We start from the raw sequence: 230,686 nt of genomic DNA, 5'->3' as shown, positions 1-230,686 counted from the left end.
ATCCGGCTCCGGCGCGCCGGCGACGGTTTCAGGATCGTTCAGGCGCAGGTCGGGGGCGACAGTCGAATGACTTAATGTTCATGGCCCGCGCCGCCTTCGGGGTCCTGGAACTCCCGCTGAGGCGGCCCCGTTCCAGGCGCCCCCGTCCGGACCCGGCTCCGCGTGGCGGGGCGTCCGTTGAGCGCAGCGCGCCGTCACCTCGTCGAAGTGGACGGTCAAGTGACTTATGAACGACGCGTCCGGAGCGACCAGGGTGGGTCAGGCCAGCTTTCGCCACGGGGAAGGATCCATCCGCAATGAGCAGCAACCAACCCGGAGTACAGTCCCGACCCGCTTCGTACGCCTGCCCCGTGCTGGTTCTGGACATCGAGCGCGTGCTGGACGTCGCCGCCCGGCAGACGATCAGAGCGGAGTTCCGGTTCGACCCGGCGGCTCCCCTGGCCGTGTCCCTGGAGCTCGTCGTCAAGGACGGCCCCCGGGTCCTGTGGCGCATAGGCCGCGATCTCCTGCAGCAGGGGCTCCGTTCGGCCGGCGGCCTCGGCGACGTCCAGATGTGGCCGGCGCGTTCCGAAGAGGGGGGCACCGCGTGGCTTCAACTGGCGTCCAGAGACATGGCGGCTCTCTTCGAGCTGCCCGTACCGCCACTTGAGGAGTGGCTGGAGCACACCTACGAGCTGGTGCCCGCCGGCCGGGAACTCGCCGGGATCGACTGGGATGCCACCACCACGGATCTCCTGGCGGGTTCCTGAGGGAGGGTTCCGGGCGACGATGGCCGCCCGCTGCAACGGGGGAACTCCCCGGCGCCTCAGCCGTGTGTGCAAGTGGCAGGTTCTGGTCAAAGACTCGCCAAACCTCCGGAGGCTCCGTCCCGCTCGTGGTCGGGTCTCCAGCGACGGCTGTATCACCGCCCGTTCGGGAGGACCTGGTGTCAGCACCAACTCGTAGAAGACGATGGCTCACGACCTGCGCCATCACCGCAACCGCCGGACTCGTCGCGATACCCGCGAGCGCCGCGCCCGGCCGACACGACAGCAGCCCCTTCGGGGCCCGCGCACTCGCCCGACTCGCCGCTGAGCGGCAGCAGTCGGTGGGCGCCATGAGCCCCAAGGCGAAGGAGGACGACGGCGACGACGGCAATGAGGCCGACGAGATAGCCGAGGGTGCGGACCAGTACGCCGAGGCCCGCACCTCGCCCGGCATCGTCGCCCCGGGCGCGTACGGGGCCGCATGGACCAGCCTCACCAAACTGCCCAGGACCGGCGGCAGTTGGCGCAATGTCACCGACCTGCCGTACGACTCCGACGACCCGCGCTACCGCGACATCGACTCCAACTCCAGCGGTGGCTCGGGCAATGTCACCGGCCGGATGGCCGCGATGGCCGCCGATGACGACGGGTACGTGTACGCGGGCAGCGCGGGCGGCGGGGTGTGGCGGTCCCGCAGCGGCGGCGGCCACTGGCAGCCCATCAGCGACCGGCTCCCCTCCCAGTCGACCGGCGCGCTCACGCTCGACGGCGGCGGCCGGCTGTGGCTGGGCACCGGTGAGGCGACCACCAACGCGGACGCCTACCTCGGCAGCGGCGTCTACGTCCTGTCCGACCCGCATCACGGCTCGTTCTCCACACGCAGCCGGGTCGGCGGACACGAACTGGAGTCCACGACCATCCACGAGCTGCGCTTCGGCGGCGGCAAGGTGTGGGCGGCCACCAGCGAGGGCGTGTGGAGCCACTCCGCCAAGAAGCTCGGCGGCGCCTGGAAGCTGGAGTACGCGCCCAACCCCGACTATCTGCCCGGCGGTTCGAAGGCCGACGACCCGGACGCGGCGTACAAGAACATCACCAACGACATCGCGATCGACCCGAAGAACCCCGCCAAGGTGGTGCTCGCGGTCGGCTGGCGCAGCGGTGACGACTACAACGGCTTCTACACCAGGGTGAACGGCACCTGGACCAGGATCACCAGCGGCTTCGGTGACCTGCCGACCGACGCGGACAACGTCGGCAGCGTCACCTTCGCCCGCTCCGCCGACGGCTCGCGGTACTACGCCATCGACCAGTCGCCGGAGCAGCTGAACACCAACCCGGACAGCGGTCTTGAGGGCATCTACGTCTCCCGGTCCGGCTCTCCCGGCGGCCCCTGGACGAAGATCGCCGACTACCAGGGCCTGGCCGCCTCCGGCTCGGCGCTCACCGACCCGGGGTACATGCCCGGCGTGCAGGCCTGGTACAACCAGTTCCTCACCGTCGACCCGGCCGACCCCGAGCACGTGTACGCGGGTCTGGAGGAGGTCTACGAGACCAAGAACGGCGGGTCCAGCTGGTCGACCGTCGGCCCGTACTGGAACTTCGGTTTCCCCTGCTGGAGCATCGACCCGGCCAAGCAGACCGGTGACTGCAACCCGACCACCCACTCCGACCAGCACGGCGTCGCGATCGGCCGCTACCACGGCAAGAGTTTCGTCTACGCGGGCAACGACGGCGGCGTCTACAAGCGGCCCGTCGACGGCTCCCAGGACTCCTCCGGGCACGCCACCGACTGGACCTCGCTCAACGACGGCACCATCGACACCCTCCAGTACTACTCGGTCGGTGTCGGCAGGGACCTGGACCACGGCGGCGTCTCCGTCACCGGCGGACTCCAGGACAACGGCCAGTCGGTCCTGCGCGGCAACGACAAGGTGATGGGCTCCAACTTCGGCGGCGACGGCGGCGACACCCTCACCGACCCCGCCAACGGCTGCGACATCGCGGAGGAGTACGTCTACCTCTCCGTTCAGGTCACCCAGAACTGCGCCGTCAACGACGGCAGTTGGGTCACCGACCCGAGCAAGGCCACGTCGTACAACGTCGCCCCGGCCGACAACGCCACCAGTGAGGCACGCTTCATCGCCCCGCTCGCGGCCGACGCGAAGAACAGCTCGACCTGGGTCGCCGGCGGCCGCCACATCTGGGTGCAGACCCACGGCTACGCCATCCGCAGCGGTGCCGAGTGGAAGAGCGTGTACGACCTCGGTGAGGGCCACACCGCCACCGCCGTCGCCGCCTCGGGCGGCAAGGTCTACGCGGCCTGGTGCGGCCCCTGCAACAACCAGGGCTTCGCCCGCGGCATCTCCGTCGGGAACGCCGACGGCACCGGCTGGCACGACATCACCCTGCCGGCCACCGGCGCGGACGGCACCGTACCCAACCGCTACCTCAGCGGCTTCGCCATCGACCCGAAGAACGCCGACCACGTCTACCTCACGGTCAACGGGTTCTCCCGGCAGTGGACCGAGGGTCCGGGTGCCGGCGTCGGCCACGTCTTCGAGTCCAAGGACGGCGGCACGACCTGGAAGGACATCTCGAAGCACTTCCCCGACGTGCCGGCTGACTCCGCGGTCGTCACACCGGACGGCGGCCTCGTCGTCGGCACCGACCTCGGCGTCCTCTATCGCGCGCCCGGCCGTACGAGTTGGCAGCGCGTCGGCTCGCTGCCGGCCGTCGCCGTGCTCCAGGTGAAGCTGAGCCCCGACGGACGCACCCTGTACGCGGCCACCCACGGCCGCGGCATCTACACCATCAAGGTGAGCGACCGCGACTGAGCCGCCCTCGGCATCGCGCCGCACAGGACGGCGGGGCGGTCCCGGTCTCCGGGGTCACCCCGCCGTCGTGTGCGGCACCACATTCACCTGCAGCGTGAAGGCCACTCCGCCCGTGCCCGCCAGGTCCGGTTCCTTCGCCAGGACGGTGATGCCCGCGGCACCGCCCCGCGTCCCCGCGCACCGCAGAGAGGCCCTCGCGGTGCCGTCCGCTCCCAACTGCCAGGCGGACGGCTGGACGAGGGCCGGCGCGGAGCTGCGCAGGGCGGTCCAGCGCTTGCCGTCCGTGCGAGGGCTCAGGACCAGCGACACCACCGTCCCGGGCCGCACACACACCTGCTGCCGGACCGGATCACCGGGGGCCACGGTGACCTCCACATGCCCGCCGGCACAGCTCTTCGGCGAGGAGGTCACCGAGGCCGAAGCGGACGGGCTTGGTCCGGTCGGGCTCTCGGTCGGCGCCGTGGACGAACGCGCGGAGGGCGCGCCGGACGCGGACCTCGACGCTCCGGTCGACGGCTTCGCGGAGCCGCCCCCGGACGCTCCTCCCGACGAGCCGCCGCACGCCACCAGGACGACAACCCCGGCGATCACCCACGCCCCGGCCCACCCTCGCATCCGTGCACCTCCCGGCCCGGCATCCATGCCTACCAGCATGCCCCACCGCGGCTCCGGGGCCGGAGGCGACATGGGCACCGCGAGCCGAACACAGAACGGTGACGTCTGCGCGCGCGACGGGCATGCGCCACCGATCGCGGCCATGCTGGAGACGATGGAGTGCCGGCTCGGGCCGGAGCAGGGGTGCGAGGCGGTGACAGGGTGACCATCGACGCATCGGCCACGTCCCGCGGGTGGCCGCGTGTGAATCTCCGAGGCTGCCTTGAGCGCAGACTCTCCGAACGGCAAGGAGACAGCCGATGGCGTACGACGAAGGGCTCGCCGAGCGCATCCGCCGGTACCTCGACGAGGATCCCGGCGTCACCGAGCAGCGCATGTTCGGCGCGATCACCTTCATGTACCAGGGCAACATGGCCGTCGGTGTGACCGGCGACGACCTCATGGTCCGGGTCGGACCGGACGCAGCTCACGCGGCCCTCGCCCGCCCCGGCACGCGGCCCGCCGACATGACCGGCCGCCCTATGCGCGGCTGGATCCTGGTCGCCGGGACCGCCGTGACCGAGGACGAGGCCCTCGGAGCGTGGATCGACGAGGGGCGCGCGTTCGCGGCGAGCCTGCCGCCCAAGTAACGGTCACGGCCGTCCCGGCACTTCAGTTCTACTTCCCGACCGCCTCAACTACGGCCTTCAGCTGCCCCAGCGGATCCGGGCCCGCGATGCGCAGGACGACCGTGCCGGCGCCGGCCGTCGCCAGCTCGTGGATGTGCCCGGCGGCTTGTGCGGCGGCCCCGGAGACGGTGAACACCTCGTGCGGCGGACGGCCGAGCCAGGCGGCGTGGCCCTCGACGTGGGGGTGCAGGGTGCGGGCCACCTCGGCGGCGTCGTCACCGACACAGGCGAAGGCGAAGACCGTGAGGGTGTGGTCGGACGTGGCGCCGCCCTTGGCGATGAGTGCGCGGGCGTTCTCCAGGTCGTGCGGTCCGTGCCCCTCCGTGATCACCGTGCCGTCGGCGACCCGTCCGGACAGCTCCAGGGAGCGCGGGCGCACCACGCCCGCGACCACCGGCGGAACCTCTGCCGGCGGATGCGTCAACCGGACGCCGTCCAGGCGGACTTCGCGGCCCGCCAACTCCACCCGCTCTCCGCGCAGCAGCGTGCGCACCGAGGTGATCGTCTCCTCCAGCAGGGCCAGCGGGGAGCGGGCCGCGGCGCCCACCTGAGCCATCCACTCCTGCACCCCGTGCCCGATCCCGGCCACCAGCCGCCCGGGGAACACCCGTGCCAGTGTGGCCAGTTCCATCGCCAGGAGCGCGGGGCTGCGCAGCGGAGCGGGTGCGATGCCGATGCCGACCCTGATGCGTTCCGTGGCTCCCAGTGCCACGGCCGCCGCCGACACCCCGCCGTTCCACCCGAGGTCCTCGACCACCCACAGGTCGTCCAGACCGAGCGCCTCGGCCTGCCGCGCGAACTCGGGCAGCCCTTCCGGGGCCCAGTCGCGGTCGTACATCACACCGATCCGTACGTTCGTCATACGCCGGAACCTATGCGGCGGTGACCGATCGTTCAACGGCACGGGTGGCGTTGCGGAACGGCTTTGCCACATGATCACACCATGACGAGTCCTGCTTCCTTCCGGGACCACACCAACTGGTCCGGCGGCTACTACGAGCTGGCCATAGAAGTAGGTGCGAGTGACGACGCCCGAATTCAAGCCGTGCTGAGCGCTCTGTGGTCCGCCGCGGACGTACAAGGGTGCTTCGGGCACAGAGACCGTGAACCTGACGAACAGGATCCCGTGCCGTGCACAGTCGGATCGCTGACCGAGTTCGGGCATCTCCACGGTCAGGTCCGCCTGCCGACGGGCCGACTGGTCACCTGCGGTTGTGTGGCGATCCGGGGCGACGACGAAAGCAGCGACTGGCTGGACTTCTACGTCCCTCTCGGTGCGCTGGACAACGCCGGCCTGGCCTACTGGGACGGACGGCCGTTCTTCAGGTCCGCCGTGATGGACGACTGGCTGGCTGCCATCGGGACCGAAACCTTCAAGACCGCCTCCTTCAGCCTGGGCGTTGTCGGTTTCGATGTCTCCGGCTGCACCGACGCGTCGGCGCTGGGGGGAAATCTGCCGCAGACGCGGAGCATCGGATACCTGCTTCCGCAGGGTGACACCCTGCACTACGGTCCCGCCAACGCCTGAGCCGCAGGCGGGAAGTACCTCCGGCGCCCCGACCTCATCCGGCTGGCCACCTGGGCACGTCTGGAGCGACGTCCCGTCGGTCACCTGGTCGACGACCCCGACCGGCTCGACGACCGCCCGGAGCCGGAGGGGTCACCTGGCCGGACCGCACAAGCGAGCTCCGGGCACCTCGGCCGGAAGCGGCGCGTGAGGTGCCCGGAAGCGGTCACGGAGAGGCCGAGCGCCCCGGCGCCCGGAAATCCGTGGGGGCTGCACCACTGCCCCGGGCCCGGTCCTGATGGGCCAGAGGTTCCGGGGTGGGGTCAGGACGGTCGCGGTCCGGGACCGCTCCGGCTCAGCCCCCGCTCTTGCGCCGGAACGACCGCTGACTCGAAGCGGGGCCGTGCGCCCCGCGGATCTTCGACGCCTGGGGGTTGGAAGCGAGGTCGGCGGCGTCCGCCTCCGCGCCGCGCTTGCGCGCCAGGGCCTCCCGGAACTTTCGCTTGAGGTCGTAGTTGCCGTCGCTGTCGGGCGCGAGCGCTGACGTCTCGGGCTCAGCCGGCTCCGAACCTTCTGGGGATGCAGCTTCTGCGGTCATCGTGACCTCCTGGGTTCGGGCAGTGGGAAGCACAGCTTGTCATGCCGGACGACCTACGGGCGCCGGTATTCCTCTCGGGCGGCTCGGCACCCACCCGCCGGCCGCGCGACGCGCACCTTCACTGCTCGGGCGAGCACCTTCACCGCTCGGGCCGCCTCACCGCCGCGTCGGGGGCGGCGCGTGCCTCATACGCGCCCGCTCCTCAGGAGTCCCCCGCGACCGTGAGCACGATCTTGCCCCGGATGTGTCCCTGCGCGGCCCGCTCGTGCGCCGCCCGGGCGTCCGCGAGCGGAAAGGTGCTGTCGATCGCGACGCGGACTGTGCCCGCCTCGATCAGGTGTCCCAGTCCGGCGAGCTGCGCGCCGTTCGAGCGGACCTGGGTGGACGTGACGGTGACACCCAGCTTCTCGTTCTCCTCGTCGTCGAACTCTCCGAAGTACACCGGGTAGAGGGCCCCGCCGCGCTTGAGTGTCTGCAGGAAGCGCCTGCTGCCAGGCCCCCCGACGGAGTCCAGGACGAGATCGACGTCACGGGCGACCTCTTCCGGGCGGTCCTTGGTGTAGTCGATGAACTCGTCGGCGCCGAGTTCGCGCAGGAACGCCTCGTGGGCGCCCGAGGCCACGGCGATGACGCGGGCCCCCTTCCACTTGGCCAGCTGGAGAGCGAGATGCCCCACGCCACCGGCGGCGCCGTTGACGAGCACCGTGGTCCCGGCCCCGAGCGGCATGGGGCTGTGCTGGGCCGCCTGGAACGGCGAGGGGTGGTCGTGCCCGAGTTCGATCAGGAACTGCCATGCCGTCAACCCCGACATGGGCAGCCCGGCGGCCTGCACGTGGTCGACGGAAGCCGGCTTGCGCGCGAGGTCGGCGGCGGGCGCGGTGACGTACTCGGCGTACGCGCCGCTCTGGAGAGCGGTGGGGAAGGCCACCAGACCGACCACCTCCTCTCCCACGGTGAAGCCGTCGACGTCGGCGGCGACGGCTTCCACGACGCCCGAGACGTCGGTACCCGGAACCAGGGGAAGGTGGAACGGGGGCTTGAGCTCGGGAGGTACGTCGGGCATTCCCTCGCGGGCGTACCAGTCAGGCGGGTTGACACCGACCGCGTGCACGCGCACGAGCACCTCACCGGGACCGGGTACGGGAACCGGCACCTCCTCGTAACGCAGCACCTCGGGGCCGCCGAACTCATGCAGCCGGACGGCCTTCATCGTGTGGGTCGACATCATTTTCTCCTGCCCTCGTGACGGGATACGCTTATCCGGATCAGCGATCCGGGTATCCGGACCACTGATCCGAATATATGGATCACTGATCCGGATAGTCAAGAGGGCCAGATGCGAGCCGACGCCAGGAAGAACCGCGACCACCTCCTCTCCGTTGCGGGTGCCGCCATCACCGAGCAGGGCGTCGACGCCTCGCTGCGCGACATCGCGCGCAGGGCCGACGTGGGGCTCGCCACGCTGATCCGCCATTTCCCCACCCGTGAGGCGCTGCTCGAAGCCCTGCTCCGCACGAACTTCGACGAACTGGCGGTGAGGGCGACCGACCTTGAGACATCGGGAGAGCCCGACGAGGCACTGGCCTCGTGGCTGCGCGACTTCGTCGCCTGCGCGCACAACTACCGCGGGGTCATCGAGCTGATGGTGACGGCCATCGAGGACCCGCAGTCCGCGTTGCACGCCTCGTGCGTCGCGATGCGCGCCGCCGGCACCCGACTCCTCACCCGCGCCCAGGCGCAGGGGCTGGCACGAAGCGACATCGACGGCACCGACCTGTTCGCGCTGGCCGGTTCGCTGGCATGGCTCAGCGATCAGCCCTCGTTCGCCGCCCGCACCGACCACCTCTTCGATGTGGTCGTGAGCGCCATCCTGAGACCCGGCACGTAACGGCGACAGGTCGACACCGCCTCCGGCCCCGACCGAGATCGAGGCCTTCCACACCGGGCGATACGGTGCCCGCCATGACGGAACTCGACGCCCCGGCCTGGCCACTTGACCCGATCAGAACCGAGCGGCTCGTGCTGCGCGCGTCCGAGGCCAGGGACCGCGGGGCATTCATCGAGCTGTACTCCTCACCGGAGGTGCACACCTACCTCGGCGGCCCGCGACCGCGTGACGAGCTGGACCGCTCGGTGCCCGAGACACCGGGGCGACGCCCCGGCAACTTCGTGATCGAGCTGGACGGAGCGATGATCGGCACTGTGAAGGTCGGTCGGCGCGAGGCGGAGCGCCACGGTCGGGTCGTGCCGGACACCAGTCAGGTCCAGCCGGATGCCCGGGAGGCCGAACTCAGCTACCTCCTCCTGCCGAAGACGTGGGGCCGCGGGTATGCCGCCGAGGCGTGTGCCGCGGCACTGGACTGGTTCGCCGACGCCGTGCCCGGGGTGCCCGTCGTGCTGTACACCCAGACCGCCAACACCCGCTCGATGCGGCTGGCCGCAAAGCTGGGCTTCACCGAGGTGCGGCGCTTCGAGCAGTGGGACGCCGAACAGTGGATGGGCGTGTGGGAGCCGGCCGCTGCGCCCACTTGAGGACGGACAGGCCGAGGAGGGCACCAGCCGATCAGCCCTCCCGGCGCACCGCCGCGTCGAGGAGGGGGCCCAGTTCAGTGGCCACGGTCGCCAGCGGACGTACGTCCTGCTCCGCCCTGGCCAGGAGAATCGCCCCTTCCAGGGCGCTCACCATGAGGGTGGCCAGCGCGCCTGCCCGTTCCTCGGGCACGCCCATGTCGGTCAGCGCCCGGGCCACCGGACCGGTCCAGGTCGCGAACGCCTGCGCGGCAGCCGCCCGCGTGGACACGGTCGACTCCGCCCAGTCCACGGTGGCGGCGGCGACCGGGCAGCCACCGGCGAAGCCGGCGCTCGCGTACTCGTCGGTCCACTGGCGCACCATCGCGGCGAACAGCCCGCTCGGTGTCGGCTCGGGCAGGGCGGCGAGGAAACGGGCCACGCGCCCGCCCGCGTAGCGGCCCGCCCACTCCACCGCCTCGTTGACCAGTTGCTCCTTGCCGCCGGGGAAGTAGTGCTGGAGCGAACCGCGCGGCGCGCCGGCATGGGCGGCGACCTCGCGCATGCCGGTGGCCGCGACCCCCTCGCGCCGGATGAGCTGGGCCGCGCTGAAGACCATCCGCTCCCGAGCTCCCCTCTCGGACACCGTCATCTCCGACCTCCACCTCCGGTACGTACGGGCTCCACTCTATGACCGCCGTCATAGAAGCGCGTACTATGACCGCTGTCATAGTGCGCCCACAGCGTCATCGTGAGCCGGAAAAGGCGGTGCCTCGTGTCCGTGGGATTCATCGGCCTCGGAACCATGGGACAGCCCATGGCCCTCAACCTCGCCCGGGCCGGGACCGCTCTCGTCGTGTGGAACCGCACCCCCGGCCGCGTCGAGGCCCTCCGCGCCGCGGGAGCCGAGGTCGCCGCGAGCCCCGCCGGGGTCTTCGCCCGGGCCGGGACCGTGTTCCTCATGCTGGCCGACGAGGCTGCCGTGGACGCCGTACTGGGGCGCGGCACCCCGGACTTCACCGCTCGCGTGGCCGGACGGACCGTCGTGCACATGGGCACGACCTCGGCCGAGTACTCGGCCGGTCTGCAGGATGCCGTCCGGGCGGCGGGCGGACGGTACATCGAGGCTCCCGTGTCCGGCTCCCGCATCCCCGCCGAGCGGGCCGAACTGGTGGGAATGACGGCGGGTGACGCCGACGCCGTCGCCGCCGTACGCCCCCTGCTGGCCGGCATGTGCCGGCAGACGTTCGACTGTGGTCCGGTCCCTGGCGCGCTGCTGATGAAGTTCTCGGTGAACCTGTTCCTGATCACTCTCGTCACCGGGCTGGCCGAAGCGTTCCACTTCGCCGACCGGTACGGACTCGACCGGCGCCTGCTGCGGGACGTCCTGGACGCGGGCCCGATGGCCAGTGCGGTGTCGCGGGTGAAGGGGGCCAAGCTGCTGGCCCGCGACTTCACCGTGCAGGCCGCCGCCACCAACGTCCTGGAGAACAACCGTCTGATCGCCGAGGCCGCCCGCAAGGCGGGCCTGACCTCCCCGCTCCTCGATGTCTGCCATGCCCTGTACGGCGAGGCCGTCGAGCAGGGTCACGGCGCCGAGGACATGGTGGCCGTCCTGCACGCGCTGGAGGCCCGCACCGACGGTGCCCCCTCCCCCGTCCCACGGCCGGAGGAGCAAGCGAGGCGGCCGCAGGCGGGACGAACGCGGGCCGTCGTACCGCCGTCGTGACACGGCGACAGACACGGCACCGCCACCGCGCGGCATGGATGAACTGCCGACGAACTCTCGCTTTTCCTCCGGTCAGGAGCTGGTCAGGAACGCGCTGCACGACCGCGGACCTGCATACGATCGTCCCCGCCTCCCGAAGAATCCCGTACGACCCACTGGAGCCCCGGCGTGCCCCCACCCGAGCCCGGAGCCAGGACCGTTCCGCCCGTCCCGCTCCTCCGGCGGCCTCGCGCACTCCTCGCGGCCGGTGTCCTCCTGGTCTCGGCGGTGGTCGCCGCGGGCGTACTGACCAGCGCGGACGCCGGTGCGGGCAGGGGCGCGCACGCCGTGGCCCCCGACGGTCTGCGGCACACGACCGTCCAGGTCGCCGCCGGCGGCTGCGGACACGGCTGGACCCACCCCGTGGCGGGACGCCAGGTGTTCGACCTGCACAACACCTCCGGCACCCCGGCCGAGGTCCGTCTCACCGACGCCCGAACCGGCGCGGTCTACGGCGAGGTCGAGGGCCTCGGCCCCGGCACGACCCGCCCGCTCCAGGCGACCCTCGGCAACGGCACGTACGCCTTCACCTGTCTGCCCGCCGACGCCGACGCCGTCACCGGGCCCACCGTGCGGATCAGCGGCGACAACAGCGTCAGGAGCGGTCCGGCCGCGGTTCCGGTCACCCAGCAGGAGCTCATCCCGCCCACCCTCGCCTACCAGCAGTGGATCCAGACCCGCACGGTCGAGCTGGCCCGCAGGACCGACGTGCTGCGTGCCGCCGTCGACCGCGGTGACCTGGCCGCCGCACGCGCCGCCTGGCTGCCCGCGCACCTGGTGTACGAGCGGATGGGCGCCGCCTACGGCACCTTCGGCGACGCCGACGCGGAGATCAACGGGACCACGGCCGGGTTGGCCGACGGGGTGCGCGACCGGGACTTCACCGGCTTCCACCGGGTCGAGTACGGGTTGTGGCACGGCGAGTCCGCGAGCAGCCTGCGCGCACCGGCCGACCGGCTCGCCGAAGCCGTGCACGCGTTGCGGAGGAGTTGGCCCGACCAGCGGATGGATCCGGCCGACATCGGTCTGCGGGCCCACGAGATCCTGGAGAACACCGTGCAGTTCGCACTGACCGGCCGCACCGACTACGGCAGTGGCACCGATCTCGCCACCGCCCGGGCCAACCTCGACGGCACCCGGGCGCTGCTCGGCCGCCTGCGCCCGCTTCTGAGGACCCGTACCGCCGGGCCGGCCGGAATCTACACGTGGATGAACCGTGCCCAGCACACCCTCGACGCCTTCGACCACGACGGCCGCTGGACCCCGCTCGCCCAACTGACGCGCGCCCAGCGGGAGAAGGTGAACGCCGATCTCGGCGAACTCGTGGAGCGGCTGGCCGATGTCGCCGCCCTGACCGACGTACGGAGGACCGCGTGAACGGCGGGGACCGGGTGGCCCGTCGAGGGTTCCTGGCCGGGGCGGCGGTGGTGGCCGGGGGCGGAATCGCCGCCGCCGACCAGGGCACCGCGGCCTCCGCCCACCGGGCTGCCCCTGCCGACGACGGACGCGTACCGTTCCACGGCCGCCACCAGGCCGGCATCCTCACCCCGGCCCAGCGCGCCACGGCGTTCGTGTCCTTCGACACGACGGCCGACGGCCGCGCCGAACTCACCGACCTGCTGCGCACCCTCACCGGCCGGGCCCGCTTCCTGACCGCCGGCGGGACCCCCGACTCCCCCGGCATCACCGCCCCGCCCGCCGACTCCGGCACCCTCGGGCCGCAGGTCCCCGCCGACCGGCTCACCGTCACCGTCGGCGTCGGCGCCTCCCTCTTCGACGACCGCTACGGCCTCGCCGCCCGCAGACCGCACCGGCTCACCACCATGCCGGCCTTCCCCGACGACGACCTCGACCCCGTCTGGTGCCACGGCGATCTCAGCGTGCAGCTGTGCGCCGACCACACCGACACCGTGCTGCACGCCCTGCGCGACCTCACCCGGCACACCCGCGGCGGGATGCAGGTGCGCTGGCGCTCGGACGGCTTCATCAGCCCCTCCCGGCCCTCCGGGGCACCGCGCAACCACCTGGGGTTCAAGGACGGCATCGCCAACCCCGACGTGACCGACGACCGGGCGATGGACCGCCTGGTGTGGGTGGGCGCGGACAGCGGCGAGCCGGACTGGGCGACAGGCGGCAGCTACCAGGTCGTCCGGCTGATCCGGACGCTGGTGGAGTTCTGGGACCGGGTCTCCCTCACCGAGCAGGAACGGATGTTCGGCCGCGCCCGGGACACCGGCGCCCCGCTGGACGGCCGGCACGAGACGGACACACCGCGGTACGCACAGGACCCGCAGGGCGACGTGATCCCGCTGGACAGCCACATCCGGCTCGCCAACCCGCGCACCGGCGCCACCGCCGACCAGCGCATCCTGCGCCGCGGCTACAACTACGACCGGGGTACGGACAGCAACGGCAACCTCGACGTGGGCCTGCTCTTCTGCTGCTACCAGCAGGACCTGGCACGGCAGTTCGAGACCGTGCAGAAACGGCTGGCCGGCGAGCCACTGGCGGACTACATCACCCCGTTCGGCGGTGGCTACTTCTTCGCCCTGCCCGGACCACGAAACTCGTCCGACTGGCTGGGACGCACCCTCATGACCTGACGACACCCCGGCGATACCGGTCAAGAACGGCCCAAAATCCCATGAGGTTTTCCTGACCGAACCTTCGCTCGCGCGTCATCGCCGCTCCCCTGATCCGCCGTCACCATGGCCGAGGGTTCCCGTACTCCCCCTCCCCCGTGCTCCCTGGAAAGGCGAGACAGCATGATCGGCTCGACCACAGCAAGAACCGTGGGCGCCCTGCTCGGCGCGGCCGCCCTCGCGGCGGCCGGTGCCGTGCCCGCCACGGCGGCCGGCGCACCCCACGGCCACCCCGCCCCGCGGACCGCGACGCCGATCAAGCACATGGTGGTGATCTACGACGAGAACATCTCCTTCGACCACTACTTCGCCACCTATCCCCAGGCGGCGGGCACCGACGGCACCAGGTTCACCGCGGCCGAGCACACCCCGACGGCCGACAACCTCCTCAACGCCGGGCTGCTGAAGAAGAACCCGAACCTGTACACCCCCAGGCGGCTGTCCGCCGCGCAGGCCATGACCTGCGACCAGAACCACTCCTACGGCCCCGAGCAGTACGCGGCCGACGGCGGCAAGGCCGACCAGTACGTCGAGAACACCGAGGTCGACAAGTGCTCCGGGCTGTTCGGCGAGCCCGGCCTGGTGATGGACTACTACGACGGCAACACCGTCACCGCACTGTGGAACTACGCCCAGCACTACTCCCTCAACGACCGCTCCTTCAGCTCGGTCTACGGCCCCTCCACGCCCGGCGCGCTGAATCTGGTCTCCGGTCAGACGCACGGTGTCGTCTCCATGGACCCGGCCACCGGCACCGAGAACCCGCGGCGGACGAAGACGCCCGACCCGTACGCGGTGGTCTCCCCGGACGCCGAGGGCGTCGGCACGGTCGTCAACGACCCCGACCCGGCCTACGACGACTGCGCGGACAAGGACCACACCAGCACCAGCGCCCTCGCCGCCCTGCAGGGCAGGAACATCGGCGACCTGCTCAACGCGAAGGGTGTCAGCTGGGGTTGGTTCCAGGGCGGCTTCCGGCCCAGCACCGCGTGGGACGGCAAGCCGAGCGACTACGCCAGGTGCGACACCACCCACACCAACGTGGGCGGCGCGGCGGCCGTCGACTACAGCCCGCACCACAACCCGTTCGCCTACTACAGGTCGACGGCGAACCCGCACCACCTCGCCCCCAGGAGCGTCGCCGAGATCGGCCACGACGGGCGCGCCAACCACAACTACGACCTGAGCGACTTCGACGCCGCGCTCAAGGCAGGAAACCTGCCCGCGGTCAGCTTTCTGAAGGCGGGCGAGTACCAGGACGGCCACGCCGGCTACTCCGACCCGCTCGACGAGCAGCACTTCCTCGTCAAGGAGATCAACGCCCTCCAGCAGTCCCCGGAGTGGAGGTCCACGGCGGTCGTGATCGCCTACGACGACTCCGACGGCTGGTACGACCACGTCACGTCCACGGTGCTCAACGGGTCCAAGGACACGACCGCAGGTTCCAACGGCAAGGCTCTCGACAGCCCCGCCTGCCAGTCCGGTCCCGGCGCGGCGGGCGGCTACGCGGACCGCTGCGGCCCCGGTACCCGGCAGCCGCTGCTGGTCGTGTCCCCCTACAGCAAGGTCAACACGATCGACCACACCGCCACCGAGCAGACGTCGATCACCAAGTTCATCGAGAACAACTGGCACACCGGCCGCATCGGAGACGTCTCCTTCGACCAGCGGGCGGGCAGCCTCACCGGCATGTTCGACTTCCGGCACCCCCACGACAAGCAGGTCCTGCTCAACGCCGACGGCTCGGTGAAGTCGGTCGGGAGGATCCCGCACCGGCCGCAGACCGCCTCGGCCGCGTCGGCTGCATCGGCCGAGGTCCCGTACGCGCCCTATGTCGCGGACCTCAAGGCGCAGGAAGCCGCCGACACCGGCAGCACCTCACCGGCCCTGCCTGCCACCCTCGCCGCGGGCCTCGCCACCGCGGTCGGCGCGAGCACGGTGTTCGCCCTGCGCCGCCGCAGGTCACACCCCGGGACGCGCTGAGCGTCGGTCAGGCCCGAGCCAACACGGGGAAGTGCCCCTCGGCGAGCAGCCGGCTCGCGCTCGCGGGCCGCACCCGCAGCTCCCCCTCCGAGCCCCGCTCCCGGACCGAGCGGAACCTTGACGTATTGGGGCGACTCGAAAACCGCGATGTGGGAACCGGTAGAGAAGCCCTGACGCACGAAGGGGGCCGGGTGGCCGACGCCCCGGCGCCCTCACCGGAGGAGAGGCCACGATGGCGCGTGAACACGACTCCCGGCAGGCCGTCCCGAACACTCCGGGGATGCGCCCCGACAGCGACGGCGTCACCCGCCGTCGGCCGCTGCGACGGCGGCACGTCGAGGAGACGGTCGAGATCGCGGTGCCGGTGCGGACGGCGTACAACCAGTGGACGCAGTTCAAGACCTTTCCCCGGTTCTCCGGCGTGGTGCACGGCGTGGAGCAGGTCAGGCCCACCGTGACGGCCTGGACCATCGGCTACGGGCCGCTGCGCCGTCGCTTCGCGGTGGAGATCGTGGAGCAGGACCCGGACGCCTACCTGGCTTGGCGCGGCCTGGAGCAGCGTCCCTCCCATCAGGGCGAGGTGGAGTTCAGGCCGACGGCGTCGGGCGGCACGGCCGTCACCGTCCGGATGCTCCTGGAGCCGCGCGGGGCCGCGAGACGCCTCACCGGCTTTTCAAGGATCGCGAAGGTCACGGCCCGGCTGGTGCGCCGCGAGCTGGAGAACTTCAAGCGGTTCATCGAGGGGCTGGGCCAGGAGGGCGGGGCCTGGCGCGGCACCATCCGCAACGGCCGGGTGCAGCACGACCACCCGGAACCGCCGAGGAGCCGTGTGGCCCAGTGGCCCGTCGGCTGACCCCCGTCCGGACGCGGCAGGACGAAGCGGCGAGTGAGTCGCGGCGAGAGAAAGGCGATGCCATGCAGAACCCGCCCGGTGAGGAGCCGGAGACCACCCTCTCCGTGACACCGCCGAAGAAGTGGGCGGCCGGGGTCCCCGCGGTCGTGCACGCGCTGGAGTACTCCCTGGAGCAGACGTCCCCGCGCAGGACCGGCGTGGACCTGCTGGCCATGAACCAGGTGGGCGGGATCGACTGTCCCGGCTGCGCCTGGGCGGATCCGGCCCCGGGGCAGCGCCATCGCAACGAGTACTGCGAGAACGGCGCCAAGCACATCAACGACGAGGCCACGAAACGCCGGATCACCGCCGACTTCTTCCGCGAGCACAGCGTCTCCGACCTCGCCGCCCGCTCCGACATGTGGCTCAACCAGCAGGGCCGGCTCACCGAACCCATGATCAAACGGCAGGGCTCCGACCACTACGAGCCCATCGGCTGGAACGACGCCCTGGGCGTGCTCGCCGGGGAACTGACCTCGCTCGCCTCCCCCGACGAGGCCGTCTTCTACACCTCGGGCCGGGCCAGCAACGAGGCCGCCTTCGTCCTCCAGCTCTTCGCCCGCGCCTACGGCACCAACAACCTGCCCGACTGCAGCAACATGTGCCACGAGTCCAGCGGCGTCGCCCTGAGCGAGACGCTGGGCACCGGCAAGGGCACCGTCAGCCTCGACGACCTCCACCACGCCGACCTGATCTTCCTGGTCGGTCAGAACCCCGGCACCAACCATCCCCGCCAGCTCTCCGCCCTGGAGGAGGCCAAGCGCAACGGCGCCCGCATCGTGGCGGTCAACCCGCTCCCCGAGGCCGGGCTGCGCCGCTTCAAGAACCCGCAGAAGCCGAGCGGGGTCATCGGACGCGGCACCCAGATCGCCGACCGTTTCCTGCACATCAAGCCCGGCGGCGACCTCGCCCTCTTCCAGGCCCTCAACCGCCTGCTGCTGGAGGCGGAGGACGCCCGGCCCGGTACCGTCCTGGACCACGACTTCATCGACGCGCACACGGCCGGCTTCGAGGAGTTCGCCCAGCACGCGCGCACCACCGACTGGGACGACGTGCGCGCGGCGACCGGACTGACCCGCGAGGAGATCGAGAAGGTCCGCGACGAGGTCCTGCGCAGTGAACGCGTCATCGTCTGCTGGGCGATGGGCATCACGCAGCACAAGCACGGCGTGCCCACCATCCGGGAGATCGTCAACTTCATGATGCTGCGCGGCAACCTGGGGCGGGCCGGCACCGGCGTCTGCCCGGTGCGCGGGCACAGCAACGTCCAGGGCGACCGCACGATGGGCATCTGGGAGCAGATGCCGGACTCGTTCCTCGACGCGCTGCAGGAGGAGTTCGGCTTCGATCCGCCGCGTCCGCACGGGCTCGACTCGGTGAACGCGATCAAGGCGATGCGCGAGGGCCGCGTCAAGGTGTTCCTCGCCCTGGCCGGCAACTTCGTGCGCGCCGCTCCCGACAGCGAGGTCACCGAGGAGGCGATGCGTTCGTGCCGGCTGACCGCCCACATCTCCACCAAGCTGAACCGGTCGCACACCGTGTGCGGTGAGACGGCACTGATCCTGCGGACGCTCGGCCGTACCGAACGGGACGTCCAGGCCGACGGGGAGCCGTTCGTCACGGTGGAGAACTCCATGAGCGAGGTGCACACCTCCCAGGGGCGCCTCGAACCGGCTTCTCACCTGCTGCTCAGCGAGGTCGCCATCCTGTGCAGGCTCGCCCGCCGCACCCTGGCCGGCAAGCCGGACATCCCCTGGGACCGGTTCGAGGGGGACTACGACACGATCCGTGACCACATCTCCCGTATCGTGCCGGGATTCCACGACTTCAACGCTCGGGTGACGCGCCCGGTAGGCTTCCAGCTGCCCAACCCCGTCAACGAGGGCGTGTACAACACCTCGGTCGGCAAGGCCCTGTTCACCCGCAACGAGAGGGTGGTCCCGAAGGCGCCCGAGGGCCATCTGCTGTTGCAGACCCTGCGCTCGCACGACCAGTGGAACACCATCCCCTACACGCTGGACGACCGCTACCGCGGCATCCACGGCAGCCGGCACGTGGTGCTCGTCAACCCGGCCGACGTCGCCGGGCTCGGTCTCGCCCAGGGCGACCGCGTCGACCTGGTGAGCGTCTGGGCGGACGGCACCGAGCGCCGCGCCCGGAACTTCGAGGTCGTTCCCTACCCCGCCGCGCGGGGCTCCGCCGCCGCCTACTACCCCGAGACCAACGTCCTGGTGCCGCTGGACAGCGTCGCCGACATCAGCAACCAGCCCACGTCGAAGGGCATCGTCGTACGCCTGGAGCCCACATCGGACCGGGCGGCCCCCACCACCGCCTGACCGGAAGCACGTCGAGCACTTCGAGCCTCGCAGAGCGCTCTCGTCCCGCCAGGGCGACACCGTGTCCCCAGGCGTCACGATCGGCCGGATGCGGTCTGTCCACGGGTCGGCGACGGCCAATAACCTGTGCGGCCTGCGCGCTCTGGGAGGTCTCGTGAACGGTCTCCGTGCGGTCGTCGTCTGCCTGGTGATCGCGTGTGCCACGGTGGTGTCACCGGCAGCGGCCGAGACACCGGACCGGGTCGCGCCGCCGCGCTGGTCGGCGCTGCCGGTGCCGACGGCGGTCCCTCCCGTGACCGTGTCCGATCTCGCCGCGCGCGGGCCGGGCGAGGCCTGGGCGACCGGGTACGAGCAGGCCGCCGACGGACCGCAGCCGATGCTGTACCGCTGGAACGGCACGGCGTGGAGCCGGGACACCTCCTTTCCCGGCGCCGGGGAGCCGGGCTGGCTCGGCAGGGTGCAGTTCGTCGGGACGGACATGTGGATCCTCCACAACCGCGCGGGCGCGGGCGAGATCGTGCGCCGGTCGGCGGGAGGATGGAGTGCCGTCCCGCTGCCGCGGACCCTGTGGACCTACCAGGACTTCACCGCGGTGCCGGGGGCCGCGTGGGTGGTCGGTGAGGACGACACCGGGCTGAAGGTGCTGCACTACGACGGCTCCCGCTGGACCACGCAGGCCACCCCGGACGGTGTGCTGTACCTGATGGGGATCACCGCGCGTACCGCCACCGACGCCTGGGCCTGGGCCGACACCAGCACCGGGACAAGTATCCTGCGCTGGGACGGCTCGCCGTGGCGGGACGCGAAGGTGCCACTGCCGCCGGACAGCAATGTGCACACCCTCCTGCTGGAACCGGCCGGCCGGATCACGATCGGCGGCAGCCAGTACACCGACGGTGTCGCCCGCACCTACCTGACGACCTTCGACGGGCACGTCTGGCGCACCACCCATCCGCCGCTGGGCGACGCCTCCATGGAGGCCATGGTGCGCGGCCCGGACGGCGCGCTGTGGCTCCCCGTACGCAGCGACCGCGCCTTCCAGTCGAAGTACGCGCGGGTGGAGGGCGCCCGCACCACCTTCTCCTACGGCCCCGAGCGCACGGACGCGATCGACGTCAGACCACGGGCGCTGGCCAGGGCCGGAGCGGCTCTGCTGGCCTTCGGCACCGTCGAGATCTACGGCTCGAAACCGAACCTGATGAGTGAGCGGCTGGGAGGCTGACCATGCCACGCAGACTGCTCGTCGCGGCCCTCGCTGTCGTCCTGACCCTCCTCACCGCCCTGACGGCAGCGAGGGCCGCGACGGACCCCTCGTCCTGGCACCACGTGCCGGTCCCGGACCCGGTACGCCCCCAGGCCGCGCTGAACGAGGCCGTGGCGTTCGGCCCCGACCGGGCGTGGGCGGTGGGCGCCGACGCCGTCGGTCGCGAGGCGCCCGGTTTCCCGCTGGTGCTGCGCTGGGACGGAACCGCGTGGCACGACCAGATCCTGCCCGGGATCGGCTGGCAGGGTGAACTGCTGTCCGTCGCCGCGACCTCACCCACCGCGGTCTGGGCGGTCGGCCGTGACGCGGCGGGCGGCGCCCGCCTGCTCCGCTTCGACGGGACCGCCTGGTCCGCGAGCCGGCCGCCGGCCGGCGTGGCGCTGGCCCAGGTCGTCGCCGGCGGCGGTGAGGCCTGGCTGATCGGTTCGCGGGACGGCAACCAGGTCCTGCTGCGCCGGGACGGGAACCGCTGGCAGGAGGTGCCCGTGCCGCCGGGATCGGTGTACGGCCTGCACATCAAGGCCGCCGACGACGTCTGGGCGGCGGGCGCCACCGACTCGGGTGCGGCCGTCTCCCACTGGAACGGGCAGGCGTGGCAGCAGACGATCGTGGACGGCTTCCCGCGGTCGGCCGTGGGGAGTGTGCTGGCGGTCTCCGCGACCGAGGTGTGGGCGGGTGGCACGGCCGGGTTCGTCGGCGGCCCCCCGGGAAGGCCGATTCCCCCGCTGCTGGTCCGCTTCGACGGACAGACCTGGAACCGGGTGCCCGTGCCCGCCGACTTCGGTTCGGTCAGTTCGCTGGCGGCCTCCTCGTTGGGAGAGCTGGCCTGGGTCGCGGTCGCCCGCTCGCAGAAATGGGGCCCGCCGGGCAGCACCCCGCCCCTCGTCCCCGGGCCGGACTTCCTCGCCTGGAACGGGCAGTCGTTCACCGAGTACGGCGAACCGGCGGTGGCCGGAGAGGGAGAGTCCCGGACGCTGCGGCTGGCGCCGGTACCGGGCACGGAGACGGTGTGGTCGGTCGGCCGCGCCGACGGCCCCGAAGGCACGTTCGCCCCGCGCGTCCTGCGCTTCGGCTGAGAACCGCAACCGAAGCGGCGGTCCCAGGGGAAGAACAAGTGAGGGTTCCCCGGATGGCCGCGCCCATGCACGGTGTCCCTCGATCGAGAGACATACGGCACACCCCCCGCACAACTCGGCGCGACGGGGTAACCGAGTTCAGGTAAGGACGTCAGACGCACTGTTGCCGTTTGACAACAAATGCCGGCAAGCAACACTGTAGCCGCGTCGGCCGTATGGGGAAGGACCTGGAATGCTCCGGTGGGCGGAGACCACTCCGCGTGCTGGTCACGCGCGTAGAGAGATGACGAAGACGCCGACGGTGCGGTCGGCGGTTCAGGCGGTCCGGCTGCCCGAGCCCGCCGCGTCGTCCTGCGTCTGTGCCGCCGCGGCGGCACAGAACGCCTCCAGGCCTTCCAGCAGCGCGACCCGCTCGGCGGCGGACATGTCCGCCAGGACGGTCTGCAACTCCCTCTCCCTGCGGGCACGCAGGTCGACGAGGAAGGCACGACCCCGGCCACTGAGGTGCAGCCGCACCTCACGCCTGTTCTCCGCGCTCACGACCCGCTCGACGAACCCGGCCGCCACCAGCCGGTCGCACAGCCGACTGGTGGACGGCGGGGTCGAGGCCAGGGACTCGGCGAGGGTGCGCAGGTTGATGCCGTCGTGGTGCTCCAGGATGTACAGCACCCGAAGCTGCGACGCGGAGGTGGGCGCGGTCGAGGCCCGGCCCCAGACGACCTCCAGCAGCTCGACGGCCGTGGTGGTCACGCGGGCGACCTCATCAGGCTCTGAGCGGCGGAAGGCAGTCACGATCACACTCTCGCAGGCACTGGGGTGCCTGTCAGCGTACTAGGCGCATGCGCCTACCACACAGGACCGGGACGATCGCAGCGAGCCGACCCCACTAGTGAGCCCGTACGTCGTCCGGCGAAGGACAGGTGTTTTTCCCCTATGAAGAGATTTCTGGCCGCTGAACGCGCCTTGCGCACAGCGGCCCCCCACGAGTTGCTCGACGCCGTCCGCACGGTGCTGATCGAGCAGTACAGCGCTGAGGACGTAGAGCTGTTCATGGCCGACTACAGCCTGACGGTGCTCCAGCCGGTGTCGGTGCTGCCGCACACTCTGGAGCCGGTGTCGGTGCACAGCACTCCGGCCGGCCGGGCCTTCGGCTCGCAGAAGCCGTACCGGGAGGAGGAGCCCGACGGGCGGACGCGTCTGCATCTGCCGGTCAGCGTGCGCGGCGACCGCCTCGGCGTGCTGTCGGTGACCCTGTCCGACAGCGAGGCCACCCGGCGGTGGGAGTCCGAACTGACCGACGTCGCCGGCGTACTGGGACACGAGCTGGTCGTGGCGGAGCGCGACACCGACCTCTACCTCCAGGCGCGGCGCAAGGACCGGCTGACCCTGGCCGCCGAGATGCAGTGGCAACTGCTCCCCGGGCGCGCCTGCTCCCGCCCCGAGTACGAACTGGGGGCCCAGCTGGAGCCTGCCTACGCGATCTACGGCGACAACTTCGACTGGTCCGCCACCGCCGACCACCTGATGCTGTACGTCACCAACGGCATGGGCGAGGGCATAGAGGCGTCGCTGCTGACGAACCTGGCCATCAACGCGCTGCGCAACGCCCGGCGCGCCGGCCTGTCCATCGCCGACCAGGCGGCCCTGGCCGACCAGGCCGTCTACGCCCACTACCGGGGGCGCAGCTATCTGTCGGTCCTGATGTTCGACTTCGACCTGGCCACCGGCCGGGCCGGCGTCGTGGACGCCGGCTCCCCCCAGCTGCTGCGGCTGCGCGGCGGCACGGTGGAACGGGTCGACTTCGACGCCCAGCTTCCGCTGGGGATGTTCGAGGAGACCGACTACATCGCGCAGGACTTCCACGCGGAGCCCGGCGACCGGCTGATCTTCGTCAGCGACGGAGTCCACGCCGTGGCCTCCCCCAGGGGCGAGGCGTACGGGGAAGCGGCTCTCGCCCGGGCCATCCACTCCACGCGCCTGCTGCCCGCCGCTGAGGTGCCGCGCGCCATCCTGCGGGAGCTGACCGGCCACCGCGGTGAGGCGATCCCGGACGACGACGCGCTGATCGTGTGTCTGGACTGGCACGGCAGACCGCAGGCGGACTGAGCTGCGGGCGGCGGAGAGGGCATGTTGTCCGTCGCACACGTACACGTTAACGTTTGCCATGCGGCAATAATTGCCACGTGGCCTGACCGCTCGGCGGGCCGGACGGCCTCGCAGACAAGGAGACGATGCAGGTGGCGGAGCACGACACGGCCCCCGACACAGCGAAGGAGCTGGGCGCCTTCCTGGAGCGGCGCCGTGAGCAGATCGGCCAGCGATGGGCGGACGCCGCCCTGTTCCGCACCGTCTTCACCGTCTCCCGGGACGAGGCGGTCGAGGCGGGCAAGGCCGTCGTGGACGCCCTGGCCGACGTGGCCCGTTCCGGGCGGCTGGAGGATGTCGACGCTCCTGGTTTCGGCACTGTACGCGACCAGCTCGGCCGGATGGCCGCGGCCCGGGCCCGGGCCGGGTACACGCCCGTGCAGATCGCCGGCGAGGTCGCGGATCTGCGCGAGCCGGTGACCGCACTGCTGCAGACCGAGCTCCAGGACGCCGACGACGTGTGGGTCCACGCGTGCGCGCAGGCCCTGGCGGTGCTGACGGCCACGCTCCGCCTGGTGATCATGGAGACGACGGTGAGCGCGGGCGAGGAGCTCATCGAGCGCCAGCGTCAGCAGCTGCTCGAGGTGGCCACGCCGGTCATCAATCTGTGGGACGGCGTGGTGGCCGTACCGCTGATAGGGACACTGGACAGCGCCCGCAGCCAGGTGGTGATGGAGAGCCTGCTGGAGGCCATCGTGGACCAGCGGGCCGCGTACGCCATCCTCGACATCACCGGTGTGCCGACCGTGGACTCGCTCGTGGCCCAGCATCTGATGAAGACGGTCGCCGCGGCCCGCCTGATGGGCGCGGAGTGCATCGTCTCCGGCATCCGTCCCGCCATCGCGCAGACCATCGTCCACCTCGGCATCGACCTCGGATCGATCATCACGCGGGCCCGCCTCGCCGACGCGTTGGCGTACGCGCTCACCCAGCAGGGCATCGTCGTCTCCCCCCGCCCGGCGACGGGAGCGAGCCAGCGGTGACCGGCTTCGTCGCCAGACACTCCGGCCCGGGGCCGGGCCCGGTGCCGGTCCTGGCGCTGGGAGACGTCCTGCTGGTCACCCTGCAGGGCGAGCTGCACGACGGGGCGGCCGAACAGCTCCAGCACGACATCTCCCAGCGGATCGCCTCGAGTACCACGCCGGTGAACGGTGTCGTGATCGACATCTCCGGCGTGGAGATCGTCGACTCCTTCCTCGGCCGAGTCCTGGCCGAGATCGCCGCGAGCTCGCGCCTGCTGGCCGCGCGGACCGTACTGGCCGGCATGCGCCCGGCCGTGGCCATCACCCTCGTCGAGATGGGGCTCACCCTGCCCGGCCTGGGGACGGCCCTCGACGTCGAGAGAGCCCTGGCCCTGCTGGGCCGCGCACCCTCGGCTGCTCCGACCGCACACCCGGAAGAGGGTGCATGATGCATGCCCCCATCGTCTCGACCACGCGCGTGCCCATCGGCTCGGACGCCGACCTTGCCTGGGTACGCCAACAGGTGCGCCAGAGCGCTGCCGACCTCGGCTTCAACCTGGTCCAGCAGACGAAACTGGTGACCGCGGCCAGCGAACTGGCCCGCAACGCCCTCGTCCACGGCGGCGGCGGACACATGGAGATGACGGTGCTGGCGGAAGGCGCTCACCACGGACTGCGACTGTCCTTCGTCGACGCGGGCCCGGGCATCGGGGACGTCGATCTCGCCATGACCGACGGCTGGACCACCGGAAACGGCCTGGGCATGGGACTGAGCGGGGCCAAGCGGCTCGTCAGGGAGTTCGCTCTCGACAGCCGGCCCGGCGAGGGCACCACCGTCACCATCACCGACTGGGTCTCCGGACTGCCCGCGCCTCGCACAGGTGCGCCTTGAGCAGGGTGTGGGACGTCCCGGTCCAGGACAGCACCCGCGTGCGGGACGTACGCGTCGCCGCCGAGGCCGCCTGCGCCCACGCGGGGCTGGACGCCCATGCCACGGCCGTCGCGGCGCTGGTGGCCACCGAGCTGGGCACCAACCTCGTCAAGCACGCCGGGGGCGGCCGTGTCCTGGTCAATCTGGCCGCCCTCTCCGACACGTTCGCCGAGGACGTGCCCTGTGTGCAGATCGCCTCGGTCGACCACGGACCGGGCATCGACAACGTCCCCGCGGCGATGCGGGACGGCCACACGACCGCCGCCTCCTCCTCCCTCGGTGCGGGACTGGGCACCTGCCGGCGCATCTCCAGCGAGTTCGACCTGCACAGCAGACCGGGCCAGGGCACCGTCGCGGTGGCACGCATCACCCCGGCGAGAGCGCCGGGCGGCCCTCACCCCAGGGACGTGAGTTCCCGTCCCGGCACCCGGGCCGGGGGCATCACGACCTCCCTCGCCCACGCCGAGCAGTCCGGGGACGCCTTCAGCCGGGTGCGCTCCGGTGCCCGCGTCACGCTGATGCTGGTGGACGGGCTCGGCCACGGGGACAAGGCAGCCGACGCGTCCACCGCCGCCGTGGAAGAACTGCGCCGGTGCGCCGATCTGCCCCCGGCCGAGATCCTGCGACGGCTGCACACCGCGCTGCGGGCCACGCGCGGTGCGGCCGTCGGCGTCGCCCAACTGGACGAGGACACCGCAATGCTCACGTTCGCCGGGGTGGGCAACATCGGCGCCAGACTGCGCACCGGCGGCGCGTGGCAGCCCCTCATCTCGCACCCCGGAATCGTCGGCGCCCACTTCCCCGCCACCGTGCCCCTGCGCGAGAGCGCCTGGACGCCGGACAGTCTGCTCGTCCTGCACAGCGACGGGCTCCCCAGCCGCTGGGTGCCCCCCGACGACCCCCGGCTCGGCGCCCACGACCCGGCCGTGGTGGCCGCTGTCGTCCTCAGGGACGCCGGCAGCGCCGCCCGGCCCCTGCGCGACGACGCCAGTGTGGCCGTACTGGCCCCAGAACCCCGGACGGATCCGCATGACCGCACCCCCTGACGTCTGGAACATCGCGTCGGTCGCCGACGCCGCCCGGGCCCGGGCCGCCGTCGACCGCATCACCACGGACGGCGGGACGCCGACGCTGGAACGGGCCCGCTTCCTGACGGCGCTGACGGCACGCCTGCGCCACTGCCTCAGCCTCGGCGGTACGTGGGAACTCCGGCTGCACGTCCTGCAGTCCGCCGAAACAGGTCAGCCCGCCTGTCTTGAGGCGTCGCTGAACCCCGCCGGCGACGGCGAGCCGGGCCCGCGGGACGACAACGGGGAAGCGCCCTCGCTCACCTGCTCCCTGCCGCATCTGCCCGCCCGAAAAGGGCGCCGGGCCGCCGCCTCGGTGCCGCACGCCCTGCTGGCCGCGGACGAGCACACGGCGGCGGTACTGAGCCTCCTCGACGAGCAGGAGGCCCTGGTCCGGCTGCACCGGGAGGAACTGCACCACACCAACCAGGGCGTTCTGGCCCTGCACGCCGACCTGGAGGCCGCGGCACGGGCCCAGCGCGAGCTCCTCGAAGCCGAGCGGACCGCACGCACCGCGGCGGAACGCGCCCGGCGCCTGCTGACCTTCCTCGGTGACGCCAGCGCCGCCATCACGTCGTCCCTCAGCCACACGGCCATCCTGCGCCGCCTCTCCGACATGCTGGTACCGGAGTACGCGGAGCGCCTCGACGTCTGGCTCTTCGACGAGGAGGAGTACGAGGACCACGGCGACGAGCCCGCACACCGCGTCCCGGAGCACTCGGCGGCCGCCGTGGCCGCCGCCCGCACGGGACGCCCCCAGCACGCCGCCGCCCACCCCGGCACCCTCCCCGGCGTCGACGACCTCCCGCCCTCCGCCCTGTCCCCTGCGCGGCCGCTGCTGGCCATCCCCCTGGTCGCACAGCGCCTGCTGGGCGTCCTCACCCTCACCGCCCCGGGCCCCCGCTTCGACGAGGACACCTCCGTGATGCTGGTCGAACTGGCCCGCCGCGTAGGGGTCGCCCTCGACCACGCCCATCGCTACCAGCAGTCCCGCAACACCGCCGAAGCCCTGCAGCGCGCCCAGCTCACCGACCTGCCCACCCCGCCGGGCGTGCTGCTCGCCGCGCGCTACCTCCCCGCCACCTGGGGCATGAACATCGGCGGCGACTGGTACGACGCCTTCCTCCAGCCCGACGGCAGTCTGCTGGCCGTCATAGGGGATGTCACCGGCCACGGGCTGCACGCCGCCGTCGTCATGGGGCAGTTGCGCACGGCCCTGCGCGCCTACGCCGTCGAGAACGCCGGCCCCGGCGAGATCCTCACCCGGCTGCACCGCATGCTCGGGCATCTCCAGCCGGACCTGTACGCCACCGCGCTGATCGCCCGCTTCCGGCCGGGCGAACCCGAGGTGCTCTGGGCCTCGGCCGGTCACCCGCCCGCCGTCGTGCGCGCCGCCGACGGCACCGTACGGGTCCTGGAGGCCAAGCCCGGCGTGATGCTGGGGATCCCGATGCCCTACGTGTACAAGGATCACCGGGCCGACCTGCCCCCCGGCTCGTCCCTCGTGCTCTACACCGACGGCCTGGTCGAACGGCGGGGGCAGGGCATCGACCCCGGTATCGGCCGGCTGGCCCGCGCCCTGGAGACGTTGGGCACCCCCGAGCTGGAACAGGACCTGGACGCCGCCGCGGACGCCCTGCTCAAGCCCCTGCTGTACGACTCCGAACGGGACGACGACGTCTGCCTCCTGCTGTGCCACACCGTGGCCCCGACGGCCTCTGACAGCCCGCCCGCTCGCGGTAGCGTGAAGGACACACGGCGAGAGGGTGGATTCCGTGAAAGCCTCTGATCCGCAGCCGTCCGCGGAGGCCCAACTCCGCTCGGCCGCACCGTACGCGCTGGTCGCCACCGCCCGCCGTCTGCTCGCCGACCGGACGGGCGCCCAGGAGGTGGTGCTCCTCCTCGCCGACTACGGCCTGGACGTCCTGCAACCGGTGACGCACCTGCCGCACACCGGTCCCCCGGTCTCCGCCCATGAAGGGCCCCCGGGCAGCGCCTTCTTCACCCAGAAACCGGTACTCGAGGTCCTCCACGACCCGGCGGGCAACCTGGTCCATCTGCCCATCACCGTGCGCGGCGACCGTCTCGGTGTCCTGTCCGTGAGGCTGCCCGCAGGGGCCGTCGACCCGCACACCGTGCTCCAGCTCGGCGACTTCGCCACGGCACTCGGCCACGAGGTCACCACCGCCGACCGCGACACCGACCTCTACCTCCAGGCCCGCCGCACCCGCCGGCTGACCCTCGCCGCCGAGATGCAGTGGCAGCTCCTGCCCGGCCGGGGCTGCGCCCGCGAGGAGTACGTCATCGGCGCGCACCTCGAACCCGCCTACTCCATCGGCGGGGACACCTTCGACTGGTCCACCGGCGCCGACCAGCTGTTCCTCAGCGTGACCGACGGAATGGGACAGGGCATCGACGCCTCCCTGCTCGCCGGCCTCACGACCGGCGCCCTGCGCAACGCCCGCCGCGCCGGCATAAGCCTCGCCGACCAGGCATACCTAGCCGACCAGGCGGTCTACTCCCAGTACGGCGGCAAGGCGTACGCCTCCACCCTGCTGCTGCGCTTCGAGCTGGCCACGGGCATCGTGCAGGCCGTCGACGCGGGCTCGCCCCAACTGTTCCAGCAGCGCGGCGGCCGTACCGAGCGGGTCGAGCTGGAGGCGCAGATGCCGCTCGGCATGTTCGAGGAGACCCTCTACACGGAGCAGACCTTCCAGGTCGAGCCCGGCGACCGGCTCATCGCGGTCAGCAGCGGGGTCCACAGCACCCGCTCCGCGACGGGTGACCTCTTCGGCGAGCGGGTCCTGCGCCAGGTGCTCGGCGCCACCCGTTCCGCGGCGCCGCACGAGGCGGCGCGCGCGGTCGTCGCCGGGCTGATCGAGCACTACGGCAGCAAGGAGCTGCTGTCGGACGCCGCCGTGGTCTGCCTCGACTGGCACGGCCGCCAGATCTGACCGTCCCGCTCAGCGTCCGGGGTCGTCGGTTTCCTTGCCGGCATCGCTCCGGGCGGTCGCGAAGGCTTGCAGCCCCGCGCTCAGCGCCGCCCGCTCACCGGGTTCCATGGCCGCGAGAACCGCGGCGAGCGCCCGCGCCCTGCGCGCGTCCACCTCGTCCAGCACATGCCGGCCACGCCCGGTGAGAACGAGCTGCACCTCGCGCCGCCGCTGCGGGTGCAGCAGACGCTCCAGCAGGCCGGCCGCCTCCAGCCGGTCGCACAGCCGGCTGGCGGTCGGCGGCCCTATCTCCATGTTCTCCGCCAGAGTGGTGAGATTGAGCCCCGGTTCCGACTCCAGGATCCGCAGCGCTCTCAACTGGTGCGGCGACAGCCTCAGGCTCGCTCCCTGGGCGGCCACCGACCACAGGTTCGCGAGACCGTCCACGGCGTCGGCGAGCTCCAGCGCGACGGAGAGTGGGTCGTCACTCGGTCCGCTCGACTGGTCGTCCCCCGAGCCACTGAGACGAGTCACACACCCATCGCTTTCAGTAATCGCTTCGCCGTACAGATACCACCCTCATTCAAACGCGGTACCCGATGACGCGTCGACCAAGCACATGGCGGGCACCGGAGGACGGCAAAAGGAAAAGGCAAGGAGAGAACTCTCCTTGCCTCTCTTCAAGTTATAGCGCGAAGGGGGGCTTGCGGCAAGCCCCCGGTCAGGGCGCAGAATCGTCGGCCGAGGCCACAACCTGCGGAAATGGGGGAACGACGTGACGCGTCGAAGGAAAGGCAATGGCCGATGACGAGGTGCTCGGCCAACCGTTCGACAGACCTGGAAATTCGATCGGAGACCGCGGCGCGGGACAGCACGGCCGCCACGGAGGTATCGCGATGACCGAGCAGTACGTGCTGCATCTTCGGGAGATCGACGAGGGCCAGGTCGCCGTCGTCGGCGGCAAGGGGGCGCACCTGGGCAGCCTGTCGCGGATCGAGGGCGTCCGGGTACCGGCGGGCTTCTGCGTGACGACGGACGCCTACCGGCGGGTCGTCGCGCGGTCACCGTCGCTCGACGCGCAGCTGGACCGGCTTGCGCGTGTGAGCCCGGACGACCGGGAGGCGATCCGCACGCTCAGCGCGGAGATCCGCCGGACCGTCGAGGAGAGCACCGTCCCGGACGATCTGGCCGAGGCGATCACCCGTGCGCTCGCCGGGTCCGGTGAGGGGACCGCCTACGCCGTCCGGTCCAGCGCGACGGCCGAGGACCTGCCGACGGCCTCGTTCGCGGGCCAGCAGGACACCTACCTCAACGTCGTGGGGCCGGCGGCGATCCTTCGACACGTCAGCCGCTGCTGGGCCTCGCTGTTCACCGAACGAGCCGTGACCTACCGCCGGCGCAACGGCATCGACGACCGTACGGTCCGGATGGCCGTCGTCGTGCAGCAGATGGTCTTCCCGCACGCGTCCGGCATCCTGTTCACCGCCGACCCCCTCTCGGGCAACCGGACGGTCGCCACCGTGGACGCCGGTTTCGGCCTCGGCGAGGCGCTGGTGTCCGGCCTGGTGAACCCGGACGTGTTCAAGGTGCGCTGCGGCGAGGTCGTCGAGAGGACGATCTCCGCCAAGCAGCGTGAGGTGCACGCCCTGCCGGCCGGAGGCACGCGGGACGTGCCGGTCGACTCGCGGCGGCAGGAGCAGCCGGCGCTGACCGATGCGCAGGCGGTCCGGCTCGTGGAGCTCGGGCGACGGATCGAGGCGCACTTCGGCCGCCCGCAGGACATCGAATGGTGCCTGGTCGACGACGACTTCCACATCGTGCAGAGCCGGCCGATCACGACGCTGTTCCCGGTCCCCGAGAGCGGGGACCAGGGGAACCGCGTCTATGTCTCCGTGGGGCATCAGCAGATGATGACCGATGCCATGAAGCCCCTGGGCGTGTCCATGTGGCAGTCGACGGCCATGGCCCGGATGCACGAGGCCGGCGGGCGGCTGTTCGTCGACGTCACCCAGCGACTGGCCGCGCCCGCGAGCCGTGCCGCCCTGATGGACCTCATGGGGCGGGGCGATCCGCTGGTCAGGGACGCGCTGGAGACCGTCCTGGACCGCGAGGACTTCGTCCCGTCGCTGCCGGACGCGCCTCCCGCCGGACCGCGAGCCGGCGGGGCCCCCGAGCCGATCGAGACCGACCCGGCCGTCGTCGCCGGGCTGATCGAGCGCAGCCAGGCCTCCATCGCCGCCCTGCGGCGCGACGCCCGGACGAAGACGGGACCGGAGGTGTTCGACTTCCTGTCGGTGGCCTTCGAGGAGCACAAACGAGTCCTCACCGATCCGCTGAACTTCAAGGCGATCATGGCGGGCATGGAGGCCACCTGGTGGCTCAACGACAAGCTGGAGGAGTGGCTCGGCGAGAAGAACGCGGCTGACACGCTCACCCTGTCCGCCCCCGGCAACGTCACGTCGGAGATGGGCCTCGCGCTGCTCGACGTCGCCGACGTGATCCGCCCTCATCCGGAGGTGGTCGCATTCCTGCAGGGCGTCGAGGACGACGGCTTCCTCGACGAGCTGGCGAAGCTCCCGGGCGGGGCCGAGGCACGTGACGCCATCGACGCCTACCTCGACCGGTACGGCATGCGCTGCGTCGGCGAGATCGACATCACGCGGCCTCGCTGGAGCGAGCGCCCCGGCACCCTCGTTCCCGTGATCCTCGACAACGTCCGGAACTTCGAACCGGGCGCGGCCCGGCGCCGCTTCGAGCAGGGGCTCCAGCAGGCGCGGACGAAGGAACAGGAGGTGCTGTCCCGCCTGCGGGCCCTGCCGGAAGGGGAACGCAAGGCCGACGAGACCAAGGCCATGATCGACCGGGTGCGCACCTTCATCGGGTACCGGGAGTACCCGAAGTACGACATCATCAGCCGCTACTTCGTCTACAAGCAGGCCCTGATGGCGGAGGCGGACCGCCTCGTGGAGGCGGGCGTGCTGGCGGACCGGGAGGACGTCTTCTACCTCACCTTCGAGGAGTTCCACGACGTCGCGCGCTACGGGCAGGTCGACGAGCGGCTCGTCAGGCAGCGCAGGGACACGTTCCGCTCGCACCAGGCGCTCACCCCGCCCCGGGTCCTCACCTCGGACGGCGAGGCCCTCTCCGGGGCCTACCGGCGCGACGACGTGCCGGCCGGCGCCCTGATCGGCCTGCCGGTCTCCACCGGGACCGTCGAGGGACGGGCCCGGGTCATCCTCGACATGGCGGAGGCCGATCTGGAAGCGGGCGACATCCTGGTCACGACCTTCACGGACCCCAGCTGGTCCCCGCTGTTCGTCGCCGTGGCGGGCCTGGTGACGGAGGTGGGCGGCCAGATGACCCACGGCGCGGTGATCGCCCGGGAGTACGGCCTGCCGGCCGTGGTGGGCGTGGAGCAGGCCACCCGGCGGATCCGGGACGGCCAGCGGATCCGCGTGCACGGCACGGACGGGTACGTCGAGATCCTGTCCTGACCGTCCGGGAGGGAGCCCGGCTCAGGGGCGGGTGGCGCTCTCGCTGTCCGGGTGGATGGTGAAGATCTGGTCGAGGCCGACGATGCGCAGGACGCGCAGTGTGTTCGGCGGTACGGCGGCCAGGACCACGTCCGCCCGGACGGCCTGCGCGTTGCTGCGGGCGGCGATCAGGGCCGTGATGCCGCTGGAGTCGCAGAATTCGAGGCCGCTCATGTCCAGGACCAGGCACTGGCCCGGCTGGAGGGCGAGGCTGTCGAGCGCTCCGTGCAGTTCGGCGACGTTGGCGTAGTCGAGCTCACCGGCAAGCTCCAGAACGGGACCGGTCGCGGCGGCTCGTGCAGTGATCTTCAGCGGGCTCATCGTTCGTTTCTCGTCTGTGGGTCGGAGGCGGGGACACCGATGGCGAGCAGGGCGGTGTCGTCGTCGAGGCCGTCACCGAAGCTGTCCAGGAGCCCGGTGAGGGCCTGGACGACGGCGTGCGGTGGCCTGCCCGCGTGCGCGGTGACGAAGGCGAGCAGCGCCTCGTCGCCGTAGAGATCCGCTCGGCCCTGGCCGGTGCGGGCTTCGGTGAGGCCGTCCGTGTAGAGAAGGAGGGTGTCGCCGGGGCCGAGGACGGTCTTGGCGTCGGTGAAGCGTGCGGAGGGCAGGATGCCGACCAGCAGGCCGCCGGGAGTGGGCAGGAAGTCGGCTGTGCCGTCCGCGCGCAGGACGATGACCGGCGGGTGGCCGCCCGCGGCGAGGTGGACGGCCAGCTGTCCGGTCGCGGGATCGGGGTCGAGGGTGCCGTAGACCGCGGTGCAGTAGCGGGGGTCGCCACTGCCGGCGTAGCGCTCGTGGAGCACCGTGTTGAGGGTGGTCAGGGCGGAGACGGGGTCGGGGTCGTGGAGTGCGGCGGCGCGCAGGGTGTAGCGGGTCAGCGAGGTGAGGGCGGCGGCCTGGGGGCCCTTGCCGCACACGTCGCCCAGGAAGAACCCGAAGCGTCTGCCGTCGAGGGCGAAGACGTCGTAGAAGTCGCCGCCCAGCCGGTCGGGTGAGGCCGTGTGGTAGTGGGTGGCCGTCTGCACGCCGGGGACCGGCGGCAGGCTGTCCGGGAGCAGCGACTGCTGGAGCACGGCGAGTGCCTCCTGCAGCCGGGCGCGGTCGGCCTCCGCCTGGCGGCGTGCCTCCTCTGCCGCTTCACGGCGGCGCAGGAGTTCCTCCTCGTAGGCGCGGCGGTCCCGGGCGTCGAAGACCGTGGTGCGGATCAGCAGGGGCTGCCCGGTGGTGCCGTGTTTGACGACGGAGGAGACCAGGACCGGCATCCGGGCGCCGTCGTTCTGCTTCATCTCCAGGGCTATGCCGCTGATCTCGCTCTGCATCCTCAGCAGAGGTGCGAAATGCGTCTCGTGATACAGCTTCCCGCCGATGGTCAGCAGGTCGGTGAACCGCTTACGGCCCACCACCGCCTCCCGCTCCAGACCGAGCCAGTCCAGCAGGGTGCCGTTGATCTTCGCGATGGTGCCGTCCATCAGCGTGGAGAGGTAACCGCAGGGGGCGTTCTCGTAGAGGTCCTCGTCGCTGTCCTCCAGCAGTGCGGCGAACATCGCGTCCGCGGCCCGGTCGGCGTCCTGCGGGTCGGGCTGCTGGTCGGCGCGGCACATCATCACAGGCTCGCGAGGAAGTCGACGATCGCCTGGTTGGTGGCCTCGGGCGCGGACAGGTGCGGGCAGTGCCCGGTCGCGTCGAGGGTGACCAGGGTCGAGCCGGGAATCGCCTGGTGGACGAAGGCTCCGACCTCGCGGGGGGCGATCGCGTCCTGGGTGCATTCCAGTACCAGCGTCGGCACGGTCACGCGCTTGAGGTCGTCCCTCGAGTCCGACAGGAACGTGGTCCGGGCGAAGACGCGCGCCATGTCGGGGTCGGTGGCGCAGAAGCTGTTCCTGAGCTCGTCGCCCAGCTCGGGCCGGTCGGCGTTGCCCATGATCACCGGGGCCATGGCCGCCGACCAGCCGAGGTAGTTCGCCTCCAGCGACGCCAGCAGTTCGTCGATGTCCTCGGCGCTGAACCCGCCTCGGTAACCCTCGTCGTCGATGTACCGCGGGGACGGGGCGACCATCACCAGCGCGCCGATCCGCTCGGGAGCCAGGCCCGCCGCCAGTACACCGATCATCGCGCTGACCGAGTGCCCCACGAAGACCGCGTCACGCAGGTCGAGCGCCTCGCACACCTCGACGACGTCCCGGGCGTACCCGTCCAGCGAGGCATAGCGGCTCTCCGAGAACGCGGACGCGTCCGAGCGGCCGGAACCCACGTAGTCGAACAGCACCACGCGATAGTCGTCGACCAGAGCGGGCACCGTCAGCCGCCACATGTTCTGGTCGCAACCGAAGCCGTGCGCCAGCACCACCGTGGGTCCCTGGGCGTTGCCGGTGACGGTCACGTTGTTCCTGCTCGCGATGTCCATACCCGACAGTCTCTCAAGCCGTACGACCGTGCCGTGACACCCCCTCGCTCAGCCGGACGCCCGCGCTCCGCCGGTCGCTCACCTCGTTTCGGGCCCGTGTCCCGGCGTCACCGGACGGTCACTTCTGCTCGCGTGCGCCGACGAGGTCCTCGGCGACCTGGCGGGCCCAGTTCCCGATGCCGGTGAAGTCGCGGAAGTCGCCGCCTTTGCCGTTGCGCAGGATCATGCCCGCGACCCAGCCCTTGGCGCCTTCCTCCAGGCAGCCGCCGAAGGTGACATGTCCACGGGCGCCGAGTCGGGTCATGGCCCGTTCGACCGCGGCCACGGGCGGGATGTCCCGTTCACCGGCCGAGGCGTCGAGCGGTCCGCTGCTGAACAGCCACAGCGGACGGTCGGCCAGGGCGCGGCGGTGCCGGCGCAGGAAGCGCCGGGCGTCCTTGTGCCAGCGGCCGGCGTACAGGGCGCCCCCGACCACGACGGCGTCGTAGCGGCTCAGGTCGTCGACCGAGGCGGCCGGACGCGCGCAGGCTGTGAGCCCTTCCTTGTCGAGTACCTCGGCCACGGCCTCGGCGATCTGTGCGGTGGATCCGTTGGTGGTGCCGTAGGCGACCAGCACCTCGGTGGTCATGACGATCCGCCTCCTCTCAGGCTCGGCGGGCGATGCGCATGGCTCTTCGCGCGGAGGGCCGTCATGCGGCGCGCCTCCCTCAGGGTTTGGTGAGGCCGATGTCGTCGGAGCGCAGTACCGACAGTCGGCGCCAGTACTCGTCCTCGTCGATCTCGCCGCGGGCGAAGCGCTCGGCGAGCAGCTGCTCAGGCGAGGCCGGGGCAGGGGCGTGCGGCTGGTGCAGAGCGCCGGTCAGGGCGCGGTACAGCAGCACGGCCACGGTGATGAGCAGGCCCCAGAACAGGACCGTGCCGACCGACGTGACGAACCAGTCCCAGCCGGTCATGTCGTGGTGGTTCCAGTACACAGCGGTCACTCCCTCTCAGTCGTACCCGGAGCCGGTGGGATCGGCCTCTCGTGCCCAGCCTCGCGTCCCGCCGGGTCCGCGGGGAGGGGCCACCAGGGCTGTCCTCAGGGCCGTCCGGCCCCGGTGGTCAGTGGGTGAGCACCAGGTGTCCCGTCTCGCCCGGCTGCAGGCAGACCGACCGGTCCGGCAGCCGTACGTCGATGGGCGAGCGATCGGAGGACGGTACGGCGATCTCCAACTGTCCACGTTCCAGGCGCAGTCGTACGCCCCAGTGCCCCTGGTAGCGCAGGGCGAAGCCGTAGGACAACAGCTCGGGCAGCGGCACCGGGTCGAGCCAGAGGGCACCCTGACGGGTCTCCAGCCCCGTCAGTCCCCGCTGGACGAGGTCGAGGGTGCCAGCCATGGCGCCCAGGTGAATGCCCTCGCCGGTGGTGCCGCCCTGTACGTCGGCGATGTCGCCCCGGAGCGCCTCCTGGCAGAACTTCCAGGCTTCGGCGCGCCGGGCCCGGGCCAGGATCCAGCCGTGGACCAGACCGCTGAGGGTGGAACCGTGGCTGGTGCGGTGCAGGTAGTGGTCGACGGTGCGAAGCCAGGTGTCCTCGTCCAGCCGGTACCCCAACCGCAGGAAGAGGGAGTGGAGTTCGGCGGGCGCGAAGAGACAGCCGAGCATCAGCACGTCGGCCTGCTTGGACGCCTGGTACCGGTTGACGGTGTCGCCCTCCGCCTCCAGGATCCGGTCCAGGCGCCGGATGTCGCCGTACTTCTCCCGGTAGGCCGCCCAGTCGAGTTCGGCCAGGTCGCCGTAGCCCTCGAACTGGCTGACGACACCGGCGTGGAACGGCACATGGAGGGTGCGGGAGACGTCCTCCCACTGTTCCAGCTCGCCGCCGTCCAGTCCCGTGCGCTCCAGAAGCTCACGGCGGCGCGGCTCGGGCAGGCTCGCCGTCAGCTCCAGCGCGCGGGTGAGCACCCAGGCGGCCGTGACATTGGTGTACGCGTTGTCGTCGAGGCCGGGGTCAGCGGCGCCGGGGTAGGCGTCGTGATACTCGTCGGGGCCCACCACGCCCTTGATGCGGTGCCGTCCGAGTCCCGCGTCGTAGACGGCGGAGTCGGCCCAGAAGCGCGCGATCTGGAGCAGCATCTCGGCGCCCTTGGTGTGCAGGAACTCCGTGTCACCGCTGGCCTGGCAGTACTGCCACACGTTGTAGGCGATCGCCGAGCCGACATGGTGCTGGAGGTGGGAGTGGTCCGGCAGCCAGCGCCCGGAGCGGGGGTTGAGATGCAGTTGCTGGGTTTCCTCACGCCCGTCGCTGCCGCTCTGCCAGGGGTACATCGCGCCGCGGTGGCCCGCCTTCCGGGCAGCCGTGCAGGCCTGTTCCAGCCGGCGGTGCCGGTAGCGCAGCAGGGCGCGGGAGACCTCCGGGAAGTGCAGGTTCAGGTAGGGCAGGACGAACAGTTCGTCCCAGAAGACGTGCCCGCGGTAGGCCTCGCCGTGCAGTCCGCGCGCCGGCACCCCGACGTCGAGTTCGGCCGTGTGCGGGGAGAGCGTCTGGAGCACGTGGAACAGGTGCAGACGCAGGATGCGGCCCGCTTCCCCGGGCACGTCGAGGTCGGCGCGGCGCCAGAGGTGGTCCCAGGCCGTCAGGTGCGATGCGAGGAGCTCGTCGAAGCCCGGCACCCGCCCGGCCCGGTCGACGGCGGCGTTCAGTGGATCGCTGATGGCCGGGTCGTGTGAGGTGTGCAGGGCTACCGTCTTGTCGACGGTGACGGTACGGCCTCTCGCCAGCTCCAGGGACAGGTGGTGGACGGCACGCAGGTCCTCGTGCCCCGCGGTGACGGGAGCCTGCGCGGTCAGCCGGGCCGCCATGCCGATCCGGATGTCCGAGGTGCTGGTGCGGCAGCGCAGCCACACCGTGTCCGGGGTGGCCGTGCCGGTGTGCACATGGGTCAGGTGCCGGCCGTCCAGGTCGCGGTAGCGGGCCACGCCGGAGTTGGTGACGCCGCCGTCGAGTGCCGACTCGACCTCCAGCACACCCGAGAACCCGTGTGCGGTGAACTCGGTGCGCAGGGCGGCGAGATGGGGATCCGCCATGTGCACCAGGCGCTGCTGGCGCACGCTCAGCTCCCGCCCCGCGCCGAGTCCGTACCGGGTGCGCCGCTCCAGCAGCCCGGAGGACAGGTGCAGGTCCATGCGGTGGTCGAGAACGGGTGCGGTGTCAGGGGTCAGCCACGGCCCGTCGGGGAGGCGGAAACGAAGCGGCAGCCAGTTGGGCACGTTGACCATGTCCTCGTTCTCGACCTGCCGACCGGACACCTCGGAGGTGAGCCGGTTGTAGCAGCCCGCGACATACGTGCCCGGGTAGTGCACCTCGTCCGCGGCGCACTCGGGAAGCGCCCCGCGGGTGGCGAAGCGGCCGTTGCCGAGGGTGCACAGCGACTCCCGCAGCCGCTCGTCCGCGGGAACGTAGCCCTCGTACGCCCAGGTCCGGTCCGTCACGTCACACACGCTCCGGCACGATCGCCACCGGGCACTGTGCGTGGTGCAGCAGGGTGTGGCCCACCCGACCCAGCTGGAGGCCGAAGTGGCCGGTCCGGCGGCGCGCTCCGACGACCACCAGATCCGCGGCGGCGGAGCGGTTGAGCAGCACCCGGCGTGCCGGGCCCTCGACCGTGCTGCGGCGTACGCGGACGCCGGGATGCTCGGTCACCGCGTCCTGCACCAGGGCGTCGAGCTGCCCGGAGGCCCGCTCCTCGTGGAGGTGCGCCGGGTCCTCGGCCAGTCGGGGCTCGTCCGCCGTCTCGTGCGCGGGGCAACGCCAGGCCCGGACCACGTCGAGGACACCGCCGCGCTTCTCGGCGGTGCGGAAGGCGAACCGGGCGGCCTCACCGCCGGACGCGGGATCGCCCGCGCCGAGCACGATCCGTTCATGTGTTCCCGCCACGCCGGCCCGGTCGCCCCGGACCACGATCACCGGGCAGTGCGCCCGCCCCGCCACGGCCAGGCCCACCGAGCCGAGCAGCAGGCCCTTCAGCTCACCGCGTCCACGCGAACCCGTCACCAGGGCGGACGCGTTGTGGCCCGCGTGCAGGAGCGCGTCCACGGCTTCCTCGGGCACTACTTCCGTGGAGACCTTCACCTCGGGGTTGCGCCGCCGCGCCCGCTCCACGGCAGTCCCCACGATGTTCTCCGCCATCACCTGTTCGGACGGCCGGTCGAGGCCGGTGGAGAGGGTGGACCCCTCGTAGCGCTCCCACAGCGACGCGTGCACCAACCGCAGCGGCAGACCCTGCCGGGCCGCCTCGTCCACCGCCCAGTCGAGCGCGACCAGACTCGAGTCCGATCCGTCGATTCCCACGACCAGGGGCAGCTCCATCGTCCCCACCACCTTTCGTCGGACCGCACGGGGCGTGCGGTACGGGGCCCCACGATCACCGTCGCACCGACCGCCAGGCGCTGCCAGGGCTGGTTCGGCCTCGACCGGGGCCGTTCGGCCCATGCCGCGCTCGACCTGGGCCTCCGGTGATGCTCGGGCGGTGCCCGGGTGCGGCGCGAACGCCCTGTTCCCGGCCCGGTCGGTCCTGGTGCGGGGTCGCACCCGACTGCTGGAACGGCGTGTCCACGCTGCCGCGCGGCAGCGTGGACACGCCTTGAACCGGACCCGTCGTACGCGCCCTCGCCAGGGGCTGACCGGCCCCCCTCGCGCCGCGAACAGGTCCCGCGCGGTCCTGCTCACCGACGAGTCGCACCACACGTCGGCGGTCCGCCCGTCGAGCGGGTCGAGCGACAGGTCCCTGGGAACGGTCCGCACCGACCGGACGCTGGTCGACACCGGGCTGAAGGACGGAAGCCGCTGGCAGGACGGCAACGGCACGCTCGCCACCGCTCCCCCGAGCACGCGGGAAGCCGCCCTGGAAGCGGGCGTCCTGGGCGCCCTCGCCGGTCTCGTCCTCGTCGGCACCGTCCATGCCGCGGGTGCCCTCGCAAGGTGGCGGCTCGACCGGCGGCGGGTCGAGGCATGGGGCCGGGAGTGGGACCTGGTCGGCCCGCGGTGGGGGCACCGGACCAGCTGAGACGCCTGGTCCGGGCCACGGTGGTGGAACGGCTCGCAGTCAGCCGCGCGGAAGCCGCCCGGCGACGTACTCGGTGAGGTCGAGCAGGCGGTTGGTGTAGCCCCACTCGTTGTCGTACCAGCCGAAGACCTTGACCAGGTCGCCGTGGGCCTGTGTGAGCGGGGCGTCCAGCACGCAGGAGGCGGGGTCGCCGACGATGTCGCGGGAGACGATCGGGGCGTCGGAGACCCGCAGGATCCCCTTCAGCGGCCCGTCCGCGGCCTCCCGGAAGGCGGCATTGACCTCGTCCGCGGTCACCGGCCGTTCCAGCACCACGCTCAGATCGGTCAGCGACCCGTCCTCGACCGGCACGCGCACGGCGATCCCGTCGAGCGTGCCCGCCAGCTCCGGCAGCACCAGGCCGACGGCCCGGGCGGCCCCGGTGGACGTGGGGATGATGTTGACGGCGGCACTGCGGCCGCGCCGCAGGTCCTTGTGCGGGCCGTCCAGGACGACCTGGTCGTTGGTGTAGCCGTGGATGGTCGTCATCAGCCCCTTGACCAGGCCGAAGTGCTCGTCGAGCACCTTCACCATGGGCGCCACGCAGTTGGTGGTGCAGGAGGCGTTGGAGACCACGTGGTCGTGCTCGGGGTCGTAGGTGCCCTCGTTGACGCCCATCACGAGCGTGGCGTCCACGCCCTTGCCCGGGACGGACAGCAGCACCTTGCGCGCCCCGCCCCTGAGATGCGCTCCGGCCTGCTCCCGCGTGCGGAAACGGCCGGTCGACTCGATGACGATGTCGACGCCGAGGTCGCTCCAGTCCAGGGCTGCGGGGTCGCGTTCCGCGGTGACGGCGATGCGGTGACCGTCCACGGTCAGGGAGTCCTCGTCGTGCTCCACGGTGCGGCCGAGTCGGCCGTACGTCGAGTCGTAGGTCAGCAGATGGGCCAGTGCCGCCGGCGAGGTGACGTCGTTGACCGCCACGACCTCGACGGGGGTGCCGGTGCCCTTCTCCGCGCGCTCCCCCACACAGCGCAGGTAGTTGCGTCCGATACGGCCGAAGCCGTTGATGCCCACGCGCACGTTCATGTCCGTCGTCCTCCCCGATCGGTGTACGTCCTGCTCTCCACCTTCCGGCCCACGGCCGCCGCCGGGCTTGGGCCGGACGGGGGTGAACCCCGGGACGTCCGGCCCAAGCCCGGCGGAGGACGGCGGCACCGGGGTCGTCGGAATCTCAGGCAGGAGATCGGAAGCGGTTGCCGTGCGCAGTCGACCGCACCGGCACCGAGGGCCGTACGGGCACCGAATCAGGGCCGACCGGCCCTGGTGACACCGACGCCGAACCTCTCCAATGGTCTGATCGCGCGCGACGCCTTCTCACACCTACGGAATCCGCCATGTATGTCGACAACGCACAGCCGGTTCCGGCCGAACCCCGCCGAAGCATCGGGATCGACAGCGCCGAGGCGCTGCGGCTGCTGGGCAGCGTCTCCGTGGGGCGGATCGTCTTCACCCAGCACGCGCTGCCGACGGTCCGTCCGGTCAACCACGTCCTGGTGGACGGAGACATCGTCATACGCACCCATGCCGGGGCAGCCCTGACCTCCCGGACCGGGCAGGCCCCCGAAGCGGGAGTCGTCGTCGCCTACGAGGCCGACGTCATCGACCCGGACACCCACCTCGGCTGGAGTGTGGTGGTGACGGGCTTCGCCCATCTGGTCACCGACCCTGCCGAACTGGCCCGTTACCAGGCACTGCTGCGCCCCTGGGTGGATAAGGCCATGGACTACGCGGTCCGGATCCATCCGGATCTGGTCACAGGCATCCGCCTCATCACCACGGGCACCTGAGCGGGACGCGGTTCGCACCGGGAGCTGTACGGGGAGACGGACACCGGCGCCGAGGGCCGGCATCACGGCGCCCTGGCTCCGTCGCGAGACGCAGCACACGCCACCGGCGCCGGGCCAGTGGATCTGGTCCACCGTCCCTGCGGTCGGCACAGTGACCGGCCTCGTCGCCAGACACTCCGGCCCGGGGCCGGTCCCGGTGCCGGTCCTGGCGCTGGGAGACGTCACGCGGCCGCCGGAACGGCGAGGGTGTCGTGGCGCGGTTCGCCCAGCACGACCTTGAGTGCGCCCGTCTCGGACGCGCGGCCGAAGACGTCGTAAGCCTCCTCCATGAGGTCCAGCGGGAACGTGTGGGTGACCATCGACGACGTGGGCAGCCGGCCCGCGGCCGCCATCCGCAGCAGGGTGGGCGTGGACGAGGTGTCGACCAGCCCGGTCGTCAGGGTCACGTTCTTGATCCACAGGTCTTCGAGGTGCAGGGTGGCGGGCTTGCCGTGCACTCCGACGTTCGCCACGTGGCCGCCGGGACGCACCATCCGCGTGCTCAGTTCGAAGCTCTCCGGGACACCCACGGCCTCGATGACCACGTCGGCGCCCAGGCCGTCGGTGAGGTCCGCGACGAGCTGTTCGGGATCGTCCCGCACGGCCACGACCGCGTCGGCGCCGAGCCGCTTGGCGGCGTCCAGCCGGGAGTCGGCCAGGTCGACGGCGATGATCCGCTCCGGTGTGTACAGCTGTGCGGCACGGATCGCGGCCAGTCCGATGGGACCCGCTCCGACGACGGCGACGGTGTCTCCGGGGCGTACGGAACCGTTGAGGACGCCCACCTCGTACGCGGTCGGGAAGATGTCGGCGAACAGGACGGCGTCCTGTCCGCTCAGCCCGGCGGGCAGCGGATGCACGGACAGGTCCGCGAAGGGCACCCGTACGTACTCGGCCTGCGTGCCGTGGATCCGGTGACCGAGGATCCAGCCCCCGCCGCCCAGGCACTGGCCGTACATGCCCTGCCGGCAGAAGCGGCAGCGGCCGCAGGCGGTGATGCAGGAGACCAGGACCTCGTCCCCCGGCCGGAGCGTGCGTACGTCGCTGCCCGTCTCGACGATCTCGCCGACCGCCTCGTGGCCGAGAACCGTGCCGGGTGCCACCTCGGGCACGTCGCCCTTGAGGATGTGGAGATCCGTCCCGCAGATGGTGACCGCCTTGACCCGGACGACGGCGTCAGTGGGGTCCTGCACGGTGGGGTCCGGGACCTGCTCCCAGGCAGACTGCCCGGGACCGTGGAAAACGAGGCCCTTCATGACCGTTCCTCCTTCGCTCCGGTGCTGGACTTGCCCTACGGCTCCAGCGTGAGCCGAGTGACGGGCATCCGCATGGGCTGTCCGGACTCCACCCGGCGGGCAGGACGGCTCTTCCCGAGCCGGGCGGCGTCGTCAGCGGGTGTGGCGCGCCTCCGTCACCACCTGTGGGGCCCGCCGTGGTGTGACGGGACCTTCCGGGCCGTGGCCCAGACGGATCAGCATCTGCGCGTGCCCGGTGTGATCGGGCGCGGGGCTGAGGTCGCGCCGCAGGTCGGGCCACTCCATCGGCTGGTGCAGCAGGGACGCGCGCAGACCGTGGGCGGTGGCCACCAGCAGCACGTGTTCCAGTGCCTGGCCGGCGCGCAGCCAGTCGGCGCGCCGGTCGTGTTCGGTCGTGAGCAGGGCGATGACCGGAGTGGTCTCGAAGTCCTGGGCGGGCAGCCGTTCGGGGTGCCGCTGGGCGGTGAAGTCACGCATCGGGATGCGTTCGCGCGCGTCCTGCGGACCGAGCACGCGGTCCGGCAGCCCCACGCCCCCGGAGGCGCCCACGTCCGAGTGCAGCCAGCGGCGGCTTTCCGAGCTCCGGTCGGTGTCGGCACGGTTGCGGTGCTCCGCCTCGGCGGTCACGCGCAGCAGGCGTACGGTCTCCGGAGGGTCGGGGAAGGTGAGCAGGGCGCCTTCCGTGTGTGCGGCCTCGGCGAGTTCGACGCGGGCGGTGGAGGACACCGGGCGGCCGGAGAAGGGCATACGGCTGCTGTGCCGGCGCCAGATCTCCGCGTACAGGTCCGGGCGGTGCCCGAACGCCTTGCGGTGGGCGGGCGCCATCAGCCGCACCGCGGCCAGCAGGCCGGGGTCGTCAGGGCTGGGCAGCAGCCGGACCACGGGCGCCCAGCCGAAGTGGCCGACGGCGACCCGGAGGTTGAAGACGGCCGCTCCCACCGAGACGTGCAGGGCGCGTCCCGCGGGGTCCGCGTGCCGCAGGCCACGCTCGGGGGCGGCGCGCACCTCCAGTGTGACGGTGCCGGGGTCCAGCCGGTAGCGCCACGGCTGGGTGTTGAAGAACGAAGGCGCGGCCACGGCGGCCGACAGACAGGTTTCCAGGGTCGTGGCGTCAAGAGATGCGCCGTTCATGATGCTCTCCTCCCGCACGGGCGTCGGACGAGTCCGCGTGTCATCGAGAGTGGGGTTTCGGTCCGGCTACGGAGAGGGGCCGACCGTCCCTCGACCGTGGCCGACCGGGGTACCTCGCCCAGCGGCGTCCTGCGGCACGCCCCGCCGAACCGGACCCGCGGACGAACTCCGTCATGCGCGTGATCGCCCCGTCGCGCTGGGCGTCCTCGCCATTCCGCCGGTCACTGCCGTGGGTGCGCGGCGTGCGAGGGTCTGGCGGACGTCGGTGCCCAGAAGTTCACGGCGAAGCCGACCGTCGCCAGGGCCGGCAGCAGCCACACGCGCCCCGGCACCGATGCCGGGGACACCGCGCGGTTCCTCTTGGACGACTGCAACACCGTCGCGTGCCTCCTGATCGCAGAGTTCCGGCCGCCGCGTGTGGGGTGACGGCGCGACGGCCCGCGCTCCAGCCTTGGTGCTTCCGCGCCTCCGCACAAGGGACCGTCAGGCCCGCGACCAGGCCCGAACGGCCCTTCGCGCGGCCTGTGGGACAGCCCTGTGGGCTCTGCCGGAGCCTCCGCGCGCTCCGTGCCGGCGCGGACACGCCGCCGCCCGGGTCCGGGAGCGGGGGTGCTCAGGCCGCCGTGTCAGCCGCCGGGCGTCGGAACCAGCACCACAGGACAGTGCGAGTGATGCAACAGAGTGCGAGCGACCGGGCCGAGGTGTCGGCCGAGCGGGACTACGTGCCGGTGGGTGCCGATGACGACGACGGACGCCTCTCGCGTGGCCTCCAGCAGCGCGTGAGCCGGACTCAGCCGCCCGGTGCGGGCGTCCACGCACACCTGCGGATGCTGCTCCCGCGGCCGGACCACGCCGAGTCGGGGCACGGCCTCCTCGGCCGGATCTCCCCGCACCTGGCGTCGCCGGCCGGGACTTGTCGCCGGAAGCGGTGACGGTATGCGGGGAGTGAGGTGCCGGTGGGGCGTCGCGTGCACGACACGCAGCGTCACCCCACGCCACTCCGCCTCCTCGAAGGCGTAGGCCGCGACGTCCGTGTCCCCGTCGCCCTGGAGAGCCAGCAGGACCGGCCGCTCCCCGGCGCACGTACCCCGGTCGCGTGGAAGGTCATGGCGTACGACCATCAGCGGGCCGCGCGCCCGTGCGGCCAGCCGCGGGCCGACCGCGCCCACCAGCAGTCCGGTGACTCCGGTGAGCCCTCGGGTGCCCACCACCGTGAGGGCCGCCTCCTCGCTCTCGTGGACGAGTGACTCCACAGCGGTGCTCTCGACCGCGCTGGTCGTGACGGGCAGTTCGGGGTGACGCCCGTGAACCCGTGCAGCGGCCGACGCCAGTACCGGTCCGGACGCGTCGCGATCGGAGACCGCGTACAGGATGTGCAGTCCGGCGGCGCGCCGTACGGCCTCCTGCGCGGCCTGGTCCAACGCCCGTACGGCGATCAGCGAGCCGTCCACTCCGACGACCACGTGACGGTGGGTCATGGCCGTTCCCTCCTGCGTCCGTTGCCGTCCGCGCGGCCCCTCCGACGGCCGGGTTCTGTGAGGTGCGGCCCGCCGGGGTCACGGCGTTTCCAAGGGTCGATGCTGGCTCCGCCGCGGCGCGCTCGGCAGGGGCCGTACGGCATCCTCAGCCCGCCGTACGGCCTTGCGGCGGGGGCCCTTCGGGCGCCGGCGCCGCTTGCCGGGGGCGGCGGCCTGGTGGGGCCCTTGAGCTCTCCGGTGGCCGCCGGACCTGGGCTCAGGCCCCCTCTCGTTCCCGTGCGCGCCCGCCCGCCAGGGTGCGGAGCAGACGGTTGCGGCCACCGTTGGGCACGGTCCACAGCGGGTGGCCCCGCACCGCCCACGACTGCAGGAGGGCGTTGGCGGCGAGGAAACCGCTGGTGGCGGCGCGTTCCATCAGGGCGACCGGGAGGTCCGTACGCACCAGGTCGCCGGCCAGCACCAGCCCGGGCTGCGGGGTGCGTACGCCGGGCCGGTCGGTGTATCCGCCGACGGGGAACAGGGGGCAGTCCTGCCGCCATTCGTGCCGGGCGTCCAGGACGCGCGCGTCGCGGGTCTCGGGGTAGACGTTGCGGAGTTGTGCGATCAGGTGCCGGGCCTCCGCGTCGGGGTCGGCGTGCTCCGGCAACGCGTAGCCGTGGAGCTCGACCACGGAGCCGCCGGTGCGGGCGGACCATCGGGCGGCTTCCTGCTCCCAGCGATCCAGGACGCTGACGTTGTCCAGGGAGCCGTATCCGGCCGTGCCGAGGAACCCGGGCCGGCCCGCGTCGACGGGACGGTCCAGCCAGAGCCGGGAGACGAGGAAGGGCGGGGCGGTACGCAGTCGGCCGACGCGTTCACGCCAGGCCGCGTCGGCGAGCCGGGGTGAGCGGCCGACCAGGGAGCGCAGGCCGGCGGTGTCGAGGGCCAGGACGACGGTGTCGTACCGCCGCTCCTCGCTGTCCGTGGCGACGGTGAAGGCGCCGTCCGGGGTGGGTGAGACGTTCTCGACGGAGGTGGACAGGCGCAGGTCGACGCCGTGGCGGCTGAGGTGTTTGGCGAGGGGGTCCCACAGGGCCGTCGGGAAGGGGTCGTCGGGCACGTCGAAGAGAAGTCCCTCGGAGCTGCCGAGGAAGTAGATGTGGAACATCAGGACCATCTCGGCCGCCGAGAGGTCGCGGGGGTCGGCGAAAAAGCTCCGCGAGAAGACCTCGAACGCCAGGTGACGTGCGGCCGGGGGGAAGCGCAGGGACTCGAGGAAGTCGTACGCGCTGACACCGTCCAGTCGGGCGTAGACGTCCGGGACGCGGACGTCCAGCAGCGGGAGGGCCGCGGCGGGGCGCATGCGCACCAGGTCCCGCCAGCGGAAGGAGGGGCTCAGCGCCACGAAGCCCAGTGCGCTCAGCGGCGGCGTGCGCGGCACTCTGCGGAAGCTGTCGTGCAGTCCGTCGCGGTGTTGCAGCGGGTAGTCGGGGAGGCCGGTGAGCCGCCCTGGAGGGGAATCGGTCCGGCTCAGCAGGCTGCGCAGATTGTAGTACTGGCGGAAGAAGGCGTGGAAGCCACGGCTCATGGTCGCGGTGGTGCCGTCGGACAGGCCGGTGCTCCAGCCGCCCACGCGGCCGCCCAGGTAGGCCTCGCGTTCGTAGAGCGTCACCTCCACGCCGCGTTCGGCGAGTGCCGTGGCGGCGGCGAGGCCGGCGATGCCACCACCGACAACGGCCGTGCTCCGGGCCTGCCCACCGATCCGGGTCGCGCCGGGCGGCGGAGGCAGGAGGACGGCCTGCCGGTCCCGGCCGGGACCTACCGACCCGGCCGTCACTGTCCACTCCCGACGGGCCGGGCCACGCGGCGAGCGACGACCGTGCGGGTGATGCCGGTCGTGGCCCTGCGGCGGGTCGCCCCGGACGACAGGGGCACGAGGGCGACGCGGCAGCCCCGGCCGGGGCCCGCCGTCATCGCGGTGCGGGTACTCCCGACCTGCCCACCGACCTGCTCACCGACCTGCTCACCGACCTGCTCACCGACCAGGGTCGCCCCGGACGGGCAAGGCAGGAGGACGGCGTGCCGGTCCCGCCCCGGACCCACGCCCACGGCCGTCACCGGCCACCCCCCACGCGTAGGGCCGCGCGCCGGGCCACGATGGTGTGGGTGATGCCGGTCTGCCAGCCGGGCAGGGGCAGGGCGCGTACGTGGTCGAATCCGCGGGCCCGAACGCGGGTCGTGAAGCGGTCGGCCGTGTCGAACTCGACGACGCTGCACCAGAGATGGCGGTACAGGTCGCCGTCGCCGAGGGCGGAGGCGACGGGCAGCACCAGGCCGCGGCACACCGCGCTCCAGACGGCGCGGTCGAGCGGCCGCCCGCTGAGGGTGTACTCGTGCACGGCGAGCCGGCCGTGCGGGGCCAGCAGGTCGTGGACGGCGTCCAGCACGGCGTCGGGGTCCGCGACGTTGCGGAAGAGGTACGCGGCGAACACCGCGTCGAAGGGCCCGTGCACGTCCGCCTCGGCGAGCGCCTCCGCCGGGGCGCACACGAACCTGACGCTGCCCGCCCACGGCTTGGCCCTGGCGCGGTCCAGCATCCCGGCCGAGGCGTCCACGGCGGTGATGTCGGCGTCGGGCAGCACGCGGGCGAGCGCGGCGGTGGAGGCGCCGGTCCCGCAGCCGAGGTCCAGGACGCGCAGTCCGGTGCCCGGGTGGGGCAGTCCGAGTCGGCGCGCCGAGCGGCGCAGATGGGCGTGGTAGCCGGGGTTGGCGGCCACGAGTGTGTCGTAACTGTCCGCCGCATGGTCGAACGCGGCGGCCAGGTCCGCGTCACGCAGCACGGTCACGCTGCCTCCTGGTACGGGTCGTCGGGGATCGCGGGCCGCACCGCGGGTCACGGTCCGGGAAAGGGGCGCCGGGGAAGCCGGGGCACCTCCGCGGCGGCCCGCAGCATGGGCAGGACAGGGGTGCGCAGGCCGATGGCGAAGTCCTCGTGCGGGCGTGTGCCGCCGTCCAGGAAGCGCAGGAGCCGGGTCATGGGGATCCTCGTGAACAGCCGCGCGAAGAAGTCCGCGCCGTCCACCAGGCCGCTGTCGAGGGCGTGCAGCAGGACCGCGTCCATGGCGCGGGCGCGGGGCGAGTGGGGCGAGGGGGGTACGGGACGCCGGCCCTGCCGCAGGGCCGCGGCGACGGCCGCGGTCTGGCGCTGCACGCCGGCGAAGGTGTAGCCGGTCGCGGGCCGGGTGGCTCCGCCGGCCGCCCCGATGCGGAAGACCGACGGACCCGTCTGCCGGGCGAACCTGGCGTCGGTCATCGGGATGACCCCGGTCTCGGTGGCGGTCACCTCGAAGTCCTCCAGGCCGAGCACGGTGCCGGTGTAGTGGTGCAGTGCCTTGTCGTACGCGTCCGGGGAGAGGACGGCCGGCGAGAACTCCGTGTACTCCACCAGGGCCTGGTCCGGGCGGGTGGGCAGGACGTAGCCGAAGGAGAGGCCCTGGGCGGGCTGGGAGGTGCGCAGGTCCATGAACTCCACGCGGGCGGGGTCGAAGACCGGGCGGCCGGTGCGGACGAACCAGCCGTGAAAATGCTGGAGCAGGGTCGTACGGGCCGCGGGCAGGCTGCCCAGCGGCCGGGAGTCGAACACCCAGCGGGCCCGCACGGACTCGGGGTGCCCGGCCGCCGTACGGGCGTCGATCCGGGCGCCCCGCGGGAGTCCTTCGACGCTCTGGACGGTCGCCTCGATGCGCCGGACCTGTCCGCTGCGGTCGAGGTCGTGCCCGATCAGGGACTCGAAGTCGTCCGAATGGATCATCTTGTAGCGCAGGGGCGAGATGTCGTGCTCGATCGGCTCGCCCGTGGGCCGGTGGACGCGCAGGCGTTGCCACGTCCGGGTGACCGCGGCGTCGTAGGGTCCGCGGCCGCTCTCCCAGAAGCACCAGGTGCGCCGGGGCGGACGCAGCGGGCCGGGCGGGGCGTCCAGCAGGACGACGGACGGACGCCGCACGCCGGGGGCGGGGCGGGAGAGGCGGTGGGCCAGGGACAGTCCCGCGGCCCCCGCTCCGATGATGGCGACGTCCGCCTCGTCCATGTCCGGCCCACTCCCTCCGCGCCTTCGCCCTGCCCTGCGGCGGTATTCCGGTCGCAGTACCCGTCCGGATGCGGATGTCACCTGTTCCGGCCGCTTCGTGCCGGGGGTGATGCCGGTCGCGAGGGTGTCGCGCATCGGTTCTGCGTCGTTGTCACGCGGCGCACTCGACCAGGTCGTCCTGGCGGAGCCGGCCGGCGAGGCGGCGCAGGCCCCGGCGCGCGTGACTCTTGACCGTTCCCAGCGGCCAGCCGGTGACCTCGGCGATCTGGGTCTGGGTGAGGTCGTCGTAGAAGGCGAGGTTGAGCACCCGGCGCTGCGGTGCCGGGAGCTGCGACATCTCGTCCGCGAGCAGGACGCGGTCCAGGGCGGCTTCCGGCAGCGCGGCCTCGTCCTCGGCCCGCAGAAGCAGCTGGGCGCCGGCGGCGGCGACGAGTTCGTTGCGCCGGGTGCGGGCGGCGAGCGCGTCGGCGATCTTCCGGCGGGCGATGCCCGTGAGCCAGCCGGGCAGGGTGCCGCGGTCCGGGGCGAATCCGGCGCGGCCCCGCCACGCGGCGAGGAACACCAGCTGGGTGATGTCCTCCGCCTCCCTCGCGTCCCCCAGGGAGCGCCTGGCGAGGGCGTGGACGAGCGGTCCCCACCGATGGTGAACGGCCGTGAGGCACGCCTCGTCCCCCTTGAGGAACCCGGCCACGAGATCGCTGTCGTCGATGTCTCCGCCGGTTCGCGGTGCGGTCGTCATCGTCACTCCTCCGCTGAGCCTGGTGGTCGCCGAGAGCGACCGCAGCTCCTCCACCCTGCGGATTCCACGCCGGGGTGGCAACTTGCATCGACTTCGCATCGAATTGACCAGGAGGGGTGGGTCACGCACCCGCGGGATCCAGTCCTCACCGTGCCGCCCCGCATCCGTCTCCGCCACCCGAGGCGAACCGGTCATGACGACGCCAGCTCTGATCACGAGGATCTCGACGAGGGGAACCGGCATGAGCTCCACCGTGGCAAAGGACCACCGCGCGGACCGGAGTCCGTGCGCGCACCCGACCGCCGAGCAGGTCTCCCCCGCTGCGGCCCGCCGGACGGCGCAGCCGGCGGACCAGGTCCGGGGCGATCACCAACGCGCTTCCCCGCCGACAACCCGTTCGGCGTACGGCGACGACCCGCGCGCCGTGGACGCGGACGTGACCCACGCCGTGCGCGCGGTGCTCGGCGAGCTGCTCGACCAGCAGCTGGCCGCTGCCCAAGCCGTCGACCCGCTCTTCGGCGAGGACCTGGCCGCGCGGGTCGCCCGCTTCACGCGGGGCGGCGGCAGACTCGGCCGTTCCCGCCTCCTGTGGTGGGCGCTGCGGGCCTGCGGCGGCGCCGAGCCCTGGCGGACGCAGGCCGCGCTGCGGATCGGAGCCGCCCTGGAGCTCATCCAGACCTGTGCCCTGGTCCACGACGACGTGATGGACGGAGCGCGCGTGCGCCGCGGCCGCCCGGCACTGCATGCCGACGTGGCGGCCCAGTACGCGGGGGCGTGCGACACGCGTCAGGGCGAGCGCCTCGGGGAGTCCGCCGCGATCCTCGCCGGTGACCTGGCCCTGGCCTGGGCGGACGACGTGGTGGCGGACACCGAGATGCCCCGCCCGACCGCCCGGCGGGTCCGGGAGCTGTGGCGGTCCCTGCGGACCGAGATGGTGGCCGGCCAGTATCTGGACGTGCAGGGCGAGGCCACCTCGGCGCGCTCCCCGGCCCGGGCGATCCGCGCCGCCCGCCTCAAGAGCGCCCGGTACTCCGTGGAGCGCCCGCTCGCGCTGGGGGCGGCGCTGGCCGACGCGGGGCCGGCCGCCACCCGGGCCCTGGGCTCGGCGGGCCGCTGTGTCGGGCTGGCCTTCCAGCTGCGCGACGACCTCCTCGACGCCTTCGGGGATCCGCGCGACACCGGCAAGCCCGCCGGCGGCGACATCCGCAGCGGCAAGCCCACCTACCTCGCCGCCGTCGCACACGCGCGGGCGGAGACCTCGGGCGACCGACACGCCCAGGACCTGCTGCGCGACACCCTCGGCCGTACGGACGCCTCCGAGGCCGAACTCGACGCGGTGCGCGCGGTGTTCGCGTCCACCGGTGCCCGCGACAGCGTGGAGGAGAAGATCCGCGGACTGGTGGCCCAGGGGCTGCGCCACCTGGACACCGCGGCCCTCGAACCCGAGCCCACACGGCAGTTGCGCATACTGCTGCGCTCCGCGAGCGGCGTGGCCTGCGAAGCGGCCCCCGCCTCCCTGGTCGTGCCGACCGCCGACGAGGGGGCCGGCCGATGACCCGTACCGTTCCCGGGCGCACCGACCATGTGGTGGTCGTCGGCGCCGGCCTGTCCGGGCTGGCGGCCGCCCTGCACCTGCTCGGCGCCGGACGCCGGGTGACCGTGGTGGAGCGCGACGCGTCACCGGGTGGCCGGGCCGGGCGGACGGTCCGCGGCGGCTACCACCTCGACACCGGGCCCACGGTCCTGACCATGCCCCATCTGGCGGACGAGGCGTTCGCCGCCGTGGGCGACAGCCTGGCCGCCCGGGTCGATCTGGTGCCGCTGCACCCCGCCTACCGCGCCCGGTTCGCCGACGGCAGCACCCTGGACGTGCACACCGGCGCCGAGGCGATGGAGGCGGAGATCGAGCGCTTCGCCGGGGCCCGCGAGGCCGCCGGATACGTCCGGCTGCGCGCGTGGCTGGAGCGGCTGTACCGGGTGCAGATGCGGCGCTTCATCGACGCCGACTTCGACTCGCCCCTGCAGCTGTTCCATCCGGACCTCGCGCGCCTGGCCGCCCTCGGCGGGTTCGGCCGCCTGGACGCGCGCATCGGACGGTTCCTGCACGACGAGCGGCTGCGGCGCGTGTTCTCCTTCCAGTCCCTGTACGCGGGTGTGGCACCGGAACGCGCCCTGGCCGCGTACGCCGTCATCGCGTACATGGACACGGTGGCGGGCGTCTGGTTCCCGCGCGGCGGCATGCACGCGCTGCCCCGGGCGATGGCGGACGCCGCCGAGGACGCGGGGGCCGACCTGCGCTTCGGGCAGACGGTCACGCGCCTGGAACGCTCCGGGGAACGGATCACGGCCGTGATCACCGACAGCGGCCGGATCGCCTGTGACGCCGTCGTCCTCACCCCCGACCTGCCCGTCACCTACCGGCTGCTGGGCCGCGCCCCGAGGCGGCCGGTGGGTCTGCGGTTCTCGCCCTCCGCCGTGATCCTGCACGTCGGCACCGACCGCACCTGGCCCGGGCTGGCCCACCACACCATCTCCTTCGGCGCGGCCTGGCGGCAGACGTTCCGCGAACTCACCGATCACGGCCGCCTGATGAGCGACCCGTCCCTGCTCGTCACCCGCCCCACCGCCACCGATCCGGGCCTCGCCCCGCCGGGACGCCACCTGCACTACATCCTCGCTCCCTGCCCGAACACCGCCGTGGGCCCCGACGCGGCCGAGTGGGGCGAGCTGGGCCCGCGCTACCGCGACAGCCTGCTCACGGAACTGGAGCGGCGCGGCCTGGACGGTATCGCCGCGGCCGTCGAGGAGGAGTGCCTGGTCACTCCGGCCGACTGGCAGGCCCAGGGCCATGCGGCCGGCTCGCCCTTCTCCGCCGCTCACACCTTCGCGCAGACCGGGCCGTTCCGGCCGCGCAACCTGGTGCGCGGCACGGTCAACGCCGTGCTCGCCGGTTGCGGCACCACCCCCGGCGTCGGCGTACCGACCGTCCTGCTGTCGGGCAAGCTCGCCGCGGCCCGCATCACCGGTGGCGCCCGCCCCGGCCGGCCGCGCCCCGCCGTACGTGAACCCCAGGAACGGAGGCCGGTATGACCGACCGTGAACTCGACGCGGCCGGCGTCACCGATCCGGCGCTGCGCCAGGCGTACACCCGGTGCCGGCAGCTGAACGCCCGGCACGGCAGGACGTACTTCCTGGCCACCCGGCTGCTCCCGGTGGCGCGCCGGCCGGCCGTGCACGCCCTGTACGGGTTCGCCCGCTGGGCCGACGACATCGTCGACACGCTCGACGGTACGACCACCCCCGCCCAGCGGGCCGAACAACTGACCCTGCTGCAGCACCAGTTGGAGGCGGGACTGCGTACCGGCGAGAGCGCCGAACCGGTCGTGAGCGCCCTGGCCGACACCGCGCTGCGCTACGGCATCGACCACCGCCACTTCACCGACTTCATGACCGCGATGCGTGCCGACCTCGACATCACGGGCTATGCCACCTACGCCGACCTGCGCACCTACACCTACGGTTCGGCGGAGGTGATCGGTCTGCAGATGCTGCCGGTGCTCGGCACGGTCGTCCCGCGTGAGGAGGCGGCCCCGCACGCGGCGGCCCTGGGTGTGGCGTTCCAGCTGACCAACTTCCTGCGGGACGTGGGCGAGGACCTCGACCGCGGCCGTGTCTATCTGCCCGCCGACCTGCTGGCCGCGCACGGCGTGGACCGGCAACTGCTGCGCTGGAGCCGGGACACCGGACGCCCCGACCGCCGGATCACCGCCGCCCTGCGGGAGTTCGAGCGGCTGACCCGCGCCCTCTACCGTGAGGCCGCCCCGGGGCTGGCCATGCTCGACCCGGTCTCGCGCCCGTGCATCCGCACCGCGTTCGTCCTGTACGGGGGAATCCTGGACGCGGTCGCCGCGGACGAGTACCGCTCGGTGCAGCGCCGAGCCGTGGTCCCGAGGCGGCGCCGTGCCGTGGTGGCCCTCGACGGACTGGTGCGGGTGGGCGCGGCGCGGCTGCGGCACGGGACGGCCGACGAGCGGGCCGTTCCCGCGCCGGGCACGGACACCGACACCACTTCCCCCTTGCGGAGGATCGCATGAAGCCGCGGCGACCCGCGGGACGTTCCCGCTACCCGCTTTCCCTGCGGCACCGCCCGGTGCGATGGGACAAGCAGCAACCGACCTGGCGGCAGGCCCGGCCGGCTCTGATCGCCGAGGCGCTGAAGCGGGCCGAGGCCCGACCGTCCGGCAACTGGTACGTCGTCGGGGCCCGTCGGGACGTTCGCGCCGACCGACCGTTGTCCGCGACGGTGGCCGGGCGGGAACTGGTGGTGTGGCGCACCGCCGACGGGCGGCTGGCCGCGGGGCCCGGCGTCTGCCCGCACCTGGGGGCACCGCTCGCCGACAGTCCGGTGCGCTGCGGGACCCTCGTCTGCCACTGGCACGGACTGGCCCTGGACGGCGGGTCGTTCGCCGGCTGGGAGCCGCTGCCCGTGTACGACGACGGAGTGCTGGTGTGGGTCCGCCTGGACCAGGTGGGCGGTGAACCGCCGACACGGGCGCCGGCCGTCCCGTCCCGGCCGCGGTTGTCGCGCTCCGTCGCCGCCGTCTACACCGGGGTGGGGATCTGCGAGCCGGAGGACGTGGTGGCGAACCGGCTGGATCCCTGGCACGGGGCCTGGTTCCACCCGTACTCCTTCGTGGACCTGACCGTGGTCGACACTCCCGACGCCGGCGGGGTGGGCGAGGACGGGTTCACCGTGGACGTCTCCTTCAAGGTCGCCGGGCGGTTGGTCGTGCCGGTGCGGGCCGTCTTCACCACGCCCGGACCGCGGACGGTGCTCATGAGCATCACCGAGGGCGAGGGCCGGGGCTCCGTGGTCGAGACGCACGCGACCCCGCTCGGCCCGGACGAGCTGGGCCGGCCACGCACCGCCGTCGTCGAGGCGGTCGTGGCCTCCTCCGCGCGTCCCGGCTTCGCCGCGGCCCGCGCGGCGGCCCCCCTGATGCGCCGCCTGATGACGGCGGGGGCGGCGCGGCTGTGGCGCGACGACCTCGCCTACGCCGAACGCCGCTGGCTGCTGCGGTCCACGGGACGCTTCCCCGGCTGACCGAACTCCCGGACGCCGCGGACCTGTTGGCGCGGTTCAGCGGGGCGGGGCGGCGACGGCGTCGGGGTGATCGGTGAGGTAGTCCAGGAGCACCGACCGGAAGCTCGGGTCGGGGGTGAGTCCCATTGCGGTGGCGCGCCGGTGGTCGAAGGCGGCCGGCCATGAGCCGACGATCGCCTCGACCGCCGGGTCGGGAGCAAGGGTGACCCGGTCGGCGACCGTGTCACCGGCGACCTGACGCAGGGTCGCGAGCATGTCGGCGACGGACACGGTCAGGCCGGGCAGGTTGACCGGCAGCGGGCCCTCCAGGCGGCCCGGTCCGGTGCCGCGTTCGGCCTCGGCGACGCGGAGAATTCCCTCCAGAGTGCGCCGGGGTGAGGAGAGGGCGACCTCCAGAGCGGGATCGACCGGGCACACGGCGGGCAGGCCCGCGAGCGGTTCGCGGACGATGCCGGACAGGAAGCCGGAGGCGGCCGCGTTGGGCTTTCCCGGACGCACCGCCACCGTCATCAGACGGGCGACCCGCCCGTCGACGAAGCCGCGTCGGGTGCAGTCCGCGATCAGCTGCTCGCACATCAGCTTCTGGGTGCCGTAACTCGACCGCGGGGCCGCCACCGTCGTCTCGCTGACCGCCGCGGGCAGCGGCAGGGCCGGGTGGGAGCCGTAGACGGCGACACTGCCGGCGAACAGCAGCCGCATGACCGGCCCGCCCGACGCGGACTGCGCCCGCGCCGCCTCCAGCAGTGCGCGTGTGACGTCCACGTTGGCGCGCATCCCGAGGTCGAAGTCGGCCTCGCACTCGGCCGACACCGCGGCGGCGAGATGGAAGAGCACGTCCACCGGCTCGGCGAACACGGCGTCCAGGTGCTCCGGCAGTTCCCCGTGCACCACCTGGACGGGCGTTCCCGCGCGGTGCGGGTCACCGGGCGGGGCCACGCGGTCGACCAGCACCAGACGGCCGATCGGCGCACCGCCGAAGGTGCCCGCTCGCGTCAACGCGTCGGCCAGCAGCCGTCCGAGGAACCCGGACGCACCCGTTACGACGATTCTCACCTGTTCATCTCCTCCGGAGACGGCTTGTCCCATCGAGTCGTACGGAGTGGTCGGGGCCGGTCCTCCATGTGATATCAGGGCAGAACAGGCAAGCCAGGACGCTGTTCCGTGCCGAACTCGTGAAAGATTGACGAAGGTTGTGAGGAGCGACAAGAATGCGGCTCGCTCGCTGTGACTGAAGCGAGCGAAGTGACACGAGTGGCTCCGCCACGGCTTGGTTTCCCACTCTCCGCGCACGCGGCCGCTCGCGTCCCGCCACCTCCCACATTCTCGAACCGCTAGGGCATATCTTGACGCGCCTTTCACGCTCCAGAACGTCGGCCGCCATCGCCGCAACCGCCTTCATCGCCACGGCCACTCCCCTGTTCGGGGCCGCTGCCGCCAGCGCCACCCCCGCGGGCGGCTGCCAGACGGCCACGGTCCAGTACCGTCTCGTCGACTCCTCCGGAAAGCCGGTCGACGCCGACTGGACCTCGCAGGGCGGCTTCCACCAGTGGTCCGCCGCCCCCGGCACCGTCGAGGTGCGGCTGGCTCCGGGTCAGACCGTCGGCGAGGGCTGCAAGTACCCGGTCTCGCTGGCCGAGTACACCACCGAGGGCCCCAACTGGTACACCTCCGGTCTCCAGACACTCGTCGACCACGCCACGGTCTACCTCAGCGCCGCCGACCTTCCCGGTGCCGACGAGAAGCAGACCTGGCAGAAGCTCACGGTCAAGGCCCCGGACTGCTACGGGCAGATCGACCTGTACGGCGACGACGTCATCTACGACGGCGGATCGGGTGAGGGTCACGGACCCGCGCCCTACCAGCCCGACAACGTCGTCACGCCGTACCACCTGATCGCCGCGTGGAACGGCGGCGACAAGTCGTGCACCCCCGACGAGCCGAACTCCCCCACGCCCCCGCCCTCCCCCTCCACGCCGGACAGCCCGAGCAGCCCGCCCGCGAGCCAGCCGCCCGCGGACGAGACGACGCCGCCGGCCACGTCCACGACCCCGCCCTCGGACTCCACCACTCCGCCCACCACCCCGGACGTCCCTCCGATGGAGTCGACGCCCCCCACCGCCCCGGCCCCCTCGCCCAGCGACAGCACCCCGCCGCTGGCCGAGACCGGTTCCAGCGCGCCGGTCGGCCTGATAGCCGGCGGCGCTGCCACGGTGATCGCCCTCGGTGCCGCCGCCCTCTACGGCACCCGCCGCGCACGGCGTTCCTGACCCAAACCGCCGCCACCGCCACGCGGTGAGGCACCTGGCGGTGTCGCCCCGGACACCGGCCGCCGACCACTCCGGTCGGCCGGTCGAGGACCCGGGGCGACACCGCCTCTGCCGTGCGCAGGCCCGGCGCGAACGCCGGCAGGGAGCCTGGCTTCGCGCCGGTTCAGTTCTCGCGCCGTGCACCGCGGTCGGCCAGACCGCCGGCGCCGAGTGGTCCCGTGTACTCAAGAGCCCCTTCGGCCTCCAGGCGGGGCAGCGCGCGGCGCGACACGCGCAGTACGAGGGGTGGCAGGGCCGCGCGCACCGGCTGGGTCAGGCGCAGCCAGGCCGGCGCGTACACGGCCGTACGCCGCCGCTCCAGGCCCCTGACCAGATGTGCGGCGACCGTTTCGACGGGGTACACGCGGCGGGCCGGCCCCGGCATGCGGACGCGCAGTTCACGCAGGACGGCGTGCCCGTCGGCATCGCGGATCATGTCGGTGTCCGTCCAGTTGAGGTAGCCGATGCCCACGCCGACGCCACGGTGTGCCACCTCCGCCCGCAGGGAGTGCGCGAAGGCCTCGGCCCCCGCCTTGGAGGCGCAGTAGGCGCTCATCAACGGGGCCGCGCCGATCGACGCGAGCGAGGCGATCTGGAGGAAGTACCCCGCCGTGTCGAGAAGGTCCGGCAGGAACGCCCGGGCCGTGTGGGCGCTGCCGGTGAGATTGACGTCGACGACCCGGCTCCAGGCGTCCGGCGGCGAGGTGAGGAAGGGGCCGCCCTCGGCCACGCCCGCGTTGGCCACCACCGCCGAGGGGGGTCCGAGCCGGGCCCGCACGGTGCGTGCCGCGGCGGCCAGCGCGTCGGGGTCGGTGACATCGACCTCGACGGCCAGGGCCGGCCCCGGCAGGGAGGCGGCCACCGCTTCCAGGAGGGCCTTCTCGTGGCCCAGCAGCGCCACCCGTGCGCCGCGCCGGGCGATCTCGCGGGCCAGCGCCGCACCCAGTCCGCGGGCGGCTCCGGTGACGACCACGGTCCGGCCGTCGAGCGGGCTCCTGCGCACGGTCCGGCCCTCCTTTCGTGCGGCGGACACGGTGTCCGCCGTGTCCTGGCTCTCCGAACGCCCGGGCTCAGCTCTCGCGGTCCGGCGGGCGCGCGGCGTGGTCGGGGTGACCGGGGGTGCGGCGCTCCTCCTTCATCTCCGCCTCGTACAAGTGGTCACGGCCCCGCGCGAGTTCCTGCACCGCGCTCGCCTCCAGCTGCTGGAAGGGCCGGTAGTACGTGGCGTTGTAGGCCTCGACGATCTGGAACGTCCAGTGCCCGGGGATGACATTGCGCCCGAGGATCTCCGAGCGGACCTTCGCGGCCCATTCGGGGTGGCCCGCCTCCTCCAACAGCTTTACGGCACGGTCGAGTTGCAGGTCCGCGGAACCGGTCAGCTGGTGGAAGTCGTACAGCCGGCCCCTGGCCCGCTCGGTCGTCTCCAGTGCCTTGGACAAGGCCCCGAGAGCCTCGACGGTCGTGTCGTCGACCCCGTCGGGGCGCCGATGGTCGCGGTCGGGGCCGCCGAGGTCCTCCTCGTGTTCGTTCACTGGTCCTCCTCGACGGATGCGGCCGCCCCGGCGGGCGGCGCCGTGGGTCAGTGCCTGCTTCCGGTGCGGTCGCGGCGGGTCAGGGCTCGTTGGGCGCGGGCGAGACCGGGGGGACGGTGGCGGTGCAGGGCGGCCCGCGCGGCGTTGGCGCCCGGCGCTCCGTGCACGCCACCGCCCGGATGGGCGCCGGAGGAGGCCAGGAAGAGCCCGGGAACGGGAGTCTCCGGGCGTCCGGTGCCGGGCACGGGGCGGAAGACGAGCTGCTGGTGGAGAGCGGTGGTGCCCCCGTTGATGGCACCGCCGCTCAGGTTGGCGTCGAGGGCCTGGAGAGTCGGGGGCGCCAGGATGCGGCGGCCCCGGATCAGGCCGCGGAATCCGGGCGCGAACCGTTCCACCTGGTGCTCGACCCGGTCGGCCATGAGCTCCTGGTCCTTGGTGTCCCAGTCCCCGGTGATGCCCTGGTCCGCCGCGTCGGCCCCGATCTCGTGCGGGACGTGGGTATAGGCCCAGGCCGATTCCGTGCCCTGCGGGGAGCGGGTGGCGTCGGCGGTGGTCATCTGCCCGAACAGCAGGAACGGCCGGTCCGGGACCTGCCGCATGGCCAGCTGCGCGGCGAAGCGTGTGAGTTCGTCGACGCCGTCGGCGAGGTGCACGGTGCCGGCCCGGGACGCCTGCTCGGCCCGCCACGGCACCGGGCCGTCCAGCGCCCAGTCGACCTTGAACGTGGCGAAGTCCCACTGGAAGCGGCGCAGGTCCTCCAGGAGCTGCGAGGGCAGGTGCTCGGGAGCGAGGAGGCTGCCGTACAGCGTGGGCACCGACACGTCCGCCAGCACGGCCCGGCGGGCCGGTACCGCGCCGCCGGCCGCCGTACGGACGCCTACGGCCCGGCCGCCGCGGACGACGACCTCCGTGACGCGCTGTCCGCAGCGCACCTGCCCGCCCCGGGCGGTCAGGCGGCGGGCCAGGGCCTGCGTCAGGGCGCCGGAGCCGCCGACCGGGACGGGGAAGCCGTACGTCTGGCCCAGCATGGCCATCAGCCAGCCGAAGCCGCCGCTGCCCGCGGATTCCGGGGCGAGGTCGGCGTGCAGGGCGTTTCCCGCCAGCAGCAGCCGGCCGCCCTGTCCGCGGAACTCCTCCTCCCCCAGCCGCCGTACCGGAAGGACCAGCGTCCGGGCCATCCGCAGACCGCCCGCGGCCCGCAGCCGCCAGGCCAGGCGAGCCGACGCGCGCACCGGCGGGAAGGGCGTGAACAGGGCGTCCAGGAGGTCGGGACGCAGACGCAGCCACACGTCGTGCAGCCGCCGCCACGCGTCGCCGTCGCCCGGCGCGAAGGCGTCGAGGGACGCGGCGGTGGTGTCCGGATCGCGGTCCAGGAGGGCGCAGCTGCCGTCGGTGAGAGGGTGTGCGAGCACGCTCGGCGCACTGCTCCAGCGCAGTCCGTGGTCCTCCAGGCGCAGGGCGGCCAGGACCGGCGAGGCGGCCGCGAGCGGGTAGAAGGAGCTGAAGAGATCGTTGACGAAGTCGGGGTGGACCCCGTGGTCGTGGCGCACCGCGCCGCCCGGCTCCGGCTGTTCCTCCAGTACGTCGACGCTCCAGCCGGCGTCCGCCAGCACGTTGGCGGCGACCAGACCGTTGGGACCCGCGCCGATCACCACGGCGTCAGGCATGACCGGCTCCCTCCACGCCCGGCCCCGCCGACGGGACCCGTGACAGGTGCCGGGAGGCGGGTGCCGTGCTCTCGCACAGCCTGGCCAGCCGGGCGAGCATGGTGCGGTGGCGCAGCTGGATCAGCGCGTCGAAGCCGACGTTGTGCAGCCGGCCACCGGCGCCGCGCAGCGGGTGCTCGTCCACGATGACCAGGCACTGGTCGCCCCACGGGCGCAGTTCGATCGCGATGCGGGCCGTGCCCAGCACGCCGGCGTGGGCTTCCAGCTCCAGGGCGACGCCTTCCTCGCAGTGGCGTACGACCGTCTCGTTGGCCAGCCGCAGCGGGCCGAGCCGGACCTGGAAACGGATCGCGGCGTCCTTGTGCGGCCACTGCCCCCGGGCGGGCTCGGACTGCGCGGTCCCCACCACCCACTCCGCGTAGCGGTGACCGTCCGCGAGGACGTCCCACACGGCACGCGGACTGACTCGGATCAGACGATGACGACGAGCCACGGTCACCTCCAGGACTGTGTGTACAGAGCTTCTGTCGTGATCCCCGCGCCGGATGCACGGTCGGGGCCCGCCCGTGGTGGTCGGGACGCCGCCGCGGTCACGGTTCCTCTCGCGTGATGTCCGGTCCTCCCATAGGGTCACGGTGCCGCCGGCAGAAGTCCGGCGAGGAACGGCGCGTATCCGCTACGGCTCGACCGATGAGGAGTGCCCATGTCCGGAGAGTTCAAAGCGGTGGTGGAGATCGACCGTCCGGTGCAGGAGGTGTTCGCCTATCTCGCCGACGGGCGCAACGATCCTCAGTTCAGTCCCCGGGTCCTGGGGATCGAGAGGATCCCGGACACCCCGACCGCCGTGGGCACGGTCTTCCGGAGCACCGTCAAGGACGCCGGCATGAAGACCTCGCGGGAGTTCCGCATCACCGAACTCGAAGCTCCGGTGAGGCTCCGCTGGACCGAGGTGTCCAAGAACAGCGTGACGGTGCGTGAGGGTGGCTACGATCTGGAGCCCCTGGCCGACAGCAGGACTCGCGTCAGTATCTTCAACGTCCTGGAAGGTCACGGTCTGGGCACCTTGCTGGTCGGCCTGGCGCTCGCCGCGGCCCGCAGGGACGCCCCCGCCTTCGGCACCCGGATCAGGACGGCTGCCGAGAAGGCGATCGTTCCCGGCTGAGGCGCGCGAGGGCAGCCCGGGTCCGCCCGGTTGCCGGCGAGCGGCCTCCCGGAAAGACCCGGTGAGAAAGAGGGGGGCTCGGGGCCGGGACAATCCGGCGCCCGGAACCTCCTAGTGCGGCTCGTCGAACAGTGTGAGCCGGACCGTGATGCACTTGCCGACCGGCTCCCGGCGCACCTCTATTCCCTGGACCACCGCCATCACGATCTCCAGACCGTGCTGACCCACCCGCCCGGCGTCGGCGGCGCGAGCCAGCGGAAGCGTCGGGTCGGTGTCCCACACCTCGACCTCCAGCATGCCGTCGGCGATGCGCAGGTGCAGCAGCACCGGCCCGGGCGCGTATTTCAGCGCGTTGGTGACCAGCTCGCTGACCACCAGCTGCCCCAGATCCATGGTGCGGGCCGACACCGGCAGCCCGTACTCCCCCTGCACCCGCGTCAGGAACTTCGACGTCTGGGCCCGGGCGTCGGCGATACAGCCGTCCGCTCCGTCCAGGGCCACGGTCACCTCGGCAGGTGCGGCTTCCGGCATCCGCGAACACTCCTCAGGCAGGACCCGCACCCTGCCGACCATCTCCAGTACCCCGTTCATGAGCGCGCGGATACCCCGTGATGCGCGCCTTACGCCTGTGCCGCACTGTTCCCGTGCTGCCGGACTGTTCCCGTGCTGCCGGCGAATCGAACGGCCGTCTCATGCATCGCGCGAGGACTTCCGGGGCAACGGTGGCACCAAGGACGAGACAGCCCCCATCGAGTGCGCAGAGGACGCGAGTGGCAGAGAACCGGGAAGCAGCGGGTCACGGCAGACTGTCCGTGGTCCGGACCGACGCCGACGGCATCACCGTGCTCGGCCTCGGCGGAGAGATCGACCACCAGAGCGTGAGCGGCCTGACGCGGGCCCTGGCGCCGGCGGAGGCCCCCACAGGGCAGCGGGTCGTCATCGATCTGAGCCGGGTCACTTTCATGGACTCCAGCGGTGTCAACGCCCTGATCGCCGCTTTCCAGGCCGCCGAGGCCGCGGGGGGATGGCTGCGGCTCGTGGTGGTGCGGGGCGCCGTGCTGCGCACCCTGCAGCTCGTGGGACTTGACACCGTCATCCCTTTTCACGCGACGCTGGAGGACGCCCTGGCGTCGCGTCGGCCGGACTCGTGGACGGGCTCATGGACGGAGTCGTGAAAAACCTGTCGAGTACCCGAGGGCGTGCCCCTCATGCCATCGCGTGAGGTCTTTTTTCGCCATGTCACAACCCTTCCGCCAACCTTTTGTCGCTGCTCCGCACCTGGGTTAATCTTCGACGGATTTCTCATCGGGCAGCTCCGTGGGGTGCGGGATTGTCGCTGGTGAGCGGGCCCTTGTGTAGAGCCCGGCACGGTTCCGAGCCCTCGGTGCGGGGGCTCTTGGGGAGCGGAACGAGGGTGCTCATGACCAGCACGTCCACGGAGGCCCGGGAGAAGGCCCCGGGCGAGCAGGAGCTACGGCAGTTGCTGGCCGGGCTGACCGCCGTGCGCGACGGCGATTTCGGCACTCGCCTGCCGTCCGACGGAGAGGGCCTGCTGGGCGACATCGCCACGGTCTTCAACGGCATGGTCGATCAGCTGTCCGTGTTCACGTCGGAGGTCACCCGGGTGGCCCGCGAGGTGGGCACCGAGGGCACGCTGGGCGGCCAGGCCGAGGTTCCGGGGGTCTCCGGCACCTGGGCCGACCTGACCGACTCGGTCAACGCCATGGCGGGCAATCTGACCACCCAGGTCCGTGACATCGCCCAGGTGGCGACGGCCGTGGCCAAGGGCGACCTCTCCCAGAAGATCGACGTGCCCGCGCGCGGGGAGATCCTTCAGCTGAAGGAGACCGTCAACACGATGGTTGACCAGCTCTCCGCCTTCGCCGACGAGGTCACCCGCGTCGCCCGCGAGGTCGGCAGCGAGGGCCGGCTCGGCGGACAGGCGCAGGTGCCCGGCGTGGGCGGCGTCTGGCGCGACCTCACCGATTCGGTCAACTTCATGGCCGGAAACCTGACGTCCCAGGTCCGCAACATCGCCCAGGTGACGACGGCGGTCGCGCAGGGCGACCTCTCCCAGAAGATCACCGTCGACGCCCGCGGCGAGATCCTCGAACTCAAGAACACCATCAACACGATGGTCGACCAGCTCTCCGCCTTCGCCGACGAGGTCACCCGCGTCGCCCGCGAGGTCGGCACCGAGGGCCGACTGGGCGGTCAGGCCGACGTCAAGGGCGTCAAGGGCACCTGGCGCGACCTCACCGACTCCGTGAACTTCATGGGCGGAAACCTCACGTCCCAGGTCCGCAACATCGCCCAGGTGGCGACCGCGGTCGCGCAGGGCGACCTCTCCCAGAAGATCACCGTCGACGCCCGCGGCGAGATCCTCGAACTCAAGAACACCATCAACACGATGGTCGACCAGCTCTCCGCCTTCGCCGACGAGGTCACCCGCGTCGCCCGCGAGGTCGGCACCGAGGGCAACCTCGGCGGACAGGCGATCGTCCGGGGCGTGTCGGGGACCTGGAAGGACCTGACGGACAACGTCAACGTGATGGCGTCGAACCTGACCGGGCAGGTCCGTTCGATCGCCCAGGTGGCCACCGCCGTGGCCCGCGGCGACCTCTCGCAGAAGATCACTGTGGAGGCCAAGGGCGAGGTCGCCGCCCTGGCGGACGTCATCAACACGATGGTCGACACACTGTCCGCGTTCGCCGACGAGGTCACCCGCGTCGCCCGCGAGGTCGGCACCGAGGGCAACCTCGGCGGACAGGCGCAGGTGCCGAACGTGGCCGGCACCTGGAAGGACCTCACCGACAACGTCAACTCGATGGCCAACAACCTCACCGGGCAGGTGCGCAACATCGCCCTGGTGACGACCGCCGTGGCCAACGGTGACCTGTCGAAGAAGATCGACGTCGACGCCCGGGGCGAGATCCTGGAGCTGAAGACGACCATCAACACGATGGTCGACCAGCTGTCGTCCTTCGCCGCCGAGGTCACCCGTGTCGCCCGCGAGGTCGGCAGCGAGGGCCGGCTCGGCGGACAGGCCGAGGTGGAGGGTGTCGAGGGCACCTGGAAGCGGCTGACGGAGAACGTCAACGAACTGGCCGGGAACCTCACCCGGCAGGTCCGCGCGATCGCCGAGGTCGCGAGCGCCGTGGCCGAGGGCGACCTGACCCGGTCGATCAACGTGGAGGCCTCGGGTGAGGTCGCCGAGCTCAAGGACAACATCAACTCCATGGTGGAGTCCCTGCGCGAGACCACCCGGGCCAACCAGGAGCAGGACTGGCTCAAGACCAACCTGGCCCGGATCTCCGGCCTGATGCAGGGCCACCGCGACCTGCCCGTGGTCGCCGAGCTCATCATGGACGAGCTCGCCCCGCTGGTCGCGGCCCAGTACGGCGCCTTCTACCTGGCCGAGGACACCGTGCGCGGGCACGAACTGCGGCTGGTGGGGTCGTACGGCTATCCCGACGACGACGACCGGCCCACCCGGATCCCGGTCGGACGCTCCCTGGTCGGACAGGCCGCGCGCAACCGCCGTACGGTCACCGTGGAGGAGCTGCCCGAGGGGTACGTCACCATCTCCTCCGGACTCGGGCAGGTGTCGCCCACCGCTCTGGTGGTGCTGCCGATCGTGGTCGAGGAGCAGGTGCTCGGGGTGATCGAGCTGGCGTCCGTCAGCCGCTTCCGGCAGATCCATCAGGACTTCCTGGCCCAGCTGATGCCGACCATCGGCGTCAACCTCAACACCATCGTCGCCAACGTCCGCACCGACGAGCTGCTGGACGAGTCCCAGCGGCTGACCGCCGAACTCCAGGCCCGTTCCGAGGAGTTGCAGGTCCAGCAGGACGAACTCCAGCGCTCCAACGCCGAGCTGGAGGAGAAGGCCTCCCTGCTCGCCTCGCAGAACCGCGACATCGAGGCGAAGAACCTCCAGATCGAGCAGGCCCGGCAGGAACTGGAGACCCGCGCGCAGCAGCTGTCGCTGGCCTCCAAGTACAAGTCGGAGTTCCTGGCCAACATGAGCCATGAACTGCGCACCCCGCTCAACAGTCTGCTGATCCTGGCCCAGTTGCTGGCGCAGAACCCCTCCCGCAACCTCACCCCCAAGCAGGTCGAGTACGCGGGCATCATCCACTCGGCCGGCTCGGACCTGCTCCAGCTGATCAACGACATCCTCGACCTGTCCAAGGTCGAGGCGGGCAAGATGGACGTCGCGCCCGAGCGGGTCCCGCTGCGCCAGCTCCTGGAGTACGTCGAGGCGACGTTCCGGCCGATGACCACGCAGAAGAGCCTGGAGTTCACGGTCGCCACCGCGCCCGGCACCCCGGCCGACCTGCTCACCGACGACTCCCGGCTGCGCCAGATCCTGCGCAACCTGCTGTCGAACGCGGTGAAGTTCACGGAGCAGGGCGGTGTGGAGCTGCGGATCGAGCCGGCCGCCGACCGGGAGGTGCCGCCGGGCGTGCACCGTGGCGGTCCCGTCGTGGCCTTCCGGGTCAAGGACACCGGCATCGGCATTCCGCAGCAGCAACTGGAGACGATCTTCGGGGCGTTCCAGCAGGCCGACGGGACGACCAGCCGCAAGTACGGCGGCACCGGCCTCGGTCTGTCGATCACCCGGGAGATCGCCCATCTGCTGGGCGGCGCGGTCACCGTCGACAGCACGCCCGGCCAGGGCAGCACGTTCACGCTGTACCTGCCGGTCGCGCGGGCCGACTTCGAGGAACTGATGGAGGGCGGTGGACGTCCGGCGGAACGGCCGTACGAGATCGCCGCCTCCGAGGACGCGGCCGAGCCCCGTCAGCTCACCGCTCCCACCCTCTCGCCCGAGCAGCGCAGGCGCCGGCTGCTGGTCATCGAGGAGCGGCCGCGCGGTCTGCTGACGCTGGTCGCCGAGCGGGCCGTCGCCGACCTCGCGTACGACTCCGACGATCCGCACGGGGCGATCGACATCATCACGGCGGTGGGGGCCCAGGAGGCCGCGAGCACGCTGGCGGCCGACCCCTGCCACTGTGTCGTCCTCGAACTCGGCATGCCGCACGACGAGGGCGCCGACTTCCTGGAGGCCATGGGCGGCGACTCGGCGCTGGCCAGCGTTCCGGTCCTGATCCACACCGGACACCGGGTGGACCTCGGCCAGGAGCAGGGCCTGCGCGCCCTGGCGGGCGACCGGCCGCTGGACTTCCTGTCCAGCCTGGACGACCTGCGCGAGCGCATCACCCTGCACCTGTCCGCCGAACAGCCGGGCGACGTGCTGTCGTTGGTGCATCCCGAGGAGCCGCAGCGGCCCGTGGCGCAGGTGGTCGACGACTCCTTCCTGGGCCGGACGGTCCTGGTGGTCGACGACGACGCGCGCAACCTGTTCGCGCTCAGCGGGGTGCTGGAACTGCACGGCTTCCAGGTCCTGCACGCGGACAACGGCCGCAAGGGCATCGAGATGCTGCTCGCCCACCCGGACATCTCGCTGGTCCTGATGGACGTGATGATGCCCGAGATGGACGGTTACGCCGCCACCGCGGAGATCCGCTCGATGCCGCAGTACGCGGAGCTGCCCATCATCGCGGTCACCGCGAAGGCCATGCCGGGGGACCAGGAGAAGAGCCTCGCGTCCGGGGCCAACGACTACGTCACCAAGCCCGTCGACACCGGTGACCTCATCGCCCGCGTCCGACGGTGGCTGCCGGGGTGAGCGCACGCAGCGCCCACCAGCCGACCGCGTGACGTCCCAGCCGAGGAACAGGCCCACCGTGAGTGATCAGCGTCAGCCGTCCGAGCCCCAGAGTGCCCCCGCGGACGACCCGTCCGCCGTCCACGGCGACGACCGTGACGGGGAGCCCTCTCCTGTCGGACGGCTGGCGGCGACCGTCGAGCGACTGCGCCGGGAGGTGCGGGCGGCGCAGGCCGAGGCGGACGGGCGGGCCCTGATCGAACTGGCCAAGGGCATCCTGGTCGAGCGGCTGGGCTGCGGTCCGGCGCAGGCTTCCCGCCAGCTCGCCGAACTCACCGCGCAGGCGGGGGTGACACCGCTGGAGTTCGCCGTCGACGTCATCAACCAGGCCTCGCGCGACCGGCTCTCGGAGGTGACCAACGCCTTCCTCGCCGCCACCGCCGCCACCGAACCGCCCGAAGGGCACTCCTCGGCCGTACGGCTGCGTGCCGCCGAGAGCGCTGCGCTGGCCGCCGACGACGACACCCAGGCCGTCGCGGACTCCCTGCTGGAGCACGCGCTCACCCCGCTGGGCGCGGAGGCGGTGGCCATCTGGGTCCTGGGGGCCGACGGGTCCCTCGCGCTGGCGGGCAGCGCCGGGTTCTCCACGGCCGAGACCGGCCGCTGGCGGCATGTGCCGCCGGGCGTGACGACCGTGGCGCGCCGCGGGCTCACCGAGCGCGGCGGGGAGTGGATCCGCAGTCTGTCCGAGACCGGCCTGCCGTCCATCGGGCAGCACCACCACCCCGACGGCGGCCGGGTCGCCGTACCGGCCGGGACCGGCGGGCGCATCCACGGCGTGCTGGAGATCGTCTGGCCCGCGCCGCTGGAGTCCCCTCCCCCGCCCATCGTCCGGCAGATCGAGGCGCTGGCCGAGCTGTGCGCGCACACCCTGGAGACGTACGCGCTCCAGCACCCCGACGGTGCCCCGGACCCGCGCGTCCCGCCGGACGTCTCCGAGCTGATGGACCTGGCCGACGGGCTCCACGACCCCGCCCTGGTGCTGGTGCCGCACCTGGACTCCGGCGGGCAGCTCGTCGACTTCCGCATCCACCACGTCAACAGCCGCTTCCTCGACCCGGCCGGCCGGCCGCGGGGCGCGGTGAACGGCGCGCTGCTGCTGGAGGCGTACCCGATGGCCGCGGGCCACAGCGAGCTGTTCGACCGGATCGAGCGCGTCTACGCCACCGGTGAGCCCTTCCGCACCCACCGCATGCGGCTCACCGCCCTGGTCGACGACGTCCAGCTCGCCGCGGTCGCCGACATCAACGTCAGCCGGCACGGCGGCAGCGTCCTGCTGATCTGGCGCATCGAGGACGAGACGGCCCGCCTCGCGAGCCTGCTCCAGCACGCCCAGCGCCTGGGCCGCATCGGCGGTTTCGAGGAGAACCTGCTGACCGGCGAGATCACCTGGAACGGCCAGCTGTACCACCTGTACGGCAAGCCGGCCTCCGAGATGCCCGTACCGCTGGAGGACCTGCCCGCCCACGCCCACCCCGACGACGCCGTCGCCATCGGCAGGTTCCTGCGCACGGTGGTCCACCAGCGGCGTCCCGCGTCCACCGCGTTCCGGTTGCAGCGCCCCGACGGGGTCACCCGTCACATCCGGGTCGTCGCGGAGCCGGTCCTGGACTCCGCCGGTCAGCTGTACGTGGTGCGCGGCGCCTACCAGGACATCTCCGCCCACCACTGGACCGAGGTCGCCCTCGCCGCCACCCGCGACCAGCTCGCCCACACCGAGCAGCAGGCCAGCGAGCGCAACCGGCTGACCCTCCAGCTGCAGCACGCCATCATGCCCCCGACCCAGGCGCCCCTGGAGGTTCCGGGACTGGACGTGGCGGTGCGCTACCGGCCCGCCGAGACGCAGCATCTGGTCGGCGGCGACTGGTACGACGCCGTGGTGCTGCCGTCCCGGCTGGTGCTGCTGTGCGTGGGCGATGTCGCGGGCCACGGGATCGAGGCGGCCACCAGCATGGTCGTGCTGCGCAACGCGCTGCGCGGGCTCGCCGTCACCGGTGCCGGGCCGGGCCAGCTGCTGTCCTGGCTCAACATGGTGGCCCACCATCTGACCGGCGCCGTCACCGCCACGGCGGTCTGCGGCCTGTACGACCCCGAGAACCACACCCTGCGCTGGGCGCGGGCCGGACACCTGCCGCCGGTCCTGGTGCGCGGCTCGGACGCGGCACCGCTGCCGCTGGTCACCGGGCTGCTGCTGGGCGCCGTACCGGAGGCCACGTACGAGGAGCACGAGGTCCAGCTCGCCGTCGACGACACGCTGCTGATGTACACGGACGGTCTGATCGAACGCCGGGACCGGTCCGTGGAGGAGTCCCTGGCGCAGTTCCTGACGGTGGCGCGCGCGGTCCCGCCCACGCTGGACCAGCAGTTGGACCGTCTGCTCACACACAGCAGGTCCGACACGGACGACGACACCTGCATCGTGGGAATCCGCGTGGCCTGAGGCGCGGGCGGTCCGGGGCTTGGGTCCGCGCACAAGGGGAACGCGATTGCGGCAGCGCACCGACCCCGGACCGTCAAGGGAGCAGGCATGCCCGACCAGAGAAGTCCCGCTGTCGCGGAGCAGTTGGCGCGGACCGCCGACGAGGTGTTCGGCTGGAGCGAGCTGCGGCCGGGGCAGCTGACCGCGATGGAAGCGGTCATGCACGGGCGGGACACGCTGGCCGTCATGCCCACCGGAGCCGGGAAGTCGGCGGTGTACCAGGTGCCGGGGCTACTGCTTCCGGGGCCGACCGTGGTGGTCTCCCCGCTCATCGCCCTCCAACGGGACCAGATCGCCGGCCTGCTCAGCCGTGCCGGCGCCCCGGAGGCCGTCGCGGTCAACTCCGCCCAGGCGGCCGGAGAGACCCGGGCCGCCTGGGACGCGGTCCGGCACGGTGACGCCGAGTTCCTGTTCCTCTCCCCCGAGCAGCTCGCCAAGGACGAGGTGGTCGAGCGGCTGGCCCGGGCCGCGCCCTCGCTGTTCGTCGTCGACGAGGCCCAGTGCGTGGCCGCCTGGGGCCACGACTTCCGCCCCGACTACCTCCGCCTGGCCCAGGCGGCGCAGCGGATGGGCCGGCCCACGCTCCTCGCCCTGACCGCCACGGCCGCGCCACCGGTGCGCGAGGAGATCGTGGAGCGGCTCGGCATGGCGGATCCAGCACTGGTGGTGGCCGGTTTCGACCGGCCGAACATCGCGTTGGAGGTGCACCGCTTCCTGGACGACACCGACAAGCGTCGGGTGGTCGTGGAGCGTGCCGCGGCAGAGCCCAAGCCGGGCATCGTCTACACCGCCACCCGCCGGGACGCCGAGGCGTACGCCGCCGACCTCGCCGAGCTGGGCCTGTCGGCCGCCGCCTACCACGCCGGACTGACCGCCGGTGAGCGTTCCCGGGCGCACGACGCCTTCCTGTCCGGCGAGGCCGACGTCGTGGTCGCCACCTCCGCCTTCGGCATGGGCATCGACAAGGAGGACGTACGGTTCGTGCTGCACGCGTCCGTGCCCGGCTCGCTGGACGCCTACTACCAGGAGATCGGCCGGGCCGGCCGGGACGGCGGGCCTGCGGTCGCCGTCCTCCACTACCGGTCCGAGGACAGCGGGCTCCAGCGCCTGTTCGCCACGCGCGCGCCGGACGAGGACACCCTGGGCGCGGTCGCGGAGCGCATCCACGGGCGCGACGCGCCCGTGGAGCCGGACGCCATCGCAAAGGACACGGGGCTCACCCGCCGACGCGTGACGGCGGCCGTCAACCTCCTGGAGGAGGCGGGGGCCGTGCGCACCGAGGACGACGGGCGGGTGCGCGCCGTTGCCGGGACGACGGCCGGCGAAGCGGCCGCCCGGGCGGCCGAACAGGCCCACTCCCGCAGACGGCTGGAGCAGTCGAGGCTGGCCATGATGCTGGGGTACGCCGAGACCACGGGCTGCCGGCGCCGCTTCCTGCTCGGGTACTTCGGGGAGCCGTACGACGGCCCGTGCGGGACCTGTGACGGGTGCGCGTCCCCCAGGCCCGGGGACAGTGTCGTCGACGGGGTCGGGGACACGGGCGAGGAGCCCCCTTCACCGGCGACCGCCCCGTATGCGGCCGGCACCCGCGTGCAGCACACGGAGTGGGGAGAGGGCACGGTGATGAGCGAGGAGGGCGACCGCATCACCGTGCTGTTCGAGTCCATGGGGTACCGGACGCTGTCCCTGGCCGCGATCACCGGCAAGGGGCTCCTCACCGCCCACCCGCACGGGGCCGGGTGACGACCGGAAGCTCAGGAAGGCCGCAGGAGCCGCTCCATCCAGTCCGCGGCGGCCCGGCGGAACAGACGCCGGTTGTCCGCGCGCAGGAAGTCGTGTCCCTCGTCACGCAGGACGAGGAGTTCGGCGGGGACACCGCGCTCCCGCGCGGCCCGGACGAACTGTTCCGACTCCCCCGGCGGCACGTTGGTGTCGTGCTCGCCGTGCACGGCGAGCAGCGGAACCCGCAGTGCGTCGATCCGGCTCATCGGCGACAGGGCGTGCAGCAACTCCCGGTCGTGCTCCGGGTGGCCGTACTTGTGCGCCGCCGACTCCGCGATCCAGGGCTCGGTGCCGGCGAAGAAGGTCACGAGGTCGGACATGCCGCAGACGGCGACGCCCGTGCGGAAGAGGTCCGGGTGCCACACCAGGGAGGCGAAGGTCAGATAGCCGCCGTAGGAACGCCCCATCACCGCCAGCCGGGTCGGGTCCGCGGGGCCCGCCGTGACCGCGTGCGCCGCGCAGTCCGCGACGTCGTCGAGGGCGGCGAAGCGGCCGGTGCCCAAGTCGGCGTCGACGAAGGACCGGCCGTGTCCGCCGGAGCCGCGGACGTCGGGGGCGAAGACGTCCAGCCCGCGCCCGAGCAGCTCGTGGTACAGCGGGTCGAACACCGGGCGTTCCTGGTCCTCGGGGCCGCCGTGCAGGTGGATCACACAGGGTGCCGGCTCGTACGGGGCACGTCCCGGGGCGCGGTAGTACCAGCCGCTGAGGGGAAGGCCGTCGCGGGCGACCAGGCGTGAGAGGACGGGGCGTACCGGCGGGCGGCCCGGCGGGACGGCGTCCTCGTCCCGGGAGGACCACGGGGTGCGCAGCAGGGACACGCCTTCGTGGGCCCACCACACGCCGGGGCGGCGCTGGGAGCCCGACAGCGCCAGCAGCAGCCGCCCTGTTCCGGCCGCCGTGATCCGTGTGACGACCTCGTGGGGCAGCGGGACCGGCCGCGCCGGTCCGGCGGTGTCCAGGGTCCCGAGCCCCGGGGAGGTCTCGACGATGTCGAGTTCGCTGGCGCCCCGCACGTTCCAGGCGAGCACGGCCGTCCGGCCGTCGTGCGCCATCGCCAGCAGTTCGAGGTCGCTGTCCTCGCGTTCCGCCACGACGGTCCTGGCGCACTGTTTGCCGTCGGCGTCGAGCGCGACGGCGAACAGTGCCGCGTACTCCCGGTCGGCGTCGCTGCGCAGCCACAGCGTCCGCGCGTCCGGGGAGAAACGGCCGATCCAGTGGTCGCCGTCGGCGACCCGCAGGGCGAAGGTCGTCGTCGCGTCGCGGATGCGCCGGACGACCGCCTCCCGCCGTCCGCGCGGCCCCCGGCGCAGCAGGGCGAACCGGCCGTCACGGCTGAGGTCGCACACCCGCAGCGTGGGGGCGTCCGGTTCCGTCGCGAGCAGCACGGGAGAGGCCAGGCCCTCGGGATCGACCAGGTAGGCGGACAGGCCGCCGCCCGGCCGGGTCGCCGGTGTCCCGCCCGGCCCCACGGCGTACGCGGCGGGGCCCAGGAGGGTCGCCGGGCCGTCCCGGGACGTCCAGTGGGCCGGGGCCGCGTCCGCCGACTGCCACACTCCGTCGCCCTGGGCGGTGGCCGGTGCGGCGAGGGTGACCGCGACGGCAGAGCCGTCGTGGGCCCAGCAGCCGAGGTGGGCGGAGCTGTCCGGGTCGGCGCCGGCCAGCAGCCGGCGTCCGGTGCCGTCAGGGCGCACGCAGAGCACCCGGGTGTGCTCGCCGCCGCCCGGTGCGGTGGTGTACGCGATCCAGCGGCCGTCGGGTGACCAGGACACCTCCTTCACGGGATCCGGGGAGGAGTCCAGCAGCCGGATCCCCTCCCCGTCCACGGGCCCGGCCCACAGCTGGGGGACGCCGCCCCGGTCGCAGATGAAGGCCACCCGGGTGCCGGCGGGGTCAGCGCAGGGATACCAGCAGCCGTGCGCGTGCAGCCGGGTCACGGCGTCCCGGGGTCCTTCCGCCTCGGGCAGCGCCATCGGAGCGGGGGCCGCGGCGCGGGCGGAGGCCCGCTCCGGCGCGGGCACCGTCGCGTGCGGAGGCCGGGTGCGGTGCTCGCCGGTCACGTGATTCCGTGCGTCTGCAGCCATATCTCCAGCAGTGCCACCTGCCACAGGGCGTTGGCGCCGCGTTTGGTCCGGTGCTCGTCGGGGGCGGCCAGGAGTTCGCTCACGTAGGACTCCTGGAAGATTCCCCGCTTCTTCGCCTCGGGGGCGGCGAGCGCCTCCCGCACCCGGTCCAGGACGGGTCCGGCCATGTGCCGGATGGCGGGGACCGGGAAGTAGCCCTTGGGCCGGTCGACGATCTCCCGCGGCAGGAGCTTGCGGCCGACTTCCTTCAGTACGCCCTTGCCGTCGTCGGCGAGTTTGAGTTCCGGCGGACAGGCCGCGGCCAGCTCGACGAGTTCGTGGTCGAGGAACGGCACGCGGGCCTCCAGTCCCCAGGCCATGGTCATGTTGTCGACCCGCTTCACCGGGTCGTCGACGAGCATGACGTGCGTGTCCAGGCGCAGTGCCGCGTCCAGGGCGGTCTGCGCGCCGGGACGTGCCATGTGGTCCCTGACGAAACGGCCCGACACGTCGTCCTCGGGCAGCAGGTCCGGCTGGAGGATCGCCGCGAGGTCGGCGTGGGGCCGGTCGAAGTACGTCTCGGCGTACCTCTGCGGCTCCTCTTCGCGCGCGACCGCGGCCAGCTCCGGGTACCAGTGGTACCCGGCGAACACCTCGTCGGCGCCCTGCCCGCTCTGCACGACCTTCACCTGCCGCGACACCTGCTCGGACAGCAGGTGGAAGGCGACCACGTCGTGGCTGATCATCGGTTCGCTCATCGCGGCGACCGCGTCGTCCAGGGCGGTCGAGACCCGGGCCGACGGCACCATCATCCGGCGGTGGTCGGTGCCGAACTCGCGGGCGACCAGGTCCGAGTACCGGAACTCGTCGCCCTGCTCCCCGCCCTCGGCCTCGAAACCCACGCTGAACGTCTGCAGGCCGCGCTGCCCCTCCTCGGCGAGCAGCGCGACGATCAGGCTGGAGTCCAGGCCGCCGGAGAGCAGGACCCCGACCGGCACGTCGGAGACCATCCGGCGCCGTACGGCGGTGCGCAGCGCGTCCAGCACCGCGTCACGCCACTCGTCGGGCCCCATGTCCGCGTACTCGGGCCGCCGTGTGTAGGCGGGCTGCCAGTAGCGGTGGTCGCGGTGGCTGCCGTCCGGCTCGACGACCCGGACGGTGGCGGGCGGCAGTTTGCGCACGCCGTTGAGGACGGTGTGCGGCGGGGCGACCGTGGCGTGCCAGCTCAGGTACTGGTGGACGGCCACCGGGTCGACGGAGGTGTCCACGTCCCCGGCGGCCAGGAGGGCGGGCAGCGAGGAGGCGAACCGCAGCCGGTCCGGCGCGGGCGCCAGATAGAGCGGCTTGATCCCCAGCCGGTCGCGGCCCAGGACGACACGGCCGGTGCGGTGCTCGACGAGCGCGAAGGCGAACATGCCGTAGAAGTGCTCCACGCAGGCGGTTCCCCACTGCCGGTAGGCGTGCAGCACGACTTCCGTGTCGGACGTCGACCTGAAGCGGTGCCCGAGGCGGCCGAGCTCCTCGCGCAGTTCCTGGTAGTTGTAGACGCAGCCGTTGAAGACGCCGGTGATCTCGCCGTCGGCGTCGGTCATCGGCTGGGCGCCGAGGTCGGACAGGTCGATGATCTTCAACCGCCGGTGTCCCAGCGCCACCGCGCCCTGGGTCCACAGGCCCTGGCCGTCGGGTCCGCGGGCGGCCATCCGGTCGGACATGCGCTCGACGGCCGCGAGGTCGGGGCGGCTGCCGTCGAAGCGGATCTCACCGCTCAGACCGCACATGACGCGCCGCCCCCTTCCCAGGAGCCGTCGACCACGAGCCGGGACGGGGACCCCGGGTCGCGCCTGCCGGCCGCGACCCGGGCGGAATTGCTGGACATGAACGAAACCTCTCCTCGGGGCTTGTCGGCGTAGGACGGCCGGGTGGGGCGACGGACTGCGCGCCGCGGAGCCCGGTCAGCTGCCCAGGACCTCCGGTGCACCGGAACCCGCCGTGCCCGCGACGAAGCGCGGGACCCTTCTGCGGGCGACGGGGGCCTGTCTGCGGGGCCGCCGCTCCCCGCGGGTCTCCGCGATCAGCAGGTCGGTGCAGGCCAGCAGGTCCTCTTCCCGGGCCGTGCGGCGCATGCGCTCGGCGGCGCTGCCCTCCGCCAGGGCCGCCTCGGTCAGATCGCTGACCGTCTCCCAGTCTCCGTGGGCTTCGAGCGCGGGACGCAGCCGGGCGAGCATCCCGCGTACGACGTCGGCGGCGGGCGTCTCCCGGTGGGTCACGGGATCCACCAGGGCACCCTCCAGGCCGGACCTGGCAGCTCGCCAGGAGGCGCCGCGCAGCCATTCGTGGTGACCGTCGCAGACCGCCGCGCCGGCCGCGCGCAGTTCGAGGGCCTCGGTCACCAGGGCACGGAACAGACCGGCGAGGAGCACGACGTTCTCCGCCCGCGGGCAGGCGTCGCAGATGCGCAGTTCCAGCGTCGGCAGGTGGGCGGAGGGGCGGAGGTCGTAGTAGATCATCCCCGGGTCGCTGATGACCCCGGCCCGGACCATGTCGTCCACCGCGGCGTCGTAGTCGGCCGCGTCGGCGAAGCAGCCGACGGGGCCCGCGGTGGGCCAGCGCTGCCAGAGCAGCGTGCGCCAGCTGGCATAACCGGTGTCGATGCCCTGCCAGAACGGTGAGCTGGCGGACAGCGCCAGCAGCACGGGCAGCCAGGGCGAGACCGTGCACATCACGCCCACGGCCGTGTCGCGGTCGGGGATGTCCACATGGACCTGGGCGCCGCAGATGAGCTGCTCGTCGGCGACCTGGCGGTACTCCTCGACCATGTGGCGATAGCGCGCGTCGGAGGTGGGGTGTCCGGAAACGGCGGGGGCGAGGGGTGCCGTGCCCGCCGCCGCGACCGCGAGTCCCAGCGAGGAGGCGGCCGCGTCGAGCCGCCGTCTGGTTCCGGCGAGGTCGGCGTACAGCCCGGCCAGGGAGGTGTGCACCCCGCTGTTCGACTCCACGGTCGACTGGTGCAGCTCCGTGGTGAAGGTGCACCGGGGAAGCCGGCGCAGCACCGCGCCTGCACGCGGCACGAGCAGTCCGCTCTCCACCTCCAGGATGTGGAACTCCTCCTCTACTCCGATGCGCATGGTCACTGTCGCTCCTCGGGGTGGTGCGGATGATCCCCCCGTCTCAGGGGTGACAGCCAAGTGCCCACGAGATCGCCGGATAAGCGTGACTTTGCGCGCGTTTGAAGTAGAAGGTTCACATATGAGCGGTGATCCGCGGGCAGCTGTCGGTGGTCCTGTCGACCAGCGCGCCGTACGCCGGCTGCAACGCGTGTGCCCATCGCGGCGCGCGTCGCGCGGGGCCACAGCAGCTGCCCGGCGGTGCGGGTCGAGACCATCGAGGTCAGGAGCACGTCCCGGAGTTCCGGCCGGTCGGGCAGCGGGCGCCCACGAAGCCGTACGGCGGTGGCCCAGCGCGCCGTGTACGCGCCGAACACCGCCATGGCCGCGAGGCAGACCCGCGGCGGCCGGTCCTGCGTGCCCGCCCAGTCGCAGCCCGTGCGCCGCGGGAGGGCCGGTGCCCGCCGTCCGATGCGGTGGTCAGCAGGGGTGGCCATGAGCGGATCGCCGTCCTGCCTCGCTCCGGCGCCGATCCGCGGTCGACGCCGGCGGCCTGCCCGTGGGCCGGGATCAGCGCCCGGCACGCCGTCTGATCCCATGGCCGCGAGCCCCAGGAGGCCGAGGCGCCGGCCCGACGCCGTGTACCGGCCGGAATTCTCCAGCCGCGTTCCGTGGGGCCGGTCCCGGCCGTGTGCTCGCCCGCCGCCCGTCGAGCCCCGGATTCTGTCGCGTCCGCGGTGGCTGTCGTCGCGCGCTCATGGGCAGCCGGGTCTCCCCCAGCACGTGGGGCAAACGAGACACCGGACGCTCGGCCGCTCGGTGGGGCGCCTCATCCCGGGACCGGCGGATCAGGACTTGGAGACCGCGTGGCGTCCGGTGCGCCCGGAGAACGCGGCGTGGTGCGGAGGCCGGGCCGAACCGGTGGGCTCCACACGCCGCAGCCACCGGGAGGCCATGGCGAGCAGGCCCGTGAAGACGGCCAACAGCAGCAAGGAGGTCCACATGGGCCGGGTGCCGGGAGAATCCCACATCGTCCAGGCCGACGAGGCCGTCCACAGGACGATGCCGGCCGCGTAGAAGGCCCGTATACGGCGCAGTTGCCTCGTGGCCCTGATCGCCGTGAGGTCGTCGGTGTGTGTCATGCCGCCCCGTGTACCCCGATCACCCTCCACCAGGCAGCGGTTCCGCACCGTACGCGCCGTGGCCTGCGTGGTATCACTACGACACAGGCGTGCGGCGGAAGTTGTCACCGCGCATCCGGAAGCAGGCGACCCAGCACGTCCATGCCCCAGGAAGAGGTGCGAGCCCATGTCCGAATCCGCTCCCGGTACCACCGAGTTGACCTCGCAGTACAGCACCCAGGTGGCCGGCGACCTCGAACGCAACCTCAAGGAACAAGAGCGCCTCAGCGGGGAAATCGAGGCGCTGCAAGGCCAGTTGGACGCCCTGCGGCAGGACCACACCGTCCTGCTGAACATCCAGCAGGTCCTGGGCACCCCGGCGGCTACCGCCCCGTCGACCACCACACCCGCCGCGACGGTGCCCGCTCCGCGCAAGAAGGCCGCCAAGAAGGCCGCCGCCTCGGCCAAGCAGGCGGGCACCCCGAAGTCCACTACTCCGGCCGCGAAACAGACCGCAAAGCAGGCGGGGAAGCAGACAGGGAAGAAGGCAGCGCCCAAGGCGTCCGCCGCGCAGTCCGGACCCACTCTCGTCGACCTCGTCCGGGACCATCTGGCCGAGCAGAAGGAGCCCCGCTCGGCGGCCGAGGTGTCGACCGCCCTCGGCCGGCAGCACCCCGAGCGCACGATCAAGGCGACCGTCGTCCGCACCACCCTCGAAGGCCTCGTGGCCAGGAACCAGGCCCAGCGCACCAAGCAGGGGTCCTCGGTCTTCTACACCACGCCCGACGCGGGCGAACCCGAACCCGCCGCGCACTCCGAGGACAGCTCCCGGCAGGCGGACTGACGCTCCCCCGAGGCTCGTTCAGCCGGCCCGCCGTACGGGGCGGAGACCACTTCCCTGCCGTCCGGCGGCCGCGAGAACCACGGCGGCCGCTCCGGTGCCGAGCACGGCACCGGCGACCACGTCACCCGGGTAGTGCACTCCGGTGTGGATCCGTGAGTAGCCCACCGCGCAGGCCAGCAGGCCCAGCGGCACCGTGGCGACGGGCAGCGCGGGTCCGACCGCCGCCGCGAAGGCGACCGCGGACGCGGTGTGCCCCGAGGGGAAGGACGCGGACTCGGGCATCGGCACGTGCCGCCCCGGGAACGGCGAGTCCTCGGCGCGGTGCGGCCGGGGCCGGCGCACCAGACGCTTGCCGAGCATGTTCGCGGTCGCCGAGGCGACACCGATGGCCGCGACGCCGAGGGCGGCGGCGCGCCGGGGCCGGCCGGGGCACAGGGCGAGCAGTCCGGCGATCGTGAACGAGATCTTGGAGTGGTCCGCCGCGGCCGACAGCCGCCGCAGGGCGTGGTCCAGGGCCGGTGTCCGGGTGACCGTGACGGCCTCGTACAGCGCCTGGTCGAGGGCGGCGAGATCGCGCAACAGCTCTCGGGAGGTCGGCTGTTCGTGCTGCGGTCGGTCAAGCATCGCTCTGCTCCTGGTTCTTGACGGCCGGAAGGGGGGTCCGTTCGAGGGCGAGGCGCACCACACGGCGCCAGTCCACGGACGGGGCAGTGTAAGGCGCCCCGGGACGGTTTCTCGGTACCCGCACCCGCAGGGCCTTCGGGCGTACGGTGCACACGACCGGCTGGGGCAGCTGCAGCGCTTCGCCGTCCACGGCCACCGGGATCGTCTCCGCGTCGGCCTCGACGGTCACTCGGCGTGAGGTCGACGCGGTGATCCCGCTGGCCCGCTCCCCCAGCAGTGCGAGTTCGGCGGCCCGTGCCGCGCTCTCGATCCGCAGGCTGATCACACCGAGTCGGCCGCCGTCGAGGCGTGACCTCCGGCCGACGCCCATCGGGCCGGCCTGCGCGTAGGGGTTGTTGCTCACCAGCAGGGCGTGCGGGGCGTCGAGCCGCCGGCCGTCCGCGGTGGCGGTGAGCTGTGCTCCGGCATCGCCGACCAGCAGGTCCGGCAGCAGGTCGAGCGTGGTGGAGGCCTTGGCGTCGCGGTACTCGGGCCGCTGCACTATCTCCGCGTAGGTCCCGAACGAGACCGTGTTCACGAAGGGCCGGCCCGCCACGTCGCCCAGATCGACGCGGATCTCCACGCCGTGCGTGAGAGCTTCGAGACCGCTCGCCGGATCGTCGCGGTCCAGGCCGAGGTCCATCGCGAAGTGGTTGCGGGTCCCGGCGGCGAGGACCATGAACGGCACGTCGTGGTCCGCGGCCACGCCCGCCACCAGGGCCTGGGTGCCGTCCCCGCCCGCCACGCCGAGCAGGTCCGCGCCCTCCGCGAGGGCCTGGCGGGCCAGCGCCGCCGGATCGGGGCTGTTGTCCACGTCGAGCAGCACCACCCGGGCACCCAGCGCCTCGGCCCGCTCCACCAGTGCGTGCTCGACGACCTTGCCGCCGCCCGACAGCGGATTCATGATCAGGACCGGTCTGCGGGGCGGCCGGACCGGACGGGAGTGTGTGGCACGCGGTGCCCGCAGGCGGCGCAGTGCGCTTCGGGCACAGGCCAGGGCGGCCGCCCACAGGCCCAGGGCCGCCGCCGCGAACGGCCACATGCCGGACACCGCGTACAGGACGAGGACGGCGACGGGCGCGGCCACCGCCACCAGGGCGCCGCACAGCCGCGCCAGGCCCCGGTGGGCCAGTGCCCACCAGATGCCCGCGCCTGCCAGGCCGAGGCCCACGAGGCCCAGCAGCGGGAGCAGCCACTGGCCCGCGGCCACCACCGCCGCGACCACTCCCGCCAGGCAGAGCAGAGCCAGCCTGGCCAGCGTCCGCGCCGCGGTGCCGGAGCCCTTCGGCTCCACCTCGTTCATCGTTCGGGCCGCCTCTCAAGGATCGGTGGCCCCACGATCTCATGTTGTCGTTCTCGCCTCCGGTGCCGGCCTGGTGCACGGCGGAGTTGGTGCGGGGGATGCGCCTGCGCGTGAGCCGGCCGTGTCTCGGCGCGGGTGGCGGCCCCTGGCACAGCGGGCCGCCTCAGGCCGGGGTTCGGCGGATCATCCGGGTACCCGGTCGGCGCCCGCCGCTCACGTCACGCGCCGGCCACCAGTGAGTCGTCCTTGGGGCGGGCGCCGGACACCTGGCGACGGGCCGCGGCCAGGGCGGACTCGATGTCGCGGGTGCCCGTGGCGATGCACAGGGTGTAGGACACGTCCTCGAGACGCTGACGCGCTCCGACGCTGCCGTCCTCCGCGTGCAGGACGTGCAGCGCCTCGTAGCGCTCAAGCAGGTCGGTGAGAAGGGCAGGGTGGGCCATCAGCATGATTCGATCCTCCGTCTGCGCAGTGGGAGTGAGGGCGGTCCGCATCCGCCGCGTCACTCGGACTGTCGCGGGAGAGGCCTCGGCGGCACGCACCAAGAGAGAGCCGCAATGGGCCGCTTCCGCGGTGGGCCTGTGATCCCAAGCACCTGAACCGCCGTCTGCCCTGGCGAAACGAGCTCAAACCAGAGCTGACATCTTCGATCCCCGCTCGCCGCCGAGGCCGGCCAAGGGTCAGTCCCGGCGGGCTTCGACATCCCCGTTGACCGTGGTCAGCGTCATGCTGTGGGTCCGGTCGGCGTCCCGTACGGGGACGGCCACACTGGTGCGGCCGTTGTCGGTGGACGCGCTGACCCGGTAGGGCGGGCTGTCGTGGGGCACGGTGACGTCGACCGAGCCGTTGACGGTCGCCGCGCTGAGGCCCGACGGGGCCGCGGCACATCCGACGACGACGTCGCCGTTCGTGGTGGCCGCGTGCACCCGCCGGGCCTCGACGCTCGTCGCGCGCACCGAGCCGTTGCGGGTGGACAGCCGTACGTCGGCGTCGTCGCGTCCGGAACGGGTCACCGTCACATCGCCGTTGACGGTCGTGACGTCCAGCGCGGCGGCGACACCCGCCACGTCGACGCCGGCGTTGCGGGCGGTGGCCGTGACGCTCACGCCGTCGGGGATCTCCACGTACGGCATCCGGGGACAGGCCTCCGCGCCCGTGGTCCGGTGGGCGCAGGACAGGTCGAGCGTCCACACCTTCCCGTGATGGGACCAGTGCTCGTCGACGCGGTCGTCGACGGTGACGCCCCGGCCGTCGGCCGGGCGCAGCCGCAGGCCGTTGTCGGTGGCGATCACCACCTGTTCGCCGGAGCCCGCGACACGGAGAGCTCCCCCCGCCGGCGGGCCGCCGGACGCCCCGTCGTGATCGTCGCTGCACGCCCCGGCGAGGGGCAGCAGCGCCAGCACCACCATCAGGCGCGTCACGCGCCGTGTCGGCATCGCCTTCATACCCCGTCGGATGCCCCCGTTCGCCGTGGGCATGGCAGAGGCGGACGGCGGGGCCCGCGGCGAGGGCGGCCCGCTTCGGGCCTACGGCACGGTGACCGAGTCCGTCTCCGTCGCTCCCTCGGTCGCGCCGAGCTGCTTGTTGCGGCGCACGGAGGACCAGAAGGACCAGCCGATGAGGACCACGCCGACGAGGCCGGTGATGATCTCGTTGATCTGGTACTGGATGGTGACCATGAGGATCACCGCGAGGGCGCCGATCGCGTAGTGGGCGCCGTGCTCCAGGTAGACGTAGTCGTCCAGGGTGCCCTGGCGGACCAGGTACACGGTCAGGGACCGGACGTACATCGCGCCGATGCCCAGGCCCAGCGCCATCAGGACGATGTCGTTGGTGATGGCGAACGCGCCGATCACGCCGTCGAAGGAGAACGAGGCGTCGAGGACCTCCAGGTAGAGGAACATGAAGAACGCGGCCTGGCCCGCCAGTTTGACCGGCGAGCCGGTCCCGCCGGAGCGTTCGGCCGCTTCGCGTTCCTCCTCGTCCTCCAGCCTGTTCGCGAAGTAGCCGGAGAGGCCGCCGACGACCATGTAGGTGATCAGGCCGGCGATGCCGGAGATCAGGACGGTCTGTGCCTTGTCGGCGTGCGCGCCGCCGTGCTGGTGGGCGTGGGTGGCGAAGGTGAAGGCCGTGATCAGCAGGACGATCAGCGCGATGCAGACCGCCAGCATGTCGACCTTGCCGAGCTTGGCCAGCGGCCGCTCGATCCAGCGCAGCCACTGGATGTCCCGGTCCTCGAAGATGAAGTCCAGGAAGATCATCAGCAGGAACATGCCACCGAACGCGGCGATCGCCGGGTGCGCGTCGGTGACCAGCTGCTGGTAGCGGTCCTTGTCGGTCAAGGCGAGCTGGACCGCGTCGTACGGATTGAGTTTCGCCGTGATCGCGACGATCACGACCGGGAAGACCAGCCGCATGCCGAACACGGCGATCAGGACGCCGACCGTGAGGAAGATCTTCTGCCAGAAGGCGTTCATCTTCTTCAGGATTCCGGCGTTGACCACCGCGTTGTCGAACGACAGCGAGATCTCCAGCACGGCCAGGATCGCCACGATGCCGAACGCGGCCCAGCCGTCGTACAGCACTCCTGCGGCCAGGCCGAGCGCGGTGACCGCGAACGCCCAGCGAAAGGTCTTCAGAATCACTGGCACCAAGTCCTGTTGTCGAGCGGTCGCCCGGATGCGGGGCACAAACGGCCCTCGGGCCCACCGGCGTTGTCTATCACGGTCAGGGGGCGCCGAGGTGGCGCGGGGGGTCGGCGCGAGCGTCCGGTGCGGGTGCCGGGCCGGCGGTCCGGATCATGTTCTGCCGGGCGCCCGTACGGCGAGCAGGGCGACGTCGTCGTCGTTGCGGATGTGCCGCACCCGACGCAGCACCTGATCGGTGAAGGAGGCCAGCGGACGGTGGGCGAGGGCGGCGGCGTGCCGGCGCAGGTTCCGCAGCCCCTCGTCCAGGGAACGGCCCACTGCCTCGATCAGGCCGTCGGTGTACAGCAGCAGCGTGGAGCCGGGCGGCAGCACCGCGCTCGCGTCGGTGCGGGCTGCGCCGACTCCAGTGCCCAGGAGGATGCCGTGGCCGTCGGTGAGGTAGCGGGCCAGGCCGTCGTGGCTGATCAGGAGGGGTGGCGGGTGACCGGCGTTGGTCCACGTCAGTTCCCAGTGGCCGTCGTCCCGCTCCTCTATCCGGGCGAAGATCATGGTGGCCATGGTGACGTCGGTGATGTGCATGACCGCCGCGTCGAGCCGGGCGACGATCCGGCTCGGCGGTTCCTGGTGGGCCCAGGCGTAGGCGCGGAGCATGTTGCGCAGTTGTGCCATGCCGGCCGCGGCCTCCAGGTCGTGGCCCACGACGTCTCCGACCGCCAGCGCGGTGGCGCCGTCGGAGAGGGTGAAGGCGTCGTACCAGTCGCCGCCGACCTGGGAGGCGTCGGGCGCGGGCAGATAGCGGGCCGTCATCTGCAGCCCGGGCACCCGGGGCATCTGGGGCAGCAGGTGGTTCTGCATGGTCTCGGCGACCTTGCGCTGACGCTGGTAGAGACGCGCGTTGTCCAGGGCCAGGCCGGCCCGGCGGGCGATGTCCTCGATCAGCGGGAGGTCGACGGTGGTGAAGTCCACCGGGTCCTCGGCCCGGCCCAGGGTCAGGGCGCCCAGGACGGCGCGGGTGCTGCGGATGGGGGCGATGGCGGCGGAGCGGATACCGGTGGCCTCGAACAGGCGGCGCTGTTCCACCGCGATCCCGGAGTCCGGGGCGCGCTGGTAGGTCTGCGGGCCGGCCAGAGCGGAGGCGACCCCGCGCAGGGCCCGGGACAGGGGCATCGGCGACTCCTCCGGGACCGGCGGCATCGGTCCCTGAAGGTCCTCGTGGCGCACCAGGGCGTCGCCCTCGGCGTGGACGACCGCGGTACGCCACACCTCGTCGCGCTCGGTGATCAGGTCGACGACGGCCCAGTCCGCCAGCCGGGGCACCACCAGGGCCACCAGCCGCCGCAGTGTCTCCTCGACGTCGAGCGTGGACGTCAGCCGGGTGGTGGTCTCGGCCAGCAGGGCCAGGCGCTCGAGTTCCGGCATAGGCTCGGCCGCCTCCTCCGGCCGACCGTCGGTCTCCGGTGGCCGCCGGGCGTGCACGAGCACGAGCGTGCCCGCTTCCCGGCCGTCCACGCAGTACGGCGTGATCAGCCACGAGACCGGCAGCAGCGAGCCGTCACCGCACTCGAAGTGGTCCCCGGCGGCCTGGGCGGTGCACCCGGCGTGGAAGGCCTGCCGCATGCTGCACCGGCTGCGGGGCAGCGGGTGGCCGTGGGCGTCCCGGTGCAGCAGGTCGTGCGCGTCGTGGCCGAGGAACGCCTCGGCGGGGCGGCCCAGGAGCTGTTGGGCGTGGGTGTTCACGGCGATGACGTGGCCCTCCGCGTCGACGACGTAGGCCGCGGTCCCGATGGCTTCCAGGGCTCTGGTGAGCCCCGTGTCGGGTGCTGTCGGGGGTCGTCTCCCGAGGCCCCCCGTGTCCTCCGCCCCTGCCATGTCTTCCTCTCCTCGCCGGTCGGCCGCCGGTCGCTGCCGGTCCGTGGCGTGTCCACTCGGCCGTCCTGTCCTTCCCGGGTGCCCCGGTGCCCATGTATCCAGCCTCGCCTGTGAGCGAGCACGCGCAACCGGGTCGGCACGGAGAGCGGCGCGGAACCGTGCCACGCCCCTGCCTGCGGAGGCCTCCGTGCGAGGTCGTGACACCCGGGGACGGGGGGCGTCCCCGCGCTGTCCGACGCGCCCCCTGACGCTTCCGTGCGCTGGGTGAACATGGCCGAATTCCCCCCGCGCGCACGGCACTTGGCGGCGCGCTGGGTATCCGTGAAGTGACGGGTGCGGACCGGCGGCATGGGGAGGGCTGGGGCTGTGGCACGCCTACCGTGGACGTCCGAACGCTCCCCCTCGCGCCGATCGCGGAACCGGCACGTCGTGCGCGCCCTGCGGGACCAGGGGCGCTACGGCCCTGGGCTGCGTGATGTGCTGCCCGCCTTCGCCGGTGTCCTGGTGGCCGTGTGCGCGCTGGCGGCCGTGCTCGCCGCGGGGTACCGCGCCGCCGGAATCGGCGTCCCGGTCGCCGGTGTCGTCCTGCTGACCGTGATCGTCACGGCCGTCGTACGGCACGGGCGTCCCGGCGCTCGCCGTCGTCTGGGGTACTACACCGCGGACGAGCTGCTCGAACTCGACACCCAGCAGCTGGCAATGGCGGTGGCCCGGATGCTGCGGCGGGACGGGTGGCGGGTGCGGCTGGTGCCCGCGCCGGACCGGCCGCGCCTGTGCGCCCGGGACGCGGCCGGGCGCCGCATCGACGTGGCCTTCCGGCCGGTGGCGGAACCCCTCCCCGACGAGGATGTGCCGCATCCCCACCCGCACCGCGGGGACCAGGGGTCGCCGCTGCGTCTGGTCGTGCATCGCGGGGTCTTCACCGCCCGCGACATCCGGTGGGCGCACCGGGAGCGGACGATCCGCCTGCTCGACGGATCCGCCCTGCGGCGGTGGGCGGCGGGCGCCCGTCTCAACGACCTGCTGTCGCAGGAACGGTGACGAGGAGCCGGTACGCCCCCGCCGCGAAGGAATCCCTCCGGGCCCGCCATTGCCCCGTCAGATCCGACCGCCGGTCAGGCGGGTGATCGGACCCTGCGTGTGACGTCCGGTGCGTCGGCCGACGGCGTAGGACGTGGCGGTCAGCGCGGTGAGGCCCGCGCCCACGCCCGCCGCGATGAGCTTGCGCTGGGCGATCACCGTCCAGGCCGTCTTGGCGACGGCCGCCGCCTGTCCGGAGGCGGCGATGACGGTCTGCCGGCCGGCCTCCACGCTCTTGGCCGCGGTCTGCGCGGCCCCGGTGGCTGCCTTGGCCGTGCGCTCCGTCACCTGCTTGCCCGCTGACGCGGCGTCATCCGTCTTCGCGGCGGCCTTGTTCGCCGCCTTGCCGGCGGGGGCGGTGGCCTTCGCCGTGGTCCGCCGGGCCTTCGCCGCGGCGGTCCGGGTGTTCGCGGAATCTTGGTTCGTCTGCTCGTTCGATTCACTCATGGACATCGCGTTACCGCTCGCTCCGACGGCAAACACGCTCCGCCGAGAGCGTTTTCACCGCACGGCGTCGTCGGCGCGCTGTCCGGGACCGGCGAACGGCCCGGTGCCGTGACGCACCGGGCCGCCTCCTGTCCGTCAGCCGATGTGGTAACTGTCGCCGTAGACCTTCCAGTCCAGGGGCGGGTTCAGGTCGAGGTTGCCCTGGCGCAGGAAGACGCGCTGGGCGGTGTCGACCCGACTGGTGTCGCTGTGTGCCTCCTCCTGTTTCATCGCCCACACCCGTGCGTCGAGGAAGGCGTTCAGGTACGTGGTCTCGTTGCCGCCCTGGGCCGGGGGTTTGGCCTGACGCAGGGCCCTGCGGCGGATGCTGCTGAAGCTCGTCGCGTCGCCGCCGTCACCGTGCATGACGATGGCGTCGTAGTAGGCGAACTGGCCGAGTGCGCGCAGCCCGTCCGTCTTGCCCTGCCGGACGGCGGGGTTGAAGTAGACGCGGTCGCGTTCGTCGTTCTGCGCCTGCTGGAACGCCGTGTCCTGGGCGGCCTTGCGCCAGTCGCCGGGGAAGTTCGGGTCCAGGCCGTCGTGGGAGTCGGTGCCGTCGACGCGGCGCAGGGCCGGCAGGTACTTGGCGAGGACGTTGCCGGGCTTGCGGTCGGCGTACAGCTGGACGAGGTCGAGCATGTCTCCGGTGCCGGAGCAGAAGCCGATGATGCCGGCGGTGTACCCGCGGCCGTCACCTATGTCCTCGATGTACCGGTACTGCGCCTTCCAGTCGAGCGAGGAGTTCTCCGCGCTCGACACCAGCTTCATGGCGATCTCCTTCTTCGCGGGGTCGTCGAGGCCCGGTGCGGCCGCGGGCGCCGCCGCGGCGGGCACGGAGCCGAGCAGGCCGGCGCAGGTCGCCGCTCCCATGAGAGCGAGGAGGGTGCGGCGGGTCGGGTGGGCGGCCGGGTGCACTGTGTCAGGTTCCACGGGGGCTCCAAGTGGAGGTGGGGGGTGGAGAGTTGGTCCAGACCTGATTGTTAGGAATGTTTCCTACCAGTGCACGGCGCGATCAGTAACCCACTGCGCGGGAACTTCGTAGGTTCGAACGAATGACGGTCGGCAATACGGGGGTTCGACCCACCGCAAGGCGGCGGCTAGCTCCGCAGGACGTCCTTGACGAACAGCAGACCGTCGATGCCCGGCAGGTGGGCCGGGTCCAGCGAGGCGTAGCCGAACCACGGGGACACGCGGGGCGCGGGCGGTGGGTCGCCGAGAGCGGCGGCCAGGTGCCGGGGGTCGATGAGGCAGTGGTCCTGCGGGAGGGCGTACAGGAGTCCCTCGGCGGTGTCCGGCGGCGGCGCGTCCACGCCCTGATGGCGGATCGTGCCGAGGGCCGTGGCCACGAAGGCGTACTCCGCACCCAGCCGCGCGCTCACCAGGGCGCCGGCGCTCCACCACTCCACCGGCCCCTCCCACATCCGCATCGAGCTCTTCTCGCGCTGGAGATGGGAGTTGTGGGCGTGGACGAGTACCGGGCCGCGGGCGGAGAGGGCGAGGAGGTTGTGGGCCATCATCGAGTCCCGCAGCGCGCACAGGTGCGTCATGCGGGCGGGCGAGGTGTCCGCCATCCCGTGGTGATAGCGCAGCAGACCGGTCGCCGTCCGCCCGTACAGGCAGGCCCGCTCCCAGTCGTCCCGCGAGGTCTGCGCGATCAATTGCGGCGTCCGGACGTCGAGCAGCGTCACCAGTTCGTCGGCGAGCAGCCGCAGCCGGGACGCCTCCTCCGACCGACCCACCGACCGGGTGGGGTCCGTCATCGCGGCGGGATCGGTCCACCGGTCGTCCGCGCCGAGCAGACGGTCGAGCGTCGACGCGGAGCACGGGAGCAGCCGCGCGTCGACGTGGGCAGCGAGGTAGTCGTGAAGGGCGGTGAGGGCCTGCCGTGGGCTCGCCGCGCCGGTGATCTCCAGCGGGCCGTCGAAGCCGGCGAAGCGGACCCGATCGGACACGGGCCGGCCGTCGTTGTGCGCGCGCATCCAGCACACGAGGGCGCGGTTGGCCGCGCAGGAGCCCCACCCGTGGCTGAACCCCCGCTCCATGACCTCGTCGAGGGTGCCGGTACCCGAGGTGACGTAGGCGTCCACCAGCAGGCCCCGTACGCAATCGCTCTCGATCGCGATGGTCCGGTAGCCCTCCTGCTCGACGAGCTGCCGGAAGAGCTGGTTGCGCAGGTCGAGCAGAGTGTCCTCGCCGTGGGTGGGCTCGCCCAGGGCGAGCAGCCGGGGCCGGGAGGAGAGCAGTCCCATGACGGCGGCAGCGTCGACGGCATGGGCGGTGTCCTTGATGTCAGTCGCCATGCCTTCAACGCTATCGTTGAACTTTCGGTTGAAACTTTTCCGCGATGGGGGCCCTGACGTGGGAGAAAAGCTTCAAAGAGAGGGGCGGCTCAGACCGGTGGACCTCGCGCGCGGCCACGGTCTGTCCACCCAGGCGGTGCGCAACTACGAGGAGGCCGGCATCCTTCCGGCCGCGGGTCGCACACCGCACGGCTACCGCGTCTACGCCCCGCTGCACGCGAGCGCCCTGCGCGCCTTCCTCGCCCTGCTGCCGGGCCACGGGCACCGGACGGCGTCGGCGATCATGCGGGCGGTTAACGAGGGCGCCGTCGAGGACGCGCTCCGGCTCGTCGACGAGAGCCACGCCGAGCTCCTCGACGACCGGCGGACCCTCCAGGCCGTGGAGCGGGCCCTGCGCGACCTGGACCCGGCAGCGGTGTCCGAACCGGCCGTACGGACCGCGTCCGGGCCCGGAGGCACGTTCATCGGGCCGCTGGCCGGCAGGCTCGGGATCAGGCCCGCGACGCTGCGCGCATGGGAGCGTGCCGGGCTGGTGCGGCCGCACCGTGACGCACTGACCGGATATCGCGTCTACGACGAGGCCGCCGTACGGGACGCCCGGCTGACCCATCAGCTCAGGCGGGGCGGCCATCTGCTGGAGCAGATCGCTCCACTGATCACCCAGGTGCGGGAGGCCGGCGGACTGGAGCCGCTGGAGGACGCGCTGCGCGACTGGCGGGGCCGGCTCTCCGCCCGCGGCCGGTCCCTGCTGGCCGGGGCCGCGGAGCTGGACGCGTACCTCCGTGAACGCGGATGAGAGCCGCGTCGCCGACCGGGCGGAACAGGGAGGTTTGCTTACTTACGCCCCCCGGGTCGGACAGCGCCTCAGAAGTGGCGGGGCAGCCGGACCACCTGGACGAAGAACTCGTCGATCTGACGGACCGCGGCGATGAACTGGTCCAGGTCCACCGGCTTGGTGACATAGGCGTTGGCGTGCAGCTTGTAACTGCGCAGGATGTCCTCCTCGGCCGCGGAGGTGGTGAGCACGACGACCGGGATGTGGGCCAGCTCCGGGTCGGACTTGATCTTCTCCAGGACCTGACGCCCGTCGTACTTGGGGAGGTTGAGGTCGAGCAGGATCAGGTCGGGCTGCGGTGCCTCGGTGTGGTCGCCGCGCCGGTAGAGGAAGTCCAGCGCCTCCTCGCCGTCCCGGACCACATGAAGCGTGTTGCCGATCTTGTTGTCCTCGAACGCCTCACGGGTCATCAGCTCGTCGCCGGGGTCGTCCTCGACCAGGAGCACGTCGATGGGGCTGGCGGCTGGGGTGATCATGTCAGGGCCTTCTCCTCGGTGCCGATACCGGACGCCTCCGGGCTCTCGGCGATGGACGGAAGGGTGAAGCAGAAGCGCGTGCCGTCCGTGTGTGCGGTGTCGATCCAGATCTTGCCACCATGCTGTTCCACGATCTTCTTGCACAGTGCCAGACCGATGCCGGTACCACCGTAGGCGTCCCGGCCGTGCAGGCGCTGGAAGATGACGAACACCTTCTCCGTGAACTGTTCGGGAATGCCGATGCCGTTGTCCGAGACGGACACGAGCAGGCTGTCGGGCTCGTCCGGGTCCGTGCCACAGGTGATGGACACGCGCGGGGCGCGGTCGGGGTGGCGGAACTTGAGGGCGTTGCCGACCAGGTTCTGCCAGAGCATGGCCAGCAGGGTCGGGTCACCGACGACCTCGGGCAGCCGCTCCGGGCGGTCGACGTGGGCACCCGACTCCTCGACGGCCGTCCCGAGGTTGGCCAGCGCCTTGTCCAGGGCCTGGTCGAGACCGACCGGCACCCGGGCGTCGTTGACCCGGCCGACCCGGGAGAAGGTCAGCAGGTCGTTGATGAGGACCTGCATGCGCCGGGCCCCGTCCACGGCGAAGTCGACGTACTGCCGCCCGCGGTCGTCGAGGACATCGCCGTAACGCTTCTCCAGCAGCTGGCAGAAGGAGGCGACCTTGCGCAGCGGCTCCTGGAGATCGTGGGAGGCGACGTAGGCGAACTGCTCCAGTTCCGCGTTGGAGCGGCGCAGTTCCTCGGCCTGGGCGTCCAGGTCGGCGGCCTGCCTGGTCATCTCCTGCTCCTGTGCGCGGGACGCCTCCAGTTCGGCCACGACATGCCAGCGCATGCCCTCGACGGCATTGGCCACCGCCATCAGGTCGGCCGGGCCGCCGCCGGTGATGACGTACGAGAAGTCGCCGCCTGCCACCCGCCTGGACGCCTTGGTCAGCGCCTCCAGCGGGCGGGTCACCAGGACGCGGACCAGGACGGCGCAGGCGACGCCGACCAGCAGGAAGACCGCGACCATGCCCGCCAGGATCGAGTCACGCACGTTCCGTTCGTGGGCGAGATGGGAACGGCCCTTCTCCACCGCCTTCGCCAGGTCGGTGTTCTGCTGGGCCCACAGGGTGCGCAGCCGGTCGAACTCCCTCTTGCCCTGGTCGGCCTTCTGCTGGTCCAGGGGCTTCGGGCGGCCGGGCGTGACCGAGGCCGCGAGGGGTTCGGCGTAGGTGCGGCGCCAGTCGGCCGCCTGGGTCTCGATGGCCTTGAGGTCCGCCAGCAGTTCGGGCCGGTCGCCGATGAACCGGCGCAGCCGGACGGCCGAGCTCGCCTCGTCCCGCTTGCCCTGGGTGTACGGGGCGAGGAACTGCCGGTCGGCGGCGATCGCGTACCCGCGCACGCCCGTCTCCTGGTTGGCCAGCGCGGCCTGCAGCCGGTACGCCTCGGTCTGGGCGGGCTGGATACGGCGCAGGAGCTGGTCGCTCACATCCGCCGTCCGGCCCAGCAGAGTGGCGCCGACCACGCTGCCGACCACCACCAGCAGCGTCATGACGGCCAGCAGCAGGTAGAACCACCCCTGCACCGTCAGCCGGCGCCCCCGCCACGCCGCGCCCGTCCCTCGCCTCACCATGCGGTCCGACACCGTGCTCCCACTCACTCAGTTCCAGTTCAGATGGACGACGGCCACGTCGTCGGCCAGGCCGCCGCGCGCTTCGGCGAGGCTCTCGGCCTTCTCTATCAGCCGGTCCACGAAGGGCTCCGGCTCCAGGGCGGCTCCCTCCCGGGCGAGGGCCAGCAGTCCTTCCTCGCCGAGGCGTTCCGTGCCCCGGCTCACGTGCCCCTCGAAGAGGCCGTCGGTGAACAGCACCACCGAGGTGCCCGCCGGCACCGGCAGTTCCGCGGTCGGCCAGCGCGCGCCGCCCGGCATCATGCCCAGGGCCGGTCCGCCGGGCACCTCCACCCAGTCGACGTCCGTCCCGGTGCGCCGGAGCAGGCCGTGATGACCGGCGCGGACGATGTGGGCCCGCTGCTCTCCCGGGACGGCGGCCAGGCTCACGAGGGTCGCGAAGACCTCGTCACGGGCCCGCTCGGCCATCAGCAGCTCCTCCAGGCGGGCCATCTGCGGCGGGCCGGTGATCCCGCTGAGTACGAGGGTGCGCCAGGCGATCCGCAGGGCGACTCCCAGGGCCGCCTCGTCCGGGCCGTGCCCGGAGACGTCGCCGATGAGGGCGTGCAGGGTGCCGTCGGCGCTCTGGACGATGTCGTAGAAGTCGCCGCCCAGCAGTGTCTGGGCGCGTCCGGGCCGGTAGCGGGCCACCACCTCGACGCCTTCGGCGCGCAGCAGGGGGCGGGGCAGGAGTCCGCGCTCCAGGCGGGCGTTCTCCTGTGCCTGGAGCGCGCCGGCCTGGAGGGCCACCGCCGCCTGCTCGGTCTGTTTGCGCTGGATCGCGTAGCGCACGGCCCGCCCGAACAGCTCGGGCTCGACCCGGCCCTTGACCAGGTAGTCCTGAGCCCCGGCCGCGACCGCGGCGAGGCCGGTCTGCTCCTCGGCGAGGCCGGTGAGGACCACGATGGCGACCTGCTCGGCCAGCCCCTTGACCAGCGAGACCGCCTCCAGCCCGTGGGCGTCCGGCAGGTGCAGGTCGAGCAGGACGCAGTCGGGTGTCTCGGTGGCCAGCACCTCGGCGGCCTCGGTCATCGACCGCACCCATCGCAGCCGCATCTTCACGGCGCCGTCGACGACCAGTTCCTCCACGAGCACCGCGTCGCCGGGGTCGTCCTCCACGAGGAGAACCGACGGCTCCCAGTGCTCCCACGCCGTCTCGGCACCGGCTGCCGTCGTCGACACCAATTCGGCAGCTTCAGTTCCCGAGAACACTTTCGTCCCGGCCTCCCCACTCCATACCTGTCGCCTGCCGCCGGCTGTTGCCCAGGACAACGCCGGGAACACGGTCAGAGCGACGATCCGATGTTCACCCGTCGCCCACGGCAGGGGACAGCGCGTCCGCCCGTGGGCCGGTCCTCAGGCGGGGCCGTGCGGCCGCCTCGGCAGTCCTGCTCCTGATATCCGATCTTCACTCCCCGGCCGGTTCCCCGTGAGGGCCCGGGGGGACGTGCCGGGGGCTGTGCGGGTGGCCGTCGGTGCCGCGCAGGGCGTGGCCGAGCTCGATGCCGCCCCGTGCGGGGCCCTCTCCCTTCGGCTCCGCCGTACCCGTGCCAGCCGTCACCGACGTCGTCATCGTCCGCCCATCCCGAGATCGCGTGTTCTGGCCGCGTCTACCCGCGACCGGCGTGACCATGCACGGACGGTTCCAGAAAACCACCTCGGACGGCACGCCTCCTCCACATCCGGAGCCGTCCTTACGCCTTCGGTTCCGATCGGCCTCACGGGGAACCGGGTAGGACGTCAGAAAGGAGTCCCCGTGACCACCTACGTCATCACCGTTCCCGGCACGTTCCTGCGGGGAGTGCCCGACAGCGTCCGCTCGGACATCGGACGAAGGCTTCGGCCTCAGGACCCCAGGAACACCGACCTCGGGGAGAGCGAGGAGCTGAGTGTGCTGTCCGTGGAGGAGGACGGCATGTTCGCGGCCCGGGTCGAGGTCGAGGCCCCGGACCGGCTGCAGGCCGAGGCGGAAGCGGTACGGCTGGTCTCCGGGGCCCTGCGGGACAGCGGCCTGGCAGAGGAGGAGGCCCCGCTCGGCCCGGCGGTCGTGACCGGCATCGACAGCGAGTTCTGAGGCGCCGGCGGAGCGGGCCTTCCGGTTCGCGGCGCGACCTGGGGATGGCGCCGTGTGACGCGGCGGGCGAGGATGTTCCTTCGCGAAGTGCGGTCCGCTCCGCCGCGGTTCATGGTCTTCCGGTGCTCCGCGCGGCAGGGGCGGACGGCGTCGGCCGCCTGAAGGAGCCTCGGGATGGGTTCACACGCAGCGCCGCACCACCGCAAGCGGATCCTGGTGACGGCCGCGAGCCTGCTGCTCGTGGGCGGTGGCCTCCTCGGCCTCCCCCGGGCCGACGGGGCCCCCGCGCCGGCCGACGCCTGCCGGACCACCGCCGCGCACCTGCCCCGTGGAGACTGCGGGCCCTTCTGGCAGGTCCTCGCCGAGGACTTCAACGGTGACGTGGTTCCGCTGGGTTCGTTCAGCGACTGCGATCACGACGTCGACACCTCCGCGGCGCACTGCGGGGGCCTGAAGGGTAAGTACCGGGACAACTGGTGGGCTTATCCGACGGGTTGGCCCGACACGGCCGCCGACCGGGGGCGGGACGTGACCGGGGTCTACCACCCGGAGGACACCGTGAGCGTCGGTCCCGTGGCGAACGGCGACGGGCGGATGTCGATCCGGATGTGGCGGCCCGCGGACGGCGGCCCCGTGCATGCGGCGGCGCTGGTGCCGCGTGCGGTGATGCAGATGAAGTACGGCAAGTACAGCGCGCGCATCAAGGTCACGAGACTGGCTCCCGGGTACAAGTCCGCGTGGCTGCACTACGGCGGGGGCTGCGAGATGGACCACCCCGAGGGCGAGTGGACCGGCTCCCTCAGCTCCTTCCACCACCCCTGCGGCGGCGGTGAGCAGGGCTACTTCCCCGGGAGCGACGACTGGACGCGGTGGCACACCGTGTCCACCGAGTGGACGCCGGGCCACGTCCGGTTCTTCGTCGACGGCCGGCAGACGGGGCACGACACCCGTGACGTGCCGGACCTTCCCCTGTCCTGGGTGCTCCAGAACGAGAGCGCTCTGGAGGGTCCGGGGGCGGCGCCGGGAAGCAGCGCGCAGCTCGACGTCACATGGGTGGCGGCGTACGCGTACGGCTGGAAGTGACCGGCCTCGCCGAGGGGCCGATGAGCTCGTCGGCGACCCACCGCGCCACGTGGGCGGGGTAGGGCGACGGCAGGCCGAGCACGACGTGGGTGAAGCCCGCGTCGGTCGCCGCGGCGATCGCGTCGCGGGTGGCGCCCGGACGGTCGTAGGAGACCGGCAGGTGGATCGAGCGGGTGATCTCGGCCGGGTCGCGGCCGATCTCCTCGCAGTAGCGGTCCAGCAGGGCGCTGCGCCGGGTGACGTCGTCGATGTCGCCGCCGGGGATGTTCCACAGGTCGGCGTGGCGGGCGGCGATGCGCAGCGTCGCGGACGAGCGGCCGCCGATGAGGATCGGGGGGTGGGGGCGCTGGACCGGTTTGGGGTTGGCGAAGGCACCGGTGAGGTGGTGGTGGGTGCCGTGGTGGTCGAAGGGCTTCTCCTCCGTCCACAGGCGCTTGATCAGCGTGCAGGCTTCCTCAAGGCTCGCCACGGCGTGCGCGGAGTCGTGGAAGGGCAGGCCGTGGGCTTCGTACTCGCGCCTGGCCTGGGGGTGGTCGGGACGGGAGCCGACGCCGATGCCGAAGTCGAGCCGGCCGCCGGAGACGATGTCGACCGTCGTGGCGATCTTGGCCAGCATCGCGGGCGGCCGGAAACGGTTGCTGGTCACCATGACGCCGAGCCGCAGGCGCCGGGTCTGCGCGGCCAGGGCCGCGAGGAGGGTCCACCCTTCGTGGGCCGGCCCGTCGGGGTCGCCGCCGATCGGCATGAGGTGGTCGAAGAGCCACGCGTGCTCGATGTCGGGAACGGTGTCCGCCTCACGCCAGACCCGCAGGATGTCGTGGTAGTCGACCTGCATGGGGGCGGTCATGATCCCGAAGCTGGGCGGGGGGTGCTGCGACATGGACGAGGGGTTCCTTTCGTACGGGGTCAGCGGCGGGCGTGGCAGCGGCGACGCTGGGGGTGTGGAGCGCGGGTGGAGTGTCGCGGCCGCGAGTTGGGCGCACGTGATCGACGAGCGTGGGACGGGGTCCGTTCTGCGCCGGTCACCCCGGTGGGTCAGCGGCGCTGCGATGGGGCGCGGAGGGTGGCCGAGCGTCGCGGCTCTCCTGCGGGCCTGAGCGGGCGCGAGAGGGTGACGCCCGCGTCGAGTACATCGGTGGTCAGGACGGCGCCCGCGAGCGCGAGTTGAGCCCGCGGGCATCGACCGGCATGGACCATGGCTCCCTTTCGGGCCGGGCTTCCCCCACCGATCAGCAGCGGCACAGCGACAAAACACGGAACGCGAGCGTCGCAGTGTCCGCGGCTGCCAGCCGGGCACGGAGGGTGGCGGGGTGTGGTTCTCCAGGCCGGCGCGAAGGGGCCGCGACCACGTCGAGCACATCAGCGGTCAGGACGGGGCCCGCGACGGCGAGTTGGGCCGGCGGGTCTTCGACCGGCATGGACCATGAGGGCCGTCTCCTGCCGGACCTCCCCCGCCGGTCGGCTGTCGCACAGCGACAGGGCGTGGAGCGTGAGCGTCGTAGTGCCCGCGGCCGCGAGCTGGGCGCGTAGGTGATCGACCAGGCATGGAACGGGGTCCGTTCTGTGCCGGTCACCCCAGGGGGCAGCGGCGGCGCTGGGATGGGGCGAGGTGTCGTGGTTCTCCAAGCCGGTGCGAAGGGGCCGCGATCACGTCGAGCACATCAGCGGTCAGGACGGGGCCCGCGACGGCGAGTTGGGCGCGCAGGTGGTCGACGCAGCGTGGGCCGTCGGTCTCTCGTGCCGGGGCGTCAGCGGCGGCGGAGTGTCGGGTTCAGGAGGGCGGGCGGGGTGTCGTGGTTCTCCTGCGGGGCCAGGTCCGTGCCGGGGGCGACTGTCTCGTCGATCGCGTCGAGGACATCGGCGGTCAGGACGGTGTCCGCGGCGGCGAGTTGGGCGTGCAGGTGATCGACCGTGCGGGGGCCGACGAGGGCACTGGTCACACCGGGGTGCGCGGTCACGAAACCGAGCGCGAGCTGGATGAGGGTGAGGCCCGCGTCCTCCGCGATCTTCGCCAGCCGCTCGACGGCGTCGAGCCTGGCCCTGTTGGCGGGGATCGACATGTCGAAGCGCTCGGGCAGGAACGCCGAGCGGTGGGTGGTGATGTCCCGGCCCTCGCGGACCGCGCCCGACAGCCAGCCCGAGGCCAGCGGGCTCCACACCAGCACGCCGAGGCCGTACTCCTGAGTGACGGGCAGGACGTGGGCCTCGATCCCGCGCTGGAGGACGGAGTAGCTGGGCTGCTCGGTGACGTAACGGCTCAGCCGGTGCTCGCGGGCGGCCCACTGGGCCTGCACGATGCGGTAGGCGGGGAAGGTGGAGGAGCCGAAGTAGCGGATCTTTCCCGCGCGTTGCAGGTCGGTCAGGGCCGACAGCGTCTCCTCGTCGCCGGTGTTCGGGTCCCAGCGGTGGATCTGGTACAGGTCGACGTGGTCGACACCGAGGCGGCGCAGGCTGGCCTCCAGCTCGGTGACCAGCCAGCGGCGCGAACCGCCCTGGTGGTTGCGTTCCTCTCCGATGGGGAGGCCGGCCTTGGTGGCCAGCACGATGTCGTCGCGGCGGCCGGCGATGGCCTTGCCGACCATCTCCTCCGACTCGCCGTCGCCGTACATGTCGGCGGTGTCGATGACATTGACGCCGGCCTCCAGAGCGGCGTCGACGATCGCGGTGGCCTCGTCCTGGGTGGTGCGGCCGATCCTGCCGAAGTTCATCGCGCCGAGCGCGAGGGAGCTGACCTGCACACCGGTGCGGCCCAAGGTGCGGTACTGCATGAGCGTGTTCCTCCATGGCGGATGAGGCCGGGCGGCATGGCGCGGCCCGGTGCGGAGGCTCCGCCGTCACAGCAAAACGGAACCTCGTTCCGCAAACGATACGGAACGCGGTTCCGCTTTGGCAAGCGGGAGAGGCGCGGGAGCTTCGGTGTCTCAGACCCCCGGCCCGGGCTGCGGCAGGGCGGCCCGGCCCGCGGCCCGGTGTTCGGCCGCCGCCGTCGGATCCGTCTCGTCGAGGACCGCCGCGATGCCCTCGTGGGCCAGCGCCTCCGCTTGGCGGTGACCCAGCCGCGGGGCCAGTTCCAGGGCCTGACGGTGCAGGCGCAGGGCCTGGTCCGGGCGGCCCGCCAGACGGCAGGTCTCGCCGTACGCACTGAGGAAGTGGATCTTCCAGTGCTCCTCGAACAGCTCGTCCAGCAGCGCGAACGCCTGCTCGTGGCGTGCCAGCGCCTCCTCGTGGCGGCCCATCCGGCGCAGGGCGACGCCGAGGCAGTTCAGGCACCACGCCTCGTTGTGCTTGTGGCCGTCCTCGCGGGCCAGCGCGAGCGCCCGGTGCAGGTGCTCCGCGGCCTCGTCGGGGTCATCGTCGGCGATGGCCACACCCAGTGTGATCAGAGCCGTCAGGGTGGGCGGCCACGCTCCGTCGGCGTGCGGGACCTCAAGCGCCGTACGGGCCAACCCTGCCGCCTCCTCACGGTGCCCCAGTTGCAGCAGCGCCCACGCCTCGTACGCCGTCGCGTGGGCCGTGCCCATGGGGCAGCCGGCGTCCGCGTACAGCTTCCCCGCCAGCCGGAACAGGTCCAGCGGCTCCTCGACGTAGCCCTCGTCCCATCGCAAGTACCCGCGCCGCATGGCCAGTTCGGCCTCCGCGCGGAGGTCCCCCGCCCGGAGCACCAGGGGGGCCGCCGCCTCGAACGCGTCGGCCGCCTCCGTCATACGGCCGGCGTTGTAGCGGGCGAAGCCCAAGTCGCTGTGCGCCTCGGCGAGTTGCAGGGGTTCGGCGAGCCGCTGCGCGGCGGCCAGGGACCGTTCGAAGAGGCCGTTGAGCATCGTGGTGCCGCAGCGCCGGGCGAAGTACGTCCGCATGAAGCGCGGCAGTTCGCACAGGTGCCGGTCGGTCCCTGCCTCCTCCGCCGCCTCGAACGCGGCCAGCAGGTTCAGGTACTCCGTGCCGAACCAGATGAGAGCGGCCATCTTGTCGGAGAAGGACGGCAGTTCGGTCGGCGGGCGGTCCACGGTGGGCTCGCGGCTCAGCGAGAGGAACGGCATCGCCGCGTCCGCAGCGGCCGCCGCGTGCACGTAGTAGTCGAGCACCCGGGTCAGGGCCCGGTCCCGGTCCGCCGGGGAGTCCTGCTCCGTGGTGGCGCGGCGGGCGTGCTGGTGGACCAGGTCGTGGAGGCGGTAGCGGCCCGGCGCCGGCTGCTGGACCAGGTGGGCGTCCAGCAGGTCCTCCAGCATGGCGCGGGCGCTGCGCAGCGGTACGTCCGCCAGCGACGCCGCCGCGTGCTCGTCGAAGGAGGACCCCGGCAGCAGACCCAGCAGCCGGAACAGCCGGGCCTTGGCGCGGTCCAACTGCCGTACAGACATGGCGAACGCGGTGTCGAACTCGCTCGCTCCCTCCGCCATCCGCTCGACCAGGATGCCCACCGTCCAGCCCGGCCGGTGCCGCAGCCGGGCCGCGGCCAACCGCAGGGCCAGCGGCAGGCGGCCGCACAGGCGCAGCACCTCGGCCGTGGACCCGGGGTCGCGGGCCAGGCGTCCCTCGCGGTCGTCGGTCTCGCCGCTGGCGCGGGCCAGCAGCTCGGCGCTCTCCCGCTCGGTCAGCACGTCCAGCGACACCGGCGGGACCTCGTCCAGGCCGAGCAGCCGGTTGCGGCTGGTGATGAGGGCGACGGAGGACCCGGCACCGGGCAGGAGCGGGCGGACCTGGTCGGCGTCGGCGGCGTTGTCCAGGACCACCACGGCCCGCCGGTGCGCCAGTTCGGAGCGCCAGCAGGCGGCAAGCTCCTCGACGCCGCCGTCCTGCGGGACCTTCTCGGAGGGCACGTCGAGGGCGGCGAGCAGCGTGCGCAGGGCCCGGTCGGGGTCGAGCGGTCTGCGGCCCTCGGTGAAGCCGTGCAGGTCCAGGTAGAGCTGGGCGTCCGGGTAGTCGGCGGCGAGCCGGTGCGCCGCGTGCACGGCCAGGCAGGTCTTGCCGACGCCCGCCATGCCGTCGACGGCGATCACCCGGTTGCCGGTCACCCCGTCGAGCACGGCCGCGAGCTGGGCCTCGCGGCCGGTGAAGTCGGGCAGGTCACGCGGGAGGTCGTTGCGGGGCGGGCGCGGGGCCCCGGCCGGCGGCGACGGCGGCGGGACCTGGCGGCTGGTCTTCGGCGGTGCCGGCAGCGGATGGGACGCCCGCTCCCACAGGGGGCGCAGCGGGCGGGGGTCGCGCTGGACGAGTCGGCACAGGGCGATCACCGCGGGCCAGGGCGGGACCGTCCGGCCGCTGAGGTACCGGGACAGGGACGACGAGCTGAGGCCGGCGTCCCGTGCGAGGGCCCGTACGCCCCGCTGGGACAGCTCCTGGAGCAGCCGCAGCCGCGCCGCCAGTTCCTCCCGCGGATCCCCGCCGCCTGTCCTGTCGTGCTCCACCACTGTCCCCGCCCCCCTGTCCCGCCCCGGCGGAACTCGTCCGGGGCGGATCGTGCCTGCTCAAGGCCGATTCGGCTGTCCCACGGTGTCCCACGTCCGTGGTCCTGACAAGCCCTCTCGGCTGAGATGGAACCACACCCCGCCGCAGCGGGGCACAGTCCGACGAAGGAGCGATTTCGATGCAGTCCCGTATGCAGAACCCCGCCGCCGTACTGTCCGACGCGATGCAGCCCATCCAGCAGCTCTTCAAGGCCGTGCACTCCGGCGGGGTGGACGCGCAGACGCTGGAGCTGGTGCATCTGCGGGTCAGTCAGATCAACGGATGCAGCGCGTGTGTCGACGCCGGCGCCAAGACGGCCCGCAAGGCGGGAGTGAGCGACGAGCGGCTGGCCACCGTGGCCGCCTGGCGCGAGGCCCCCTACTTCACCGACGAGGAGCGGGCGGCGCTCGCGCTGGCCGAGGCGGCGACGCGTCTCGCCGACCGACCCGACGCGGTGGGCGACGACGTCTGGGACACGGCCGCCACCTACTTCGACGAGAAGCAGCTCGCCGCGATCGTCCTGATGATCGGCGTCACGAACCTGTTCAACCGGCTCAACGCCACGACCCGGCAGATCGCCGGCGCGTGGGGCTGACCGGTATGGCGTAGTTCGGCGCGAAAATGACCCTGACCGTCCGTGAACCAGACCGTCCGTGATCCAGGAGGAGACGACATGACGAGCACCCGCAGGACGACCAAGAAGACCGAGACGTTCACCGACGAGGAGCGCGCCGCGATGAAGGAGCGCGCCCAGGAGCTCAGGACGTCGGCGCGCCGCAGCTCACGTGCCGACAAGGCGGCCGAGGAAGAGGCCGCCGTGGTCGCGAAGATCGCCGAGATGCAGGACTCGGACCGGGTCATGGCCGAACGGATCCACGCCGTCGTCAAGGAAAGCGCCCCCGACCTGGCGCCGAAGCTCTGGTACGGAATGCCCGCGTACGCCAAGGACGGCAAGGTCGTCTGCTTCTTCCAGAGCGCCCAGAAGTTCAACGCCCGGTACGCGACCTTCGGTTTCAACGACAAGGCGAACCTCGACGAGGGCACGATGTGGCCGACCGCGTTCGCGCTCACGAAGCTGACCGCCGCCGACGAGGCACGGATCGGCGAACTCGTGAAGCGGGCGGCGGGCTGAGGCCCGCGACCACGAGCAGGAAGAGGTACCGGACAGTGAAGCCGACGAACAGCCGACGTCCTGGAGGGCTGTTCGTCGGCCTGTGCACGCTCGACGTCATTCAGCTGGTGGACCATGTGCCCGGCTCCGACGAGAAACTGACGGCCCGTGAGCAGGTGGTGGCCGCGGGCGGCCCGGCGGCCAACGCGGCCGTGACCTTCAGCCACCTGGGGGGCGCGGCCAGACTGCTGACCGGCATCGGCTGCCACCCGCTGGGAGTCGCGGTCGCGGCGGATCTGCGCGAGCTGGGTGTGCGCGTCTCGGACCTGGCGGCCGGCTCCACCCAACCGCCCGCCGTGTCCTCGGTGCTGGTCACCGAGTCGAGCGGGGACCGCGCCGTCGCGTCGACCAACGCGGCCGGGCACCGGCTCACGCCGCCCGACGGGCTCGACGCGTGGGTGGCCGCCTGCGACATCGTCGAGTTCGACGGCCACCACATGGGGCTGGCGACGGCGACCGCCCGTCTCGCGCGGGCCGCGGGCCGGCGGACCGTTCTCGACGGGGGCAGCTGGAAGCCCGGTACCGAGGACCTGCTGCGGTCGATCGACGTGGCCGTCTGCTCGGACGCCTTCCGGCCGCCCGGCACGAGCACCCCGGCGGACGTCCTGCGGTTCCTCCAGGAGCACGGCGTGCTCTGGTCGGCGGTGAGTCGTGGCGGCCGGCCCATCGAGTGGGCGGGCCCCGAAGGCGGTGGCAGCGTCGACGTACCTGCCGTCCGGGTCGCGGACACACTCGGCGCGGGCGATGTCCTGCACGGGGCTCTCACCCATCACCTCGCCACACAGGGGCACTTGACCCCGTACGGCTTCGGTGAGGCCCTGCGTTCCGCGGCGGCGGTGGCCTCACGGGCGTGCACCTCGTTCGGCACCCGGGCCTGGCTCCAGGGACCGTGACGCACCCGAGAACGGCGCCACGCAGCTGGGTGCGGCTGGTGAGCGAGGCGGGTGCGCCCTGCGTCGTACGGCACGGGATCGTGGGTCCCTTCGACGTGCGCGACTGACGGGGGCGCCCCCTCCAGCCGACATCGGCGACGGCATCGGTCAAGCCGCCCTGTCCAAGGGGGAGTCGGCGCTATCACGGCCAGGGGCGACCACGACCTGGCGATCGCACCCGTACACCCCACCGAGGACGCACCCCGCCGGGGTGTGCCCCGCGTCTGAGGGGTCTCACCGCCTGCGCCCGCCCACGGACCAACCGCTTCCGATACCGGCCACGTGCAGGGCGAGCACCATGAGACCGAGCAGCATGATGTTGGTCGAGCTGAAGGTGTCGTTGGTCGAGATGTCCGCAGCGTTGATCAGAAAGGAGATGAAGAACAGGACGGCGGAGATGATGGCGAGCATGGTGCTCATCCCTTCGATTGGCTGAGGAAGTCGCGCTGAGTACAACCCGCTTGCCCCCAACTCCCCGGTACATGTGGGGAAAACGTGACGTTCGGCCAGTCGGACATCGTTCGAAACCTCTTGACGTTGCCGTACGGCCCGATTGACACTCTCGCAACACGACGTCACACCGCCGAAACGGCAGGCGCCCCTGGCCGAGGCCCCGCCACACCTCTCCACGCCTCAGCAGGGAACCCCACATGACGTACATCGCACGTCCGCGCACCCGCGCGAGACGCCGGGCGGGCCGCCTCGCCGGCCTGACCGCCGCGTCACTGCTCCTGGGCCTCGCCGCTCCCATGTCCGCCGCGCGGGCGGCGGACACCGCGGACGTCACCGAAGGACTGGCCCTCTGGTACAAGCTGGACGGCGCCTCGGGCAGCACGGTCACCGACGCCTCCGGCCACGGCCGCGACGGCACGGTGAGCGGGACCGCCGACTGGTCGGACCCCGCGCAGGGACTCGGGTTCAACGGCTCGGACACCGCCATCAAGGTGCCGGACAACGTCATGAAGGGCCTCGACTCCCTTTCTGTCTCCACGGACGTGCTGATCGACTCCGCCCAGAGCACGCCGTACTTCCTCTACGGCTTCGGCAACTCCAGCGGCGGCACCGGCAACGGATACCTGTTCGCCACCGGCAACTCCCTGCGCACCTCGATCGCGACGGGCAACTGGTCGACCGAGCAGACCACGAAGCCCTCGGACGGGCACAACCTCACGCGCGGGGTGTGGAAGCAGCTCACCTACACCCAGACCGGCACCACCGGTGTGCTGTACGAGGACGGTGTCGAGGTCGGCCGCAACACGGCGGTCACCATCACGCCCGGCGCCATCGGCTCGGGTACCACCACCGCCAACTACATCGGCAAGTCGGTCTACTCCGGCGACAAGCTGTTCAAGGGCCGCATGCGCGACTTCCGCGTCTACGACCGGGCGCTCGCCGCCTCCGAGGTCGAGCAGCTCTCCGTCCCCGTCGCCACCGAGGGCGTCGCCGCCGACAAGGCCGCGCTGAGCCTCGGCGACACCAGCGCGGTCACCGCCGACCTGGAGCTGCCGAAGACCGGCCCGGCCGGCGGCTCCACCCTCACCTGGACCAGCGACAACCCGGACGTGGTGACCGCCTCCGGCAAGGTGACCCGCCCCGCCTCCGGTGCGCCGAACGGCCACGCCACGCTCACGGCCACCCTCAAGAAGGGTTCCGTCACCGGCACCAGGAGCTTCGACGTCACGGTCCTGCCCGACTTCGACGACACAACGGCCGCCCGGCAGGCCGCCGCGGCGCTCGGCGTCCACAACCTCGACGACGTGCGCGGCAACCTCACCCTCCCGGCGGCGGGCGACTACGGCACCACCGTGTCCTGGTCCTCCGCGGACGAGGACGTCATCGGGGCCGACGGCACGGTCCACCGCCCCGCGCACGGCGCCGGCGCGACGAGCGTCGAACTGACCGCCACCGTCACCAAGGGCGACGCGAAGGCGACCCGCCTCTTCACCGCCAAGGTCCCCGAACTCCCCGCGAAACAAGCCCTCAAGGGCTACATGTTCAGCTACTTCACGGGCGAGGGCACCTCGGACGGCGAGCAGCTCTACGCCGCTCTGAGCAAGGGCGACGACCCCATGAAGTGGCGGGAGCTGAACGACGGCAAGCCCGTCCTGACCTCCACGCTCGGGGAGAAGGGCCTGCGCGACCCGTTCATCATCCGCTCCCCCGAGGGCGACAAGTTCTACCAGATCGCCACCGACCTCAGGATCTACGGCAACGGCGACTGGGACGCCTCGCAGCGCACCGGCAGCAAGTCCGTGATGGTCTGGGAGTCCACCGACCTGGTCCACTGGACGAACCAACGGCTGGTCAAGGTCTCCCCCGACAGCGCGGGCAACACCTGGGCGCCGGAGGCGTTCTACGACGCGAAGCTCGGCGAGTACGTCGTCTTCTGGGCGTCGAAGCTGTACGACAACGAGGCGCACTCCGGCGACACGTACAACCGCATGATGTACGCGACCACCCGTGACTTCTACACCTTCAGCGAGCCCAAGGTCTGGGTCGACCGCGGCTACTCGGTCATCGACTCCACGATGATCCAGAACAACGGCACCTACTACCGGTTGTCGAAGGACGAGCGGAACAACAGCTCCTCGACGCCCAACAGCAAGTTCATCTTCGAGGAGAAGAGCGACTCGATCCTGAACCCGAACTGGACCGCCGTCGCGGAGGGCATCGGCAAGGGCGCGATGAACGCCGCCGAGGGGCCGCTGGTGTTCAAGTCGAACACCGAGGAGAAGTGGTACGCGTTCCTCGACGAGTTCGGCGGTCGCGGATACCTCCCCTTCGAGACGACCGACCTCGACTCCGGCACCTGGACGCCGGTCACCGACTACGACCTTCCGGCCAAGCCGCGTCACGGCACCGTCCTGCCGGTCACCCAGGCCGAGTACGACCGCCTCCTGCGCTCCTACCAGCCGGACCAGCTCGTCGAGAGCGTCGAGAGCATCCCGGTGAAGACGCGGACCGGCGAGGCTCCGGTCCTGCCGGCCACCGTGATCGCCACATACGCCGACGGCGTCAAGCGTCCCGTCGCGGTCGAGTGGGAGGACGTCCCGGCGTCGAAGTACGCCCAGGCGGGCACCTTCACGGTCACCGGCAGTCTGCCCGACGGCGCGGCGATCCCGGTCCAGGCCGAGGTCACCGTCTCCGAGGAGGGCCCCGACGTCCCGGCCGACCTGCTCCTGCACTACGGCTTCGACGAGACGAGCGGCAACATCGCGGCCGACTCCAGCGGCCACGGCTACCACGGCACCTATGTCGGTACGCCCGCCTTCGGGACGGGCGTGCGGGGTGGTTCCTTCAGGATGTCGGGAGACGCGACGGGGTCGCCGTACGTCAGGATCCCGAACGGAGTGCTGAAGAACGCCGACAGCGTGACCGTGTCGACGTACGCCAAGTGGAAGGGCGGCAGCAGCTTCCAGTGGCTGTTCGGGCTCGGTCCGGACAGTGACAAGTACCTGTTCGCGACGCCCTCCAACGGCGGCAACAGCCTCTACTCGGCGATCACGAAGGCGAGTTGGTCGGCCGAGTCCAAGCTGACGGCCGGCTCGCAGCTCACGCCGAGCGAGTGGCGGCACGTCACCGTCACCCTCGACGGGTCGACCGGCGCGATGGTCCTCTACGTCGACGGCGTCGAGGCGGCCCGCACGACGACCACCATCAAGCCGTCCGAGCTGTACGACGCGAACAAGGACTACAGCGGCTACATCGGCAGGTCCCTGTACGCGGCCGACCCGTCCTTCGGCGGTGAGGTCGACGACTTCCGTATCTACGACCGGGCCCTGACGGCCGCGGAGGTCATGGAGCTCAGCGGCAACACCGCGGGCATCGCCAAGGCCACGCACCCGGCACTGAAGGTCGACGCCATCGTCGACAACGCGGACAGCAAGGTCACGCTGCCGATGCGGGAGGGCACCGATCTCACCGCGCTGGCACCGCAGTTCACCCTGGCGCACGGGGCGGCGATCAGCCCCGCCTCCGGCAGCGTGCAGGACTTCAGCAAGCCGGTGACGTACGAGGTGACCGGCTCCGACGGCAGGAAGCGCACCTGGACGGTGTCGGCGGTCGTCATGAGGAGCCCGGTCCTGCCGGGTCTCAACGCCGATCCGAACATCGTGCGCTTCGGCGACACCTTCTACATCTATCCGACGACCGACGGCTTCGAGGGCTGGAGCGGTACGCAGTTCAAGGCGTACTCCTCCACCGACCTGGTCCACTGGAAGGACCACGGCGTCATCCTCGACCTCGGTCCCGACATCTCATGGGCGGACAGCAGGGCCTGGGCGCCGACGATCGCCGAGAAGGACGGGAAGTACTACTTCTACTTCTGCGCCGACGCCAACATCGGTGTCGCGGTGTCCGACTCGCCGACCGGTCCGTTCAAGGACGCGCTGGGCCGACCGCTGCTCAAGGCGGGCCAGTTCAGCGGCCAGATGATCGACCCGGCCGTCTTCACGGACGACGACGGCCAGTCGTACCTCTACTGGGGCAACGGGCACGCCTATGTGGCCCCGCTGAACGCCGACATGACCTCCCTCGACCTCACGAAGATGAAGGACATCACGCCCAGCGGCTACAACGAGGGCTCCTTCGTCATCAAGCGCAAGGGCACCTACTACCTCACCTGGTCGGAGAACGACACCCGCGACGAGAACTACCGCGTCGCGTACGCCACCGGCCCCTCCCCCACCGGCCCCTGGACCAAGCGGGGCGTGATCCTGGAGAAGGATCTCTCCCTCGGTATCAAGGGTCCGGGCCATCACTCGGTGGTCCAGGTGCCGAACACCGACGACTGGTACATCGCCTATCACCGCTTCGCCATCCCCGGCGGTGACGGCATGCATCGCGAAACCACCGTCGACAGGCTGGAGTTCGACGCCGACGGCCTGATCAAGAAGGTCGTCCCCACCCTCACGAGCGTCGACCCGGTCGGCATCGTGCACGCCGGTGCGGACGCCGGCGGGAAGGAGGGCGACGCGATCGCGCTGCACGGCACTCACTCCGGCGCGGGCAGCCCGGCGTGGACCGTCGAGAAGGGGGCGCCCTGCTCCTTCGCCGACCCCGGCTCGGCCGCCACGACGATCACCTGCACCGACGACGGCACCTACACGGTCACCCTCACGGGCGGCCGCAGCAGGGACACGGCGACGGTGAGCGTGGCCAACGCGGCACCGGTCCTCGTCTCCGCGGCGGGTCCGCAGTCCCCGGTGCCGGTCGGCAGGCGCACGGTCGTCACGGCCGCGTTCACCGACCCGGGCACGAACGACACCCACACCTGCACGGTCGACTGGAAGGACGGGAGCGCACCGCAGTCCGGCACGGTCAGCGCGTCCGGCTGCCGCGCCGAGCACGTCTACGCCAAGGCCGGCATCCACCGTCCCGTGATCACCGTCAAGGACGACGACGGCGCCTCGGACAGCAGAACGCTTGCCGAGCTGATCGTGTACGACCGCTCCGCCCCGCCCGTGCTCGGCGCCGGAGTGCTCACCTCCCCGGCCGGCGCCTACCCCGCCAAGCCGGAGCTGACGGGCAAGGCCGCGTTCTCCTTCGCCGCGGTCTACCTGCCGGGCGCCGTCACACCTGTCGGTGAGGCGTCCTTCGACTTCGGCGCGGCCCGGCTGAAGTTCCGCTCGACCGGCTCCGACTGGCTCGTGGTCACCGGCTCCCAGGCCGTCTACCAGGGATCGGGCTCGGTCGACGGGAAGAGCGGGTACGGCTTCCGCGTCACCGCCACCGACGGCCCGGACACCTTCCACCTCAGGATCTGGAAGAAGTCCGGCGGTGAGGTCGTCTACGACAACCTGACCGGCTCGAAGGTCACCGGCATCATCACCGCCGGCAGCGGCCGCCGGTAAGTTCCGCACAGCCGAGCCCCGTCGACAACCATCCAGTCGACGGGGCTCGGCTGTGCGCTGGTTCAGGGACATGACCGAGCAATCCCTGCGCAACCTCTTTCGCACGGCACGGCGGCATGGCATCCTCACCCGTCAACGCACTTATGAACGACGTTCACATCCATGAAGTACATGGAAAGGGCGATCCGCCATGAGCAACCGTGATGTCATGGGCATGACCAGACGAACAGTGCTGGGAAGCGCCGTCACCGTCGCTTTGGGCGCGGGGACCGCGTCGGCGGCCGAAGCAGCACCACTGTGGCGGGAGTTCAGCCGCACTCCCTTCACCCATCCGCAGATCCCCTACGTCGGCCGCGCCGGCTGCCACGGCGGGGCGGCCCGCCTCCCGCGCCGCCGGGTCGTCGCCGACGTCCGCCACTTCGGCGCCGTGCCGGACGGTACGACCGACTCCGCACCCGCGATCAACCGTGCCGTCGCCGCCGCAGGACGGGCCGGCGGCGGCACGGTCACCATCCCGCCGGGCACCTTCCGCATCGACGACGTGATCCGCGTGGGCCACTCGAACGTGGTCCTCAAGGGCGCCGGCAGCGGCCGTACGACGCTGTACGCGACCAAGAACCTCACCGAGCTGATCGGGACGTACGGCTCCCGCTACGGCGGGGACAAGTCGTCCTGGTCATGGGCGGGCGGTCTGGTCTGGCTCGCACCGCGGGCCCGCTGGGAGTCGCTCGTCACGGCGATCAGGGCCAAGGCGTGGCCCTTCGAGGGCTGGACGGGCAACCGGCGCGACGAATGGCGGACGCTCACCGAGGTCGCCCCCGCGCGGCAGGGTTCCTGGACGGTGACGGTCGCCGACGCGTCCGCACTGTGTCCGGGCACCCTGGTCCTCCTCCGGCTCGCGGACGACGCCGACCACACCCTCCTGGAGCACATGTGCGGGGGCGGCCCCGGGCCCGCGGCCTACTTCTGGGACGACAAGACGAAGCTGACGTCGTACGTGCCCTACGAGTGGCCCGTGCGCATCGCCCGCGTCCACGGCCGGAAGGTCACCCTCGAACGGCCGCTCCCGCTCGACCTGCGCCCGGAGTGGTCACCCCGACTGACCACACATGTACCGGAGTTGAGCGGCTCGGGCGTCGAGGGCCTGACCCTGGAGGCACCCGAGACCCCCCAGCAGCCGCACCTGCTGGACAAGGGCCACAACGGTGTCGTGCTGCAGTGCGCGTACGACTGCTGGGTGGACGACGTGACCGTCCGTCATGTCGACAACGGGTTCGGGCTGGTGGCCGCCTCCGCGTGCACCCTGCGCCGGACGCGCGTCGCGGGCCGCGGCTCCCATCATCCCTACTTCTGCCGCGAGGGGTCGCACGACAACCTCGTCGAGGACTTCACGATCGAGGAGCGCAGCCGCCCCGCGCCCGCGAACACCCAGTTGCACGGCATCAACGTCGAGGGGCTGTCGTCGTACAACGTCTGGTCGCGCGGCGACATACGGATGGGCACCTTCGACAGCCATCGCGGCCTGCCCTTCGCCAACGTCCGCACCGACATCACCGTGAACAACAACGGCCGCCACGGCGGTGACGCGAGCGCGGGCCCGCTGTTCGGCGCCCGGTTCACCCACTGGAACATCCGTGTCACCAACGGCCGCGCCGGGCTGGTGAAGATCGACGGTCTGGCCCCCTGCTCCGCCACCGTCGGCATCGACGAGGTCCGGGAGTTCGACCAGATCGACGTCCCCGACTTCACCGGTGATCTGCACACGCGCCTTGAGCTGTACGGCAGTTCGGGGACGGTGCGGCCTCGGAACCTCTACGAGGCACAGCGGCGGCTGAGCGGAGGGGCCCGATGAGCGCCCGTTCCCGCCTGTGCGTCGCACTGGTGACCGTCCTGGCCGCGCTCACCACGGGGTTCGCAGCACCGGTGGCAGCCGCACCCGTGGCAGCGCGGGCCACCGTCCCGCGCACCGCGGTCCTCGACGGCGACCGCCTGCACCTGACGAAGGCCCGCCTCGACAAGGGCGACCCGCAACTCCGGCGCGCGGTGCGGGCATTGGCCACCCGCGCGGACACATGGCTGGACCAGGGCCCCTGGACCGTCGTCGACAAACCCAGGCCCGCTCCCGGTGGCGACGTCCACGACTACCTCAGCCAGGCCCCCTACTGGTGGCCCTCCCGGACCCCGACCGCGGACAACCCCTGGGGCTGCCCGTACGTCCAGCGTGACGGCGAACGCAATCCCGAGGTCGACTCCGGCACCGACCGCCAGGACGTCGAGAGGACCTTCGACTCCGCCTACGACCTCTCCCTCGCCTGGTACTACACCGGCGAGAAGCGGTACGCCCGAAAGGCCGGGCAGGTACTGCGCACATGGTTCCTCGACCCGGCCACGCGCATGAACCCCAACCTGGACCACGCGCAGTTCATCCCCTGCAAGTACGACGGCCGGGCCATCGGCATCATCGACTTCTCGCAGTCGTACACCGCCGTCCTCGACGCGATCGCCCTCCTGGACACCGGCGCACCCGGCTGGAGCGGGAAGGACCGCACCGGAATGGCGCGGTGGAACGCCGACTTCCTCGGCTGGCTGAAGGACAGCGACTTCGGGCAGCAGGAGGGCGCCGCGGCCAACAACCACGGCACCTTCTACGACCTGCTGCTCGCCGGCCTCGCCTACGCCACCGGCGACAGAGCACTGGCCCTGCGTACGGTCCTGGACGCCCGGAGCAGGCGCATCGCGCCGCAGATCGCGACCGACGGAAGCCAGCCCCAGGAACTGGCCCGCACCCGGAGCTGGCACTACTCGACCTTCGACCTGGTCGCCTACACCAGGCTCGCAGCCATCGGCCGGCACGTCGGCGTCGATCTTTGGGCCTACCGGGGGCCGGACGGCCAGAGCCTTTTCAAGGCGGTGGACTACCTGTTGTCCGCCGCGACCGGGACCGCCGCCTGGCCCCATCCGGAGCTGGAGTTCCTGCGGTACGCGGCGACCGACGTCGTGCACGCGGCCGCCGACGCCGGGGACGCGCGGGCGCGCACGGCCGTTCCGGCACTGGAGGCGCCGCCGGGCGGGGACCTGTGGGCCCTGCGTCCGGCGGCGGAACAGCTGGACTCCATCACGGGGTAGGTCCGCCGGGGGCGGCGGGGCACCCTCGACTCCGAGCGCTGGGCGTGCTGTCGGCCCTCTCCCGCCGTCACCCGCTCTTGCGGCCGACTCCCGCGTAGACCCAGTACTCCGAGGGCTTCTCCGGGACGTCCTCGTCCTTGTCGGGGCGCCACAGCGGGACATGGACCAGGCCGGGCTCCGTCAGTTCGAACCCGGCGAAGAGGCCCTGGATCTCGTCGTGCGAGCGGACGGTCACGGGCGAGGTGGCCCGCGAGCGGTACAGCTGGGTGACCGCGGCGGCCGTGTCCGGACGGTCCTGGTTCGTGGCGTGGGACAGGGCCAGCCAGCTGCCCGCGGGCAGCGCGTCCCGGAAGGCGGCGACGATACCGGCGGGATTCTCCTCGGGCGCGACGAAGTGCAGGATCGCGACCATCAGCACGGCGACCGGCTCGTCGAAGTCGATCAGCTCGCGCACCTGCGGTGAGCCGAGGACGTCGGCCGGCCGCCGGATGTCGGCGTCGACGATGTCGGCGAGCGGGTTGTCGGCCAGCAGCGTGGTGCTGTGCGCGACGGCCACCGGGTCCTTGTCCACGTAGACCACCCGGGCCTGCGGATTCGCCGCCTGGGCCACCTCGTGGACGTTGCCCTGCGTCGGGATCCCCGAACCTAGGTCGATGAACTGGCGTACGCCGGCCCCGGCCAGGAACCGCACGGCCCGCCCCAGGAAGGCGCGGTTGGCCCGGGCCAGCGCGCGCACCTGGGGGTCGATGCCGGTGACGGCCGCCACCGCCTCCCGGTCGATGGCGAAGTTGTGCTCCCCGCCCAGCAAAGCGTCGTACATCCGGGCTACGCTCGCCTTGTCCGGATCGGACCCTGGCGGCAGAGCATCCGTGTCGTTCACCAGAACGTCCTTTCCCACCAAGGTACTTGACGCCTCATCATATAGTTGCCGTCGACGCCTGGCGATCACTTGTCCCTGCCGGGCGCCCGGACCCCCACCCGGAAAGGCCCCACGACCCTGCGGAACGAACCGCACAGCCGCTCCGACGACACCCCCACCGCCGTGCCCCCACCCCGTCGGTCATTCTTCTCCCCCGCGGCCGACGTCATCGGCTCCGAGCTCGACCTGGGGCTGACCGGCAGTCATGTCGCGCACGCGCTGACGCCCGGCTTCTGCGACGCCGCCTCCCTCTATCTGCTGGAGCGGTGGCGCCGCGAGGAGACCACGTACGCCGGCGCGGATCCGGCCAAGATCGAGGCGCGCCGGCTGGCGCTGCGGGTGGGCACGGACGCGCCCGAGTCCTGGGAGGGCGTCCTGCCCGTCGGCGAGGTGATCGTCTTTCCCCGCGAGACGCCGTACTCCCGCGCGCTGGTGGACGGACACGCGCAGTTGCTCGACTCCGTCGACGACCACACCGCCGAGCGGCTCGCCGCCTCCGCCGGCCGGGACGCGCGGGTCGACGAGCTTCTCAAGTCGCGGTCCTTCCTGGTGGTGCCGCTGCGGCTGCGCGGCGGGGCGATCGGTTTCGTGGCCTGTTCCCGCGGACCGGACCGCGGGCCGTTCCTGACCGCGGAGATCGCCGCCGCGGAGTCGCTGGCCGCGCGGGCCGCCGTAGCCCTGGACAACGCCCGCCGCTACGAGCACGAGCGCCGCACCGCCCTGGCCATCCGGGGCAGCCTGCTGCCCGGCACGATCCAGGAGGTCGAGGGCTGCCGCATCGCGCACGGCTCGCTGCCCGCCGGACAGGGCTCGATCATCGGCGGCGACTGGTTCGACGTGCTCAGACGGCCCGGCGACCGGGTCAGCCTGATCGTCGGCGACGCCATGGGGCACGGCCCGGAGTCCGCCGTGGCGATGATCCAGCTGCGCACGGCCGTACGCACCCTGGCCGGCCTCGACATCCCCGCGGCCGATCTCATCCGACGGCTCGACGCCCTCGCCAGCGACACCCCGGGCGCCTCCTTCGCGACCTGCATCTACGCCGAGTGGGACCCCCGGCAGCGCACCTGCACGCTCGTGGGAGCCGGCCACCCGCCCCCGCTGCTGCGCGGCCCGGACGGCCGGACCCGTCCGGTCACGCTGGTCGGCGCGGGACTGCCGCTCGGCCTCGCCGCGGGCACCTACGAGCCGACCGTGCTCACCATCGACGACCCGTCGCTGCTCGTGCTCTACAGCGACGGTCTGGTCGAGTCCCGGACCACCGACATAGACCACCAGATCGCCCGCCTGGCCCGGGCGCTCGACACGGCGGCCGTCGACCACGACCCGCTCCCCTCACTGTGCCGACGGCTGCTGCACGCCTCCTTTGACCCGGCCGGAGCGGACGACCGGACCCTGCTGCTGGCCGAACTCACACCCACCAAGGGCTAGTTCAGGCCGTCAGATTGGCCCACACGGCGTTGCCGCCGGTGAGTCTCGACCGGTCCACCCCCCAGGTGTCGGCGAGTTCCTCCACCAGGAACAGGCCACGCCCGCCCTCGTCGTCCAGACCCGCCCGGCACCGGCGGAGCGTGGGGCCCGAGCGGTCGTGGTCGTGCACCTCCAGTCGGAGGATCCCGTCGCCGACCAGCCCGATGCCGCACAGGATGCGCGCGCTGAGGGTGTGGCACACGGCGTTGGTGGCCAGTTCGGACAGGAGCAGCACCGCGTCCGAGCACAGCTCGCCCGGCAGACTCCAGGCCTTGAGCCGGGTGCCGACGGAGCGACGCGCGACCCCGATGCTGGAGCGGTGCGCGGGCAGTTCGATCCAGTGGGTTCGTTCCTGGTCCACGGCGTCTAACAGCTGGGGGGACGAAGTCGTGTGGGGGGACACGGTGTTGGCCTTCCGTGGGGGCGGCGGCGCGGCCGGGCGAGACGCATCGGGGGGCAGGTCAATGCCAACCCTCCCGCGGGTGTGGGCGGTTGACGACACCGTGCGCGCGTTCGGCGGCACGGTTCACACACGTCACTATGCTCGCACCCAAGTTCAACCTGCAACCAGCTCCCTGATAATTTCAGAAAGCCGATATCCGCCTGGTCGCGTCAGCAAGTCGCTGTCAGACTCGTGCCGATGAGCCCCCATCAGGAGGTCAGGACGTGAGCGAAGGCCGTACGGGCACGGGTGGTACCAGTGCTCCCACCGTGCTGCGCATGATCCTGGGCCGACGCCTTCAGGATCGGCGGCAGGGCGCGGGGGCCTCGCTGGAGGACGCCGCCAGGGCGCTCAGGGTGACGTCCCTGACCATCCGCCGCCTGGAGAAGGCCGAAGTCGCCCTCAAACCGCTCTACGTGGAAAAACTCCTGGAGACCTACGGGGCCGACCGGCAGGAGATCGACGAGTTCGTCGAACTCGCCGAGCGCGCCAACGAACCCGGCTGGTGGCACACCTACCGTGACGTCCTGCCGAACTGGTTCAGCGCCTACGTCAGCCTGGAGACCGGCGCCCGGACCCTGCGCACCTACGAGCCCCACTACGTCACCGGACTCCTCCAGACGCACGCCTACGCGCGCGGGGTGCTGCGCGGCGGCTTCCCCCAGGAGGCCGACGAGGACCTGGCACGGCGGGTGGATCTGCGGCTGCGCCGCCAGAGCCTGCTGGACAGGTCCGACGCGCCCACGCTGTGGGTGGTGATGGAAGAGGCCGTACTGCACCGGCTGGTGGGCGGCCCCGAGGTCATGCGGGAGCAGATCGAACGGCTCCTGGAGGTCTCGGAGCTGGATCACGTCAGCGTCGACGTCGTGCCGTTCACCGCCGGCGCCCATGTGGGCGCGTGTGCCCCGTTCACGTACTTCCGCTTCGAGGAGCCGGAGCTGCCGGACATCGTCTACACCGAGGTCCTCTCCGGCGCGATGTACCTGGACCAGCGCTCCGACGTGTCGGCGCACCTGGAGGCGCACAACCGCATGTCCCTGCTGACCTCGGACGCGGACAGCAGGGCACTCCTGAACCGCATGCGCAAGGAGTACTCATGACCAGCACCGACTCTCACGTCTACAACGGGATGCCGGCCACCGATCTGGGCGACCAGGGCTGGGAGTCCCCGTGGAGCGGTCCCAACGGCGGCCAGTGCGTGCAGACCAAGCTCCTGGCCGACGGCCGGGTGGCGCTGCGGCAGTCGACCGACCCGTCCGGGCCCGCACTGATCTACACCCCGCAGGAGATCGCCGCGTTCGTCGCGGGCGTGAAGCGGGGTCTCGCCGACCATCTCGCGGCCGGCTGACCCACGACCCGAGTTGGACCTGCCCGACACCCCCACGCACACCACCTGAAAGGGACAGGATGACCCACTCCCACGCCGCGCGGGAGATCGACACCAGCCGGCCCCACTCCGCCCGGATGTACGACTACTACCTCGGCGGCAAGGACCACTTCGACGTCGACAAGCAGGCGGCCGAGACCGTCGCGGCCACCTATCCCGGCATCTTCACCTGCGCCCGGGAGATCCGCGCGTTCATGCACCGCGCCACCCGCGTCCTGGCGCGGGAGTACGGAATCCGCCAGTGGCTCGACATAGGCACCGGCATTCCCACCGAGCCGAACCTCCACCAGGTCGCCCAGTCCGTGGCGCCCGAGGCACGCGTGGTCTACGCCGACAACGACCCGCTGGTCCTCAAGTACGCCGAGCGTCTCATGCGCAACACCCCCGAGGGCCGCACGGCGTACGTCCAGGGCGACTTCACCGACCCCGAGGCGATCCTCGGCTCCCCCGAGCTGGCCCGGACCCTCGACCTGGACCGGCCCGTCGCCCTCTCGCTCAACGCCATCCTGCACTTCGTGCCGGACGACTGGGACCCGTACGGCATCGTCTGCCGCCTCATGGACGCCCTGCCCTCGGGCAGCGCGCTGGCCGTGAGCCACTGCACGGGCGACTACGCCCCGGAACTGTGGGAGAAGCTCGTCGGCATCTACGCGGCCGGGGGCACCCGCGCCCAGGTCCGCAGCCAGGCTGAGGTCGCCCGCTTCTTCAAGGGCCTCGACCTGCTCGACCCGGGCATCTCCCTGACCCACCGCTGGCGCCCCGACGACCCGCAGGGTACGGGTCCGGAACTCACGGACGCCGAGGTCAGTGCGTGGGCCGGGGTGGGCATCAAGCCGTGACGCGGCCGTCAGTGCTCCAGCAGGTCGATCACGCCCGTGAGGTCCTCCTCCCCGGCGCCCTCGGCCAGCCATCGGCGCAAATCGACTCGAAGTAGGGGCGAATCAGTTCCGGACTGACGCCCTGCTCTTCGGCGGTGCTCAGGAAGACCGATGTGCCGGCCACCTGCACGGCGAGGTCGGAGACGACCCCCGGGTACCGAGGACCAAGCCCCGGCAGCGAGCTCCTGACGACTCTTCCCGGACCCGACTCAGGCGTGCCGTGGCAAGATCCACTGTCATGAGCATCGAAGCGGGCGACCGGCCCGTCGCCCTGGTCACCGGGTCCACGTCGGGGATCGGCGAGGCCGTCGCACGGCGCCTCGCGGCGGACGGGACACGGGTCGTCGTGCACTCCCGGCGGAGCGCGGAGACCGGACGGGCACTGGCGGCGGAGCTCGGCGGGGCCTACGTCCAGGCGGACCTCGGCGTCGAGGAGGAGGCCCGGGGGCTGGTCGCGAGGGCGCTGGATCACTTCGGGCGGCTGGACGTGCTGGTGAACAACGCGGGCATCAGCCGGCCCATCCCGCACGCGGACCTCGCGGCGGCGACTCCGGCGGACTGGCGGCAGCTGCTGGAGGTCAACCTGATCGCGCCCTGGGTGCTGTGCACCGCGGCCCTCCCGGCACTGCGGCGGTCCCCCGGGGGCGGCAGCATCGTCAACATCACCAGCCACGCCGGCGTACGGCCCAAGGGCTCCTCGGTGCCGTACGCGGCGAGCAAGGCCGCGCTCAACCACGTGACCCGGCTGCTCGCGGCCGCGCTCGGGCCGGACGTACGGGTGAACGCGGTGGCACCGGGCCTCGTGGACACGCCGATGACGAAGGACTGGGCACAGGCGCACGAGCTGTGGCGGGACCGCGCGCCGATGCACCGCCCGGCCCGACCCGCCGACGTGGCCGACCTGGTGGCGTCGGTGATCGGCAGCGCCTATCTGACCGGCGAGGTCATCGTGCTCGACGGCGGCCTGAACCTCACCTGACAGGCGCGGCAGACGACGCGGCAGGCACCGACCAAGGCCAGGCAGCGAGGCATGAGCCTTGAGGACGAGGGTGAGCACGCACGCGTGCCCGTCGCGGCCCGTGCGCTTGAGCGAGGCGTCGACGGTTCCTACGACCTGCGGTCGGTGCCGCCGTCCGAGGCGGCCCGGGCCAGACCCGTCCGATAGGCGATGACGACGAGTTGGGCCCGGTCGCGGGCCCCCAGCTTCGTCATGGCGCGCTGCACGTGGGCGCGGACGGTGAAGGGGCTGAGGAACATCCGCTCGGCGATCTCCTGGTTGGACAGGCCGGTCGCGACCAGGGCCACCATCTCGCGCTCGCGCGGGGTGAGCACGGCGAGCTGTTCGGCGTCGCGGGGCTCGGCTTCCTCCGGTGTGGCCAGGAAACGGGCGACCAGGGAACGGGTCGCGGCGGGTGACAGAAGCGTGTCCCCGGCGGCGATCGTCCGCACGGCGTCCAGCAGGTCCTCGGCCCCGATGCCCTTGCCGATGAAGCCGCCGGCTCCGGCGCGCAGCGCCTGGGCGACGTACTCGTCGGTCTCGTAGGTGGTGAGGATCAGGATGCGGCTGGCGCGCAGGTCGGGGTCCGCGCAGATCCGTGACGTGGCGGTGAGACCGTCCACCTCGGGCATACGGATGTCCATCACCACCACGTCCGGGCGCAGCTCCCGGGTGAGCCTCACCGCCTCCCGGCCGTCCGCGGCCTCACCGACCACGGTGATGTCGTCAGCGGAGTCGAGAAGCAGCCGGAAGGCACCGCGCAGCAGAGCCTGGTCGTCGGCGAGCAGCACCCTGAGCGTCATGAAGCGTCTCCCGTCTCGCCGTCGCCGCTCGCCGCGTCCGCCATCCGTTCCTCGCCGGCCGGTGCTCGGTCGGTGACGGGCGTCGCGTCCTTCGCGGGCGGGAGCGGCAACTGGACGCGGACGAGGAAGCCCCCCTCCGGGCGCCTGCCCGCGGAGAGCCGGCCCCCGACCGCGGAGGCACGTTCACGCATCCCGATCAGACCGTATCCGGGCGGGCGGTCCCCCACCGCGGACGCACTCGCCCCGGTGACGGCCGTCGCCGCCGTGGACGACGTCGGCGCCGTACGCGCGCTTTCTCCGTCGTCGGCGACGGTGATGGTCACGCGATCGCGGTTCCAGGTGAGGCCCACCCGGGCGCTGCGGGTACCGGCGTGCTTGGTCACGTTGGTCAGGGCCTCCTGGACGATGCGGTAGGCGGTGAGGTCCACGCCCGGCGGCAGCGGCCTGGCCGTGCCCTCCTGGTGCACCGTCACCTCCAGACCCGCGCGGCGGAACGACTCCAGGAGACCGGGCAGCCGGGACAGTCCGGGTGCCGGTTCGGCGGGTGCAGCCGCGTCCCCGGACTGGCGCAGCAGACCGACGGTGGCCCGCAGGTCGTCGAGCGCGTCGCTGGTGGTGGCGACGAGTTCCCGGAGACTCCTGCGGGTCTGCTCCGGGCGGGTGTCGAAGAGGTGGGCGGCGACCGTGGCCTGCGCGTTGGCCAGGGTGATCTGGTGAGCCACCAGATCGTGCAACTCCCGCGCGATGCGCACCCGTTCCTCGGCCACCCTCCGACGCGCCTCGCTGTCCCGGCTCTGCTCGGCGCGCAGGGCCCGCTCCTCCACGGCCGCGAGGTAGGCCCGCCGGTTCCGCGTCGAGTGCCCCAGTACGCCGGCCACCAGCGGGAACGCCGCCACGGCTCCCACCCTGCTCGCGTCCTTCCACGAAAGAGCCCCGAACAGGGGCGTCGAGGCGACCAGCAGCGCTCCGGAGACGAGCGCCACCGCGCTCGCCGCACGCCGTTCGGTGCGCGCGGTGAGCGCGTAGGAGTAGGCGGCGATCACCGCGGGGGCCGCGATGAGCGGGCTCAGCAGCAGGCCCAGGAACGGCGCCAGCACGCCGGTCGCGGTCGTGACCGCCATGACGGCCTGCGGCGCGCGGTGCCGTGCCGGAAGCACGGCACAGGACACCGTGGCGATGAAGTAAGCGGCGGCGGACGGCGGTGACAGGGTGCTCGCGCCGTCCTGCACCACACCGCCGAGCAGACACAGCGCGAACGCCGTCGCCGTGATCGCCGCCTCCCGCCACCACGTGCCGTGTGGTCGCGGGCCGCCGCCCCCCATGGTGGTCATGACCGGTCAGTCCCGGCCGACGGGCAGCCGCCGCACCGCCGTGTCCGGTTCGCCGGCCGCGGCCGGGACACGCCGGCTCAGTGCCTCACCCTCGATGTCCACATTCGGCAGCACGCGGTTCAGGATACGGGGCAGCCACCAGGCACGGTGGCCGAGCAGAGCCAGGACCGCGGGGGCGATCGCCATCCTCACCACGAAGGCGTCGAAGGCGACGGCGGCGGCCAGGCCGACGCCCATCGTCTGGATGGTCGGGCTGTTCATCCCGATGAATCCGGCGAACACGCTGATCATGATGATGGCCGCCGCGGCCACCACCCGTCCGCTGTGCCGGAACCCGTCGACGATCGCCTCGCCGGGGGACGCGCCGTGGGAGTAGGCCTCCCGCATGCGGGTGAGCAGGAAGACCTCGTAGTCCATGGCGAGACCGAACACGATGCCGATGATGAGTATCGGCATCAGGGACATGACCGGACCGGTCTGTTCGATGCCGATCAGGTCCGCCGCCCAGCCCCACTGGAAGACGGCGACCAGGACGCCGAAGGCGGCACCCACCGACAGCAGGAAGCCGAGAGCCGCCTTGACCGGGACCAGGACCGAACGGAAGACCACCGTCAGCAGGAGCACCGCCAGTCCGATCACGACGCTCAGATAGGGGACGAGGGCGTCGGACATGGCTTCGGAGATGTCGATGTTCAGCGCGGTGGTGCCGGTCACCAGAATGCCGGCGTCGGTCTCGGCCTCGGCGTCCGGCACCGCGTCCCGGATCGCGTGCACCAGGTCCTTGGTCTCGGCACTGTTCGGCGCGGTCCGCGGGACGGCGGTGAGAACGGCCGTGTCCCCGGTCCGGTTGAGCACCGGATCGCCGACCGACTCGACCCCGTCCACCGCCCGTACGGTCTTGGCGACCAGGTCCGTGGCGGCCCTGGTGTCCGCCGACTCCGACAGGTCCACGACCACGGTCAAGGGGCCGTTGAAGCCGGGACCGAAGCCTTCCGACAGCAGGTCGTAGGCGCGGCGCTGGGTGGTCTCCACGGACTTGGACTCGTCGCCCGGCAGCCCGAGTTCGAGGCTCAGCGCCGGCAGGGCTACGGCTCCCAGACCGAGTCCGGCGATCATCAGCACGGCCACCGGCCTGCGCAGCACGAACCGCGCCCAGCGGCTGCCGAGTCCGGGCCGCCGGTCCTCCGCCCCGGGCACCCGGTGCGGACGTTCACCCCCGGACGACGTGGCCCCGCCTCCGGGCCAGGTGGCCTCTTCTCCCGGCCGGACCGCCTTGCGAGCGGCACGGGACAGCACCCGCCGTCCGAAGAAGCCGAACAGCGCCGGGACCAGGGTCAGGGCGACGAGTACGGCGAGGGCCACGGCGCCCGCGCCGCCCATGCCCATCTTGGTGAGTTCGGGGATTCCGACGACCCCCAGCCCGACCAGGGCGATGATCACGGTCGCGCCCGCGAAGACGACCGCGGATCCGGCTGTGCCCACCGCCCGGCCGGCGGCCTCCTCAGGCTCGCTGCCCCGGGCGCGCTCGTCCCGGAAGCGGGAGGTGATGAACAGGGCGTAGTCGATGCCGACCGCCAGCCCCAGCATCAGGGCCAGGATGGCGACGGTGGACGTCAGGCCCAGTGGCACGGCCAGCGCGGAGACCAGTCCGAAGGCGATGGCCACGCCCACGAAGGCGGTCAGCAGCGACAGTCCGGCCGCGACGAGCGAACCGAGGGCGAGCACCAGCACCACCGCCGCGACGGCCACGCCGATGATCTCCGTCGTCCCGCCCAGCTCCTCTTCCGCGTCCAGGGCCGAGCCGCCGATCTCCACGGTCAGCCCCGCGTCGCGGGCCCGGCTCGCGGTCTCCTCCAGGGCGCTCTTCGTCGACGCGGTCAGATCGACGGCGTCCGCGGTGTAGGTGATCGTGGAGTAGGCGATGGTGCCGTCCGTACTGACGGCGCCGGTCGTGTAGGGGTCGGTGGTCGAGGCGACCTGCGCGCCGGTGTCCAGCGCTCCGAGCGCGGCCGTGACAGCAGCCTTGTTCTGCCTGGCCGTCACCTGCTGCCCGTCGGGGGCCTGGAAGACCAAACGGGCTTCGGCTCCCTGGGAGTTGCTCTGCGGGAAGCGCTCGTCCAGCAGGTCGAACGCCTTCTGCGACTCGGTACCGGGCATGGCGAGGTCCTCGTCCTCGCCGGCCGGCGCCAGGGCGGCCGCGGCGACGGCCAGCACCAGGGCACTCAGCCACAGGCCGCCCACGAGGCGCCGCCGCCGGAAGGCCCACCGTCCGATCCGGTAGAGAAAAGTAGCCACCTGTCGATCACTCCAGACGCCGTTGGGCAGGGGGGATGCGCGGGATCCGCGCGTCTGCAACCCTTCCTTCCGGCACCCCGCCGGGCATCGTCCAGCGCCGCCGTCTTCGCCTGGTGCGTCTGGACCAGCCATTCACGTGCCCTGGTGCCGGCGCACCAGGCCGACGTCAGCGTGGGCGGAGCCGCGGCCGTTCCCCGGAGCAAGCCCGTCGCAGCTCAGGACGTCCGGCGCGCGACCGCCAACTCGGCGCGCACCGCCGCCACTTCAGCCCGGCACATCCGTCAGCATCCGCCACCCGGGCGCGTAGTTCCCGTGCAGCACCAGCGACGCCGCCCCCACCGCGCCCACCGTCTCGCCGATCACGCTCTGCTCCACGGCGACCGCGCGGATCGTACGGGCGACGGAGGTGCGGTTGACGGCGGCCTCGACCTCCTCGCGGATGATCGGCTCGATGCCGCGCAGCGCCTCACCGCCGAGGACGACCCGGCTGACGTCGAGCAGGCTGGCGGCGCCGCGCGCGGCCTCGCCGATCCGGCGCGCGGCGCGTCGTACGACGTCACAGGCGGCGGGATCATCCGCGCGGGCCGCGCGGCGCAGGGCCTTCCAGTCGTGGTGCACGGAGTCGGGCGTACCGGTGAGGCCGATACGGTCGGCGGCGGTCCTGCCGTGCAGGCGCAGCAGGTCGTCGATGATCGCGGCCGGGCTGACGTACGGGCCGAGGCAGTCCATCGCCCCGCAGTGGCAGACCCGGTCGCCGGGCTCCACGGCCATGTGGCCGAACTCGCCGGCGTTGCCCGAATCGCCGTGCAGGACCGTGTTGTTGAGGACGATGCCGGCGCCTACGCCCGTGCCCAGGTAGATGAAGAGGAAGCTGCCGGCCCGGTCCGCGCCGCCGATCCAGCGCTCGCCGATGGCGGCGGCGGTGGCGTCGTTGTCGAGGGCCACGGGCAGTCCGGTGGCGTCGGCGAACATGTCCGCGAGGGGGACGCGGCCCCAGCCGGGGAAGTTCGGTGGGGCGACCACGGCGCCGGTGCTGCCGTCGAGAGGGCCGGGCGCGGCGATGCCGAGGCCGAGCAGACGGGTGCGGTCCACGGCACTGCGATCGAGGAGGCGCCCGGTGGTGCGCGCGACGCGGTCCACGACGTCGGCCGGGTCGCCGGGGTCGGTGAGCCGCAGGCGCCGGCTGCCGATCACCTCGCCGGCCAGGTCGACCACCACGATCACCGCGGCCTCGGGGTCGAGATGGACGCCGACCGCGCACGCCCCGTCGGCCCGGAGCGTCAGCAGGGTACGGCGCTTGCCGCCGCTGGAGGGGGCCTGGCCGGACTCCGCGACGAGGCCCGCGTCGAGGAGCTTGCGGACGACGTTGGAGACGGTCTGGTTGGTCAGCCCGGTGAGAGCGGCCAGCTCGACCCGGCTCACCTGTCCCGTGGTGCGGATGGCGTCCAGGACGACGGCCTGGTTGTAGCCGCCGACCCGTGGCAGGTTCGTCCCGCTGAGCATCGTCACCTGTCGGTCACCTGATCCCCTCACATCCGCCACCCCGGGCGGCGCCCTGGCGAAAGTTTACATACTCGAAGCATTGACTTCATCCATCAAATGGATTTAGCTGACGCCCATCACATTCCGGCCATCGGGGCCGATCAGCGCAGGGTGGCGCAGCGCTTGGGGCGTCGCGCGGGCTGGCCTCCGGGCCGAGAACTCGCGGCTTTCCCTCAGGTTTCGCGTCCCGGAGGAACCACTGTGCGCTCGAGAATCGTCACCGCCGCGGCCTTCACCGCCGCCACCGCCCTGGCCGTCACCGGCTGCGGTTCGGGCTCGTCAGGCAGCTCGTCCAAGTCCATCAAGGTCGTCTACTGGCAGAACCTGGACAGCACCAACAAGCTCCAGGCCAACTTCCTCGCCTCGATGGTGAAGGAATTCACCAAGGCCAACCCGGGCACCAAAGTGAACCTCGTGCCGGTGACCGCATCCGAGAACGACTACTACACCAAGCTCCAGCTCATGATGCGCTCCCCCGCGACCGCACCCGACCTGGTCTACGAGGACACCGCCCTCATCAACTCCGACATCGCGGGCGGCTATCTCAAGCCGCTGGACGCCTACGCCGCCCAGTGGGCCGACTGGTCGCAGTACGCCAAGGCCGCCAAGGGGGCGGTGACCGGGGCCTCCGACGGCAAGGTCTACGCCGTGCCGGACGACACCGACACCCGCGGGATCTGGTACAACAAGCAGCTCCTGCAGAAGGCCGGGATCCCCGTGCCCTGGCAGCCGAAGACCTGGGCCGACGTGATCGCCGCCGCCAGGAAGATCAAGGCCAAGCTGCCCGGCGTCACCCCGCTGAACCTCTACACCGGCCAGGCGGGCGGCGAGGCCTCCTCCATGCAGGGCTTCGAGATGCTCCTGTACGGCACTGCGGCCGGCGACAAGTCGCTCTACGACGCCTCGGAGAAGAAGTGGGTCGTGGGCAGCCAGGGCTTCAAGGACGCGCTCGACTTCGTGCACACCCTCTACGGCCAGGATCTCGGCCCGTCCAAGGAGCAGGCGCTGGGCGCCAACTTCGGGACCGCGGTCGGCACCGAACTCATCCCCGAGGGCAAGCTGGCGATCGACATCGACGGCTCCTGGATGCCCAACAACTGGAGTTCGGCGGCGGCCAAGCCGTGGAAGCAATGGCAGTCGGTGATGGGCACCGCGGCGATGCCGACGCAGAACGGTCAGGCGCCGGGCCGTACCAGCATGTCGGGCGGCTGGGCCTGGTCGATCCCGGCCAAGGCCAAGAACCCGGACCTGGCCTGGAAGTTCCTGTCGACCACGCTCCAGACGAAGACCAACGCCGCGAAGTGGAACGTGACGAACGCGAACATCGCGGTGCGCACCGACGTGGCCTCGGACCCGGCGTACCTGGACTCGGTGCCGACCAACAAGTTCTTCACGGAGCTGGTCGCCGACACCCACTACCGGCCCGGGCTGCCCGAGTACAACCAGGTCTCGACCGCGATCCAGAAGGCGATGGAGTCCGTGACGACCGGTCAGGCCTCCGTCGACAAGGCCGCCTCGACCTTCGATAACGATGTCAAGGCGGCGGTGGGCGAGGACAGGACCGTGGAGGGCACTTCGTGACCACCCTCGCCCCGGCGCCTCACGGGACCGGCGGTCACCCCCGCCGGTCCCGCGGGGCGCCCACCCCCGCGGTCCGCTCGCTGCTGCGCGGCCTGCCGACGGTCCCGGCCGTGGTCCTGCTGGCCGTCTTCCTGGCCGGTCCGATCGCGTACTGCGTCTACTACGCCTTCACCGACATGCAGCTCACCGGGGCCTCCGGCACCCACTTCGTGGGCTTCGACAACTTCACCCGGGCCTTCGAGGACGCCGACTTCCTCAACGCGATGTGGCTGACCCTGCTGTTCGTGGTCGGCTCCGCCGTGGTCGGCCAGAACACCCTCGGGCTCGCGCTGGCCGTCCTGATGCAGAAGGCCACCCGGCCGGTCCGGGCCGTCGTCAACGGCGTGGTCATCGCCGCCTGGGTGCTGCCCGAGGTGGTCGCCGGCTATCTGATGTACGCCTTCTTCTACGACCAGGGATCGCTCAACTCCCTTCTGGACGCGCTGCGTCTGCCGGACCAGAACTGGCTGTACACGATGCCGATCCTGGCGGTGTGCCTGGCCAACGTGTGGCGCGGCACCGCGTTCTCCCTGATGGTCTTCACCGCCGCCATCAACGACGTGCCCCAGGAGCTGGTGGAGGCCGCCGAGATGGACGGCGCCGGTCCCTGGCAGCGGTTGTGGCGGGTCGTTCTGCCGGTCATCAGGCCGTCGATCCTGACGAACCTGATGCTGATCACGCTCCAGACGCTCTCCGTCTTCGGTCTGATCTACACCATGACCCGCGGCGGACCGGGCAACAAGAGCGAGACCCTGCCGATCTTCATGTACCAACAGGCCTTCCAGAACAGCCTGATCGGCTACGGCACCGCCATCGCCCTCGTGCTGCTGGTGGTCGGCGCGCTCTTCTCCGTCGTGTACATCCGGCTGCTGAAACTGGAGGACTGATGGCCGCCGTCGCCACTCCCCCTGCCACGTCCGCCGCACGGACCGCCCCCGCACCGGCCGCCCGGCGTCCACACCGACTGCGCCCGGGCCGCCTCGCGATCAACCTCGTCCTGCTCGCCGTGTCGGTGCTGTACGTCCTGCCGCTGCTGTGGATGGTCGTCGCCTCGGTGAGCGACACCAACTCCTTCCGGCTGAAGTGGCCCTCGGCGCTGACGCTCGACAACTTCGACGCGGTTCTCAACGTCGACACCACCTACCGGCCGATGCTCAACAGCCTGCTGCTCTGCGGCTTCGGCACGGCGGTGACCGTGGTGGCCTCGGTCCTGTGCGCCTACCCGCTCTCGCGCTACCGCTCCCGGGTGCGCCGGCCGTTCCTGTACACGATCCTGTTCTCCACCGGGCTGCCCATCACCGCCGTGATGATCCCGGTCTACAGCATGTTCGTGCAGCTCAACCTGATCGACTCGATGCCGGGCACGACCCTGTTCCTGGCCGCGTCCGCGCTGCCGTTCGGGATCTGGCTGATGAAGAACTTCATGGACGGCGTGCCGATCGTCCTGGAGGAGGCCGCCCGTATCGACGGCGCGAACACCATGCAGGTGCTGTGGCGGGTGGTGCTGCCGCTGATGCGCCCGGGTGTCGTCGTGGTCACCATCTTCACGTTCATCGGCATGTGGGGGAACTTCTTCGTCCCCTTCATCCTGCTGCTGTCCCCGGAGAAACTCCCCGCGTCCGTCAGCGTGTTCACCTTCCTCTCCGCCCACGACCAGACGCAGTACGGGCAGTTGTCCGCCTTCTCGCTCCTCTACTCGCTGCCCGTCGTGATGCTCTACCTGCTGTTGGCCCGCAAGCTCGGCGGCGGTTTCGCGCTCGGCGGAGCCCTCAAGGGCTGACGCCTCCCCGTTCACGGAGAAAGACACCTGATGCACAACGACCGTGAAGTCACCGAACAGCGGCTCGCCCGCGTGCTCGACGAGCGGATCCGGCCTGCCGTCCATGCCCGATCCGTCCCCCTCGACGTGGCGATCTGGAACGTCCCCGGCGAGCCGGTGCCGGTCCGCGAGGGCCTGGCCGCCGCCTACGAGCCGACCCGGGCCGGCGCCTGGTGGGGTCCCGCCTGGTCGACGAGCTGGTTCAAGGTCAGCGGCACCGTCCCGGCGGACTGGGCAGGGGAGACCGTCGAGGCCGTGCTGGATCTCGGGTTCGCCACCCACTCCGCGGGCTTCTCGGCCGAGGGCCTGGTCTACCGGCCGGACGGCACCGCCGTGAAGGCGCTCAACCCGCGCAACACCTGGCTGCCGGTGGCCGAACACGCCGTAGGAGGAGAGGAGTTCACCGCCTACGTCGAGGCCGCAGCCAATCCGGTCGTCATGCACACCGCTCCCGGCGAGCTCACCTTCGGCCCCACGTCGGTGGGCGGCCGCGCCCCCTGGCTGGGCGATCCGGCCGCGGACCCCGGCGCACCCCTGTACCGGCTGCGGCGCCTGGACCTGACCGTGTTCGACCGGCAGGTCCACGAACTCGTCCAGGATCTGGAGGTGCTGGGGCAGCTGATGCCGGAGCTGTCCACCGACTCCCCGCGCCGCTGGCAGATCCTGCGCGCGGTCGAACTCGCCCTGGACGCGGTCGACCTGCAGGACGTCAGCGGCAGCGCGGCCGCCGCGCGGGCCGCCCTCGCGCCCGTACTGGCGTCGCCCGCGCACGCGAGCGCGCACCGCATCTCGGCGGTCGGGCACGCGCACATCGACACCGCCTGGCTGTGGCCGCTGCGCGAGACCGTGCGGAAGGTGGCCCGGACGGTCTCCAATGTCACCCACCTCATGGACGAGCACCCGGAGTTCCGGTTCGTGATGTCCCAGGCGCAGCAACTCGCCTGGCTGAAGGAGCACCGGCCCGAGGTGTACGCCCGGGCCCAGGAGAAGGCGAAGACCGGGCAGTTCCTGCCGACCGGCAGCCTGTGGGTGGAGCCGGACACCAACATCAGCGGCGGCGAGGCGCTGGCGCGCCAGTTCGTCCACGGGAAGCGGTTCTTCCTGGAGGAGTTCGGCGTCGAGACCGAGGAGATGTGGCTGCCGGACACCTTCGGCTACAACGCGGCCCTGCCGCAGCTGATGAAGCTGGCCGGGGTGCAGTGGTTCCTGACACAGAAGATCTCCTGGAACACCACCAACAAGTTCCCGCACCACACCTTCTGGTGGGAGGGCATCGACGGCACCCGGATCTTCAGCCACTTCCCACCCGTCGACAGCTACAACGGCGAGCTGTCCGGCGCCGATGTCGCGCACAGCGTGCGCAACTTCCAGGACAAAGCGGGCGCCAACCGCTCGCTGATCCCCTTCGGCTACGGCGACGGCGGTGGCGGTCCCACCCGCGAGATGCTGGCCCGCGCCGACCGGCTCCGGGACCTGGAGGGCTCGGCGCGCGTCGAGATGGAGGGGCCCGCGGACTTCTTCCGGCGCGCGCACGCCGAGTACGAGGCGAACGGCGGCGCGCCGGTGTGGGCCGGAGAGCTCTACCTGGAGTTCCACCGCGGCACCCTGACCAGCCAGCTGGCCACCAAACAGGGCAACCGGCGCAGCGAACACCTGCTGCGCGAGGCGGAGTTGTGGGCGGCGACCGCGGCCGTACGGCACGGGTGGCCGTATCCGTACCAGGCGCTGGACCGGCTGTGGAAGACGGTGCTGCTGCACCAGTTCCACGACATCCTGCCCGGGACGTCGATCGCCTGGGTGCACCGGGAGGCGGAGGAGACCTACGCGGCCGTGGCGCGGGAGCTGGAGGAGCTGATCGGCGCGGCCCAGCGGGTGCTGGCCGGGGACCCGACGGGCACGGTCGTCTTCAACTCCGCGCCGCACGCCCGGGGCGGTGTCCCGGCGCTCGGGGCGAGCCCCCGCTCCGCCTGTGTCGACGCACCGGTGCGGCCGGTCCCGGACGCGGACGGGTTCGTCCTCGACAACGGCCTGGTCCGGGTCGTGGTGGACGCCCGCGGCCTGATCACCTCCGCCTACGACCACGCGGCGCAGCGGGAGGCGCTGGCCCCCGGGGCGGTCGGGAACCTCCTGCAGCTCCACCAGGACTTCCCCAACCAGTGGGACGCCTGGGACGTCGACGTCTTCTACCGCAACACCGTGCGCGACCTCACCGACGCCGAGTCCGTGACGGCGACGGCCGACGGCGTCCGGGTGGTCCGGGCCTTCGGCGACTCCAGGATCGAGCAGACCCTGACCCTGCCGTCCGGATCACGCGGACTGGTGATCGACACGGTCGTCGACTGGCACGAGCGGGAGAAGTTCCTCAAGGCGGCCTTCCCGCTGGACGTGCGGGCCGCCCACTCGACCGCCGAGATCCCCTTCGGTCACGTCGAGCGGCCCACGCACACCAACACCAGCTGGGACGCGGCCAAGTTCGAGACGTGCACCCACCGCTTCCTGCACGTCGGCGAGCCCGACTGGGGAGCCGCCCTGGTCAACGACTCCTCCTACGGCCACGACGTCACCCGTGACGTCCGCCCAGACGGGGGTACGACCACCACGGTCCGCCTCTCCCTGCTGCGCGCGGCACGCTTCCCCGACCCCGACCAGGACCAGGGCACCCACCGGCTCGGATACGCGCTGGTCATCGGCGCCGATGTCAGCGACGCCAGGCGCGAGGGGTACCGCTTCAACCTGCCCGAGCGTGCGGTACCGGGCAGTGCGACGGTCGCCCCGCTCTTGTCGGTGGACCACGAGGGTGTGGTCGTGGAGGCGGTCAAGCTCGCCGACGACGGCAGCGGCGATGTCGTCGTACGGCTCTACGAGTCCCGCGGCACCCGGGCGGCCGCCACCCTCACCCCCGGCTTCCCCCTCGCCTCGTCCCAGGTGACCGACCTGTTGGAACGCCCCGTGGACGACCCTGCGAGCCACCGACACGTCGCCGGCGGTGTCCGGTTGACGCTGCGGCCGTTCCAGATCCTCACGCTGCGGTTGCGACCGGTGTCGGACGGCTGAGCCCGGCGGGCCCGGGTCACGGAACATCGACGACGAGATAGCCGTCGACCCGGCGCAGGTACGCGCTGTCGGGGGCGGGCGGAAGCTCGTGGCCGAGGTCGGCGGCACGCACCTCGCCGATCCACTGGTCGTGCTGGTACTCGTGGTTGATGAGCGTGGTCAGCAGGTGGGTGGCCACGATGGTGAGCTGGGCAGGGGCCCCGACCCGGCCGGCGGCGATGTCGCGCATCCGGGCGTGTACGCGTTCCGCGACGGCGCTGCGGAACTCGCTGAGGCGGGTGACGGTCGGCAGCGTGCCGCGGAACTTCTCCGGGTTCGCCGAGTCCATCAGCGCGTCCAGTTCCGGGTCCGGGCTGGGCTCGGCCGCGGTGAGGTTGCGGACCATGAAGTGGGCGACATGGGCCTGGTGTCCCAGATGCCAGCCGATGGCGCTGGAGTTCTCGTGCGGCCGCCAGGTCACCTCGTCCGGGGTGAGATCCCTCCACAGCTCGTCGGTGTAGGCGCGAGCCCGGTCGTACTCGCGCAGCAGAGCGTCTGTCCGGAGCATGGGTTCACCCTTCTGTCGTGACGGTCAGGATCGCGTGGGCCGCACGCGGGGCGCCGAGGGCCCCCTCGATGTGCCCATCCTGCCGGGGTGGCCGTCTCGGTCGGCCGCAGAGCTGTGCCGACCAGGTGACCACCACCGGCTCGGATCCGAGTCCGGCCACCTCCGCCGGAACGAGGCCGAACCGAGCGGCGGGCCGCCCTCGGGGCCGGACATTTCGGACAGCTTCTGCGACGGGCCGGTCCTGCCTACCGCCGCCATCCATACGGGCGCCCCTTGCGCAGCAGGACCTATAGCCTTTCTCACGACGACGAGCCGGTCCGGGGAAAGGCACAGCACGATGACGAGCGGGGATGCCGCCGCACTCGACGACCCGGTGGGCGAGTCGCTGTGCGGCCCTCACGCGGTCCTGGCCCGCCGCCGCGGCCGCGCCGCCGCCTACCTGCCCGACGTCGCGGCCTTCTCCACGGTGTCCCCCGCTCCGCGGGCGGCGGACTGGGACGACCTGGCACGGCTGCTGGGCCCCGGCGGGTTCGCCGACCTGTTCAGCGGCGCGGCGGTTCCGCCGCAGGACTGGGAGCCGGTCTTCGTGCTGGAGGGCCGGCAGATGATCCGGCCCGGCACCCACCGGGCCGAGCACTCCCACGCCGGAGTGGTGGAGCTGGGCGCCGCCGATGTGCCCGAGATGCTCGATCTCACCGCGCGGACCCGGCCGGGACCGTTCTGGCAGCGCACCCACGAACTCGGCACCTACCTCGGCGTCCGCCTCGACGGCAGGCTCGTGGCCATGGCGGGGGAACGGCTCCGGCCTCCCGGCTGGGCCGAGATCAGCGCCGTCTGCACGGCGCCCGAGGCCCGCGGACAGGGCCACGCCGCCCGCCTGGTGAACGCGCTCACCGCACGCATCCTGGCCCGCCACGAACTCCCCTTCCTGCATGTGGCCGAGACGAACACCACCGCGATCGCGCTCTACGAACGGCTCGGTTTCGAAACCCGCAGGCACGTGACCTTCCGCGGCTACCGCACCCCCGAGGCTCGCGTCGGACCGTGAGCCCGGCTTGGTCGTCCACGCGCCGGAACGACACAGACGGTCACGGGGGGGGGCGCCTGCCCCGAAACCGACCGGCCCCTGACGCTCGTCCTTCCCACCGACCACACCACGCGGGGCCGAGCCGTGCCCCGCGCCAGGCAGTTCAGGGGGATACCGCGATGCCGATCCACGCCGCAAGAGCCACCCGTCCCGGAACGCGCACGGCCGCCGTCGTCACCACCGCCGTGCTCGCCGCGGCCGCACTCTGGTCCACCGCCGTCCCCGCCTCCGCGATCAAGGGCGGCGGGCCCGCCACCGCGAAGGCCCACCCGTACGCCATGTTGATCGAGTTCGAGGGCAGGCAGTTCTGCGGTGGCACACTCGTCGCGCCCACGAAGGTGCTCACGGCCGCCCACTGCGTGCAGAGCGCCGGCGATGTGTCCACGCTGACGGTCGTCGGCGGCCGCACCCGGGTGGACGGCACCGACGGCACGGAGCGCCAGGTCAGCTCGGCCCGGCTGGACTCGCGTTACGGCGGCCCCGGTTACGCCCACGACGCCGCGGTCCTCACCCTGGACCGGCCGATGCCGTACCGGACCATCCCGGTGGCCGGCCCGCGGGACGGCAAGCTGGTGGCCGACGGCCGGAAGGCCACCGTGCTCGGCTGGGGACGGACCGGACCCGGCGTCGACGGGACCAGGCTGAAGCGGACCAGGCTCGTCCTCTCGCCCGTCGCGGCCTGCCGGCCGTACACCGACCCCGAGACGGACCCCGCCGCCATGCTGTGCGGGATGCCCCGCCCCGGAACCACCGACAGCATCTGCCCGGGGGACTCCGGCGGGCCGCTGATCAGCGGCGGCAAGGTCGTGGGGATCGTGTCGTCCGGCAACAAGTACTGCGACGAGCAGTTCCCGGTGTCCGTGTTCGTCCGCGCCGACTCGGTCGCCGCGGATCTGGGCGTCCCCACCCTCTGACGCACGCGCCGGTCACCGCACCGGCCGACGTCACAGGAGCCCCGGCCGCCGGAACTCCTCGCCGCGTACGTGGTGGTCGAGGAAGTTCAGGGCCGTCTCGTACACGAGGCGCAGGTGGTTCGGGGCTTCGATGCCGTGGGTCTCGTCCGGGAAGTACAGGAACTTGGCTGGTACGTCCTGGCGTTGGAGGTCGTGGTGGAGGGCCAGCGACTGGCCCACCGGCACCCGGTAGTCCTTGCCGCCGTGCACGATCAGCGTCGGCGTGGTCAGGTTGGCCGCGTCGAAGTGCGGCGAGTCCGCCTCGTACCGTTCGCGCCGGGTGCGCGGATCGCCGAAGATCTCGCGGAAGTACGTGTGCAGGTCGGTGTCGCCCTGGAAGTCCTCCAGGTTCCACAGCCCGGCGTGCGAGACGAGTGCTCGGAAGCGGTCGGTGAGGGTCGCGGCGCGGTTCGCGAGGTAGCCGCCGTAGGACCAGCCGGCGAGGGCCGTCCGGCTCGCGTCGAGGTCGGGGCGGGCCAGTGCGGCGTCGGTGAGGGCGAGGACGTCACGATAGGGCCGGCCGCCGTAGTCGCCCCGGCCGCGTTCCTGCATGCGCTGCCCGTAGCCGGAGGACAGGGCCGGGTCGGGCAGGAGTACGGCGTATCCGCGGGCCGCGAAGGGCCAGGGGTTCCACTGCCAGGGCCAGTCGCTCCAGGACCCCTGGGGGCCGCCGTGCGCCTCGACGAGGAGTGGTGAGGGGTTGTCGGGCCCCGCGCCCTCGGGCAGGACCAGCCAGGCGCGGAGCGCGAAGCCGTCGTCCCCGGTCGTGTGCACCTCGGTCAGCGTGCCGGGCAGGGGGCCGAGGTCGCCCGGGGCCCTGAGGAAGGCGGGCTGCTGGTCGGGCTTGCCCGCGTCCAGGCGGACCGCCCGGGGCGGGCTGTCGAGCGCGCTGCGCAGGGCGTACAGGGTGGATCCGTCGGGCGTCACACAGAGGGAGCTGTAGGCGCCGGAGGCGGTGAGGCGGGTGACGGTGCCGTCCGGATCGCGGCGGAAGACCGGGCGGTGGCCCTGTTCGTCGCCGGTGAACCACAGCGTGGTGTCCCCGGGAACGGGCGAGAGGATCGCCCGTCCCGGCCAGGGCCAGTTGTCGAAGTCCGGCAGCAGGTCCGTCTCTTCACCGGACGCGGGGTCGAGGGCGACGAGGGTGGCCCGCCACTCGGTGTCCCAGGTCTCCTCCCGCTGGCGTTGGCAGATCAGGCGGCTGCCGTCGGCGGTGAAGCACGGTTGGTAGTACTGGTGGCCAGGACGGGAGAAGGTGCGGCGCTCCACGCCGGTCGACGCGTCGGCGATCACCACGACGTTCGTGTCCGGGGCGGCGCTCGTCGGGGCCCGCGTGCAGGCGACCACTGTCCCGTCCGGCGAGAGGGCCATGTCCCCTGCGCCCGCGAGTCCTTGGGCGCCCGCGTCGACCGGCGGGGCGTCGCCCCGGCGGACGAAGGTGTGCGGCTCGGCCGGGCCGAGGTCCACGCCGTCGGCGCGGGTGGGGGTCGCCTCGTACAGGACCGCGGTGACACCGGAGCGGGCACGCTGCTGGAGGAGGTCGCCGTGCGTGCGCGCGTCCGCGGCACCCGGCAGCAGAGCGGCCGTCCAGGCGAGCGTGCGCGAACGGGCGGCGACGGTGAACGCGCTCAACCCGCCCGGGTGGTGGGCTGTCCGCTCCGCCTCGCCCTGGTCCGAGAGCGCCCACAGTGCCGCTCCGGGTGACTCCTGCGGACCGCGGTCGGAGAGGACGAGCAGGGTGCCGTCGGCCGAGAAGGCAGGGGCGTGATCGCCCCGCCGGGACCCGGTCACGAGCCGGGGGTCGCGCTCACCCGCGGGATCCACCTCCCACAGCTCCGACACGTACCGCGTGCCCGCGTCGTCGAGGGTCTGGACGGAGGCGACCAGGCGGGTGCCGTCGGGAGCGAGGGCCAGGCCGGACAGGCGGGGTTGTTCGACGAGCCGGTCGTGGAGGGTGCTCGGGTCGTTGACCATGACGGTCACTCTGCCCACGGGATGCCTCAGGCGGCGAACCCGATCGCGGTCACGAACTCGTACTCTCCCCACTGGCTGCCGAGATCGACCACGACGTCGTTGACCCATGCCTCGTCGAGCGCGGCGTCGTCGCCCGCGGCCCAGGCCCGTACGACGCGGTCCCAGTGACGGACGTTCAGGGTGCGGTACTCGACCGCCCGTTGGCGGGGGCGTGGCACCTGGCTCTGGTTGAGCGGGTGGAACTCGACCCGGGTGCCGCGGCCTTCACGGGTCAGGCGCAGCAGCAGATACCGCGAGACGTTCTGCCGGCGCACGGTGCGGTACGCGCTCTCGATCTTCTCCAGGTTGCGCTTCGAGGGGCTGCGGCGCTCCTCCAGCCACGCACGGAGTGTGCGGTCGGTGACCGTGAGGCCGGCCTCACGGGCGGTGGCCCGGGCGTGTTCGGTGCGGGTGAGGTAGTGCAGCCGGGCCAGCAGGCCGCGCCGGGTGGTGATCGGGGTGGCGATGAACGTGGCGAGCGCGTCGAGCTGCCGGGCCACGGCCTCGTGTCCCTTGATGCCCCGAGCCCCGTACTTCCCGAACTCGATGTTCCTCTCCGGCACCCCGACTCCTCTTACGCCCGCCGCTGATCGAAGGATGCTCGGCGACCTGCGCCACAGAACATCCAGAGGCTACCGCCCCACACTCTCATCCGGTCGACGGCACGGTGCCGACGGTGTAGACGTCCTTCACCTTCACCTCGGTGACACCGCGCCCCTCCGCGAACACCGCGCGCCAGTCACCGGCGACGTGCAGCTCGTCGGTTCCCATCGCCCGGACGACCGTCAGACCCTCGTCGTAGGCCCGGTGCGCCTTCCACCACAGGTTCACGAAGGCCTGGGAGCGGATGAGGTGCATCCAGTCGGCGCGGTACAGCTCCCGGTTGTAGTTCGACTCGCCCATCGTGGAGACGAACTTGCTGTACATGGCCTTCACGTACTCGAGCGTCACCTCGTCGTCCTCGGCGATGGCCCGGTCGCGGGCGTCCTTGAGGGCGATGCGGAACTTCTCCAGGAGGTTCTCCGTGGCACCGGAGGTCCAGGACTCGTGGATCTCCGGAGGGTCGCACAGCCCGTACTTCGGGCCGGCCAGCCGCAGCAGCAGACGCAGGGTCGGCTCGGTCACCCACAGCGGCCCCGGCTCGTCCCGGCTGCCCAGCGGGTTCGGCAGGTAGGCGTCGTGGTCCCAGTCGGACGGGGTGATCAGATGGACGCCGGCGCGGCGGCGGTCGTGGTCGCCGCCGGTGGAGTGCTCCAACTGGCCGATCGGCAGGTGGGTCTTGAGCGCGGACAGGTAGGCGCCGTTGACGTCGAGCGCGGTCACCTCGTGCTCGCCGGGCGGGAGTTCGGGCCTGGTCCACTTGGGGCGGGCCTCCCAGATCTGGTCGGCGCCTCGCGCGCTCTGCTTGCGCAGGATGTCGGGCAGCCAGGGGTGCGCGACGACGTCGTACCGGCCGCCCTTGCGGCTGTCGTCGAGGAGCGCCATCGCGTCCGGGATCGCCCGCTTGACCAGGGCGGCGGTCGCCGCCTCCACGTCGCCCGAGTGCTGGTCGAGCGCGGCCGCCACGGCGGAGCCGATCAGGTCCGGGGTGTCGGCGGGCTGCACCCGGCGACCGGCGGGGACGACCTTCACTCCGCGAGCGGGGGAGGCGGCGGGGCCTGTCGGTGCCGCTTCGGGCGCGGGGGGCACCGGCTGCGCGGGGTCGCCCGGCGCGCAGTCCGCGGAGTCCAGGTGCTGGGGGAAGCCCTCGACCTGATGGCGGGCCGGCCGACCGCACAGGACACAGGGCTGTGGCTCGGACAGCACGTCTACGTCGTCGAGGCCCGTCTCCTCCTCCGCGTGCGCCACGCCGTCCACGCTGTCCACGGGGTCTGCAGGGTCCGCGGCCGCCAGCTTCGTGCGTGCCCCTTCCAGGAAGTACGCGTACTTCTCCCGCACCTGACCGCTCGGCTCCCGTCCGGACTCCCAGCCGCCCACCGTCGAGGCGCTCACGTCCAGGACCTTCGCGAGCTGGGCGCGCGAGACGTTCAGCTCCTCCCGCAGGGCGCGCCGCTCCTCGGCCGGCGGCAGCGGGACCTCCTGCCTCGCCTCGGCGAGCAGCGCGTCGATCGCGTCGAAGTCGGTCATCGCGCTCCCCCGTCCGGTGCGGCCGCGGGGCGTACGACACGGCCGGGCACGCGGCGCCGCTGGGCGGACAGGGTCTCGGTGGCCCGGGTGGGGCCGGCCAGGAGGTCCAGCGGATCGATGCCGTAGTGCGCCGCGACCGCGTCGCAGTCGGCCAGGCTCCAGGCGGCGGTGCCGGACTGACGGCGGCTCACCTGTGCCTGGCTCACCCCCAGCGCGCAGGCCAGTTCCGTCTGCGACTCACCGGTCGCGTACAGGAGGGCCGCCACCGCCGACCGCACCCGCTCGTCGAGCGTCATCCGCATGACGTGGAACCTACCACTCCGGGCGCACTCCCTATACGCGACACGCATAGGGAGCATGGACCATCCCCTCGATCACTGTGTACGTACACAATTGATCTTGCTGGTCCATATGCCTTTCACCTCGCAGAAATGCTGCCGACACGAGTATTTACAGCTCTGACAGCGCCTCCTACTGTGAACGTTCACGGAAAGCATCCACATGGTCATGTCAGACAAGGAGGTCGGGATGACCGTCAAAGGTCCGCGCCGTCTCGTGAGAGCCGCCATGCTCCTGGCGGCCCTCGCCCTGCCCGCATCCCTGCTCACCACGTCCACCAGCGCCTCTGCCGCCGGAACGCTCACCATGCGCGGTGCCGATGTGTCGACCGCGCAGCGCGCCCTCGACCTCGGTGCCAAGTACTACGACGCGAGCGGCACCGCCAAGGACCCGCTGGACATCCTCAAGGGCCTCGGCGTCAACTACGTCCGCCTGCGGGTGTGGAACAACCCCGCCAGCGGCTACAACAACAAGGCCAAGGTGCTGTCGTACGCGAAGCAGGTGAAGGCCAAGGGGCTCAAGCTGCTGGTCGACTTCCACTACTCGGACACCTGGGCGGACCCCGGCAACCAGAACAAGCCCGCGGCCTGGGCCGGGCACACCATCGGCCAGCTCCAGACGGACGTCTACAACTACACCTACGACGTCTGCAACAGCCTCAAGTCGCAGGGCACCACGCCGGACAGCGTGCAGATCGGCAACGAGATCAACGTCGGCATGCTGTGGAACGAGGGCAAGGTCGTCAACAACGACTTCACCAACCTCAGTCTGCTGCTCAAGTCGGGTTACAACGCGACCAAGGCGTGCAACAGCGGCACCCAGGTGATCATCCACACCGCCGACGCCGACAGCGACGCCAACGCCCGCTGGTTCTACGACGGCATCAAGGCCAAGGGCGTCAACTGGGACATCACCGGGCTGTCCTACTACTGCCCGTGGCACGGCACGATCGCCAACATGGGCAGTGTCGTGGCCGACATAAAGTCCCGGTACGGCAAGGACGTCATCATCGCCGAGACGGCCTACCCGTTCACCTCGGCCAACGCGGACGGCACCACCAACTCCATCACGACGGGCTGCTCGGGCTACCCGCTCAGCTGGCAGGGCCAGGCGGACAACTTCACCGCCGTGCAGAACGCGGCCCGCAGCAACGGCGCGATCGGGGTCTTCTACTGGGAGCCCACCTGGTACGCCGTGAAGGGCAACGGCTGGGACCCGGCCGACATCAACAACAGCGGCAACGGCTGGGACAACATGGCCGTCTTCAACTGGACCGGCAATGTGAACCCGAACGTCAAGTGGACCCCGTAGGGGACGACTTCCCACCGGAGCGGCACCGTCCCCGGGCGGTGCCGCTCGTCGTTCCCCCGGCCCGCCCGAGCGTCAGCGCGACAATCACCCCCCGCCATGGAGGCAGCGCAGGGGGTCACATTACTCTTGCGTAGCGCCTGACCGAGGGAAGGAAGCCATGGGGGTCCCAGTGAACAGCGGATCGGCAGCCGGCCACGAGTCGCTGGAGTCGATGAGCCTCGAACCGCTCATGACCCGCGACTACGAACGGGACCCGGCGATCGTGTACGAGCGTCTGCGCCAGGCGCACGGCCCGGTCGCTCCGGTCGACCTGCTGGGGGTGCCGGTCTGGCTCGTGCTGGGCTACGAGGAGGCCTACGAGGTCCTCCGTGACGACCACGCCTGGCCCAAGGGGCTGGAGAACTGGCGGGCCCGTCGGGAGGGACGGCTGCCCGAGGACTGGCCGCTCGCCCCGTCGCTGGACGTCAACCACGTGCTGATCCAGGGCGGTGAGGGCTACCGGGAGCTGAAGGTGGCCTGGGACACCGCCCTGCGGCCCTTCCAGGACCCCCGGCACCCGGTGGCCAAGCGGCTCAAGGCGCAGATCACCCGTGACGCCGACGAACTGATCTCGCTGTTCACCCAGGGCGGCCGCACCGGATGGGCGGATCTGTCCGCGCAGTTCTCGCGGCCCCTGCCGCTCATGGTCGCCAGCCATCTGCTCGGCTTCCCCGGCTCGCAGCACGACGACGCGCTGATGGACATGTGGCGGGTACTGGACGCCGGACCGGACGCGGGGCCCGCCCTGGAACGGCTGCTGGCCACGCTGTCGGAGCTCGGCGCGTGGAAGATGAAGGAGCCCGGCGACGACTTCCCCTCCTACCTCCTGGCCTCCCATCCCGGCCTGAGCGTCGAGGAGTTGTCGCGTGAGCTGATGATGCTGCTCGGCATGACCTCGGACCATGTCGGCATCCTGATCTCCAACACGGTCGTCGAGGTCATCACCGGGAACCTCCCCGCGAGTGCCAGCCTGTCGGCGGGACTGATCAGGGAGACCATGAACCGGGTGGTCATGCAGAAGCCGCCGCTGATCAACTTCGTGCCGCGGTTCCCGTCGAAGGACATGAAGCTCGGCAACCACACCATCGCGGCCGGCGATCCGGTGTGGGTGTCGGTCGGTGCCGCGCACGCGGATCCGACGTTCGCGGGGAAGGTCTGCCCCGAGTCGACCATCAGCACACGGGCCCATCTGTCCTGGGGTGCCGGCCCGCGGCAGTGCCCGGCCCGGGAACTGGCCGGGGGTGCGGCGGCGATCGGCGTGAGCAGGCTCTTCGAGCGGCTGTCCGGGCTGGAGTTGTCGCTGCCGGTCGATCAACTGCCGTGGCGGTCCTCGCCGTTCATGCGCGGTCTGCGGTCGCTGCCGGTGCGTTACACGGTCTCGGGAACGCCCGCCCTGCCCGTGCCTCCTGTTCCGCCCCTGCCTGCCGCGGCGGGCTCCGCCCCGGCCGACGAGGCCGCCGGACGGCCGCGTTCGTCGCTGTGGCGCTATCTGGCCGGGCTGGTGCGCGGGCGCTGACGGCCCCTGGAACACCGGAGCGGGCCATGGACTCGGACGAGTCCGTGGCCCGCGTCTTCGCGTCCGGTCCCGGTCAGCCGGCCGGGGGCGTGCGGATCGCGGCGATGTCGAACTGCAGCCGTACCTTCTCGCTGACCATGGCACCGCCCTCGGCGAGCTTGCTGCTGTAGGTCAGGCCCCATTCGGAGCGGTTGATGGTGGTGGTGCCGTCGAAGCCGGCCCGCTGGTAGCCGAACGGGTCGGTGACATGGCCGATGTAGGTGAGTTCCAGGACCACGGGACGGGTGGTCGCCTTGATGGTGAGGTCGCCGGTCATCCGGTACACGTCCGGGCCGACCGCTTCCACGGCGGTGCTGAGGAACCGCATGCGCGGGTAGGTCGCGGCGTCCAGGAAGTCCCGCCCCACGAGGTGGCCGTCGCGCTGTTCCACGCCGGTGTCGACGCTGCCGGTGGAGATGATGATCTCCGCCTGCGAACGGGACGGGTCTCGGCCGTCGAAGTAGAGGCGGCTCTGGTACTCCAGGAACGCCCCGCGCACGGTGGTCACCATGGCGTGGCGCACGGAGAAGCCGATCCTGCTGTGCGCGGGATCGATGGCCCACTCCCCGGTGAGGGCCGCCAGTCCGGGTTGAGGAAGGACGGCTGTGGCAGTGGCCGACGACCCGGTGGGGGGCTGGGAATCGTCGGCGGTTTCCGCGCGGTCCGTACGGCGGAACATGGTGCCACGGTTGAACAAGTTCATACATCACCTAATTACTGCACGGGCGTTGTTGCCGCAAGCCGTGCTCCGCTGTCGACGAAATATCCACGTGTTCGCCACACGGTTCCCGGAAAAGTGCGGGGAAAACACCTAGTCGACTCCGACAAGGGTGCGCACTTCGAAGTCCTCGTATGTCTCCTTTGCTTCCGGAGGGCTGAGTACCGAACCCAGCCAGCCGAGGAGGAAGCCGGCCGGGATGGAGACGATTCCGGGATTCTGCAAGGGAAACCAGGCGAAATCGGCGTCCGGGTAGAGCGAGGCGGGAGCGGAGGAGACGACCGGCGAGAACACGACGAGAAGGACCGAGGTGAGCAGCCCCCCGCCCAGGCTGAGGAGGGCGCCCTGCGCGGTGAACCGCCGCCAGAAGAGGCTGTAGACGAGGGTCGGCAGGATGGCGGACGCGGCGATGGCGAAGGCGAGGAAGGCCAGGGTCGCGGAGTTGGCGCCCCAGGAGACCAGCGCCAGCAGCATGCCGAGAACGCCGATGACGGCCGCCGCGAGCCGGGCCACGGCCAGTTCCTCCGTCTGCGTCGCGCGGCCCTTGCGGATCACCTCGCCGTACAGGTCGTGGGCGAGCGAGGAGGCGGCGGCGAGAGTGAGGCCGGCGGCGACCGCGAGGAGGGTGACGAAGGCGAGGCAGGACAGCAGGGCGGTCAGGACGGCGCCGCCCAGTTCGTGCGCCAGCAGCAGGACGGCCGCGTTCCCCGTGCGGTCGTTGTCGGCGATGGTGTCGCTGCCCAGGACGGCGGTGGCACCGAGACCGAGGATGCCGGCCGCCAGGCAGACGAGGCTGACCAGACCCATGGCCCACACCACCGAGGTGCGCAGCACGTCGACCGACTTCGGGGCGAGCAGGCGCATCATCACGTGCGGGAGGGCGGCGAGGCCGAGCACGATGGCCAACTGGAGGCTGAAGAAGTCGAGTTTGCTGGTGACACTGGCTCCGTACCGCAGTCCGGGCTCCAGGAACCGCGCACCCTGGCCGCTGTTGTCCGCGGCGGCGGCGAGCAGGTTCTCGAAGTTCCAGTCGAAGCGGTGCAGCACCATCACCCCGGCCACGGTGACACCGCAGATGAGCATGACCGCCTTGACGACCTGGATGAAGGTGGCGCCGGGCATGCCTCCGATGGCGGCGTAGACGATGACGACGGTGCCGATGACGATGACGCACAGGGTGCGGGTGGCGGTGCTGGGTTCGCCGGTGAACTGGGTCAGCAGGGCGACGCTGCCGACGAGCTGGGCCACCAGATAGAGGGTGGTGATGGCCAGGGTGCACAGCGCCAGGGCGAGGCGGACCGGCCGCTGCATGCGCGACAGACGGATCGCCAGGGTGTCGCCGAGGGTGAACTTGCCGGTGTTGCGCAGGGGTTCGGCGATCAGCAGCAGGACCATCATCCAGGCGACGGCGGTGCCGCACAGGTAGAGCAGTCCGTCGTAGCCGGTCAGGGCGACCAGTCCGGTGCTGCCCAGGAGGGTCGCGGCCGAGACGTAGTCGCCGCACATCGCCAGCCCGTTGCGCAGCGGGGACATGACCCGGTTGCCGAGGTAGAACTCGCCGATCTCGTCGCGTTGGGGTGCGGTCAGCAAGGCGGTGAACAGGGTCACGACGACCACGGACAGGAAGAGCACGAGCGTCAGCTGGAGGCTGAGGCGGTCCACGACGGAGGCGCCGAAGGTCACCATGAGCGGAACTCCTCGTCGCGGGGGGCCGTCCGCGCCTCGAAGGCGGCGCGTTCGCGTCCCGTGGTCTCGTGGTGGCGGACCAGGCCGCGCAGACCGCGGACCACCGGGGTGACCCGGGTCCGCATGTGCACGAGGTAGCGCCACACGATCACACTCATCAGCACGAACTGGCCGAGGCCCAGCGCCAGTCCGATCGTGAGATGGCCGCTCACGGAGGTGTTCATCAGTGCGGGCGCGAAGCTGGACAGCAGGACGTAAAGCAGGAACCCGCCGACGGCCACGGCCGTCGCCCGGACACCGAAGCGCCGGTGGCTTCGGCGCAGCGACTGGTACGCGGGCTGGCGGGACACCGATGACCGGTCCGCCGGTTCCGGGCCCGCTTCGTAGGGGCTCGGCGGCCCGCCGAGCCCCATGGAGTGCCGTGACACATGCACCTTCTTTACTGCCGCGCCGGCCGTTGCATCAAAGGCACGCCGGAGTCATGTTCTGTGCGGATGTGTGGGGGATTCGTGAATCTGGAATTCGCGTGCGGCGAATTTCGCGCCTGACGACAAGCCTCGTAGGAGAGCGGCCGGGAGGTCGGGGAGTGGCGAGGAGGCCGGGACGGGGATTGTTGCAGCGCCCCCGTTGAACTATCAACCGGCCGGTCGAACCGAATCGGAGAACTGACTCATTCACGTGCTTCGATTCCCGCACGCGCCATCCCACGGCCTGCGAAAAGGCCGCCCTCCGGAATAGGTCTGCACCTTCCCCGAGGCCAGGTTGTCTCAAATGCAGCGCACAGGAGGCCCCCCGTCGGCGGCGGTCCCTTGTCACTCACGGACTAAGGACGGCCTCCCGGGACTCACCTCGCGCAAACAGAACGGCGTGGGGCTCGGCCCGCGCCGGAGGCGCTGCCATATTCGAAGGCCACTTCGGAGGTGGCTGTGACACTAGAGGTGACGACGACACGTCTGCCCGACCGCACCGCCGACCGCGTCCTCGCGCTCGAAGCACGCCGGGCGCAGGCGGTGGCCGGGAACAGGCCGAGAAGACGCGGCAAGTTCGGCGCCCGGGAGCGGATCGACCTGCTGCTGGACGCCGGCTCGTTCACCGAGACCGGTCTGTTCGTCCGGGCCCGGCCGGCCGGGGACAGCGCCGACCGCCCGTACGGCGACGGTGTCATCACCGGCTACGGCACGGTGGACGGGCGTCCCGTCTGCGTGTTCTCCCAGGACTCCACGGTCTTCGGCGGCAGCATGGGCGAGGCCTTCGGCGAGAAGACCGTGGCCCTGATGGACCTCGCCCTCCGGACCGGCTGCCCGGTCATCGGGCTCAACGACGGCGGTGGCGCCCGCATCCAGGAGGGTGTGGTCTCGCTCGCCCTCTACGCCGAACTGGTGCGCCGCAACGTCCAGGCGTCCGGCGTGATCCCGCAGATCTCCGTCGTGCTCGGCCCGTGCGCCGGCGGGGCCGCCTACTCCCCCGCCATCACCGACTTCACCGTGATGGTGGACGGCGCCTCGCACATGTTCGTCACCGGACCCGACGTCATCGAGGCGGTCACCGGGGAGCGCACCAGCGCCGAGGAGCTGGGCGGCGCCCGCACCAGCAACTCCCTGAGCGGCAACGCCCACTTCCTCGCCGCCGACGAGACCGAGGCCCTGGACACCGTACGGGAGCTGCTGTCGTACCTGCCCGTCAACAACCTGGAGCGGCCTCCGCAGTACGCCCCGCTGCCGCCGCCCGACGGTGTGCCGCTCGACGAGATCGTGCCGGACCGGCTCGGGCAGGCCTACGACATGCGGGACATCCTGCGGGCGGTGGTCGACGACGGTGAACTCCTGGAGGTCCAGGAGCTGTTCGCGCCGAACATCATCTGCGCGCTGGCCCTCGTCGAGGGCACGTCCGTCGGTGTGGTCGCCAACCAGCCGCTGCACGCGGCCGGGGTGCTGGACATCGACGCCTCCGAGAAGGCCGCGCGTTTCGTGCGGTTCTGCGACGCGTTCGGCATTCCGCTGCTGACCTTCGCCGACGTGCCGGGGTACCTCTCCGGGGTCCGCCAGGAGCAGGCCGGGATCATCCGGCGCGGCGCCAAGCTGCTGTACGCGTACGCCGAGGCGACCGTCCCGAAGGTGACGGTCGTGGTGCGCAAGGCGTACGGCGGCGGGTACGCGGTGATGGGCTCCAAGCACCTGGGCGCCGACATCAACCTCGCCTGGCCCACCGCGCGGATCGCGGTGATGGGTGCCGAGGGCGCGGTGGGCGTCCTGCACCGGCGTGAACTCGCCGCCGCCGACGACCCCGAGGCGTTGCGGGCCCGTCTCGTGGACGCCTACGAGAGCACCCACGGGACGCCCTATCCCGCCGCCGAGCGCGGGTACGTCGACGCCGTCATCGCCCCGCGCGAGACCCGTGCCCACATCTGCCGTGCCCTGCGCACGCTGCGCGGCAAGCGTGCCCCGATGCCGGAACGCCGGCACGGCAACATCCCGCTCTGACCCGCCTCGCGAGGAGACCTGCCCGATGGACATCCGCCGTCCCCCGCTCGCCCCCGCGTTCCGGAGCCTGCCGGAGTACGTGGCCCACTGGGCCCGGACCACCCCGGACCGCCGGGCGTTCACCTTCGTCGACCATCCCGCGCCGCACTCGCGCGGTGTGCACCGCACCCTGACCTGGCGCCGGCTGGACGTGCGGGTGCGGGCGGTGGCCGCCCGGCTCACCGAGGCGGCCGGGCCCGGGGCACGGGTCGCGGTGCTGTGCCCGCAGGGGCTGGAGTACGTCACCGGGTTCCTCGGGGCGCTCGCGGCCGGGATGATCGCGGTGCCGATGTATCCGCCCGGTCTGGCCGGACACGGCGACCGGCTGGCGGCCGTCCTGTCCGACGCGCGACCCGCAGTCGTCCTGACGGCAAGTCATGTCCTGGATCAGGTGCGGGACTTGTGTGCCGAGACGGACGCCCGGGTCGTCGCCGTGGACCAGGTGCCGGACGCCGCCGCGACGGAACTGCCGCCGCCCGGCGGGGAGATCGCCTACCTCCAGTACACCTCCGGGTCGACACGCACCCCGGCGGGCGTGGAGATCGGGCACGCCAATGTCGTCGCCAACGCCCGCCAGGCGCTGGGCGCCTACGGCGCCGACGTGCAACCGGTGACCTGTGTGGGCTGGCTGCCGCTCTACCACGACATGGGCCTCGTCCTCAGTGTCGCGGCCCCGGTGGTGCGCGGGCTGCTGTCGGTGCTCATGGACCCGGTCGCCTTCCTTCACGAACCCGCGCGCTGGCTGCGGCTGTTGTCCGCCCACCCCCGGACGCTGAGCGCGGCGCCCAACTTCGCCTACGACTACTGCGCCTCGACGGTGACCGAGGACCAGAAGGCGGATCTGCGCCTCGACGGGGTCCTCGCACTGATCAACGGCAGCGAGCCGGTCCGTCCCACCACGGCCGACAGGTTCCGGGCCGCCTTCGCCGGTCAGGGGCTCGGGGCCACGACGCACTGTCCGTCGTACGGGCTCGCCGAGGCGACCGTGTTCGTCAGCGCCGCGCGGCCCGGGGAGCCGGTGCGCCGGTTCGCCCTCGACCGGGACGCGCTCGCCGAGGGCAAGGCACTGCCCGCGCGGCCCGACGATCCCCGCGCCGTGCTGCTGGCGGGCTGCGGTACTCCGGTGGGGCAGGAGGTCCGTGTCGTCGATCCGGTCTCCGGGGCCCACCTGTCCGAGGGCGAGGTCGGCGAGATCCAGGTGCGGGGCCCCAACGTGGGCCGCGGTTACTGGAACCGGGACGAGCAGACCCGCCGCGTCTTCGGCACGGACGGCCGGTTGCGCACCGGCGACCTGGGGACGGTCCTGGAGGGGCAGCTGATCGTCACGGGCCGGCTGAAGGACCTCATCGTCGTCGACGGACGCAACCACTATCCGCAGGACCTGGAGGCCACCGTCCAGGACGCGCATCCGGCGGTACGGCGCGACCGGCTCGCCGCGTTCGGGGTGGCGGGCGCCTCGGGTGAGCGGGTGGTCGTGGTGGCCGAGCACGCGCGGACCACGAGCCTCGCCGAGATCGACGTACCGGCACTGGTACGGGCCGTACGTGCGGCCGTGTCCGGGCGGCACGGGCTGCGGCTCGCCGATGTGCTCCTCGTGCCGCCGGGCACCGTGCCGCGGACGTCCAGCGGCAAGGTGTCGCGCTCCCTGACCCGTGAGCGGTACCTGGCGGGCGCCTACGCGGCGGGTGGCGCCGCGTGAGGGCCGTGGACGCGAGCGCGGTGCGCCGACTGGTCGCGGAGCGGGTCGCCGGGTGGACCGGCACGGCCGTCGAGGACGTCCCGATGGACCGGCCGCTGGCCGACCTCGGCATGTCCTCGCGGGAAGCGGTCGTGCTGGCCGGGGACCTCTCCCGGCTGACGGGACGGGAGCTGCCGCCGACGCTGCTGTGGGAGGCACCCACCGGAGAGGCTCTGGCGGCGCGTCTGTGCCGGGTGCCGGCGCGGAGCGCGCCGCCTGCGCCCGCCACGGCGGATCCCCCCTCGGAGCCCGTCGCCGTGATCGGACTCGGCTGCCGTCTCCCCGGCGGGGTCCACGGCCCGGCGGACTACTGGCGGCTGCTGACCGACGGCGTCGACGCGATCGGACGGGTCCCCGAGGACCGCTGGCGCGACTTCACCCCCTTTCCGCCCGAGGACGCGCCCCGGTACGGCGGCTATCTGGACGACATCGCCGGGTTCGACGCGGACTTCTTCCGGATCACCCCGCGCGAGGCCGCCGTGATGGACCCGCAGCAGCGGATCCTGCTGGAGGTCGTCCACGAGGCCCTCGCGCACGCCGCCGTCCCCGCCGCCTCCCTCGCGGGCACCGCCACCGGTGTCTTCGTCGGGGTCTCCGCACCGGAGTACGGCTCGCTCACCGGCGCCGACCCGGCGGCCGTCGACCCCTGGGCCCCGGCGGGCGGCGCGCTGAGCGTCACCGCGGGCCGGCTGGCGTACGTGCTGGACACCCGTGGGCCGAGCATGGCCGTGGACACCGCCTGCTCCTCCTCGCTGGTCGCGGTGCACCACGCCTGCGTGAGTCTGCGCACCGGCGAGAGTGACACGGCGATCGCCGCGGGCGTCAACCTGCTGCTCTCCCCCACCGTCACCCTGGCGTTCCGGCGGGCGGGCGCCCTCGCCCCGGACGGTCGGTGCAAGCCGTTCTCGCCCGACGCCGACGGCATCGGCCGCGGTGAGGGCTGTGCGGCCGTGCTCCTGAAGCGGCTGTCCGACGCCGAGCGGGACGGCGACCGCGTGCTCGCCGTCATCCGCGCCACGGCCGTCAACTCCGACGGCCGCTCCAACGGCCTCCTCGCCCCCAACCCGGCCGCCCAGCAGGCCCTCCTGACCACCGCGTACGCGCGGGCCGGCCTGGCCCCCGCCCAGGTCGACTACGTCGAGGCGCACGGCACCGGCACCCCGCTCGGCGACCCCATAGAGGCGGGCGCGCTGGGCACGGTCCTCGGCGCGGACCGCGACCCGGACCAGCCGCTGCTGCTGGGCTCGGTGAAGTCGAACCTGGGACACCTGGAGTCCGCGGCGGGCGTCGCCGGGCTGGTGAAGACCGTGCTCGCCCTGCACCACGACGTCATCCCGCCGTCCCTGCACTGCGCCGAGGGCAGCGCCCTGGACGACGTACGACTGCGGGTGGTCACCGAGGGCGAGCCCTGGCCGCGCTATGCCGGTACGGCCACCGCGGGCGTCTCAGGGTTCGGCTTCGGCGGCACCAACGCCCATGCCGTACTGGAGGAATGGCGGCCCGGTGTCCTGCGCGCGCGCCCGGCCGAGGAACCCGGCGCCCGGCTGCATCTCCTGTCCGACGTGGACGAGGAGCGGCTGCGGGACACCGCGGCCCGGCTCGCCGACTGGCTCCGGACAGCCGCCGCGCACCCCGCCGACGTGGCCCGCACCCTGGCCGGACGGGCGGGACGCGGAGGCGTCCGCGCGGCCGTGGTCGCCCGCGACCGGGACGAACTCGCGGACGGACTGGACGCGTTGGCGCACGGGCGCCCGCACGGCCGGGTCGTCACCGGTGAGCGGGATCTGGTGGAAAGCGGCCCGGTGTGGGTCTTCTCCGGGTACGGCAGCCAGTGGGCCGGGATGGGCCGCCGGCTGCTGACCGAGGAGCCCGCCTTCGCCGCCGCCGTGGAGAAGATCGACGCGGAGTGCGGACTGTCCCTGTACGACCGGCTCGCGTCCGGGTGCGAGCTGGACCGGCTGGAGGTGGCCCAGCCCGTCCTGTTCGGACTCCAGGTGGCGCTCGCCGAGGTGTGGCGTTCCTACGGTGTCGAACCCGCCGCCGTCATCGGCCACTCCCTGGGCGAGGTGGCCGCCGCCGTGTGCGCGGGCGCCCTGGACGTGGCGGAGGGCGCCAGGATCGTCACCGAACGGGCCCGGCTGCTCAGCCGGCTGCGGGGCGGGGCGATGGCCGTCGTCGACCTCGCCGACGGTGAACTCGACGCCCTGGCGCACGACTTCCCCGGTGTGCATGTCGCCGTCCACTCCTCACCCGGACAGAAGGTCGTCACCGGCGAGGAACCGGCGGTGGCGCGGCTCGTGCGACGACTGGCGGAACAGGGGCGGGCGGCCCGGTCCATGCGGGTCGTCGGCGCCGGACACTCGCCCCAGGTCGAGCCGCTGCTGGCCGAATTGACCGAGTCCCTGGCCGATGTCGGAGGCGGAGCACCTCGTGTGCCCGTCTACTCCACCGTCCTGGACGACCCGCGCGGCGACAGTGTCTTCGACTCCGCTCACTGGGCGGCGAACCTGCGGCGGCCGGTACGGCTGGACCGGGCCCTCGCCGCGGCCGCGGCCGACGGCCACACCGCCTTCGTCGAGATCTCCCCCCACCCGGTCCTCGCCCGGGCCGTCACCGACAACGTGCCCGGCGCCCTCGCGATCGGCACGCTCCGGCGGGGCGCCGACGGCTGCGCCGACGTCCTCACCCAGGTGGGTGCCCTGTACTGCGCGGGCGCGCGGCTGCCCCTGCCGCCGGGACGGGTCGTCGACCTGCCGGTGCCGCGCTGGAGGCATGTACGGCACTGGTGGACGGACGGACGCGGGGCACAGCGGACCGAGGCGCCCGCGAACGCGCGGACGGCCGCTTCAACAGGTCTGCGGGCAACCGAGGTTCACGTCGAAGAGGACACCTCCGTCGTCGCCCGCCTGTGCCATCACATCACCACCGTCACCGGCCACCCCGCCGGCCGGGTCACCCCCGCCACCGCGGTGGCCGACCTCGGACTGGACTCGCTGATGGCGGTCCGGATCCGCACGGCCCTGGAGCGCGAGTTCGCCGTCGAGCTGCCGCTGCGCGATCTGCTCGGCGCCACCACCGTCCAGGAGGTGGCCGACCGGCTCCGGACCGGTCCGGTACGCCCGCTGCGCGCCACCGGCGACCGCCCCCCGTTCTTCCTCGTGCACGCCGCCGGCGGCACGACCGAGGTCTACCGGGCACTCGTCGAACGCCTGGGCGACGAGCGGCCCGTGTACGGCCTCGAACGCCTCGACGACGCGCCGACGGTCACCGAGAAGGCACGCCGTTACGCCGAGGCCGTCGCCGCCGTCCACCCCGACGGGCCCTGTCTGCTGGGCGGTTGGTCCTTCGGCGGCTTCGTGGCCCAGGAGACCGCCCGGCAACTCACCGCCGCGGGACGGGAGGTGGAGCTCGTCGTCCTCATCGACTCCGTACGGCCCCTCCCCCGGCCGGACCGCACACCGGCCGACCGGCTGCGCGCCCACTTCGAGGGTTTCGCCCGCCACGTCCACGACGCCTACGGGGTCCCGCTGGAACTGCCGTACGACGACCTCGTCGCGATGGACGACGACGGAGAGCGCATCGACACCGTGCTGGAGATCCTGCGCGCGTCCGCCGACGTTCCGCCCGCCGCCCTGGAGCACCAGCGCTCCTCGTACCTGGACCTGAGGATCGGCGAGGCCCACCGGCCGGGCCGCTACGACGGGCAGGTCGTCCTGTACCGGGCCACCGAGCCCGCTCCGCACACCGTGCGCGACCCCGCCTACGAACGCGACGACCGGGGGCTGGGCTGGGACGAGGTGTGCCCGCGCCTGAGGGTCGTACCGGTCGCGGGACACCACCTGTCGCTGCTCGACCCGCCGCACGTCGACGAGCTCGCCGCCCACCTGGGCCGCGAACTCGCCGCAGGGACCCACCGAACGTGATCCGAGGAGAGCCGCCATGCACCGTCCCACCCCCGGAGTGCCCCGACGCACCGTCACCAAGGCCGCGGCCGCTGCCGGTCTGGCCGTCCTGTTCGGCGCCCGGACCGCCTCCGCGCTCGGGTCCCGCACCGTCGACGTGTCCGTGCCCTCCGCCGCGCTGGGCCGCAGCGCCCCGGTGCGGCTGGTCCTGCCGTCGGGCTTCGACGCGCAGTCCACCCGCACCTACCCCGTGCTGTACCTGCTGCACGGCGCCCACGACGACTACACCTCCTGGACGCGCGAGACGGACATCGAGGCCTTCACCGAGGGCCGGAACCTGATCGTGGCGATGCCCGACGCGGGGCCCACGGGCATTCCCACCGCCTGGCGCGGCGGCCCCGACTACGAGACCTTCCAGCTGAAGGAGGTTCCGGCGCTGCTCGCCCGCGACTACCGGGCCTCCGGTGTGCGGGTCGTCGCCGGGGTGTCCACCGGCGGCTACGGCGCCATGGCGCACGCGGCACGGCACCCGGGCACGTTCACCGCGGCCGCCTCCTACAGCGGGATCCTCGACACCATGGCACCCGGTGTGCCCACCCTGATGGACGCCATCGTGGCCCGCGAGAACCTGGTGCCCGCCTCGCTGTGGGGCAACCCGTTCCTGAACCTGCTCACCTGGCGCGACTTCAACCCGCGCGACCGTGCGACGGGGCTGCGCGGCACCGCCCTGTACGTCTCCAGCGGCAGCGGGCTCGCCGGAGGCACGGGCGACTGGCTGCCCGAGGCCCTGGAGAGCGCCCTGTGGCCCTCCGCGCACAGCTTCACCGACACGCTCGCACTGCTGCGCATCCCGGTCACCACACACTTCTACGCCGGAGGAGGACACAGCTGGGCCTACTGGAAGCAGGAGTTCACCGCCTCGTGGCCGATGCTCGCCCGGGGGCTGGGGGTGCCGCAGTGATGTCGGTACCGTCGGGACACGGAACGCAACGCAGGGGTCGTCCGTCCAACACAGGACTGACCCCTCGCCCCACGGGCAACGGCCCGCGGGTGAGCCGCTTCCGGGTGAAAGGAGGGCCCCCCTTGGCCACCCCCGCCGCCCCGCACGGCGTCCCGGAGGACCGCGGTACCACCGCGGTACCGCCCGACCTGGCCGAACTGCTGCGCGCCCAGCTGGAAGAGGTCGCCGACGAGGTCGAGGAGGAGGTCCGCCGGCAGGTCCCCGAGTACGCGCGCCCGGCCGACGGAACCTACCGCGAACACCTCAGAGCGGGGGTGGTGCAGGCGCTGACCCTGTTCGTCGACCACATCGCCGACCCGCGCGGCCGCGGCGACGCGATCGCGGCGACGTACTACGAACTCGGGCGCGGCGAGGCCCTGGAGGGGCGCAGCCTGGACGCCCTGCAGTCCGCGCTGCGGGTCGGAGGGCTGCACGCCTGGCGGCTGATGGGCCGTACGGCGGAGGAGCTCGGCCTGGACTCCGCGGTGGTCACCACGCTGGGCGAGCTCGCCTTCCGTACCGTGCACGAGGTCGCGGAGGCGGCGGCGGCCGGGTACTCCGAGGCCCGCTCGCACAACACGGACGAGCTGGAACGGCGGCGCAGACGCCTGCTGGACCTGCTGCTCGCCGAAGGACAGGTCGCGCCCGCCGCGGTGCAGGACCTGGCGCACGGCGCGCGGTGGTCGGTGCCGCGGCAGGTCGCGGTGGTCGCGCTCGCCGCCACCGCGGACCAGCGGGACGAGGACCGGCCGCTGGCCGCCGCGGGGGCGCTGGTGGACATGGAGTCACGGCCGCCGCGGATGCTGATACCGGACCCGGACGGCTCCGGGCGTTTCGGCGGGCGGGCGTTCAGCCTCGCGCTGCGGGGCCGGCCGGCCGCGGTCGGGCCGACGGTGCCGCTCGCGGAGGCCGCCCGGTCACTGCGCTGGGCCACCCGGGCCCTGGGGCTGATGGGACGCGGGATCCTCCCCCGGCAGGGGGTCGTGCGCTGCGCGGACCACCTGTCGACCCTGCTGCTGCACAGCGACGAGCCGATGCTCGACCAGCTGCGGGCGCGGGCCCTAGCGCCGCTCGACTCGGTGTCGGAGGGACAGCGCGAAAGGCTCGCCGAGACCCTGCTGGCATGGCTGCTCAGCGGCAGCAATGTGCCCGACGTCGCCGCCCGGCTCCATGTCCATCCGCAGACGGTGCGCTATCGGCTGCGGCAACTGGAGAAGGTCTTCGGCGACGCGCTGCACGATCCCGCTTCCCGCCTGGATCTCATCCTGGCACTCACCAACGCACAAAAGAACGAGGAATTCCTGAATTCCCGTCCATAACACCGGCAATGGTCCAGCGAATACGTTCGGGACATCCTTTCCACAGGCGTTTCACACGCCCCACCCTCAAAGGATCCCCCCATGCGCATTCGCTTGTACCTCGCCGCGCTCTCGCTGGTCGGCGGGGCCGGTGCGGCCGCCGTATCGGCGCCACCGGCATCCGCCGCGGCCTGCTCGGACCTCGACGTCGTCGCCGCTCGCGGCACGTTCGAGCCGGGCACGCTCGGCCTCATCGTCGGCGACCCGGTGTACTCCGCCCTGCAGAAGAAAATCACCGGCCGGAGCCTCACCAGCTACAAGGTGAACTACCCCGCCGATCTCTCCCTCACCTCGGCCGCGCAGGGCAATGCCGATCTGGTGAACCATGTGAACAGCCAGGCCGCCGCCTGTCCGAATCAGCGTTTCATTCTGGTCGGCTATTCGCAGGGTGCGAACGTCGTCGACAACTCCATCGGTATCAGCAGCGCCGGTGCGGTGGTCGGCAGCCCCATCGTGGCGACCATTCCGGCGGCGCTGGAGTCACGGGTGGCCGCGGTGCTGCTGTTCGGCAACCCGATCCGGGCGATCGGCAAGAGCGTCACCGGGACGTACCAGAGCCGCACCATCGACTTCTGCGCCAAGGGTGACCCGGTGTGCGAGGCGGGCGGCAACGACACGCTGGCGCACCTCGGTTACACGGCGAACGCCGACGCGGCGGCGACCTTCGCCGCCGGCAAGGTCTGAGCGGACCGACGGCAGGGGGAAGGTCCCGGGAGGAACTCCTCCCGGGACCTTCCCCTTTGTGAGCGCTACCGGGGTGTGCGGGCGAACTCCGTGAGGGCGGTGGAGACCGGTTCGGGCCGGCCGTTGTTCTGCACCGGCGCCGCCGTCAGCACGTCGAGGTGCTGGTACCCGTCCGCGACCACGGGGTGCAGGTCGGCGGGGACCCGGCCGGCCAGCAGTCCGTCGCCCGCGAGGACCGTCAGCGTCGGGTGGGCGGTGAGTCCGTCCGGGTGCACGACGAGCCGCTTCACCTGCGGGGAGGTGGACAGTTCGAGGTCGGTGACGAGTTTGGTCGGGAAGTACTGCTCGGTGAAGTCCAGGGGCTGTGCGGCCATGCTGCGTGCCAGCTCCTGGATGTCGGTGACCTCCTTGCCCGCTGCGGTGAACGGAGTCCCGTCCGAGGACCGGTACCCGGGGTCGTCCGCGTCGCCGACCCGGTCGTAGTCGCGCCAGGTGTAGAGCGGACCGTGCGGCACGGCCGGGATGGCTTTGTACTCGGTGCCGAAGAGGCCCGGCTGTGCCGAACTCCCGTTGGCGGCGGGGAAGTTCTTGTCGGTGATGGGCCCGCCGTCGAAGAAGCCCACGCTGCTCTGCAGGAAGGCGAGGGGTACGGACTGGTCGTCCATCAGCGAGCCGAGCACGGCCTGGTTGGTGAGCCGGAAGTCCTTCACCGCGGGTGAGCCGGTGAGGAAGGTGGCGGTGTCCTTGGAGAACAGGAAGCGGTTGGTGGCCTCGATGTTGGTGTTGGCGGGCAGATAGCCCGGCAGGTCGGCCTCGCCGCCCGGATCCTGCAGCGCGCCCACGCCCGCGATGGCGAGCAGGGTCATGGTCTCGGGGTTGAGCAGGACCGGCGCGGACAGCGAGCGCGGGAGCAGTCCGCTGTCGAGTCCGGCCTGCACGACGCCGTAACCGAGGCCCACGTCCGGCAGGTTGGTGTCGTCCGGGATGCTGCCGCTGAGGTCGACGAGGGAGGTGGAGACGGTGGTGTCGAGGGCGAAGTAGCCGGCGCACTGGTTCTGGCCGGCGTCGGCGGTGGTGGCGGGGTCGCCGTCGAAGTCGGCGGCGGCGAAGTAGCCGGTGATGACGCCGCCGAGCGAGTGGCCGCCGCACAGCACCTTGTCCTTGCGGACGCTCTGGTCAGGGAGTTCGGCGGTGAGCAGGTCGTACTCGTCGCGCACGGTCTGCTCGATGCCGAGTCCCGCCATCCAGCCGAGCTTGTCGTTGCCGACGAACCCGCCGAAGGTGCGCCCCTGGACCTGCTTGCCGCGGTAGTAGTAGTCGACCGCGGTGTGCTGGTCGCCGGAGGCGATCCCGGTGCGGTCCTCCAGGCAGTTGGAGCGCCGGTCCAGGGCCCAGAACTCGATGTGCCGCCCCTGCTCGGCGGCGCGCGTCACGGTGTTGCGGGCGACGCTGTCGAAGGCTCCGGCGCCCTCCAGGATGCCCGGCTGGGCGATGAGGACCCGGTCGGCCTCGGCCGAGGACGCGGGCCCCGCCGAGGAGCGGTAGCGCAGGTACGACAGCCAGTCGCAGGCCGCGGGCCGGGCACCGAAGGACGCCGGCAGGGGTGACTTCACCCGTACGACGGTCTCGGTCACACCCCCGCCCGACCCGACGGTTGTCTCGGTTCTCGCGCTCTGCGCGGACGCCGGTGCGGTGAATCCGCCGGTGGTCAGCAGCACCGCCAGCGCCGCGGCACGGAGCGTCCCAGGGGTTCTTCCTCTGCTGCGACTCGTGTTCATGCAGGGACCGTAGGGCGGTGCGAGGCACGCTCCTGGGGGTTGCTCACAAGAACGCAGGGCCGGGAGGACGCTTTGTCACCAGGCCGCAGAGCCGACGTCAGCCGTCGTGCAGGGTACGGCGCGGTGAGCGGTCGTAGGCGTGCCGGTACAGGGTGGCGAAGCGGCCCGGGTGGTAGAAGCCCCAGCGGGCGGCGATGTCGGTGACCGTGCTGCCGTCCTCGGGGTCGGCCGCCGCCAGCTCGTCGTGGGCGTGGGACAGACGGACCTGGCGGACGTACGCGAGCGGGGTGCTGTCCAGGTGGCGGCGGAAGGCGTACTGGAGTGCGCGGACGCTGATGTGGGCCGCCTCCGCGATCTGGGCGACGGTCAGGGGCCGGTCGGCGTGGTCGTCGATGTAGGCCAGGGCGCGGCGCAGGGCGGCGGGGTGGGCGTCGTGGCGGTCGGGGCCGGTGGGGTCGGTGACCGCGGTGTTGGGGAAGGTGGCCAGGACGGTCGCGGCCAGGTGCTGGGCCGCCGTGGAGGCCACCAGCGGCTGGTCGGCGACGGCGGCGTCCGCCAGGACGTGGTCCTGCACATAGCGGATGGTCGAGCGCAGCCGGTCACCCGCGGCCGGGCTGAGCGGCCGGTGTCCGGTGAGCCGGACCGGTTCCGGGCGCCGGGTGTCCGCAGTCGACGCGACCTGGGTGAGCAGGTCGGGGTCCAGCATGGTGATGTTGTAGCGGGCCGCATGGACACGGCCCGCGTAGGACAGCTCGGGCGGGGCGAAGGACACCACGTCGCCGGGGCCGAAGGAGTCCGAGACCCCTTGGTAGACGTGGTCCTCGATGGTGCCCTCGTGGACCACGCACAGGCAGATCCGGCCCAGCGGGGTGACGGCGTAGCTCATGTCGAAGTCCAGGTACAGCTCGTCGACGCTGACCGAGTCGATGGCGCTGCGGTGGATCCGCGCCCGGCTGCTGTCCGGGGTGCCGTTGCCGATGCGCATCCTGGCGTAGGCCTGACTGAGGAACTCCTCGGTCCGTTCCAGGTCGTCGCTGTCGAATCTCAGCGTCTCCATCGTGTGCAGGGCCTCCCGTTCTCTTCACCTCATTCGCACATACCCCCGAACCGCGCGATGCTGCAGGGCGCGTTTCGTTTTCTGTCCTGCCTGGTCACAGGGTGTGCGTCCGATGGCTCGTCCCAGGTGGTCCGCGGCGTCCAGGCTGGACGGATGGCGGCCGCCGGAGTCGCCGGGCAACAGGGGGAGAGAGCGACGGGGCTGTGCATGACGCAACACGAAGAGCCGGCTGAGAAGATCGAGGAACTGCAGGCGGAAGTCGCCCAGCTCCGGCAGGCCCTTGCCTCGCACGCCGTGGTCGACCAGGCGATCGGGGTCGTCATCGCCCTCAGCGGCCTCACCCCCGAGCGGGGGTGGGAGGTCCTCAGGACCGTGTCCCAGCACACCAACATCAAGCTGCGGGACGTCGCCCGGCACGTCGTGCGCTGGCCCGACGCCGGCAGCCTGCCCACGGACATCCGACGGGCGCTGCGCAGAGCGCTGGTCGAGGCGCGCGCGGTGCACGGGGGCCGGTCGCTCGTGGATCCGGACCAGCGGTGCCGGGGCCGGGACGGCGCCCTCTCGGGGAAAACCGAGTGACGGGCCGGGAGGCCGGTGCGTACCGTTGATCGTATGGAGATCCTCAGGCGTACCCGCACCGCAGCCGCGCGAGCGACCAGCTCGCCGGCTGCCGACGCCTGACCTCCCCTCACCCCCGGCGGCCGGAAACGGACCGCCGGTGCGGGACCTCTGGTCGCGCTGTTCCCGTGGACGTTTCCGGTCCCCTGAGACCGAAGGACCATCGCCATGGACACGGACCGGACCGTACGCGTCTTCACCGACTTCTACCGCGAGCGCGGACACCACCTGATCACCGGCGGCACACTGCTGCCACCGCCCGGCGACCCGGTGCTGTTCACGACCTCGGGCATGCATCCGCTCACGCCGTACCTGGAGGGCCGTCCGCATCCGCGGGGGCACCGGCTCGTCAATGTGCAGCGCTGTCTGCGCACGACCGATCTCGACGAGGTCGGGGACTCCACGCACCTGACGGTGTTCGAGATGCTCGGCTCGTGGTCGCTCGGCGACTACGGCCACCCGCAGAGCCTTCGCTGGGGGTACGAACTGCTCCGGGAGGGTTTCGGCATCCCTCACGACAGACTCCACGTCACGGTCTTCGGCGGTGACGGGCAGGTGGGCCCCGACCTGGAGTCCCTGCGCACCTGGGAGGAGCTGGGGGTGCCCGTGGAGCTCACCCGGGAGGACAACTGGTGGTCCAACGGCCCGGTCGGACCGTGCGGCCCCGACTCCGAGATCTTCGTGTGGACCGGCTCCACCCCGCCCCACGGGACCCCCACCACCGACCCACGCTGGGTGGAGATCTGGAACCACGTCGTCATGCGCTACCGGCGTCTGGAGGACGGCTCGCTCCAGCCCCTACGGCGCCCCGGCATCGACACCGGCATGGGACTGGAACGCCTGCTCACCGTGCTCCAGGGCCGCGACTCCGTCTACGACACCGATCTGTTCGAGCCCTGGACACGACTGCTGTCACCCCTGTGGGACCTCGACGGGCCCTCGCTACGACTGGTCTGCGACCACCTGCGCTCCGCCGTCGTCGTGCTCGGCGACGGCGTACGGCCGTCCCACACCGGCCGCGGTCACGTCCTGCGCCGCGTCGTGCGCCGGGTGCTCACCACCGTGCGGCGCGACGACCCGTCCCGCACCCTCGACGACCTGCCGGTCGAGCTCCTCCAGCACACGCTGGACCACTTCCGCACGGGCCACGGGACCGGACTGGTGCGGGACCAGCTGCTGCAGGAGGAACGCCGGTTCGACCGGCTGCTGGAGCGCGGCCGGCGGCTGCTGTCCGGACCGCGGTACCGGGGGCCGCTGGGCGAGGAGGACTACGAGTACCTGCACGACACCCACGGCCTGCCCCGCGACCTGGTGATGAGCCTGCGCCGGGAGGGGTGACGGCTACTCCGTGCGCAGCGCCGTCGCGGTACGGGCCCGGGCCGCCCAGCCCGCCGGGAGCAGCGCACCCAGCAGGGCGATGACGAGACCCGCCAGGCCCAGCAGGAGCAGTTGCGGGACGTCGTAGACGTCGAGGACGGACCTGGGCAGATCGGTGCCCGCCGCGTGTCCCATCACCGGGAGCACGAAGCCGTGCAGCGCGTATCCGGCGGGCACGCCGACGAGACCACCGAGCACGCCGATGCCGGCCACCGAGGCGAGGACGAGGCTCACGGTCTGCCGGGGCGACATGCCGAGCGCCTTGCACACACCCAGGTCGTGGACGCGCTCCCGGGTGTCCAGGACGACGGAGTTGAGGACACCGAGACCCGCGACGCACACGAGCATCAGGGTGAGAAGGGCAGCCATGGTGTTCAGGATGAACACGAAGTTGTCCTGCTCGGAAGGGGAGTTGGCCCGGGCGTCGGCGCCGAGGGGCTCGACCCGCGCGGCGAGCCGCTTGGCGTAGTACGGCGCGGAGACGCCCGGTTTCACGTCGACGAGGAACTCCCGCGGCCTGGTCGCGGGGAAGTCCGCGATGTTCGCCTGGATCTCCAGTTCGTCGTCCGAGGTGCCGAAGGCCTCCCCGACGATGCGCACGACGGCCGTCCGCTTCCCGACGGTCACGCGTACCGTGTCGCCGATCTCGGTGCCGGTGGACTCCAGGAACTGGCCGGGCACGACGACCTGGCCCGCGCCGGTGAGCCAGTGCCCGGAGATCATCGCGTACGCGCCCCGGGTGGAGTCGCCCTGGTAGAGGGTCGCCCGGACGGTCCCGGAGACCCCTGCCACGGTGGCGTCCTCCTGGCCCATGCCGTAGTACGAGGCGGTGCCCGCCTGTGCCCTGATGGCGGCGCTCACCTGTGCCGGGTCGGCCGGCTCGGGTTCCGGGGTGCCCGGTGCCGGGACGTGTTCGCCGCCCGCGACGGTCCGGCCGCCGGTGAAGACGGTGACCGCGGAGCGGTCCTGGGGGTCCTGTATCGCGTTGACCTCGTTCAGCGAGCAGGTGAGCCCCACGGCGAAGGTCGCCGCGATCGTGCCGAAGGCCACCGCGAGCAGCATCGCGAGGGTGCGGACCGGATGCGCGAAGGGGCTGGCGAGGCCGTACGTCACCGCCCGGGGCAGCGGCAGCCGACCCGCCGCGCGGTGCGCCCACTGACCGCGTCCGGTGCGCGGGGCCCTGCCGACGGCGATGGCCTCGACCGTGCGCAGCCGCCCGGCCCGCGCCGCGGGGACGAGGGCCGCGATCCCGACGACCAGCAGCGCGCCGGCGGGGACCACGACGTCCACCCACCAGGCGACGGACAGGGTCGCGGTGCCGTACGCCTGCTCGGTGTCGTCGAGGAGCGGTACGGCCAGCAGGTTGCCCAGGACGACCCCGAGCGCGATACCCACGCCTGCCGGGACGAGCGCCTGGGCCACGTAGGCGCGGACGACCTCGCGCGGGGTGAAGCCGATGGCCTTGAGGATGCCGATCCTGCGCAGGCTGGTGCCGACCGCGCCGCTGATGACACTGCCGACGATGATCACCGACATGACGATTCCGAGGACCCCGAAGGCGACGAGGAACGGGATCGTCGGGGCCGCCCCCGTGTCCGCGGCGCGCTTGGTGTCGAGGTAGGACCGGGTGCCGAGGAGCGCCCCGGACGGGACGGCGGCGAGGAGCTTCTTGCGGGCCGCGGCGATCCCGCTCTTCGAGCCCGCCGCGTCGAAGCGGTAGAGCATCTGGCTGGTCACGGGGTGTTCCTCGGAGGCAAGCGCCCTCACCTGCGCGGGAGTTGCCCATCCGTCGGCGGTCCTGGCGGCCGAGGTGGCGAAGCCGACGACCGTGAGCGTGGTGTCGGAGGCCGTCAGGGTGTCGCCCACCGTGAAGGCGGGCCCCTCGTAGGAGGAGCTCAGCACGATCTCGCCGGATTTCCTCGCCCATCGGCCGGACGTGAGGTCCAGGTCGTCCACGTCCGCGTGCGGGCCGGTGCGTCCGACCAGCGTCATGGCCGGAGGCTGCCGGCCGGAGGAGTCGGTCGCCCGGAGGATCGTGAGGGGATACGGTCCCGCGCTGGCCGTGACCCCGTCCAGCCGGCCGGTGGCGCCGAGCTGTCCGGCACCGACCTTGGCGGGGTCGAACTCGGCGGTGACGTGGGGACCGTTCTGCTCGGCGAAGGCGTGGTCGAAGGGCGCGTGCGAGACGACCATGAGGGAACCGGCGACCACGGCGGCCGCCACCGCCATCATCGTGGCGATGGCGATGACGACGGTCTGCACCCGGCGCCGGCCCACCCCGGAGCGGACGACGCGGACGAGCGCGCCGGTCATCGCACGGCCTCCGAGCGGGAGTCGAGGGCGACATGGCCGTCGACGAGGTGGATGGTGCGGCTCGCGCAGGCCTCCGCAAGGGCCGGGTCGTGGGTGACGAGCACGATGGTCTGTCCGCCGCGGTGCAGGTCGACCAGGAGTTCCCGGACGTCCTGGCCCGAGACGCTGTCGAGGGCCCCGGTCGGTTCGTCGGCGAGCAGCAGCGCGGGCCGGTTCACCAACGCCCGTGCCACGGCGACGCGTTGGCGTTCGCCGCCGGAGAGCCGGCCGGGGTAGGCGCGGGCGTGCTTCTCGATGCCCAGCACCGTCATGAGCTCGTGGGCCCGGGCCTGTGTCCTGCGCCGTGAGGCTCCGGTGAGCTGGGCGGGAAGCTGGATGTTGTCCAGGACGGTGAGGTCGTCGAGGAGGTTGAAGAACTGGAAGACCATGCCGATCCGTTCGCGGCGGAAGCGGGCCAGGGCGTGCTCGCCGAGCCGGTCGACCTGCTCCCCGGCGACGGTCACGGTGCCCTCGCTCGGCTTGTCGAGGCCCGCGACCAGGTTCAGCAGGGTGGACTTGCCGCTGCCGGAAGGGCCGGTCACGGCGAGGGCCTCGCCCTGGGCGACGGAGAGGTCGAGCGGGCCGAGCGCGGGTGCGCCGGCGGTGTCGTAGCGCTTGCCCACGCCCTTGAGTTCGATCACTGCTGTCATGGGAGGTGCCCGTCCTGTCGGTCGTCGGGTCGTGTCGTTGCCGGCCTGGTGAAGGTAGGGAAGGACGGGTCGCGGGCGCGTCGGCCGGGACACCGAGATACGGCCCTCCGTGCGGAGGACTCGCGGGCGGGGTCATCCCTGCGAAGTACGCCCGCCGGACGGGAGGTCGGTCGTACGGGCGGACGCGCCACCGGCCCGGGGGCCACGACAATGAGCGCATGGAGACGGAGTACCTGCGGGGCTGGCGTCGGCAGGTGCGCTTCGCGCTGCGGCCGGAGGCGAAGGGCGCCGCGCTGTCACGGCGGTCGGTGTGGTTCGACGTACTGCTGGCCGTGCTGCTGACAGTGGTCGCGCTGGTGGTGGCGTCGCGCTATCCCGGCGACGGGCCGGTACGGGTGTCGAAGGTCGAGTACGGCGTGCCGCTGCCGCCCCGGCCTCCGGTGCTCCCGGGCGCGCGGATCGAGGAACCGGTCTCCTCGCCGCCCTGGGTCCTGGTCGTCCTGTCGGCGCTGCCGCTGGCGGCGCGCCGGCGATTTCCGCTGACCGTGTTCGCGGTGGTGCTCTGCGCGGGGCTGGCCATCGGCGACGACGCCTCCTGGATCAACGTCCTGACCTGCGTCATCGGCACATACAGCGCGGTGATGCACAGCCGGCACCGGGCAGGCGCGATGGCCGGGTTGGCCGTCGCCGCCGTTCTTGCCGGGGTCGCCTTCCGGTCGACGCAGCCCGTGCTGCCCGGGTGGTCGAGCCCCGGGGTGGTGCTGCTGGTGGCGGGGGTGCTGGCCAGCGTGGTCCGGTTCGGGCGGCGGCGCCTCGCGGCGAGCCGGGACCGGTTCGCGGCACTGGAACAGACGCACCAGGAGGCCACGCGCAGGGCCGTGGCGGAGGAACGGGCGCGGATCGCCGCCGAGTTGCACGACGTCGTGACCCACAATGTGAGCGTGATGGTCATCCAGGCGGGCGCCGCGCGCAAGGTCATGGACGCGGCCCCCGAGCGGTCCAAGGAGGCGCTGCTCGCGGTCGAGGCCGGGGGCCGGGCAGCGATGGCCGAACTGCGGCACGTGATGGGCCTGTTGGCCGCGTCGGACACCGGCCGTCCGGACTCCCCCACCGACGGTCTCGAACCGCAGCCGGGCCTCGGGCAGTTGACCGCGCTGATCGACCGGGTGCGGGCCGCCGGGACGCCGGTCGGCGTCGCGGTCTCCCTGCCCCCGGACCCGCTGCCGCCCGGTGTGGACCTGACGGCGTACCGGGTCGTCCAGGAGGCGCTGACCAACACCCTCAAGCACGCGCCGGGCGCCGAGGCCGTCGTCACCGTCGGCTGGTCCGGTGACCGGCTGGAGATCGAGGTCATGGACACCGGCGCGGTCCGCGACGGGGCGCCCCCGGACGGGAACGGCCGCGGGCTGATCGGCCTGCGCGAACGCCTCGCGGTCTACGGCGGCCGGCTGACGGCCGGCCCGACCCTGACCGGCGGCTTCCGTATCAGGGCGGAGATGCCGTGGCGGACGGCGTGAGCGGCACGAACGGCGACGGACTGCGGGCCGTCATCGCCGACGACCAGGCCCTCGTGCGGACCGGGTTCGGGATGATCCTGAGCGCGGACGGCATCGAGGTGACCGCGGAGGCGGCGGACGGGGCGGAGGCGGTCGCCGCGGTCCGGCGCACCCGCCCCGACGTCGTCCTCATGGACATCCGGATGCCGGGCATGGACGGCATCGAGGCCACCCGGCGGATCCTCGCCGAGGACACCGCGGGCGAGATCCGCGTGATCATCCTGACCACGTACGACCTCGACCACTACGTCTACGCCGCGCTCACCGCCGGGGCCAGCGGTTTCCTCCTCAAGGACGTCACGCCCGAGCACCTGGTGGCCGCCGTACGGCTGGTGCGCTCCGGGGACGCCCTGCTGGCGCCCGCGATCACCCGCCGTCTGATCGAGCGCTTCGCCCAGCGGGAGGAAGCGGTGCCCTCGGCCGACCGGCACCGGGACCTGTCCGGGCTGACCCCCCGCGAGCTGGAGGTGCTGCGGCTGCTGGCGACCGGGCTGAGCAACGCCGAGCTCGCGGAGCGGCTGTTCCTCAGTCCGACGACGGTGAAGACCCACATCGGCCGGATCCTGTCCAAGCTGGAGCTGCGCGACCGTGTCCAGGCCGTCGTCCTGGCCTACGAGAGCGGGCTCATCACGCCGGGCGGTGCCACGGAGACGGCTCTCTAGGACATCAGCCCGGCCGCGACCGTCGCCCCCAGCTCCCAGCACGCCTCGATGTCGGCCTTGGCCGGTTCGCCGGTCACGGTCACCGGATCGGCCGTACGCCGCCAGCCGAGACCCGTCGTGATCGACTCGATGCCGCGCAGGGCGCCGGTGACGTCGTTGCCGCCGTGCACGTAGCAGCCGAAGGGACGGCCGCGCGTCTCGTCGAGACAGGGGTAGTAGATCTGGTCGAAGAAGTGCTTGAGGGCACCGGACATGTAGCCGAGGTTGGCCGGGGTGCCCAGCAGGTAGGCGTCCGCCTCCAGCACGTCCGAGGCGGTGGCGGACAGGGCCGCGCGCCGTACGACCCGGACGTCCTCGATCTCCGGCGCCGTGGCCCCGGAGAGCACGGCTTCGAACATCGCCTGGCAGTTGGGCGAGGGCGTGTGATGCACGATCAGCAAGGTGGCCACCGTCGAACCCTGCCCTGCCTCGGCTTTCGTCCGCAAGCCGGACCGGGGTGGGTGCCGCCGGGCTACGATGCCGGGACATCGCGAGGGGGGAGCGAAGCCGTGGCCGACGGAGGGCAGCGGGCAGCAGCGGTCTTCGATGCGCTGGGTCTGGAGTACGAGAAGGCGTTCGCCCGTTCCGAAGCCCATCTGGCGTCGCTGGAGTGGCTGACCGGGCGGCTGGCTCCCGGGAGCCGGGTCCTGGACGTGGGCAGCGGCACCGGCCGCCCCACCGCGTCGACGCTGGTGGCCGCCGGCCACGAGGTGCTGGGGGTGGACGTCTCCCCCGTCATGGTCGACCTGGCCGCGCGCCAGGTGCCGCAGGCCGAGTTCCGGCACGCCGACATCCGCGAACTGCCGCTGGAGGAGGACGCGTTCGACGCGGTCTGCGTGTACTTCTCGCTGCTCCAGATGACCCGCGCCGAGCAGTCGCGGGTGCTGGGGCGGCTGGCGCGGGCCCTGCGGCCGGGTGGCTCCCTGGTCCTCGCCACCGTGCCGGCCGATGTGGAGGATCTGGCCATCGAGTTCATGGGCCAGCCCGTCCGGGCGACCAGTTTCGCCGCCGAGGACGTGACGGCCGTGGTGCGCGACGCGGGTCTGACCGTGGAGTCGGAGCGGGCCGTGGAGTTCGTCCCGGACCATCCCGAAGGCGCCGCCGAACCGCATCTGTTCCTGTACTGCGCTCGTCCCCCGGCTCACGCCTGACTCGTCCCGCCCCGGCCTCCACGACAGCCGGTACGGGACGGGTCGACGGCGACGCCCCTCGTCGGCCGGTCAGCGCACGGCCGCCTCCACGTACGGCACCAGCCGCACCGGACCCACCAGACCGTGGTCCTGGCGGGCGACCGCGCCGAACACGGTGGGCTGCGCGACCCTGAGCCGGTTGACGAGCGGGGTCGCCACCTCGATCTCGATGGTGTTGTCGCCTCGCCGCAGGCAGGGGCCGAGGTCGACGACGGGGTGGAGCCGGTCGGCCGCGGGCAGCCGTCGGCCGTTGACGCTGATCCGGAACGTGTCGCTGACCTGCCCCAGCTCCAGCTCGGCGCCGTGGGCGGGCGTCCAGTCGGCCGGAAGGGTCACCGTGGTGCGGTACCGGCCGATGCCCGCGGAGTCGGCCAGTTCGGGGATCTGCGACCAGGGTCTGAGCGTGTCGAGCGTGAGACCGCGCCGGACGCGTTCGGTGCGGGTGGCGTCCGGGCCCGGGTACCAGTCCTCGACGTCCAGTTCCCAGCGGACCGGGGTGATCGGCGCGGGTACGGCGGGGGTCCTGGTGGTGACGGTGCGGCCCTGGGACAGACGGGTGGTCCAGGTACCGGCGGTGCGGGCGCGCACGGTCAGGCCGCGCTCGGTGAACAGCACCGAGTCGGCGTCGGTGGTCTCGGCGTGCGGGCTGTGGCCGTGGCGGTCGCCGAACAGACCGGGCCGTCCGAGGGCGACGATCATCGTCTGTCCGGGCTGGAGCGCGACCCGCAGGGTGATGTCGTCCCCGTCCTCGGTGTAGCGCGCGAGCCGGGTCGCCTCGCCGGTCCAGGGGTCGAGCAGATACGGCACCGTCCTGGCGCCGTGTGTGCGGCGCAGCGTGACGTCGTGGTCGATCGCGGCGACGGGCGGCTTGACCGTCTCGGCGTGCTTGCCGTTGCACAGGTAGTAGAAGTCCGCGTCGGCGGTGACCCGGTGGGCGTTGAGGAGCGTGGAGGCGGTCGCGTGCCGTACGTCGGCGCGCACGCCCAGCCCGGCGAGGGCGTCGCCGACGGCGGCCTTGTCGGTGACCCGGACGACGTGGGGCAGTGCGAGCAGCCGGGCGAGGAGGTCGCGCAGCCGGTCGGTCTCGCCCTGGTCCGGGACGCCGGGGGGCAGGGCCTGGTCGAAGGCGCCGAACACGACCACGGGGAGTCCCGCCTCGGCCAGGGCGAGGATCTTGCGGGCGTCCTCGACGGCGAGCGTGGGGGTGGAGCCGTAGAAGAAGTCGCCCTCGACGAACAGGGCCTTGTAGGCGGGGCCTTCGGGGGCGAGCCGGCCGCGGGAGACGGTGGCCGAGGGCAGGTCGAGGAGGGGGCCGCTGAGGAACTGGTGGCTCCAGCCGAGCGGGACACCGGTCGCCGTGAACCAGGAGGCGCCGATACCGGTGGCGGTGTAGCCGGTCTGCCGGAACACGGCGACGTCCGCCCTGGCCATACCGCTCTGGAGTACCTGGTGGACCCGGCCGAGGTAGCCGGCGATGTCCTCGACGTGTCGCCAGGTGGGCTGGCGCGGGCCCCACGACTCGCCGTAGCCGGCGGTGCCGTTGTAGGGGCTGAAGGCCGCGAATCCCGGCCAGTTCACCCCGGGGGCGGTGGCGTAGGAGAAGCCGTGCACGACGGTCTGGTTGACGCCGGCCGCGTAGGCGCCGCCCATGGTCCGCAGGAAGCGGTCCCAGGTCGTGCTGTACGCGGAGCCGTTGTAGGCGCCCGCCTCGCAGGACAGGACGGTCCGTCCTGCCATGTCCCGGCCGCCGGCCAGGCAGCGGTAGTCGTCCAGGTTCTTGAAGCCGAGGGACTCGCCCTCGGGGATGTCGAGGAGCGCGGCCGAGGCTATGGCGTCGGTCTGGAGGCCGTAGGGCTGCGAGCGCAGGGTCATGCCGAGGGTGTGTGCCCAGTCCCGCAGGGCCGTCAGGTGGTTGCGGTTGAAGAGGCCGGAGACGGTCTCCCAGAAGTCGTGCCGGATCTGGCGGGTCACCTGGGCCTCGTAGGCGAAGACCTGGTTGCCCTTGTCCAGGAGGAGCGCGGGCAGATACGGCAGCAGGGGCCGCCCGGTGTGCTTCTCGAAGGCCTCGGGCAGCAGGGACGTCCAGGTCAGGCCGTCCGTCTCCAGTTCCACGGAGTCCTCGAAGAAGGAGCCGCCCGCGGCCCGCAGCAGGCGCCGCAGGGACGGGGTGAGGATGTGGTCCCGCCAGTGGGAGGTGACCGCGGTGGTGCCGGCGGGGCTGAAGTGGTCGACGGCGTAGGCGGCCGGGGCGGAATGGGGGCCGGACTCGGGCTGCTGGCCGGAGCCGCGCAGCCAGGAGGAGATGAGCACCCAGTCGCCGCCCTCGGGTGCCGTCCAGGTCAGCGCGCCGTCGGTGACGGTCGCGGTGAGGTCCTGGACGCTCGCGAGGTCGAGGCCGGTCTCTTTGCGGGTCGAGTGGGCGGGCTCGACCCGGGCGGCCTGCACGGCGAGGAGCTGCTGTCGGGTCACGCCCGCGGCCGGGGCGTGCACGGGCGGCGGGACGGGGCCCCGGTAGGTGCTTCCGCCGGTCAACGCGGCGCGGCCGTGGGCGAGTTCCTTGGCGGCGGCCTCGTCGTCGGGGGTGAGGCCGGGGACGGCGACGGGCCAGCTGGGGCCGAGGGTGAGGTCGACGGTGAGGCCCCGTCCCGCCGCGCGGCGCAGCGCCGCCTCGACGCCGTCCCGCCAGGGTCCGCTCCCCCAGCCGTGGTGCGCGGTGTCCAGGACCGACTTGTCCTTGATGCTGTGGTGGACGGCGGCGATCTCCACACCGCCGAAGCCCGCGTCCGCGATCTGGTCGATCTCGCGGGCGATCTCGTCGGGGTCCACCAGTCCGTCCGGCCACCACCAGCGGAACCTGGGCCGCACGGACTTCTCCGGGTTCGCGAACCAGTGGGCGGACGTGTCCGAGGCCGCGGCCGGCCCCGCCACCCCGAGCGCCGCGACGGCGCCCGCGGTCAGCCCGGCGGCCAGGACCGCGCGTCGGGACAGTCCGCCGCGCTGCGGGATGGCTTCATGCATAGGGGCGCCCCAAAGTGCTCTTGAATCGTTTCAATCGCTGTGAACGCCCGAACGCTAAGCCTCCGGCTCGACCAAGGTCAAGATGCGTGCACGGCGAACGCGGCTGCCAGCGCGTCCAGATGGTCCGCGACCGGGCCCGCGGTGAGCAGTCCGCTCGCGGCGCCCGCCAGTTCACCCCGGGCGGGTTCGAGCGCGCTCCGGGCGCGCCGCATCAGCGCACGGTCGCCCACCTGGATCGCCGCGCGGGCGAGCAGGCACCACAGCGCCTCGCACAGCAGGTCACCGGGCGGGGAAGGAACGTCGGCCAGCAGGCGTACGGCGTCCTGGGCGCGCCCTTCGGCGAGCAGCAACAGGGGGCGCACCCACGGTTCGTAGGGTCCCCAGTCGGTGTGCGGGTCGGCGGTGACGGGGAGTCCGTGATGCAGCCGGAGGCAGAGCAGGGCCAGGGGCAGCAGCCCGTGCTCCAGGCCGGGCATGCCCGCGCCTTCAAGGGACTTGGCTGCCTCCCGGTACGCGGCCTCGCCGATGTGCGCGGGCTCTGTCGCCGCGGTGCGCAGTGCGCGGTACCACGTGGTGAAGACGGCGACGAGCGGCAGTTCGTGGCGTGCGGCGAGCGCGTCGGCGGCGGCCGCGTGCCGGTCGGCGGCCGTGAAGTCGGCGGTGGCGCTGTGGGCCTGCAGCCGGATCAGCCGGCCGAGGACCTCGTAGGTGAACAGGCCGTGCCGGGCGGCCACTTCGGTGATCTCCGCACCGATCCCGTCCCGGCGGGCGGCGAGTCCGGTGCGTTCGAAGGTCTGCATGAACAGGCCGTTGAGGGCGAAGACGAGCAGGTCGGCGTCTTCGAGCCGGCGTGCGCTCTCCACCGCCTGACGGGCCGCCTGCAGAGCCCGTCTCCCGTCGGGAAGGGTGCCGCGGGACTCCACCGCCACCGTGGCCAGCAGCCGTGCCCGTGCCGCCTCGTGACCGCCCGGCGGCAGGAGACGCAGGGTGCGTTCCGCGGATCCCACCAGCCGGTCGGCCTGGACCTGATCGTCGCAGCGGGTCCAGACGGCGGGCACGTCGTAGACACCGATCACGCGCGCCGTCAGCTCCGGATCGCCCAGTTGCTCGGCCGCCGCCACGGCCGCCGCGCGGTGCCGTCGCGCCGCCTCCAGTCCGCCGCCCCCGGTGACGGCGAGTTCCCGCATGAGCACCGCGGTCGACTCCAGCCGGGTGCGTGCCCGCGGGGGGACCATGCTCGCGTACGCCGCGGAGGCCTCCGCCCACACCTGTCCGGCCGTGTCCGAGGGGCCCGGGTCCAGGTGCTCGGCGTGCCGCAGGATGTCCTGCTCCACGCGGTTCAGCCGCGGGCCCGGTTCCACGCCGAGGTGCTCGCGCAGCAGCTGCCGGGCGCGCCGCAGGACGGACAGGGCGTCGGCCTGGCGTCCGCAGCGGTACAGGGCGAGGGCGAGCAGCTGCCAGGCGTCCTCCCGCCAGGGGTGCTCGGCCACGTGGGCGTCGAGGTCCGCGGCCGCCTCGGCTGCGGCGCCGAGGGCGAGCTGGGCCTCGGCGCGGCGTTCCACGGCGGTCAGCCGCAGCCCGGTGAGCCGGGAGCGTTCCGCACGGGCCCAGGGTTCCCCGGCGACGTCGGCGTAGGCGGGGCCGCGCCACAGCTCCAGAGCCTCGGTGAGACGGGGCACCGCCCGCGCGGGAGGCAGGTCCACCGCGGCGGCGACGGTGTGCTCGAACCGCCAGGCGTCGACGTGGGCCGGTTCGGCGCGCAGGGCGTAGCCGGGACCCTCGGTGACCAGGAGGCGGGAGGGTGTCCGGCGGGGCCGCTCGGGTTCCAGCGCGCGCCGCAGCCCGGCGACGAAGGTCCGGACGGTGCCCACCGCGTCCGCCGGCGGGTCCCCCGCCCACAGGTCCTCCACGAGGCGGGGCACGGGCACGACCCTGCGGCGGGCCACGAGGAGACGGGCCAGTACGGCACGATGCCTCGGGCCCTTCAGGACCATCGGTTCCCCGGTCTCGTCCCAGGCGGCCACGGCCCCCAGGACTCCGAACTCGACCACGCGCACACACCTCAACGTACACGCGTTCATCCGTTGCTCATTCGCTCCCCGGACGCTGGGTTCATCGACGCCACCGGGCCCGGACGCCGATGTGTCCCCCTCGCCGCACGACCGAAGAGAGCCCCGCCGTGAAACCCACCATCGCCGGATTCGAGTACCAGCGCGTTCCCGTCGCCGAGGGCGTGTCCCTGCGGGTGGCGGTCGGAGGCACCGGCACACCCGTCGTCCTGCTGCACGGCTTTCCGCAGACCCATCTGATGTGGCGCCATGTGGCGGCGGACCTCGCGGCCGACCACACCGTGATCTGCCCCGACCTGCGCGGTTACGGCGACAGCGACAAGCCGCGCGAGGACGGCCCGCACACGTACGCCAAGCGGACCATGGCCGCCGACGTCGTCACCCTGGCCCAAAGGCTGGGGCACCCCCGCTTCGCGCTGGCCGGGCACGACCGCGGCGCGCTGGTGGCCTTCCGCGCGGGCCTCGACCACCCGGACGCGGTCTCCCACCTGGCCTGTCTGGACATCCTGCCGACGCTCGACATGTGGGACGCCCTGCACGGCACGTCGGCGGCGGTCGCCTTCCACCTGTACCTCATGGCCCAGCCGCCCGGTCTCGCCGAGCGGATGATCTCCGCGAGCGCGGACGCGTTCTTCGGCCACTTCCTCGACGTGTGGGCGAACCGGCCCGACGCGATCCCGCCCCAGGTGCGTGCCGAGTACCTGCGGGCCTGCCGCGAGGCGGTGCCGTCGATCGTCGCCGACTACCGCGCCTCCGCGGGCGTCGACGTCGAGCACGACGAGGCCGACCGGGCCGCTGAGAACCGGCTGGCCATGCCGGTGACCGTGCTCCAGCAGGACTGGGGCGCCGCGCTCGGCTACGAGGCCGCCTCACTGTGGGAGGCCTGGGCCGACGACCTGCGCCATACGACCGTCTCCTGCGGCCACTTCATGGCGGAGGAGGCACCGGCGGACGTGGCGAAGGCGTTGCGGGACCTCATGCTTCGGGGAGCGTGACGCGTTCTTCAGCGGGACGCGTGGTTCGACGCGGCGCGTGCGTCCGCGCGGTCCGTTCTTCAGCGTGGTGCGCGCGGGCCGAGCGGCAGCTCGGCCATGCGCAGATTCCAGCGGCCGCCGCGCCCGGTGAGCTCCACAGTGGACAGCGGCGGGACGTCGACTCTCCAGAACGCCTGATGCGGCGCTCCGAGCGCATGCACCACCGCGGCCCGCGCCGCCGCCTGTTCCACCACCGCCAGCACCCGCCCCGCGTCGGGCGGCAGCGCGTCCAGCCATCCGGCCACCCGGTCGCAGATCCGCGTCACGCTCTCCCCGCCGTGCGGGGCCGCCTCCGGGTCGCCGAGCCAACGGGCCAGTCCCGACGGGTCGGTTGCCGCCACCTCGTCGAGAGTGCGGCCGTACCAGGACCCCATGTCGAGGTCCCGCAGCGCCGGTTGCGCTGTGACGGACTCCCATCCGAGGGTGCGGGCCGTCTCCGTGCAGCGCCGGGAGGGCGCCGAGCAGCGGGTGTCGGCCCGCGGGAGGGTCCCGGCGACGGCCCGCACCCGGTGCAGTGCCCGCTCGTCGAGCGCCGCGTCGCCGAAGCGGACGTCGCGTTCCGTACGGGCGGCCGCGCACAGCAGGGTGAGCCGGACGGTCATGCGGGGCCTTTCGTCGAGTAGCCGGGGGTGGTTCATCGTAGGTGGCGTACGCCATGTTGGCCGCAGCCCCCATTGCCCCTACCATCTGGGACGACAAGGACGACGGCGCCACGGAAGTCCGGTGCAAGCCCGGCACGGTCGCGCCACTGTGTGCCACACCTCGGCGACGAGGTGGTGGTGAGTCAGACCCCACGCCGTCGTCGAGTGCTCCACACGATGCGGGACGCGTTGTTCCCGAGGAGGTCTCGCCATGGCGCAGTCCACTGCCGCCCCCACGCCCACCAACCCTGCCATCACCCCGTTGCCGGTGCGTGCGCTCGTCCCCTGGGCCGTCTTCTTCGGCGTCCTGATGCTGGTCCTGCTGTACTTCGTCGGCGCCGAACAGGGCGCCACCGCACTCGTCTCCGGCGAGGGCGTCCACGAGTGGGTGCACGACGCACGCCACCTGCTCGGCTTCCCCTGCCACTGAGGCGGGGCGGACCATCATGAACTCCACAGTCGTACGCGCCCTGTTGGCGCGCGGCATGCTCGCCGGACTCGGCGCGGGTGTCCTGGCCTTCGTCTTCGCCTACCTGGTCGGGGAGGGTCCGGTGGACGCGGCCATCGCGTTCGAGGAGTCGGGCTCCCACGAGCACGGCGAGGAACTCGTCAGCCGTTCCGTGCAGTCGACCGCCGGGCTGGCCACCGGTGTCCTCGTCTTCGGGGTCGCCATCGGCGGCATCATGGCGCTGGCGTTCTGCTTCGCGCTGGGCCGGATCGGCCGGTTCGGGGCACGGGCGACGGCCGCTCTGGCGGCGCTCGGCGGATTCCTCACCGTCTACCTCGTGCCGACCCTGAAGTATCCGGCGAACCCGCCCGCGGTGGGTGACCCGGACACCATCGACCAGCGCACGGTCCTGTTCGTCCTGATGATCGCGCTCAGCGTGCTCCTCGGGACCGGCGCGGTCCTGCTGGGCCGCAGAATGGCCCCGGCCTGGGGCAACTGGAACGCCTCCACCGCGGCCGGCGTCGCCTTCGTCGCCGCGGTGGCGGTGGCGATGGTCGTCCTGCCCGCCGGGGACAACACCCCGAAGGGCTTCCCGGCCACCGACCTGTGGGAGTTCCGCCTGGCCTCGCTCGGCGTCCAGGCCGTCCTGTGGGCGGCGCTCGGTCTGCTGTTCGGATACCTGGCCGAGCGGGTCCTCGAACCGAGGCCCGTCCAGAACGAGGTCTCCGCGCTCGTCGTCTGACGGTGTGGGTTCCGCCGGGGGCGCGCCTGGCGGAACCTACGACGTGCCCCGCAGGTTCCGGATGGTCCCGCCGAGCTTGTTCCTGGCCTGTTCCAGGTGCTCCGCCTTACTACTGACCACCCACCCGGGGCCGACCAGGTACGTGCCCCCGTAGACACTGGCCGCGTCGAGCCACGCCTCCTTGTACTTCTCCGCGGGGAAGGTGGTGATGCGGTAGTCGGCCCGCTCCGAGTGGCACAGTCCCTCGCGCAACTCGTCCGCCTCGATACGGATCTCGGCCTTGCAGCCGGCCAGTCCGGCGATCACCTCGATCCTGGCCGGGGCCACGATGCCGGCGGCGGGCGCGGCGGAGCTCTTCGACGGTCGCGGGGTACCGGCGGTGTCGTCCTCGCCTCCGCCGCAGGCCGTGACCAGCGCGAGGCTCCCGACGAGGGTGCCCATGCGCAGCGCGGTGATCCGATGATTGCGTCCTCGTCGCGGCACGAACCTCTCCGTATCCAGTCGGCGTACGACTACGCCCTGAGGTACGGAAGATCGGTTACGGTTGTTCAGTCGCCATGCGCCCCGAGCGCGGTTGCTACTGCCCGTGGAGCGTTCCTGGCTCGGGCGGCCCGGCTCCCGCATGCACCGGAGCACGCGCCATCCCGGCGGCGACGCCCTGTCCCCGCAGGACGGAAGGGCCGGACACCCGTCTGTCCGGCCCTTCCGCGCTAGCGGGTCAGCCGCCGTTCAGGCGGGCGCGCAGCAGGTTCTTGCCGGTCTCGGCGGCCTTGCGGCTACTGCTGGTCATTCCGGCCTCCTCCAGCGGTGGACGTTCCGGAGCCGGACGGGTACCCGTCGTCCGCGGGTCAGTCCGCGCCTGGGCGGAAATCCGGGCCGGAGACCGGCGTCCCGGGGCGGGGCGCCGGGCCGGAGACCGGCGTCCCGGGGCGGGGCGCGCGAAGAAACGTCGCAGGGGGCGCGACCGGTCCCCCGTTCCGGTCGTTCCCCCCGCGGTGCCTCGAACCTACGTGACCTGCGCACCCTTGTGAATCGCGTCGATGCCCGCTGTGCGCGGCACAGGACTCACCCGTGCACAGGTGCGTCCGGATGGCCCGGATCGTCCCGGAGCAGGACGGGGTGGTCGAGTTCACCGGCCGCCAGATGGGCCAGGACGACTTCGTACAGGTCGCTGCCCGAGGCGATCAGCCGTCGTTCGAGGACGGGTTCGGCGCTGCGGACGTGTTCACGGACGGTCTGCGCGTGGACGGCCAGTGTCTGCGCGGCCCGTTCCGCGTTGCCGCCTGCGGCGATCCAGCTGCGCAGGGTGCGGCGCAGGTCGCGGGCGTCGCTGTCCAGGCGGCCCAGCAGCTCCCGGGCCCAGGTCTCCAGCGCGGGTCCGGCCAGCAGGTCGCCCAGCCGGACGCGGGTCCGCCGGGGGCCGCCGCGATCGCCCTGTCCGTCGGCGAGGCTGACCTGGGTGCTCAGGGCCAGGTGGACGGTCGCGCGGACGGTCAGATCGGTGAAGTCGGTGCGCAGCAGGGACTCGACGCGTTCCATGCGGGCGCGGACCGTGTTGCGGCTGACGCCGAGGACCTTGGCGGCACTCACGGCGGTGAACTCCAGGCCCAGGCGGGTGGTGGCGAGCAGTTCGGCGCGGGTGTGGTGCGGCAGCCTGTCCAGCGGACGCAGCACGCGGGCGGTCCACTCTCGCAGCGCGGCCGGGTCCATCAGGCGTTCGGGGCGGTTGCGTTCGGCGTACAGGGCGGCCTTGTCGGGGCGTACGCGGGCCACGGCGAGGGCGCTGACCGCCTGACCGTAGGCGGTGGCGGTCCGGGCGAGGTTCTGCCGGGAGCTGCCGCCGAGCAGGGTGCCGGGGGTGCGGTCCACGAGCGAGCGCAGGGCCTCGCTCGCCGCGTCCCCCGGGGTCACGATGATCACGTGCTCGTCCATGGCCGGGCAGCGCACCACCAGGGCGCGGTCGCCGGTCATCCTGAGGCACTCCTCGGCGAGCCGGTCCCGTTGCGCGACGTCACCTTCGAGGACGTAGACGCACGCCGTGTCGGTGTCGAGCAGGCCGGGCCACAGCCCCGCGGCGACGCGGCGCGCCGAGACGATGTCCTCGACCATGAGCAACTGCAGTATGGCCAGGCGCAGATCGGACGTGGCCCGCTTCAGCCGCCGGCCGGCCTCGGTCGTCCCACGGGCGCGCAGCAGGAGTTCGAGGACCTGGACGGTGTGCGTGAGGATGTCGGAGGTGCGCCGGTCGAAGGGGTCCGGGCGGGCCACCGCGAGTACCCCGGCTCCGCCGGAAGCCGGGTTCGCATGCTCGACCCTGACCAGGCGCAGGTGGCTGCCCTCGTCCGCCGTGGCCGCGGAGGCGATGCGACCGGCGAGGATGTCGGCGACCAGGTTCTCGTCCAGCGCCATGGGCGTTCCGGCGACAAGGGTTCCGCTGTCGTCCTGGAGCGCGGCCGTGCCGTCCACGGTCTGCGCGAGCCAGGCGACGACCCGGCGGACGTCACGGCTGGTCGGACGCAGATGGTCGAGGAGCTCCTGGGCCCACGTCGGGCCTCCGGCATCCTCTGCCGCCCGGCTCCCACCCGCCTGACCTGCCACGTCACCCTTCTCCTCGCCCCTCGCGTCCTTCATCGCGCACCGCTCGGGACGTTACCTCACCTGCGGCGGACGGGCGCTGCGCGGGACGCGGTCCGGTGGGGAGGGTGGGGGCGCTGAGGTGTCCCTGGCGGCACTGGTGTGTCCCTGGCGCGGGGATGGCGGTGCAGTGGCGGACAGGTGGGCGGCGGCGGTTGCGGGCCCTGCGGCGGCGGGGGCGGGGTTGGCGGTGGCGGGCCGTCCGGCGGGAGGTGGTGTTGCCGGTGGCGGGCCCTCCGACAGGACGCGGCGTTGCCGGCGGTGAGCCCTCCGACAGGACGCGGCGTTGCCGGCGGTGAGCCCTCCGACAGGACGCGGCGTTGCCGGCGGTGAGCCCTCCGACAGGAGACGGTGTCGCCGACCGCCAGCCCTCCGACAGGAGACGGTGTCGCCGACCGCCAGCCCTCCGACAGGACGCGACATTGCTGGCGGTGGGCCCCCGGCAGGACACGGCGTGTCGGTGGCGGGCCGCGAAATGCCGTTCGGATCGGCCTTGTTCGGCCCGGCACGATCCGCCGCTGGGCCGGATGGCGAGGCCGGGCGGCCCGCTCTCCCCGGACTCTCCCCCCCGGACGGGCTCATCCACCGCACTCCACAGCTCGGCCCACGCCGCTAGGCCGTCCGCACCCGGAGCGCGATCGTCGACCAGGCGAGGGCAGGGGCGAGGCGGGCCGGCGGGGGCCATGCGTTGATGAGGGCGAGGAGTTCCGTGTAGCGGTCCCTGCGCGGATCGTGCGCGGTCTCCAGACGGGTCAGCAGGTGGTGGCGCAGGGCGGTGTCGTCGGGGCGGTCCAGCGTGCGGGCGCAGTGTGCGGAGAGTGCCGTGACGAGGGGGTCGGCCTCGGGTGACTCCGGCGCGATCCCCGCGTCGAGGGCGGGTTGCGCGTGTTCCCGGGCCAGGGCGGCGACGTCGGGGCGCGGCGGCGTGGAGGCGCCGTAGCAGTGGGCCCGCGCGGTGCGCCGCAGGCCGGCCCGGAAGTCCGGGTCCAGGGCGAGTTCGGCCAGCTCGATCCACGCCCGCAGTTGTTCTTCCGTGGGCCGGTCGGGGAGTTCCGGGGTCAGGGAGCGGCGGACGGCCGCGCAGCCGGGGTCCGGGAACACGGCGTCGAGGAAGTCGTCGACCAGGCGGCGGCGTTCGGCCTCGGGCATTCGGGCCAGTTCGTGCATGCGGTGGGTCTCCTCGGGTGTGGGCCTTCGTCGTGCCACGGCGGTCAGTACCGCCCGTCTCAGCCGCAGGACGCCGATCTGGACGTCCAGCGCCGCGGCGTGCTGTGCGGCGACCTCGTCCAGGGCCAGTCCACGGTCGAGGACCTGCCGGATCGCGTCGAGGCCGAGGCCCAGTTCGCGCAGTGTCCGTACGAAGGCGAGCCGGGTGACGGCCTCGGGGCCGTAGCGGCGGTGGCCGGCGTGGGTGCGGTCGGCGGGCGTCACGATGCCCTCGTCGGAGTAGAAACGGATCGTCTTCACCGTCAGCCCGGTCTGCCGGGCCAGGTCACCGATCGAGAGGAGCGTGCCGTCGTCCATGAGCTCATCCTGCGGTCTCCCCCTGCGGGAGACTCAACCCGGGCGCACGCGAAACGAAAGGGGAAGGAGGCACGAGTCTCCCCGCGCCGTTCGACGGCACCCCGCCCTGCGTCGCCGCCGGGTGCCGACGGCATAAGCTCGACCAATGGCGAAGTACTTCGACGTGCACCCCGACAACCCGCAACCCCGCACCATCTCCCAGATCGCCGAGAGCATCCGCTCGGACGCGCTGATCGCGTATCCGACGGACTCCTGCTACGCGCTCGGGTGCCGGCTGGGCAGCCGTGACGGCATCGACCGGATCCGGACCATCCGGCGTCTGGACGACCGGCACCACTTCACCCTCGTCTGCCAGGACTTCGCGCAGCTCGGCCAGTTCGTACGGGTCGACAAGGACGTGTTCCGCGCGATCAAGGCATCGACGCCCGGCAGTTACACCTTCATCCTCCCGGCGACGAAGGAGGTGCCGCGCATGCTCCAGCACCCGAAGAAGAAGACGGTCGGCGTGCGCATCCCCGACCATGTCGTCACTCAGGCGCTGCTCGCCGAGCTCGGGGAGCCGCTGCTGTCCAGCACCCTGCTCCTGCCCGACGAGGAGGAGCCGATGACCCAGGGCTGGGAGATCAAGGACCGTCTCGACCATGTGCTGGACGCGGTCGTCGACTCCGGCGACTGCGGCACCGAGCCGACGACCGTGATCGACTTCTCGGGCGGTGAGGCGGAGATCGTGCGGCACGGCGCGGGTGACACCAGCCGGTTCGAGTAATTCGAGTAAAGCGGCTCTCAAGCGGGAGGGGGCAGCGACGGCCGGTTGGATGGTACGTGCAAGCATGTGCCCCGGCCCGGTCCCGCCGGGCCGGCGACCTGCTCGCCGTCGCACGCGCAGAGAGGCACCCCCATGACCTCCGTATCGGGAACCGCCGTCGACATCCCCACCGAGGACGGCGTCGCCGACGCCTATCTCGCCCACCCGGGCGACGGGGTGCCCCGGCCGGCCGTCCTGCTCTTCCAGGACGCCTTCGGGCTGCGCCCCCAGCTAAGGTCGATGGCCGACCGGCTCGCCGAGGCCGGCTACACGGTCCTCGTACCCAACCTCTTCTACCGCCACGGACCCGCGCCGGTCTTCGACCTGCCCGAGTTCATCGACCCGGACGCGCGGCCGGAGATCTTCGAGAAGATCGTGCCGGTCATGCGGGCGCTGACGCCCGAACTCGCGATGCGGGACGCCGGGGCGTATCTGCGCTGGCTGGCCGATCGCCCCGAGGTCGCCGACGGTCCGGTCGCCCTCACCGGCTACTGCATGGGCGCACGGCTGTCCCTGCTCACCGCCGGCACCTATCCGGAGCGGGTGGCCGCGGCGGCCGGATTCCACGGGGGACGCCTGGCGACCGACGCTCCGGACAGCCCGCACCTGGTGGCCGGGCGCATCACCGCCGAGCTGTACTTCGGTCACGCCGACGGCGACCCGTCACTGCCTCCCGAGCAGATCGAGCGTCTCGCCACCGCGCTGACCGAGGCCAAGGTCCGCCACCGGTTCGAGGTCTACGACGGAGCCCCGCACGGTTTCACCCAGGCCGACACCGCCTCGTACCACCGCGAGGGCGACGAGCGGCACTGGGCCGCACTGCTCGACCTGCTCAAGCGCGCGTTCTAAGAACGCCGCGGTGGGGCCGCAGCCGTCTCGGCTGCGGTGGCTGTCCCAGCCGTCGACCAGGGCCGTATCTTCGTCACGCCCGGACCCACCATCACTTTGTGTTACCGTTTATCGTTTGCGCGCTCCTGACTTCCTGCCGGGCCTTCCTCGGTACGTCCCCTCTGCGGAAGGCTCTTCATGGACCACCCTGAGCACCCCGACCGTCCCGGCACGGCCTCCCCTGCCGCCTCCTTCGCCGATCTGGCGCTCCCGGCCCCGGTGCTGCGCACCCTCGGTGAGCACGGGGTGCGTGAGCCCTTCCCGATCCAGGCGGCCACGCTGCCCGACGCCCTCGCGGGACGTGACGTCCTGGGGCGCGGGCGGACCGGTTCGGGCAAGACGCTCGCGTTCGGCCTCCCGTTGCTCGTCCGGACGGCCGGGCAGCGTGCGGAGGCGAAGCAGCCCCTCGCTCTGATCCTGGTGCCGACCCGGGAGCTCGCCCAGCAGGTCGGCGAGGCACTGGCGCCCTACGCCGAGGCCCTGGGACTGCGGATGGCCGCGGTCGTGGGCGGGATGTCGATCGGCCGGCAGATCGCCGCGTTGCGGGACGGGGCCGAGGTCGTCGTCGCCACCCCCGGCCGGCTGCACGACCTCGTCGAGCGCAAGGCCTGCCGCCTGGGGCGGGTGCGGATCACCGTCCTCGACGAGGCCGACCAGATGTGCGACCTGGGCTTCCTGCCGCAGGTCACGGAGGTCCTCGACCAGGTGCGGCCCGAGGGCCAGCGGATGCTGTTCTCGGCCACCCTGGACCGCGATGTCGACCACCTGGTGAGCCGCTACCTGACTGAGCCCGTCGTCCACTCGGTCGACCCGGCCGCGGGCGCCGTCACGACGATGGATCACCATGTCCTGGTCGTCCACGGCCCCGACCGGTACGCCGTCACGACCGAGATCGCCGCCCGCGACGGCCGTGTGCTGCTGTTCCTGGACACCAAGCACGGTGTCGACCAGCTCACCCGGCACCTGCGGGGCAGCGGAGTGCACGCCGCGGCCCTGCACAGCGGCAAGTCGCAGCCGCAGCGCACCCGCACTCTCGCCCAGTTCAAGAACGGGCAGGTCACCGTCCTGGTCGCCACCAACGTCGCCGCCCGTGGCCTGCACGTCGACGACCTGGACCTCGTGGTGAACGTGGATCCGCCCACCGACGCCAAGGACTATCTGCACCGCGCGGGCCGGACCGCCCGGGCGGGCGAGTCCGGACGCGTCGTGACCCTGGTGCTGTCGGGTCAGCGCCGCGAGACGAGCCGTCTGATGGCCGAGGCCGGCATCGAGCCGACGGTCACCAAGGTGCGCTCGGGCGAGGCACAGCTGAGCCGGATCACCGGGGCCAAGGCACCCTCCGGCACCCCGCTCGACGGCGGGCCCGCCGTGCCCCGGCCCAAGAACACCAACGCCCCCTTCCGCGGACTGGGCACCAGCAAGGACACCTCCCGCGGCACCGGCGGCAAGTCCCGCAAGGCCGGCGAGGCCCGCAAGCTGGCCGAGGCCCGCAGGGCGGCCCAGGTGCGGCGCGGCGGCTGAACGCCCGGGCCCGGCGCCGACAGATCCTGGATGCGACGGCGGTCTCCCGGCCGCCGACCCCGAATCCCGAACCGCCAGGCGGGCCAAGGGTGTTCGGGCATAGGTTGGGGTGTGCACGATCGACGCCTCGGCTGAAGGACGGACGCTCATGACCGACCAGGTGACGACGCCCGAGCCCGCAGAACATCCGGAGATCGACACCTCGGTGCCGCACTCCGCGCGCATCTGGAACCACTGGCTCGGCGGCACGGACAACTACCCCGTCGACAGGGCGGCCGGCGACGCCTACACCGCCGTCTTCCCCGGCATCGTCACGATCGCCCGCGGCAGCCGCGCCTTCCTGCGTCGCACCATCACCCATCTGGTGTCCGAGGCGGGCGTACGGCAGTTCCTCGACGTCGGCACCGGTCTGCCGACCGCGCGCAACACCCACGAGGTCGCGCAGGCGATCGCCCCCGACGCCCGGATCGTCCACGTCGACAACGACCCGATGGTCCTGGCACACGCCCGCGCCCTGCTCACGTCCACCCGCGAGGGCGCCACGGTCTACATCGAGGCCGACGCGACGGACCCCGACCGTATCCTCGCGGCCGCCGCCGAGACGCTGGACCTGGACCGGCCGGTCGCGCTCATCCTCAGCAACATCCTGGGACACATCGCCGACGACGACCAGGCCCGCTCGATCGTCACCCGGCTGATGGGCGCCCTGCCGTCGGGCAGTCACCTCTGCGTCAACGACGGCTCGCTCGGCGTCGACCCGGTCTTCGAACAGGCCCAGGACGCCTACAACAACAGCGGCGCCGTCCCGTACGTCCTGCGCGGAGTCGACGACATCACCCGGTTCTTCGACGGCCTGGAACTCCTCGCACCGGGCGTCGTCCCGGTCACACAGTGGTGCCCGGACCCCGGCTCCCCCACCCCGGAGGTCGTGGCCGAGCACGGCGGCCTGGCCCGCAAGCCTTGACGGGAGGGCACGGTCACGTGAAGGGGGCCGTGGCCAACCCCGCGACCTGTTGAGCCGGTGGAGGCCCGGGCCACGCGTGCGAGGCGACCGCTGCCCACGGCTCCCCGTTCGTCCGAGCGCGTCCGGCCGGCGGGAGCCGAACAAGCCGCCTTCTCCGACTGGGGCGCCTGCTGAAGGGCGTACCCACCGTCGCCCGAGCACATCCCGGACACCCCACCGCCAGTACCCGGCGACCCACGCGGCCCCGACGACGCTCAGCCTGCCGCTCGCCCCCGACACCCACCACCTGTTCCCATTCGCCGGACGCGTACGGCCGCCCCGGGGCACCATGTGCCGGATGCGTACTCATTTGCTCGGCATACCGGAGTTGACGCGCACTCCCGCCGTCGCCGTCGTCATCGATGTACTGCGTGCGTTCTCGGTGGCCGCATGGGCCTTCGCCGGGGGCGCCGAGAGGATCGTGCTGGCCTCCTCGGAGGACGAGGCGCTGGAGCTCAAGGACCGTCATCCGGGCTGGCTGGCCCTCAAGGACGGTCCGCCCGCACCCGGCTTCGACGCGGTCAACTCCCCGGCCATGCTGGCGCTGCACGACCTCCCGGGCCGCACGATCGTGCAGAAGACGACCTCGGGCACGGTGGGCGCCCTGGCGGTGGCCGACGCCCGGCTGCTGCTGTGCGCGAGTTTCGTCGTGGCCGGCGCGACCGCACGGCTGCTGCGTGAGCGCGGTGCGCAGGAGGTGACCTTCGTCGTCACCGGCGAGGAGGGACGGGCCGAGGAGGATCGCGCGTGTGCCGAGTACATCGGGCGGTGCGTCGAGTCCCCCGAGGTGGCGGCGGAACCGTATCTCCGCCGTGCGCGGGACTCCCGCTGGGCGGCCTCGCTGGCGCAGGGTGCGCGGCAGGGCCTGCCGGGAATCCACCCGGACGACGTCCGCCTCTGCCTGCAGACCGACCGGTTTCCGTTCGCCATGGTCGCGCGCCGCGAGGGCGCGCTGATGGTGCTGCGGCCGGTGTCCGCGCCGGTAACACCGGCCCGATGACACCGGCCCGATGACTTCGGCGTCCGCGCAAGGTCTTCCTCACGACGACTTCCGCAGAAGGGGTGTGACGACCGTGCCGAACAGTTCCGCGTACGCCAAGGTCAACGGCTTGGAGATGTACTACGAGACCCACGGCGCCGCCTCCGGCGGAAGCCGTCCGCTGGTACTGCTGCACGGCGGTGGCCTCACCGTCGATCTGACCTTCTCCGCCGTACTGCCCACTCTGGCAGCCGACCGGCCGGTCGTGGCTCCCGAGCTCCAGGGGCACGGCCACACCGCCGACATCGACCGCGAGATGACGGTGTCGCAGCTGGCCGCGGACGTCGTGGCACTGCTCGACGAACTCGGCATCCGGCAGGCCGACGTGCTGGGCTTCAGCCTCGGCGGCCTGGCCGCGCTGGAGGTCGCGGTCCGGCACCCGGAGCGGGTGGGACGGCTCGCCCTCGCCGCCACCATGTACGCCCAGGACGGGGTCCACGACGAGGTCCGCGTCCCGGACTACAGCTCACCCCGGCTGCCCGGCCAGGACGACTTCCAGGAGATGGCCGACGCCTACGCGGCCACCGCACCCCACCCCGAGCACTTCCAGGACTTCCTCGCCAAGGTCTCGGCGACCGCGCACGCCCCGCTGCCCTGGACCGCCGACGACCTGCGCGGGCTGCGGGTGCCCACCCTGCTGCTCGTCGGCGACACCGACTTCGTACGGCTGGAGCACGCCGCCGAGATGCACCGGCTGATCCCCGAAGCGCAGTTGGCGGTTCTGCCGGCCACCACCCACATGACCCTCATGCAGCGGACGTCTCTGTTGCTGCCGCTGTTGGGCGAGTTCTTCGAACGCCCTACGCCAGACCGCCGTTGCTCTTCAGCAGCTGACCGTTGACCCACTGCCCCTCGCGTGAGCACAGGAAGTCGACCAGATGGGCGGTGTCCTGCGGGGTGCCGAGGCGGCCGAGCGGGGTGGCGTCGAGGCAGTGCGCGCGGACCTCCTCAGTCATCCAACCGGTGTCGACGGGACCCGGGTTGACGACGTTGGCGGTCACTCCGAGGTGGGCGAGTTCGTGGGCGGCGGCCAGGGTGATGCGGTCCATGGCCCCCTTGCTCGCCCCGTAGGGCAGGTTCCCGACGGTGTGGTCGCTGGTGAGGCTGACGATCCGGCCGGTACCGCGCTCCGCGCCGAAGCGGCGGCCGAACTCGCGGATGAGCAGCCAGGTCGCGCGCGTGTTGACCGCGAAGTGCCGGTCGAAGCTCTCCACGGTGGTGTCGAGCAGGCCGGAGTCGACCGACTCGCAGTGGCTCAGCACCAGCGCGGTGACGGGGCCGAGCCGTCGCTCCGCCTCGTCGAAGACCCGGGCCGGCGTCCGGGGGTCGGCGAGGTCCGCCTCGATGGCGGCGGTGGCCGCGCCCCGCTCGGACAGACTCGTCTCGATCGTCCGGGTCGCGTCGGGTTCGGCGCCCCAGGCCATGCGGGTGTCGTACGGGTTCCAGTAGGTGAACGCGATGTCCCACCCCGATGCCGCCAGCCGCCGCGCGATCCCGGCGCCGATGCCGACCGTGCGGCCCACACCGGTGATGAGGGCGAGGGGACGGGTGGTCGAGGGCGGCTGTTCGGTGCGAGTGGTCACGGGGCGGGATGGTTCACGGACGACGGCGGACCGGCAACCGTATTTCCACGTCGAACGGGATCAGTCGAATGGGGTCAGTCGAATAGGATCACCCGTACCGCGCGGATGCTGAAAATTGGCCAACTGTGGCACATCCACGCGCTCCTGGAACGCACTTGGCCGGAACTCGCCCTCATGTGACTTAAGTTCAACAGCGCTCTGCGGGAGTTCACCGCTTACCCGCGGTAATGCCTTGCTTTACCCGATCCTCAGCCGTAACCCTTCCTCCACAACCGGCCAGAACTCTGGGGGGAGTTGGCTTATGGAAGGCACGGTCGACGGGTTCCGCTACGGTGCGGTGACCCCGGTCGCCGCCTACCTCATGGCGTGCCTCGGAGGGGCTCTGGGGTTGCGCTGCATCGTGCGCACCCTGCTCAGCACCCAGTCGTGGAAGGCGGGCTGGCTCGCGCTCGGCGCCGCCTCCATCGGCTGCGGCATCTGGACGATGCACTTCATCGCCATGATCGGTTTCCAGGTGGTGGAGACCCGGATCCGCTACGACGCCGGGCTCACGGTCCTCAGTCTCGCGGTGGCGGTCGTCGTCGTGGGCATCGGTGTGTTCATCGTCGGCTATCGCGGCGCCAGCCCGCTGAACCTGTCCTTCGCGGGCGTGGTCACCGGCCTCGGCGTGGCCGCGATGCACTACCTGGGCATGGCGGCACTGCATCTCAACGGGACGATCCGGTACGACGCGGCCGTCGTCGCGCTCTCCGTGGTCATCGCGATCGTCGCGGCGACGGCGGCCCTGTGGGCGGCCGTCACGATCCGCGGTTTCCTCACGAGCCTCGGCGCCAGCCTGATCATGGGCGTCGCCGTGACGGGGATGCACTACACGGGCATGTCCGCGGTCAGCGTCCATGTGCACGACGGGACCGGCGGTTCGTGGGCGGGTGGTTCACCCTCCTCGCTGCTGCTGCCCATGCTCCTGGGACCGGCGATCTTCCTGCTGCTGGCCGGCGTGGTGGTCATGTTCGACCCGCTCCTGGTGCTCGGCGACGGCGAGTGGAACCGCACGTCCGCCACCGCCCGCACCGCGCCACCGTCCGATCCGGCCTTCGAGGATCAGGAGCCCAGGGTGATCCACGCCCGCGCACCGCAGGATCCGCACTGGGCGACGCCGCACGGCCCGAGCAGGTGAGCACCACGCTTCCCGGGGCCCCACGGATCGGGTGATGCCGGGGAGGGGGACCGCCGTGGACCACTCCCCCCCTTCCTGGCCGGTTCTAGATCGTTGTTACGGTGCACCGGTGTCTGACTCCTCACGCGATACCGCCGAAGGCGCCGGCTGGGGCTCCACCCGACTCGGCGAGTACAAGCGGCTGATGCCGCCCGAGGTCGAGAAGATCTCGTGGCTGAACCCGAAGACGCTGTGGGCGGCCCGCAACGGCGTGCTCGCCTCCTGGTTCGGCGATCCCACGGGCCGCACCCGAAGCCGCTGGGTCGCCCAGCGCACGGCGGCCGGCGCCCCCGCCGACAAGGTGATCCGGCGTGCGGATCCGGAGCGGTTCTCGTTCATGGTCATCGGCGACACCGGCGAGGGGGACGACCCCCAGTACGCCGTCGTGCCCGGGTTCTTGAGGATCAGTCAGGACACCCGGTTCGCGGTCGTCGCCAGTGACGTGATCTACCCGGTGGGCAGCGCGGACGACTACGGCACCAAGTTCTTCCGGCCCTATCAGGACTATCCGGCGCCGATCTACGCGATACCCGGCAACCACGACTGGTACGAGGATCTCGGCGCCTTCATGCGCGTCTTCTGCGACGACGCCCCGCCGCTGGACCCCGAGCCCGCACCCCGCCCCCTCACCGGCGCCTGGCTGCGCTCCCTGCTGTGGCACCGCCCGCGTGCGACGGACGGGCAACACCTCGACAAGGCACGCGAGTTGCGTGCGAAGCCGTCCCAACAGGGCGTCCAGCCGGGCCCGTACTGGGCCGTCGACGCCGGACCGTTGCGGATCATCGGCATCGACACCGGGCTGCTCGGCACTCTCGACGCCGAACAGGGCGCCTGGCTGCGCGAGGTGTCCCGGGGCCCGCGCCCGAAGATCCTCATCACGGGTTCACCCCTGTACGTGGACGGCGAGCACCACCCGTGCGCCATCGAGGGCGGCGGCACCGTCGACGACATCGTGCGCGACGCGGAGCACCACTACGTCGCGGCGATAGGCGGCGACATCCACAACTACCAGCGCTATCCGGTCGACGTGGACGGCCGCACCGTCCAGTACGTCGTCTCGGGCGGCGGCGGCGCGTTCATGCACGCCACGCACACCATCCCGCACGTCTCCGTCGCGGACGTCACGGAGAAGGACTTCCGCTGCTATCCGCTGCGCGGCGACTCCCTGGCCTTCTACAGCAGGCTCTACGGCCGCCGGCTGCACCTGCGCCGCTTCTTCACCCTCACCGAGGCCGAGGCCACCGCGGTGATCGCCGAGCGCCTCGGCATCCCGCCCACGCGTGTTCCGGGCGAGGCACCCCGCATCACCTTCCGCACCCGCCTGGTCGCCAGTCTCCTGGGCGCGGGCGGCCGGCCCGACCGCACCTCGCGGTTCCGCCTCCCCGTGCGCAAGATCTACACCCAGCTGTTCTCGCCGAGCTCGGCGACGTACAGCCCGCCGTTCTTCAAGTGCTTCCTGCGGCTGGACGTCACCCCGGAGGCGGTGCGTCTGCGCTGCTTCGCGGCCACCGGCAACCTGGCCCAGGAGATCGACCCGCCGGTCGAGGACGAGGTGACCATCCCCCTGCCCCGAACGTGACCTGAAGAGCCCGGCGATCGGGAACACCAGGTGGGACGGGCTCGTTGGCACTCCCGTACTACTTGATATCTCAAACACCCCGGAGGGCTCGTGCCGTCGACCCCACGCCCGCTGCGCAAGCTGGGCTTCCTGACCATCGGCCTGTTCGACGAGGCGGACCCGCGGCGTGGCCACGAGTCCACACTGGAGATCATCGAGCTGGGCGAGCGGCTCGGCTTCGACAGCGCGTGGCTGCGCCACCGGCATCTCCAGTACGGCATCTCCTCCCCCGTAGCCGTCATGGCGGCGGCTTCGCAGCGCACCAGTCGTATCGAGCTCGGCACGGCGGTGACCCCGCTCGGCTGGGAGAACCCGCTGCGGCTGGCCGAGGACCTGGCGACCGTCGACATCCTGTCCGGCGGCCGGGTCAACCCCGGCGTGAGCGTGGGCCCGCCGATGCACTTCGACGAGGTCAAGGAGGCGCTGTACCCGGACACGGCCGACACCGAGGACTTCTCCTACGAGCGGGTGCGGCGGCTGCTGGACCTCGTACGGGGCAAGCCCGCCAGCGACTTCAGCGGGGTACAGGGCTTCGAGGTCTTCTCGGACCGGGTGCAGCCGCACTCCCCCGGCCTCGGCCGGCGCCTGTGGTACGGCGGCGGCAGCCTGAGCTCCGCGCGCTGGGCCGGTGAGCACGGCATGAACTTCCTGACCAGCAGTGTGGTCAAGGCGGAGGACCGGGAGGGGCCGTACGACTTCGCGGAGATCCAGCTCTCGCACATCCGCGCCTTCCGCGCCGCCCACCCGGACGGTGAGGAGGCCCGGGTGTCCCAGGGGCTCGTCGTCATCCCCACCGACTCGGCCTCGTCGGAGCAGCGCGCGAAATATGAGGAGTACGCGGCCCGGCGCACCCCCCGTACCGCGTCACCGCAGGGTCCGGCACGGTTGATGTTCGCGCCGGACATCGTCGGCACGTCGGCGGAGATCGCCGAACGGCTGCACGCGCACGCCGCGTTCCGCGAGGTGGACGAGGTGGCCTTCGCCCTGCCGTTCACCTTCGAGCACGAGGACTATGTGCAGATCCTCACCGACATGGCGGTCAAACTGGGCCCCGCGCTGGGCTGGCGCCCGGGCGCCTAGCTCCGCCGAACACGTGCCGGGCCGGAGGGGGCACCCCGTCCGGCCCGGGACGCCCTCGGCGAAGTGGCCCAGCCCCGACCGCGGCGTGCTGAGCACACCGTCGCCGCTGTCGGCGGCCCGCATGGTCCAGAAGTCCGGCCGCAGACGTGGGCCGAGCGGCCGGCGTTCCAGGCAGGCCCCGGAACCAGGAACCGGCGGGCGCAGGGCCGGCCGCAGAGACAACCGCCTGCTCAGCAGGCCGAGCAGCCGGGGCCATCGGCACCCCGCCCCGGCCTGCCCCAACCCCTGTCGCGCCCCGGCTCGGCCCGACCCACCGGCCTGCCGGGGCCATGTCCGGCCCGCCGGGGCCATGTCCTCGCCGCTCCCAGCAGACCCCGGCCCGAGCACCCCGCCCAAACCGGCCGCAGCCTCAGCCACCCAACAGCTCCGAGCCCTCGGCCGCCGCCCGCCCCATCACCTCATCTCACCAGCGCCCCACCGCACTCCCCGTGATCGCCTCCGACCGCTTCCCGTCCACCCCCACCGGCACGTCCCCCGCGAGCATCACCCGGTGCATGGTCCGCCGGAAGTCGAGGTGGGCGTTGTCGGAGGGGGCCAGGTGGATGGTGGCGCGGTTGTCCCAGAAGGCCACGCTGCCCGGCTCCCAGCGGAAGCGGACCGTGTACTCCGGCCTGACCGCCTGTTCGAGAAGCAGGTCCAGGACCGCCCGGCTCTCGGCGCGGGAGAGGTCGGCGATCTGCTCGACGTAGTAGCCGTTGACGTAGAGGATCCGCTCCCCGGTCTCGGGGTGCACCCGCACGAGCGGGTGCAGGGAGGCCACCTGGTGGTCCAGGAGGTGGCGGACGTAGGCGTCGTCGCCCGGCCGGGGCTGGTAGCCGACGCCGAGCCGGTGCTCCGCGCGCAGGCCGTCGACGAACTCCCGCACCGGGGCGGACAGTCCGGCGTAGGCGGCCGCGAGGTTGGACCAGGTGGTGTCACCGCCGTAGGGCGGGACGGTCTCGGCGCGCAGCACGGTGGCCGCCGGCGGGTCGACGCGGGCGCCGTGGTCGCAGTGCCAGCCGCGCAGCAGGGTGTGCCGCCGGCGCCGCAGCCACTCCTCGTGCCCCATGCCGAACTTCCCGCCCAGCTCCAGCCGGTCCGCGGTCGTCTCGACCTCCGGGAACTCCGTGGGCGAGGCGCTGCCCCGCTTGCGCAGGACGACGGGCTCGCCGAACCTGCGGGCGAACGCGACGTGCCCGGCGTGGTCGAGCTTCTGTCCCCGGAAGAACACCACCTTCCAGCGCAGCACCGCGGCGCGGATCGCGGCGACCACCGCGTCGTCGAGGTCGTCGGCCAGGTCGACGCCGGTGATCTCGGCTCCGATGTGCCCGGCCACGGGGTTCACCTCGATGCCCGCGTCCCGCTCGGCCGTGCTCTTGTCCGTCGTCATGCGTGCTCCGTTGATCGCCAGGGTCTGTCCGAAGTCCGTGCCCCCGTCGGGCACGTCACCCCTGGTTGACTGCCCAGAGCGGCCGTTCCCTCAACTCCCCGGGAGCCCGGCGCCTTCGTACGGCGCCTCCCTGCGGGCGAACGGCTCCCCCCTGCCCCCTCGACCCGGTGACCGACCGGGAGACCGACGGCCCCGAGGAGTGCCGTCCCTGCCTCAGTCCGGTGACAGCACATCTCTCGACTGACGACGACTGCGGCTCGACGCGGTCGCCACCGGGTCCCGGACTCAGGACGTTCGTGATGCCGCGTACGCGCCGCCCTACGACATCTTCGACCTGCCCCCCATCTGGCTCCTCACCCGCCCCTCGCGGCTGCCGCAGCTCCACGGCCCCATCGGCCGCTCGCCGCCGCCCTCGCCACCGCCCGTGCCGCCGAGGCGGTACGGCCCACACCCTCTGACCTAACTCGTTAAAGGTCAAGGCGTGCAGCACCCTTGACACGGCCGTGGCGGCCTCCCCATCATCTGGGCGTCAACCTTGAGCTAACACGAGTTAGGCACGCTGGATGACCGACTCGCACCTCACCCGTCGCACCCTGCTGCGGTACGGCGCCTACGGCGCGGGAGCCGCCGCGCTCGCCGGCACCGCCGCGAGCTGGGACCGGCTCACCGGAGCCGACATCCCCGGCCGCGACGACGGCTCCCTCGTCGTCGCCACCCTCGGGCCCGCCTACGGCCCGGAGGCGATCCGCACGCTCACCGAGGGCTTCAAGAAGGTCCACCCCGACATCAAGCTGCGGATCAACGCGGTACAGGCCACCGACTGGTCGGACTTCTTCGCGAAGATCCTCACCCAGATCGCGGCGGGCACCGCGCCCGACCTCGTCTATGTCGCGACCGAGGGCGTCCAGCTCTTCGCCCAGCGCCTCGGCGTCGCCCTCGACGCGTGGGTGAAGCGCGACGCGGCCGAGCTGCGCGAGTACTTCGCCGACGTCCATCCCTCGCTGGTCGAGTCGATGATGTACGAGGGCAGCCTGTACCAGCTGCCGGTCGAGTTCAACGCGGCCGACATGTACCTGAACAGCCAGGTGCTGAAGCGGGCGGGCGCGGGCTTCCCGGCGGCCGACTGGACCCGCGACGACTTCACCGAGCTTCTGCGGGACATGAAGAAGTCCAGCGGCTCGCAGTTCACGCCGTATTTCTGGACCAACCGCCTGTGGGGCGGGGTCGTCCCCTGGCTGTTCGCCAACGGCACCAACCTGCTCACCGAGTCCAAGGCGCCGGGCGGCGCGTGGCTGTGGGACGGCTTCTACCCGAGCGCCGCACGCCAGGGCCGCGGGGGCGGCTTCCGGTGGACGACCCCGCAGGCCACGGACGCGCGGGTCGAGGAGTCGTACGACTATCTGGCCTCCCTGATCCAGGAGGGCCTGTGCACCCGCCCCGAGGGCGGCAACGGGCAGAACCTCATCGGGGTGTTCTCCACCGGCCGGGTCGGCGTCACTCCCGCCGGCGGCTTCTGGGCGGGCGGTCTGCACCTCGCCGGAATGGAGCCCGGCAGCTTCGACGTGCAGTACTTCCCCCGCTGGCGGACCCAGCGCATGCAGTACGGGGCCGCCGGATACTCGCTGCTGCGCACGTCGAAGAAGCAGGACGAGGCGTGGGAGTTCATCAAGTTCGCCGCCCGCAGGGACACCCTGATGCGGCTGTTCGAGACCAACCAGACGACCCCGGCCCGCCGTTCGATGCTCACCGCGGACCGTTACCGGGAGAGCGGCCCCCGCCACTGGCAGGTCTTCTACGACACCCTCGACAAGTTCCCCGACACCGGCCCGATCCCGGCGCCGCCGCAGGTCGCCGAGGTCGAGCAGGTGCTGCTCAAGCACACCGGGACCGCCCTGTCCTCGCGGCGCTCGGTGGGCCCGGCGCTGCGCCGGATGCAGAGCGATCTGGAGAAGGCCATGGAGCGTGACGTATGACGAACACCCAGATGCCCGCCGTACGACCGTCACGGCCCGCGACCACGCCCGCCACGGGAGCCGCGCAGCCCTCGGCCCGTGACCGCGGCACCCGGCTGCTGGCCACGCTGTTCCTGGCGCCCACCATCGTCGGCATCGTGGTCTTCACGGTCGTGCCGATCGTCGGCTCGGTCGTGCTGAGCCTCTTCCACTGGAACGTGATCGACTCCCCGCGCTGGGCCGGGGCGGCCAACTACCGTGAGGTCTTCACCGATTCGACCGTCCTGGTCTCCTTCCGCAACACGCTCGTCTTCATGGTGCTCGCGGTGGCCCTCCAGCTGCTGATCGCCCTGGTCCTGGCGCTCGCGGTGAACGGGCGGATGCCCATGTGGCTGCGATCGGTGTTCCGTTCGGCGTTCTTCTTCCCGCTGGTGCTGTCGGCGGCGTCGATCTCGGTGGTGATGAAGTACCTGTTCAACCAGGACTTCGGAGTCGTGAACTGGGTGCTCGGGCAGGTCGGGATCGCCCCGGTGCCCTGGCTGACATCGGAGCACTCGGCGATGGCGGCGGTGATCCTGGTCTACGTCTGGCAGCAGTTCGGGTTCTCGTTCCTGCTGTTCGTGGGAGGGCTCAACAACATCCCCAAGGAGATCCACGAGGCGGCCTCCCTGGACGGGGCGACCGGGCTGCGCAAGCACCTGCACGTGACGCTGCCCCTGCTGTCGCCGACCCTGCTGGTGGCGACCGTGGTCGGGGTCATCAACGCGCTGCAGGTCTTCGAGCAGCCGTACGTCCTGACCGACGGCGGGCCCGGCGACTCCACCCGCACCGTCGTGATGGTCATCTACGAGTCAGCGTTCGAGCAGCTGCGCTTCGGTGAGGCGTCCGCGGTGGGCGTGCTGCTGTTCGTACTGATCATGGCGGTCACCGCCCTCCAGTTCCGGCTCAGCCGGCGTTTCGTCCACTACCAGTGAGCCGGGTGAGTCCCTTGAGCCAAGCGACCCTGAAGACCAGCCCCGCGCCCCTGTCCGTGAGCCGTGCGCGGCACTCGCTCGCCCCCTGGGCGCGGATCGCCGGCCTCGCGGCCTGCGCGCTGCTCACCCTCGGCCCGGTGATCTGGACGGTCTCCACGTCCCTGCGCACTCCTGCCGAGTCCTTCGACCTGCCCCCGAAGATCATCCCGACGCATCCCACGGTCGACTCGTACCGCGGGGTCTTCGACCAGATCGACGTGTGGCTGCTCGCGCTGAACTCCACACTGGTGACCGCCCTGATCGCGGTCGGCCAGATGATCACCGCGGGGCTCGCCGGTTACGCCTTCGCCCGTCTCGACTTCCGTTTCAAGAAGTCGCTGTTCGCCCTGGTCCTCGCGACCATGATGGTTCCCTTGCAGGTCACGATCGTGCCGGTGTTCCTCGTGCTCAAGTCGATGAGCCTGACCGACACCCTGCTCGGGCTGATCATTCCGGCGTTCCCGACCGCCTTCGGCACCTTTCTCATGCGCCAGTACTTCCTGGGCATGCCCAAGGACCTGGGCGAGGCGGCGATGCTGGACGGCGCGGGTCCCTGGCGGACCTTCCGTTCCGTGTACGCGCCGCTGGCCACGCCCGGGCTCGCGATCGTCGGCGTCCTCGCCTTCAACTACCACTGGAACGAGTTCTTCCGGCCGCTGATCCTGGAGACCTCCGGTCAGAACTACACCCTGCCGCTGGGCCTGGTCTCGCTCCAGGGCAACCTCGGCACCGGCTCCATCTCGGTGGTCCTCGCCGGAGTCGTGCTCTCCATGATCCCCGCCGTCGCCGTGTTCCTCGTCGGCCAGCGCCCTCTCCGCGAGGGCATCACCTCCGCAGGAGTCAACCGTTGAGCCCTGACCCCGACGCCCCGCGTTTCCGGGTCCGCCCGCCCGCCCACTGGATCAACGACCCCAACGGGCCCTTCCGTTGGCGCGGCCGCTACCACCTCTTCTACCAGCACAACCCGCAGGCCTCCGTGCACACGAACGTCCACTGGGGGCATGCCTCCAGCCCCGACCTCGCCCACTGGGAGCACCATCCGGTCGCGCTCACCCCGACGCCCGGCGGTCCCGACGAGGCGGGCTGCTGGTCGGGGTGCGTGGTGGACGACGACGGTGTGCCGACGGCCGTGTACACCGGCGTGGACCGCACCCACGCGGGACTGGGCTCGATCTGCCTCGCGGTGGCCGAGGACGACGACCTCGTGGCCTGGAAGCCGCTCCCGGTGCCGGTGGTGTCCGGTCCACCGGCGGACCTGGACGTGACGATGTTCCGTGACCCCTTCGTCTTCCGCTCCGGTGGCCGGCGCTGGGCTCTGGTGGGCGCCGGGCACGCGGACGGCACGCCGTCGGTGCTGGTCTACGACTGCGAGGACCTGCGCGACTGGCGGTTCGCGGGGGTGTTGCTGGACGGCCGGGACCCGGTGACGGCCAGGGCGTTCGGGCCGGGGGCGACCGGCTGGGAGTGCCCGCAGCTGGCACGGACGCCCGGGGGCGAGTGGGTGCTGGCGCTGGCCCTCTGGGACGGAGACCCGCTGGGAACGGCGTATGTGACGGGTCGTCCGGTACAACTCCCCGGCGGGGGCCTGACGTTCGTCGCGCGCCAGGCCGGCCGCCTCGACCAGGGCCGTGACTTCTACGCCCCCTCCGTCCTCCAGGACACCGCGCGGGACCGGGCGTTGCTGTGGGGCTGGTCCTGGGAGGCACGCCCGCAGGAGGAGGTCGACCGGGCGGGCTGGGCGGGAGTTCTGACCGCCGCTCGCGTCCTGGACGTCCATGAGGACGGCTCACTGCGGGCGACACCGGCGCCGGAACTCGAACTGCTGCGCTCCGCCTCACCGTTGGGGCCGGGACCGCTCCCGGAGGCGTACGACCTGACGGTCACCGCGCGGTCCCCCGGCACCGTGCGTCTGCTGCGGTCGTCCTCGGGGGCCGAGCTCACCGTGCGGCTGGACCCGGCGGCGGGCACGGTGACCCTGGACCGTTCGGGGTGGCCGCGGTCCAGGCCCGACGGCTCCGGTCCCCTGCGCCTCCGGGTTCCGGAAGGACCGCTGACCGTGCGCGTCCTCGTGGACGGCTCCCTGCTCGAACTCTTCGCCGGGGAACGGGCGATGGTCACCGAGCGGGTGTACCGACAGCCCGGCGACACCGCCGAGCTGTCGGTGTCGGGTGACGGGGTCGAGGTGGACTGTCGGGCTCTCGTGCCCGAAGGGTGAGGCCCCGACCGGGCTGAGCGTGCGCTCGGGCCGGTCGTGCGGCAGGGGCGGCTCGGCGGTGCCGCCGGCGTCGACCGGTCGCACAGGCCTGCCAGGAGGCCGGCGGCGAGACCGGCGCTCACCGCGCCGGACACCGTCGCGCAGGAACAGCGCTTCGGGTGACGGCCCGTGGTCCTCACCAGCCGCGGGCTTCCCCCGCACTCACGCCATCGACCCGCCTGCACCCGGCCACCGATCCGCACAACCCGACCAGCACCGCGCCGGACAACGCCACCCTGCGCTCACCCCGGATCGCGGCCCGGACTCCCAAGCAGCCCCAAGCCCCCTCCGCACTCACGCCATCGGCGCCGACACACCCAAGAACACCCTCCGCCCAACCCCCTGGAACCGACCGCCAATCCGCACAACCCGACCAGCACCACGCCGGACAACTCCACCCTGCACTCACTCAGGATCGCGGCCCGGCCCCCCGGCAGCCCCAAGCCTCCCCCACACTCACACCATCGGTGCCGGCCCCACCGAGCCCCGGCCGACCATCGGGCAGGCGATGCGGCGGACGGTGGCGGGGGGTGTGCGGCCGGTGTCGATGGCGTCCAGGAGGAGGCGTGCAGCGGCCTCTCCCATCTCGCGGTGCGGCAGCGCGACGGTGGTGAGCGGCGGGGACAGGAACGCGGCCATGTGCTCCTGGTCGTCGTAGCCCACCACAGACAGTTCGCCGGGCACCGTGATGCCGAGGCGGGCCGCGCAGTGCAGGGCGCCCGCCGCGACCCGGTCGTTGTAGCAGAAGATCCCGGTCGGGCGCTGCTCGGCGGGGACACCGTCGAGCAGGCGGGTCGCGCCCTGGTAGCCGCTGGAGATCTCGCCGCCGGTGCGCACGACCCAGTCCTTGGGCAGGGTGACGCCCTCCGCGCGCAGGGCGTCCCGGAAGCCGCGGAGCCGTTCGACGGAGGCGATGTCCTGCTCTCCCCCGACCAGCGCGATCCTGCGGTGCCCCTGGTCGAGGAGCAACCGGGCCGCCGTACGGCCGCCGGCCCGCTCGGCGGGGACCACGCATGGCAGGGAGTCGTCCTCGGGCAGGCAGTTGGCGAGGACCGAGTGGGTGCGGTGCAGTCCCTCGGGGACGCGGACGCGGCGCAGGGACATGGCCGCGTAGATGATCCCGTCGACGCGCCGGTCGAGGAGTTCGGCGACGGCCGCGTCCTCCTTGGCGCGGTCGCCGCCGGAGTCGACGGTGAGGACGAGGTGGTCGCTGTCCCAGGCCGTCTCCATGGCGCCGCGCAGCAGCCGGCCGGCGAAGGGCGAGGACGCGATCTCGTCGGTGACCAGGCCGATCACGGCCGTACGGCGGCTGCGCAGGCCGCGGGCGACGGGATCGGGACGGTAGCCGAGCTGCGTGGCCGCCTGCCGGATGCGTTCCTGGGTGGCGGGCGAGAGGTTGCCCTCGGCGCGGCCGTTGAACACGAAGGAGACGGCCGTGTGCGACACGCCGGCGAGCCGGGCGACGTCCCGTGACGTGGGACGCCCGGATCCCGCCGACCGCTTCTCCTCGGTGCCGCCCATGCCGTCCGCCGACCTCGTCCCCGCCCGTCCGGTTGATCATTGCTCACCCTATCCGTGAGGCTGGGAGGACGACACAGTCAAGGGAAGGTCCGCACGTGATCAGCATCCCGACGCACACGCTCAACGACGGCACGAAGATCCCCGCCCTCGGTCTGGGCACCTGGCCGATGGACGACACCGAGGCGGAGCGGGCCGTCGCCACCGCCCTGGAGAGCGGCTACCGGCTCGTCGACACGGCGACGAACTACCGCAACGAGACCGGAGTCGGCCGCGGGGTGGCCGCCGCGGGCGTGCCGCGCGAGGAGGTCCTCGTGACGACGAAGCTGCCCGGGCGGCATCACGGCTACGAGGAGACCCTTGCCTCCTTCGAGGAGTCCCGCGCCCGTCTGGGCCTGGAGTACGTGGACCTGTATCTGGTCCACTGGCCGCTCCCCCGCGTCGACAGGTACGTCGACTCGTGGAACGCGATGATCAAGCTCCGCGAGGACGGCCTCGTCCGGTCGATCGGGGTCTCCAACTTCACCCCCGCGCACATCGAGCGGCTGGAGAAGGAGACCGGAGTCCTGCCGTCGGTCAACCAGATCGAGCTGCACCCCCTGTTCCCGCAGGACGAGCTGCGTGCCTTCCACGCCGCCAAGGGCATCGTCACCGAGAGCTGGAGTCCGCTGGGCCGGGGCTCGGACCTCCTGGACGACCCGGCCGTGGCGGGCGTCGCCGAGGCGCACGGGGTCACGCCCGGCCAGGTGATCCTGCGGTGGCACACCCAGCTCGGTGCCCTGCCCATCCCGAAGTCCGGCGACCCCGAGCGGCAGCGCGCCAACCTCGACGTGTTCGGCTTCGAGCTGAGCGGGGCCGAGCTGGCGGCGATCGGTGACCGCGCGCACCGGCGCCTCGGCGGGGACCCGGAGGCGCACGAGGAGTTCTGAACCCCCGCAGGGGTACCCGGGACGCTCCGAGAGGAGCCGCAGGTGAGTGAGCGACTGAGCGACTACCACGGCAAACGGGATTTCGGACGGACCCGTGAGCCGCGGGGGCGGCAGAGCGCCACGGGTGCCGCGCCCCGGTTCGTCGTGCAGATCCACGACGCGCGCACGATGCACTTCGACTTCCGGCTCCAGGTCGGCGAGGTGCTGAAGTCCTGGTCGGTCCCGAAGGGCCCCTCCGACGTGCCCAAGGACAAGCGCCTGGCGGTGCCGACGGAGGACCATCCGCTGGAGTACGAGGACTTCGAGGGCGTGATCCCCGCGGGCGAGTACGGCGGCGGCACGGTGATCGTCTGGGACCGCGGCAGCTACGAACCCCTGAGCCACGACCGCCAGGGCCGTCCCGTCGACTTCGCCGAGTCGCTGGAGCACGGGCACGCCACGTTCCGGCTGCACGGGACGAAACTGCGCGGCCAGTACGCGCTGACCCGCTTCCGTGAGGACAACTGGCTGCTGGTGAAGACCGCCGAGGGGCGGGCCCGCGGACACGGCACACCGGATCCGCGCCGAGCCCGCTCGGTACGCACCGGCCGGACCCTGGCGCAGGTCGCCGCCGAGGAGAACTGAGCCCGGGCGATCCGCCGAACACCGCCCCGGGCACCTGTGCGGGCCTCTATGTTCACAGCGACGTCCACCGCGACACGTCGTCGCTCACGCACCTGAGCCAGGAGGCCTTCCGTATGCGCATCGCGCTCCGTACCGCCGTATCCGGCGCGCTCGTCACCGCCACCGTCTTCACCGGCGGCGCCGCACAGGCGACCCCGCCCGGCCCCGGAGTGACCGCCACCCTGGTCGCCCAGAAGACCGTCGGCGACACCGACTACGTCCTCAGAGAGATCACCGTCCCGCCGGGCCAGGCGACCGGCTGGCACTACCACGACGGCCCCGTCTACGGGTACGTCAAGCAGGGCACGCTCAGCCACTACCACTCCGACTGCGCGGGCGACGGCGTGTACCCGCGGGGCACCGTCGTGCGCGAGCCGGGCGGCCCGGGAGACGTCCATCTCGGCCGCAACGAGGGGGACACCCCGCTCGTCCTGGAGGTGCTGTACGTGCTCCCGCACGGCTCGCCGTACTCGGAGGACGTGCCGAACCCCGGCTGTTCCTTCCAGTGAGCGCGGCGGTCAGAAGTCGGCCGGTTCCAGGGACTGTTCGGCCCAGATCGTCTTGCCGCTGCCGGTCTGCCTGCTGCCCCAGCGCTGGGTGAGCTGGGCGACCAGCAACAGCCCGCGGCCGCCCTCGTCGAAGGCGTGGGCGCGCCGCAGGTGCGGTGAGGTGGAACTGCCGTCGGAGACCTCGCAGATGAGGGTGCGGTCCCGGATCAGGCGCAGTTGGATGGGCGGTTCGCCGTAGCGGATGGCGTTGGTGACCAGTTCGCTGACGACGAGTTCGGTGACGAAGGAGGCCTCCTCCAGTCCCCAGGCGGTGAGTTGCTCGGTGGCGGCCTGCCGGGTGGCGGCCACGTGCGCGGGGTCGGGTTCGACGTCCCAGGTGGCGACCCGGTCCGCGCCCAGGGCCCGGGTACGGGCCAGCAGCAGGGCCACGTCGTCGCCGGGTTCCTCGGGCAGTACGGCCTTCAGGACGCTGTCGCACAGGTCGTCGAGGGTGTCGGTCCTCGCGGTGAGCGCGCGGCACAGTTCGTCGGTGGCGTGGTCGAGGTCGCGGTCCCGGTCCTCGATGAGCCCGTCGGTGTAGAGGGCGACCACGGCTCCTTCGGGCAGTTCGATCTCCGTGGCCTCGAAGGGCAGTCCGCCGACGCCGAGCGGGGGCCCCGCGCTCAGCGGCACGAGGTGCGCGCTGCCGTCGGGCAGGACGACAGCGGGTGGCGGGTGGCCTGCGGCGGCCGTGGTGAGGCGGCGCGAGACGGGGTCGTAGACGGCATAGAGGCAGGTGGCGCCCAGTTCGGCGGCCTCGTCGTCGCGGTCGTCCGAGGCGAGGTGGGTGACCAGGTCGTCGAGGTGGGTGAGGAGTTCGTCGGGCGGCAGGTCGACGTCGGCGAGGGTGCGCACCGCCGTACACAGGCGGCCCATGGTCGCCGAGGAGGGGATGCCGTGTCCGACGACGTCGCCGACGACGAGGGCGACGCGGCTGCCGGAGAGCGGGATGACGTCGAACCAGTCGCCGCCGACGCCGGCCAGCGAGCCGCAGGGCAGATAGCGGTGGGCGACCTCGACCACGGCCTGTCCGGGCAGACCGCGCGGCAGCAGGCTGTTCTGCAGGGCCAGGGCGGTGGTGCGCTCACGGGCGAAGCGGCGGGCGTTGTCGATGCAGACGGCGGCCCGGCTGGCGAGTTCCTCGCCGAGGACGGCGTCGTCGTCGCCGAAGTCGTCGGGGTGGGAGATCCGGACGGCGACCACGACCCCGAGGGTGGTGCCGCGGGCCCTGAGCGGCACGGCGAGCAGGGAGTGGGCGCCCTTGCGGTAGGGGCGGCCGGCCGGGGCGCGGGTGTTGCGCTCGGCGACCCAGCGCATGAAGTCGGGTTCGCCGGCCTGGCTGAGGGCCGCCCGGCCGTCCCGCAGGGCCCGGGCGGGTGGCGAGGAGGCGGGGTAGACGTCGGCCTCGCCGAGGCGGACGGCGGCCTCGGGGGTGCCCTCGTGGGCGGAGCCGTGGGCGACGCGGCGCAGCAGGATGTCGCCTTCCAGGACGGTGGGCGGTTCGTCCGTGCCCAGGACCCAGTCGAGAAGGTCGACGCTGGCGAAGTCGGCGTAGCGGGGCACGAGCAGTCCGATGAGTTCCTCGGCGGTGCGCACCACGTCGAGGGTGGTGCCGATGGTGGCCGCGGCCTCGTTGAGCAGGAGCAGTCGCTGCCGGGCCCAGTACTGCGCGGTGCTGTCGAAGGACGCGACGGCCACCGCGTGGACCTCGCCGTCGCCGTCCCGCAGGGGCCACATGTCGGTGGTCCACGAGTGCTCCCGGTTCAGCGCGGGAGCCCCGGTGAAGCTCTCGTACCGGACCGGACGGCCGGTGTCGACGACCTGGCGCAGGTGGGCGAGCCAGCCGCGATGCGCCTGGCGGTCCTCCACGCTCTCCGGGAAGTGCTGCCCCAGCAGCGCTTCCTGCGGTACGCCCATGATCCGGCAGGCCACATCGTTCAGCCGCAGGTAGTGCTGACCCGCGTCGAAGACGGACATGGCCACGGACGCGTGCTGGAAGGCCTGGCCAGCCAGGGTCGGCTCGGGGGCACCGGGGGCCTCGGCGGTGATCATGTAGCCGGAGGGCTGCCCGTCCTCACCGAGCACGGCACAGGCGGTGAGCAGCAGCGCGACGGACGAGCCGTCGCGGCGGCGCAGCACGGCGGTGCCGACCAGATCCGCGACGGCGTCGGCCGTCAGGTCCTCGGTGAGCAGGTCATGGGCCGGGCGCCCCACGACCTCGTCGGCCGGGTATCCCGTCAGTTCGCGGGCGCCTTCGCTCCAGCCCCTGACCACACCTCGGGTATCGACGATCGCCGCAGCAGAGCCGTGCACCATTTGTTCAGGATCGTTCTTTTGCCCGGTCGGTTCAACCGAAACGGAGGACTGCGGGGCTGCTGCGTCCCACGGCCGTCACTTTCCGCGTTCGCGGAGCGCGGCGAGGGCTCGGTCGGCGTGGGTGTTCATGCGCAGCTCGCTGCGGACGACCTCCAGCACGGTCCGGTCCTCGGCGATGACGAAGGTGACCCGCTTGGTGGGCGCCAGGGAGAAGCCGCGCTTGACACCGAACAGCTCTCGTATCCTGCCGTCGACGTCGGACAGGAGGGGCATGCCGAGGGTGTGGCGCCCGGCGAACTCCTGCTGGCGCTCGACGGTGTCGCCGCTGATGCCGACCGGCTGGGCGCCGACGGCTGCGAACTCGGCGGCCAGATCGCGGAAGTGGCAGGCCTCCGCGGTGCAGCCGGACGTCAGGGCGGCGGGGTAGAAGAAGAGGACGACCGGGCCGTCGGCGAGCAGCTCGGACAGCTTGCGGCCGGTGCCGGTCTCGTCGGGGAGCTCGAAGTCCTCGACGGTGTCGCCGGTCTCCGGTGCCTTGCTCATGCCTGGCCCTCCGCGTTCTTCGCGATGCTGCGTGCCCACAGCACGAGCGGCAGTTGCAGCGGCAGCCGGCCGAGGGCGGCAGCCTTCTGGGGGGTCGGCCGGTGGCGCCAGTCGACGGCCATCTTGACGTTGGCGGGGAACACCCCGACGAAGAAGGCGGCGGAGGCGAGGGCGGCGGCCTGCCGGGTCTTGGGCAGCGCCAGACCGGCGGCGAGCGCGAGCTCCACGGCGCCGCTGGCGTGGGTCCAGGTCCGGGGCTTGCCGGGCAGGGCCTTCGGGATGGTCGCGTCGAACGAGCGCGGTGCGGCGAAGTGGGCGACACCGGCGGTGGCGAGCAGGCCGGCGAGCAGCAGGGGCGAGCGTGGGGACCGTGGCACGGTTCCTCCTTCGGGGGGCTGCCGCGCACATTACTGGACGGTACAGACACCTCGTCCGGCGGCCTCCGTCGTTACGGGGAACTGCGGTTGTGGGCGCCCGGGGTGCAGCCGAAGGAGCGGCGGAAGACGTCGATGAAGGCGCTCGCTGAGGACCAGCCGCAGCGGTGGGCCACGGTCGTCACGGGGACGTCGTCGGCCAGCATCCGCAGGGCGTGGTAGAGGCGGGACTGGGTGCGCCACTGCGGGAAGGTCATGCCGAACTCATTGCGGAAGAGCCGGCTGAGCGTGCGCTCGGAGGCCCCGGTCGCGGCGCCGAGGGCGGCCAGGGTGCGCGGGTCGGCGGGGTCGGCGTGGACAAGTGCGCAGACCGCGGCCAGGCGGGGGTCGCTGGGAGCGGGCAGCCGCAGGGGCTGCTGCTGCGAGGCCCGCAGCTGATCGCGGAGAACGGCGAGGAGGCGGTGGCGTTCGGGGCTGTCGTCGGCGGGGTCGCGGGTGTAGGCGAGGATCAGCTCGCGCAGCAGCGGGCCTACGGCGAGGACCGTGGGGGCGTCCAGGCCGAGCGGGTTGTCGTCGGCGGGCAGTCCGACCAGGTGCAGGTCGAGCCGGCCGTGGGCGCGGTGGGCGTGGCTGGTGCCCGCCGGGACCCAGATGGCCCGGGTGCCGGGGGCGAACCAGGTGCCGGCGTCGGTGGTGACGGCGAGGACGCCGGAGCCGGCGTAGACGATCTGGTGGTCGTCGTGTCGGTGGGCGTCGATGCGGTCGCCCGCGGCGAGGCGCTGGGCGCGGGTGGGCGCCACCGGGGTGTGGCGGATGTTCGACACAAGTCGGCAGATTATCGAAAGCGGGCCAGGAGGCGGGCGCGCGAGGCTCGGTCTCGTGTTCAGGAACCGTTCGCTCACGCTGATGTCGCTCGGTCACGCCTGCGTGGACGTGTATCAGGGGGCCGTCGCCGCCCTGGTGCCGTTCTTCGTCACCGAGCGCGCCCTGTCCTACGCCGCCGCCTCGGGCATCGTGCTCGCCGCGTCGTTGTTGTCGTCGGTCGTGCAGCCGTTGTTCGGCGCGCTCACCGACCGCCGGGCGATGCCGTGGCTGCTGCCGCTGAGCGCGCTGACCGCGGGGGTGGGTGTCGCGCTGAGCGGGGTCTGCGGCTCCTATCCGCTGACCTTGGCGGCGGTCGCCGTGTCCGGGATCGGGGTCGCGGCCTATCACCCGGAGGCCGCCCGGGCGGCGCGGGCCGTCGCGTCCGGCGGCAACACAGGGATGGGGTGGTTCTCGCTGGGCGGCAACGTCGGCTTCGCCCTGGCCCCGCTGCTGGTGGCCGCCGTGATGGCGGGCGGCGGCCTGGACGCCTCTCCCCTGCTGGTCGTGCCGGCCGTGGCGGGCGCGGGCCTCTGCGCGGCAGCGGTGCGCGCGTCCGGGGCGCGCCCGGCGCCGGGACCGGGGAAAGCGCGGGCCGGAACCGACGACTGGCCGTCGTTCCTGCGGCTCTCGGGTGCCGTCGTCTGCCGGTCGGTGGTGTTCGTCGGGCTGAGCGCCTTCGTGTCGCTGTACGTCCGTGAACGCGTCGGCGGCGGAGACGTGGCCGGTACGGCGGCGCTGTGCGTGCTCTACACGGGAGGTGCCGTGGGCACGGTTCTCGGGGGCCGGCTCGCCGACCGGTTCGGGCGCCTCCCGGTGGTGCGCGGGGCGTACGCCCTCACGGTGCCCGCGGTGGCAGGTGTGGTGTTCGTCCCCGGTCCCGCGGTGTACCTGTTCGTCGCAGTGACCTCGGCCGGCCTGTACGTGCCGTTCTCCCTGCACGTCACTCTCGGCCAGGACTACCTGCCCGGGCGGGTGGGCACGGCGAGCGGCGTCACGCTGGGCCTGACGGTGAGCGTCGGCGGCCTGGCCGCACCGGCGCTGGGAGCGCTGGCCGACGCCGCGTCCCTGCGGACCGCGCTGGTGCCGTTGATCGCCCTGCCCGCGCTGGGCGGTCTGTTGCTCAGCGGGCTGCGCGAACCCGCTCCCGCCGAGCGGCTCGCCCCCGCGGGATGAGCCCTCAGCCGGTGCCGGCCGGTGCGACCTGCTCGACCTCGTCGTCGACGGCGTAGGAGAGGAAGTCGTCGACCATGCGGTGGAACAGCCCGGCGAGTTGCCGCAGCTCCTCGGGTGACCATGCGGACAGGGCCAGCTGCATGCCGCGCGCTCCGGTGTCACGGATGCGGTCGATGGCCTGCCGGCCGGTCCCGGTGAGTTCGATGCGCTGGGCGCGCCGGTCGCGGGGGTCGGGCACACGGGTGACGTACCCGGACTTCTGGAGTTGCTGGACCGTGCGGGTGACGTGGGAGGCCTCGACCCCGAGCCGGTTGGCCAGCTCCCCCGGGCGCATCGGCTCGGTGTCGGCGACCTGACGCAGCAGGGCCACGGCGGCCCGGTCCAGGGGCACCTCGGCCAGGGCCATCAGCCGGTCGTGCTGCCGGGCGCGGGTGCTCAGGTAGGTGATGCGGGTGAGCGCCCGCTCGATCTCGATGACTTCCGGGGACGCGGGGACGTCGGGGAGCGGCTGTGAGGGCATGGCCCAGCCTATCATCTTGTTGCGTAACTCAAGTAATCAGTGCCCGGCGCGCGGGCCGGGCACCGCCGGCTCACGACACGGCTCGCGCCTCGGTCCGCACGGTCTCGCGCCAGTCCGCCTCGGTCGCGATGGCCTGCCGCCACCGCCGGAGCACCCTGGGCGGCATGCCGACCGCGAGAGCACCGGTGACCCGGTCGCCCCTCCGGTACGCGACGACGAACCGGCGCCGCGCCAAGTCGCCCTCCACCACGGCGACTTCCTCGTGTCCGCGCAGGAACCCGTACGCCTGGACCTTCATGTCGTACTGGTCCGACCAGAAGTACGGCACCGGGGCGAACGGCCTGCGCGCCGCCGGTGCGGCCAGCAGGTTGCGGGCGGCCGCCATGCCCTGCTCGGCCGCGTTGGTGCGGTGCTCGACGCGCATCGAGGTGCCGAACAACGGGTTGTACCAGCGGGCGACGTCCCCGGCCGCGTACACGTTCGGCGCCGCCTCGCAGTACTCGTCGCACACCACCCCGTCCCCCAGCGCGAGTCCACCGCCCCGCAGCCACTCGGTGTTCGGCAGCGAGCCGACGGCCACCAGCACCTCGTCCGCCTCGACCACCTCGCCGCCGGCGAGCCGGACGCCCTCCTCGGTCACCTCGGTCACGGTGACCCCGCAGCGCAGGTCGATGCCCTGGTCCACGTGGGCCCGGGCCAGCAGGTGCCCGACCGCCGTGCCGACCGCGTGGGCCAGCGGCACGGCGGCGGGTTCGAGGAGGGTCACCTCGGCCCCCAGACGCCGGGCGACCGCAGCCGCCTCCGCGCCGAGGAAACCGGCGCCCACCACGACCAGCCGCCGCCCCGGGGACAGCCGCTCCCGCAGTGTGAGCGCGTCGCCGAGGGTGCGCAGCACGTGCGCGCCCTCTCCGGGCAGACGGCGGGGCCGTACGCCGGTGGCGACGACCATTCCGTCGTACGGCACCTCGGAGCCGTCGGCCAACCGCACCGTACGGGTGCCCGGTTCGAGGCCCGTCGCCGCGACACCGAGCCGAAGGTCGAGGTCGAGCGCGGCGAGGTCGGCCGAGGTGCGCAGGGCGAGCCGGTCGGCCTCCCACTCCGCGGCGAGCAGCTGCTTCGACAAGGGCGGGCGGTCATAGGGGAGTTCGGTCTCCTCGCCGACGAGGGTGATCGTGCCGTCGTACCCCTCGCGGCGCAGCGTCTCGACCGTCGCCAGCCCGGCGGCCGAGGCACCGACGACCACGATCCGCCTCATGGCCGGACCAGCCGGATGGCTGCTGCCGGACAGACCGCGACGGCTTCCTCGACGTCGCCGAGCCGGTCGTCGCCGACCTCCTCCGTCAGCAGGATCGCGATGCCGTCGTCGTCCTGGTCGAACACCTCCATGGCGGCGACCACACACTGCCCCGAGGCGACACACTTGTCGGCTTCCAGTTCCACCTTCATGGGATACCCCTTGCCTTTCTCGTCGTGGTGGCTCGTGTCCGGGACGGACACCCTCACCAGGCCACCGGCAGCTCGTGGATGCCGTAGATGAACGCGTCGTGCTTGAACCTGACGTCGGCCAGGTCGCAGGCCGGCCGCAGGGTGGGGATGCGCCGGTAGAGGGTGCCGTGGACGACCTGGAGCTCCATGCGGGCGAGGGGCTGGCCGAGGCACTGGTGGACGCCGAAACCGAACGCGACATGGCGGCGGGCGTCCCGGGTCAGGTCGAGCCGGTCGGGGTCCTCGAAGACCCGGGGGTCGCGGTTGCCGATCTCGTTGACCATGATGACGCCCTCGCCGGCCTTGATGACCCGACCGGCGATCTCGATGTCCTCGGTGACCGCGCGCCGGCGGCCCAGGTGCGTGATGTGGAGGTAGCGCAGCAGTTCCTCGACCGCGGAGGCCACCAGCTTCGGGTCGTCGGTGTCGCGCAACAGGGCCAGCTGGTCGGGGTGTTCGAGGAGGGCGGCGGTACCGAGCGCGATCATGTTGGCGGTGGTCTCGTGCCCGGCGATCAGCAGGAGCAGCGCCATCTCCGTGGCCTGCCCGTGCGTCAGCTCCCCGGCGGCGACCCGTCCGGCGATCCCGGAGAGCAGGTCGTCCTTGGGCCCGGTGAGTCGCTCCGCGAGCTGACCGGCCAGGTACCCGGCGATCTCCCGGGTGGCCGCGCCGCGCTCCTCGGGGGTCGCAGTCGTGCGGACCATCGTCTTGGTGTTCTCCTGGAACATCGCGTGGTCGTCGTAGGGCACGCCGAGCAGCTCGCAGATGACCAGTGACGGGATCGGCAGGGCGAACGCCTCGACGAGGTCGACCGGTCGGGGGCCCGCCAGCATGTCGTCGATCAGCCCGTCCACGATCCGCTGCACGGTGGGCCGGAGGGCCTCCACCTTCTTGACGGCGAACGGTGCCGTCACCATCCGGCGCAGCCGGGCGTGTTCGGGATCGTCCATCATGATGAAGCTGAGTTTTCCCTCACCGGCCTCGGCGCTCGCCTTGGTCGGATAGCCCGGCCGGTCGGTGTCCGCGCTGACCCGGGCGTCGCCCAGGAGCGCCCGCTGCTCGGCGTACCGGGTCACCAGCCACGGCTCGCTGCCGTCCCACAGACGCACCTTCGTCAGCGGCCCCTGTTCCTGGAGCTCCTTGAGGCCTGGCGGCGGGTCGAAGGGGCAGCCGGAGGCACGCGGCATGGGGAACTCGGGGGCGGTGTCCGCGGCGTCGTGCGCGGCACCGGCCAGGGTGTCGGCCATGGTTCTCCTCGGTGGTGGGGGTGCTCCGCGGGAAGGGGGACGGAGCGCCGGGGCGAAGTGGTCGAGGCCTCGATGAGCACAGGCAAACAGACGGGGCTGACACCCACCCGCCGGAAACCTGACACGAAGCTGACGTGACCCGGATCACATCACTCCGGAGAGTCAACTGCCGTCATGGGCATAGGAGTTGCGCCGGACGCGGGCGCCTCGGCCCCGACGGTGACATCGACAGCCGCCTCGTACGGCCGGACGTTCAGGCTTCGACGTCCGCGCGCCCCAGCCAGTACCCGAATCCGCGACGGGTGTGGATCAGCCCCGGCGCGTCCCGGTCGACCTTGCGGCGCAGCCGGGAGACGAGCTGCTCGATCGCGTTGTCGCCACGATGGTCGCCCCAGACGTACCGGCCGATCTGCTCCTTGGACAGCACCCGGTGGGCGTTGACCAGGAGATGACGCAGCAGCCGGTACTCGGCGGGCGTGAGGCCGAGGGCGCGCGCACCCCGCCGGGCCTCGCACAGGGTGTCGTCCAGGACCAGGTCGCGATAGCTCAGCGCGCCGCCCCGGGCCGGTCCCGCACCCGTGCCGCGCAGCAGGACCTGCACCCTGGCCAGCACGTCGGCCACACGGAACGGCTTGGTGACGTAGTCCCGCTCCCCCAGGCCCAGTTCGGGCACGATCTGACCCAGGGACTCGTAGTCGGTCAGCAGCAGCACCGGCGGGCGGCGGGCCAAGGCCGGCCGGGCGGCGCCCAGTTCGGTCACGTCCGGCAGGGTCGCGTCGACGATCACCAGGTCGAACCGCTCCCGGGTCAGCCGGGCCACACCGTCCGCGGCGGCCGCGACGGTGACGGTCCGGTAGCCCGCCAACTCCAGGGTGGCGGAGAGCAGTTCGGCGACTTCCGGGTGGCCCGCGACGACCAGGAGGCGCTGACCGGCACCGCGGGCGAGTGCCGGCCTGTCACTGGAGGCGCCGTGCATGGAGAGGATCCGTTCGTGGGGGAGGACCCGTGCGCGGGGAGGGCACTTCCCTCACCCTAGCGTCTCCTTGCCTAACTCAAGCAACACCCTTCACGATCCGGTCGGAGTGACCGGCGCCGTCCACATGGCGACCACGACGTCCCCGAGGCCGGTGGCGGCGTCGTGCCAGTTCGCGCGGGGCGTCGGGGTGTTCTCGGCGAGGGCCCGTTCGCGGTCGGCGGCCATGTGCACGATCAGGTGGCGGGCCATCTCGCCGCGCTCGGCGCGGACGTCGGCGGGCAGTTCGGGCAGACAACGGTTCAGACCCTCGACGATCTGCTGCAGCGAGGGCGAGGTCATGGACTCCTCGACCATGATCTGCTGGAGCACGGGGTCGGTCATGACCTGGGCGCAGAACCGCGCGAACCAGGTGGGGCTGCCCAGCTCCGCGAGATGTTCGGGCACCGGCCGGACCAGGCAGTCCACCCAGTCGCGTACGTCCGTGGAGCCACGGGCCCCGGCCAGCAGCCGGGCGCGGATCGACTCGATCCGGACGTGGTGCTTGCGGGCGATCGCCCGGACCAGGTCGGCCTTGGTGCCGAAGTGGTATCCGACCGCGGCGTTGTTGCCCTGTCCCGCGGCCTCGCTGACCTGCCGGTTGGACACCGCGAGGACACCGCGCTCGGCGAAGAGGCGCTCGGCCGCGCTCAGGATCAGCTCCCGGGTCGCGTTGACCTGTTCCTCGCGTACCGTCCTGCCCGCCATGCCCACCACCGCACCGGGACTTCGCGGAGTTCTCGGACGGCCAGCCCCTCAAGCCGCCTGAGCCCGCCGGCGGTGCGGCGACTTCCAGTGCCGGAAGCCTACGCAACCGCACGTCGGGAACGGCGCGCGGGACCAGGCGCGGCGAGCACCGGACCCGCCTGGGCCGACCTGTGACCTACCGAACAGCCACCGCACCGCACGACCAGGACAGCCGCACCCGGTACGCTAAGTCAAGCACCTGACTTAATTCTGGCCGGGATCCGGCCGCGCTCCCCCCTCCTGGAGGCCCCGCTATGCCCGACACTCCCGCCAGCGCCGCCGACGCGGGTGCCGTGACCCCGCCGCGGCCGAACGCCGTGGTGGCGGTGCTGGCCTTCGCCGGAATCGTCGTCTCGTTGATGCAGACCCTGGTGATCCCGATCGTGCCGGAGCTGCCCAAGCTGCTCGACGCCCCGGCCTCGGACACCGCGTGGGCGGTCACCGCGACCCTGCTCGCGGCCGCGGTCGCCACCCCGGTCGTCGGGAGGCTCGGCGACATGTTCGGCAAACGCCGGATGCTGCTGGTCAGCGCGGTGATGCTGGTGGTCGGCTCGGTGGTCTGCGGACTCAGCGACACGCTGGTCCCGATGATCGTCGGCCGCGCCCTGCAGGGCCTGTCCTCCGGCGTCATCCCGCTCGGCATCAGCATCATGCGCGACGAACTGCCCACCGAACGCCTGGCCGGCGCGACCGCCCTGATGAGCGCCTCCCTCGGTGTCGGCGGCGCCCTGGGCCTGCCGACCGCCGCGCTCATCGCGGACAACTTCGACTGGCACGTCCTGTTCTGGGCCTCGGCGGCGATGGGCGCGATAGCCCTGGTGCTGGTGGTCGCGTTCGTGCCGGAGTCCCGGGTGCGCACCGGCGGCCGCTTCGACGCGGTCGGCGCGGTCGGCATGGCCGCCGGACTGGTCTGCCTGCTCCTGGCCATCTCGAAGGGCGCCGACTGGGGCTGGACCAGCGGCACCACGCTCGGCCTGTTCGCCGCGGCCGTGATCATCCTGCTGACCTGGGGCTTCTTCGAACTGCGCACCGCCCAGCCGCTGGTCGACCTGCGCACCACCGCCCGCCGCCAGGTGCTCTTCACCAACCTCGCGTCGATCGCGATCGGCTTCTCGATGTTCGCGATGTCGCTGGTGCTGCCGCAGCTGCTCCAGCTGCCCACCCAGACGGGCTACGGCCTGGGCAGGTCCCTGCTGACCGCCGGCCTGGTCATGGCCCCCTCCGGCCTGGTGATGATGGCACTGGCGCCGGTCTCCGCGGCGGTCTCCAAGGCCCGGGGTCCGAGGGTCACGCTGATGATCGGCGCGCTGATCGTGGCCGCCGGCTACGGGCTGAACATCGTGCTGATGTCCGCGGTCTGGCACCTGGTGCTGGTCTCCTGTGTGATCGGCGCGGGCATCGGGTTCACGTACGGCTCCATGCCCGCCCTCATCATGGGCGCCGTGCCCGCCTCCGAGACGGCGGCCGCCAACAGCCTCAACACCCTGATGCGGTCCATAGGTACGTCGACGGCGAGCGCTCTCGCCGGTGTCGTCCTGGCCCAGATGACCATCGATCTGGGTGGCTACGCGCTCCCCTCCGAGAACGGCTTCAAAACCGTCATGGCGATCGGCGCGGGCGCCGCGCTGCTCGCCTTCGGCCTCGCCTCCTTCATCCCGCGCCCACGCCTCGCGGTCCCGGCGGCGGCCGCGGCACCGGCCGCGGAGACGTCGGCCGGGGCCGCGTCCGGACACTGACACTCCCCGCCTGACGGCCGCCGCCCGGCGGCCGTCAGGTCCTGCCCAGGGAGGATCCGCTCCCCGGCGCGTACTGCGTTCTCAGTAGGCGCGATTGTCGGCCGTGGTACGACGACGAGCGGACCTTGTTCGGGAAGACTGGCGACCCGGACCGTGCAGGTGGGGGCGCGTGACCCACCCGGCCGGGACGGGTCGCGGCGGCCGCACCCGGCGCACCTCGGCCACCATGGTTCCAGGACGACCGGAGAGCCCATGAGCATGCCCCTGCGGCGCTACGCCGACGATCATGTCCGTACGGTCGTCGCCCTGACGACCGGGCTCCGGTTGCCCGGGCTGCCGTACGGCGGCGAGGACCGCCCCGGCACCGGCCCGCCGGATCCGGCGGGGCACCCCCGGCACCCCGCCGACCCCGCCGCCCCGGAACGCCAGGAACGGACCCCATGACCATCCGCGTACTGCTCGCCGACGACCAGGCTCTGCTGCGGGCCACCTTCCGGATCCTCATCGACTCGTGCGACGACATGGAGGTGGTCGCGGAGGCCGCCGACGGCGCCGCGGCGGTCGACCTGGCGCGCGTGCACCGTCCCGACGTGATCCTGATGGACATCCGGATGCCGGGCACCGACGGCCTGGCCGCCACGTCGGTGATCTGCGCGGAACCCGAGCTGTCGGACACCCGGGTGCTGATCCTGACCACGTTCGAGATCGACGAGTACGTCGCGCAGGCGCTGCGGTCCGGCGCCAGCGGTTTCCTCGGCAAGGACGTCACCGCCGAGGCCCTGCTCTCGGGCATCCGGACCGTGGCGGCCGGAGACTCCCTGCTCTCCCCCGGCGCCACCCGCACCCTGATCACCCGGTTCCTCGCGGCCCCGGGACTCGGCACCCGCCTCGCGGCCGCCGACGACCTGACCGGTCTCACCGGCCGGGAGCGCGAGGTCATGGCGTGGGTCGCCGAGGGGCACTCCAACGACAAGATCGCGGAGAAGCTCTTCGTGAGCCCGTTGACCGTGCGCACCCATGTCCACCGCGCGATGACCAAGCTGGGCGCCCGGGACCGTGCCCAGCTCGTGGTGATGGCCTATCAGTCGGGTCTGGTGCAGGCACTGCGGCCCGAGGAGCGCTGACCGCTCGTCACTCGGACAGCTGCCGCAGCCACTGCTGGAGCAGGGCCGACTCGGCCGCCGTGAGTGTCGGCGGCAGGTCGGCACGCAGACGGGCCGCGAGGGTGGCGGCCGCGACGGGCACCGAGTTGTCCCTGCTCGGTGCGTCGGTGTCGGCGGGCCGGGTGACCGAGTCCAGCACCGCGTCGCGCAGCCGCCGCGAGAACGTCGCGTCCGCGTACTGCTCGGGTCTGGTCAGCATCGACAGGGCCGCACCGACATTGGCGGACATGATCATCTGCGCGGCCGGCACGGGCGGCACGGTCAGCCGCCCCTGGGACGCGCAGCGTTCGAGGATGCCGAGCAGCAGGTCGTGCGCCTCCTGGGCCGCGGCCGGCGGCACGGTCAGCTCGGGCGAGTACATCAGGCGGTAGTGGCTGGGATGCTCCAGCGCGAAACGCATGTGGTTGTCCCAGCCGCTCCTGAGGTCCTCGACCGGGTCCTCGCTCGGCCGCGCGGCCCGCTTGGACGCGAGGTACCGCTCGAATCCCCGGTCGACCACGGCTGCCAGCAGACCGGCCTTGTCGCCGAACAGCCGGTAGAGCATCGGCGCGCCCACCCCGGCCTTCTCGCACACGGCACGCGTGGAGACATCGGCGGCCGACGCGCCGGCCAGCAGCTCGGTGGCCGCTTCCAGGATCTTTGCCCTCGCATCCATGCCCCCACCGTACGCCATTCGTAGCACTGATACGAGTCAGCGGTTACCATCGCTACGCTCCCATGTTATCGTCGATACGAGCCAGTCGTAGCAGCGCTAACAAAGGATGCAGTCATGACCACTCAGCCCCGCACGGAACAGCGTGTCGCGATCGTGACCGGCGGATCGCGCGGCATCGGCCGGCAGATCGCCCAGCAGCTCGCCGCCGACGGGTTCGCGGTCGTCGTCGGGTACGCGGGCAACAAGGACGCCGCCGACGAGGCCGTGCGCGCCGTCGAGGAGGCGGGCGGCACCGCCCGCGCAGCCCGCGCGGACGTCGCCGACGAGACCGCGGTCGCCGCCCTGTTCGACCTGGCGGAGTCCACGTACGGCGGTGTCGACGCGGTGGTCCACTCGGCGGGCCGGATGCCGCTGGCCCCGATCGTCGAGCTCGACCTCGCCGAGCTCGACGCCCTGTACCGCACCAACATCCGCGGCACCTTCGTCGTCGACCAGCAGGCCGCCCGCCGACTGCGCCCGGGCGGTGCGCTCGTCAACCTCTCCAGCTCGGTCGTCGGGCTCGCCTTCCCCGGCTACGGCGCCTACGCGGCCACCAAGGGCGCGGTCGAGGCCGTGACCCTGATCCTCGCCCGTGAGCTCCGCGGCCGTGACATCACCGTCAACGCCGTGGCCCCCGGCCCGACGGCGACCGACCTCTTCCTCGACGGCAAGGACGAGGAGACCGTCGCCCGCCTGGCGGCACAGCCCCCGCTGGAGCGGCTCGGGACGCCCCAGGACATCGCCAACGTCGTGTCGTTCCTGGTGAGCCCGGCGGGCCACTGGGTGAACGGCCAGGTACTGCGGGCCAACGGCGGCATCATCTGAGGGTGTCGTGGCGGCTGGACCCGGACGGCAACATCGTGAACCTGTACCAGGAGGACCGAGAAGGCACCCGGGCGGCGCCCGTTCAGGGGAAACCGGTGCCCGGGGCGCGTGGCGGCCGGTGCCCGCGTCGACAACTGACCCGTGACCCTCCCGCTGATCCCGCCCATGCTCGCCACCCCCGGCACCCTGCCGCCCGCCTCGCAGGACGCGCGCTGGGCCTACGAGACCAAGCAGGACGGCCAGCGGGCGGTGGCCTACGTCGCCGGGAACGGCGAGGTGGTGCTGCGCGCCCGGTCCGGGGAGGAGATCACCGGCGCCTATCCCGAACTGCGGTCGCTGGGCGGTGCGCTCGGCGCCACACCCGCGGTACTCGACGGGGAGATCCTGGCGCTGGACGAACAGGGCCGTGCGGACTTCCAGTTGCTGCAGCCGCGCATGCAACTGGCGCACGCCCCCGCCAGAGCCGCTCGCCGCGCGGCCGAAGCTCCCGTCCACCTCGTGCTGTTCGACCTGATGCACCTGGGGCGGCACTCGCTCCTCGCCCTCCCCTACACGCAGCGGCGGGCGCGGCTGGACGAGCTGGGGCTCTCCGGGCCGCACTGGTCCACACCCGCCGCCCTCGTCGGCCATGGCGAGCAGGCCCTGCGCGCCACCCGGGAACACGGTCTGGAGGGCCTGGTCTGCAAGCGGCTCGACTCCCGGTACGAACCGGGAGTGCGCTCCCGCGCCTGGATCAAGATCCGCAACATGCGCAGCGAGGATGTCGTCGTGGGCGGCTGGCTGCCGGGCAAGGGCCGGCTCGCGGGCCTGCCGGGCGCGGTGCTGGTCGGACAGCGGGGCGGCGGCCGGCTGCGCTATGTCGGCAATGTGGGCACCGGCTGGAGCGAGACGGAACGGACGGAACTCGCCTCACTGTTGGCGGCCGCGGCGACGAAGGAGTGCCCCTTCGATCCCGAGCCGCGCGTCTCGGGCGCCCACTGGGTGCTGCCCCGGCTGGTGGGCGAGGTCCGCTACAGCACCCGCACCAGGGCGGGGTTGCTGCGTCAGCCGTCCTGGTTGCGGCTGCGTCCGGACCTCGCGCCGGAGGACTCCTCGGCCGACCTCCCCGACGCTCCTCCATGATCCCGATATTGGGCAAGCCGTAACCGGAGCGACGCCTTCAGCCTCTTGGCGCGGACATGAAAAGCCGGGAAGCTGAACTCCCCAGTAACCCCACAGCCGTTGGGCTGCGCCCGGACCACGAGGAGGACGCAGTGGCGTCACCGTCGCTCAAGAAGCACCGCACGAGATGGATCACCGGCCTGGCCGGCGCCGCCGCGCTCGTCGTCGCCTTCCCCTCCGCCGCGTTCGCCGCCCCGCCCAAGGCGCTGCCCGCCAACGCCGAGAGCGCCGAGTTCACCTACCAGCCGGCCTTCGACTACGACACCGACGGCTGCTACTCGACACCCGCCATCGGCCCCGACGGCACGGTCAACGGCGGACTGAACCCCACGGGTTCGCTCAGCGGCGACTGCCATGACGCCTCGGACCTCGACAACACCAACACGTACTCACGCTACAAGTGCAACAACGGCTGGTGCGCCTACTTGTACGGCCTGTACTTCGAGAAGGACCAGGCGGTGGCGAACAGCAGCATCGGGGGCCACCGGCACGACTGGGAGCACGTCGTGATCTGGGTGCAGAACGGCACCGTCCAGTACGTGTCGACGTCCAACCACGGCTCGTTCACGGTGAGCGCGGCCTCCGGCGTCCGCTTCGACGGCACGCACGCGAAGGTCGTCTATCACAAGGACGGCATCAGCACGCACTGCTTCCGGCTGGCCAACTCGGGCGACGAACCCCCGGAGAACGCCAAGGGCACCTGGCAGTACCCGCCGCTGGTCGGCTGGAACGGCTACCCGTCGACGGCTCTGCGCGACAAGCTGAGCGCGTACGACTTCGGCAGCGCCAACTTCGGCCTCAAGGACGCCAACTTCGCCGCACATCTGTCGTCGGCGAAGCCGTCGGGGATCTCCTTCGACCCCAACGCCTGACCCGGTGACAGGATCGGGCGCGAGACCTAGGTCCCCCGCACCCGCGGATTCCGTCCCGCGCCCGATCCCCGCCGTCCCGCACCCGGCATAGCGTCCCCTTCATGGACACCACCAAGACGAGTCGCACGAGCGGTCACCTCGAAGAGGCCCTGGACCGCGTCCACGCGTCCGGCCCGGAGCGCGAGGGCTGGCTGAGCAATCACGCCCCCATGGTGGTCGAGGCGCTCGCCGCACACGGACAGGCCGGCTCGGTGCACCGGTGGCTGGACCTGTACGCGGACAGGCTGGAGGACTTCCCCGACCGCACCGCGCCGGTGACGGACGACAACTGGCCCTCGGCACTGGGTGATCCGCGCCGGATCGCGGATTGGACCGACTATTTCTCCCACACGCTCGCCGAGCGCCCGTGGCAGGGCGTCCTCGCCGCATGGTGGCCGCGTCTGCTGCCGGGCATGTACGGCGGCGCCACGCACACGGTCATCCGGGCCGGCCACGCCGTCCGCGCCCTGGCGGCCGACGAGAACGCGCCCCGGCTCGCCGAACTCGCGCACGCGCTGGGCTACTGGGCGGCACGGCACCAGCCCGTGACCGGGCTCGTGCAGCTGCCGGGTGCGCCGACCGCCGCGGACACCCTGGAAGCCGTACCGGCCATCCAGCGGGGTCACGTGGGGTTCCGGAACCGCCTGGCCGCCGTACACCGCCTGCCCGTGTGGGCGCACGACGTCACCGACCCGGACACCGCGAAGGAGCGGCTCACCGAGCTCGTCCGCGCCGCGACCCACCGCTACGCCACCCACGGCCACGGCGAGCCGACCATGCTCGTGCACGCGGCCACGGCCCCCAACGCCGTGCTGCGGACCCTGGACTCCCTTCCGGGCGACCAGTGGGTGCCGAGCCTGCACGCGGCGTGGACCGCGTCGGCGGCGGTGACGGCGATGTACGCGCCGGCGGAGCCGGTCGCCTACGTCCCGCCCGCCCGCCTCGCTCCGGAGGAGGTCATGGAGCGGGCCCTCGCCCACGGCGACGAACACGTCATCAAGCTCACCGACACGGCCTTGGACCTCGGTGACGAACAGGCCCTCGCGGCCGCCCTGCGCGCGGTCGAACTCAGCGAACCGCTCGTCTAGGACCAGGCGCCCGCCACCACCGCGTCTCCCAACGGCGTCCGCGCGTACAGCACTTGGTGGCCCTGTCGCCGCGAGCCGAGCAGTCCCGCCTCGCGCAGGACCGACAGATGGGCGGAGACGGTCGACGGGGCGAGGCCGTGGCGGCGAGCCAGGCCGGTCGTCGAGGCCGGGTCGCTCAACCCGGCCAGGACAGCGGCGCGCCCGCGCCCCAGCAACCGGGCGAGCGCCTCCGGCGGGCGGGGCACGTCGTCGACGGTCAGCCCGCCCATCCCGCGTGCGGGATAGATGACCGTCGGCTGCCAGGGCCGGGCGAAGCCGCTCACCACGTCCGGCCAGACGAACACACTGGGCATGAGCAGCACACCGCGCCCGTCGGCCAGTTGCGCGTCCCGAAGGTCGCCGCGTATGGGGAGGGTGAGGCTCCCGTCGGCCCAGTCGACATCCGGGTGCAGACCGGCGAACAGCGCGTCCAGTCCCGCGTCCGCCACCTGCCGAGAACGGTGGGCGACGTCGGCTTCCAGTACGGCACGGTGGCGTGCCCAGTCCGGGGCGACCAGGGCCCGCCAAGCCTGTTCGGTGAGGTCGGCGAGACGCCGTACGGTCCCGGCCGGGTCGTCCAGCGCCGCCCGGCCCTGCGGTGTGTCGGCGAGACCCGGTGTGCAGGCGAGCGAGCGTGACATCTCGGCGTGGGCGAGGTCGGGGTCGGTGCCGCGCACACGGGCGAGTTCGTCCTCGAAGCGGGGATACGGCTCCTCGGGCGGCGGCCCCAGGAAGTCGGGGGTGTAGCCGCCGACCGGCGGGATGAGCAGCCACAGCGGGGAAAGGTCGAGCCCCGCCACCGCGGGGGCCACGCGGCGCAGCCAGGCCCGGTGGTAGCCGTGCCGGGCGGAGCGGCGCAGCATGCGCAGGGCCTCGTGGGTCTGGCAGAGCGGGGAGACCGCGAACCGGCACCGTCTGAGGTCGTCGGCCCCCAGACGCAGGGTCAGCGGCAAGGCGGCCTCCCGATGACGTTCGGTGATTCGTCCTGGAACGAAAGAGTAGAGCCGGGCGCGACCGCGCCGCACGCTTGCCGTCCCTCTTCCTCACCCCCGAAAGGCAGTTGGATGGGCAGCGTGAATCCGGCCCGTGGACGCAGGGCCGCCGTCGTCGCGGCGCTGATGCTGGCGGCGTTCACCTTCAACACGACCGAGAACCTCCCGGTGGGCCTGCTGTCCCTGATGGCGGACGATCTGCGGGTCTCGCTCACCGCGGTGGGCGCGCTGGTCACCGGCTACGGTCTGGCGGTGGCCGTCGGTTCGCTGCCCCTGGCCCACGTGACCCGGTCCGTGCCGCGCCGCTACCTGATGAGCGGCCTGCTCGCGGTCCTGGCTGTGGCCAGCTGGCTCTGCGCGCTCACCGCCGTGTCGTACGGCCTGCTGCTGGCCGCGCGGATCGCGACGGCTCTCGCGCAGGCGCTGTTCTGGGCGGTGATGGGGCCGGTCGCGGTCGGGTTGTTCCCACCCGAGCGGCGGGGCCGGATCATCGGACTGCTCTCGGTCGGCGGCTCGCTGGCCACGGTCGCCGGGGTACCGGCGGGGACCTGGCTGGGCGGGCACAGCGGCTGGCGGACGCCGTTCGCGGTGCTCGGCGCGCTCGCCGTCGTATCGCTGGTCACGGTAGCCGTACTGCTGCCGACCTCGCGTCCGCAGGAGGGCCACGCCGCGTACGGCGCCGCCCCCGACCGGCGCCGGTTCGCGGTGGTGCTCACCACCACCGCGCTGTCGGTGACGGGGGCGTTCACCGCGTTCACGTATGTCGTGGCCTTCCTGGACGAGGTGGGCGGGTTCGGGCGGGACGCGGTGAGTGCCGTGCTGCTGGCCTTCGGGGCGGCGGCGCTGGCCGGGGTCACGGTGGCGGGCCCGCTGCTCGACCGGTATCCGCGGGCCACGCTGAACGTGCCGGTGGCGGGGCAGGCCGTGGCCCTGGTCGGGCTCTGTGCGGGCGGCACCGGCCAGGTCGCGACCGTCGTGCTGATCATGCTGCTGGGAGCGTCGGTGGCGCCGGTGTTCATGGCGACACAAAGCCAGGTGCTGCGGGTCGCCCCGGGGCGGACCGAGACGGCCCTCGCGGCCAACTCCGCGGCGTTCAACGTGGGGGTGGCCGCCGGTGCCCTGCTCGGCGGGGCACTGCTGCCGCTGACCGGGGTCCGCGGGACGTTCCTCGCGGGCGGGCTGCTGACGGCGGTGGCGCTGGTGGTGTCGTCCTGGCCGCGACAGGTCGTCTCCCGGGCGACGGTGGACGTGCCCGAGCCCGGCGTCCGATGATGGCCGGATGGATCTTCACGAGGAACTGCCTGCGGCGGTCGACCCCGAGGCCCTGCTCGCCCTCGCCGACACGCACCACGCCCGCCCCGCCCGGCCGTTGGGCCTCAGGGAGGCCGCAGGTCACCTAGTGAAGGTGTACGCGCTGGAGGCGCCCGGCCGTACCGTGTCCGCCCAGGACGCCGAGGCCGGGCTGCGGATCGCCGCGCGCCATCTCGAACTCGGCCCGCTGCGCGGCTCCTTGGGGCTGGCCGTACTGATCGTGCACGCGGGCGGCGACGGCGACTACGTGCTGGTGCACAGCTGGATCGAGGGCGACATGGCCGACCTGGCGATCTTCGCCGGTCCGGTGGGCGAGCCCGACGCGCTGCGGCCCGGCCGGGCGGGGCTCTCGCCCTGTGTGTGGGAGGCGGCCCTGCTCGCGCACGAGCGGGACGCGTACTCCCGGCACGTCCTGGACGGCACCGGGCCGCTCGCCGGGCGTCTCACCGCCTGGGGCGCGGACACGGTGACGGGCGACGTCCGATGAGCCACGCTCCCCTCGTCCGGCACGCCGGGCGCGCCGACCTCGGCACGGTCGCCGCCCTCGCCGCCCGGCACGCGGAGTACGAACAGGCCGCGCTGCCCCCGGACGACCTGCCCGACAGACTGGCCGCACTCCTCTTCGACACCCCCGCGCCCCGCCTGCGCTGCCTGGTGGCCGAACTCCCGGACGGCGAACTCGTCGGCTACGCCACCTGCGCGCCCGAACTCTCCACCTGGGAGGGCCGCGAGTACCTGCACATGGACTGTCTGTTCCTGCTTCCCGGGCACCGCGGTCTCGGACTCGGCGTGCTGCTCATGGACGCCGTGACGGCCGAGGCCCGCGCCCTCGGGCTCACCGAGGTGCAGTGGCAGACGCCGACCTGGAACGACGGGGCGATGCGGTTCTACGACCGGCTGGGTGCCCGCGCCAGGCAAAAAGTGCGCTACTCCCTACCCGTTGCTCCCTGAGCTTCAAACACCGATCCTCCGCAGGGTCTATCGTGTCCCGCATGTCCCTCCCGGAACTGATCCGCATCGTCTCCCGCGACTCGCCGATGGCGCTGGCCCAAGTGGAGCGTGTCAGAAGCGAGTTGACCGCCCTGTACCCCGGTGTGCGCACCGAGGTCGTGCCGGTGAAGACGACCGGTGACAAGTGGATGGGCGACCTGTCCCAGGTCGAGGGCAAGGGCGCGTTCACCAAGGAGGTCGACGCCGCGCTGCTGGCCGGCGAGGCCGATCTCGCGGTGCACTGCGTCAAGGACGTACCCGCCGACCGGCCGCTGCCGGCGGGCACCACGTTCGCCGCGTTCCTGAAGCGGGACGACATCCGCGACGCCCTGATCCACCCGGGCGGCCTGACCCTGGACGAGCTTGCGGAGGGGACCCGTGTCGGCACCTCCTCGGTGCGCCGGGTGGCCCAGCTGGCCGCGACCCACCCGCATCTGGAGTGCGTGCCGTTCCGCGGCAACGCCAACCGGCGACTGGCGAAGCTGGAAGCGGGTGAGGCGGACGCGCTGCTGCTCGCCGTCGCCGGTCTCGAACGCATCGGCCGCCAGGACGTGATCACCGAGGTCCTCTCCCCCGAGACGATGATGCCGCCGATCGGCGCCGGCATCCTCGCGCTCCAGTGCCGGGAGGGCGACGCCGAGCTGATCGACGCGGTCAGCGCGCTGGGCGACCCGGACACGTTCCGGGAGGCGACCGCCGAGCGGATGTTCCTGCACGTCCTGCAGGGCCACTGCAACAGCCCGATCGCGGGGTACGCGCGCGTGGACCACGGTGGCGAACTGTCCCTGCGGGCCTGTGTGTTCACCCCGGACGGCAAGACCCGGCTGAACGCCCACGAGTGGGCGGGCCGGCTCGATCCGGCCACCCTGGGCACCTCGGTGGCCGTGGCGCTGCTGCGTCAGGGTGCCCGCGAGATCATCGACGGCATCCCGCACTGAACCCGGCGCGGGATCAGGCGGTGCCCTCTTCGGCCTGGTCCCGCAGGAAGTTGCTGATCTGGCAGGCCAGGCCCTCGCGGCCCACGCCCGGGTGCGCGGTCCGCTCGTCGAGGCCGATGCCGCCCGCCCACAGCCGGCGGTCGGCCCACTCGTCGTCGACCCGCAGCTGGATCTGCACGTCGATCTGGCCGAGGCCGGCCTCCGGTCCCGCCGCGAACAGCACGGCGGTGGCGCGGCGCAGCGGGTAGACGTCGAAGCCCTCGATGAACTGCGAGTTGCGCCAGTCGATGAAGGCGCTCTCGCCGTCGGAGCCGATCCGCACGTCGATCTGACCGTCCTCGAGATGGACGGTCGGATGCAGGTCGCCGCGGTTCTCGACGGTCACCCGGACGCTGAAATAGGTGAGCCCTTCGGCGGCGTCGTCGCGTCCCCGCGGCGGCTCGGCCGCCTCCAGACGGTGGACGCGGACACGCAGACCGGCATGCTCGTCGTACTCCTGCCAGTCCCCGACCACGTTCGGCTCGTACACAGTGCACCTCTTCGACCTCAGAGAGCTGCTTCCTATCTGTGTGCTCAATGCACTGTCAAATGAGCAGAATGCGCTGTGGCCAGGGTATTCACCCCCTTTGATCGCTGATCAAGCCGTGCGCAGGAAGAATCCGCCAAGCGGCCGGAAAAACCCTTCCGCGGGCGTGCCGCACATCACGTTCCCCGCGCATGATCAACGGGCCAGCCGGCCGAGGAGCGAGGAGGCCGCGGTGATGCCGAGCGCGGCGGCCACGGCCAGCACCGCGAAGTCGAGCGCCAGATGGGCGGGCGTGCCGAGGAGAAGCCCGCGCAGGGCGTCGACTTCGTAGCTGAGCGGGTTCACCTTGCTGACGGCCTGGAGCCAGCCCGGCATGACGGACAGCGGGTACAGGGCGTTGGAGCCGAAGAAGAGCGGCATGGTGATGGCCTGCCCGATGCCCATCAGGCGGTCCCTGCTGAGCACGATGCCGGCGATGGTCATCGACAGGCAGGAGAAGAACGCCGAGCCCAGGATCACGATCGCGCCGACCCCGAGGAGCTTGAGCGGGTTCCAGGTCAGGGACACCCCGAGCAGGGCGGCGATGAGGATGACGACGACGGCCTGGATCAGCGACTTCACGCCGGCCGCGAAGGCCTTCCCGGTGGTCAGGGCCGAGCGCGGGGTCGGCGTGACCAGGAGCTTGTTGAGGATCCCCGCGTCCCGCTCCCAGATGATCTGGATGCCGTAGAAGATCGCGATGAACATCGCCGACTGGGCGATGATGCCGGGCGCCAGGTAGTCGATGTAGGGGATGCCGTGGGTGGGGATCGCCTTGATCCGGGTGAAGGTCTGGCCGAAGATCAGCAGCCACAGGGCGGGCTGGACCGCGCGGGTGTACAGCTCGGTGCGGTCGTGGCGGAGCTTCTGGAGCTCGACGGCGCACATCGCGGCGACCCGGGCGGGCAGCAGCCGCCAGCCCGACCGGGGCTCCGGCGGCTTCAGCAACAGACTGATGTCAGCCGACACGGTTCGCGGTGCGGCGGGTGCTTCGGACATCGCGGAAATCCCCTCCCTCCTCCTCGAGTCCGCTGCCGGCGACGTCGCGGAAGACGTCCTCCAGAGTCGGCACGGTGTCGGTGCCCCGCTTTTCGGCCAGGCCCCGCCTGAGTTGGTCGGGGGTGCCGAGGGCGCGGACGCGGCCCCGGTGCATGAGGCCGACCCGGTCGCAGTACTGGTCGGCCTCGTCCATGTAGTGGGTGGTCACGAGCACGGTCATGCCGGTCGCCTCGCGTACGGCGTTGATGTGCTCCCACACGCCGGTGCGGGCGATCGGGTCGAGGCCGATGGTCGGCTCGTCGAGGATCAGCAGCCGGGGGGCGCTGACCAGGGCCTGGGCCAGCTCCAGCCGGCGGACCATGCCGCCGGAGTAGGTGCCGGCGAGCCGGTCGGCGGCGTCGGTCAGGTCGACGGCGGCCAGGGCCTGGCCGACGCGCTCGGCGCGTTCCTTGCGGGCGACGTCGAAGACGCGGGCGAACAGGGTGACGTTCTCGCGGCCGGTCAGGTTCGCGTCGGCGGACAGCTGCTGCGGGACGTAGCCGAGCAGACGGCGTACGGCCATCGGGTCGCCGGCGGTGTCACGGCCGAAGACGTGGATCATGCCCGCCGGGACGGGGAGCAGGGTGGTGATGCAGCGGATGGCGGTGGTCTTGCCGGCGCCGTTGGGGCCCAGCAGCCCGAAGACCTCGCCCTCCTCGACGGTCAGCTCCAGCCCGTCCACGGCCTTCGTGTCTCCGAAGGCGTAGGTCAGCCCCGTACAGGACACTGCGGCTGTCATGTCTCCTCGGCCTCCTCGTGCAGAGTGACGGCGAGCGCGCGCAGCGCGGGAAGCGCGGCGCGCAGGGCCTCCTGATCGGCCGCGTCCAGCCGGGTGACGTGCCGGCTCAGGAGCGCGACCCGCCGCTGCTTCCAGTCCCTGAGCCGCGCCTCGGCCTGGTCGGTGAGCAGCAGCCGGGCGGCACGCCGGTCGGCGGGGTCGGTCCCGCGCACCAGGTGGCCCTCCTTGACCAGCTTGTTGACGAGGGTCGATACGGAGTTCCCCGCCAGGTGCAGCTCCTTGGCGGCCTCGGACACGCCGATGCCGGGCCGCCCCTCGACCAGGCGCAGCAGTTCGACCTCGGCACCGCGCAGCCGCGGCACGGTCAGTCCGGCACGCAGTCTGCGCCGGATGAGCCGCTGGACGCCGACGAGCACGTCGGCCAGCTCTTCGGGGAAGGTCTCCTCGTCCATGGCGGCGAGATTACCTCTCACTCAGAGGTAATCTCGACCAAGGATCGGTCAAACACATTTGGGATGAAGCGATCTTTTGTTTCATATCACCCGAGAGCGGGAATTCAGTCATCAGTGCTTCGGACAGGAGGCACGTCCGTGGGTTGCCCCGCCGATCGGGCCCCGGATCTCTCCTGGGCCCCCGTGCGTGCCTCCCACGGTGTCTGTCCACCCAGCACCCGCTCAGGGAGGTGCGCGACATGTCCGTCGCCACCAGAACGAAGCCGCATCCGCACGACGACGCCCCCGACACCAACGCGGCGTTCGAGCGCCTGGCGCAGCTGCCCGACGGCACGGAGCGCAAGGCCCTGCGGGACGAGCTCGTGGAGCTGTGGCTGCCCATGGCCGAGCGGATCGCCGTCCGCTTCCGGGGCCGCGGGGAGTCCCTCGAAGACCTCTACCAGGTCGCCGCCCTCGGGCTCGTCAAGGCCGTCGACCACTACGACCCGACCCGCGGCAGCGCCTTCGAGGCGTACGCGGTGCCGACCGTGACCGGCGAGATCAAGCGGCACTTCCGCGACCACATGTGGACGCTGCACGTGCCGCGCCGGGTGCAGGACCTGCGCAACCGGGTCCGGCAGGCCTCCAAGGAGCTCGCCCAGACCCCCGGCCGCTCACCCACCGTCGCCGAGATCGCCGAGCGGGCCCACCTGACCGAGGACGAGGTGCGCGCCGGCGCGGAGGCGCTGGAGTGCTTCTCGGCGCTGTCGCTGGAGGCGGAGATGCCCGGCACCGACGGCTACGCGCTGGGCGACGCCCTCGGCGGCCCCGACCCCGCCTACGACGTGGTCGTCGACCGTGTGGCCGTCGGACCCTGTCTCAAGGCCCTGCCCGAGCGCGAGCGGACCATCCTGTACCTGCGCTTCTTCCGGGGCATGACCCAGAGCGGCATCGCCGAGGAACTCGGCATCTCGCAGATGCATGTCTCCCGGCTGCTCAGCACGTGCTTCGCGCAGTTGCGCGAGGAGGTCCTGGCCGACGCGGCCGACTGAGCCGCCTGGGGGACGTCACTCGGGCGACGCCCCCGGAATCTGGGTCGGACCGTACCGGTCGAGGGCGTCCTCGAGCTCCACGCGGATCTCCGTGGGGATCTCCCCGGACCGTCCCCAGATGAGGATCAGCTCGGCGACGTAGCGCAGCTTGATGTTGGTGTGCTGGGAGACCTCTTTCAGCACTTCCCAGCCCTCGTCCGGGGTGATCCTGCCGAGCGCGACGACCATGCCGATGGCCTGGTCCACGACCGCGTGGGAGGCGACCGCCTCCTTGAGCTGGCCGATCTCCTCCTGGAGGGCGAAGATCCGGTCCGACTCGTCGGCGGGTTCGTCGGGTACGACTGGCACCCTTCCATCCTGTCACCCAGGGGGGTCCCCGCCACCGGGCGGAGGCGAACGGACCACCGTTTCGGCGCCACCCCCGGGGTACTCGGCAGGCGCCCGGGGCGGTTCCGGACGGACACTGGTCGAAGACCGCCCGGTGGCCGCCGGCCGACGAGAGCAGGACGCGACTGCCATGAACCACGAGCCCAGACATCCCGCCGCGACCGCGGACGTCGTCTCCACGCACCATGTGTTCGGCGCCCCCTGCTGGGTGAGCCTGACCAGCCGCGACCAGCAGACCACGGAGGACTTCTACGGGGCCGTCCTCGGCTGGGAGTGGAAGCCCGCCAAACTCGGCGAGCGCTTCCGGGTCGCGCTGGCGGACGGTACGCCGGTCGCCGGGATCGCCGCGGTGGCGTCGGTGTGGCAGATGGCCGTGGCCTGGACGCCGTACTTCGCGGTGCCGAGCGCCGACGAGGCGGCGGCCCGCGTACAGGAACGCGGCGGCACCCTGGCGGTCGGCCCGCTGTCCTTCCCTCCCGGCCGGGCGGCCCTGCTCTCGGACCGCGACGGAGCGACCTTCGGCGTCTGGGAGGGCGACCTGGTGGCCAGCTGGGACATGTGGCGACGGGCCCAGCCGGCCTTCGTACGACTGCACACCCGCGACGCGTTCGACGCCGCCATCTTCTACGGCGAGGTCCTCGACTGGGCGACGGAGCGCCCCGACTGCTGCGAGGTCCGCTACGAGGGCGGCGAGGTGGTGCTGCGCAGCGGCGGCGACGTGGTGGCGCGCATCGAGTCGGGGGCGCTGGGCTCGGCCCCCGATCCCGCGATCCGGCCACACTGGCAGGTCCACTTCGCGGTCAGGGACGTGGCGGCCTGCGCCAAGGCCGCGGAGGTCCACGGCGGCAGTGTGGTCACGCAGGGCGCCACCGAGGCCGTGCTGCGAGACCCCGACGGCGCCCAGTTCACGGTGACCTCGCGCCGCGCGCGCTGAGGGCGGAGGATCGTGCGCTGAGGGCGGAGGATCGTGCGCTGAGGGCGGAGGATCGTGCGCCTGGGGCGGGGCCGGAGCCCCGCCCTCTTCACGCACCCGCGCGGGACGGTCTCGACAGCAGGACCAGGCTGCGGGCCTCGACCGTCATCTCCGTGCCCGCCTTGTGTTCGGCCTCGTCGGGGCCCTGGGGCTCGGCCGTGTCGAGCACGGTCGTCCAGCGCTCGCCGTAGGAGGGGTCCGGCAGCCGGAAGCCGACGGGCTCCCAGTGGCCGTTCAGCAGCAGCAGGAACGAGTCGTCGACCACCGGGTTCCCCCGCGGGTCGGGTTCGGCGATGGCGTCGCCGTTGAGGAAGACGCCGACCGCGTGCGCGTCGGAGCGCTGCCAGTCCGGCTCGGCCATCTCGCGGGCGTCCGGCAGCAGCCAGACCAGGTCGGGCAGCGGCTGTCCCGCGTGCGTGACGGTCTCACCCCGGAAGAACCGGCGCCTGCGCAGCACCGGGTGCGCCGCGCGCAGACCGATCACCTGCCGGGTGAAGTCGGCCAGTTCACGCTGCTCCTCGCTCAGCTCCCAGTCGATCCAGGAGACTTCGTTGTCCTGGCAGTAGGCGTTGTTGTTGCCCCGCTGGGTGCGGCCGATCTCGTCGCCGTGACAGAGCATCGGAATGCCCTGCGAGAGCAGCAGGGTGGCGAGGAAGTTGCGCTGCTGGCGGGCCCGCAGCTCCAGCACCGCGGGGTCGTCGGTCTCGCCCTCGGCCCCGCAGTTCCAGGACCGGTTGGTGCTCTCGCCGTCCTGACCGTCCTCGCCGTTGGCCTCGTTGTGCTTGTCGTTGTACGAGACGAGGTCGCGCAGGGTGAAGCCGTCGTGCGCGGTCACGAAGTTGACGCTGGCACGCGGGCGCCGCCGACTGTGCTGGTAGAGGTCGGAGGAGCCGGTCAGCCGGGAGGCGAACTCCCCGAGCGTGTGCGGCTCGCCCCGCCAGAAGTCCCGTACCGCGTCCCGGTACTTGCCGTTCCACTCCGACCACAGCGGCGGGAAGTTGCCGACCTGGTAGCCGCCCTCACCCACGTCCCACGGCTCGGCGATCAGCTTGACGCGGCTGATGACCGGGTCCTGCTGGATGAGGTCGAAGAACGCCGACAGCCGGTCCACCTCGTGGAACTGCCGGGCCAGGGTGGCCGCGAGGTCGAAGCGGAAGCCGTCGACGTGCATCTCGGTCACCCAGTAGCGCAGCGAGTCCATGATCAGCTGGAGCACGTAGGGATGCCGCATCAGCAGGCTGTTCCCGGTGCCGGTGGTGTCGTAGTAGTGCTCCCAGTCGCCGTCCACCAGCCGGTAGTACGAGGCGTTGTCGATGCCCCGGAAGGAGAGCGTGGGCCCCTTCTCGTTGCCCTCGGCGGTGTGGTTGTAGACGACGTCGAGGATGACTTCGAGGCCGGCCGCGTGCAGCGCCTTCACCATCGACTTGAACTCGGTGACCTGCTGGCCGCGGGTGCCGTGGGCGGCGTAGGCGTTGTGCGGCGCGAAGAAGCCGATCGTGTTGTAGCCCCAGTAGTTGGCGAGGCCGCGGTCCTGGAGCACCCCGTCCTGCACGAACTGGTGCACCGGCATCAGCTCGACGGCGGTCACCCCGAGCGAGGTCAGGTGGTCGATCACCGCGGGGTGCGCGAGACCGGCGTAGGTGCCGCGCAGTTCCGGCGGCACCTCGGGGTGGGTGCGGGAGAGCCCGCGGACGTGGGCCTCGTAGATCACACTGTCGGCGTAGGGACGCCGGGGCGGCCGGTCCTCGCCCCAGTCGAAGGCCGGATCGGTGACCACACCGAGCATGGTGTGCCCGGCGCTGTCGGCCTCGGGGGTGTGCAGCGAGGGGTGGCTGTCCACCTGCCCGTCCACCGCCTTGGCGTACGGATCGAGGAGCAGCTTCGAGGGATCGCACCGGTGCCCGAACGAGGGCTGCCAGGGTCCGTGCACCCGATAGCCGTACCGCTGCCCCGGCCCGACGCCCGGCACGAAACCGTGCCACACGAATCCGTCGACCTCGGTCAGCGGGACGCCGGTGTGCGCGCCCCGCTCGTCGACCAGCACGAGTTCGACACGCTCGGCGACCTCGCTGAACAGTGCGAAGTTGGTGCCCTCGCCGTCGAACGAGGCGCCCAGCGGGTAGGGGTGCCCGCTCCAGGCCGGCACCCGCTTCCCTTTCCTGTCCGGCTTCTTCCTGGACGACGCCACGTTCAGCACCCGCCGTCGGCGGTTGCGGCGGCCAGGGCCGCGACCGGCATCTCGCGCGGCACCTGGAGCACCTCCCGCAGGCTGGGGGCGGGAGCCGTCGGCACCAGCGGGACGCGCTCGCCGGCGCGGGCCCGCTGCGAGAACCAGATGACCTTGCTGCCGGTGTCGGTGGCGCAGCAGCCCCAGCCGTCGCTCATCGCGGCGATGCGTTCGAGGCAGGCGCGCAGGTCCAGGTCCGGGCGCAGGTCGCAGTCGTTCTCGGCGACTGCGGTGATGAGGTGCTGACCGTTCCACCACAGCTCGATGGAGGTGTTCTTGTCCGTCGCGTGCTCGTCGATGGCCTTGAGCAGCAGTTCGGCACCACGACAGACGGGCTCGACCAGGGTCTCCAGGTCCCAGAGCCGTAGATGGGCGGCCAGGATGCGCCTGACCTGCCCGACCCGTTCCGGGCTGACCTCCACGTCGAGGTGGTAGTAGCAGGGCACTGCGGTCTTCATCGTCGCTCGCTCCTCACCGGCGAAGCTCCCGCTCCTCCCGGCCCCCGCGGGACCGGGCCCCGAAACACGGAGCGTGAGCGCTGATCGCTTCAGAGTCACTCCAGAGTGGGAGTGCTACGCCATTCGTGCAACACGAGCGACGACCGAGGCAGTTGAGGCGCGACATAGTTGAAGCGCCAACAAGACGTTGCGTCGTCAACCGTGCACCATGAGTGATGATCTCTTGAATCCCGGATCTTCCTGAGCCCTGGATCGTCCCGAGCCCGGCCCCTCCGCGCCCGGATCTTCCCGAGTCCCGAAAGGTGAACGGCGCCATGCTGCTACCGGCCAAAGCCGAAGTCGCCCGGCACCTGCGGCGCTATCGCGCCTGGGAGCGCGTCATGCTGGCCTCCCCTGCCGACCGCGATGTCCGGGCCACCTTCGAGGACTCGGGCTACACGCTGTGCGTGCTGATGGGCAAGCGCTGCGCGCGTGAGGCCGCCGAGGCAGCCGAGCGCTATCTGCGCAGCAGCGTGGTGGCCTACCTCCAGGAGCAGAGCGACCTCCCCCGCGCGGGGGCCGTCGCCCGACGTGGTCCGCCGAGATCGGCGGAACGTTCCCCCGCGGGGAGGTAGCCCCTTCCGGCGCAGCTTCGAACCCCCGGCCGGGCGCAGTCAGCGCCCGGCCTCGAGCACGGCGGAGGCGAGAGCATGAGTTCCACCCCGGTCATCGGCCGCATCCCGGTCCGGGACGTCCGCCCTGCCGTCGAGTCCGGCAGGCGCCCGGCGAAGGCGGTCGTGGGAGAGGCGTTCGAGGTCACCGCGACGGTCTTCCGCGAGGGTCATGACGCGGTCGCCGCGAACGTCGTCCTGACCGACCCGGAAGGGCGGCACGGCCCGTGGACGCCGATGCGGGAGCTGGCCCCCGGCAGCGACCGCTGGGGCGCGGAGGTGACCGCGGACGTCGAGGGCCGCTGGACGTATCGCGTCGAGGCCTGGAGCGACCCCGTCAGCACCTGGCGGCGCATCGCCCGCATAAAGGTTCCTGCCGGTATCGACACCGGTCTGGTCCTGGAGGAGGGCGCCGAGCTGTACACCCGTGCGGCGGCGGGCGTCCCGAAGGGGCCGCAGCACACGGTGCTGCTGGCCGCGGCGGAGACTCTCGCGGACGACTCCCTGCCGGTCGCCACCCGTCTGGCGGGTGCCCTGACGCCGGAGGTGGACGCGGTACTCGCCCGTC

The 230,686-nt window shown here is 72.2% G+C and carries 201 protein-coding genes and 1 pseudogene; 106 read left to right on the top strand and 96 right to left on the bottom strand.

Annotation, left to right across the window (positions count from 1 at the left end; all coding sequences use genetic code 11):
* The first annotated feature begins 296 nt into the window (after positions 1–296).
* Together AQI94_RS29090 and AQI94_RS29085 are read left to right on the top strand one after the other, a co-directional pair.
* Positions 297–749 carry an SsgA family sporulation/cell division regulator gene (locus AQI94_RS29090; protein WP_031058373.1) on the top strand — a complete coding sequence of 151 codons (453 nt, stop codon included), beginning with the start codon at positions 297–299 and terminating at the stop codon, positions 747–749.
* 176 nt (positions 750–925) lie between these two features.
* Positions 926–3,580, top strand: a complete 2,655-nt coding sequence (locus AQI94_RS29085) for a beta propeller repeat protein (protein ID WP_031058371.1) — start codon at positions 926–928, stop codon at positions 3,578–3,580.
* A 54-nt stretch (positions 3,581–3,634) separates the two neighbouring features.
* Here AQI94_RS29085 and AQI94_RS29080 read toward each other — a convergent pair whose 3' ends face one another.
* On the bottom strand, positions 3,635–3,943 hold the full coding sequence (locus AQI94_RS29080) for an acetyl-CoA synthetase (protein ID WP_225890283.1): 309 nt from the start codon (positions 3,941–3,943) through the stop codon (positions 3,635–3,637).
* Position 3,944: 1 nt separating this feature from the next.
* Between AQI94_RS29080 and AQI94_RS44695 the strand changes: the two genes are divergently transcribed.
* Positions 3,945–4,400, top strand: coding sequence for a hypothetical protein (locus tag AQI94_RS44695; RefSeq protein WP_158806445.1), 456 nt, complete (start codon positions 3,945–3,947; stop codon positions 4,398–4,400).
* Between the two features lie 94 nt (positions 4,401–4,494).
* Positions 4,495–4,824: a TfoX/Sxy family protein gene (locus tag AQI94_RS29070; RefSeq protein WP_031058363.1), complete on the top strand. Its 330-nt coding sequence runs from the start codon at positions 4,495–4,497 to the stop codon at positions 4,822–4,824.
* 28 nt (positions 4,825–4,852) lie between these two features.
* Here the strand turns inward: AQI94_RS29070 and AQI94_RS29065 are convergent, their stop codons facing one another.
* Positions 4,853–5,725, bottom strand: coding sequence for an LLM class flavin-dependent oxidoreductase (locus AQI94_RS29065; RefSeq protein WP_031058361.1), 873 nt, complete (start codon positions 5,723–5,725; stop codon positions 4,853–4,855).
* Between the two features lie 81 nt (positions 5,726–5,806).
* On the opposite strand from AQI94_RS29065, the gene AQI94_RS29060 reads away from it, so the two are divergent.
* The gene (locus AQI94_RS29060) at positions 5,807–6,391 is read left to right on the top strand and encodes a hypothetical protein (protein ID WP_225890282.1); all 585 of its coding nucleotides are present in this window, start codon (positions 5,807–5,809) and stop codon (positions 6,389–6,391) included.
* Between the two features lie 12 nt (positions 6,392–6,403).
* A pseudogene (locus AQI94_RS45795) lies at positions 6,404–6,505 on the top strand (TetR/AcrR family transcriptional regulator); the annotation flags it as partial.
* A gap of 220 nt (positions 6,506–6,725) precedes the next feature.
* On the opposite strand, the gene AQI94_RS29055 reads toward AQI94_RS45795, so the two are convergent.
* Positions 6,726–6,968 (bottom strand): DUF5302 domain-containing protein, encoded by a 243-nt coding sequence (locus AQI94_RS29055; RefSeq protein WP_031058357.1) that lies wholly within the window; start codon positions 6,966–6,968, stop codon positions 6,726–6,728.
* A gap of 202 nt (positions 6,969–7,170) precedes the next feature.
* Positions 7,171–8,193: an NADP-dependent oxidoreductase gene (locus tag AQI94_RS29050; protein ID WP_031058354.1), complete on the bottom strand. Its 1,023-nt coding sequence runs from the start codon at positions 8,191–8,193 to the stop codon at positions 7,171–7,173.
* A gap of 111 nt (positions 8,194–8,304) precedes the next feature.
* Here AQI94_RS29050 and AQI94_RS29045 point away from each other — a divergent pair, with 111 nt between their 5' ends.
* Positions 8,305–8,856, top strand: coding sequence for a TetR/AcrR family transcriptional regulator (locus AQI94_RS29045; RefSeq protein WP_031058351.1), 552 nt, complete (start codon positions 8,305–8,307; stop codon positions 8,854–8,856).
* A gap of 74 nt (positions 8,857–8,930) precedes the next feature.
* The gene (locus AQI94_RS29040; protein WP_031058348.1) at positions 8,931–9,500 is read left to right on the top strand and encodes a GNAT family N-acetyltransferase; all 570 of its coding nucleotides are present in this window, start codon (positions 8,931–8,933) and stop codon (positions 9,498–9,500) included.
* Between the two features lie 31 nt (positions 9,501–9,531).
* On the opposite strand, the gene AQI94_RS29035 is transcribed toward AQI94_RS29040, so the two are convergent.
* The gene (locus tag AQI94_RS29035; RefSeq protein ID WP_031058344.1) at positions 9,532–10,128 is read right to left on the bottom strand and encodes a TetR/AcrR family transcriptional regulator; all 597 of its coding nucleotides are present in this window, start codon (positions 10,126–10,128) and stop codon (positions 9,532–9,534) included.
* Between the two features lie 123 nt (positions 10,129–10,251).
* Between AQI94_RS29035 and AQI94_RS29030 the strand changes: the two genes are divergently transcribed.
* From AQI94_RS29030 to AQI94_RS28995, 8 genes are all read left to right on the top strand, one after another.
* Positions 10,252–11,205, top strand: a complete 954-nt coding sequence (locus AQI94_RS29030; protein WP_051832884.1) for an NAD(P)-dependent oxidoreductase — start codon at positions 10,252–10,254, stop codon at positions 11,203–11,205.
* Between the two features lie 168 nt (positions 11,206–11,373).
* Positions 11,374–12,621, top strand: a complete 1,248-nt coding sequence (locus AQI94_RS29025) for an EfeM/EfeO family lipoprotein (protein WP_031058338.1) — start codon at positions 11,374–11,376, stop codon at positions 12,619–12,621.
* Positions 12,618–13,847: an iron uptake transporter deferrochelatase/peroxidase subunit gene (gene efeB, locus AQI94_RS29020; protein ID WP_031058335.1), complete on the top strand. Its 1,230-nt coding sequence runs from the start codon at positions 12,618–12,620 to the stop codon at positions 13,845–13,847. The genes AQI94_RS29025 and efeB overlap by 4 nt, the downstream gene beginning before the upstream one ends.
* A gap of 162 nt (positions 13,848–14,009) precedes the next feature.
* On the top strand, positions 14,010–15,869 hold the full coding sequence (locus tag AQI94_RS29015; protein ID WP_031058332.1) for a phospholipase C: 1,860 nt from the start codon (positions 14,010–14,012) through the stop codon (positions 15,867–15,869).
* A gap of 232 nt (positions 15,870–16,101) precedes the next feature.
* Positions 16,102–16,722 carry an SRPBCC family protein gene (locus AQI94_RS29010; protein WP_031058329.1) on the top strand — a complete coding sequence of 207 codons (621 nt, stop codon included), beginning with the start codon at positions 16,102–16,104 and terminating at the stop codon, positions 16,720–16,722.
* Positions 16,723–16,784: 62 nt separating this feature from the next.
* Positions 16,785–19,097 (top strand): FdhF/YdeP family oxidoreductase, encoded by a 2,313-nt coding sequence (locus tag AQI94_RS29005; RefSeq protein ID WP_062230020.1) that lies wholly within the window; start codon positions 16,785–16,787, stop codon positions 19,095–19,097.
* 154 nt (positions 19,098–19,251) lie between these two features.
* Entirely contained in the window at positions 19,252–20,319 is a 1,068-nt protein-coding gene (locus AQI94_RS29000; protein ID WP_031058321.1) for a hypothetical protein, read from the top strand.
* 2 nt (positions 20,320–20,321) lie between these two features.
* On the top strand, positions 20,322–21,437 hold the full coding sequence (locus AQI94_RS28995) for a hypothetical protein (protein WP_062230019.1): 1,116 nt from the start codon (positions 20,322–20,324) through the stop codon (positions 21,435–21,437).
* 315 nt (positions 21,438–21,752) lie between these two features.
* Here the strand turns inward: AQI94_RS28995 and AQI94_RS28990 are convergent, their stop codons facing one another.
* Complete coding sequence (locus AQI94_RS28990; protein ID WP_031061847.1) at positions 21,753–22,187, bottom strand: MarR family transcriptional regulator; 435 nt, start codon at positions 22,185–22,187, stop codon at positions 21,753–21,755.
* 183 nt (positions 22,188–22,370) lie between these two features.
* Between AQI94_RS28990 and AQI94_RS28985 the strand changes: the two genes are divergently transcribed.
* The 7 genes from AQI94_RS28985 (at position 22,371) to AQI94_RS28955 (ending at position 29,496) form a co-directional block, all read left to right on the top strand.
* The gene (locus AQI94_RS28985; protein ID WP_031061849.1) at positions 22,371–23,543 is read left to right on the top strand and encodes a PP2C family protein-serine/threonine phosphatase; all 1,173 of its coding nucleotides are present in this window, start codon (positions 22,371–22,373) and stop codon (positions 23,541–23,543) included.
* A gap of 125 nt (positions 23,544–23,668) precedes the next feature.
* A complete protein-coding gene (locus AQI94_RS28980) occupies positions 23,669–24,565 on the top strand; it encodes an STAS domain-containing protein (protein WP_031061852.1) in 897 nt (298 codons plus the stop codon).
* Positions 24,562–24,993: an STAS domain-containing protein gene (locus AQI94_RS28975; RefSeq protein WP_062230018.1), complete on the top strand. Its 432-nt coding sequence runs from the start codon at positions 24,562–24,564 to the stop codon at positions 24,991–24,993. The genes AQI94_RS28980 and AQI94_RS28975 overlap by 4 nt, the downstream gene beginning before the upstream one ends.
* Positions 24,993–25,436, top strand: a complete 444-nt coding sequence (locus AQI94_RS28970) for an anti-sigma regulatory factor (protein ID WP_078903011.1) — start codon at positions 24,993–24,995, stop codon at positions 25,434–25,436. The genes AQI94_RS28975 and AQI94_RS28970 overlap by 1 nt, the downstream gene beginning before the upstream one ends.
* A complete protein-coding gene (locus tag AQI94_RS28965; protein WP_037945502.1) occupies positions 25,433–26,521 on the top strand; it encodes a SpoIIE family protein phosphatase in 1,089 nt (362 codons plus the stop codon). Before AQI94_RS28970 ends, AQI94_RS28965 begins: the two co-directional genes overlap by 4 nt.
* Entirely contained in the window at positions 26,505–28,331 is a 1,827-nt protein-coding gene (locus AQI94_RS28960; RefSeq protein WP_062230017.1) for a PP2C family protein-serine/threonine phosphatase, read from the top strand. The genes AQI94_RS28965 and AQI94_RS28960 overlap by 17 nt, the downstream gene beginning before the upstream one ends.
* Entirely contained in the window at positions 28,309–29,496 is a 1,188-nt protein-coding gene (locus AQI94_RS28955; RefSeq protein ID WP_031059899.1) for a PP2C family protein-serine/threonine phosphatase, read from the top strand. Before AQI94_RS28960 ends, AQI94_RS28955 begins: the two co-directional genes overlap by 23 nt.
* A 9-nt stretch (positions 29,497–29,505) precedes the next feature.
* On the opposite strand, the gene AQI94_RS28950 is transcribed toward AQI94_RS28955, so the two are convergent.
* The gene (locus AQI94_RS28950; protein ID WP_031059893.1) at positions 29,506–30,009 is read right to left on the bottom strand and encodes a MarR family winged helix-turn-helix transcriptional regulator; all 504 of its coding nucleotides are present in this window, start codon (positions 30,007–30,009) and stop codon (positions 29,506–29,508) included.
* Between the two features lie 362 nt (positions 30,010–30,371).
* On the opposite strand from AQI94_RS28950, the gene rph reads away from it, so the two are divergent.
* A complete protein-coding gene (gene rph / locus AQI94_RS28945; RefSeq protein WP_031059890.1) occupies positions 30,372–32,969 on the top strand; it encodes a rifamycin-inactivating phosphotransferase in 2,598 nt (865 codons plus the stop codon).
* 21 nt (positions 32,970–32,990) lie between these two features.
* Here rph and AQI94_RS28940 read toward each other — a convergent pair whose 3' ends face one another.
* From AQI94_RS28940 to AQI94_RS28910, 7 genes are all read right to left on the bottom strand, one after another.
* On the bottom strand, positions 32,991–33,329 hold the full coding sequence (locus AQI94_RS28940; protein WP_031059886.1) for an STAS domain-containing protein: 339 nt from the start codon (positions 33,327–33,329) through the stop codon (positions 32,991–32,993).
* Entirely contained in the window at positions 33,326–34,609 is a 1,284-nt protein-coding gene (locus AQI94_RS28935; RefSeq protein ID WP_031059884.1) for a PP2C family protein-serine/threonine phosphatase, read from the bottom strand. The genes AQI94_RS28940 and AQI94_RS28935 overlap by 4 nt, the downstream gene beginning before the upstream one ends.
* A gap of 2 nt (positions 34,610–34,611) precedes the next feature.
* Positions 34,612–35,412, bottom strand: a complete 801-nt coding sequence (locus tag AQI94_RS28930; protein WP_031059881.1) for an alpha/beta fold hydrolase — start codon at positions 35,410–35,412, stop codon at positions 34,612–34,614.
* 118 nt (positions 35,413–35,530) lie between these two features.
* Positions 35,531–36,040, bottom strand: a complete 510-nt coding sequence (locus AQI94_RS28925) for a flavodoxin domain-containing protein (RefSeq protein WP_031059878.1) — start codon at positions 36,038–36,040, stop codon at positions 35,531–35,533.
* 79 nt (positions 36,041–36,119) lie between these two features.
* On the bottom strand, positions 36,120–36,395 hold the full coding sequence (locus tag AQI94_RS28920) for an SHOCT domain-containing protein (RefSeq protein ID WP_031059875.1): 276 nt from the start codon (positions 36,393–36,395) through the stop codon (positions 36,120–36,122).
* 118 nt (positions 36,396–36,513) lie between these two features.
* The gene (locus AQI94_RS28915) at positions 36,514–38,883 is read right to left on the bottom strand and encodes a glycoside hydrolase family 65 protein (protein WP_031059872.1); all 2,370 of its coding nucleotides are present in this window, start codon (positions 38,881–38,883) and stop codon (positions 36,514–36,516) included.
* 1 nt (position 38,884) lies between these two features.
* Positions 38,885–39,760 (bottom strand): universal stress protein, encoded by an 876-nt coding sequence (locus AQI94_RS28910; RefSeq protein ID WP_031059869.1) that lies wholly within the window; start codon positions 39,758–39,760, stop codon positions 38,885–38,887.
* Between the two features lie 274 nt (positions 39,761–40,034).
* Here AQI94_RS28910 and AQI94_RS28905 point away from each other — a divergent pair, with 274 nt between their 5' ends.
* Positions 40,035–40,457, top strand: a complete 423-nt coding sequence (locus AQI94_RS28905; protein WP_158806499.1) for a hypothetical protein — start codon at positions 40,035–40,037, stop codon at positions 40,455–40,457.
* Between the two features lie 39 nt (positions 40,458–40,496).
* On the opposite strand, the gene gap is transcribed toward AQI94_RS28905, so the two are convergent.
* The gene (gene gap, locus AQI94_RS28900; protein ID WP_031059863.1) at positions 40,497–41,525 is read right to left on the bottom strand and encodes a type I glyceraldehyde-3-phosphate dehydrogenase; all 1,029 of its coding nucleotides are present in this window, start codon (positions 41,523–41,525) and stop codon (positions 40,497–40,499) included.
* 308 nt (positions 41,526–41,833) lie between these two features.
* On the opposite strand from gap, the gene AQI94_RS28895 reads away from it, so the two are divergent.
* Positions 41,834–42,286 (top strand): pyridoxamine 5'-phosphate oxidase family protein, encoded by a 453-nt coding sequence (locus AQI94_RS28895; RefSeq protein ID WP_031059861.1) that lies wholly within the window; start codon positions 41,834–41,836, stop codon positions 42,284–42,286.
* A 221-nt stretch (positions 42,287–42,507) separates the two neighbouring features.
* Here AQI94_RS28895 and AQI94_RS28890 read toward each other — a convergent pair whose 3' ends face one another.
* The 8 genes from AQI94_RS28890 to AQI94_RS28855 all read right to left on the bottom strand — a co-directional run bounded on the left by AQI94_RS28890 (position 42,508) and on the right by AQI94_RS28855 (position 50,995).
* Positions 42,508–43,581: a zinc-dependent alcohol dehydrogenase family protein gene (locus AQI94_RS28890; RefSeq protein WP_062230016.1), complete on the bottom strand. Its 1,074-nt coding sequence runs from the start codon at positions 43,579–43,581 to the stop codon at positions 42,508–42,510.
* Between the two features lie 132 nt (positions 43,582–43,713).
* Positions 43,714–44,712 (bottom strand): Acg family FMN-binding oxidoreductase, encoded by a 999-nt coding sequence (locus AQI94_RS28885; protein ID WP_031059856.1) that lies wholly within the window; start codon positions 44,710–44,712, stop codon positions 43,714–43,716.
* Between the two features lie 626 nt (positions 44,713–45,338).
* Complete coding sequence (locus AQI94_RS28880; RefSeq protein WP_031059853.1) at positions 45,339–46,190, bottom strand: universal stress protein; 852 nt, start codon at positions 46,188–46,190, stop codon at positions 45,339–45,341.
* Between the two features lie 256 nt (positions 46,191–46,446).
* A complete protein-coding gene (locus tag AQI94_RS28875) occupies positions 46,447–48,006 on the bottom strand; it encodes an FAD-dependent oxidoreductase (protein WP_031059852.1) in 1,560 nt (519 codons plus the stop codon).
* On the bottom strand, positions 48,003–48,287 hold the full coding sequence (locus tag AQI94_RS28870; RefSeq protein WP_031059847.1) for a hypothetical protein: 285 nt from the start codon (positions 48,285–48,287) through the stop codon (positions 48,003–48,005). The genes AQI94_RS28875 and AQI94_RS28870 overlap by 4 nt, the downstream gene beginning before the upstream one ends.
* Positions 48,284–49,015: a methyltransferase domain-containing protein gene (locus AQI94_RS28865; protein ID WP_031059844.1), complete on the bottom strand. Its 732-nt coding sequence runs from the start codon at positions 49,013–49,015 to the stop codon at positions 48,284–48,286. Before AQI94_RS28865 ends, AQI94_RS28870 begins: the two co-directional genes overlap by 4 nt.
* Before the next feature lie 47 nt (positions 49,016–49,062).
* Positions 49,063–50,256: a lycopene cyclase family protein gene (locus tag AQI94_RS28860; RefSeq protein WP_031059842.1), complete on the bottom strand. Its 1,194-nt coding sequence runs from the start codon at positions 50,254–50,256 to the stop codon at positions 49,063–49,065.
* 151 nt (positions 50,257–50,407) lie between these two features.
* The gene (locus AQI94_RS28855; RefSeq protein ID WP_037945342.1) at positions 50,408–50,995 is read right to left on the bottom strand and encodes an RNA polymerase sigma factor; all 588 of its coding nucleotides are present in this window, start codon (positions 50,993–50,995) and stop codon (positions 50,408–50,410) included.
* Between the two features lie 241 nt (positions 50,996–51,236).
* Here AQI94_RS28855 and AQI94_RS28850 point away from each other — a divergent pair, with 241 nt between their 5' ends.
* From AQI94_RS28850 to AQI94_RS28835, 4 genes are read left to right on the top strand one after another with little or no spacing between them, the layout of a single operon-like run.
* Positions 51,237–52,550 carry a polyprenyl synthetase family protein gene (locus AQI94_RS28850; protein WP_062230015.1) on the top strand — a complete coding sequence of 438 codons (1,314 nt, stop codon included), beginning with the start codon at positions 51,237–51,239 and terminating at the stop codon, positions 52,548–52,550.
* On the top strand, positions 52,547–54,085 hold the full coding sequence (crtI, locus tag AQI94_RS28845; RefSeq protein WP_031052919.1) for a phytoene desaturase family protein: 1,539 nt from the start codon (positions 52,547–52,549) through the stop codon (positions 54,083–54,085). Before AQI94_RS28850 ends, crtI begins: the two co-directional genes overlap by 4 nt.
* Positions 54,082–55,089: a phytoene/squalene synthase family protein gene (locus AQI94_RS28840; RefSeq protein WP_031052917.1), complete on the top strand. Its 1,008-nt coding sequence runs from the start codon at positions 54,082–54,084 to the stop codon at positions 55,087–55,089. Before crtI ends, AQI94_RS28840 begins: the two co-directional genes overlap by 4 nt.
* Positions 55,086–56,099: a DUF5914 domain-containing protein gene (locus AQI94_RS28835; protein WP_062230014.1), complete on the top strand. Its 1,014-nt coding sequence runs from the start codon at positions 55,086–55,088 to the stop codon at positions 56,097–56,099. The genes AQI94_RS28840 and AQI94_RS28835 overlap by 4 nt, the downstream gene beginning before the upstream one ends.
* A gap of 36 nt (positions 56,100–56,135) precedes the next feature.
* Here the strand turns inward: AQI94_RS28835 and denD are convergent, their stop codons facing one another.
* Positions 56,136–57,152: a D-erythronate dehydrogenase gene (denD, locus tag AQI94_RS28830; RefSeq protein WP_031053266.1), complete on the bottom strand. Its 1,017-nt coding sequence runs from the start codon at positions 57,150–57,152 to the stop codon at positions 56,136–56,138.
* A 290-nt stretch (positions 57,153–57,442) separates the two neighbouring features.
* Here denD and AQI94_RS28825 point away from each other — a divergent pair, with 290 nt between their 5' ends.
* Positions 57,443–58,366 (top strand): hypothetical protein, encoded by a 924-nt coding sequence (locus AQI94_RS28825; RefSeq protein WP_031053269.1) that lies wholly within the window; start codon positions 57,443–57,445, stop codon positions 58,364–58,366.
* A gap of 163 nt (positions 58,367–58,529) precedes the next feature.
* On the opposite strand, the gene AQI94_RS28820 is transcribed toward AQI94_RS28825, so the two are convergent.
* The 4 genes from AQI94_RS28820 to AQI94_RS28805 all read right to left on the bottom strand — a co-directional run bounded on the left by AQI94_RS28820 (position 58,530) and on the right by AQI94_RS28805 (position 62,097).
* Complete coding sequence (locus AQI94_RS28820; RefSeq protein WP_062230013.1) at positions 58,530–59,408, bottom strand: SDR family oxidoreductase; 879 nt, start codon at positions 59,406–59,408, stop codon at positions 58,530–58,532.
* A 67-nt stretch (positions 59,409–59,475) separates the two neighbouring features.
* A complete protein-coding gene (locus tag AQI94_RS28815) occupies positions 59,476–59,937 on the bottom strand; it encodes a hypothetical protein (protein WP_031054023.1) in 462 nt (153 codons plus the stop codon).
* 47 nt (positions 59,938–59,984) lie between these two features.
* The gene (locus AQI94_RS28810) at positions 59,985–61,604 is read right to left on the bottom strand and encodes a phytoene desaturase family protein (protein ID WP_062230012.1); all 1,620 of its coding nucleotides are present in this window, start codon (positions 61,602–61,604) and stop codon (positions 59,985–59,987) included.
* On the bottom strand, positions 61,597–62,097 hold the full coding sequence (locus AQI94_RS28805; RefSeq protein WP_037945506.1) for an SRPBCC family protein: 501 nt from the start codon (positions 62,095–62,097) through the stop codon (positions 61,597–61,599). Before AQI94_RS28805 ends, AQI94_RS28810 begins: the two co-directional genes overlap by 8 nt.
* A gap of 210 nt (positions 62,098–62,307) precedes the next feature.
* Here AQI94_RS28805 and AQI94_RS28800 point away from each other — a divergent pair, with 210 nt between their 5' ends.
* On the top strand, positions 62,308–62,766 hold the full coding sequence (locus AQI94_RS28800; RefSeq protein ID WP_031061867.1) for an SRPBCC family protein: 459 nt from the start codon (positions 62,308–62,310) through the stop codon (positions 62,764–62,766).
* A 111-nt stretch (positions 62,767–62,877) separates the two neighbouring features.
* Here AQI94_RS28800 and AQI94_RS28795 read toward each other — a convergent pair whose 3' ends face one another.
* Positions 62,878–63,357 (bottom strand): ATP-binding protein, encoded by a 480-nt coding sequence (locus tag AQI94_RS28795; RefSeq protein ID WP_031061874.1) that lies wholly within the window; start codon positions 63,355–63,357, stop codon positions 62,878–62,880.
* Between the two features lie 179 nt (positions 63,358–63,536).
* On the opposite strand from AQI94_RS28795, the gene AQI94_RS28790 reads away from it, so the two are divergent.
* The 4 genes from AQI94_RS28790 (at position 63,537) to AQI94_RS28775 (ending at position 72,722) form a co-directional block, all read left to right on the top strand.
* Positions 63,537–63,941 carry an STAS domain-containing protein gene (locus tag AQI94_RS28790; RefSeq protein WP_031061878.1) on the top strand — a complete coding sequence of 135 codons (405 nt, stop codon included), beginning with the start codon at positions 63,537–63,539 and terminating at the stop codon, positions 63,939–63,941.
* 245 nt (positions 63,942–64,186) lie between these two features.
* Entirely contained in the window at positions 64,187–68,461 is a 4,275-nt protein-coding gene (locus tag AQI94_RS28785; protein ID WP_062230011.1) for a HAMP domain-containing protein, read from the top strand.
* Positions 68,462–68,519: 58 nt separating this feature from the next.
* Positions 68,520–70,940 carry a SpoIIE family protein phosphatase gene (locus AQI94_RS28780; RefSeq protein WP_031061405.1) on the top strand — a complete coding sequence of 807 codons (2,421 nt, stop codon included), beginning with the start codon at positions 68,520–68,522 and terminating at the stop codon, positions 70,938–70,940.
* A gap of 87 nt (positions 70,941–71,027) precedes the next feature.
* Entirely contained in the window at positions 71,028–72,722 is a 1,695-nt protein-coding gene (locus AQI94_RS28775; protein ID WP_062230010.1) for a RecQ family ATP-dependent DNA helicase, read from the top strand.
* Between the two features lie 11 nt (positions 72,723–72,733).
* Here AQI94_RS28775 and AQI94_RS28770 read toward each other — a convergent pair whose 3' ends face one another.
* The 4 genes from AQI94_RS28770 to AQI94_RS28755 form a co-directional block, all read right to left on the bottom strand.
* Positions 72,734–74,842 carry a S9 family peptidase gene (locus AQI94_RS28770; RefSeq protein WP_062230009.1) on the bottom strand — a complete coding sequence of 703 codons (2,109 nt, stop codon included), beginning with the start codon at positions 74,840–74,842 and terminating at the stop codon, positions 72,734–72,736.
* Positions 74,815–76,599, bottom strand: a complete 1,785-nt coding sequence (locus tag AQI94_RS28765) for an N-acetylglutaminylglutamine amidotransferase (protein ID WP_031052081.1) — start codon at positions 76,597–76,599, stop codon at positions 74,815–74,817. Before AQI94_RS28765 ends, AQI94_RS28770 begins: the two co-directional genes overlap by 28 nt.
* 174 nt (positions 76,600–76,773) lie before the next feature.
* Complete coding sequence (locus tag AQI94_RS28760; RefSeq protein WP_031052084.1) at positions 76,774–77,946, bottom strand: carboxylate-amine ligase; 1,173 nt, start codon at positions 77,944–77,946, stop codon at positions 76,774–76,776.
* Positions 77,947–78,773: 827 nt separating this feature from the next.
* Complete coding sequence (locus tag AQI94_RS28755) at positions 78,774–79,067, bottom strand: hypothetical protein (protein WP_031052088.1); 294 nt, start codon at positions 79,065–79,067, stop codon at positions 78,774–78,776.
* Positions 79,068–79,233: 166 nt separating this feature from the next.
* Between AQI94_RS28755 and AQI94_RS28750 the strand changes: the two genes are divergently transcribed.
* Positions 79,234–79,890 (top strand): hypothetical protein, encoded by a 657-nt coding sequence (locus tag AQI94_RS28750; RefSeq protein ID WP_031052090.1) that lies wholly within the window; start codon positions 79,234–79,236, stop codon positions 79,888–79,890.
* Positions 79,891–79,908: 18 nt separating this feature from the next.
* Here the strand turns inward: AQI94_RS28750 and AQI94_RS28745 are convergent, their stop codons facing one another.
* The 6 genes from AQI94_RS28745 to AQI94_RS28720 all read right to left on the bottom strand — a co-directional run bounded on the left by AQI94_RS28745 (position 79,909) and on the right by AQI94_RS28720 (position 86,373).
* Complete coding sequence (locus AQI94_RS28745; RefSeq protein ID WP_062230008.1) at positions 79,909–80,514, bottom strand: phosphatase PAP2 family protein; 606 nt, start codon at positions 80,512–80,514, stop codon at positions 79,909–79,911.
* Positions 80,507–81,856, bottom strand: coding sequence for a diacylglycerol/lipid kinase family protein (locus tag AQI94_RS28740; RefSeq protein WP_062230007.1), 1,350 nt, complete (start codon positions 81,854–81,856; stop codon positions 80,507–80,509). Before AQI94_RS28740 ends, AQI94_RS28745 begins: the two co-directional genes overlap by 8 nt.
* 218 nt (positions 81,857–82,074) lie before the next feature.
* Positions 82,075–82,305 carry a DUF5133 domain-containing protein gene (locus tag AQI94_RS28735; protein WP_031055919.1) on the bottom strand — a complete coding sequence of 77 codons (231 nt, stop codon included), beginning with the start codon at positions 82,303–82,305 and terminating at the stop codon, positions 82,075–82,077.
* Between the two features lie 231 nt (positions 82,306–82,536).
* On the bottom strand, positions 82,537–83,301 hold the full coding sequence (locus tag AQI94_RS28730) for a DUF4097 family beta strand repeat-containing protein (RefSeq protein ID WP_031055922.1): 765 nt from the start codon (positions 83,299–83,301) through the stop codon (positions 82,537–82,539).
* 81 nt (positions 83,302–83,382) lie between these two features.
* Complete coding sequence (locus AQI94_RS28725) at positions 83,383–84,501, bottom strand: DUF475 domain-containing protein (RefSeq protein WP_062230006.1); 1,119 nt, start codon at positions 84,499–84,501, stop codon at positions 83,383–83,385.
* 153 nt (positions 84,502–84,654) lie between these two features.
* A complete protein-coding gene (locus AQI94_RS28720; RefSeq protein ID WP_031046494.1) occupies positions 84,655–86,373 on the bottom strand; it encodes a SpoIIE family protein phosphatase in 1,719 nt (572 codons plus the stop codon).
* Positions 86,374–86,802: 429 nt separating this feature from the next.
* Here AQI94_RS28720 and AQI94_RS28715 point away from each other — a divergent pair, with 429 nt between their 5' ends.
* Entirely contained in the window at positions 86,803–87,414 is a 612-nt protein-coding gene (locus AQI94_RS28715) for a hypothetical protein (protein ID WP_051832258.1), read from the top strand.
* A 57-nt stretch (positions 87,415–87,471) separates the two neighbouring features.
* Here AQI94_RS28715 and AQI94_RS28710 read toward each other — a convergent pair whose 3' ends face one another.
* From AQI94_RS28710 to AQI94_RS28700, 3 genes are all read right to left on the bottom strand, one after another.
* Positions 87,472–87,906, bottom strand: coding sequence for a hypothetical protein (locus AQI94_RS28710; RefSeq protein ID WP_031046498.1), 435 nt, complete (start codon positions 87,904–87,906; stop codon positions 87,472–87,474).
* A 129-nt stretch (positions 87,907–88,035) separates the two neighbouring features.
* The gene (locus AQI94_RS28705) at positions 88,036–88,809 is read right to left on the bottom strand and encodes a chitosanase (RefSeq protein ID WP_225890315.1); all 774 of its coding nucleotides are present in this window, start codon (positions 88,807–88,809) and stop codon (positions 88,036–88,038) included.
* 227 nt (positions 88,810–89,036) lie between these two features.
* Entirely contained in the window at positions 89,037–90,239 is a 1,203-nt protein-coding gene (locus AQI94_RS28700; protein ID WP_031046505.1) for an erythromycin esterase family protein, read from the bottom strand.
* Between the two features lie 58 nt (positions 90,240–90,297).
* Here AQI94_RS28700 and AQI94_RS28695 point away from each other — a divergent pair, with 58 nt between their 5' ends.
* The gene (locus tag AQI94_RS28695) at positions 90,298–91,035 is read left to right on the top strand and encodes a TioE family transcriptional regulator (RefSeq protein ID WP_031046508.1); all 738 of its coding nucleotides are present in this window, start codon (positions 90,298–90,300) and stop codon (positions 91,033–91,035) included.
* Positions 91,036–91,103: 68 nt separating this feature from the next.
* On the opposite strand, the gene AQI94_RS28690 is transcribed toward AQI94_RS28695, so the two are convergent.
* From AQI94_RS28690 to AQI94_RS28680, 3 genes are read right to left on the bottom strand one after another with little or no spacing between them, the layout of a single operon-like run.
* Positions 91,104–91,550, bottom strand: a complete 447-nt coding sequence (locus AQI94_RS28690; protein WP_031046514.1) for a response regulator — start codon at positions 91,548–91,550, stop codon at positions 91,104–91,106.
* The gene (locus tag AQI94_RS28685; RefSeq protein ID WP_031046515.1) at positions 91,547–93,172 is read right to left on the bottom strand and encodes a sensor histidine kinase; all 1,626 of its coding nucleotides are present in this window, start codon (positions 93,170–93,172) and stop codon (positions 91,547–91,549) included. The genes AQI94_RS28690 and AQI94_RS28685 overlap by 4 nt, the downstream gene beginning before the upstream one ends.
* Before the next feature lie 27 nt (positions 93,173–93,199).
* Positions 93,200–94,393 (bottom strand): PP2C family protein-serine/threonine phosphatase, encoded by a 1,194-nt coding sequence (locus AQI94_RS28680; protein WP_031046516.1) that lies wholly within the window; start codon positions 94,391–94,393, stop codon positions 93,200–93,202.
* Between the two features lie 571 nt (positions 94,394–94,964).
* Between AQI94_RS28680 and AQI94_RS28675 the strand changes: the two genes are divergently transcribed.
* Positions 94,965–95,282, top strand: a complete 318-nt coding sequence (locus AQI94_RS28675) for a hypothetical protein (RefSeq protein ID WP_031046517.1) — start codon at positions 94,965–94,967, stop codon at positions 95,280–95,282.
* A gap of 174 nt (positions 95,283–95,456) precedes the next feature.
* A complete protein-coding gene (locus AQI94_RS28670) occupies positions 95,457–96,365 on the top strand; it encodes a glycoside hydrolase family 16 protein (RefSeq protein WP_031046518.1) in 909 nt (302 codons plus the stop codon).
* On the opposite strand, the gene AQI94_RS28665 is transcribed toward AQI94_RS28670, so the two are convergent.
* The 3 genes from AQI94_RS28665 to AQI94_RS28650 all read right to left on the bottom strand — a co-directional run bounded on the left by AQI94_RS28665 (position 96,328) and on the right by AQI94_RS28650 (position 101,770).
* The gene (locus AQI94_RS28665) at positions 96,328–97,245 is read right to left on the bottom strand and encodes an LLM class flavin-dependent oxidoreductase (RefSeq protein WP_031046519.1); all 918 of its coding nucleotides are present in this window, start codon (positions 97,243–97,245) and stop codon (positions 96,328–96,330) included. The two genes, AQI94_RS28670 and AQI94_RS28665, sit on opposite strands and share 38 nt — an antisense overlap.
* An 868-nt stretch (positions 97,246–98,113) precedes the next feature.
* A complete protein-coding gene (locus AQI94_RS28655; protein ID WP_031046523.1) occupies positions 98,114–99,133 on the bottom strand; it encodes an aldo/keto reductase in 1,020 nt (339 codons plus the stop codon).
* A 153-nt stretch (positions 99,134–99,286) separates the two neighbouring features.
* Positions 99,287–101,770: a tetratricopeptide repeat protein gene (locus AQI94_RS28650; protein WP_062230004.1), complete on the bottom strand. Its 2,484-nt coding sequence runs from the start codon at positions 101,768–101,770 to the stop codon at positions 99,287–99,289.
* Between the two features lie 176 nt (positions 101,771–101,946).
* On the opposite strand from AQI94_RS28650, the gene AQI94_RS28645 reads away from it, so the two are divergent.
* From AQI94_RS28645 to AQI94_RS28635, 3 genes are all read left to right on the top strand, one after another.
* Positions 101,947–102,402, top strand: a complete 456-nt coding sequence (locus AQI94_RS28645; RefSeq protein ID WP_031050155.1) for a carboxymuconolactone decarboxylase family protein — start codon at positions 101,947–101,949, stop codon at positions 102,400–102,402.
* A gap of 78 nt (positions 102,403–102,480) precedes the next feature.
* On the top strand, positions 102,481–102,939 hold the full coding sequence (locus AQI94_RS28640; protein WP_031050157.1) for an iron chaperone: 459 nt from the start codon (positions 102,481–102,483) through the stop codon (positions 102,937–102,939).
* A gap of 35 nt (positions 102,940–102,974) precedes the next feature.
* Complete coding sequence (locus AQI94_RS28635; RefSeq protein WP_031050159.1) at positions 102,975–103,871, top strand: PfkB family carbohydrate kinase; 897 nt, start codon at positions 102,975–102,977, stop codon at positions 103,869–103,871.
* 273 nt (positions 103,872–104,144) lie between these two features.
* Here AQI94_RS28635 and AQI94_RS28630 read toward each other — a convergent pair whose 3' ends face one another.
* Positions 104,145–104,330: a hypothetical protein gene (locus AQI94_RS28630; RefSeq protein ID WP_062230003.1), complete on the bottom strand. Its 186-nt coding sequence runs from the start codon at positions 104,328–104,330 to the stop codon at positions 104,145–104,147.
* Positions 104,331–104,560: 230 nt separating this feature from the next.
* On the opposite strand from AQI94_RS28630, the gene AQI94_RS28625 reads away from it, so the two are divergent.
* The 3 genes from AQI94_RS28625 (at position 104,561) to AQI94_RS28615 (ending at position 112,888) form a co-directional block, all read left to right on the top strand.
* Positions 104,561–109,762, top strand: a complete 5,202-nt coding sequence (locus tag AQI94_RS28625) for a family 43 glycosylhydrolase (RefSeq protein ID WP_031050162.1) — start codon at positions 104,561–104,563, stop codon at positions 109,760–109,762.
* A gap of 208 nt (positions 109,763–109,970) precedes the next feature.
* Complete coding sequence (locus tag AQI94_RS28620; RefSeq protein WP_062230050.1) at positions 109,971–111,614, top strand: glycosyl hydrolase family 28-related protein; 1,644 nt, start codon at positions 109,971–109,973, stop codon at positions 111,612–111,614.
* Positions 111,611–112,888, top strand: coding sequence for an alginate lyase family protein (locus AQI94_RS28615; protein ID WP_031051717.1), 1,278 nt, complete (start codon positions 111,611–111,613; stop codon positions 112,886–112,888). The genes AQI94_RS28620 and AQI94_RS28615 overlap by 4 nt, the downstream gene beginning before the upstream one ends.
* Before the next feature lie 67 nt (positions 112,889–112,955).
* Here the strand turns inward: AQI94_RS28615 and AQI94_RS28610 are convergent, their stop codons facing one another.
* The gene (locus tag AQI94_RS28610) at positions 112,956–113,768 is read right to left on the bottom strand and encodes an SAM-dependent methyltransferase (protein WP_031051719.1); all 813 of its coding nucleotides are present in this window, start codon (positions 113,766–113,768) and stop codon (positions 112,956–112,958) included.
* A gap of 69 nt (positions 113,769–113,837) precedes the next feature.
* On the opposite strand from AQI94_RS28610, the gene AQI94_RS28605 reads away from it, so the two are divergent.
* On the top strand, positions 113,838–115,238 hold the full coding sequence (locus AQI94_RS28605) for a PP2C family protein-serine/threonine phosphatase (protein WP_031051721.1): 1,401 nt from the start codon (positions 113,838–113,840) through the stop codon (positions 115,236–115,238).
* A 1-nt stretch (position 115,239) separates the two neighbouring features.
* On the opposite strand, the gene AQI94_RS28600 is transcribed toward AQI94_RS28605, so the two are convergent.
* On the bottom strand, positions 115,240–115,638 hold the full coding sequence (locus AQI94_RS28600) for an ATP-binding protein (protein WP_037943796.1): 399 nt from the start codon (positions 115,636–115,638) through the stop codon (positions 115,240–115,242).
* 305 nt (positions 115,639–115,943) lie between these two features.
* On the opposite strand from AQI94_RS28600, the gene AQI94_RS28595 reads away from it, so the two are divergent.
* The 4 genes from AQI94_RS28595 (at position 115,944) to AQI94_RS28580 (ending at position 118,963) form a co-directional block, all read left to right on the top strand.
* Complete coding sequence (locus AQI94_RS28595) at positions 115,944–116,819, top strand: helix-turn-helix domain-containing protein (RefSeq protein ID WP_062230002.1); 876 nt, start codon at positions 115,944–115,946, stop codon at positions 116,817–116,819.
* Positions 116,816–117,067, top strand: coding sequence for a DUF397 domain-containing protein (locus AQI94_RS28590; protein ID WP_031059724.1), 252 nt, complete (start codon positions 116,816–116,818; stop codon positions 117,065–117,067). The genes AQI94_RS28595 and AQI94_RS28590 overlap by 4 nt, the downstream gene beginning before the upstream one ends.
* Positions 117,068–117,126: 59 nt before the next feature.
* A complete protein-coding gene (locus tag AQI94_RS28585; RefSeq protein ID WP_062230001.1) occupies positions 117,127–117,945 on the top strand; it encodes an SAM-dependent methyltransferase in 819 nt (272 codons plus the stop codon).
* 277 nt (positions 117,946–118,222) lie between these two features.
* Positions 118,223–118,963, top strand: a complete 741-nt coding sequence (locus AQI94_RS28580) for an SDR family NAD(P)-dependent oxidoreductase (RefSeq protein ID WP_031060693.1) — start codon at positions 118,223–118,225, stop codon at positions 118,961–118,963.
* A 128-nt stretch (positions 118,964–119,091) separates the two neighbouring features.
* Here the strand turns inward: AQI94_RS28580 and AQI94_RS28575 are convergent, their stop codons facing one another.
* The 4 genes from AQI94_RS28575 to AQI94_RS28560 form a co-directional block, all read right to left on the bottom strand.
* Positions 119,092–119,784, bottom strand: a complete 693-nt coding sequence (locus AQI94_RS28575) for a response regulator transcription factor (protein WP_031060695.1) — start codon at positions 119,782–119,784, stop codon at positions 119,092–119,094.
* The gene (locus AQI94_RS28570) at positions 119,781–121,115 is read right to left on the bottom strand and encodes a sensor histidine kinase (RefSeq protein ID WP_031060699.1); all 1,335 of its coding nucleotides are present in this window, start codon (positions 121,113–121,115) and stop codon (positions 119,781–119,783) included. Before AQI94_RS28570 ends, AQI94_RS28575 begins: the two co-directional genes overlap by 4 nt.
* A gap of 6 nt (positions 121,116–121,121) precedes the next feature.
* Positions 121,122–123,410: an MMPL family transporter gene (locus AQI94_RS28565; RefSeq protein WP_031060701.1), complete on the bottom strand. Its 2,289-nt coding sequence runs from the start codon at positions 123,408–123,410 to the stop codon at positions 121,122–121,124.
* 264 nt (positions 123,411–123,674) lie between these two features.
* Complete coding sequence (locus AQI94_RS28560; protein ID WP_031060704.1) at positions 123,675–124,913, bottom strand: ROK family transcriptional regulator; 1,239 nt, start codon at positions 124,911–124,913, stop codon at positions 123,675–123,677.
* A gap of 240 nt (positions 124,914–125,153) precedes the next feature.
* Here AQI94_RS28560 and AQI94_RS28555 point away from each other — a divergent pair, with 240 nt between their 5' ends.
* From AQI94_RS28555 to AQI94_RS28540, 4 genes are read left to right on the top strand one after another with little or no spacing between them, the layout of a single operon-like run.
* The gene (locus tag AQI94_RS28555) at positions 125,154–126,533 is read left to right on the top strand and encodes an extracellular solute-binding protein (RefSeq protein ID WP_031060713.1); all 1,380 of its coding nucleotides are present in this window, start codon (positions 125,154–125,156) and stop codon (positions 126,531–126,533) included.
* Positions 126,530–127,459 (top strand): carbohydrate ABC transporter permease, encoded by a 930-nt coding sequence (locus AQI94_RS28550; RefSeq protein WP_031060716.1) that lies wholly within the window; start codon positions 126,530–126,532, stop codon positions 127,457–127,459. The genes AQI94_RS28555 and AQI94_RS28550 overlap by 4 nt, the downstream gene beginning before the upstream one ends.
* Positions 127,459–128,352, top strand: coding sequence for a carbohydrate ABC transporter permease (locus AQI94_RS28545; RefSeq protein ID WP_078903002.1), 894 nt, complete (start codon positions 127,459–127,461; stop codon positions 128,350–128,352). The genes AQI94_RS28550 and AQI94_RS28545 overlap by 1 nt, the downstream gene beginning before the upstream one ends.
* Positions 128,353–128,382: 30 nt before the next feature.
* Positions 128,383–131,445: an alpha-mannosidase gene (locus AQI94_RS28540; RefSeq protein ID WP_062230000.1), complete on the top strand. Its 3,063-nt coding sequence runs from the start codon at positions 128,383–128,385 to the stop codon at positions 131,443–131,445.
* A gap of 16 nt (positions 131,446–131,461) precedes the next feature.
* Here AQI94_RS28540 and AQI94_RS28535 read toward each other — a convergent pair whose 3' ends face one another.
* The gene (locus AQI94_RS28535; RefSeq protein ID WP_031044559.1) at positions 131,462–131,992 is read right to left on the bottom strand and encodes a DinB family protein; all 531 of its coding nucleotides are present in this window, start codon (positions 131,990–131,992) and stop codon (positions 131,462–131,464) included.
* A 337-nt stretch (positions 131,993–132,329) separates the two neighbouring features.
* Between AQI94_RS28535 and AQI94_RS28530 the strand changes: the two genes are divergently transcribed.
* Together AQI94_RS28530 and AQI94_RS28525 are read left to right on the top strand one after the other, a co-directional pair.
* Entirely contained in the window at positions 132,330–133,040 is a 711-nt protein-coding gene (locus tag AQI94_RS28530) for a GNAT family N-acetyltransferase (RefSeq protein ID WP_031044560.1), read from the top strand.
* A gap of 158 nt (positions 133,041–133,198) precedes the next feature.
* Positions 133,199–133,993, top strand: a complete 795-nt coding sequence (locus AQI94_RS28525; protein WP_031044562.1) for a S1 family peptidase — start codon at positions 133,199–133,201, stop codon at positions 133,991–133,993.
* Between the two features lie 30 nt (positions 133,994–134,023).
* Here the strand turns inward: AQI94_RS28525 and AQI94_RS28520 are convergent, their stop codons facing one another.
* From AQI94_RS28520 to AQI94_RS28505, 4 genes are all read right to left on the bottom strand, one after another.
* Positions 134,024–136,006: an alpha/beta hydrolase family protein gene (locus tag AQI94_RS28520; protein ID WP_031044565.1), complete on the bottom strand. Its 1,983-nt coding sequence runs from the start codon at positions 136,004–136,006 to the stop codon at positions 134,024–134,026.
* A gap of 26 nt (positions 136,007–136,032) precedes the next feature.
* Complete coding sequence (locus tag AQI94_RS28515; RefSeq protein WP_031044568.1) at positions 136,033–136,608, bottom strand: hypothetical protein; 576 nt, start codon at positions 136,606–136,608, stop codon at positions 136,033–136,035.
* Positions 136,609–136,693: 85 nt separating this feature from the next.
* Positions 136,694–138,172, bottom strand: a complete 1,479-nt coding sequence (locus tag AQI94_RS28510; RefSeq protein ID WP_031044570.1) for a helix-turn-helix domain-containing protein — start codon at positions 138,170–138,172, stop codon at positions 136,694–136,696.
* Positions 138,169–138,474, bottom strand: coding sequence for a helix-turn-helix domain-containing protein (locus tag AQI94_RS28505; protein WP_031044575.1), 306 nt, complete (start codon positions 138,472–138,474; stop codon positions 138,169–138,171). Before AQI94_RS28505 ends, AQI94_RS28510 begins: the two co-directional genes overlap by 4 nt.
* A 226-nt stretch (positions 138,475–138,700) precedes the next feature.
* On the opposite strand from AQI94_RS28505, the gene AQI94_RS28500 reads away from it, so the two are divergent.
* The gene (locus AQI94_RS28500; protein ID WP_031044577.1) at positions 138,701–139,822 is read left to right on the top strand and encodes a glycoside hydrolase family 53 protein; all 1,122 of its coding nucleotides are present in this window, start codon (positions 138,701–138,703) and stop codon (positions 139,820–139,822) included.
* Between the two features lie 157 nt (positions 139,823–139,979).
* Positions 139,980–141,377, top strand: coding sequence for a cytochrome P450 family protein (locus tag AQI94_RS28495; protein WP_051832173.1), 1,398 nt, complete (start codon positions 139,980–139,982; stop codon positions 141,375–141,377).
* Positions 141,378–141,450: 73 nt separating this feature from the next.
* On the opposite strand, the gene AQI94_RS28490 is transcribed toward AQI94_RS28495, so the two are convergent.
* From AQI94_RS28490 to AQI94_RS28480, 3 genes are all read right to left on the bottom strand, one after another.
* Complete coding sequence (locus AQI94_RS28490; protein WP_031044583.1) at positions 141,451–142,119, bottom strand: YceI family protein; 669 nt, start codon at positions 142,117–142,119, stop codon at positions 141,451–141,453.
* Positions 142,120–142,227: 108 nt separating this feature from the next.
* Positions 142,228–143,820, bottom strand: a complete 1,593-nt coding sequence (locus AQI94_RS28485; protein WP_031044585.1) for a solute symporter family protein — start codon at positions 143,818–143,820, stop codon at positions 142,228–142,230.
* Complete coding sequence (locus tag AQI94_RS28480; protein WP_225890280.1) at positions 143,814–144,248, bottom strand: DUF485 domain-containing protein; 435 nt, start codon at positions 144,246–144,248, stop codon at positions 143,814–143,816. The genes AQI94_RS28485 and AQI94_RS28480 overlap by 7 nt, the downstream gene beginning before the upstream one ends.
* Before the next feature lie 510 nt (positions 144,249–144,758).
* Here AQI94_RS28480 and AQI94_RS28475 point away from each other — a divergent pair.
* The 6 genes from AQI94_RS28475 (at position 144,759) to AQI94_RS28450 (ending at position 155,021) form a co-directional block, all read left to right on the top strand.
* Complete coding sequence (locus tag AQI94_RS28475; RefSeq protein ID WP_031044589.1) at positions 144,759–146,300, top strand: acyl-CoA carboxylase subunit beta; 1,542 nt, start codon at positions 144,759–144,761, stop codon at positions 146,298–146,300.
* 25 nt (positions 146,301–146,325) lie between these two features.
* Positions 146,326–148,038, top strand: coding sequence for a fatty acyl-AMP ligase (locus AQI94_RS28470; protein WP_031044591.1), 1,713 nt, complete (start codon positions 146,326–146,328; stop codon positions 148,036–148,038).
* Positions 148,035–152,000, top strand: coding sequence for a type I polyketide synthase (locus AQI94_RS28465; protein ID WP_062229999.1), 3,966 nt, complete (start codon positions 148,035–148,037; stop codon positions 151,998–152,000). Before AQI94_RS28470 ends, AQI94_RS28465 begins: the two co-directional genes overlap by 4 nt.
* Before the next feature lie 16 nt (positions 152,001–152,016).
* A complete protein-coding gene (locus AQI94_RS28460; protein WP_031052802.1) occupies positions 152,017–152,940 on the top strand; it encodes an alpha/beta hydrolase in 924 nt (307 codons plus the stop codon).
* Positions 152,941–153,062: 122 nt separating this feature from the next.
* Positions 153,063–154,298 (top strand): PucR family transcriptional regulator, encoded by a 1,236-nt coding sequence (locus AQI94_RS28455; protein ID WP_062229998.1) that lies wholly within the window; start codon positions 153,063–153,065, stop codon positions 154,296–154,298.
* Positions 154,299–154,379: 81 nt separating this feature from the next.
* Positions 154,380–155,021, top strand: coding sequence for a cutinase family protein (locus tag AQI94_RS28450; RefSeq protein WP_031051238.1), 642 nt, complete (start codon positions 154,380–154,382; stop codon positions 155,019–155,021).
* A 65-nt stretch (positions 155,022–155,086) separates the two neighbouring features.
* On the opposite strand, the gene AQI94_RS28445 is transcribed toward AQI94_RS28450, so the two are convergent.
* Positions 155,087–156,799: a hypothetical protein gene (locus AQI94_RS28445; RefSeq protein ID WP_051832491.1), complete on the bottom strand. Its 1,713-nt coding sequence runs from the start codon at positions 156,797–156,799 to the stop codon at positions 155,087–155,089.
* Positions 156,800–156,896: 97 nt separating this feature from the next.
* Positions 156,897–157,856: a helix-turn-helix transcriptional regulator gene (locus tag AQI94_RS28440; RefSeq protein ID WP_031051233.1), complete on the bottom strand. Its 960-nt coding sequence runs from the start codon at positions 157,854–157,856 to the stop codon at positions 156,897–156,899.
* Positions 157,857–158,063: 207 nt separating this feature from the next.
* On the opposite strand from AQI94_RS28440, the gene AQI94_RS28435 reads away from it, so the two are divergent.
* Entirely contained in the window at positions 158,064–158,435 is a 372-nt protein-coding gene (locus AQI94_RS28435) for an ANTAR domain-containing protein (RefSeq protein WP_051832493.1), read from the top strand.
* A gap of 207 nt (positions 158,436–158,642) precedes the next feature.
* A complete protein-coding gene (locus AQI94_RS28430) occupies positions 158,643–159,812 on the top strand; it encodes an alanine--tRNA ligase-related protein (protein ID WP_031051226.1) in 1,170 nt (389 codons plus the stop codon).
* A 3-nt stretch (positions 159,813–159,815) separates the two neighbouring features.
* Here AQI94_RS28430 and AQI94_RS28425 read toward each other — a convergent pair whose 3' ends face one another.
* On the bottom strand, positions 159,816–162,164 hold the full coding sequence (locus AQI94_RS28425; RefSeq protein WP_062229997.1) for an ABC transporter permease: 2,349 nt from the start codon (positions 162,162–162,164) through the stop codon (positions 159,816–159,818).
* Complete coding sequence (locus AQI94_RS28420) at positions 162,161–162,853, bottom strand: ABC transporter ATP-binding protein (RefSeq protein ID WP_031049562.1); 693 nt, start codon at positions 162,851–162,853, stop codon at positions 162,161–162,163. The genes AQI94_RS28425 and AQI94_RS28420 overlap by 4 nt, the downstream gene beginning before the upstream one ends.
* Positions 162,854–163,071: 218 nt before the next feature.
* On the opposite strand from AQI94_RS28420, the gene AQI94_RS28415 reads away from it, so the two are divergent.
* Positions 163,072–164,370 carry a sensor histidine kinase gene (locus AQI94_RS28415; protein WP_031049565.1) on the top strand — a complete coding sequence of 433 codons (1,299 nt, stop codon included), beginning with the start codon at positions 163,072–163,074 and terminating at the stop codon, positions 164,368–164,370.
* Complete coding sequence (locus AQI94_RS28410) at positions 164,355–165,071, top strand: response regulator (protein WP_031049569.1); 717 nt, start codon at positions 164,355–164,357, stop codon at positions 165,069–165,071. Before AQI94_RS28415 ends, AQI94_RS28410 begins: the two co-directional genes overlap by 16 nt.
* Here the strand turns inward: AQI94_RS28410 and AQI94_RS28405 are convergent.
* Positions 165,068–165,520, bottom strand: a complete 453-nt coding sequence (locus AQI94_RS28405; RefSeq protein ID WP_031049572.1) for a flavodoxin family protein — start codon at positions 165,518–165,520, stop codon at positions 165,068–165,070. The two genes, AQI94_RS28410 and AQI94_RS28405, sit on opposite strands and share 4 nt — an antisense overlap.
* A 99-nt stretch (positions 165,521–165,619) precedes the next feature.
* Between AQI94_RS28405 and AQI94_RS28400 the strand changes: the two genes are divergently transcribed.
* Positions 165,620–166,261, top strand: a complete 642-nt coding sequence (locus AQI94_RS28400) for a methyltransferase domain-containing protein (protein WP_037943161.1) — start codon at positions 165,620–165,622, stop codon at positions 166,259–166,261.
* A gap of 69 nt (positions 166,262–166,330) precedes the next feature.
* Here AQI94_RS28400 and AQI94_RS28395 read toward each other — a convergent pair whose 3' ends face one another.
* Both AQI94_RS28395 and AQI94_RS28390 read right to left on the bottom strand, forming a co-directional pair.
* Complete coding sequence (locus tag AQI94_RS28395) at positions 166,331–169,318, bottom strand: glycosyl hydrolase (protein ID WP_031049578.1); 2,988 nt, start codon at positions 169,316–169,318, stop codon at positions 166,331–166,333.
* 77 nt (positions 169,319–169,395) lie between these two features.
* Positions 169,396–171,399, bottom strand: a complete 2,004-nt coding sequence (locus AQI94_RS28390) for a BTAD domain-containing putative transcriptional regulator (protein WP_062229996.1) — start codon at positions 171,397–171,399, stop codon at positions 169,396–169,398.
* 98 nt (positions 171,400–171,497) lie between these two features.
* On the opposite strand from AQI94_RS28390, the gene AQI94_RS28385 reads away from it, so the two are divergent.
* Positions 171,498–172,382 (top strand): alpha/beta fold hydrolase, encoded by an 885-nt coding sequence (locus tag AQI94_RS28385; protein WP_031051656.1) that lies wholly within the window; start codon positions 171,498–171,500, stop codon positions 172,380–172,382.
* A 59-nt stretch (positions 172,383–172,441) separates the two neighbouring features.
* On the opposite strand, the gene AQI94_RS28380 is transcribed toward AQI94_RS28385, so the two are convergent.
* Positions 172,442–173,023: a histidine phosphatase family protein gene (locus AQI94_RS28380; RefSeq protein WP_031051657.1), complete on the bottom strand. Its 582-nt coding sequence runs from the start codon at positions 173,021–173,023 to the stop codon at positions 172,442–172,444.
* Positions 173,024–173,273: 250 nt separating this feature from the next.
* On the opposite strand from AQI94_RS28380, the gene AQI94_RS28375 reads away from it, so the two are divergent.
* Positions 173,274–173,492 (top strand): CbtB domain-containing protein, encoded by a 219-nt coding sequence (locus tag AQI94_RS28375; protein WP_031051659.1) that lies wholly within the window; start codon positions 173,274–173,276, stop codon positions 173,490–173,492.
* Between the two features lie 16 nt (positions 173,493–173,508).
* Positions 173,509–174,252 carry a CbtA family protein gene (locus AQI94_RS28370; RefSeq protein ID WP_031051661.1) on the top strand — a complete coding sequence of 248 codons (744 nt, stop codon included), beginning with the start codon at positions 173,509–173,511 and terminating at the stop codon, positions 174,250–174,252.
* Positions 174,253–174,288: 36 nt separating this feature from the next.
* Here the strand turns inward: AQI94_RS28370 and AQI94_RS28365 are convergent, their stop codons facing one another.
* From AQI94_RS28365 to AQI94_RS28355, 3 genes are all read right to left on the bottom strand, one after another.
* Positions 174,289–174,693: a hypothetical protein gene (locus AQI94_RS28365; RefSeq protein WP_031051663.1), complete on the bottom strand. Its 405-nt coding sequence runs from the start codon at positions 174,691–174,693 to the stop codon at positions 174,289–174,291.
* A 624-nt stretch (positions 174,694–175,317) separates the two neighbouring features.
* Complete coding sequence (locus tag AQI94_RS28360; protein WP_031051665.1) at positions 175,318–176,850, bottom strand: helix-turn-helix domain-containing protein; 1,533 nt, start codon at positions 176,848–176,850, stop codon at positions 175,318–175,320.
* A 648-nt stretch (positions 176,851–177,498) separates the two neighbouring features.
* Positions 177,499–178,410: a MerR family transcriptional regulator gene (locus AQI94_RS28355; protein WP_031048797.1), complete on the bottom strand. Its 912-nt coding sequence runs from the start codon at positions 178,408–178,410 to the stop codon at positions 177,499–177,501.
* Positions 178,411–178,555: 145 nt separating this feature from the next.
* Between AQI94_RS28355 and AQI94_RS28350 the strand changes: the two genes are divergently transcribed.
* From AQI94_RS28350 to AQI94_RS28325, 6 genes are all read left to right on the top strand, one after another.
* Positions 178,556–179,176 (top strand): L-threonylcarbamoyladenylate synthase, encoded by a 621-nt coding sequence (locus AQI94_RS28350; protein ID WP_031048795.1) that lies wholly within the window; start codon positions 178,556–178,558, stop codon positions 179,174–179,176.
* A 132-nt stretch (positions 179,177–179,308) separates the two neighbouring features.
* Entirely contained in the window at positions 179,309–180,064 is a 756-nt protein-coding gene (locus AQI94_RS28345; protein ID WP_031048791.1) for a dienelactone hydrolase family protein, read from the top strand.
* A gap of 177 nt (positions 180,065–180,241) precedes the next feature.
* Positions 180,242–181,624 (top strand): DEAD/DEAH box helicase, encoded by a 1,383-nt coding sequence (locus AQI94_RS28340; RefSeq protein ID WP_031048789.1) that lies wholly within the window; start codon positions 180,242–180,244, stop codon positions 181,622–181,624.
* 148 nt (positions 181,625–181,772) lie between these two features.
* Positions 181,773–182,588 carry an SAM-dependent methyltransferase gene (locus tag AQI94_RS28335; RefSeq protein ID WP_031048787.1) on the top strand — a complete coding sequence of 272 codons (816 nt, stop codon included), beginning with the start codon at positions 181,773–181,775 and terminating at the stop codon, positions 182,586–182,588.
* Between the two features lie 337 nt (positions 182,589–182,925).
* Positions 182,926–183,627, top strand: a complete 702-nt coding sequence (locus AQI94_RS28330; protein WP_031048786.1) for a 2-phosphosulfolactate phosphatase — start codon at positions 182,926–182,928, stop codon at positions 183,625–183,627.
* Positions 183,628–183,700: 73 nt separating this feature from the next.
* On the top strand, positions 183,701–184,507 hold the full coding sequence (locus AQI94_RS28325; RefSeq protein WP_225890279.1) for an alpha/beta fold hydrolase: 807 nt from the start codon (positions 183,701–183,703) through the stop codon (positions 184,505–184,507).
* Here the strand turns inward: AQI94_RS28325 and AQI94_RS28320 are convergent.
* Positions 184,467–185,249, bottom strand: coding sequence for an SDR family oxidoreductase (locus AQI94_RS28320; RefSeq protein ID WP_031048783.1), 783 nt, complete (start codon positions 185,247–185,249; stop codon positions 184,467–184,469). The two genes, AQI94_RS28325 and AQI94_RS28320, sit on opposite strands and share 41 nt — an antisense overlap.
* Positions 185,250–185,550: 301 nt before the next feature.
* Between AQI94_RS28320 and AQI94_RS28315 the strand changes: the two genes are divergently transcribed.
* From AQI94_RS28315 to AQI94_RS28305, 3 genes are all read left to right on the top strand, one after another.
* Positions 185,551–186,426, top strand: a complete 876-nt coding sequence (locus AQI94_RS28315) for an MHYT domain-containing protein (RefSeq protein WP_031048782.1) — start codon at positions 185,551–185,553, stop codon at positions 186,424–186,426.
* Positions 186,427–186,535: 109 nt separating this feature from the next.
* Positions 186,536–188,044, top strand: a complete 1,509-nt coding sequence (locus AQI94_RS28310) for a metallophosphoesterase family protein (protein ID WP_031048781.1) — start codon at positions 186,536–186,538, stop codon at positions 188,042–188,044.
* Between the two features lie 90 nt (positions 188,045–188,134).
* Positions 188,135–189,163: an LLM class flavin-dependent oxidoreductase gene (locus tag AQI94_RS28305; protein WP_031048780.1), complete on the top strand. Its 1,029-nt coding sequence runs from the start codon at positions 188,135–188,137 to the stop codon at positions 189,161–189,163.
* Positions 189,164–189,626: 463 nt separating this feature from the next.
* Here the strand turns inward: AQI94_RS28305 and AQI94_RS28300 are convergent, their stop codons facing one another.
* Positions 189,627–190,592: a TauD/TfdA dioxygenase family protein gene (locus tag AQI94_RS28300; protein WP_031038216.1), complete on the bottom strand. Its 966-nt coding sequence runs from the start codon at positions 190,590–190,592 to the stop codon at positions 189,627–189,629.
* Between the two features lie 563 nt (positions 190,593–191,155).
* On the opposite strand from AQI94_RS28300, the gene AQI94_RS28295 reads away from it, so the two are divergent.
* From AQI94_RS28295 to AQI94_RS28280, 4 genes are read left to right on the top strand one after another with little or no spacing between them, the layout of a single operon-like run.
* On the top strand, positions 191,156–192,565 hold the full coding sequence (locus tag AQI94_RS28295; protein ID WP_031038218.1) for an extracellular solute-binding protein: 1,410 nt from the start codon (positions 191,156–191,158) through the stop codon (positions 192,563–192,565).
* On the top strand, positions 192,562–193,518 hold the full coding sequence (locus AQI94_RS28290; protein WP_031038221.1) for a carbohydrate ABC transporter permease: 957 nt from the start codon (positions 192,562–192,564) through the stop codon (positions 193,516–193,518). Before AQI94_RS28295 ends, AQI94_RS28290 begins: the two co-directional genes overlap by 4 nt.
* A gap of 14 nt (positions 193,519–193,532) precedes the next feature.
* Complete coding sequence (locus AQI94_RS28285) at positions 193,533–194,408, top strand: carbohydrate ABC transporter permease (protein ID WP_031038224.1); 876 nt, start codon at positions 193,533–193,535, stop codon at positions 194,406–194,408.
* Entirely contained in the window at positions 194,405–195,772 is a 1,368-nt protein-coding gene (locus AQI94_RS28280) for a glycoside hydrolase family 32 protein (protein WP_031038226.1), read from the top strand. The genes AQI94_RS28285 and AQI94_RS28280 overlap by 4 nt, the downstream gene beginning before the upstream one ends.
* A gap of 495 nt (positions 195,773–196,267) precedes the next feature.
* Here AQI94_RS28280 and AQI94_RS28275 read toward each other — a convergent pair whose 3' ends face one another.
* Entirely contained in the window at positions 196,268–197,332 is a 1,065-nt protein-coding gene (locus AQI94_RS28275; RefSeq protein ID WP_031038229.1) for a LacI family DNA-binding transcriptional regulator, read from the bottom strand.
* A 95-nt stretch (positions 197,333–197,427) separates the two neighbouring features.
* On the opposite strand from AQI94_RS28275, the gene AQI94_RS28270 reads away from it, so the two are divergent.
* The 3 genes from AQI94_RS28270 to AQI94_RS28260 all read left to right on the top strand — a co-directional run bounded on the left by AQI94_RS28270 (position 197,428) and on the right by AQI94_RS28260 (position 199,430).
* On the top strand, positions 197,428–198,258 hold the full coding sequence (locus tag AQI94_RS28270; RefSeq protein ID WP_031038230.1) for an aldo/keto reductase: 831 nt from the start codon (positions 197,428–197,430) through the stop codon (positions 198,256–198,258).
* A gap of 42 nt (positions 198,259–198,300) precedes the next feature.
* Positions 198,301–198,882, top strand: coding sequence for a DNA polymerase ligase N-terminal domain-containing protein (locus tag AQI94_RS28265; RefSeq protein ID WP_031038232.1), 582 nt, complete (start codon positions 198,301–198,303; stop codon positions 198,880–198,882).
* A gap of 113 nt (positions 198,883–198,995) precedes the next feature.
* Positions 198,996–199,430 (top strand): cupin domain-containing protein, encoded by a 435-nt coding sequence (locus tag AQI94_RS28260; protein ID WP_031038234.1) that lies wholly within the window; start codon positions 198,996–198,998, stop codon positions 199,428–199,430.
* Positions 199,431–199,439: 9 nt separating this feature from the next.
* Here the strand turns inward: AQI94_RS28260 and AQI94_RS28255 are convergent, their stop codons facing one another.
* From AQI94_RS28255 to AQI94_RS28240, 4 genes are all read right to left on the bottom strand, one after another.
* A complete protein-coding gene (locus tag AQI94_RS28255; RefSeq protein WP_031038237.1) occupies positions 199,440–201,785 on the bottom strand; it encodes a SpoIIE family protein phosphatase in 2,346 nt (781 codons plus the stop codon).
* Positions 201,786–201,860: 75 nt separating this feature from the next.
* Entirely contained in the window at positions 201,861–202,328 is a 468-nt protein-coding gene (locus AQI94_RS28250; RefSeq protein ID WP_031038239.1) for a peroxiredoxin, read from the bottom strand.
* The gene (locus tag AQI94_RS28245; RefSeq protein WP_031038242.1) at positions 202,325–202,705 is read right to left on the bottom strand and encodes a DoxX family protein; all 381 of its coding nucleotides are present in this window, start codon (positions 202,703–202,705) and stop codon (positions 202,325–202,327) included. Before AQI94_RS28245 ends, AQI94_RS28250 begins: the two co-directional genes overlap by 4 nt.
* Before the next feature lie 71 nt (positions 202,706–202,776).
* Entirely contained in the window at positions 202,777–203,526 is a 750-nt protein-coding gene (locus AQI94_RS28240; RefSeq protein WP_031038244.1) for an AraC family transcriptional regulator, read from the bottom strand.
* Between the two features lie 82 nt (positions 203,527–203,608).
* Between AQI94_RS28240 and AQI94_RS28235 the strand changes: the two genes are divergently transcribed.
* Positions 203,609–204,739 (top strand): MFS transporter, encoded by a 1,131-nt coding sequence (locus AQI94_RS28235; RefSeq protein ID WP_031038249.1) that lies wholly within the window; start codon positions 203,609–203,611, stop codon positions 204,737–204,739.
* A 4-nt stretch (positions 204,740–204,743) separates the two neighbouring features.
* Here AQI94_RS28235 and AQI94_RS28230 read toward each other — a convergent pair whose 3' ends face one another.
* The 6 genes from AQI94_RS28230 to AQI94_RS28205 form a co-directional block, all read right to left on the bottom strand.
* Positions 204,744–205,259: a MarR family winged helix-turn-helix transcriptional regulator gene (locus AQI94_RS28230; protein ID WP_031038251.1), complete on the bottom strand. Its 516-nt coding sequence runs from the start codon at positions 205,257–205,259 to the stop codon at positions 204,744–204,746.
* Between the two features lie 70 nt (positions 205,260–205,329).
* Entirely contained in the window at positions 205,330–206,514 is a 1,185-nt protein-coding gene (locus tag AQI94_RS28225; protein ID WP_031038255.1) for an NAD(P)/FAD-dependent oxidoreductase, read from the bottom strand.
* A complete protein-coding gene (locus tag AQI94_RS28220) occupies positions 206,511–206,705 on the bottom strand; it encodes a ferredoxin (RefSeq protein ID WP_031038257.1) in 195 nt (64 codons plus the stop codon). Before AQI94_RS28220 ends, AQI94_RS28225 begins: the two co-directional genes overlap by 4 nt.
* 53 nt (positions 206,706–206,758) lie before the next feature.
* Positions 206,759–207,991 carry a cytochrome P450 gene (locus AQI94_RS28215; RefSeq protein ID WP_031038259.1) on the bottom strand — a complete coding sequence of 411 codons (1,233 nt, stop codon included), beginning with the start codon at positions 207,989–207,991 and terminating at the stop codon, positions 206,759–206,761.
* Between the two features lie 253 nt (positions 207,992–208,244).
* Entirely contained in the window at positions 208,245–208,967 is a 723-nt protein-coding gene (locus tag AQI94_RS28210; protein ID WP_031038261.1) for a response regulator transcription factor, read from the bottom strand.
* A 90-nt stretch (positions 208,968–209,057) separates the two neighbouring features.
* Complete coding sequence (locus AQI94_RS28205) at positions 209,058–209,711, bottom strand: TetR/AcrR family transcriptional regulator (protein ID WP_031038264.1); 654 nt, start codon at positions 209,709–209,711, stop codon at positions 209,058–209,060.
* Between the two features lie 293 nt (positions 209,712–210,004).
* On the opposite strand from AQI94_RS28205, the gene AQI94_RS28200 reads away from it, so the two are divergent.
* From AQI94_RS28200 to AQI94_RS28190, 3 genes are all read left to right on the top strand, one after another.
* A complete protein-coding gene (locus AQI94_RS28200) occupies positions 210,005–211,486 on the top strand; it encodes an MFS transporter (RefSeq protein WP_031038267.1) in 1,482 nt (493 codons plus the stop codon).
* A 252-nt stretch (positions 211,487–211,738) separates the two neighbouring features.
* Positions 211,739–211,930, top strand: a complete 192-nt coding sequence (locus AQI94_RS28195; RefSeq protein WP_031038270.1) for a hypothetical protein — start codon at positions 211,739–211,741, stop codon at positions 211,928–211,930.
* Positions 211,927–212,610 (top strand): response regulator, encoded by a 684-nt coding sequence (locus tag AQI94_RS28190; protein WP_031038273.1) that lies wholly within the window; start codon positions 211,927–211,929, stop codon positions 212,608–212,610. The genes AQI94_RS28195 and AQI94_RS28190 overlap by 4 nt, the downstream gene beginning before the upstream one ends.
* Before the next feature lie 7 nt (positions 212,611–212,617).
* Here AQI94_RS28190 and AQI94_RS28185 read toward each other — a convergent pair whose 3' ends face one another.
* Positions 212,618–213,304: a TetR/AcrR family transcriptional regulator gene (locus tag AQI94_RS28185; RefSeq protein ID WP_031038276.1), complete on the bottom strand. Its 687-nt coding sequence runs from the start codon at positions 213,302–213,304 to the stop codon at positions 212,618–212,620.
* Between the two features lie 114 nt (positions 213,305–213,418).
* Here AQI94_RS28185 and AQI94_RS28180 point away from each other — a divergent pair, with 114 nt between their 5' ends.
* The 4 genes from AQI94_RS28180 to AQI94_RS28165 all read left to right on the top strand — a co-directional run bounded on the left by AQI94_RS28180 (position 213,419) and on the right by AQI94_RS28165 (position 217,328).
* Entirely contained in the window at positions 213,419–214,168 is a 750-nt protein-coding gene (locus tag AQI94_RS28180) for an SDR family oxidoreductase (protein ID WP_031038278.1), read from the top strand.
* Positions 214,169–214,309: 141 nt separating this feature from the next.
* Positions 214,310–215,290 (top strand): non-homologous end-joining DNA ligase, encoded by a 981-nt coding sequence (gene ligD, locus AQI94_RS28175; protein WP_031038281.1) that lies wholly within the window; start codon positions 214,310–214,312, stop codon positions 215,288–215,290.
* A 131-nt stretch (positions 215,291–215,421) separates the two neighbouring features.
* Positions 215,422–216,201, top strand: a complete 780-nt coding sequence (locus AQI94_RS28170; protein ID WP_031038284.1) for an NPP1 family protein — start codon at positions 215,422–215,424, stop codon at positions 216,199–216,201.
* Between the two features lie 101 nt (positions 216,202–216,302).
* The gene (locus AQI94_RS28165; protein ID WP_031038286.1) at positions 216,303–217,328 is read left to right on the top strand and encodes a questin oxidase family protein; all 1,026 of its coding nucleotides are present in this window, start codon (positions 216,303–216,305) and stop codon (positions 217,326–217,328) included.
* Here the strand turns inward: AQI94_RS28165 and AQI94_RS28160 are convergent.
* Complete coding sequence (locus AQI94_RS28160; RefSeq protein ID WP_031038289.1) at positions 217,325–218,320, bottom strand: ArsR/SmtB family transcription factor; 996 nt, start codon at positions 218,318–218,320, stop codon at positions 217,325–217,327. The two genes, AQI94_RS28165 and AQI94_RS28160, sit on opposite strands and share 4 nt — an antisense overlap.
* 111 nt (positions 218,321–218,431) lie before the next feature.
* Between AQI94_RS28160 and AQI94_RS28155 the strand changes: the two genes are divergently transcribed.
* The 4 genes from AQI94_RS28155 to hemC are packed head-to-tail and all read left to right on the top strand — an operon-like array spanning position 218,432 to position 221,598.
* Positions 218,432–219,631: an MFS transporter gene (locus tag AQI94_RS28155; protein WP_031038292.1), complete on the top strand. Its 1,200-nt coding sequence runs from the start codon at positions 218,432–218,434 to the stop codon at positions 219,629–219,631.
* A gap of 7 nt (positions 219,632–219,638) precedes the next feature.
* The gene (locus tag AQI94_RS28150) at positions 219,639–220,157 is read left to right on the top strand and encodes a hypothetical protein (protein WP_031038295.1); all 519 of its coding nucleotides are present in this window, start codon (positions 219,639–219,641) and stop codon (positions 220,155–220,157) included.
* Positions 220,154–220,621, top strand: a complete 468-nt coding sequence (locus AQI94_RS28145; protein WP_031038298.1) for a GNAT family N-acetyltransferase — start codon at positions 220,154–220,156, stop codon at positions 220,619–220,621. The genes AQI94_RS28150 and AQI94_RS28145 overlap by 4 nt, the downstream gene beginning before the upstream one ends.
* 41 nt (positions 220,622–220,662) lie before the next feature.
* Complete coding sequence (gene hemC / locus AQI94_RS28140) at positions 220,663–221,598, top strand: hydroxymethylbilane synthase (RefSeq protein WP_031038300.1); 936 nt, start codon at positions 220,663–220,665, stop codon at positions 221,596–221,598.
* Positions 221,599–221,611: 13 nt separating this feature from the next.
* Here the strand turns inward: hemC and AQI94_RS28135 are convergent, their stop codons facing one another.
* From AQI94_RS28135 to AQI94_RS28120, 4 genes are all read right to left on the bottom strand, one after another.
* A complete protein-coding gene (locus AQI94_RS28135; protein WP_031038303.1) occupies positions 221,612–222,127 on the bottom strand; it encodes a hypothetical protein in 516 nt (171 codons plus the stop codon).
* Between the two features lie 192 nt (positions 222,128–222,319).
* Entirely contained in the window at positions 222,320–223,162 is an 843-nt protein-coding gene (locus AQI94_RS28130) for an ABC transporter permease (protein WP_031038307.1), read from the bottom strand.
* A complete protein-coding gene (locus AQI94_RS28125) occupies positions 223,122–223,940 on the bottom strand; it encodes an ABC transporter ATP-binding protein (protein ID WP_031038310.1) in 819 nt (272 codons plus the stop codon). The genes AQI94_RS28130 and AQI94_RS28125 overlap by 41 nt, the downstream gene beginning before the upstream one ends.
* Entirely contained in the window at positions 223,937–224,392 is a 456-nt protein-coding gene (locus AQI94_RS28120) for a MarR family winged helix-turn-helix transcriptional regulator (protein WP_031038312.1), read from the bottom strand. The genes AQI94_RS28125 and AQI94_RS28120 overlap by 4 nt, the downstream gene beginning before the upstream one ends.
* A gap of 239 nt (positions 224,393–224,631) precedes the next feature.
* On the opposite strand from AQI94_RS28120, the gene AQI94_RS28115 reads away from it, so the two are divergent.
* Entirely contained in the window at positions 224,632–225,423 is a 792-nt protein-coding gene (locus AQI94_RS28115; protein ID WP_031038314.1) for an RNA polymerase sigma factor SigF, read from the top strand.
* Between the two features lie 15 nt (positions 225,424–225,438).
* Here AQI94_RS28115 and AQI94_RS28110 read toward each other — a convergent pair whose 3' ends face one another.
* Complete coding sequence (locus tag AQI94_RS28110) at positions 225,439–225,771, bottom strand: ANTAR domain-containing protein (protein WP_031038316.1); 333 nt, start codon at positions 225,769–225,771, stop codon at positions 225,439–225,441.
* Positions 225,772–225,940: 169 nt separating this feature from the next.
* Between AQI94_RS28110 and AQI94_RS28105 the strand changes: the two genes are divergently transcribed.
* Positions 225,941–226,744 (top strand): VOC family protein, encoded by an 804-nt coding sequence (locus AQI94_RS28105; protein WP_031038318.1) that lies wholly within the window; start codon positions 225,941–225,943, stop codon positions 226,742–226,744.
* Between the two features lie 88 nt (positions 226,745–226,832).
* Here the strand turns inward: AQI94_RS28105 and glgX are convergent, their stop codons facing one another.
* Together glgX and AQI94_RS28095 are read right to left on the bottom strand one after the other, a co-directional pair.
* The gene (gene glgX / locus AQI94_RS28100; protein WP_031052848.1) at positions 226,833–228,929 is read right to left on the bottom strand and encodes a glycogen debranching protein GlgX; all 2,097 of its coding nucleotides are present in this window, start codon (positions 228,927–228,929) and stop codon (positions 226,833–226,835) included.
* Positions 228,930–228,973: 44 nt separating this feature from the next.
* Positions 228,974–229,468, bottom strand: a complete 495-nt coding sequence (locus AQI94_RS28095) for a hypothetical protein (protein ID WP_031052851.1) — start codon at positions 229,466–229,468, stop codon at positions 228,974–228,976.
* 314 nt (positions 229,469–229,782) lie between these two features.
* On the opposite strand from AQI94_RS28095, the gene AQI94_RS28090 reads away from it, so the two are divergent.
* A complete protein-coding gene (locus tag AQI94_RS28090) occupies positions 229,783–230,082 on the top strand; it encodes a DUF5133 domain-containing protein (RefSeq protein ID WP_031052853.1) in 300 nt (99 codons plus the stop codon).
* Positions 230,083–230,157: 75 nt separating this feature from the next.
* Positions 230,158–230,686: maltotransferase domain-containing protein (locus tag AQI94_RS28085; protein WP_159050646.1), on the top strand; the 529-nt coding region annotated here is incomplete at its 3' end.

The sequence above is a fragment of the Streptomyces pseudovenezuelae genome (assembly GCF_001513955.1).
Classification (GTDB): domain Bacteria; phylum Actinomycetota; class Actinomycetes; order Streptomycetales; family Streptomycetaceae; genus Streptomyces; species Streptomyces pseudovenezuelae.
The sequence above is the reverse complement of the archived record's forward strand: the minus strand, read 5'-3'. Positions and strand labels throughout refer to the sequence as shown.

Bases quoted from the DNA above. Each gene is read 5' to 3' on its own strand.
- AQI94_RS28890 (WP_062230016.1), bottom strand. From the start codon at position 43,581: ATGAAGGGCCTCGTTTTCCACGGTCCCGGGCAGTCTGCCTGGGAGCAG.
- AQI94_RS28205 (WP_031038264.1), bottom strand. From the start codon at position 209,711: ATGGCGGGCAGGACGGTACGCGAGGAACAGGTCAACGCGACCCGGGAG.
- AQI94_RS28295 (WP_031038218.1), top strand. From the start codon at position 191,156: ATGACCGACTCGCACCTCACCCGTCGCACCCTGCTGCGGTACGGCGCC.
- AQI94_RS29045 (WP_031058351.1), top strand. From the start codon at position 8,305: ATGCGAGCCGACGCCAGGAAGAACCGCGACCACCTCCTCTCCGTTGCG.
- AQI94_RS28490 (WP_031044583.1), bottom strand. From the start codon at position 142,119: ATGAACTTGTTCAACCGTGGCACCATGTTCCGCCGTACGGACCGCGCG.
- hemC (WP_031038300.1), top strand. From the start codon at position 220,663: ATGTCCCTCCCGGAACTGATCCGCATCGTCTCCCGCGACTCGCCGATG.
- AQI94_RS28380 (WP_031051657.1), bottom strand. From the start codon at position 173,023: ATGACCGTCCGGCTCACCCTGCTGTGCGCGGCCGCCCGTACGGAACGC.
- AQI94_RS28685 (WP_031046515.1), bottom strand. From the start codon at position 93,172: ATGGTGAGGCGAGGGACGGGCGCGGCGTGGCGGGGGCGCCGGCTGACG.
- AQI94_RS28425 (WP_062229997.1), bottom strand. From the start codon at position 162,164: ATGACCGGCGCGCTCGTCCGCGTCGTCCGCTCCGGGGTGGGCCGGCGC.
- AQI94_RS29015 (WP_031058332.1), top strand. From the start codon at position 14,010: ATGATCGGCTCGACCACAGCAAGAACCGTGGGCGCCCTGCTCGGCGCG.
- AQI94_RS28940 (WP_031059886.1), bottom strand. From the start codon at position 33,329: ATGAGCCCGCTGAAGATCACTGCACGAGCCGCCGCGACCGGTCCCGTT.
- AQI94_RS28090 (WP_031052853.1), top strand. From the start codon at position 229,783: ATGCTGCTACCGGCCAAAGCCGAAGTCGCCCGGCACCTGCGGCGCTAT.
- AQI94_RS28125 (WP_031038310.1), bottom strand. From the start codon at position 223,940: ATGACAGCCGCAGTGTCCTGTACGGGGCTGACCTACGCCTTCGGAGAC.
- AQI94_RS28895 (WP_031059861.1), top strand. From the start codon at position 41,834: ATGTATGTCGACAACGCACAGCCGGTTCCGGCCGAACCCCGCCGAAGC.
- AQI94_RS28625 (WP_031050162.1), top strand. From the start codon at position 104,561: ATGACGTACATCGCACGTCCGCGCACCCGCGCGAGACGCCGGGCGGGC.
- AQI94_RS28235 (WP_031038249.1), top strand. From the start codon at position 203,609: ATGTCGCTCGGTCACGCCTGCGTGGACGTGTATCAGGGGGCCGTCGCC.
- AQI94_RS28575 (WP_031060695.1), bottom strand. From the start codon at position 119,784: ATGACGCTCAGGGTGCTGCTCGCCGACGACCAGGCTCTGCTGCGCGGT.
- AQI94_RS28185 (WP_031038276.1), bottom strand. From the start codon at position 213,304: ATGGATGCGAGGGCAAAGATCCTGGAAGCGGCCACCGAGCTGCTGGCC.
- AQI94_RS28315 (WP_031048782.1), top strand. From the start codon at position 185,551: ATGGAAGGCACGGTCGACGGGTTCCGCTACGGTGCGGTGACCCCGGTC.
- AQI94_RS28760 (WP_031052084.1), bottom strand. From the start codon at position 77,946: ATGCGCATCGGAGTAGAGGAGGAGTTCCACATCCTGGAGGTGGAGAGC.
- AQI94_RS28980 (WP_031061852.1), top strand. From the start codon at position 23,669: ATGCAGGTGGCGGAGCACGACACGGCCCCCGACACAGCGAAGGAGCTG.
- AQI94_RS28935 (WP_031059884.1), bottom strand. From the start codon at position 34,609: ATGTGCCGCGCCGACCAGCAGCCCGACCCGCAGGACGCCGACCGGGCC.
- AQI94_RS28505 (WP_031044575.1), bottom strand. From the start codon at position 138,474: ATGCGGATGACGCTCGACGAGCGGGTGCGGTCGGCGGTGGCGGCCCTC.
- AQI94_RS28390 (WP_062229996.1), bottom strand. From the start codon at position 171,399: ATGAACGCGTGTACGTTGAGGTGTGTGCGCGTGGTCGAGTTCGGAGTC.
- AQI94_RS28500 (WP_031044577.1), top strand. From the start codon at position 138,701: ATGACCGTCAAAGGTCCGCGCCGTCTCGTGAGAGCCGCCATGCTCCTG.
- AQI94_RS28115 (WP_031038314.1), top strand. From the start codon at position 224,632: ATGTCCGTCGCCACCAGAACGAAGCCGCATCCGCACGACGACGCCCCC.
- AQI94_RS28810 (WP_062230012.1), bottom strand. From the start codon at position 61,604: ATGCCTGACGCCGTGGTGATCGGCGCGGGTCCCAACGGTCTGGTCGCC.
- AQI94_RS28570 (WP_031060699.1), bottom strand. From the start codon at position 121,115: ATGACCACCATGGGGGGCGGCGGCCCGCGACCACACGGCACGTGGTGG.
- AQI94_RS28860 (WP_031059842.1), bottom strand. From the start codon at position 50,256: ATGGACGAGGCGGACGTCGCCATCATCGGAGCGGGGGCCGCGGGACTG.
- gap (WP_031059863.1), bottom strand. From the start codon at position 41,525: ATGAACGTGCGCGTGGGCATCAACGGCTTCGGCCGTATCGGACGCAAC.
- AQI94_RS28520 (WP_031044565.1), bottom strand. From the start codon at position 136,006: ATGGTCAACGACCCGAGCACCCTCCACGACCGGCTCGTCGAACAACCC.
- AQI94_RS28250 (WP_031038239.1), bottom strand. From the start codon at position 202,328: ATGAGCAAGGCACCGGAGACCGGCGACACCGTCGAGGACTTCGAGCTC.
- AQI94_RS28560 (WP_031060704.1), bottom strand. From the start codon at position 124,913: ATGCTCAGCGGGACGAACCTGCCACGGGTCGGCGGCTACAACCAGGCC.
- AQI94_RS28795 (WP_031061874.1), bottom strand. From the start codon at position 63,357: ATGAACGGGGTACTGGAGATGGTCGGCAGGGTGCGGGTCCTGCCTGAG.
- AQI94_RS28720 (WP_031046494.1), bottom strand. From the start codon at position 86,373: ATGGCAGGGGCGGAGGACACGGGGGGCCTCGGGAGACGACCCCCGACA.
- AQI94_RS28885 (WP_031059856.1), bottom strand. From the start codon at position 44,712: ATGAACGGCGCATCTCTTGACGCCACGACCCTGGAAACCTGTCTGTCG.
- AQI94_RS28130 (WP_031038307.1), bottom strand. From the start codon at position 223,162: ATGTCCGAAGCACCCGCCGCACCGCGAACCGTGTCGGCTGACATCAGT.
- AQI94_RS28630 (WP_062230003.1), bottom strand. From the start codon at position 104,330: ATGAGCACCATGCTCGCCATCATCTCCGCCGTCCTGTTCTTCATCTCC.
- AQI94_RS28580 (WP_031060693.1), top strand. From the start codon at position 118,223: ATGAGCATCGAAGCGGGCGACCGGCCCGTCGCCCTGGTCACCGGGTCC.
- AQI94_RS29005 (WP_062230020.1), top strand. From the start codon at position 16,785: ATGCAGAACCCGCCCGGTGAGGAGCCGGAGACCACCCTCTCCGTGACA.
- AQI94_RS29035 (WP_031058344.1), bottom strand. From the start codon at position 10,128: ATGACGGTGTCCGAGAGGGGAGCTCGGGAGCGGATGGTCTTCAGCGCG.
- AQI94_RS28145 (WP_031038298.1), top strand. From the start codon at position 220,154: ATGAGCCACGCTCCCCTCGTCCGGCACGCCGGGCGCGCCGACCTCGGC.
- AQI94_RS28765 (WP_031052081.1), bottom strand. From the start codon at position 76,599: ATGTGCGGTCTGAGCGGTGAGATCCGCTTCGACGGCAGCCGCCCCGAC.
- AQI94_RS28210 (WP_031038261.1), bottom strand. From the start codon at position 208,967: ATGCACGGCGCCTCCAGTGACAGGCCGGCACTCGCCCGCGGTGCCGGT.
- AQI94_RS28665 (WP_031046519.1), bottom strand. From the start codon at position 97,245: ATGTCGCAGCACCCCCCGCCCAGCTTCGGGATCATGACCGCCCCCATG.
- AQI94_RS28260 (WP_031038234.1), top strand. From the start codon at position 198,996: ATGCGCATCGCGCTCCGTACCGCCGTATCCGGCGCGCTCGTCACCGCC.
- AQI94_RS28530 (WP_031044560.1), top strand. From the start codon at position 132,330: ATGACGAGCGGGGATGCCGCCGCACTCGACGACCCGGTGGGCGAGTCG.
- AQI94_RS28645 (WP_031050155.1), top strand. From the start codon at position 101,947: ATGCAGTCCCGTATGCAGAACCCCGCCGCCGTACTGTCCGACGCGATG.
- AQI94_RS28880 (WP_031059853.1), bottom strand. From the start codon at position 46,190: ATGACCCACCGTCACGTGGTCGTCGGAGTGGACGGCTCGCTGATCGCC.
- AQI94_RS29040 (WP_031058348.1), top strand. From the start codon at position 8,931: ATGACGGAACTCGACGCCCCGGCCTGGCCACTTGACCCGATCAGAACC.
- AQI94_RS29090 (WP_031058373.1), top strand. From the start codon at position 297: ATGAGCAGCAACCAACCCGGAGTACAGTCCCGACCCGCTTCGTACGCC.
- AQI94_RS28585 (WP_062230001.1), top strand. From the start codon at position 117,127: ATGACCCACTCCCACGCCGCGCGGGAGATCGACACCAGCCGGCCCCAC.
- AQI94_RS28395 (WP_031049578.1), bottom strand. From the start codon at position 169,318: ATGCATGAAGCCATCCCGCAGCGCGGCGGACTGTCCCGACGCGCGGTC.
- AQI94_RS28165 (WP_031038286.1), top strand. From the start codon at position 216,303: ATGGACACCACCAAGACGAGTCGCACGAGCGGTCACCTCGAAGAGGCC.
- AQI94_RS28225 (WP_031038255.1), bottom strand. From the start codon at position 206,514: ATGAGGCGGATCGTGGTCGTCGGTGCCTCGGCCGCCGGGCTGGCGACG.
- AQI94_RS28150 (WP_031038295.1), top strand. From the start codon at position 219,639: ATGGATCTTCACGAGGAACTGCCTGCGGCGGTCGACCCCGAGGCCCTG.
- AQI94_RS28545 (WP_078903002.1), top strand. From the start codon at position 127,459: ATGGCCGCCGTCGCCACTCCCCCTGCCACGTCCGCCGCACGGACCGCC.
- AQI94_RS28640 (WP_031050157.1), top strand. From the start codon at position 102,481: ATGACGAGCACCCGCAGGACGACCAAGAAGACCGAGACGTTCACCGAC.
- AQI94_RS28755 (WP_031052088.1), bottom strand. From the start codon at position 79,067: ATGACACACACCGACGACCTCACGGCGATCAGGGCCACGAGGCAACTG.
- AQI94_RS28355 (WP_031048797.1), bottom strand. From the start codon at position 178,410: ATGGACGACGGCACGCTCCTCTCGATCGGTGACCTGGCCCGGCAGACC.
- AQI94_RS28985 (WP_031061849.1), top strand. From the start codon at position 22,371: ATGAAGAGATTTCTGGCCGCTGAACGCGCCTTGCGCACAGCGGCCCCC.
- AQI94_RS28615 (WP_031051717.1), top strand. From the start codon at position 111,611: ATGAGCGCCCGTTCCCGCCTGTGCGTCGCACTGGTGACCGTCCTGGCC.
- AQI94_RS28850 (WP_062230015.1), top strand. From the start codon at position 51,237: ATGAGCTCCACCGTGGCAAAGGACCACCGCGCGGACCGGAGTCCGTGC.
- AQI94_RS28375 (WP_031051659.1), top strand. From the start codon at position 173,274: ATGGCGCAGTCCACTGCCGCCCCCACGCCCACCAACCCTGCCATCACC.
- AQI94_RS28960 (WP_062230017.1), top strand. From the start codon at position 26,505: ATGACCGCACCCCCTGACGTCTGGAACATCGCGTCGGTCGCCGACGCC.
- AQI94_RS28705 (WP_225890315.1), bottom strand. From the start codon at position 88,809: ATGGGAGCGGCGACCTGCGCCGGCCTGCTCGGCTCCGTGCCCGCCGCG.
- AQI94_RS28930 (WP_031059881.1), bottom strand. From the start codon at position 35,412: ATGGACATCGCGAGCAGGAACAACGTGACCGTCACCGGCAACGCCCAG.
- AQI94_RS28120 (WP_031038312.1), bottom strand. From the start codon at position 224,392: ATGGACGAGGAGACCTTCCCCGAAGAGCTGGCCGACGTGCTCGTCGGC.
- AQI94_RS28690 (WP_031046514.1), bottom strand. From the start codon at position 91,550: ATGATCACCCCAGCCGCCAGCCCCATCGACGTGCTCCTGGTCGAGGAC.
- AQI94_RS28910 (WP_031059869.1), bottom strand. From the start codon at position 39,760: ATGGAGCTGCCCCTGGTCGTGGGAATCGACGGATCGGACTCGAGTCTG.
- crtI (WP_031052919.1), top strand. From the start codon at position 52,547: ATGACCCGTACCGTTCCCGGGCGCACCGACCATGTGGTGGTCGTCGGC.
- AQI94_RS28620 (WP_062230050.1), top strand. From the start codon at position 109,971: ATGGGCATGACCAGACGAACAGTGCTGGGAAGCGCCGTCACCGTCGCT.
- AQI94_RS28350 (WP_031048795.1), top strand. From the start codon at position 178,556: ATGGCGAAGTACTTCGACGTGCACCCCGACAACCCGCAACCCCGCACC.
- AQI94_RS28470 (WP_031044591.1), top strand. From the start codon at position 146,326: ATGGACATCCGCCGTCCCCCGCTCGCCCCCGCGTTCCGGAGCCTGCCG.
- AQI94_RS28180 (WP_031038278.1), top strand. From the start codon at position 213,419: ATGACCACTCAGCCCCGCACGGAACAGCGTGTCGCGATCGTGACCGGC.
- AQI94_RS28700 (WP_031046505.1), bottom strand. From the start codon at position 90,239: ATGGCGACTGACATCAAGGACACCGCCCATGCCGTCGACGCTGCCGCC.
- AQI94_RS28290 (WP_031038221.1), top strand. From the start codon at position 192,562: ATGACGAACACCCAGATGCCCGCCGTACGACCGTCACGGCCCGCGACC.
- AQI94_RS28190 (WP_031038273.1), top strand. From the start codon at position 211,927: ATGACCATCCGCGTACTGCTCGCCGACGACCAGGCTCTGCTGCGGGCC.
- AQI94_RS28785 (WP_062230011.1), top strand. From the start codon at position 64,187: ATGACCAGCACGTCCACGGAGGCCCGGGAGAAGGCCCCGGGCGAGCAG.
- AQI94_RS28335 (WP_031048787.1), top strand. From the start codon at position 181,773: ATGACCGACCAGGTGACGACGCCCGAGCCCGCAGAACATCCGGAGATC.
- AQI94_RS28840 (WP_031052917.1), top strand. From the start codon at position 54,082: ATGACCGACCGTGAACTCGACGCGGCCGGCGTCACCGATCCGGCGCTG.
- AQI94_RS28460 (WP_031052802.1), top strand. From the start codon at position 152,017: ATGCACCGTCCCACCCCCGGAGTGCCCCGACGCACCGTCACCAAGGCC.
- AQI94_RS28220 (WP_031038257.1), bottom strand. From the start codon at position 206,705: ATGAAGGTGGAACTGGAAGCCGACAAGTGTGTCGCCTCGGGGCAGTGT.
- AQI94_RS28740 (WP_062230007.1), bottom strand. From the start codon at position 81,856: ATGAACGAGGTGGAGCCGAAGGGCTCCGGCACCGCGGCGCGGACGCTG.
- AQI94_RS28800 (WP_031061867.1), top strand. From the start codon at position 62,308: ATGTCCGGAGAGTTCAAAGCGGTGGTGGAGATCGACCGTCCGGTGCAG.
- AQI94_RS29070 (WP_031058363.1), top strand. From the start codon at position 4,495: ATGGCGTACGACGAAGGGCTCGCCGAGCGCATCCGCCGGTACCTCGAC.
- AQI94_RS28370 (WP_031051661.1), top strand. From the start codon at position 173,509: ATGAACTCCACAGTCGTACGCGCCCTGTTGGCGCGCGGCATGCTCGCC.
- AQI94_RS28440 (WP_031051233.1), bottom strand. From the start codon at position 157,856: ATGGAGACGCTGAGATTCGACAGCGACGACCTGGAACGGACCGAGGAG.
- AQI94_RS28510 (WP_031044570.1), bottom strand. From the start codon at position 138,172: ATGACCGACTTCGACGCGATCGACGCGCTGCTCGCCGAGGCGAGGCAG.
- AQI94_RS28415 (WP_031049565.1), top strand. From the start codon at position 163,072: ATGGAGACGGAGTACCTGCGGGGCTGGCGTCGGCAGGTGCGCTTCGCG.
- rph (WP_031059890.1), top strand. From the start codon at position 30,372: ATGACCGAGCAGTACGTGCTGCATCTTCGGGAGATCGACGAGGGCCAG.
- AQI94_RS28775 (WP_062230010.1), top strand. From the start codon at position 71,028: ATGCCCGACCAGAGAAGTCCCGCTGTCGCGGAGCAGTTGGCGCGGACC.
- AQI94_RS28330 (WP_031048786.1), top strand. From the start codon at position 182,926: ATGCGTACTCATTTGCTCGGCATACCGGAGTTGACGCGCACTCCCGCC.
- AQI94_RS29010 (WP_031058329.1), top strand. From the start codon at position 16,102: ATGGCGCGTGAACACGACTCCCGGCAGGCCGTCCCGAACACTCCGGGG.
- AQI94_RS28275 (WP_031038229.1), bottom strand. From the start codon at position 197,332: ATGGGCGGCACCGAGGAGAAGCGGTCGGCGGGATCCGGGCGTCCCACG.
- AQI94_RS28535 (WP_031044559.1), bottom strand. From the start codon at position 131,992: ATGCTCCGGACAGACGCTCTGCTGCGCGAGTACGACCGGGCTCGCGCC.
- AQI94_RS29055 (WP_031058357.1), bottom strand. From the start codon at position 6,968: ATGACCGCAGAAGCTGCATCCCCAGAAGGTTCGGAGCCGGCTGAGCCC.
- AQI94_RS28420 (WP_031049562.1), bottom strand. From the start codon at position 162,853: ATGACAGCAGTGATCGAACTCAAGGGCGTGGGCAAGCGCTACGACACC.
- AQI94_RS28835 (WP_062230014.1), top strand. From the start codon at position 55,086: ATGAAGCCGCGGCGACCCGCGGGACGTTCCCGCTACCCGCTTTCCCTG.
- AQI94_RS28485 (WP_031044585.1), bottom strand. From the start codon at position 143,820: ATGGTGACCTTCGGCGCCTCCGTCGTGGACCGCCTCAGCCTCCAGCTG.
- AQI94_RS28670 (WP_031046518.1), top strand. From the start codon at position 95,457: ATGGGTTCACACGCAGCGCCGCACCACCGCAAGCGGATCCTGGTGACG.
- AQI94_RS28855 (WP_037945342.1), bottom strand. From the start codon at position 50,995: ATGACGACCGCACCGCGAACCGGCGGAGACATCGACGACAGCGATCTC.
- AQI94_RS28155 (WP_031038292.1), top strand. From the start codon at position 218,432: ATGGGCAGCGTGAATCCGGCCCGTGGACGCAGGGCCGCCGTCGTCGCG.
- AQI94_RS28230 (WP_031038251.1), bottom strand. From the start codon at position 205,259: ATGCCCTCACAGCCGCTCCCCGACGTCCCCGCGTCCCCGGAAGTCATC.
- AQI94_RS28450 (WP_031051238.1), top strand. From the start codon at position 154,380: ATGCGCATTCGCTTGTACCTCGCCGCGCTCTCGCTGGTCGGCGGGGCC.
- AQI94_RS28735 (WP_031055919.1), bottom strand. From the start codon at position 82,305: ATGCTGATGGCCCACCCTGCCCTTCTCACCGACCTGCTTGAGCGCTAC.
- AQI94_RS28525 (WP_031044562.1), top strand. From the start codon at position 133,199: ATGCCGATCCACGCCGCAAGAGCCACCCGTCCCGGAACGCGCACGGCC.
- AQI94_RS28345 (WP_031048791.1), top strand. From the start codon at position 179,309: ATGACCTCCGTATCGGGAACCGCCGTCGACATCCCCACCGAGGACGGC.
- AQI94_RS28300 (WP_031038216.1), bottom strand. From the start codon at position 190,592: ATGACGACGGACAAGAGCACGGCCGAGCGGGACGCGGGCATCGAGGTG.
- AQI94_RS28925 (WP_031059878.1), bottom strand. From the start codon at position 36,040: ATGACCACCGAGGTGCTGGTCGCCTACGGCACCACCAACGGATCCACC.
- AQI94_RS28710 (WP_031046498.1), bottom strand. From the start codon at position 87,906: ATGTCCATGAGTGAATCGAACGAGCAGACGAACCAAGATTCCGCGAAC.
- AQI94_RS28445 (WP_051832491.1), bottom strand. From the start codon at position 156,799: ATGAACACGAGTCGCAGCAGAGGAAGAACCCCTGGGACGCTCCGTGCC.
- AQI94_RS28195 (WP_031038270.1), top strand. From the start codon at position 211,739: ATGAGCATGCCCCTGCGGCGCTACGCCGACGATCATGTCCGTACGGTC.
- AQI94_RS28745 (WP_062230008.1), bottom strand. From the start codon at position 80,514: ATGCTTGACCGACCGCAGCACGAACAGCCGACCTCCCGAGAGCTGTTG.
- AQI94_RS28995 (WP_062230019.1), top strand. From the start codon at position 20,322: ATGCCACGCAGACTGCTCGTCGCGGCCCTCGCTGTCGTCCTGACCCTC.
- AQI94_RS28730 (WP_031055922.1), bottom strand. From the start codon at position 83,301: ATGAAGGCGATGCCGACACGGCGCGTGACGCGCCTGATGGTGGTGCTG.
- AQI94_RS28495 (WP_051832173.1), top strand. From the start codon at position 139,980: ATGGGGGTCCCAGTGAACAGCGGATCGGCAGCCGGCCACGAGTCGCTG.
- AQI94_RS28215 (WP_031038259.1), bottom strand. From the start codon at position 207,991: ATGGCCGACACCCTGGCCGGTGCCGCGCACGACGCCGCGGACACCGCC.
- AQI94_RS28430 (WP_031051226.1), top strand. From the start codon at position 158,643: ATGGACACGGACCGGACCGTACGCGTCTTCACCGACTTCTACCGCGAG.
- AQI94_RS28540 (WP_062230000.1), top strand. From the start codon at position 128,383: ATGCACAACGACCGTGAAGTCACCGAACAGCGGCTCGCCCGCGTGCTC.
- AQI94_RS28095 (WP_031052851.1), bottom strand. From the start codon at position 229,468: ATGAAGACCGCAGTGCCCTGCTACTACCACCTCGACGTGGAGGTCAGC.
- AQI94_RS28200 (WP_031038267.1), top strand. From the start codon at position 210,005: ATGCCCGACACTCCCGCCAGCGCCGCCGACGCGGGTGCCGTGACCCCG.
- AQI94_RS28340 (WP_031048789.1), top strand. From the start codon at position 180,242: ATGGACCACCCTGAGCACCCCGACCGTCCCGGCACGGCCTCCCCTGCC.
- AQI94_RS28750 (WP_031052090.1), top strand. From the start codon at position 79,234: ATGTCCGAATCCGCTCCCGGTACCACCGAGTTGACCTCGCAGTACAGC.
- AQI94_RS29060 (WP_225890282.1), top strand. From the start codon at position 5,807: ATGACGAGTCCTGCTTCCTTCCGGGACCACACCAACTGGTCCGGCGGC.
- AQI94_RS28365 (WP_031051663.1), bottom strand. From the start codon at position 174,693: ATGGGCACCCTCGTCGGGAGCCTCGCGCTGGTCACGGCCTGCGGCGGA.
- AQI94_RS29050 (WP_031058354.1), bottom strand. From the start codon at position 8,193: ATGTCGACCCACACGATGAAGGCCGTCCGGCTGCATGAGTTCGGCGGC.
- AQI94_RS28970 (WP_078903011.1), top strand. From the start codon at position 24,993: ATGCATGCCCCCATCGTCTCGACCACGCGCGTGCCCATCGGCTCGGAC.
- AQI94_RS28435 (WP_051832493.1), top strand. From the start codon at position 158,064: ATGACGCAACACGAAGAGCCGGCTGAGAAGATCGAGGAACTGCAGGCG.
- AQI94_RS29065 (WP_031058361.1), bottom strand. From the start codon at position 5,725: ATGACGAACGTACGGATCGGTGTGATGTACGACCGCGACTGGGCCCCG.
- AQI94_RS28105 (WP_031038318.1), top strand. From the start codon at position 225,941: ATGAACCACGAGCCCAGACATCCCGCCGCGACCGCGGACGTCGTCTCC.
- AQI94_RS28255 (WP_031038237.1), bottom strand. From the start codon at position 201,785: ATGGTGCACGGCTCTGCTGCGGCGATCGTCGATACCCGAGGTGTGGTC.
- AQI94_RS28590 (WP_031059724.1), top strand. From the start codon at position 116,816: ATGACCAGCACCGACTCTCACGTCTACAACGGGATGCCGGCCACCGAT.
- AQI94_RS28655 (WP_031046523.1), bottom strand. From the start codon at position 99,133: ATGCAGTACCGCACCTTGGGCCGCACCGGTGTGCAGGTCAGCTCCCTC.
- AQI94_RS28770 (WP_062230009.1), bottom strand. From the start codon at position 74,842: ATGGCTGCAGACGCACGGAATCACGTGACCGGCGAGCACCGCACCCGG.